The following is a 223908-nucleotide window of genomic DNA, read 5'->3' as shown; positions in this document are numbered from 1 at the left end:
CATGAGCTCCGGCAACCTCTTCCACTACTTCCCCAACAAGCGCGCGATCTTCCACGCCATCTTCGAGGACGACGCCGGGGAGGCAGGGGAGAGCAAGGCCGAGCGGCTCGCCCGGGCACAGGCCGGCGACGACCCCTGGGAGGCGCTGCTGGAGGTCGTGGACCTCCTCACCGCCGACGCCATGGACCCTGTCGCCCCGCCGCTGGTCATGGAAGCAGTCGTCCAGGTGCACCGCGACCCCGAACTCGACGCCCTGCTCGGCCGGGACAACGCCCTGGAACACACGGCCCTCACCACCCTGCTCACCAGGGCCGCGGCCGCCGGCCAGATCGACCCCGCGCTCGCTCCGCACGACGCCGCGACCTGGGTCCAGGCCCTGATCGCCTCGCTCTACAGCAGCGCGGCCGCCGACCCGGCGTTCAAGCCCGCCGAACAACTGCCCGTGCTGCACCTGATCCTCCAGCGCTTCCTCCAGGCGCCACCGCACCGCGAGAACGCGCCCGAGGCATGACGGGCGGGTGCGCCGCCGCGCTCAGCGGGCGTCGTCGCCCTCGGCGCGCGAGCGGGGCTTGGCGCGCACATGGATGCGCTCGCCCTGACGCCCGAAGAGACTGAGGACCTCCACCGGGCCGTCCCCCGTACTCCCGAACCAGTGCGGCAGCCGGGTGTCGAACTCCGCCGCCTCGCCCGCCCCCATGACCAGATCATGGTCGGCCAACACCAGCCGCAACTGCCCCGCCAGCACATACAGCCACTCGTACCCCTCGTGGGTACAGGGGTCCGGCGTACTCCGCGTGGCCGGAATGACCATCTTGAACGTCTGCAACGGACCCGGATGACGGGTCAGCGGCAACACCGTGGCGCCGTGCATGTGCCGCGGTTTGAGCCGCACCCGCGGATCCCCGACCTCCGGCGCCCCGACCAACTCGTCCAAGGGGACCTGGTGCGCCTGCGCGATGGGGAGCAGCAGCTCCAAACTCGGCCGACGCTGACCGGACTCCAACCGGGACAGGGTGCTCTTGGAGATCCCGGTGGACTCGGCCAGCGCGGCCAACGTGACGCCGCGCTCGGTCCGCAACCGCTTCAGGCGCGGACCGACCTCGGTGAGGGCCCGGGAAATGGCAGATGAGTGTTCCACACCGTCCATTGCACCGCGCCATTCCCGGATTCGGCAACAAACATTGCTGAGAACGCGACGCCTGGCGCAGCCTGCGGACGGAGGTGATCGCCATGAGCGAGACGAACGTCGGGTCGAGCGTCGAGCAGAACATTGGGCCGAATATCGAGCCGAACAGCGAGGCGCACATCGAGATGGATGCCGCGGGGAAGGGCGAGATGAACGCGGAGGTGGAGGCCGAGGTGGAGGCCGAGATGAACGCCGGGATGGCGCGGAGCCCCGGCGGCGGGGCGGAGAGTGCCGCACACGGTGCCGGGGCCGCGCACCACACGCACGGTCCAGCCCGCGAAGCGGAATGGGACGTCGTGGTCGTCGGGGCCGGCGCGGCCGGACTGAACGCCGCCCTGGTCCTGGCCCGGGCCCGCCGACGTGTGGCAGTGGTCGACGGCGGGGCACCCCGCAACGCACCGGCCGACCGGATGCACGGCTTCCTCTCCCGGGACGGCATGCCACCGGCCGCCCTCCTGGAGGTCGGCCGCGCCGAACTGGCCACCTACGGAGCCGAATTGATCAACGGCCGGGCCGTGGAGATCACCCCCGACCTCGGCGTGCGACTCGCCGGCGGCCCCGAACTCCGCGCCCGCCGCGTCCTGGTCGCCACCGGCCTGCGCGACGACCTCCCCGACCTCCCCGGCCTCCGGGAACGCTGGGGCCGGGACCTGCTGCACTGCCCCTACTGCCACGGCTACGAAGTCCGCGATCGGCCGCTCGGCGTACTCGGCAGCCACCCCGGCTCCGTGCACCAGGCGCTCCTGCTGCGGCAGTGGTCGGACGACGTCGTCCTCTTCCCGCACCAACTGGACCCGAGCGACGAGGAACGGGAACGGTTGGCGGCGCGCGGCGTGCGGATCGCCGAGGGGACGGTCAAGCGGCTGGTGGTCGACGACGACCGCCTGCGCGGGGTCGAACTGGCCGAGGGGCACGTCGTGCCGCGCGCCGCCGTCTTCGTCTTCCCGCGGATGGCGCCGCACGACACCCTGCTCACCGCGCTGGGCTGCGCACGGAACGAGGACGGCTGGGTGCGCACCGACCGCTCGGGACGGACCAGCGTGCCCGGCGTGTGGGCCGCGGGGAACGTGGCCGATCCGCGCGCGCAGGTCGTGACGGCCGCAGGCATGGGGGCGGCCGCCGCCTTCGCCCTCAACCTCGACCTGGTGGAGGAGGAGGTCGAGCGGGCCGTGGCGGAACGCCGGGCGACGGTCGGGGCGCACCGCTGACCCCCGCGGCCGGAGCGCGGCGGCACACCGGATGAACGACCCCGTACGTCGTTCATCCGGTGGGCCGTGGGCCGTGGGCCGGACACCGTGTGCTGGACGCGCGTCGGGCGTGCGTTGACTCCAGCTCTCCTACCTCTCCTGCCCCGCTACCTCGTCCCGTTCGAGCGGCTCGCGGTCGGCGCGGAGCCGCCGGCGGCCGCGAGGCGGCGCTGCTGGTGACGGCGCGCCGCGGCATCGCCGGGACCGTCCCGTTCGGCGAGGCGTGCCGAGATGCGGTGCTGGACCGCCTCGCTCCGCTTGCCGCCGTACTTGAACTTGGCCCGCACATCGAGCACTTCGAGGCGCAGCCCGCGGATGCCCGGCAACTGCCGACCGTACGGGGCCGCTTCGGCGACGACCGGAGCCGAGCCGCCGTCCGGCTGGAAATGGGCCAGCTGGCGTTGCAGCAACGCGGCCTTGGCCTCCGGATCGTCCACCACGTGCGCGGTGCAGCGGAGCTGGACCGCCGCGTAGAAGCTGGTGGGGACGCCGTGCTCGGGCGGCTGGTCTTCGCCGGCCTGCCACGGGCCGGGGATGAAGGTGTAGTCGTCCACCACGCTCAGCAGGACCGTCGGGCTGTCCAGCAGCGCGGACCAGATGGGGTTGGGGCGGGCGAGGTGGGTGACGGCCTCGCGGTGCGCCGGGTCGTAGGCGAAATGCAGCGGCTGCACCCACGGCGGCTCGCCGGCGGAGCCGTTGACCGCGAGCTGTCCGAAGTCATGGGCGGCCAGCCACTCCTGCCATTCGGCGTCGTCGCCGGGGGCGTCCCAGGGATGGATGAGCATCGGTGCTCCTCAGCGGGCGGAGAAGTAGTCCGGGGTGGGGATGCCGGGGGCGAGGTCGTCGGCCGGTATCGGGGCGCCGTAGGAGGGGGAGACGGGGAGGACGCCGCTCCAGTGGGGGAGGGCCAGGTCCTCGGGGTCGTCGTTGGGGCCGCCGGTGCGGATCTTCGCGGAGACCTCGCGCAGATCGAGGCGGAGCACGGCGGTGGCGGCCAGCTCCTTGGCGTTGGCGGGCCGGGAGTCCGCGGCGCGGCCGGGCAGGACGTGATCGACGAGGGCGTCCAGCGCGGCCTTCTTCTCCTCCTGGTCGGTGACCTGGTGGGCGGTGCCGTGGACCACGACGCTGCGGTAGTTCATGGAGTGGTGGAAGGCGGACTTGGCGAGGACCAGGCCGTCGACGTGGGTCACCGTGAGGCAGACCGCGAGGCCGGGGTCGGCGCTCTGCCCGCCGGCCATCCGCAGCGGGCGGGAACCCGTCGAACCGTGCACATAGAGACGGTCGCCGACCCGGCCGAAGAGCGTCGGCAGGACGACCGGTGCGCCGTCGCGCACGAAGCCGAGATGGCAGACGTAGCCCTCGTCGAGGATCGCGTGCACCGTCTCCTCGTCGTACCTGGCCCGCTCCCGGGCGCGGGTGGGGAGGGTGCGATCCGTCGCGGCGAAAGACTTTCCCTCGGCCATTGCGAACTCCATTGCACTAGTACATAATCAACTTTGTGCTAGGAGAGTATCGGATCGAAGGGCGGCGCGCATCGGAGATTGCCGCAAGCGTCGAGCGAGCCATCGGTGCCGGCGAGCTCCAACCAGGCGAAGTCCTGCCCCCACTAAGGGAGTTGGCTGTCTATCTGGAGGTGAATCCCAATACGGTCGCGTCCGCGTACCGCACGCTCCGCGACCGAGGAGTGATCGAAACCGCGGGCCGGCGAGGCAGTCGCGTCCGCCCCAGACCCGCCAGCACCTCCCGCGAGGCACTGCGCGCGGTGGCCCCGCCCGGCGTCCGGAACGTCGCCGACGGCAACCCCGACCCGACCCTGCTCCCTCCACTGGAGGAAGCACTGGCCGAAGCCGCCGCGCGCAACACCCGACGTCCCGTCCTCTACGGCATGCCCGCCGTCGACGACGACCTCGAAGCACTCGCCCGGGCGGCGTTCACCCGCGAGGGAGTGCCCGAGAGCCCCATCGCCGTCGCCAGCGGATCCCTCGACGCCATCGAACGCATCCTCGCGGCGCACCTGCGCCCCGGAGACGCCGTGGCGGTCGAAGACCCCGGCTGGGGCAGCCTGCTGGACCTCATCCCCGCCCTCGGCCTGCGCCCCGTGCCCGTCGGGGTGGACGACGAGGGCCCGATCCCCGAGCGGATGGCGGCGGCACTCGACGGCGGGGCCCGCGCGGTCGTTGTCACCGACCGGGCACAGAACCCCACGGGCGCCGCCATCAGCGGCCCCCGCGCCGCCGAACTCCGCACCCTGCTGGCCGGACACCGCGGAGTGCTCCTCATCGAGGACGATCACGGCCATGGCATCGTCGATCTCCCGCTGCACCCGCTCTCCGGCGTCACCGACCACTGGGTGCTGGTCCGCTCGACCGCCAAGGCGTACGGCCCCGACCTGCGCCTTGCGGCACTGACCGGCGACCCGATCACCATCGACCGGGTCCGCGGACGCCAGCGCCTCGGCCCCGGCTGGGTCAGCCATCTGATCCAGCACGCGGTGGTGCACCTGTGGCGCACGTTCGCGATCGACCCCAAGGCGGTCGCCGGTGCGTACGGCGCACGGCGGGACGCGCTGATACGTGCCCTTGAGGAGCGCGGAGTCCCGGCGCGGGGACGCAGCGGGATGAACGTCTGGGTACCGGTCCCCGACGAAACGGGTGTGGTGGCCCGACTCCTGCACTCCGGTTGGGCGGTCGCCCCCGGTGCCCGCTTCCGCATGCAATCCCCGCAAGGCATCCGGATCACCGTCTCCGGCCTCGCCGTCGACGACGTCGCCCCCCTGGCCGACGCGATAGCCGAGGCAATGGGGGCGGGGGTGGGGGAGGCGCGGAGGTATGAGTGAAGGGGGCGGTGAGGGGTGCGGATAGGGGGTGTGGGGTGGGGTGGGGGGGGAGGCCCCGGGGGGGGGAGGGGAAGGCGGGAGAGGTGAGAGGCCCGGGGGGCGTGCTGGGCGTAGGAAGCGGGCCGCTCGCTGGGAGGGGTGGAGCCTTGTGCCCGTAGGAGAGCGGTTGGCCCCCGAGAGGTTCGGGGGCCGGGGTGGAGTCGTGCCTGCCGGATTTCGGCCGGGCGTTGTGGCTTCGCTTCGACTCCGGCTTCGACTTCGGCGTGGGTCTTGCGGCGGGGGATGGTTGCTGCGGACGGCTACGAGGTGCGGGGCTTGCTTTGGGTGAGGGCGGCGCCGGCCAGGACGATGACGGCGCCCACGGGAGTGTTCCAGGCGAGGTGCTCGTTGAGGAGGGCCACACCGGACGCGGTGGCGATGACGGGGGTGAAGTAGGTGACCATCTGGGCGGTGGTGGGTCCGACCTCCGCGACCAGGCCGTACTGGAGAAGGAATGCGACGCCGGTACCCAGCGCGCCGAGGGCGAAGACGGCGAGGAGCGGGACGGCCGGGAAGGCGGTCGGCATCGAGGTGAACAGCGCAGTGACCACGGCCAGTTGGAGGGTGGCGAGCAGTAGCTGGGCACTGGACTTGGCCAGGTGCGAGTGCTCGTCCCGTGCGAGGGTGCGGCGGACGTAGATCCAGCCGATCGGGTAGCTGAGCGAGGCGCCCAGGGCCATGGCGGTGCCCGTCAGGTCGGTGCCGGAGAAGCCCTGCCAGGCACCGAGGACGGTGAGCACCCCCAGGAATCCGATGCCGAGCCCCGCGACCCGGCGTCGGGTGGGGCGGTCCTCCGAGAGCGCCACGACCGACAGTGCCATGCCCCACAGCGGCGAGGTGGCATTGCAGATGCTCGCCAGTGTTGAGGGGATCGTCAGCTCGGAGTAGGCGAAGAGCGAGAACGGCAGTGCGTTGAGGAGGAGCGCGGCGACCGCGAGGTGGCCCCAGGTCCGAGCCGAGCGGGGAAGTCGTTCGCGCTTGATCACGAGGAACACCAACAGCACCAGTGCGCCGAACGCCACCCGGCCCAGCGAGACTTGCAACGGTGCGAAACCCTCGGTGCCCAGTTTGATGAAGAGGAAGCTGAATCCCCAGACCAGGCAGAGGAAGGCGAAACGGATCTGCCAGGCGAAGGTACGGCGTGGCGCGGGCGCGTCCTGGGCGGAGCGTGAGGCGGTCGAGGCCGCGACGGGTGCCGGTGCGGATCCGGGAGCCGGGGCGTCGGCGGAGATGGCGCGTGCAGAGGGCGCGTCGGTGGTGCTCATGGCGTCTACGATGCAGGGATTCAAATTCGTAGCACAAGTGAGAATTAATGGCAGGTATCGCTTAGCATTACTTATATGTTGAACCTTGATCGGCTACGGACTCTGTTCGCCATCGCCCGGCACGGTTCGGTCAGCGCGGCAGCCGAAGGGCTGCATGTGACGACCTCGGCGGTCTCCCAGCAGATCGCCAAGCTGGAACGCGAGACCGGACAGCAGCTACTGGCGAAGAACGGGCGGGGAATCCGACTGACCGACGCCGGTCGGCTGCTCGCCGACCATGCGGCGCGCATCCTCTCCCAGGTGGAGCTGGCGCAGGCCGAACTGGAGGCGCATCGCGGTCAGCCCGTGGGCGAGCTGCGGATGAGCGCTTTCCCGACCGCGGCGCGCGGACTCTTCCCGTCCGCGCTCGCCGCGTTGCGCGCTGAACATCCGCAACTCCGCCCGCGACTACGGGAGATGGAACCGGACGACTCGGTGCGCGGTGTGGTCCGCGGTGACGTCGATCTGGCCGTCGTACTCGACTGGTACAACCGGCCGCTGTCGCTGCCCGAGGGGCTGGCGAAGGCGCCGCTGCTCGACGACCCCTCGGATGTGGCGATGCCGTCGGACCATCCACTGGCCGGGCGGAAGTTCGTGGAGTTGGAGGAGTTCACGGGCGACGAGTGGATCTCCTGGCCGCAGGCGGGGTTCTGCCATGACTGGCTGATCTTCACGCTGCGCAGCAAGGGGGTGGAGCCGCGTATCGCGCACCTGGTCGAGGAGCATCACACTCAGCTCGCCCTGATCGCGGCCGGGTTGGGTGTCGCGGTGGCGCCGCGGCTGGGGCGCGGGCCGGTGCCGGACGGCGTGAGTGTGGTGCCGGTACGCCATCCCATGCGGCGGCATGTCTATGCCATCTGGCGCGCGGACGCCGATCGCAGACCCTCGATCCGGGCGGCCGTGGCAGCGCTCCAGAGGGCCGGGGAGCGCGTGGAGGCCGGGATGGATGGGGAAGGGGGCCGTTCGGGGGGTGGGGCTGGGGTTGGGGGAGAGGGCTGAGGGGGTGGTGGGGTGGGCGGTGGCTGTGGTGGGCGAGTGCTGCTTGCGCTCTCCCCCCCCGCCAGCCCCCTCCCCCCTCCCCCCTCCCCCCGCCCCTCCCCACCCACCCCCTCCACCGTCGTCGCGGGATTGCTCGTCCCCCTGCGCGATTCCATGGGGGATTCCCCGTGCCCGTGCCCCAGGTAGACGTCGGTTCCCTGAGGGCAGTTGGGGGTGCCTGGCGTGCTCGGGCATGCCTGGCCGTACGTCGCCAGCCCGGCCGCGCCTGGCCGTGTCGTGCCCGGCCGTGCTCGTTCCCGATCGAGACGGGTCAGTTTGAATCGTGTTCGGCTGCGTCAGGCCGTGTCCGGCTGTCCCGTGAGTGAGCCAGTCACTCTCACCGGCGTGAGCCAGCTTCGGACGCGAGCCAGTCACCGTCAGGGTGAGCCACTCGTCCCGACGCGAACCAGTCGCCCCGGTGTGGGCCAGTCCCCTCCCCCTCCGGTGCGGGCCAGTCATCCCCGATGTGAGCCAGTTGTCCTCCTCTGGTGCGCTCCAGGTCTGTGAGTCTCCCCAGCTTGCGAGCCTCCCAGGTCGTGGGAGCGGGCGTTCCTGGGAAGTACCGGTTCGGCCCTGCCGCGGGTTGTCCGCTTGCTCACGGCTGGGGCTTGGTGTCACCCGGGTCCGGGCTCCGAGGTGGCGATGGACTGGATGATGCCGAGGTCGAGCAAGTCCTGTGGGCGGATGTGGAGTTGGTTGGCGGTGTGTTGGGCTTCGGCGGGGGAGCGTTTGAGGATGGCGGCGGCCAGTTCGGGGGCGATGACGGAGAAGTAGCTGTCGGGGGTGGCCCACAGGCGGTTCGGCGCGGCCAGGGCGAGTGCGCCGCCGGATCCGCCTTCGCCGATGAGGAGTGAGGTGACCGGGACGCGGGCGGAGGCGAGCGCGGCGAAGGTGTCGGCGATGGCTGCGCCGGCCCCCGCGCGTTCGGCGTCCGCGTCGTTGGCGGCGCCTGGGGTGTCCACGAGGGTGAGGACGGGGATGCCGAGTCGGTCCGCGAGTCGTATCAGTCGGGTCGCGGTGCGGAAGCCGGCCGGGCGGGTGGCGGTGCCGCACTGGGCGGCGAAGGCGATGGTGCGGCCTTCGCGGTGGCCGAATCCGCAGCGCATGCCGGGGTCGCGTCCGCCGCACCGGTCGCCGCTGATCTCCTCCCAGCTGTCGAAGTACGCCCGTAGATAGGCCTCGGCGCGTGGGCGGTGGGTGTCGCGGGCACGGCCCACCGCGTCCCAGCCGGTGGTGGGGAGAGCAGTGGTACCCAGCGCGGCGGGGACGGGGGCCGGGGAGGGTGTTTCGGCCGATGGGCCTTGTGTGTCGGAGAGCAGCGGGAGCCAGCGTCGGAGTGTGGCGCGGAGGGCGTCGGCGGGGACCACGGCGTCGACCTGGCCGGCGGCGAACTGGCCCTCGGCGGAGTAGGCATGGGGGTCGGCGTCCGGTGGCCGTACCCGCGAGCCGGCGAAGCCGACCTGGGCCTTGGGGAGGGCGAGGATCACATCGGCACCGGCGCCCAGCGTGGCCCAGCCGCCTCCGGTGGTCGGGTCGCGGAGCACGGCGATCTGCGGAAGTCCCGCGGCGCGGTTCAGTGCCGACTGGCGGGCCACACGCTGGAGTTGTGACAGGGCCCGCATCCCTTCCTGCATCCGGCTGCCGCCCGTCGCGATCAGCGTCACCAGGGGCAGGCGCCGCTCGCGTGCCACGGCGTAGGCGGCTTCCAGCAGGTCGCCGGTGCGTTCGCCGAGGGATCCGCCGAGGAAGCCGAACTCGAAGGAGAGCACCACGGCGTCGGTGCCTCCGATCGAGGCGAGGGCGGTGAGCACCGACTCGTTCTCGCCGGTCCGGGCGCGGGCGCGCTCCCGGGAGGCGTCGTAACCGTGCCAGTTGAGGGGGCCGTCGGGGGGAGCGGGCGTCGCGGGGACGGTGGGGAGGGGCGGGGTGAGTTCGGAGTAGGAGTCGGTGACGGCGGCGATGGCTTGACGGGCCGTCAGGCGCAGGCTGGGCGGCGGGGTGGCGTCGTGCGACGGTTGCTCATGCATGGCCGGCGTCCGGCGTGGGTGTGGTGGCCCGGAGGTCGCGCTTGAGGATCTTGCCCATGTCGTTGCGCGGCAGGGCTTCGAGGAAGTGCACGACGCGGGGGCGCTTATGGGGGGCCAGCTGCTGGGCGACGTGGTCGGCCAGCTCCTGGGCGGAGGGGCGCGAGTCGGGATCGGGGGAGGTCGCGGGCACGATCCAGGCGACGATCCGCTCTCCGAGGTCCTCGTCGGGCTCGCCGGTGACCGCGGCCTCGGCGACGCCGGGGTGGGCCAGCAGCGCGTTCTCGATCTCGCCGGCGCCGATCTTGTAGCCGCCGCTCTTGATGAGGTCGGTGGCCTTGCGGCCGACGATGCGGTAGTTCCCGGAGGCGTCCCGCACGGCCATGTCGCCGGTGCGGAACCAACCGCCGTCGAAGGCCGCGGCGGTGGCGTCGGGGCGGTTGAGGTACTCGGAGAAGAGGTTGGGGCCCCGCACCTGGATCTCGCCGACCGTCTCGCCGTCGCTCGTCTCGATGGCCTCCCCGGCGTCGTCGACGAGGCGGACGTAGACACCGGGGAGGGGGACGCCGACCGTGCCGGTGGCATCGGGGCCGTCCGCGCGCACGCTGGTGTTCATCAGCGTCTCGGTCATGCCGTAGCGCTCGATCACCCGGCGGCCGGTGGCCGCGGTGAGTCGTTCGTGGTCGGTGAGGGGCAGCGCGGCGGAGCCGGAGACCAGCAGTCGGGCGCGGCCCAGTGCCTTGGCGAGGGCCGGATTCTCGCCGGCCTCCAGGGCGAGCCGGTGGTACATCGTCGGTACGCCGAAGAGCATCGTGCCTTCCGCGGACAGTTCCCGGGCGACGCCTTCGGCGCTGAAGCGGCCCAGGTGGTGGACGCTGCCGCCGCGGCGCAGCGGGCCCAGGATGCCCAGGATCAGGCCGTGGACGTGGAACAGCGGCAGGGCGTGCACCAGCACGTCCTCGGCCGTCCACTGCCAGGTGTCCGCCAGCGCGTCGAGGGTGTGGGCGAGGGCCCGACGGGGGAGGACGACGCCCTTGGGCGGGCCGGTCGTGCCGGAGGTGTAGACGATCAGGGCCGGGGACTCGTCGCCCGGCTCCAGGGGGAGTGGGTGGGGCGCCGGCTCCGCGGCGGGCTCGGTGATCTCCACGTCGAGACGGGGGAGGGCGGCCAGCGGGCCGGGGAGGACGGTGCCCGGCTCGGCCACGACGAGGGCGGGGGCGCTGTCCGTCACGATGTGCGTCAGCTCGCGCTCGCCGATCTTGGGGTTCACCGGCACCGCGGCCACGCCGGCGAGCAGCGCGGCGATGACCCCCACGGAGGTCTCCAGCGTCGGCGTCGCCCAGACCGCGATCCGGGCCGGACCGCCACCTGGGGCCAGCGAGCCGATCCGCTCGGCGAGCGGGCCGACCACCGCGGCCAGTTGGCGGTAGTCGAGTGCGCGGTCGCCGAAGCGCAGCGCGGGGGTGGGCGAGCCGTCGCGCAGTGCGGGGAAGAGCACGTTCACCGGGTCTCCTTCGATCTCGTCGGCTGCCCGGCCGGGTGGGCCGGAGCTGTCCCCATCCCGCACGCGCCGCCGCGCGGAACGGGCTGACGGATCCACTCTCGCAGAGACCGCGGAGATTGTGATCGACGGGCTGCCGGCCTGTGGATAACTCGGCTCGTGCGGTGGTGGCCGGCTTGCCTCCGGTCGCGGTGCGACGGGCAGCGGTCAGCCCGGGATTTTGCGGAAGTCCCAGGACACCACCGACTCGGGCGCCAGCCGCAGCCAGGCGTGCCGGCCGTCGTGCGGCATCTCCGCGAGCCCGAAGTACTTCCGTGTGAACAGGCTTTCCGGAGTGATCAGTTCCGGGCAGGGTTCTCCGATGCGCGGCGCTTCGCCGACGAACTCCGCGAGGCCGGTCAGTTCGGCGCCGCGCAGCTCGCCGTAGTCGTGCCCGTCGTCCACCAGCACCGCGATCCGCGGGTCCTTGCGCAGCTGCGCCCACCGCTTGCTGCGGGTGATCGAGTACAGCCAGAGCGCCGTCCCGTCCCAGACGAACCACAGTGCGCCCAGGTGCGGCGTGCCGCATCCGCCGACCGTGGCGACCCGGCAGGTCCGCTGGGACGCCAGAAAGGCGTCGAGTTCGGCCGGGGTCATCATGATCCGGCGGCCTCGGCGCTGGGGCGCGGTCGACCGGGATGTGCCGTCCGTGCGGGGTGTGTGCTGCGCGCGCGGTGTTTCGGTCATCCTCGCCGCCCCTCGCTGATTCTGATGGTGTGTCAGAAATCATGGGGGCTCTTCCTGCCGGACGCAATGGTCGATACGCTCGCGCCTTCCGGCCCGCCGCGCCGGCATCCGCCCGTACGGGAGGACACCGGCGCGACGCCCGCAGGGGGAACACAGACGGAACGTGCAGAGGGGATTGCCGATGCCTTCGGACGCCCGGCTCGCCGAGCAGCTGGACCCGGCCACGACGGTGCTGCTCACCGTCGAGTGCCAGCGCGGCGTGGTCGGCCCCGACAGCGCCCTGCCCGAACTCGCCGAAGTCGCCCGCACCTCAGGGGCGTTGGTGCGCATCGCCCGGCTGGTGTCGGCCGCCCACGGCGCCGGTGTCCAGGTGCTGCACGCGATCGCCGAACGGCGTCCCGACGGCCGCGGCGCCAACCACAACGCCCGGCTCTTCCGGGCGGCCGAGCGGCTGCCGGTGCGGCAGATCACCGGGTCCACCGCGGTGCGCGTCGCCGACCCCATACCGGTGTCGGAGGACGACCTGGTGGCGCGCAGACTGCACGGGCTCTCCCCGCTCGCCGGCACCGATGTGGACGCGCTGCTGCGCAACTTCGGCTGCCGCACGCTCGTCGTCACCGGGGTCTCGGCCAACGTGGCGATCCCGAATGCCGTGTTCGACGCGGTCAACCTCGGCTACACGGCGGTGGTCCCGGCCGACGCCATCGCGGGGGTGCCCGCCGACTACACCCCCGCGATGATCCGCAACACCCTCGCCCTGGTGGCCACCGTGACGACCACCGAGGCCGTCCTCACCAACTGGCAGCGCCCGAAGCGCGCCCGCTGACCCGGCGCCCCGATGCCTCGGTGCCCCGGCGCCCCCGGGCGTCACGTCCTGGTGGCGGCCTCCCCGGGGGCGGGCAGCGCGTCCTTGAGGAAGTCGCGTTGGACGCGCAGCAAATTGGCGTTGACCGCGTCGTCGGCGGGCAGGTGGGTGGCCCCCGGCAGCGGCAGCACGGTGTGCGGGCGGCCCGCCGCCAGCAGTTCGGCCGAGAAGCGCAGGGTGTGCGCGACGGCGACGTTGTCGTCCGCCAACCCGTGGATGAGCATCAGCGGGCGGCGCAACAGATGGCCGTCGCCGGCCAGCGAGGAACGCGCGTAGTTCTCCGGGTGCGTATCGGGATGGCCCAGGAACCGCTCCTTCCAGTGGGTGTCGTACATCCGCTGATCGGTGGGCGGGGCACCGGCGACCGCCGCGTGGAAGACGTCCGGGCGGTGCAGGACGGCCGCGGCGGCCAGGAACCCGCCGAACGACCAGCCCCGGATCGCCACCCTCCCGAGATCCAGGTCGACGAAGCGCTCCCCGGCGGCACGCACCGCGTCCACCTGGTCCTCCAGCGCCGGACCCAACTGGTCACCGTGCACCGCCTTCTCCCAGACCGGCCCCCGTCCCGGAGTGCCCCGTCCATCCACCACCAGGACCGCGAAACCCTGTTCGGCGAACCACTGGGACACGCAACCGGTCCACCCCCGCGCCCGTACGGCGAGCTGGAGCCCCGGCCCGCCGTACGGGTCGAGCAGGACCGGCAGCTTCCCGGTGCCCGGCCGGTGCCAGGCCGGCAAGTACAGGGCCGCACGCAACTCCCGTTCCCCGAGGGTGAGGTGGAGCGGCCGCGGCGTGACCACCGGCTCCTCGGCGAGTGAGGCGAGGGCCACGAAGGCCCGCGCTGAAGTCGGCTCTGCAGGCTGCGCGGAGCGCCGCTGCGACGGCCGCTGCGAAGGCTCTTGCGACGGCTGTCGTGACGGCTGCTGTGAGGGCTGCCGGGAGGGTGCAGGTGTGGCCGGTTCGGCCTCGCCCCGTATGACGCACACCTCGTGTCCCCGCGGCGTCAGGCCCGCCAGGACGGTCGTCCCGCCGCGCCCGGTGCCGGTCCATACACCCGGGTCCCGGCTCAACCGGCGGCATCCGACGCCGGGTTCATGGCACCACACATGGGTCTCTGCCGGGTCGTCGCTCGCCGCGAACAGCACCCGCTCGCCCTCGACGCCCAGCACCTCGCGCAGCTGCAGTCCCTCGGGCGTGACCCGCCGCCCGCCCACGGTCAGCCAGCGGGTACCGTCCGCGTCCTCCGGGAGCACCAGGGCGCCGGAGGCCGTCCGGGCCGGGGTACCGGGCACCAACTCCACCCAGGCGGGATCGGTCCGCTCGTGCCGCACCTCGGTGGCGCCGGTCATCGGATCGACCGCCAGGGTGCGCACCACTCGCTGGTCCCGGCTCTGCACGGCCACGAACGGGCCGTGCGCGTCCCAGCCCGCATCGACGACGTACTCGTACGCCGTGCGGTCCCAGGAGACCTCCGTGCGGTCGCCGTCCAGGGTGAGCAGGTGCAGCGTCACCTCAGCGTTGGCGGTGCCCGCCGACGGATAGCGGACCACCTGCGGCGGCCGGGCCGGGTCCGCCGGGTCGCTGAGGTACCGTCGCGCCACCGGGGCGGTGTCGACCCGCGCCACCAGGAGGCGGCGGCCGTCCGGCGCCCACCAGTAGCCGCGCGAGCGGCCCATCGACTCCTCGGCGACATACTCGGCGAGCCCGTAGGAGATGTCCGGCCCCTCCGCCCGCGCCACTTGCCGGTCGTCGCCGTCCAGCCCGACGACGTGCAGGCAGTGCCCGCTCACATACGCGATGTGCCGCCCGTCCGGCGACGGCCGTGGATCGACCACCGGCCCGGCCGTCGGCACGGCGAACGGCCCACCGCCGTCCGTAGGCACCACCCACAGAGTGCCGGACAGTGCGAACGCCGCCAGCCGCGCCGCGCCGTCGGTGGCGTAGCCGACCACGCCGGTGGAACGTTCGCGCGCCCGCTCGCGCCGCAGTCGCTCCTCCTCGGGAACGTCTTCGCAACCCCCGCCCACCAGGGCCACCGGATCGGCCAACAGCCGCTCCTCACCTGCCTCGTGCTGCCACAGCCGTCCAACGGGATCGCTGCCCGACCCGGTACGCACAAAGAGCACCCGTCGCCCATCCGGGGAGACGGTGAACTGCCTGGGCACACCAAGAGAGAAGCGTCGGGTACGGGCGAACTGCTCCGGGAAGAGGGCGGGGTTGGTGTCGGTAGCCGTGTCGCTATCAGTGCCGGTATGGGTGTCAGCGTCGGTATGGGTGTCGGTGTCGGTGTCGGTATGGGCGGCGGGGGTGTTCGTGGTGTCGTTTGTACGGCGTTTCACGGTGTTGTCCTCCATAGGTGGTGATGAGGCGGCATGCGCAGAACGGGAGCGCTGCGTGTGGTGTGCAGGGAGTGCAGTGCAGGGTGTGCAGAGTCGGAGCATGCCGCAGGGACGCGTCGCCGGATGGGCGCGTGTGTGTGCGTGGTCGGCCGCTTGGCCGGGGAAGTTGCTGTGCGCACACGGCGGTTGAGCCGGGGGTCAGGAGTGTCTGTGGCGTCCGTGGAGCGTTGTCGTCCGGCCGGGCTTCTGCGCGGGGACGACGGCCACCTGAGGCGACCGGACAGGCACTGTCGCTACGGTCAATCGGAGCCAATAGATCATACCCGGACGGTGGGTGCTGCCGCAGCCGAATAGCGTGCGCCTGTGGGTAGGGCGCGCGTACCGTCCCCGACGCGCGCATGGCGGGTGCCCACTGCAGGGTGTTGGTCGCGAAGGCGCCGGGGCGCAGGAACGTCCAGGCGAGCCGGGACCGGCGCAGGGCCTCCTCGGCCGCGCGGTGCATCCGCACGATCGGGTCGCGCGTCGGATCGCCCGACTCCACCCCCAGGGCGGACAGCAGCACGATGTGTGGGCAACCGGCCGTCTCGGCAGCCGCGACGAACCCGTCGATGCCGTGCGCGCGTCCGGCCGGCGGACGGGGGGTTGGACGACGGCGGCCGCCGGGATCGGCCCGCGCGACCGGGCGCGACTGGGCCGCCGCTGCGTCGCCGACCTCCGTGGATCCGGCCGGTACCCCGACGATCCGGGAGTCCGGCAGCTCGTAACGGAACTCTCGCGGGAGAGCGGTGAGTTCGCCGAGCTGTGGAAATGCCATGACGTCGGTGTCCACCGCACCGTCACCAAGCGCATGGTCCACCCCGATGTGGGTGCGCTGGACCTCAGCTGTGAGGTGCTCGCCGTTCCGGATTCCGATCAGCGCGTCATGGTGTACACGGCGGCGCCGGGGACCGGCACGGACCGGGCATTGCGCGGCCTGTGGGCGAGGGTGGGGGAGCAGGGCGGCTGCTGAAGCCCCGCTTCCCGGGCGGGAGCACGGCGGGTGGCGTGGCATGTCGTGTCGTGTCGCGTGGGACGGGGCGGGGTGTGGCGTACCGGGAAGCGTAGGCGCCGACTCCCGGCGCCGATCAGTCCTGCGGTGCCGGTTTTGCCTGCCGTGCCTGCCGGGCCTGCCGGGCCTGCCGTGTCTGTCTGTCGGGCGGGCCGTGCCTGTCGCGGCGTTCGCGGTCATCGAGAAGAACGTCGACCAACCGATCGTGCCGCTGTGGCTGTTCACCCGCCGCAGCCGTGCCGGCGCGTACATCGACCTGCTCTTCATCGCCGCGACGCTGACCGGCGTGTGGTTTTCCCTCGTGCAGTTCCTCCAGGGCGTCCTCGGGTACGGGCCGCTCGTCACGGGACTGGCGTTCCTGCCGATGGCGCTGTCGGTCTTCGTCTCCTCCCAGTTCGTGCCGAGGATCCTCCCGGGGTTCGGCGCGAAGCCGGTCGCGGTCACCGGCCTCGCGGCGGTCGCCGTCGCCACTGTCTGGCTCACCCGACTCACCGCCACCAGCGGCTACGGGCCCCATGTGGTTGGTCCCCTGGTGCTGTTCGGCCTCGGCGCCGGGCCGGCCCTGGTCCCGCACAACCTGATCGTCCTCTCCGAGGCCGCCCCGGAGGAATCCGGTGCCGCCTCCGGAGTCCTCCAGGCCATGCTGACCGTCGGCGGTTCCCTGGGGCTCGCCCTTCTCGTCACCGTGTTCGGTGCGGCGATGCGGTCGGCGAAGGCGCACCCGCCCAGTGGACTGTCCGAGAGCGAGCAGGCGCGTCACGCGCTGACGGCTGGCGTGACCGGTGCGTTCACCGTCGGATCCGCCTTCGTCCTCTGTGGGCTGCTGATCGCGGTCTCCGCGCTGAAGGGCCGGCGCGCCGCGCGCGAGGGCAAGGCCGGCGGGTGGACGCGGGTGTGAGTGGAGCGCGAGGGCCGCGGCCCAGGAGTGTGTTCCCGAAGGGCGCGGCCCTGGTGAGCACTCTGCGCACCGTGCGCCCCGCAGGCGTCGTCACATGCACCGGACGCTCGGACGCTCGGACGCCCGGGTGCGGACGAGCGGGGCGGCTCAGGCGTTGAGTTCCTCCAGGGTCTTGCCCTTGGTTTCGATGGCGAAGAGTCCGATCACCGCGCCCACCGCCGCGATTCCCGCCAGCTGGGCGAAGACCAGGATCAGGCTGCCACCGGCCCCCAGGATCGTGCCGACGACGATCGGCCCGAGGATGACGCCCGCGCGGTTCCACAGTCCGCCGAAGGCGGCGCCCTTGGCGCGGTTGCGCGTCGGGTACAGCTCGGGGGTGTAGAGGTAGAGCCCGGCGTTGATGGCGTAGACGAAGAACGTGGAGCAGGACGCGAACAGCGCGACCTGTTCGCCGGAGACGGCTCCGGCCAGTGCCAGCGTTCCCAGCGCCAGCGCGGTGCCGGTGAACGCGGCCACCATCGCCGGGCGTCGGCCCACCCGGTCGACGACGAGTGCGACCAGCAGCGTGCCGACGAGGCCGGTGACGTTGCTGAGCAGGGTGTAGACCAGCGCGGTGGTCAGGTCCAGGCCGAAGTTCTTGGTGTAGAGGGAGGGCAGCCAGGTGGCGATGCCGTGGTTGACGTAGTACGCGACGAACCAGAGGACCGAGACGACCACGGTGCGGCGCAGATAGCGGCCGGTGAACAGTTCCCGTAGTCGTCCCTGCGCGCCGGCACCGGCCGTGTGTGCATCCGGGCCGGAGGCCAAGTCGGAGCCAGGGTCGGGGTCGGGGTCGGGGCCGGAGTCGGAGGCCGAGTCGGAGTCTTGGACCGGGCGCGAATCCGCATCCGGGGGCGTCGACCCGGTGCCGGTGTCGCTGCCGGTAGCCGGCTCCGATAACCGTGACCGTGACGGTGACGGCGGCGGTGTGGCGGCGGCTCGTGCCACCTCCGCCTCGATACTGGCGAGGATCCGTTCGGCCTCCGCCGTCCGCCCGCGCGTCAGCAGCCAGCGTGGGGACTCGGCGACCTGTCGGGGGAGGAGGGCGGCAAGCAGCGCCGGTAGCGCGCCGATCACGAACATCGCTCGCCAACCGAGGTGCGGCACCACCCACACGGCCACCAGGGTCGCGGCGGCCAGGCCGGCCGGGAAGATCATCTCGTAGAGCAGTACGAAGCGGCCCCGGCGGTCCGCGCGGGCGATCTCGTTGATGTAGGTGGCGGCGACCGGGACCACGCCGCCGATGCCCAGGCCCTGGACGAACCGGAAGAGCGCGAACGGCTCGATCCCGTTGGAGCGGGCGACGGCGAGGCTGGCGAGCGCGGTGACGGCGACCCCGAGCGCGACCGTCCGCACCCGGCCGATCCGGTCGCCCAACCACCCGGCCGCCAGGGCGCCGAGGAGCATGCCGATCGAGCCGGCCGTGACGGCGAAGGTGGCCTGACCGGTCGTCAGGCGCCAGTCGTGGGTCAGGACGGGCAGCGCGGAGGCGGCCATCAGCTGGTCGAACGCCTCGAAGAAGGTGACGGTGCCGATCAGGAAGCGGACCTTTACGTGCCAGCGGGAGTGCGGCAGTCGTTCGAGTCGTGCGGCGATGGATCCCGCCGATCCCGCGGCGGACCGGCCGGCCACAGTCGTCATGGAGGTTCCTTCCGCGAACAGAGGGGTCGCGCAGACAGTAGGAACGGTTGCCCAAGCGGTCAACGGTCAATCTCCAAGGCGTGTGCCGCTGCCCGGGGTCTTGCCCGCGTGGTGTTCAAGCCCTTGGATTCCCCGTACTCGGAGCCGCCAGGGCTCGGAGCGACGCCCGTCCGTCGAGCGGTCCCGTCGTGCGGCGCCTGCGTCACGATGGGCGTGCACGCGCCCTGGACCGAGGAGTCCTTCCGCGCCGAGATGCACCGCCTGGGAGCCTGACCATGACCCTCTCCACCTCCGCCACCGCCGACCACATCTACGCCACCGGCCTCCGCAACCAGTGGCACCCCGTCCTCCCCTCGTCCTTCGTCGCCCCCGGCGCGATGCGCCGGGTGACCGTACTCGGCGAGCAGTGGCTGCTGTTCCGCCGCGCCGACGGCACCCTCGCGCTGCTCGCCGACCGCTGCCCGCACCGCGGCGCCCCGCTGTCGCTGGGAAAGCACCTCGGGGACCGGGTCGCCTGCCGGTACCACGGCGTCGAGGTCGCGACGGACGGCACCGTCGCCTCCGTCCCCGGCCTGCCCGGTGGACGCCGAGCGCACCGGTGTCTTCTTCTGGCGCTACCGCCGGGCGTCGGCCTGGCAACGCGACACCTGGCGCTTCCTCTACCGGACCCTGATCGAGGAGCGCCACTGGGCGGTGCTGGAACAGGACCGCGTCCTGCTGGAGGCCCTGCCGGCCGACGCCGATCAGCACGAGCACCTCTACCAGCACGACCTGGGTCTGGTGCGGCTGCGGCGCCTGCTGCGGGCCCGGGCCGAGCAGCAGTCGGCGTCCGCGCCGCCGGCATGAACCGACCCGCGGACCGGCCGCGGCGTTCTCAGCCCTCGGGTTCCGCGTCCGAAAAATCCTACCGCCGAGGTGCCTCAGGGTGGACTGGTCGGTCGGTACGCGGGCTGGCCGGAACTCGCCGCTTGACCTCAAGCGAACTTGAGGAAGAAGGGTGGGCGACATGACCCACGAGAACACCGCTCCCCGGCTCACCCTCCCCTCGTCCGTAGGACCGCACGATCCCGCGCCCCACGACGTCGCCCCGCTGACCGACGCCGTGCTCGACGACCTCGCCGCGAGCCTCGCGGACGCGACGATCGTCGGCCTCGGCGAGTCCACCCGCTTCTCCCGCGAGACCTTCGACGCCCGGGACCGGCTCTTCCGCCGACTGGTCCGGCACCACGGGTTCCGGGCGCTGGCCCTCCAGGACACCGTCGCGGTCGCCGACCGCCTCGACCGGTACGTGGGGACCGGCGAGGGGTCGGCGGCGGCCGCCCTGGACGACGCCTGGCGGCCGTGGCGCACCGCCGAGATGGTCGCGGCCCTGGAGTGGATCCGGGCGTTCAACCAGGAGCATCCGCACGACCCCGTACGGATCTTCGGCGTCCGGCCGGCGCAGGCGCGGCCCGAGGACTACGACGTCGTCCTGGCCCACGTCCGGGCGTCCGCCCCGGAGCTGCTGCCGGAGCTGACCTCCCACCTGGAGCCGATCCGGACCGCCCACCACACCGACGAACACGTGCAGCGCGCCCGGGGCACCCACCCGGGACGGCCGTTCGCCGACCACGCCCGCGACGCGCTCGCGCTGATCCGGTCCCTGCCCGGTGCCCACCGCGACGAGGGCGTCGCCGCGCGGATGCGCCGGATCGTGGACTTCCACGAGCGCAGCGTCGCCGGGCGCGGCAGCTACGCGGGCGACGCCGCGGTGGGGGCCGACACCCTCGGCGACCAGCAGCGCCGGACCGGCCTGCGCGCCGTCTACTGGGACGGCATCGCGCACACCTCGGCCACCGAGGTCACCCTGGGCCTGGCTCCCGAGAAGGGGCCGCAGCCGAGCGTCGGCAGTCTGCTGCGTGCGCGGTACGGCGCGCGGTACGCGTCCGTCGCGATCGGCTTCCACCACGGCGACCTCGGTGTCGCCGTCGTCCCGGAGCCGGCCGGCGACCTGCTCGACGCGCGGCTCGGCGCGGTGGACCTGCCCGCGCACCGGCTGGATCTGCGCCCCGCCGCCGTGCGCCGCCGCTGGGACGGACCGGCGAGGCTGCGCGTCATCAGCGGCGTCTACGACCCGTCCCGGGACGCCACCGAACACCTCGCGGTGGCATCCCTCGCCGACGCCTTCGACGTGCTCGTCCACATCCGCCGGGCGTCCCCGGTGCGGTGGTTGCCGTAGGCCGCGGCAGGCCCCCGCGAAAACCCGGCGACGACACTTCGGCCCCTCCCAAACGGTAATTCCGAATACTTGGATCAGGGCGACCGGCGCGTATGTCCGTCCGGTCCCCGAGCCTGTCGGCCCGCAGCGCAGCGCGTCTTCTCGTGGCCAGTGCAACCGTCGATGACGCTGGCCCGGCCGATCCGCGGAACACCGGATGAAAGGTAGTCGGATGCAGGACGCAGTGTCGGAGTTCCCCCTCACGATTCCGGCGTTGATCACCCCTCGGGCCGAGAAACTCTTCGCCGCCCGGCCGGTGATCAGCCGGGTCGGGACGGGGTTGCACCGCTCGACCTGGGGCGAAGTGGTGCACCGGGCACGGCGGTTGGCGGGGGCGCTGCGCGACCTCGGCATTCAGCCGGGCGACCGGGTGGCGACCTTCGCCGGGAGCACCCACCGGCATCTGGAGGCGTATCTCGCCGTCCCGTCGATGGGCGCCGTGCTGCACACGGTCAACATCAACCTCGCCGCCGAGCAGGTGGCCTACATCGTGGACCACGCGGACGACGCGATCGTGCTCTGCGACCGCAGCCTGCTGGCCGACTGGCGCCGGGTCGAGCCGCACCTGAGCCGGGCCCGGCGCCTCGTCGTGCTGCCCGACACCGACGACGCCGCGCAGGACGGCGACGCGCTGGAGTACGAGGCGCTGCTGGCCGCGGCCGAGCCCATGGCTGCCTGGCCGTCCGTGGCGGAGAGCGCCCCGGCCCACACCAGCTACACCACCGGCACGACCGGGCTCCCCAAGGGCGTGGTCTACAGCCACCGCAGCACCGTCCTGCAGAGCTTCTGCACCGGCCTGGCCGACGCGGAGGGCCTCGGCTCCTCCGAGACCCTGCTGGCCCTGGTGCCGCTGGCGCTGAGCCAGGTCGGGCTGCCCTTCGCCGCCGCCCTGCACGGCACCGCGCTGGTCCTGCCGGGCCGTGACCTGAGCCCGGCCGGGGTCTGCGAGTTGGTGGAGAAGGAACGCCCCACCGTCGCCGTCGGGTTCGGCGCGGCGCTGCCCGGGCTGCTGGCGCACTGGCGGGACCGGCGACCGGACCTGTCCTCGCTGCGCCGCATGGTGTGCGGCGGTTCGCCGGTGGCCCGCCCGGTCTCCCGGGCGTTCGAGGTGGAGGTGGGATTCCCGATCGTCCAGGTCTTCGGCATGACGGAGACCAGCGGGCACGGCAGCTTCAGCAAGCTCCCCGCCGACGTGGGCGGCAACGCGTCCGAGGAGACCCGCGGGTACTACGCCACCTCGCAGGGGCGTCCGCTGCCGCTGGTGGAGATGCGGATCGCCGACGACGCGGGGGCGGAGCAGCCCTGGGACGGGCGGGCGATGGGGGAGTTGCAGGTGCGCGGCCCCTGGGTGGCCCGCGAGTACGCCCAGGAGGGTTCCCGGCCCGACAAGTTCATGGACGGCTGGCTGCGCACCGGCGACGTCGCCGTCATCGACGAACTCGGCTATGTGCGCATCGTGGACCGGATGAAGGACCTGGTGAAGTCGGCCGGCGAGTGGATCTCCTCGCTCAAGGTGGAGGAGGAACTCCTCGGTCACCAGGCCGTCGTCGAGGCCGCCGTTGTCGCGGTCCCCGATGCCACGGCGGGCGAGCGCCCGCTGGCCTGTGTGGTGCTGCGCCCCCAGGAGGACGCCACGGTGACGGGCGATCAGCTGCGGGAGTTCCTGGCCGCCCGCCTCGCCCCGTCGTGGGTGCCGGACACCATCGAGCTGGTGGCCGAGCTGCCGAAGACCAGCATCGGCAAGACCGACAAGAAGACCCTGCGGGCGCGCTACGCCGAGAGCCGGGCCTGACAACCGCCGTCGCACGGGCAACCGTTGGCATGGAGGAGGACACAGATCGTGGGGCAGAGCGTAACGACCGGCGGGGTGGCGCAGGTGACGGCGGCCGAGCGGGTCACGAGCCGTGAGGTGGCCGAGCGGCTGGCGCACAAGGAACTGGCGCTGCCGGTGCCGTGGCGCATCCCGACCAGCCCGAATCTGCGGATCCCGGCCCGGCTGGTGCGGGTCGTCGGCACCCGGGTCTTCGTGTCGGGGCATGTGCCGATCGCCGAGGACGGCCAGCTCACCGGGCCCTACGGCACGATCGGCGACACCGTGGGCCTGCGGTGCGCGCAGGACGCCGCGGTGCGCACGGTCCTGTCCGTGCTCGCCAGCGTCGAGCAGACGGTGGGGGACCTGGGCCGGGTGCGGGCGTTCTGCCGACTGCACTGCATGGCCAACTCGGTGCCGGGATTCATCGACTTCCCCGCCGTCTTCAACCCCGCCTCACAGCTCCTGCTCGACGTGTTCGGCGAGGAGATCGGCTACCACGCCCGCGTGGCGGTCGGCACGATCGCGCTGCCGTGGGACGTGCCGGTCGAGATCGCGGCGGAACTCGAACTGCACCCCGAGTGAGGGCCGCGCACCGTTCGACGGCGCACCGCGCGCGGGCCACACCCCCATTCACAGGCCATCGCAACGCTGCCCGGGCAGGGGCCCTCGACGGCCTCGTCCGGGCACATCACGGGAGGGCATCACGATGAAGACTCGCATGCTGGGGGGCCTGGAGGTCTCCGCCATCGGCCTCGGCTGCATGGGCATGTCGCAGAACTACGGCCCCGCCGACCGCGGTGAGTCGATCGCCGCGCTCCGGCGGTCCCTCGACCTCGGTATGACGTTCCTCGACAGCTCGGACATGTACGGCCGGGGCCACAACGAGGAGTTGATCGGAGAGGCCATCGCCGGCCGCCGGGACGAGGTGGTGATCGCCACCAAGTTCGGCATCAGGGGGTGGTCCCAGGACCGCAGCTTCGAGCTGGACTCCAGCCCGGCCTACGCCAAGCAGGCGTGCGAGGCGTCGCTGCGCCGGCTGGGGGTCGAGGTGATCGACCTCTACTACCTGCACCGCAGGGACCGTTCGCTGCCCATCGAGGAGATCATCGGCGGGATGGCGGAGCTGGTGACCGAGGGGAAGGTCCGGCACATCGGTCTCTCCGAGGTCAGCGAGGACACCCTGCGGCGGGCCCATGCGACCTATCCGCTCGCGGCCCTGGAGAGCGAGTACTCGTTGTTCGCACGGCACGCCGAGCCCGATGTCCTGCCCGCGTGCCGGGAGTTGGGCATCGGGGTGGCGGCCTTCTCGCCGCTGGGACGCGGGATGCTCACCGGCACCGTCCGCGACCTGGCCGCGCTGTCCGAGGACGACTACCGGCACACCGACCCCCGGTTCCAGGGCGAGAACCTCACCCACAACCTCGCCCTGGTCGAACGCATCCAGTCCTTCGCCGACGAGGCGGGGGCGACTCCCGGCCAGATTGCGCTCGCCTGGCTGCTGGCCAAGGACGAGCACATCGTCCCCATCCCCGGCACCAAGCGGGTGCGCTACGTCGAGGAGAACGCGGCGGCCGCCGAGGTGGAACTGACGAAGGATCAAGTTGTTGCCCTGGACGCCCTGATGCCCGGCGACGCGGTGGCCGGCGAGCGCTACCCGGAGGGCATCATGCGCACCATCGACGCCTGAGCGCGCGCGAGGAGCACAGCATCGCCCGGGAGGCCGCGCCGGCCCCCGGGCGATGTCGTGTGCCGTGTGCGCTGAATGGCCTCGGGCCCGACCGATGACTGTGTTCATCGGTCGGGCCCGAGGCCACTCAGCGACAACCCGAAGGTCTGCCGTAACCCCACCAGACCGGCCTCCGTGGCGGTGACGACGCGGTCGTCGGCGGAGACGCGCGTCAACCAACCCAGGCTGAACAGCCGCTCGGTGACCGCCGCGGCCAACCCCCCGGCGATGTGGTGCCGGGGTCCGCTCCAGTCCGCGCAGCCACGCACGATCGGCCGCCGGGAATCCTTCAGCGGCGCACAGGCGATGCCCAACGGCCGCCAGGCGTCCCAGGCGTCGGTCGCGACCTCCCACTGCTGGGCGCGCCGCTGGATCAGCCCCCGCGCCTGCAGGACGTCGGTGAGCTCCACCCCCAACCGCCCGCCGAGGTGGTCGTAGCAGGTCCGTGCCGTGCTGAGGACGCCCCGGGCGCGGGCCGACGGGGCGTCCGGAGCCGTCAGGTCCGGGGCCACCGAGGCCAGCGCCCGGAGCGCCACCGCGACATCGTCGTTCGCGAGCCGGTAGTAGGCGTGCCGTCCGACCCGTTCCACGTGCAGCACCCCGCCGTCGACCAGCTTGGCCAGGTGCTCGCTCGCGGTGGGCCGGGAGATGCTGACCAACGCCGCCAGTGAACTGGCGGACAGCGGCTCGCCCGTCGCCAACTCGCTGACCATCAATGCGCGCGTCCGATCACCCAACAGCTGGGCGACGGTGGCGATATCTGGCCCGATCTCAGGTGTTCGTGGCATGTCGATCACCATAATCGGGGGGCGACCCGAAGAAGGGGACCGAACCGCACTTTCCGGCCACGCTGACCGGAACCACACTTTATTATCTATGAATTCGGGCGGAATCAAATATTCGGTGTTGCATCGGAGTGGCATATTCCGCCTAGGTGTCACGAAGGCCCGATGCTACGCACACTTAGGCGGCTTCCTAACTGTTCCTCAGGTAGTTTTCGAACAGGCGTCACGGGGGAAATCGAAAATCGTTGATCCCTCTTGTCGCGCCTGGTGCGCCAAGTTGTCCGCTCATTCACGAGAGGGTCCACGCAATGGCTGACAGGACTACCTACCGCGGCACCTACGACGACAAATTCTACTGGGAGCGCGTCGACCGGAATCTCGGCTGGCTCGGCGACACCCCGGAAGAACAGCGGGCCCGCCAGGAGAAGCTCCGCGACTCCGTCGTCGGAATCGTCGGCACCGGCGGAATCGGTGGCGCGGTGGCACTGCGGCTCGTCCGCATGGGCGTGCGCAACCTCAAGCTCGCCGACCCCGACATCTTCGAGCTCTCCAACGTACAGCGGCAGATCGGGGCGGACGTCGAACACCTCGGCCGCAACAAGGCCGAGGTCGTCGCGGAACTGGCCTACGACCTGACCCGGGACGTGAACATCGACGTGTTCCCGGAAGGCATCACTCCGGAGTCGGCCGAGGAATTCATGGACGGCTGCGACTACGTCATGGACCAGATGGAGTTCTATCAGGTCAAGAATCGCTACGCCCTGCACCGCGCGTTCCGCAAGTCCGACCGGTGCAAATTCATGCTCAAGATACCGACGGTGGGGCACACCGTCATCGTGTACAAGTACACCAAGGACTCGATGACCATCGAGGAGGTGTACGACATCCCCGAGGACGCCGAGTTCACCCCCGACGTCATCAAGAAACTGGTCGAGCGGGCCATCGCGGTCATGCCGGCGTACCCCGGTCGCGAGATGATCGACCACTGGTTCGTCGACATGAAGCGCATGCCCATCTTCGGCGCCTGCCCGCCGATGGCGGAAGGAATCCTCACCGAGCGACTCGCCCTGGAGATCCTGGAAATCCCGGGACTGGAGCCGCTCCCCGTCCAGCCCGGCTACGCCATCTTCGATTCCCTGAGCTGGACGGCCAAGATGGTCCCCGGGAAGTGGTGGACTGAGTGAGCGAGTTACACCCGATCCGGGTCGTACTCTTCTCCGAAGTCAACTCGAAGCTGGGGGCGCCGTTCCTGTCGATCCTCGCGGAGCATCCGCTGGTCCGACTGGTCGGCGTGGTCACCAGCCCGCCCGGAAAGCTGTGCCCCTACTTCCTCGGGGAAGAGGACCAGGTCGACCTCGAAAAGCAGGCCGGCGAACGCGGCGTTCCGCTCTTCCGCCCGACCAAGGTCAACGACCCCGGGCTGATCCGCGAACTGGCCGCGCTGGCACCGGACTACTTCCTGACCGGCAACTACCAGCAGATCCTCAAGCCGGACCTGCTGGCCGTACCGGCCATCACCTCGATCAACTTCCACCCCAGCCCCCTGCCGCGCTATGCCGGCTGGGCGCCCTTCTTCTGGACGGTCAGGGAGGGCGAACTCGACAGCGGGGTCACCGCGATCGAGATGACGCCGCAGATCGACGGCGGGCCGGTCGTCATGCAGAAGCGCATCCGGCTGGCCGGCAACGAGACGGCCCTGGAGGTCCGGGAGTCGCACACCATCGCCAACGTGGCGCTGCTGCGGCAGCTCCTGCCGCGGCTGATCGCACGCGACTACCCCACCTCGCCCCAGGACCCGGCGCTGCGCAGTTACTTCAGCAAGCCGGGCGACCGCGACTACTGGCTGGACTTCGGCCGGTCGAGCGAAACGATCCTGCGGACGGTCCGGGCGGGATACCGCAGTCCCGGTGCCTATGTGCGGACCGATCGCGGAGATCAACTCACCGTCCTGACGGCGGAGGACGTGGGACGGAAGTTCCCCGCCCCCGACGCCCCGGGGGCACTGCGCATCGAGTCCGGAGCCCTCTACGCGGCGAGCGCCGACGGTTGGCTCCGGCTGTGGTCCCTCGACGTCCACGGCGCGGAACGGCTCGCCAGCGTCCCCGACGGCACCACGCGGTTCGACACCCGCTTCCAGGCCCGCACCCACGCCTGACGCTGCCGTCACCGGGTCGTCGGACCGCGGCCGGCACCGCGGTCCGACGACCCTGCTTCCCGACCCGGCGGCTGCTCCCCAGCCCGCCTTCACCGTCACCGCCGGCCGCACCGGGCGCCCTCCCGCCGGCCGGCAACGAGAGGAACTCCCCTCATGGTTGAGCGATCCGTCAACCTGGCCACCGCAGCCCATGACCGCACCCGCGCCGGCGCCGGCCCGGCACGCCCCGACAACGGTGTCAGGGAATTAGTGGACTACAACTACCTGTCCACCACCACCGGCGAGCGCAAGACGATCCGCGCGGCACACCAGCTCTACGAGCACCTCATCAGCCTGTGGGCGCCGGCGATCATCGAAACCGCCCACGACCTCGGAGTCTTCGCCAGGCTGTCGAAGGGCCCGGGGACCGTGGCGGAGCTCGCCGCCGACCTCGACACCGACCAGCGGGCCACCCGCGTCCTGCTGGGCGGGCTCGTCGCCTACGGCGTGCTGGAGCGCTCCGACGACGACGGCGAGAGCCGCTACGTCCTCCCCGAGGAGTTCCGGCACGCCCTGCTCCCGGGCGGCACCTTCAGCCTGGTGGGGAAGATGGCCCACGACCGGCACGTCGCCTGGGCCGCCTGGCGCAACCTCGGCGACGCCGTCCGGCACGGCACCCGCGACCGGTCCGGCAACGACCGCACCAACCAGATCTCGGAGACCAACTACGAGGACCTGACCTTCGGCATCAACTTCTGGGCGCCCCCGATCGTGGACGTGCTGTCGTCCTTCCTCGCCGAATCCGGCTGGAAGAAGGACCAGGCGGTCTCCGTGCTCGACGTCGGCTGCGGCACCGGTCTCTACAGTCAACTGCTGCTCGAACGCTTCCCGTCCTGGACCGCGGAGGGCATCGACGCCCCGCGCATCATCCCCCTCGCCACCCGACAGGCGGAGAAGGTCGGCGTCGGCGCGCGCTTCACCGGCACCGTCCGGGACTTCTGGCAGCACGGCTGGGGCGAGATCGTCGATCTGATCCTGTTCGCCAACATCTTCCATCTGCAGACGGACGACTCCGTGCAGAAGCTGATGCGCAGCGCCGCCGACGTCCTGGCCCCCGACGGCCTGATCTGCATCGCGGACCAGATCGTGGTGGACGAGGCACGGCCGACCACGGCACAGGACCGCTTCGCGCTGCTGTTCGCCGCCTCCATGCTCGCCACCGGCGGCGGCGACGCCTATGCGTTGAGCACCTACGACCAGTGGCTCGCGGAGGCGGGGCTGGAGCGGGTGGCCGTCCTGGAGGCGCCCATGCACCGACTGCTCCTCGTCGGCCACGCCGGCCGGCACACCCGCGCCCACTGAACCCGCGCCGTCGTCGGGCGTGGCGACGGCCGGCCGCCACGCCCGACGACAGTTCGGCCGGGGACAAACTGCCCGGGAACTAGGCTTGTTCAGCAGTACGGAGTGGCCTCATTCCACATCCCGCCACATCCCGTCTCCAGCATCCGAAAGAGTGACCATGACTGTGTCCTTGTTCGCGGTGGGCGATGTCTTCATCGACCGGGAGAATCCCGAGACTGCATTCGAAACAGCCGGCGGATTCCTGAACACCGGTGATGTCGTCTTCGGCAATTGCGAAGGAGTGTTCAGCGACACCTGGGAAAGGGCGCCGAGTTCCGGGTCCCCCGTCGTCGCCCCCGGACGGAATGCCAAGCCGCTCGCCGACGCCGGCTTCCACGTGATGTCGCTGGCCAACAACCACAGCGTGGACGGCGGCCACCAGGCACTGCTCAACACGCGGGACACGCTCCGCGGCCTGGGCATCGCCACGACCGGTGCCGGGGCCACCATCGACGAGGCGCGCACCCCGGCGATCGTCGAACGCGACGGCCTGCGGATCGCCTTTCTCGCCTATTCCTCGGTCTTCCCGCACGGTTACGAGGCCCGCGCCGGGGTGCCCGGACTCGCCCCGCTGCGCGCCCACACCCGCTATACGCCGTGGGAGATCAACGAATGGAATCCGGGACTTCTCCCGCGCGTCACCACGGAGAACTTCCCGGAGGATGTGGCCGCCTTCACCCGTGACGTACGGGCCGTGCGTGCGCAGGCCGATATCGTCGTCATCAGTTTCCACTGGGGCGACTTCACCCGACCGTTCGTGCTGACCGACAACGAGCGCCGACTGGCCCGGCTCGCCGTCGACGCCGGCGCGGACGTCGTCCTCGGGCACCACCACCACATGCTCCGCGGCATCGAGTTCTACAAGGGCAAGCCGGTCTTCTACGGGCTCGGACACTACGTCTTCGACCTGCCCAACCTGCCGCAGCGCCTGGCCAAGGACGGCTACCTCAGCGCCGCCCGCCCGCAGGACGAGCGTGAACTGGGCCGCCGATTCGGCGAGTTCCGGATACGGCCGCAGGAGGAGTACCCGCTGCTGCCCTTCCACCCGGACGCGCGGATGACCGGCGTGGCCGTGGTCCGCCTCGACACGCACGGCGTGCTCGCCGCGGGCTTCTGCCCGGCGGTGATCGACACCCGCAACGAGCCGGTGCCGGTGTCGCCGCGGAGCGAGGCCGGGCGGCGGGTCACCGCGTACCTCACCGAATGCTGCACCCAGGAGCAGCTGCCCACCCGCTTCACCCCTCCGCTGGAGGGCTCCGGCCTCCCGGCCGACAGCATCCAGGCCCTTCCGGCATCCGAGTCCGAGCAGTTCGAGGAGCAGGCATGACCAACGACCGACAGGAAACCAAGGCCACGGCGGACGAGGCCATCGTGCGCCATGTGGACGTGCCCGGCGTCGGCGACCCGCGCAGGTTCGGCTACGCCCAGGCGGTCACCGCCGGCGGACTGCTCTACATCTCCGGGCAGTTGGGCATCGACGAGGACTACCAGCCGGTCAGCGACAGCTTCGACGAGCAGGCGTACCGGGCGCTGGAGAACGTCCGGCGGGTGCTGAGCGCGGCGGGCGGCGGCTTCGAGCACCTGGTGTCGATGACCATCTACCTGACCGACATGCGCACCGCGCCCCGCTTCTTCGAGATCCGCCGGGAGATCCTGGGGGACACGCTGGTGTCGAGCACCGCGGTGGCGGTGTCCGGACTGCCGCTGCCCAACCTCCAGGTCGAGGTGCAGTGCGTCGCCCTCGCCCCCTCCCACCCCGCGGCGTGACGACGGAGGAACCATGTTGGACCCCGCACAGCCCCGCCCCGACATCGCCACGGTCGCGGAACTCCTGGGCAACGCGACCCGCGCCGCGATGGTCAGCGCGCTGGTGGGGGACTTCGTGATGCCCGCCGGGGAGCTCGCCACGATCGCGGGCGTCTCCCGACCCACGGCGAGCGAACACCTCTCCCGGCTGGTGGAGCACGGCCTGCTCACCGTCGACCGGATGGGGCGGCACGCCTACTACCGGATCTCCTCCCCCCAGGTGGCCGAACTGGTGGAGGCCCTGGCCGTCATCGCGCCGGTCCGGCAGCCCACCTCGCTGCGGTCCGCGCGGTTGCTGAAGACGCTCAGCAACGCCCGCACCTGCTACCGGCATCTGGCCGGGCGCATCGGGGTGGAACTCGCGGAGGCACTGTGCGAGCGGGGGCTGGTCCGCCGGACGCCGGACGGCATCGAGATCGACGCGGAACGCTGGGACGCGCGCAAGCCGCTCGGCCTGACCCTCGACGCCCTGGAGTCCGACGGGCAGCCCCTGATCAAGGGGTGCGTGGACTGGAGCGAGCGCCGGCACCACCTGGCCGGCAGCGCGGCGACGGCCCTGACGGACCAGCTGTTCGCGCTGGGCTGGATCGCCAGGGCCCGCGAGCACAAGCGGGCCGTCGTGGTGACCGCCGAGGGCCTGGCGGGGCTGTCGAGCGAGTTCGGATTGCACCTCCCGTGAACCACCCCCGCCGCCCCGGACGTTCCGGGAGCGGCGGGGGCAGCACAGCGCGCGCGGCCGACGGTCGTCCGGTGACGGAGCGCGGCCCCGTCCGCGCCGCGCACGCAACCCATTGGAGAATGCCATGTCAAGCCCACGACTCGACATCTGCATCATCGGCATGGGCCCACGAGGACTCTCGGTGCTGGAGCGGATCTGCGCCAACGCCCGGGAGATCGCGCCGCACCGGCGGATCGCCGTGCACGTCGTGGACCCCCACCCGGCGGGTGCGGGTCAGGTCTGGCGCACCACGCAGTCGCGGCACCTGTTGATGAACACCGTCGCCTCGCAGGTGACGATGTTCACCGACGCCAGCGTGGACCTCGAAGGTCCGCTCCTGCCCGGCCCGAGCCTGCACGAATGGGCTCGGTTCCTCACCCTGATGGGGCCCTTCGACGGGCACCAGTACCCGTCCGACGTCCTGGACGAGGCCGCCGCCCTGGGGCCGGACTCGTACCCCACCCGGGCCTTCTACGGGCACTACCTGCGCTGGGTCTTCCAACGCGTCGTCGACACCGCGCCGGACCACGTCCGCTTCCACACCCACCGGTCGCGGGCCGTCGCCCTCGACGACGGTGCCCACCCCGCCGCGGCCCCCGCGCCGTCCCGGGACGCCGAGCACGGCTGCCACCGCCTCCAGACCGTGCACCTGGAGGACGGCACCCGGCTCGGGGACCTGCACGCCGTGATCCTCGCGCAGGGCCACCTGCCCACCCGCGCCACGGCGCGCGAGACCACGCTGACCCGCTTCGCGGCCGAGCGCGACCTGGTGTACTTCCCGCCGGCCAACCCGGCGGACGCGGACCTCGCCCGGGTGCGCCCCGGGGAACGCGTCGGCCTGCTCGGCCTGGGCCTCAACTTCTTCGACTACATGGCCCTGTTCACCGTGGGCCGCGGCGGCCGCTTCGAGCGCCGGGACGACGGCTCGCTGCGCTATCTGCCGTCCGGCGACGAGCCGCGGCTGTACGCCGGCTCCCGCCGCGGCGTCCCCTTCCACTCCCGCGGCGAGAACGAGAAGGGCCCGTACGGGCGGCACGTGCCCCTGGTGCTCACGCCCGAGGTGATCGACGACCTGCGCGCACGGGCGGCCGGCGGGGCGGGCGTCGACTTCCGCCGCGACGTGTGGCCGTTGGTGGCGAAGGAGGTGGAGACCGTCTACTACGCCACCTTCCTCGCGGCCGAACAGGGCGTACGGGCCGCCGAGACCTTCCGCCGACGCTATCTCGCCGCGCCCTGGAACACCCCGGCGGAGACCCGCGTCCTGGACACCTTCGGCTTCCCCCGGGACCGCCACTGGGACTGGGAGCGGATCGCCCGCCCCTACGGCGACCGGACGTTCACCGGCCCCGACGACTTCCGTGGCTGGCTGCTGGACCACCTCCGCCACGACATCGCCGAGGCCCGGGCCGGCAACGTCAGCGGACCGCTGAAGGCCGCCCTGGACGTCCTGCGCGACCTGCGCAACGAGGTGCGGCTGGTCGTGGACCACCGCGGCCTCACCGGCCACTCCCACCACCGGCACCTCGACGGGTGGTACACACCGCTGAACGCCTTCCTGTCCATCGGCCCGCCGGTACGGCGGATCGAGGAGGCCGTGGCACTGATCGACGCGGGCGTGCTGGAGGTCCTGGGCCCCGACGTGACCGCGCACGCCGACGCCGGGGCCGGGACCTTCGCCCTGCGCGCGGGTGCCGTCCCCGGATCCGAGGTGCGGACCTCGGTCCTCATCGACGCCCGGCTGCCCGACACCGACCTGCGCCGGACCGCCGATCCGCTGCTCGGCCGCCTCCTGGCCGACGGCGGGTGCCGGGCGTACGGGATACCCGACCCCGACGGCTCCGTGTACCAGACCGGCGGACTGGAGGTGACCGAGCGCCTCTACCGCCTGGTCGACGCGGCGGGCCGCCCCCACCCGCGGCGCTTCGCCTTCGGCGTGCCGACGGAAGCGGTCCACTGGGTGACCGCCGCCGGCATCCGTCCGGGCGTCAATTCGGTGACGCTCAGCGACGCCGACGCCGTTGCCCGGGCCGCCCTCGCCCTGGTCGCGAAGGCGACCGCCACCGCATCCGAGAGCACGAAGGCGACGGTATGAGATCAGCGAACTCCTCCTCCCCGGACGTCGACCTCACCCCGGACTCCGGGCTGCTCTCGCCGGTGCGCGCGGGCGCCCCGGCGGAGGCGGCCACCTCCGACCGGGCCTGGCTCCAGGCGCTGTTGGACGCCGAGGCGGCCCTGGTCCGGGCCCAGGCCCACCTGGGCGTGGTGCCCGAGGAGGCCGCCGCGACCATCACCCGGACCGCCCGGGCCGACCGGCTCGACCTCGTCGCGCTGGCCCGGCGCAGCCGCGGCGCTGCCAACCCGGTGGTGGCACTCGTCGAGGAACTGACGTCCGCGGTCGCCGCGACCGATCCGGCCGCGGCCGAGTACGTCCACCGCGGTTCCACGAGCCAGGACATCATGGACACCGCCGCCATCCTGGTCGCCCACCGGACCACCGGCCTGCTCCTGGCCGATCTGGACCGGGTGACGGCGGCGCTGGCCGAACTCGCCGCGCGGCACCGGGACACCCCCATGCCGGGCCGCACCCTGGCGCTGCACGCGGTGCCGGTCACCTTCGGGCTGAAGGCCGCCGGCTGGCTGCAGGCCGTCCAGGAGGCGGGGACGCAGCTGCACACCCTGCGCGACCGACTGCCGGCCCAACTCGGCGGCGCGGCCGGCACGTTGGCCGGCTATGTGGAGTACGCCCGGATCGCCGCGCGCCCCGACGCGCCGGACTACGCCGACCAGCTGATCGCCGCCTTCGCCGCCGAACTGGGCCTCGCCGAACCGGTGCTGCCGTGGCACACCGCACGCGGTCCACTGGCCCGGCTCGGGGCGGCGCTCGCCGAGGTCACCGGGGCGCTCGGCAAGTTCGCCGTGGACGTCCAGACGCTCTCGCGCACCGAGATCGCCGAGGTCGCCGAGCCGGCGGCGGCCGGCCGGGGCGTCTCGTCGGCGATGCCGCACAAGCGGAACCCCGCCCTGGCCACCCTCATCCGCTCGGCCGCGCTGCAAGTACCCGCCCTCTCCCTGGTGTTGGCCCAGGCGATGCTCGCCGAGGACGAGCGGCCGGCCGGTGTCTGGCACGCCGAGTGGCAGCCGATGCGGGAGTGCCTGCGGCTGGCCGGCGGCGCCGCGCACACCGCCGTGGAGCTGGCCGAAGGGCTGACCGCGCACCCCCGGCAGATGGAGCGCAATCTGGCGCTGACCGGCAGCCTGCTGATCACGGAGCGGCTCGCCGCGGTGCTGGCCCCCGTGGTCGGCAAGGTCGCCGCGAAGTCGCTGATGAGCCGCGCCGCCGCCGAGGCGGTCCGCACCGGCCGGCCGCTCGGCGCCGTCCTGCCGGACCTCCCCGAACTGGCCGGCCGCTTCGACGAGGCCGCGCTCGCCGAACTGCTCGACCCCGGACGCTACACCGGTGCCGCCGGCGCACTCGTCGACCGGGCGCTGGCGCACTACCGCCGCGCGGTCCGCCCGCGCTGACGGACCGCGTTCTGGCACCTCGGATCCACGTCCCGCCACGACCGCATCCGCACAGGCAAGGGGTACCGCGATGTCTCAGCCCGTTCCCGGACCCGGCCCGCACCGCCGGGCCCAGATGCGCCGCGTCGTGCTGTCCGGCCTGCTCGGGAGCACGATCGAGTACTACGACTTCATGCTCTACGGCACCGTCGCCTCGCTCGTGTTCGACAAGCTCTTCTTCACCGGCCTCTCGCCGCTGGCCGGGACGTTCGCCGCCTTCGGCACCTTCGCCGTCGGCTATGTCGCCCGCCCGCTGGGCGGGGCGCTCTTCGGCCACTTCGGGGACCGGCTGGGCCGCAGGGCGATGCTGGTGCTCTCGATGGCGATGATGGGCGTCGCCAGCACCCTGATCGGACTGCTCCCCACGCACGACCAGGTCGGCAACCTGGCGCCGACGCTGCTGGTCGCCCTGCGCCTGGTCCAGGGCGTCGCGGTCGGCGGCGAGTGGGGCGGGGCCGCGCTGCTGACCGCCGAGCACGCCGCCCGGCGCCGGCGCGGCCTGCTCACCAGCCTCGTCCAACTGGGCGGCCCGGCCGGCACGGTGCTGTCCACCCTCGTCCTCACCCTGTTCGCCACCCTGCCGGACGAGCAGTTCCTGTCCTGGGGCTGGCGGGTGCCGTTCCTGCTGAGCGCCGCCCTGCTCGCCCTCGGCCTGTTCGTGCGGCTGAAGGTGACCGAGAGCCCGCTGTTCTCCCAGGTGCAGCAGAGCAACGCCGTCGTCCGCCGACCGCTGGTCGAGGTCCTCCGCACGCCCAAACCCCTGCTCCTGGCCTGTTTCGTGGTCTTCGGCGCCACCGTGTCCCAGGCGCTGACCAGCGTCTTCGCCATCAGCTTCGGCACCGGCGCCGGCTACGCACGCACCGACCTCCTGATCGGCCAACTCCTCAACGGACTCGCCGCGGCCGTCGCCATGCCGCTCTCGGCGGCCCTGTCGGACCGGATCGGGCGACGCCCCGTCCTGCTGGGCGCGGCGCTCCTCCTCGGTGCGGTCGCCTTCCCGGTGTTCCTCATGGTCGGGACGGGTTCGGTGCCGCTGATGATGCTCGCGCTGGGCGTCCTCGCGCCGCTCCCGATGGGCGCGCTGCTCGGACCGGTGCCGGCCCTGTTCTCGGAGATGTTCGGCACCAGCACCCGCTACACCGGGGTGTCCATGGGCTACCAACTGGCCGCGGTCATCGGCGGCGGACTCGCCCCGCTGGCCGGCACCACCCTGCTGTCGGCCGCCGGCGGGCACGACCCCTCCCTGGTCGCGCTGTATATGCTGGTCGCCTGCCTGGTCAGCGCCACCGCGGTCTGGTTCACCGCCGAGACCCGCGGCCACGACCTGGAACACACCACCGCGGTCCCGCAGCCGAAGCCGCTCGCCGGCCGTCTGTGAAGCCGCCCACCGCCGCCGTGAGGATCACCCCAACCCCTCTTCCTGTACATGAAGTTGGCGCACTGTGGTGTGGCGATCGAGCTGCCTGATGCGGTGGTGACGCTCCTGCAGTTCATCGGGGTGGACTGGCCGAACGTCAACGAGGACAAGGTCCGCGAGTTCGCCTCCCACGTCCGGGACTTCGCGCAGAAGATCGACGACACCCACAAGGACTCCACCGGCTGCCCCGCCCCGCTCCTTGTCCCGGTGCGGGAAACGGCATCTCACGACTGCCGTTCGAGGACCACGCCGAGGGTGACGTCTCCTCGCAGGCCAAGGCCAGGGGGCAAACCGGAGGGACCGCGAGGCTCTACCGCGACCGCGATCCATGCGACTTCTGCCGCAACAGCATGGCCGGCTACGGCCGGTGGTCGGACGTGGACTGCCTGCGCGTGTACGGCCCGAACGGGTTGCACGGCACATGCACCAGGGGCGGCGAATACGTCTTGGCGTAGGTGGTGCGAGTGCAGATCACATGCGAGACCTGGGTGCCGTCACACGAAACGCGCATGCTGGACCTGGTGGACATCCCGCTCGTCTACCGCGATGCCAAGGAAAGCGCCTCTTCGACCCTCACCTGGAACGATCTCGGCGATGAAGTACTGATCGTCGTGGTCGGTGACGACTATTCAACGGTCACGTTGATGAGGGAGGACACCTATTCTACGACCTTGCGATCTCCGACAGTGTTGACATGAGGGGGATCCAGGCATCGGGCGATATCGCGATGTGGCCCGAAGGGCAGGTCCTCCCGCGTGAGTTGGGCCTGGAAGTCCTGTTGCGCGCCCCATGGTGAGGAGATCCTCACGCCGTGGCGTGAGGCGGCCTGGAGCGAGCCCGGCCCGCAGCGGCGGGGCGGCCTGGGCGCGCCATCGTCGCTCCGGACGGACGGATAACCTGGGCCCGTCAACGAACATCGCAGAAGGGCGGAGCACATGGCAGACATCGTGGAGACGGCGGCGCGGAAGGTCTTCGAGCGCTACGACATCGACGGGGACGGTCAGGTCACCGCGGAGGAGTACCAGAAGGTCGTTGCCGAGCTGGAGGGTTCGGAGATCACCGAGTCGCAGGCTCAGGAGCTGATCGACTCCCTGGACACCAACGGCGACCGCAAGATGTCCTTCGAGGAGTTCTGGGCGGCCATGAATGGCTGACACTGCCGGGTCCGGCACACGAACGTGCCGGACCCGGTTCGTCATCCCGCCGATCCGGCGCCTGGCCGGGGATTCCGTCCCCCGTGTCGCGAACAGCGCGATGTGTTCCATGCCGGTCAACTCGGCAAGCTCGACGGCGAGTTCGGCCGCCAGGGGAGTGTGCCCGGTCAGTACCGGCGAGCTGCCCGCGTGCGGCCCGTACGTCGCAAGCGCGTCGGCGACGGCCTCGCGCACCGACGGCTCCCGCGAGAGGGCGAGGTAGTCCTGGGTGCAGTAGGAGATGCCTTCCCCTACCGTGCCGGTGGCCGGGTCGCCAGCACGTGCCCGGGGAGCGGCGTCGGTGTGCAGCTGACGCAGGTAGGGCCACAGTCCCGCTGCTACCCGCCTGGCGCGCCAGGCGGCGAAGTCTGATCCGGGCGTCCCACCCGGGTCTGATCGCCAGTCGAACGTCGAGGCCCGCAGACACACGGCGGCGTCCGTGTCGGCGAAGACCTCGGCCTCGATCCCGACACTCCGCTCCAACGGCACACCGGTGACGGGGTCGGCACCGTCCTCGTGCCGGTTCACCGAGGCAGGATCCGGGACCACGCTCCACGAGCGGACGAGCCCGGCGCGCTCCTGAGGATCAGCTCTGATCCACACCGGCTGGGGGCACCGGAACGCGTGGGCCGCGGTTCGGCTCGGGCCGGTACCTCCGCCGAGTGCCCGTGCGCACTGTCGACAAACCCCGTTGTGCCTGGCAACCGCGCAAAGGGGCCTGCTGAGTCGTTGTGGCGATCGGCAGGGAACTCGATGGGGGTTCGCCCCGACTACTGGAGCGGGTGGCGGAGGTTCGTCCGCCGCTGCTGAGTGGATCTTGGAGGGTTTCGATGCGTTCTCGTGTGTGGGGCGGTACGGCGGTCGTCGTACTCGGCGGCCTGCTGGCGGCAGGCTGCGGGAGCGGGGTGAAGGACGCGTCGGACGGGGGCAGCGGGAAGGCCGCCTCCGGTGGCTACCCGGTGTCCGTCACCGACTGCACGGGGGCCGAGACCACCTTCTCGGAGGCTCCGAAGAAGATCGTCACCAGCAATGCCTCCAGCCTGGAACTGCTGCTCCGCCTCGGGGCCGGCGACAAGGTGATCGGTACGGGCTTCCCGCCGGGCAAGGGCGCCCTGCCCGGCGCGCTGGACGCGCAGGCGCAGAAGGTCAGCGTGCTCGGCAAGGGCGTGATCCCGAAGGAGAAGCTGCTCGGCTCCGGTGCCGACCTGTACATCGACACGTTCGCGGCCATGGGCGGGATGGGCGGGGGAGGGATGGGCGATGCGCCGACCGAGGAGGAGTTCAAGGCGGCCGGGATCAAGCACATCTACCTGAAGTCCACCGCCTGCGCGGCGCAGCGCAAGGGGCCGGTGACGGACCTGTCGGCGGTCGAGGCCGACATCACCTCGCTCGGCGCGGTCACCGGTACAAGTGCCAGGGCGAAGGAACTCGTCGCGGGGATGAAGGAGAAGGCGGACGCGGTCCGCAAGGCGGTCGGCGGTACGCCGGAGGGCAAGCGGCCGTCGTACTTCTTCTTCGACTACGAGGCCGGCACCAAGCAGCCCACCGTCATCTGCAACCGCCAGGTCGCCAACGCGGTGATCACCCTGGCCGGCGCCCGCAACGTCTTCGCCGACTGCGACGGCGACCGCAAGCAGGTCGGTTGGGAGGACGTGATCGCCAAGAACCCGGACTGGATCCAGCTCGGGATCCGCAACCGGGGCAGCGCGGCGGCGAACAAGAAGGCGTTCGACGAGGCGCAGCAGTGGCTGGAGAGCAATCCGGCCACCAAGGGCCTGAAGGCGGTCAAGGAGGGCCACTTCCTGCGCATCGGCTCCGAGCGGACCACCATCGCCGGGGTCGAGAACGCGGACACGGTCGAGGCGATCGCCAAGACCCTCTACCCGGGCAAGGTCGGCTAGTCGTGATCTCGACGCTGTCCGCGTCCCGCCGCAAGGCCATGGACGCGAGCCGGGGTGACGGGAGTCGGGACGACGGGAACCGGGGCGGTGCGAGCCGGGGCGCGCGGAGTCTGCGCGCCGGACCGCTGGCGCTGGTCCTCGGCGTGGCACTCCTCGCTGCGCTGACGGCCGCGGTGGCCTGGGGCTCGACGTCCATCCCGCCCGGGGAGGTGTGGAGCGTGGTGGGGCGGCGGCTGGCCGGTGAGGGCCCGCGGCCCGGCACGGACGATTTGATCGTGTGGCAACTGCGGGTTCCGCGGGCGTTGCTGGCCGCGTTGGTGGGTGCCGGGCTCGGCCTGGTCGGCACGGCGGTGCAGGCGCTGGTGCGCAACCCGCTGGCCGACCCGTACATGCTGGGTATCTCCAACGGGGCGTCGCTCGGCGCGGTCGCCGCCATCGTCCTCGGTCTCGGCGCGGGCGGGGCGCTCGGACTGGGCCTGTCCGGCGCGGCCTTCGCCGGCGCGCTGGGCACGTTCGTCCTGGTGTGGGTCATCGCTCGGCGGGGCGGGGGATTCGCACCGCTGCGGCTGGTGCTGGCCGGGGTGGCGATCGGCCAGTTCCTGTCCGGCTTCACCAGCTATCTGGTGTTGCAGGCCGGGGACGAGCAGCAGACGCGCAGCGTGCTGTTCTGGCTCATGGGCAGTCTGAGCGGCGCCAGTTGGCCGCTACTGGTGGTGCCCGCGGTCGTGGTGCCGGCCGGCCTGCTGTGGCTTCAGGCGCGTGCCCGGGCGCTGAACGCCCTGCTGATGGGCGACGAGACGGCGGCCGGGCTCGGCGTCAACGTCACCGGGCTGCGCCGGGAGCTGTTCGCGGTGACCAGCGTGGTGACCGGCGTCCTGGTGGCGGTGTCCGGCGCGATCGCCTTCGTCGGTCTGATGGTGCCGCATGCCTGCCGCCTGGTCGTCGGCGGCGACCACCGCCGCCTGTTGCCGCTCTCGGCGCTGTTCGGGGCGCTGCTCCTGGTGGTGGTCGACATCGTCTGCCGTACGGCGATGGACTCGCAGGAGTTGCCGGTCGGCGTGGTCACCTCGCTGATCGGCGCTCCGGCGCTGCTGTACCTGCTGGATCGGCGCCTTTGGAGCGGCAGTTGAGGATCGAGATCGAGGACCTGCACGTCGCCTACGCCGGTCGTACGGTCGTGGCGGGGGCCCATCTGGTGGCGGCCGAGGGTGAGATCACCGGTCTGGTCGGGCCGAACGGCAGCGGCAAGTCCACGCTCCTGCGCACCGTCTATCGGCACCTGAAGCCCATCGCGGGCCGGGTGCTGTTGGCGGGCACCGACCTGCGCGAGCTGTCCGCGGTCCGGTCGGCGCGGCATGTCGCCGCGCTGCCGCAGGAACGGGGCAGCGACTTCGAGCTGACCGTGCGCGAGGTGGTCGCGATGGGGCGGACGCCGTACAAGCGGGCCTTCGCGGGCGATGACGCCACCGACCGGGACATCGTCGCCCGAGCCCTCGCCGACGTCGGGATGGAGGCGGCGGCCGGGCGCCGGTTCACGGCCCTGTCCGGCGGCGAACGCCAACGCGTGCTGCTGGCCCGCGCGTTCGCCCAGAACCCCGACGTTCTGGTCCTGGACGAGCCGACCAACCATCTCGACATCCGCCACCAGGTCGAACTGCTCGCGCTGCTGCGCGCCCAGTGCCGTACGACGCTGGTGTCGCTGCACGACCTCAACGCGGCCGCCGCCGTGTGCGACCGGCTGCACGTCCTGCACGGCGGAGCCGTGGTCGCCTCCGGGCCGCCCCGCGACGTCCTCACTCCCGGCCTGCTGGCCGAGGTGTTCGGGGTGCGGGCGGCCGTGGTCGACCACCCCCTCACCGGTGACCTCCTGATCGCTTTCGACCATCGGGCGGCGGTCGGCGCGGAGACGGCCGCGGCGGTGGAGGCGGGCACCGGCGGGTGAACGAACCGACGGTTGAACGCACCGGTGGATGACCGCGGCCGGGCGGGACGGTGCTTGCGTCCTGCCCGGTCTGCGGTTCCGGGTGATCAGGCGGCGAGTGGGTCGGCGACGCGGTAACCGGCTTCGACGATGGCCGCGCGCAGCCGTTCGTCGTCGAGGTCCGTGCCGCGCACCGTGACGGCCTTCGCGGCGAGGTCCACCTCGACCTCGCGCACGCCGGGCACCTCGGAGACTTCTTCCTTGATGCTCGCCACACAGTGCTCACAGCTCATGCCGGTGACGGTGTACTGCTTCTGGGCCATGGGGGAACTCCTGGGTGTCGGGGGCTTCCGGTTGAGGACCGATCCGCGGGGGCGGAGGGTGCGGGCGGCGCCCTCACCTAGGAGTCGGCCGGGTGGAGCATGGAGTTCCGCGGATCGGTGGGGGAGCGCGGCCATTCCGCTCGGCAATCCTGACGCCACTAGCGGAACCCGACCCGCCGTGCTGGTCAGCCCGGAAAACCAGCCTGCTGGTCACTTTCTTGGGCGGAGCCGGGAACTCACCTTCGATTCCTCACGACTCCTCAGACGGGACTGCCGTCGGGCAGTCCGCTCTTGAGGATGAGGGGGGAAGGGTGACACACCACGGTCCCGGTGCGGAACCGCCCGGTCGCATACCCGCCGGCGAGGATCGCTGGGCGCTGGTCGCCGTGTCGGGTGTGCTGGCGTTCGTGGCGATGCTCGACATGAACATCGTCAACGTGGCCCTGGCGGACATCGCCGACGGTCTGCACGTGTCCACCGCGACCGCCCAGTGGGCGGTGCTGGGCTACCAACTGCCCGTCGTGGCACTGCTGTTGCCGGTCGGCCGCTGGCTCGACGGGGTCGGCCTGCGCTCGGCCGTACTGACGGCGACCTGTGGGTTCGGCCTGTGCAGCGCCCTGGCCGCCGCCGCACCCTGGGCGGCCTGGCTGATCGTCGCCCGCCTCGTGCAGGGTGCCTTCGCGGCGGTGCTGTTCGTGCTGATGCCGGTCCTCGCGGTCCGTTCCGTACGACCGGAGAAGCGCGGGCGGGCGATGAGCGTGCCCGCCACCCTGGGGCCGCTGGGCGCGGTGACCGGACCGGCCGTGGGCGGGCTGCTGTTGGACCACCTGGGCTGGCACGCGGTCTTCCTGGTGAAGATCCCCTTCTGTGTGCTCGCCCTGGTCGTGGCCTGGAGGGTCATGCCGCGGGACGGCGGGTTGCGCCGGCCCGACCGGGGGTCCGTGGCGGACGCGCTGCTGGTGGCCTCGGGCGTGGCGGTCCTGTTGCTGGCCTTGACCCTGGCGTCGGACCGCCCGGCGTGGCTGGTGCTCGCGCTCGCGGCGGTCCCGACGCTGTGGTGGTGGTCGCGCGGTCCGGGCGGCCGGCCGGTGGCCGGTGTGCTGCGGGCCACGGGGCTGTTCCGGGCCCACGGCGCGGTGCTGTCCCTCGCGGCCGGGTTCGCCGCCATGCACTACGTGGTCGCTCTGCACCTGCAGCGCGACAACGGTGTCAGCGCCACCACGACCGGGCTGACCGTCCTCGCCTTCCCCCTCGGCATGGGCCTGGCCGGGCAGATCGGCGGGCGCCTCGCCGACCGGTACGGTCCCCGGCCGGTCGCGGTCACCGGTGCCGTCGTCACCGCCACCGGCCTGCTTCTGCTGGTCCCGCTGGGCGGCGGCTGGTCACCGCTGGAGGTGGCCTGGCGGCTGGCGCTGGCCGGCGTCGGCATGGGCCTGAACGGCGGCCCCACCCAGGCACTGGTCATGGGCGCCGCACCACGGGACCGGACCGCGACCGTCGGGTCCACGATGCAACTCGCCCGCACGCTCGGCTTCACCCTCGGCCCCGCCCTGGCCACCGCCGCCTGGGGACTGGCCGGCCCCGACCAGGGCGTACGAGCCGGGCTCGCGCTGGCGGCCACGGCCGCCTGTCTCGCCGTGCCCCTGCTCGCCCTGCCCGGCGGAAGAGGACTCGCGCCCGTGCCCGAGAAGACGACCGACGCGGCGCCCGCCGCCCACAACTGACCAAGGAGTCACGCGTATGTGCGGAATCACCGGCTGGGCGTCCTTTCACGGCGACGCCCGCATCCAGACCCCGGTCATCGAGGCCATGACCGCCACCCTCACCCCGCGCGGCCCGGACGCGGGCGGTGTCTGGCTCGGCGAGCGCGCCGCGCTCGGCCACCGCCGCCTGGCCGTCATCGACCTGGCCGGCGGCGGGCAGCCGATGACCGACCGGCCCGATCGGCCCACCCTCGTCCTCAGCTACAGCGGCGAGGTCTACAACCACCACGCACTGCGGGCCGAACTCCGCGGCCGGGGCCACCACTTCCGCACCCGCAGCGACACCGAGGTGGTCCTGCGCGCCTACGCCGAGTGGGGCGAGGACGTCGCCAGGCACCTGGAGGGCATGTTCGCCTTCGCCGTCTGGGACGAGCGTGCGCAGCGGCTGCTGCTGGTACGCGACCGCCTCGGCGTCAAACCGCTGTTCTGGGCCGCCGTCGACGGCGGCCTGGCCTTCGCCTCCGAGCCCAAGTCCCTGTTCGCCCACCCGGAGATCCGGCCCCGGGTGGACGCCGACGGGCTACGGGAGGCGTACAGCCTGCTCTTCAACACCGGGCCGACCGTGTGGTCCGGGGTACGGGAGGTGGAGCCCGGCGGGCTGCTCGTCCTGGACCGGGACGGTATCCGCGAGCGCCGCTACTGGCAGCTGGAGGCCGACGCCCACGACGACGACCGGGACACCGCCGTCGAGCGGATCCGCACGCTGGTCGACTCGGCGGCCCGCAGTCAGCTGGAGGCCGACGTCCCGGTGTGCAGCCTGCTGTCCGGCGGCATCGACTCCACCGTCCTGACCGCGCTGCTCGCCGACGAACTCCGGCTGCGCGAGGGCCCGGACGCCCGCATCCGCTCCTACGCCGTCGACTACAGCGACCAGGCCGAGGAGTTCACCGGCGACGTGTTGCGCACCGGCCACGACACCCCGTACGCCACCGAGGCCGGCGCCTTCATCGGCACCGACCACAGCACGGTCGTCCTCGACCCGCTGGCCCTGCTCGACCCCGAGCACCGCAAGGCGGTCGTGGTGGCCAGGGACTCGCCGATCGGCGTCGGCGACATGGACACCTCGCTGTACCTGCTGTTCGGCGAGATCCGCAAACACTCCACCGTGGCCCTCTCCGGTGAGGCGGCGGACGAGGTGTTCGGCGGCTACCCCTGGTTCCACAGTCCGAAGGCGCTGGCCGCGGACACCTTCCCGTGGCTGCTCGTCAACGGTGACAACGCCGCGATGCCGCTCAACCCAGAACTCGGCCTGAACATAGGGGAGTTCCGCCAGGACACGTACCGCAGCGCGCTGGCCGCCGTACCGCATCGGGACGGCGAAACCCCCGCCGAGCACCGGCAGCGCGAGATGCAGCACCTGTCCCTGACCCGCTGGCTGCGCCAACTCCTCCACCGCAAGGACCGGTTGAGCATGGCCCAGGGCCTGGAGGTCCGCGTCCCCTACTGCGACCACCGCCTCGTCGAGTACGCCTTCGCCACGCCCTGGGCGCAACTGAGCTTCGACGGCCGGGAGAAGAGCCTGCTGCGCGCCGCCGGCGCAGGGCTCGCACCCGACTCCGTACTGCACCGGCCCAAGAACCACTACCCGGCCACCCACCACCCCGACTACAACCGCGGCCTGCAGGACCTGGCCCGCGACGCCCTGTCCATCGACCAGGTCCGCGCCCTGGCCGACGAGTCCCGCCTCAAGCCCTGCCTCGACACCCCGCCCGACCTGCTGGCGTGGGGCCACCGCCTCCGCCTCGAACGTGTCGTCGACCTGGCCCTGTGGCTGGACCACCACCGGCCCGAACTCGCCCTCTGAGGAGCCCTCACATGACCATCCAAGAGCCACCCCTGTCTGCCGTGGAGCCGAAGACCCGGCCCGAGCCCCTGCCCGACCCGGTCCCGCTGACGGGCTGCCCCTACAAGAGCAACCCCTACCCGCTCTACGAGCGGATGCGCGAGGCCGGCCCCGTCCACCGCGTGCTCTTCCCCAGCGGCGTTCACGCCTGGCTCGTCACCGGCTACGACGCCGCCTACGCCGCCCTGAACGACGACCGCCTGGGCAAGAACCACGACCGGGGCAACGACCGCTGGCGCGCCCGCGCCTCGATCATGCCCGAACCCCAGCACTCCCAGCTCCAGGCCCACCTCCTCCATCAGGACCCGCCCAAGCACACCCGCATGCGGCGCTTCGTCACCGACGCCTTCACCCCCCGCCGCATCGAGAGCCTGCGCCCCCGCTTCCAGGAGCTGGCCGACGCCCTCATCGACGCACTCCCCGAAGCCGGCCCCGCCGACCTCGTCGCCGGCTTCGCCGCCCACTTCCCCTTCCAGGTCCTCGCCGAAGTCATCGGCCTCCCGCAGCATCTGGCCGCCCGCTTCGACCGCGACTGGGGCAAGGTCGTCCAGCCCGTCGGACCCACTGACCCCGGGCGACCGCTCTACGAGGCCCGGCTGCACGGCCTGCAGAGCTACATAGCCCAGGTCGTCGTCCACAAGCGCGAGCACTGGGACGACGACCTCCTCAGCCGCCTCGTCGTGGCCCGCGACCGCCGCGAACTGTCCCAGGAGGAGCTGGACTCCATGATCTTCCAGCTCCTCGTCGCCGGCCAGGAACCGGTCACCAACCAGATCACCACCGCACTGATCGCCCTCTTCCGCCACCCCGAGCAGCTCGCCCGCCTGCGCGACGAACCCGACCTGCTGCCCCGTGCCGTCGAGGAACTCCTCCGCTACGACAGCGCCTTCGAACTGACCACCTGGCGCTTCCTCGACCGGGACGACGACCTGTACGGCACCGAAGTCCCGGCCGGCGACTCCGTGATCGTCTCGCTGTGCGCCGCCAACCGCGACCCGCGCCGCTTCCCCGACCCCGACACCCTCGACCTCGACCGCACCCCCAACCCGCACCTCGCCTTCGGCCACGGCATCCACTTCTGTCCCGGCGCGGCGCTCGCCCGCGTCGAACTCCAGGTCGCCCTGGGAGCCCTGCTCGCCCGGCTGCCCGGCCTCCGCCTCGCCCTCAGGGACGAGGACATCGAGTGGATCCCGGCAGTCCTCGGCCGCGGCACCAACCACCTGCCCGTCGGCTACGACCGACGCCGCTGACCCCAGCCGCCGGCTGACCGGGGCCGCGCACACCGCGCGCCCCGGGCCCGGCTGATCACCGCCTCATTCGCCTGACGGCGCCTGGCCGCCTCCTCGCCACGGCGCCATGCCGTCGTGCCCGCACACTTCCCGCTTCCTGCTTCCCGGAGAAACGACATGCCGCCGACAACCGCGCCGGACACTCTCCCCACGAGACTCAGCATGGCGATCCTGAACCTGCTCCTGCCGCACCACCGCACGACCGACCCGGGCCCCGCCTCCGCGGAGAGGTTTCCGCACCAACTGCGCCAGGTCGCCGACTTCGTACGCGACGACGCCCCCGTCACGTTCACCCTGCCCGCCTTCCCCTGCAAGTCGCCCAACCCCGCCAAAGTCCTCGGTCACCTCCCCGACCAGGGTGAACGCCTCTCCCTCGGCTTCCTCAACACCCTGTGCAACGAGATCGAGCGGATCTACCCGCCTGGCGCCCGCCTGGTCATCTGCTCCGACGGCCATGCCTTCGGCGACCTCATCCGCGTCCCCGACGAGCACATCGACGCCTATGCCGACGAACTCCGCACCCTCATAGGTCAATCGGGGCTGACGAGACTGTCGGTGTTCGACCTGCGCGACGTATTCGGCGACCTCCCGCACGACACCAAGCGCGCCCATCTCCACAAGAGCTACGCCCCCACACTGGACGCCCTGCGCGCCGAGGTCCGCGCCGACGCCAACACCCTCGCCCTCTACCGGGGCATCACCCGCTTCCTCGTCGAGGACACCGCCGACCACGCAGGCACCCGATCCGCCCTCCAGCGTGAGTGCCGGCAACGCGCGTACGGAGTCATTCAGCGCAGCCGTGCCTGGGGCGACCTGATCGCCGACCACCACCCCCGCTCCGTACGCCTGTCCATCCACCCCCAGCCCGTCGGCGCCCCCAAGTTCGGTATCCGCCTCCTCGAAGCCCCCGACGCCTGGACCACCCCCTGGCACTCGGCAGCCCTGCGCCGCACCGACGGCACCTGGACCCTCATGCCCCGGGCGAAGGCCGTCGAGCTGGGCCGCCTGATCGGGTACGACGGACGGCCCAGCCACTTCGAGCAGGGCTGATCGGACTGGCTGAACCGTGGCTCGGTACGGCGAGGAGCCTGGTCGTGGGTGGCGGCGTCCGGCGCCCGTGCGCCGACGGGATCGGCGGATGGGTGTCATCAACGATCAAGCCGACGTTGATCGTTTGGACGCACCGCGGTCGGTATTCGGCCCTCCTGTCCGGAAGCATCCGGGCTCCTTGCCATGACGTCGGCGCCATGCCTGTCACCGCCGCTGTGCGATATGTCCGGGCCACGGTGTTCGCCGCGGTCTGTGTCGTGCTGTCCGCGGCGGGGCATGCCGTGATGTCCGGTCCGGCGATACCGGGGTGGGCGTTGGCGGTGGCCGCGGTGACGGTTCTCGTCTGCGCCGGGCTCCCTGTTCAGCTCGGCGCAGGCGTGCCGGTCCGGCGTCGGCCTGGGGGCCACTCACGCGGCACCACCGACGCCGATGGACGGCATGCCCGGGATGAGTGGCATGGCGGGCACAACAGGCATGCCCGCGACCTCTGCCGCGCCTATGGGCCAAATGAGACACTCCCGCTGCTGCTGACCGCTCGCCCCGGAACTGCCCCGGCACCACCCGGGACCCTGCATCACCGTCATCGCCGTCATCGATGCGTATGCCGTCGATGACGCAACGCTGTCGATGTCGTCCGGGATCCCCACTCCCCCTTTCTCTGCAGGGTGCATTGCATCGGTGGCGGGCGGAGTACCGGCGTGTCCGCGCGGCTGCCTTCGACATCCGTGAGCACTGTTGCCCCACCCGCCGGCCTTGCCCCTGCGGCACTCCGGCCGTGCGGAGCAGCTCGTGGTTCACACCCTGAGAGCGCGCATGGCTGCCCTCATCGCGTGCTCGGGTCCCCGTGACGGGTCCCGGTGACTGCACAGGAAGAGCCCGGCACTGAGCAGGACGAGGTTCTTGACGACGAATTCGCCAGTCATGGTCAGCTCCCAAGGGTTGGCGTGCTGGAAGGCCGCCCCCGGGAGAAAGACCAGAACGCTGAAGGTGCTGAACATGTGGGCGGCGAACAGCGGCAGCAACCACTTGAGGCGACGTCCGGACAGAAACCACAGACCTACGACGATTTCCAGGATGCCCACCGCGGAGACGAACCAGGCAGGGGTGGTGAACGGCACGGCGTCGCGAACGAGCTTGCCCACGGGGGTGCAGTCGGCTGCCTTGAGGGCCCCGAACCATACGTAGACGGTCCCGAGGGACAAGCGCAGAGCGAGAAGTCCATGACGGTTGAGCTGGCGCAGAGCGAAGGTGGGTGACGGCATACTTCTTCTCGATTTCGGCATCTGGCGATTCGCCTTCCAAGATCTCCACAGACGGTTTCGCCATGCGAGTCCCCAAGGGATCGCCATGGCGCGCAACAGGCGAACATTCCCGGCCTGAAGGTTCTGGGCCTTCGGCTACCGCCGCCATCCCAGACTCGACGATCGAAACCGCAGCGAGGGTTCGATCCGGCAGTGGTCCCGGTGCTGCCCAGCTATCAGCTGGCATGGAGCCGGCACGCGGACATCCGCGCACGTCGGAAACGTGCTCATCGACCCGCGTGCGGGGACGAGCGTCAGCGGCAGACGGGAAGTACCGGCGGACCCCTGCGGAGGACGGCGTATCGCAGCGGCCAAGCGCACAGCCGCAGAACGGGACCGCAAGCGGCCCCGGGACGTGCGGGGGAGGCCAGGCCGGCGTAGGCGAATGACCGTCGAGCACGCCGCAGCGGCGCGAAGACGGAGGAGGCCAACGACCGGCCCAGGCGGAACGCCGCCGCCTCACCGCACCACAGCCACACCCCGCAGATCAGCGCGGCCAGGCCATGCGCGAGCCCCATGCCGAGGGACCAGGGGTGCCCGGTGGCCGCCATACCCACGGAGCCGGACACCCCGCCCACCCCGCCCATCCCGCCCATGCCACCCATGCCGTCGTGCGCGGCCATGGGTGCGGACATCGCGGATGCCGTCGGCGACTGCGACAGGCTGAACGCCGTGTGCAGCACGAACTGCGCAACCACGGCGGAGCCGGTGACCACGAGCGCACCGCGCTCCCGTCCGGTGAGCCACCACGCGCCCACCGCGGTCGCGGCGAACGCGTACGCCACCACCCGTACGGGCACGGTCTGACCGGACATCAGCGCGTGCCCCAGAGCCGACGCCACCACACACACCGCCGCGAAGACCGCAGCACGTGAGAGGCGGAGGCCAAGCCCAGGGGTCACGGCCGCCAGCGTAGTACCAGCAGCCTGTATAAAAGGGACCTTGACGATGTGTTCCGTATTTTCTTGATATATCTGTTTAAGCGCACATGTCGTCGTGCTCACCGCCGTCGGCGGGTGCCGCGCTCCCGTCTGACGCATGTCCGGTTGTGCGGCGCGGCTGGGAGTTACGGGCTCAGCCGTGGTCGATGAACCACTCGGTCAGTTCCGGACGCGGTTCACCGTGGGGGGGAGTTGTCGTCCACGCAGCGGAAGGCGCCCAGGTCGAAGGGGCCCGTGTCGGGGTCGGACAGGTCGGTGAAGAAGTCCACGTCCTTCCGGTCCGGACGGCACCCTCGCCTCCTTCGGTCTGGTCGCGCTCGGCGGCCGCGGCGGGATGCCCGGATCACCCGCTTCCCGTGCGCCGTCCCGCGCTGTCCGATCCGGTACCGCCGCACGGCGGCGCGAAGCCGAACAGGGGGATGGCCCCGAGGCGCTGCCCCGGAAGTCACTGCGGACGCCATCCCGGAACACGCCTTCGCCCTCTTCGGCGATGTGGCAGTGGTCGACGAACGCCGGACGCACGAGGATCCCCGGTCTGCCGGTTCACGCGAGGGCGATGTTCTTGGCTTGCGCAAGGGTGCAAGTATGATCCCGGCGAGGGTTGTTCCCCTCTCCCTACGGGCGTCCGTCACGGCGGTGCCGCGCCGCCCGGGAACGTTACGGTCTGGACGGGGTTTTCCATGCGCTACCTGGTACGCGATCGCATGCTGGCGTTCCACGAAGAAGCCTGGGTCGAGACCGAGCATCGGGAGAAGCTGCTCAAGGTCAATCGCAAACTGTTCCGTCTGCGGACCACGTTCGACTTCGTGGACACCCAGGGCAACCAGGTCGCCAGCATCGTCAAGAAGACCCTCACTCTCCATCACACCATCCTGATCAAGCAGAACGGCGAGCTGGTGGGCCGCATCAGCAAGCGGGCCTTCGGGTTCTTCGGTGACCGCTTCAAGGCCAGCCTGGCGGATGGTAGGCGGCTGCGGATAGTCGGCAGCTTCTGGGACCGCGAATTCGACATCCTCTACGACGGCACGTGCCTGGCGCGCATCTCGCGCCGCTGGTTCAGCATCCGCGACGCCTACGCGGTCGATGTGATGAGCGAGCCGGACGCCCTGCTGCTGATAGTCCTGGCGGTGTGTGTGGACCACACGTTGGAGGACCGTAAGGGTGAGCGGCTCACCAATCTCTGACTGCTGGGCGCGCCACAGGACACACCCGTGCGCACCCCGCACTGCACCAGACATGACACTGCACCAGGCATAGCACTGCACCAGACATATCCGTGCGCCGATCTCGTGGCGCCGAATCGGGGGAGAACAACTTCACCATGATGGGTCATTCGCATGCCGTGAGCGGCGCGCTGCTGTTCGCGGGCACCGCCCCCTACCTGCCGCCGCTGGTGCTGCACACGCATCTGGCGCCGCAGGAGATCCTCATCGGCACAGTGCTGTGCGCGGGCGCCGCGCTGCTGCCCGACCTGGATCACCACGACGGGACGATCGCCAACTTCCTCGGCCCGGTCTCCAAGACGCTCTGTCGGTTCGTCAGTTGGATCTCCGGCGGACACCGGCATGCGACGCACTCCCTGTTCTTCGTCGCCCTGATGACCGTCGGCAGCTGGGCCGGAATCACGTACCTGGGGCGGCCGTTCACCCTCGTCATGACCTTCTTCCTGCTGGCCATGGCCGTGCGCGCGCTCAATCTCTGTCCGCCCGGGCACGGCTTCCACGCGTGGGGCACCATCGTGGCCCTGGCCGGTCTGGGAACTGCGGCCATCGACAAGTTCATCCCGTCCGCGCCCGGTTGGCTGCCGTATGCCATCGGTCTGGGTTGCCTGGCGCATCTGATCGGCGACTCCCTCACCAAGCGCGGCGCACCATGGCTGTGGCCGCTCAAGACCCGGTACGAAATAGTCCTCATCAAGAGCAGCGGCAACAAGCTGGAGACCGAGATACTCACCCCGCTGATGGGCGCCGCCACCATCGTTCTGCTCTGGCTGACCGTCCTGGCGCCGCATCCCCTCAACTGACGTTGCCCCACTGGCCGATCGGACCGCCAAGCAGATCAGAACGGCGCCCCGGACCTCGTGCTCAGAACCCGGTGGGCGGCCGGGGCGTGTACGGACGCTCCAGCGCCGGGCCGAAGACGGCCTCGGGCTTCGTGGCGTTCTTGGCCGGGTCCAGGTGGTTGCCGCTCGTCTTCTTCGAGCAACTGCCGGTCGCGTAGCCGTCGACCCCGACGACGTCCACGGTAGGGGAGCCCGGCCATAAGCTGTGGGCGGTGCTCGGATGATCGAAGCCGTTGGCGTTGAGGATTCATACCCAGCGCAGTCGGCCACCGGTCCGGGCGTTCAGGCGTGCGTCGGCGGCCAGTTGGTACACGTGGCGCCAGGCCGCTACGAACTGCGCCGGACTCCCCTTCCCGGCGTCGATCTCGGCGTTGGGTTCGTGGTTGCACGACACGTGGATGGCGTTCAGATGGCGGGTTGTGGCGGCGGTGTTGACCGCACGCAGGTATTTCAGCACCTCGGTGTCCGAGGTACCTGCGGCGATACCCGGGCCTGCCGGTGTGGCGGGCCGCACCCCCGGTCGGCGTCAGCTCACCGCACAGGATCCGTAGCCTGGACACTGGGACACTTCACGGCTCCCTCAGGGGTGGCGGGCGACGACGGAGGAGGCCAGCTCCGCGAGCGGCCCGGGTGCGGGGAGCGCGTCGAGTTCGGCGTGTGCGTCGTCGATGTACGTTCGTGCCTGCCGGGCGGCTTCGGTGACCGCGCCGGTGTGGCTCACCATGTCGAGCACGTCGCGATGGGCCGTGACCGGGTCGACGTCGTCTGCGGAAATGGTCATGAGCCGCTGCCGGTCGGCCTCGCCGGCGGCCTCGTAGGCAAGCAGGACCGGCAGCGTCGGCTGCCGGTTGGCCACATCGCTCACCGCGCTCTTGCCAGCCGCCCGGTCGTGCACCGTGTACGGCAGCAGGTCCACGCGCGTCGCCGCCAGCACGCGGTCCGCGGGACCGCCGCTGAGCATCGCGGCATGACCTGCCATCGACAGCCCATCGCCTGCCAGCAACGCTTCGGCGATGCCGAACTGCTCGGCGATCGACGCCCGTCCACGGCGTACCGGATCCTGGTCGACGATGTCGTCGTGGATCAGGCTGGCGACGTGCAAGCACTCGATGCCGGCCGCGAACGGCAGCACGGCCTCGGCGGCGCCGCCGAGGCCCTGGCCGACTCCGCGCACAGGGTCGGACGTAGAAGCTTGCCGGAGGGGAACAGCGCGTCCAGGAAGGTGAGTTCCAGAGGATTCTCACCCCGTCCCACCCACCGGCGCAGTTCGGCTTCGATGAGCGGAATCAGGGGATGGGACACGACGACTGTCATGACAGACCCTCTTTGTGGTCACCGGGAATCGTGTTGCGCCAGTGCGGGAGCCAGATGTCCAGCACGTCGGCGAAACGCGGTCGCGCTGACCGGTTCAGCAGCGCGGGTCCGGCGGCCAGTACTTCACGGAGGAGCAGGTGGCAGTGCTTCTCCAGGACTCCGATGAAGGAGACGCCCGTGCGGCGTTGCAGTTCGGTGGACAGGGTGGGGAGTCGGTGTGTGATGCGTGCGGTCTCGAACGCGATGAGTTCGGCCGCGGCGGCCGTCCATCGGCCGGCTCGGAGGTCCTCGGCACGGACCCCGAACCGGTCGAGATCCTCCAGCGGCAGATACAGCCGTCCGTCCCGCAGATCCTTGCCGAGATCGCAGAGCACGTCCATGAATTGGAACAGTTCGCCGAACTCGCGCAGTGCCGGTTCCAGTCGGCGAGCGGTGTCAGGGTCGGTCATCAGCGACGCCATGACGACCATCGGGGAGCCGGTCGATTTTGCTGACCACCGCTGCAGTTCCTCGTACGTCGTGAACCCGGAGAAGTCGATGTCCTCCCGCATTGCGGCGAACGCCTCCTCGCACAGTGACACCGGCAACCCGAGGGTGCGGACTGTGTGGGCTGTGGCATGCAGCACCGGGTCGGTGGCGTGGCCGGCGGCGATCGCGGACAGCACGGCGTCCGTGTATGCGTCGAACCGGCACCGTCTTTGGGCGACCGGGCCGGTGTCCGAGTAGTCGTCGGCGGTGAACGCCATGGCGGCCAGCGCCCCCACGTGGGGACGTACTGGTGCGGGTACTGCCCTGAGCCCCCACCACCGGAGGTGTCCGCCGTCCCGATCGGCGGCTTCCCGGACACACGTGGTGTAGCAGTTCCGCAGAACCGGATCGGAAATACCGGCTGCGTCCAGCCATCGCCGCACCAACACTGGCAAGCCCTCCGGTCTGACGATGGGATCGGGCTGTGTGTCCGCACTGTGTGCTTGCTGTACAGGATGGGGCCGGTATCGTCCCCGGCTCCTTTTCCGTCGAGGAGGCGGAGAAGCATTCAGCCTCCTTCTCTCCAAGACGCTAATTCGCGCAGTGTGTGCCCGTCCAGGGCGTCTGGTGAGTGCAAGGCGCAGTGCCGAGCGCGAGTGGAGCACCGAACGGCGCATGCGGTCACCACGCGCTCATGCATGAAACCCCATGGGAAATTCATGCCCGGTGCTTTCACCGGGACCGCTCGTCCGGGTGGGCACCTGGTTGCGCAATCCGGTCACATGCCCGCTGTGGTGTCGCCGGAATACGCGCCCCCTTCTCCGTATGCCTCGTATGCCTCGTATGCTTCGAACTGGGAGAAACGGACCGGGCGTTGCCACACCGCATCGATGGACAATTCGATGTCCGGCAGGTTCGCGCCGGCCGCACAGCGGTGGCCGCGCCGAGGGGGCGAAGTCGTGGCAGTGGCAGGCGGCGCCGAAGGACGGGTTCCACGTGCTGCGGCACGCCTGTGCCTCTCCCTTGCCGGAGGTGGGGGAGGCCGTGGTGACTGCCGCGCGGTGGCTCGGGCACTCATCGCCGGCGATCACGCTCGGTTACTATGCTCACTTCATGCCGGAGGCCGGAAGCGAAGGTCGAACCGCCATTGACGGGCTACCGGGGCGAGAGGGGCGAACTGTGCGCCAGTCGATTCTCCCCAGATTCTCCCCAGGGCCGATCGGGGGCGCTTTCGAGGTCGGCGCCTCCTTGGACCTGGTTGTTGAACCTAAGGAAAGTGACCCGTGGGGCCTGAGAAAGCGTTGAGAGAGGTGATTGCGACCCGCTATGTCACGCCCTTGCGTGAGGGTGGGTCGCTTCCCGGGCTCGTCGAGGGGGACGATCTCGGGACCTACATCATGAAATTCACCGGCGCGGGACAGGGTCGTAAGACGCTGGTCGCGGAGGTCATCTGCGGGGAGCTCGGGCGGCGGCTCGGGCTGCGGGTGCCGGAGCTGGTGCGGATGCAGCTGGATCCGGTCATCGGGCTAAGCGAGCCGGACCAGGAGGTCCAGGCACTGCTGAAGGCCAGTGGGGGGCTGAACCTGGGGATGGACTACCTCCCCGGTTCGTTGGGGTTCGATCCGCTCGCCTTCGAGGTGGGCGCGCGCGAGGCCGGCCGGGTGGTGTGGTTCGACGCGCTGATCAACAACGTGGACCGGTCCTGGCGCAATCCCAACCTGTTGGTGTGGCACGGCGAGCTGTGGTTGATCGACCACGGCGCGGCGATGATCTGGCACCACAACTGGCCGACCGCACAGAAGGCTTCGGCCCGGCCCTACAACGCCTCCGACCACGCGCTGGCCACGTTCGGGCCGGATGTGGCGGCCGCGGCCGAGGAGTTCGCGCCGCGGATCACCGAGGACCTGCTCACCGAGATCGCCGCGGACGTGCCGGACGAGTGGCTGGACGGCGAGCCCGGCTTCGACTCGCCGGACGAGCTGCGCGGGGCGTATGTGCGCACGCTGCTGGACCGTGCCCGGACCGTCAGCGAGCACATCACCATCGGGGAGCCGACGAAGGACAGGCCCTCGCAGGCACCGGAGTGGCTGGCGGGCAAGTTGCCGCGGAGGGCCGTGAAGTGAGCGGAATGTACAACGGGCGCGACGTCTTCGAGTACGCGCTGCTGAAGGTCGTACCCCGGGTCGAGCGCGGGGAGATGATCAACGCGGGGGTGGTGGTGTACTGCCGTGCGCAGCGGTTCGTCGAAGCCCGTACGCACCTGGACGAGGCCCGGCTGCTGGCGCTGGATCCCACGGTGGACGTGGCCGGCGTACGCGCCGCGCTGCGTGCCGTGGAGGGCATCTGCGAGGGCGGCGCGCGGGCCGGACAGGCGGCCGGGGAGGACCCGGGACAGCGCTTCCGCTGGCTGATCGCGCCGCGCAGCACGATCGTCCAGCCGGGTCCGGTGCACACCGGTCTGACCGCCGATCCCACGGCGGAGGCGGAGCGGCTGCTGGAGCTGCTGGTGCGGTGACGGTGCGCCGAGGGTGCGGTGGACGGGGCGGGATTCCTTCGGGAGGCCGCCCCGTTCGGCGTCTGCGGGCGGGTGTGCGGTGGTGGGGCGTTGACAGGGGGTGGCCGGGCTTCTAGCGTCAGCCCTGCTGAGGCTACTAAGCGGTTGCTCACCTGGATCGACGGCGACCGCTGGTGTTCGAGGTTTCGACGATCGAGGGTGAGGAGAACCCGCATGTCCACCACCGAGCAGCGTGTCGCCATCGTGACGGGCGCGGCCCGCGGCATCGGCGCGGCCACCGCCGTCCGCCTGGCCGCCGAGGGCCGCGCCGTCGCCGTACTCGACCTCGACGAGGCGGCCTGCAAGGACACCGTCGGGAAGATCACCGCGGCCGGCGGCAAGGCCGTCGCGATCGGCTGCGACGTCTCCGCCAGCGACCAGGTGGCGGCCGCCGTCGAGCGGGTCGCGGCGGAGCTCGGCGCGCCGACCGTCCTCGTCAACAACGCAGGCGTGCTCCGCGACAACCTGCTGTTCAAGATGAGCGACAGCGACTGGGACACCGTCATGAACGTGCACCTGCGCGGCGCGTTCCTGATGTCGCGGGCCTGTCAGAAGCACATGGTGGACGCCAAGTTCGGGCGGATCGTCAACCTCTCCTCCAGCTCGGCGCTCGGCAACCGCGGCCAGGTCAACTACTCGGCGGCCAAGGCCGGTCTCCAGGGCTTCACCAAGACCCTCGCCATCGAACTCGGCAAGTTCGGCGTCACCGCGAACGCCGTCGCCCCCGGCTTCATCGCCACCGACATGACCGCCGCCACCGCCGCGCGCGTCGGGATGGACTTCGACGACTTCAAGACCGCGGCGGCCACCCAGATCCCGGTGCAGCGGGTCGGCAACCCCGACGACATCGCCAACGCCATCGCCTTCTTCACCGGCGACGCGGCCGGGTTCGTCTCCGGCCAGGTCCTGTACGTCGCCGGCGGCCCGCTGTGCTGACCGCCGGACCGACCGCAGGAGCCCACGAGCAGGAGAACGCGATATGACAGTGCAGGACAGCGGGTTCCCCGAGCCCTCCGGCAAGGTGGCCCTGATCACCGGGGGCAGTCGCGGCATCGGGTACGGCATCGCCGAGGCCCTGGTCGCCCGCGGCGACCGGGTCGTCATCACCGGACGCAACGAGGAGTCCCTCAAGGAGGCCGCCGAGAAGCTCGGCGCCGACCGGGTGCTGCCCGTCGCCGGCAAGGCGCACGACGAGGCGCACCAGGCAATCGCCGTCGAGCGGGCCATGGAGACCTTCGGCCGGGTTGACTACCTGGTCAACAACGCCGGGACGAACCCGGTGTTCGGCCCGATCGCCGACCTCGACCTCAACGTGGCGCGCAAGGTCTTCGAGACCAACGTCGTCTCGGCGCTGGGCTTCGCCCAACGCACCTGGCACGCCTGGCAGAAGGAGAACGGCGGCGCGATCGTCAACATCGCCTCGATCGCCGGGGTCGCGCCCTCGCCGTTCATCGGCGCCTACGGGATCAGCAAGGCGGCGATGGTGAACCTCACCCTCCAGCTGGCCCACGAGTTCGCGCCGGTGGTGCGGGTCAACTCCATCGCCCCCGCGGTGATCAAGACCAAGTTCGCCGCGGCGCTCTACGAGAACCGCGAGGAGGAGGCGGCGGCCGGCTACCCGATGGGGCGGCTGGGCGTCCCGGAGGACATCGGCGGGGCCGCGGCCTTCCTGTTGTCCGACGCGGCCGGCTGGGTCACCGGGCAGACGCTCGTCGTGGACGGCGGGCTGTTCCTGAACGCCGGGGTGTGACGCCCGGGGGCCGCCGGAGCGGGCGGCCCCCCACCGGGCTTGCCTTCGTGTGCGCTCCAAGAGGCAGAGTCCGTGGTGCCGGTCCCGGCGAGGGGCCGGCACCACGTGTGTCGAGGGACCTGTCAGGGAGAGATGCCATGCACCACCGCACGCTCGGCGGCGGCGACGGACCGCGGATCAGCGCCCTGTGCCTGGGAGCCATGCCGTTCGGCACCACCGTCGACGAGCGGACCGCGTTCGCCCTCCTGGACCGCTTCGCCGAGGCCGGCGGCACCTTCGTCGACACCGCGAACAACTACGCCTGCTGGGTGCCCGGCGCGACCGGTGACGAGAGCGAGCGGGTGCTCGGGCGCTGGCTGCGCAGCCGCCGCGCGGCGGACCGCACGGTGCTGGCCACCAAGGCCGGCGCTCGGCCCGACCCGGCCCGCGGGCCCCGCTGGCCCGCCAACGCCGAGGGTCTGGGCGCCGGCGCGCTCCGCACCGCCCTCGACGGCAGCCTGCGCCGCCTGGGCACCGACCGGGTGGACCTCTACTACGCGCACATCGAGGACCGCACCGTCCCGCTCGCGGAGACCGTCGAGACGCTGGCCGGGTTCGTCCGGGACGGCCGGGTCGGCACCCTGGGGGCCAGCAACCACGCGACCTGGCGGCTGGCCGAGGCCCGGCAGCACGCCGCCGCCCGCGGACTGCCCGGCTTCCGCGCCGTACAGCAGCGGCACACCTATCTGCGGCCGCGCCCCGAGTCGCCGACCGGCCTCCAGCGGGAGACCGACGAGGAACTCCTCGACTACGCGGCGGCGCACCCCGAGCTGACCCTGCTCGGCTACTCGCCCCTGGTGGAGGGCGCCTACACCCGCGAGGACCGGCCGCTCCCGGACCGCTACGACCACCCCGGGACGGTGATCCGCACGCGGGTGCTGGCGGAGGTGGCGGCGGAGTGCGGGGCCACCGCGAACCAGGTGGTGCTGGCGTGGCTGATGGGTGGCGCGGTGCCGGTGGTGCCGGTGCTCGGGGTCAGTTCCGTGGCCCAGCTCGACGAGTGCCTGGCCGCACTGGACCTCGTCCTGGACCCGTACCAGCGGGCCCGGCTGGACACCGCGTGAGGGGCCGGGGGATCCTGCCGTGCGGCCCGTGGCGGGCACTGTCAGTGGTCGCCGGTAGGTTCTCTCGATGAGAACGGAACGCACACCGGAGGTTGTTGACGTGGTCACCGACATGCTGCCCGAGTCCTGGCGCGGGGTCCTGGGCGAGGAGTTGGAGAAGCCCTACTTCAAGGAGCTGATCGACTTCGTCGAGCAGGAGCGGGCGGGCGGACCGGTCTATCCGCCGCGCGAGCAGGTCTTCGCGGCGCTGGAGGCCACGCCCTTCGACCAGGTCAAGGTACTCATCCTCGGCCAGGACCCGTACCACGGCGCCGGCCAGGGCCACGGCCTGTGCTTCTCCGTGCAGCCGGGCGTCAAGACGCCGCCGTCGCTGCGGAACATCTACAAGGAGATGAAGGAGGAGCTCGGCCACCCGGTTCCGGACAACGGCTATCTGATGCCCTGGGCCCAGCAGGGCGTCCTGCTGCTGAACGCCGTCCTCACGGTCCGCGAGGGCGAGGCCAACTCGCACAAGGGCAAGGGCTGGGAGAAGGTCACCGACGCGGTGATCCGCGCCGTCGCGAACCGCCCGGATCCGGCCGTCTTCGTCCTGTGGGGCAACTACGCCAAGAAGAAGCTGCCGCTGATCGACGAGGAGCGGCACGCGGTGGTCCAGGGCGCGCACCCCTCCCCGCTGTCCGCGAAGAAGTTCTTCGGCTCCCGCCCCTTCACCCAGATCAACGAGGCGATCGCCGCCCAGGGGCACACCGCGATCGACTGGCGGATCCCCGACCTGGGCTGACCGGCCAACCCTCGCGTCGCGCACACCGCGCGGACCTTCCCCCCGGCGGTTAGCGTCGGGGGGAGCCAGTGGTGGCGGCGAGCGAGGACGGGGAGTGCGCGGTGGTGGAGCAGCGCCGTGAGGCGGAGCACGACGACGGGGTACTGACCCGGATCGGCCAGGCGATCATGCTGCACCGCGCCGGCGACCGCGAGGAGGCCCGCAACCGCCTCGCCGCGCTGTGGCACGAGATCGGGCCGCGCGGCGACGCCTTCCATCGCTGCGCCCTCGCGCACTACATGGCCGACACCCAGGACGACCCCCGGGACGCACTGGACTGGGACCTGCGCGCCCTGGAGGAGGCGGAGGGCTTCGTCACCGAGCGGCCGGTGCGGACCGGGGCAGCGGGCGAAGCGGGCGGCCCGGGCCCCCGCCAGCCCCTCGCCGCGCTGCGGGCGTTCTTCCCTGCGCTCCACCTCAACCTCGCCGCCGACTACGCCGGACTCGACCGCCCGGCCGATGCCCGCGCCCAGCTCCGGCGCGCCCGCGCCTCGGTCCGCGCCCTGGCCGATGGCGAGTACCGCCGCCGCCTCACGGAGGCGATCCAGCGGCTGGAGCTGCGCATCGAGGGCGCGACCGGGCCGTCCCGATAGCAGGTCCGGCCCGGAACGGGGACCTCAGCCGCGCAGCATTCCGCCGAGGAGTTCCGCGCACGAGGTGCGCAGCGCGTCCCGGGTGGGCACCGCGGCGTGGAACTGCCCCGCGACGCAGGAGAACAGCACCCCGTCGCACCAGGCCACCAGGGCCAGCGCCTGCCGCTCCGGCGCGGGGGAGCCGGCCGCCGCCAGCAGCGCCTGGACCGGCTCCCGGAAGGCCCGGCCGGCCCGGTCGTACACCTCCCGCAGCTCCGGCCGGCGGGTGGCCTCCAGGGCCAGCTCGTAACGGGCGATCAGCAGCCCGCGGTGGTGCGACAGATAGCGGTGCAGGGCGAGCGCGAGCGCCTCCGCGAGCGCCGCCGGGCCGGCGGCTTCCGGGTCCACGACGCCCGGCATCTCCCGTGGTGCCAGCACCGCCGCCTCGCGTTCGGCCAGCCGCGTCACCGCCGCCGCCAGCAGCGCCGCCCGGGTCCGCGCGAGGTTCGAGGTGGAACCCTGCGGCAGCCCGGCCGCCTCGTCGACGGCGCGGTGCGTCAGCCCCCGCATCCCGCGCTCCGCGAGCAGGTCCAGGGCGGTGTCGGCGATCAGCCGGTGCCGGGGGATCGGGGGCGGGGAAGCGGCGGCCGTGCGGGCGTTCATGCAGGTGAGCCTAGCGGGACGAGCCATGGCTGACTACGGCCGTAGTGCGATGCCGGACCGCGGCGCCGGGCCGCGGCCGTGGTGCGCTGCCCGGTCGTTCAACTACAGGTGTAGTCTCTGAGGCATTCGGAACTACAGGTGTAGTCGCACCGGGGGGACGCACGGCCCTGCGCCGCACGCGTCGTCACCGGCAGAGGGAGGGAGGCGGCGCCATGCCGCAGCGCACCGCGCTCGTGATCGGCGGCGGGATCGGCGGGCTCACAGCCGCGGTGGCCCTGGACCGACGGGGCTGGCGGGTGACCGTCCTGGAACGGGCCGCCGCCCTGGAACCGGTGGGCGCCGGCATCGGACTGGCCCCCAACGCCCAGCGCGCACTGGACACCCTGGACGTGGGCGACGCGGTCCGCGCCATGGCCTCCTGGCAGCTGGCCGGCGAGATCCGCCGCCCCGACGGACGACTGCTGGCCCGCACGGACAACGCCGCGGCCGTGCGGCGGTACGGCGGCCCGGTCGTGCTCGCCCACCGCGCCGACGTGATCGCCCTGCTCGCCGGCCGGCTGCCCGGCGACGCGGTCCGCACCGGCGCCCCGGCCGCCCTCGTGGACCCCGGCGATCCGCTGCGCGAGGACCAGCCCGCCCGGGTGCGGACCACCGGCCCGGACGGCGCCCCGCAGGACCTGACCGCCGACCTCGTCGTCGCCGCCGACGGCATCCGCTCCGCCACCCGCCGGGCGCTCTTCCCCGCCCACCCCGCGCCCCGCTACGCCGGTTTCACCGCCTGGCGCTTCGTGGTGTCCGCCGCCGACGCCGCCGGGCTCGCCGACCCCGGCACCGCACACGAGACCTGGGGACCCGGCGGCCTGTGGGGCACCCTGCCGCTGCACGACGGGCGGATCTACGCGTACGCCACCGCGGCCGTCCCGCCCGACGGCGACCGGGCCGGCGGCGACCGGCGGGCCGAACTGCAGCGCCGCTTCGGGCACTGGCACCGGCCCGTCCCGCAGCTGTTGGCCGCCGCCGACCCGGCCGCCGTGCTCCGCAACGACGTGTACGCCGCGGCGGCCCCACCGCCCGCCTTCCACCGCGGTCGGGTCGCGCTGCTCGGCGACGCGGTGCACCCGATGACGCCCAACCTCGGCCAGGGCGGCTGCCAGGCCGTCGAGGACGCCGTCGTCCTCGCCTACGAGGCCGGCCCGGACGCGCCGCTGGCCGCCGCGCTCGCCGCGTACACCCGGCAGCGGCTGCCCCGCACCATGGCCGTGGTCCGCCGGTCCGGACGCATCGGCCGGCTCTCCACCTGGCGCTCCCGGCCCGCCTGCGCCCTGCGCGGCGCCCTGGTCGCGGCCACCGCCAGCCTGGCGCCCGACCTCGCGCTGCGCGGCCTGGACGGGATCGCCGACTGGCGGCCGCCGGGCGCCCCGTAAGCTGCGGGGACCGGGTGCCCGAAGATCCCCAGGGCCCGGGCACCGGGACCGCGGAACCAAGGGAGACATCGCGTGAAGGTCGGCTGCATCGGACTCGGAGACATCGCACGGAAGGCGTACCTCCCCGTACTCGGCACGCTGCCCGGCATCGAGCTGCACCTCCAGACCCGCAATCCGGCGGCCCTGCAACAGGCCGGCGACGCCTACCGGCTGACCGGGCGGCAGCTCCACTCCGACCTGGACGCGCTGCTCGCCGCCGGCCCGGACGCCGTCTTCGTGCACGCCGCGACGATCGCCCACCCGGAGCTCGTGACCCGGTTGATCGAGGCCGGGGTGCCGACCTACGTGGACAAGCCGATCGCCTACGAGCTCGCTGACACCCGGCGGATCGTCGACCTCGCCGAACAGCGCGGGGTGGGCCTGGCCGTCGGCTTCAACCGCCGCTTCGCCCCCGGATACGCCGAGTGCCGGGAGCACCCCCGCGAGCTGATCCTGCTCCAGAAGAACCGCACCGGGATGCCCGAGGACCCCCGCACGCTGGTCCTCGACGACTTCATCCACGTCGTCGACACGCTGCGCTTCCTCGCGCCCGGGGAGATCGAGCACATCGACGTCCGGGCCCGGATCCGGGACGGGCTGATGGACCAGGTGGTGCTCCAGCTGTCCGGCGACGGGTTCACCGCCCTCGGCACCATGAACCGCCGCAGCGGCTCCGCCGAGGAGGTGCTGGACGTGTCCGGCCAGGACGCCCGGCGCCAGGTCGTCAACCTCGCCGAGGTCGTCGACCACCAGGGGCGGCCGAGCGTCCGGCGCCGCGGCGACTGGGAACCGGTGGCCCGTCAGCGGGGCATCGAGCAGATCGTGCTGGCCTTCCTGGACGATGTCCGGGCCGGGCGCGTGTCGTCGGCCCGGGACGCGCTGCGCACGCACGAACTGTGCGAACGCGTGATCACCGACGCCCTCGCACAGGCCGCCGCCCGGGGCTAGCACCGACGCCCCCGGAACGACCGGTGCCGCGCCGCCTTCCACTGGCCCGCACGACCGCGACCAGACCGTGGGCGAGCAGTGCGGCGACCGCCCCGTACAGCGCCCAGTCGCCCCACCGGGTGTACGGGCTGGTGCCGCGGGCCAGCGGCAGGTCGTAGACGGCCGCCGCGCTGCGGTCGGTGCCCAGCTGCTCGCCGATCCGCTCGCCCCGCGGGCCGTACACCGCGCTGACCCCGGTGAGCGTGGCGTGCACCATCGGGCGCCAGGTCTCCGCGGCGCGCAGCGCCCCCAGCGAGGCGTGCTGGGCCGGCGCCCAGCTGTCCTGGAACGTCGCCGTCGAGGACTGCGCGACCAGCACCTGCGCCCCGTCCGCGGCCAGATGGCGGCTCATGTCCGGGAAGGCCGTCTCGAAGCACACCAGCGGCCCGACCCGCAGTCCGGCCGCGGCGGGCACCGGCATCACCACCTGGTGGGTGCCGCGCCGCCGGTCGCTGGTGGCGGCCTTGCCCACCTTCGTCGCCCAGCCCAGCACGGACCGGGCCGGTATGTACTCGCCGAACGGCACCAACCGCATCTTGGCGTACCGGTCCCCGGTCAGGCCCTGCGGGCCGATGAGCACCGCGCTCTTGGAGATGCCGGTCCTGCCGGAGTCCGGCGCGTCGGCGTTCACCAGCAGGTCGGCGCCGGTGCGCCGGGACAGCGCGGCCAGCCGGGCGGCGAGCGCCGGGTGGTCCGCCGGGTCCTGGTAGAGGCTGCTCTCGCCCCAGACGACCAGGCGCACCCCGCGGCCCGCCAGCGCTCCGGTGAGCGCCTCGCTGCGGGCCAGCCGCTGGGTGGGCGTGCCGTCGGGGCCGGGCTGGACGACCGCGATCCGCACCGTCCCGGCGGGCCGGGGGAGCGGCGCCCACAGCCAGACCGCGGTGCCGGCCAGCGCGCACACCAGCAGACCGGCGACGGCGGGCCGCCGGGCGGCCGGGACGGCGAGCAGCCCCGCCAGCGCGGTGTTCACCGCCACGATCAGCAGGCTCACCAGCCACACCCCGCCGAGCGAGGCCATGCGCAGCGCGGGCGGCACCTGCCACTGGCTGGCGCCCAGCAGTCCCCAGGGCCCGCCCAAGTACTCCCAGGACCGGACCAGTTCGACCATCAGCCAGCCGGACGGCACCAGTACCAGTGCGGCGGCGGCCCGCCCCGGACCCGGCGCCCTGCCCAGCAGCGCCCGCACCAGCATCCCCCAGGGCGCCCACAGCGCACCGAGCAGCAGCGCCAGCACCAGGATGAAGACGTGCAGGCTCGGCAGCAGCCAGTGGTGCACCGCCAGCATGAACCCGGCACCGCCCAGCCAGCCGTACAGCGCCGCCCGTCGAGCGGTCCGTGCCGCGCGCAGCAACAGCAGCCACGGCACCAGCGCGACATACGCCAGCCACCACCACGAGGGCTCCGGGAAGGCGAGGGCGGGCAGCGCGCCGGCGAGCGCGGCGGCCGGACCGCGCGTCCAGAGGGAGCCGGCCCCTCGCGTCCGGTGGCCGAGCGGTATGTCCATACGGGCTCCCTGTCGCCGTGCCTGCCCCAGCGTGTGCCGCTGTGTCCCGTCGATATCTCTTGCCACGCTCAAGGGTTGTCAGCCCTCCCGGGCTCCCGCCACTTCTCGTGCACCCGGACCGCCGCTCCCGTGAGGCGCACGCCGGGGCCCCCGCCCAAGGGGACGGGGGCCCGTCGCCGGCCGGGTGGCGGGCGTCGTCAGTTCACCAGTGAGGGTGCGGCGGACAGCTCCGGGGTGTCGCCCGGCGCGGCGCCGGCGTCCACCGCGTCCACCGCGTCCGTCACGTCCGCCGGGGCCGGGCTGCCCGCCGCTCCGGACGGTCCGCCGGCGAACTGGGTCCGGTACAGCTCGGCGTACCGGCCGTCGGCCGCCAGCAGCGTCTCGTGCGTTCCCCGCTCGACGATCCGCCCGCCTTCGACGACCAGGATCAGGTCGGCGGCCCGCACGGTCGACAGCCGGTGGGCGATCACCAGCGCGGTCCGCCCGTCCAGCGCCTCGGTGAGCGCCTCCTGGACGGCCGCCTCTGAGGTGTTGTCCAGGTGGGCGGTGGCCTCGTCCAGGATCACCACCCGGGGGTGGGCCAGCAGCAGCCGGGCGATGGTCAGCCGCTGCCGCTCACCGCCGGAGAGCCGGTAGCCGCGCTCGCCGACGACGGTGTCCAGGCCGTCGGGCAGCGAGGCGATCAACGCGTCCAGGCGGGCCCGGCGCAGCGCGTCCCACAGCTCCTCCTCGGCCGCCTCGGGGTTGGCCAGCAGCAGGTTCTCCCGGATGGACTCGTGGAAGAGGTGGCCGTCCTGGGTGACCATGCCCAGGGCGTCGCGCAGCGAGGAGGCGGTCAGGTCCCGGACGTCCACCCCGCCCAGCCGCACCGCGCCGGAGTCCGCGTCGTACAGCCGCGGCAGCAGCTGGGCGATGGTCGACTTGCCGGCGCCGGAGGAGCCGACCAGGGCCACCATCTGGCCCGGCTCGGCGCGGAAGGAGACGTCGTGCAGGACCTCCTCGCCGCCCCGGGTGTCGAGGGTGGCGACCTCCTCCAGGGAGGCCAGCGACACCTTGTCGGCGGACGGGTAGCCGAAGCGCACCGCGTCGAACTCCACCGACACCGGGCCCGCCGGCACCGGCCGGGCGTCCGGCCGCTCGGTGATCAGCGGCTTGAGGTCCAGCACCTCGAAGACCCGCTCGAAGCTGACCAGCGCGCTCATCACCTCGATGTGGGCGCCGGACAGCGCGGTCAGCGGGGCGTAGAGCCGGGTGAGCAGCAGGGCCAGCGAGACGATCGCGCCCGGCTCCAGCTGCCCGCGCAGCGCCAGGAACCCGCCCAGCCCGTAGACCACGGCCAGCGCCAGCGCGGAGACCAGGGTGAGCGCGGTGACGAAGTACGTCTGCACCATCGCCGAGCGGACACCGATGTCGCGCACCCTGCGGGCCCGGGCGGCGAACTCCGCGGACTCCCGCGCCGGGCGGCCCATCAGCTTCACGAGGGTGGCGCCGGGCGCCGAGAACCGCTCGGTCATCTGGGTGCCCATCGCGGCGTTGTGGTCGGCGCCCTCCCGGCGCAGCGCCGCCAGCCGTCGGCCGACCAGCCGGGCGGGCAGCACGAACACCGGCAGCAGCACCAGGGCGATCAGCGTGATCTGCCAGGAGAGGCTGAGCATCACGCCGAGCGTGAGCAGCAGGGTGACGATGTTGCTGACCACTCCGGACAGGGTGTCGCTGAACGCCCGCTGGGCGCCGATCACATCGTTGTTGAGCCGGCTGACCAGCGCTCCGGTGCGGGTGCGGGTGAAGAAGGCGATCGGCATCCGCTGCACGTGGTCGTAGACGGTGGTGCGCAGGTCGAGGATGAGCCCCTCGCCGATGCCCGCCGACAGCCGGCGGGTCAGCAGCCCCAGCCCCGCCTCGGCGACGGCGATCGCCGCGATCAGCCCGGACAGCCCCAGGACCAGTCCGGGCGAGGTGCGGCCGACGATCGCGTCCACCACCCGCCCGGCGAGCAGCGGGGTGGCCACCGCGAGCAGCGCGGTGACGGTGCTCAGCACCAGGAACCACACCAGCATCCGGCGGTGCGGGCGGGCGAAGGCCGCGATCCGGCGCAGCGTGCCCCGGGAGAGGCGGTGCTTGCCCTGTTGGGCGGTCATCGTGCTGTGCAGCGAATGCCAGGCGGTGACTTCCATGTCCATCGCGGCCTCCTGATTGCCGGGTCGTCACGGGATCGCCGTGCGTGACCGGCGACATGAAAGAACCTAGAACCTAAACCAATCTTGAGGTCAAGGGATTCCCGCACCGTCACCCCGCGGGGCTACCCGCACCGCGCCCTGTTCCCCCACCAGGCCGCCGCTACGATGGCCGCCATACGAGACGGGGGAGCGCCCGGCACAGGGAACGCCCGCACGGCCGCCACGGCGACGCTGCTGCTACCGCCGCGTCTGACCGCCTCCGCCGCCCGGCTCCGCGACACCGCCCGCCGACGCGGCCTGCACACCGTCCAACTGCCCTCCGCCACCCCGCCCGACGACCTGCGTACCGACCACCTGCACGCCGACCACCTGCACGCCGGTCCGACCTTTGCCGACGCGGTCGCCGTCCCGCTCGGCATCGCCCCGCTCGAAGCGCCCCCGCACTGGCTCGCCGACCTGCCCCGCGACCTCGTCCAGCGGGACATCCGCGCCCTGCCGATCCGCGACGCCCACGCCCTGCGCCGTCCGGCCTTCGTCAAGTCCCCCAACGACAAGGGCATCCGGGCCATGGTCTACGCCGACGGCTCGCGGCTGCCCGGCCCCGACGCGGTCGATCCCGGCACCGTCGTCCTGGTCTCCGACATCGTCGCCTTCAGCGTCGAGCACCGGCCGTACGCCCTGGACGGCGAGGTCCGCACCGGCAGCCGCTACGCCGAGGACGGCCGCCTCGCCCCCGGGCCGCTCGCCCCCGACGCGGCGGCCTTCGGCGCCGAACTCCTCGCCCGTCACGGCTCGACGCTGCCCTCCGCGATCGTCGTCGACGTCGGCCGCACCGACGGCCGTTGGGCGGTCGTCGAGGCCAACGCGGCCTGGGCGAGCGGGTGTTACGCCGCCGACCCGGAGGCGGCGCTGGACACCGTCCTGCGGGCCGCCGGACCACGGACCCGACTGGCCCCGCGCGACCTGCCGTTCGTCCGCCGCGCCGGGTGAGACGGCCTACGGCTGCAAGGGACCCTCCCAGACCACCGGCGCGGCCGGGCCGTCGTCCTCGCCCTCCCCCTCGCCGGTCACCGTCAGCCGCACGCCCTCCCTGCCGTCGGCCAGCGTGACCGTGGCGTCCACCACGACCTGGGCCGAGGCCGCCGTCCGGGCCACCTCCGCCAACGCCCGCCCGACCGCGGCGACCAGCGCCCGGGCGCACTCCGCGCCGACCCGCGCGTCCACCGGCCCGACGAAGTGCACCGACGGCCGGGTGCCCAGCACCGCGGTGGCCGCGCCGGCCTCCCGCAGGATCCGGGTGCGCGGCCCGGCCGGCGCCTCCGGCGGCCCCTGCTGGAGCGCGATGATCGCGGTGCGGATCTCCTGGATCGTCGCGTCCAACTCGTCCACCGCCCGTCCCACGTCCCCCTTGACCTCCGGGAGGACGGCCGTGCGCTGGGCGCTCTCCAGCAGCATCCCGGTGGCGAACAGCCGCTGGATCACCAGGTCGTGCAGATCGCGGGCGATCCGGTCCCGGTCCTCGTAGACCGCGAGCCGCTCCCGGTCGCGGTGGCGGTCGGCCAGCACGAGCGCCAGCGCCGCCTGGGACGCGAACTGGGTGCCCAGGGTCCGCTCCACCTGCGTGAAGCGGGTGTCGCCGCTGGCCCGGCAGAGGGCCAGCGCGCCCAACACCCGGCCGCCGCTGTGCAACGGCAGCAGCATCGTCGGCCCGTAGTGGCGCGACAGCGGGGAGATCGAGCGCGGGTCCCCGGCGAAGTCGTCGGAGAAGACCGCCAGCCCGGCGAGGATCTGGTGCAGGACCGGGCTCTCCGGCGGGATCGTGCCCCCGTACGTCTCCGCCCGCACCGACTCGGGCAGGACCGTGGAGATCGCCACCACTTCCATGGCGCCGTCGGACTGCGGCAGCAGCACCGCCCCGGTCGCCGCCTCGGCCAGCTCCCGGCCCTTCTCGGCCACCACCGTCAGCGCATGCTCCGTGGTCGAGCCGGTCTCCGGGCCGGCCAGCAGCGCCGTGGTCACCGACGCCGCTCCGTCGATCCAGCGCCGGCGCTGCCGGGCCGCGGCGTGCATCCGGGCGTTGCCCATCGCGATCCCGGCCTCGGTGGCCAGCACCCGCACCAGATGCAGATCCACCTCGCTGAACCGCCCCGACTCCGCACCGGGCGCCGCACCCTGCCCGGCCGTCGCGCCGTCCGGCTGCCCGGCCAGGAAGAGGCTCCCGAACAGCTCGCCCCGCACCTTGATCGGCACCCGGAGGGCGAACGGGGCGGTCGGCCGGCCCTCGGGCCGGGTGCCGTGGGTGATCAGGTCGCGCAGCCCGTCGCCGTCCTCGTCCAGCACCTCCACGGCCGCATAGCGGGCGCCGGTCAGCGAGGCGGCGGTCTCGGCGATCCGGTGCAGCACCCGGTGCACGTCGAGGTCGGAGCCGATGGCGACCATCGCCTCCAGCAGCTGCGGCAGCCGGGTCAGCGGACCGCCGGCCAGATGCCGCAGGCTCTGCGCGGTCCGCTCGGCGAGCACCGCCGCCGAGCCCTCGCCCCCGGCACCTTCGTGCGGGTCGGCGGGTTCGGAGAACGGCGGCGAATGCGGCATGAGAAGACTTCTGAGCTGGTGCGGCGCGGTGCAGAAACGGTACGGCTCCGACCAGTCTAAATCGCGCGGAAGGGCGGCGTTGGGGCGCTTACGGTCCCACCCGGGCCGGAGCGGTGCCGCACCCCGAGCCGGCCCGGGACGCCGCGGATCAGGCGAGGCGGCTCGGCGCGCGGCCAGCCGGGGAGCAGTGCCTGCATGCCGGGCAGCACCATCACGTGGGCGAGGCCGCCGGCGACGGCGAGGGAGCCGGCGACCCATGGCGGGGATGCGGAGATGCCGGAGGCGTCGACGGTCGCGGGCAGCGGCACGGCGAGCGCGACGGTGGTCTGCACGACGGTGCGGATGGTGCGCCGGGTGGCGTCGGTCATGGGAGTACCACTTCCCAGAGCGGGGGGCAGGGGCGCCCGCCTGCCATGTGAGGGCGGGCGTGGGGTTAGGGCGTTTCCTCGGGATCACCAGGGGCCGGAATGCAGGAGCCGGCGAGGTGGTAGATCGTGGAGCGCTTGCCGTCGCTCGGCTCGACGCTGCCAAGGCAAGTAGCACCAGCAACAACGCTGTTGGAGCCCATGCGTCCGATGGTGCTGGGTGTACATGGCGAGTTATCAAGAGCGAGTTATCAAGAGCTGGAAGGAGCGTCGGATGCGTCGGGGATCACGTAGCGCGGCCATGGGCGCTGTATGCATATTCGCGATGGCGGCCTGCTCTCAGGGAGGGAACGGCGCCAGTGGTGGCGGTTCGGGTGGTGGAAGCTCAGCAGGAGACCAGGCTCCGGCGGCTGTCTTCAATCCCTCCCAGCTCAGCCAGGCGATGCCCAGCAAGCTCGGCGCTCCTCACGGGTGGCGGGGTGGTGAGCCGGTGGTCTATCAAGGCAGCGAGGCCCTGAAGTACTGCGGCTACCAGGAATTGGCTTGCTCCGGAGTCACAGCGACGGGGAACTCGCAGTGCGAGGCGCAGAACTCGGAGGCGGATTCTGAGTTGATCGTGTTGCCGCAGAGGTTGATCGGCATGTGGATCGGCATCTGGGCCAGGTTGCCTGAGGCGAAGCCGGGTGACCTGACGGCGGCGCCCTGCGCACCGCTGTTCGCCATAAGCCGCGCCTGTCGGCACTCCCGTCGCGATGCCGGTCGCCATAAGGACCATGGCAGCCTTCTTGGCTCTTGGCAATGTTCACGGATAGTCCTCCTACGGTTGTTCTCAACCCAGTCGCTGGATTACACGCCGCCAACGCCTGGCTGCCTCCGATGGCACGACCACCGGTGGTTAGACCTCCCCGCGGCCCAACCGGCTCATGAGCATCGGTTGAGCAGGTCAGATGAAATTTCACCGTGTTACCCGATACGGCGGCTGGCGCGTGTTCGGGAACCTCGGCATCCGTGATCGGGATTCCGCATCGACTGATCGGACGACCGTGCCTTTCGGCCGCATTGCCCCTTCGCCTGAGTCGTTATCGGATAGGAAAGGAGAAGGGCGCTCTTCGCTGGGCCGAGTTAAGGCGGCGACCGGTCCTTCCTCACAGGACGGATCGGTCGTTCCCTTTGGGGGTAAGGGCTGCTCGGTAGGGTTGGTGTTGGCCATGGTGGGGGTTGCTCCCATCGTGGCTATTCGGGCCCGTACGGCGATGAGGTCGCCGGACCGGGCCCGCGCTGGTTCTGGACTACGGCTCGGGGCTGGTCTCGTGTCGCTTCTGCCGCTCCTTGCGAATGAGGTCGTATACGCGTGAGGGCGTAAGGCTCATTTTCCGGCGATCTCGGGTGCCTTCATGCCGCGGTCCGCTGCACGCATGATCACCTCGGGCGTGATGGCGACGACGGACGCGCCGGCGACGCGCAGTGCGCGCACGTCGTTGAGGTCGAGGTCCTCGGCCAGACTCTCGATCAGTACTGGAAGTTCGGCGGCGTCCCTGTGGTGGTGCTCGTACCGCTCGGCGATCGTTCGCACCTGTTCGAGCCGGGCGCGATCGTCGTCGGGGTTGCCGCCGGCCGCGGTGATCCCGGCATGGCGGGCCTGCTCGAACTCGGTGAGGACCCCGAGCATTTGCTCGGCGAGGCGCTGTGCGGCAGGGGTGGGTTCGAGGCGGCGCGGGATGAGCTGGTGGCCGAGCGGGACCAGCTTTCAGAGCGGATCTCGACCCTGTTTGAGGTCGAGGAGATGCCGGAGGCTGAGGACTACCCGCCTCTGGTGGTGGGCGTCCTGGACGAGTGGGAGACGCTGACCGCGGCCGAGCGGAACCTGATCCTTCGGAAGCTGATCGGGCGAATCGCCTTGCAGCAGCCGAAGAGGCCCGGCCCGGCCCCGGACGCCGCGGATCAGGCCGGCAGCGCTGCCTCGATTGCCGTGATCAGCTCCGCTGCCTCGGGCTCCGTGCGCGGACGGAAGCGGCCGGCCACCGCGCCGGTGTGGTCGATCAGGAACTTCTCGGGTTTCTTCTCCAATGAACACACCCTGTGGCCTGGGGAAACGCAACAAGGCGCACCCGCCGGGAGAAATCCCGGCGGGTGCGCCGTCGTGCGACCGCGACGGTCAGTGCGGGGCGGGAACGCCGGCCGGCTGGTAGAGGGCCGTGAGTCTGGCCGTTTCCTCGTCGCGGAAGTCCCGAACTTCGGCGCAGCGCTGGCTCATCACGAATTCGCCGAGTGTCAGACACAGGTCCATGCGTTGGATGCACACGCCGACCATGAAGGGGCCGCTCTGCGCCCGGTACATGCGTACACCGTAATAGCCCTCCTGGCAGTCCCGGTCGTTGTTGAACCGGCACCCTGTGCAGGTGTCCGGCAGTCGGACGGGCCGGATGCTCTTGGCGTACAGCGTCCGGCCGTCGGGGAGTCGGTAGCGGATGCGCTGGTCGGAGGCGCCGGCGGTGATGATGCGGCGGACCGGTGCGGCTCCGAGGTGGTCGACGACTTCTTGCATGGCGGCGCGTGAGGCGCCGTCGTCCTCAAGGTTGACCAACATGCGTACGGTGACGGCCCGCCCGTGCTCCTCGATGACTCGGAGCACCCGTGCCACATGGTCGTGGTCTGGGATCACGATGTTTGCCGAGACCTTTACCCCGTGCCGGGCGGCGGCCTCGACCGTGGCGGCGAGTGCGTCGAGCTTGCGTGCCGCCAGTTTCGGTGAGGCCAGGCGTGGGGCCTGGACGGCGGCGAGTTCTTCGGGGGTCGTGCCGAACACGGACAGGTTGATGCGGTCGAGTCCGGCCGCTGCGCACTCGGGCAGGACGGCGGCGCCGTTCTCGCCGTTGCTGGTGAGTCCGACCGTCAGGCCGAGTCGGCGTGCTATGCGGATGAGTTGGGGTAGTTCGGGGTGGAGGGTGGGTTCTCCGCCGGTGAAGTGGACCTCAGTTGTCGGGAGACTGCCCCGCATTGCTGCCAGTGCGAGGGCGAAGTCGGAGTCGGCTTTGATGCGTTCGGACAGGAAGCCGGCGCCGTTGGTGGTGAGGTAGATCGAGACTCGGCCGGAGCGGCCGGGTGTCCCGGTGAACTGCCCCGCTTCGCGGTCGGGGTTGTCCGTCGTGACGGGGGTGCCTTCGTTGTGGCAGAAGGTGCAGGCGAGCCCGCATGCGTCGATGATCTTGACGCGTAGGGTTCGGTCCGGCACTACCGTGACTGGTAGGTCGTTCGAGTCGCGGTCGATCATGGTCGCCTCCTGGCCGGCGGGGACACATGCCCCCGCCGGCGGATGGTGGAGAGGGCTAGGCGAAGCGGAGCTCGTTGATGGAGTCGAGGTCGATTCCGTAGCGGGCGAATACCTTGGTCGTGTTTTCGCTGGTCAGGTCATCCCGCGGGATGGACAGGAGTTCGGCGGTGGACCAGACCTCGTCTTCGGTGTCGCCCTCGATCTCCAGATAGGGCGGGATGAGCGGCCATTCGTCGATCTCCAGCCGCACACCGTCCAGCAGCCAGGACGAGCGCCGGTTCTCCTGGTAGCTGCGGTGCGCGAGCCCCATGAGCCCGAGGAGCACGTGCGTGTCCTCGAACGAGCCGACCGTCGTCTCGGTCTCCCGGGTGCCGTCGATCTCGTCCGAGCTGATCGTCTTCACGCACAGGGTCACCGCGCCACCAGAGTCCCGCAGGCGCACCCACCGGCCCGGCACCGCGGGAACGGTGTCGTAGACGTAGCGGCGCATCAGGCGCTCGCCCTGGAAACTTCCACCGGCCGCCTTGATCCGTTCGGCCATGGCGTTCGGGTCGATGCCCAGCGCCTTCGCTTCGTACTCAATGGTGTGCATGGATCTCCTGGTGGTGTAGCGCTGTGTTGGGCTCCCGGAATCTGGCGGGTCCGGGGGCGGGTAGAAGCCGCGCACGAGCTTGTCGAAGGCGTCGAAGGGCGAGAGGCCCATCTTGGCGCGGCGCACGTCAAGGTGTTCAGGATCTTCAACTACGTATGCGCGAAGCCCGTTTGTGCCGATGTTGAACTGCGTTCCGTAGAGCTGCGGGCGGCCTGCCAGTACGCGGACTCGATCGGTGAGGAAGGTGAGCTGCTCCTGCGTGGCTTCCCCAACTTGCACGGCCTCGTCAAGCAGTGCGAGAGCCCGTCGCTGAAAGGCACGGTCGTTGGAGTGGTGCACGATCCACCAGGCCGCGTTGGCGCCAGCCTCGCCGGTGAGGGTGTGTCCCGGCCAGCCGTGGGCGGCAATGATCACCTTGAGTGCTTCGGTAGCCAGGTCCTCGACCTTGGCGAGGTAGGCGATTGAATCGTGGTCGTCACGGAGGTCCGCCAGCGCCTGTGCCGCTTGGTGCTCTCGTTTGAAGTCGAGTAGCACAGCGGTTAGTTGGGGGCAGTTCGGTGCGGAGGGGGCGTCTACCGGAGGTTGGGGCTCACGCGTCACCGTCTTCTCTCCTCTGGCGGTAGATCCAGAGGAGCTGCCGGGTCAGGAGGGCCACGTCACGGTTGAAGAGGAAGACGCTGAAGGCCGTCGTTTCCCTGGTGGGCCGGTCCTTCAGGTCGAGGAGCTTGTACGCCCTGGAGAACATGTCTCGTACCTGGGAGTCCTCGTCCGCCCCCAACTCCTCCCTGAGGAACAGCTCCAGGTGACCGATGAGAATCGGCGTCTTGCTCTCGATCTCCTCGCGGGTCGAGGTGGCCAGCTTCATCGTCAGTGTGGAATCAGTGCTGTCCTCGACCAGCTCCACATCGATCGGCAGATCGTCGATGCTCGGAACCTTGGCCCTGTCAGTCACGGTGAACACCACGCGTCTCCCCTCGGCGCCGCTCGCGTGCGGCGGCGTTGGCTGCTCAGGTCGAGAACGAACGTAGAGCCGCTGTCAGCCAACCTCCAAGGAGATTGCGCGAGTTTGCAGCAAGTGGATTGACGCGGTCGAACGCCTCGCCGAACCTCGTGGTGGCGCGCAAAGTCGCGCAAGACGGCAGACAGGAGAACGACCATGAAGCTACGGTTCCTTGGTAAGAACTCCCGCCAGGGTGACTGCCCGACTCTCTACGCCACCGACCGTGACACGTACCTCGTCCAGGGGTGGAGAATCTTCGCGAACGATCTGCTCATGCAGCTCACCGTCTCCGAGGGCGAGACGGTGGTGGAGGTGCCGACCGAGCTGTTCGAGCACCTGGAGAAGGACGGTCTTCCCTCCGGTGAGTTCAGGCGTCTTGAGGACCCCCTCATGGTCCTGACGCCAGAGGGAACGTACGTTGTCCAGGGCCTGGAGGTGACCGACCCCGAGGCCCTGGCACAGATGGAGATTCCGGACTACGAGACCGTGGTCGAGGTCCCCAAGGCCGCGATCACGGCGCTACTGGAGGAACCGCGTGGAGCTGATCTCCAGCGCCGAGCGCAACCAGCTCTTTGAGCGCTACGCGCACGACGCTTTCCACTTGGAGCTGAGGGACGACTACTCAGTCCCCAACGAGGAGGGCCCGTACGAGAGCTGGCTTCGTGGGACAGCCGACGACTCGTTCATGGTGCCGTGGACACAGCTCATGAAGCGTGTCACCGACTCGGGGATGACCGTGCGCCGGGTCCGGGTCGTCACCGAGCCGCACAGCCGCTACATCCAGTGGGAGCACGCCACCACCCAAGTCAACGAAGAGGCCGGCGAGTCCATCCGATGGTTGTCGCGGCACAAGTTGCCCGAGGGGCTGAGGCTCCCCGTGGCGGGTAATGACTGGTGGCTCTTCGACGACAAGCTTTTGGCCGTGGGGCACTTCGACGACGCGGGGCGTGTCTTGGGCTCCGAGATCATCGAGGCGCCGGCCATCGTCGCCGAGTGCATCCGCGTTCGGGATCTGCTCTGGGGCATGGCCGTTCCTCACAACGAGTACAAGCCCTGACTGTTCCGTGAGCGATCAAGCACAGGTGACACGGGAGGCGTTGGGGGCCCGGTTGCGTGGATTCCGTAAGGACGCGGGGTTCAGCAGCGGCCGGGCCTTCGCCGCGGCCACCGGCTGGCAGGAATCCAAGGTCTCTCGTATCGAGAACGGTAAGCAGAACGCCAGCGAGGACGACATCCGCGTCTGGTGCGAGAAGACCGGGCACAAGTCGGACCTCGCCGATCTGATCGCCACCGTCCGCCACATCGACGAGATGTGGATGGAGTGGCGCCGGCATATCCAGGACGGGACCGAGAACCTCCAGAAGAAGTCCCTGCCGCTCTACCGGAAGACCAAGGTATTCAGGGTCTGGGAGCCCAACGTCATCTGGGGCACCATCCAGACTGCGGAATACGCCAAGGTCATCTTCGAGCTGGTATCGAGCTTCCACGAGAGCCCGCCCGACATGGAGGCGGCGGTGGTGAAGCGTCTCGAACGGCAGAGGTATCTCTACGAGGGGGACCGGATCTTCAACGTGCTCCTCGGCGAGCAAGCCCTCTACTCGAACCATGGGGGCTCGGAGGTTATGAGGGCTCAACTCGACCGACTCATAGCTGTGTTGGCGCTCCCGCGGCTCACTCTGGGGATCGTCCCACGGTCCGCGCCCCTGGTCATCTGGCTCGGGCACGGCTTCGTGATGTTCGACGACAAGCTCGTCAAGATCGAGACGTCCTCTGCGGAGATTTCCGTGACGCAGCCGAAGGAAATCGAGCTCTACCGCAAGGAATTTGAGCTTCACCGACAGTCCGCCGTCTATGGCCCGGCCGCTAGGGACCTCATCTTGACTGCCATTGAACATTTTGAACGTTTAGGAAGGGAAGAACGTGGCTGAGATGGTGAATTGGCGCACCAGCACCTATACCAAGCACGAAAGCTGCGTCGAAGTTGCTGACGCTGGCTCCACCAAGGTTATGGTTCGAGACACCAAGGACCGGGACGGCGGGACGCTGACCTTCTCGCCGGCCTGCTGGGCCGGGTTCGTGGAGTTCAGCAAGACTCTCAACGACTGAGAACGTTCCTGTCCCAGCGCGTAACGCAGAAATCCCCCGCGCGGCCACTGCCGGCCGCGCGGGGGATTTTAGTGCTGCTATCGAGCAGCGGTCGCCTGCCAGACGGTCATGAACAGGCCGACGACGCCGAGCAGGGCGGCGATGCTGGGGAGGGGCCAGCGGCGGCGTTCGACGGCGTCGAGGCGGGTGTCGAGCTCGGCGAGGCGTCGGTCGGTTTGGTCGGAGCGTTGGACGACGAGGGCCAGGGCGCCGTCGACGCGGGCGAACCCGGCCTCGACGGCGCCGCGGAGTCGTTCGAGTTCGAGGGCGACGTCGCCGGGGTCGTGGTCGGTCACACGTCACCTCCGGTGTCCTTGGTGTGGCCGGGCGGTGCGCTGCGCAGCCAGCCGGGGAGCAGGGCCTGCACGCCGGGCAGAGCCATCACGCGGGCCAGGCCACCGGCGACGGCGAGGGAGCCGGCGACCCAGGGCAGGGATGCGGGGATGCCGGAGGCGTCGACGATGGCGGGCAGCAGAACGGCGAGGGCGACGGTGGTCTGCACGACGGTGCGGATGGTGCGCCGGGTGGCGTCGGTCATGGGGGTGTACCTCGTTCTATAGATGGGGACAGGGGCCCGTCCGCCGTGTGCGGGCGGGCGGGGGCGGGTTAGACCTTGGGGACCTTGAGGGCGTCCCACTGGCGGCGGCCGGGCCAGCCGTCGCAGTACGCGGGCGCGTCGCCGAGGTGCTGCTGCCACTTACGGAACGACTCGCGGTCGGCTGCGGTCCACTGGGGGCCGGGCCCGGAGCCGTAGGCAGAACACCCTTCCTCGACCAGGCGGCGGCCCATGGCGGTCACGATCGGCGAACGCGGGTAGGACCGGAAGAAGCCGTCCCCGGGGAACGGCTCGTACCGCGGGGCCGGGGCCGGCTTGCCGGGCATCGTGAGGGACTGCCCCGGCCGGATCGCATACGGCTCACGCAGGCCGTTCGCTGCGGCGATGTCCTTCCACGGCACGCTGTGCGCCCGGCCGATCGCCGACAGGGTGTCGCCGGCCTTGACCGTGTACGAGCTGCTGCTGCCGCCGTGGTTCAGGCGGCGGTCGATGCGCTCGCGCATCGTGTCCATGCTGACCCCGCGCGGGTCGATCTTGGTGTTCGTCCACTCCTTGTGGCCGATCACGGACGCGGACGACCAGCCGTAGGCACGGCACAGGGCGGCGCCGACGCGCTCGATCGCGTCGAGCTGCGCCTCGGGCCACGGGTCGGCCCCGTTGCCGAGGTTGACGCACTCGAACCCGTAGAAGTGGGTGTTGCCGTCCGTGTTGTTGGCAGTGGTGACCGGTAGGGCGCGCTCGGCGACCACGGCGTTCAGCACGTTGCCGTCGCCGCGGCCGGCGTGGTTGGCACGGCCAGAGCTGATCAGGTAGACGTCGCCGTTCTTGGCGATCACGCCATGGCACAGCGGCCCGGGAAGTTCCGCGTATCCGTCGTAGCACATGCGCACCGACGCGTCGGTGCCGGACGAAACGGTGTGGTGGATCATCACGCCGTTGACCGGGCCAAACGATCCCTTGTGGTTGCGGTTGTGGGAGCGCCAGTCGCCGTACTCAATGACGTGGACGCCCTCGGCACGCAGCGCGGCGAGCAGACGGTCGGCGGAAAGGGGTGTTGCCATCGTGTCTCCAGAAATGAAAAAGCGCCCGGCGCGGTGCGCTCGGGCGTGTGGTGCGAGGGTCGGGGTGGGAGGTCAGATGGGGGTGGCGGTCTCGCTTACCAGGGAGCCGATGATGCTGTACCCGCGGTGGGTGGGCAGAGCGGCGGCGAATGCCGCGGCGGCGGCCTTGAGCGCGGCCTCGTTCTCCTGAGGCGTCAGGTAGACACTGCCGCCCGGCGCCCACGCCATGATGGGAATGTTGTGCCGGATGACGGTCCGGCGAGGGTCGCGGTTCTCGATGCCATAGGCGACGGCGACCTCGGCGCGGACGATCTCAGTCATGGGCGTGTCCTTACTGGTGAGTGTGTAGTCAGGCCAGGGCAAGGGCCATGATCGGAATGTCGTGGTCGGTGAGCACGCCTGCGTCGCCCTGGTTGAGCTTGGCGGGGGTGTTGGTCTGGCCGTTGAGGTACCAGGCGCGGGCGAACGGGGTACCGAAGAAGAAGTTGGCGGCGGCTGTGGGGGATTCGTTCTGCACGTGGAAGAACGCGTAATCCGAGGTGCCGCCCGTGGTCAGGACCCATGTCACCCAGTACCGGCCGGGCGACAGGGTGACGGTCGACGGCATGGCGATTGCGGTTGCGCCGATGTGGTTGTTGATCATCTGTGGTGGGCTGCCGGCCGTCTGCCCGGCCATGTCGAGGCTGACCGGCGCCGCGGTGCCGGTGACCTTCGTCCCGTCCTCGCGATAGATGCCCGCGGCGAACCGATCGGCTGGGACACCTCCATAGCCGCGGGCGAACATGATCACCCGGTTGACCTGCGTTGGCTCCGTGATGTTGATGCCGCTCACGTAAAGCCGCTGCGGCGCAAGGAACTTGGCAACAGGATTAGCGACCGTGTACGGGTCACACGTCCACGCCTGGAAACCGAGTGCCTGCGGGGACCACGTGTTGCGGGGGCTGGTCGCCGGCGGAAGCTGCGCGGCGGGTATCTGTCCGCTGGTGTCGAGGCTGGCGACCCCGCCGGCGGCGCCGCGGGTGCTGGTGGCCAGCGCGCCGACGTCGCCCGCGGTGAGCTGCACGGCCCCGGTCTTGCCGTTGACCGACGCGACCGCACCGGCGGTGGGCGGGAGTTGGGTGGTGGGGATGCGGCCGGTGTCGTCGAGCTGGGCGACGCCGCCCGGGGCGCCGGCCGCGGCGGCGGGGACTGCTCCGACGTCGGCCGCGGCGAGCGTGACCTCGGCGGCGGTCTGGCCGTTGACCGACTGCACCCGGCCGTCAGCCCCCGGGGTACCCCGCTCGCCGCGTGCGCCCTGGGGGCCTGCCTCGCCCTGGGGCCCGGCCGGCCCCCGCGTTCCTTCCTGTCCGCGGGGGCCGACCAAGGAGGCGAGCCAATCAGGCCGGGTGCCCTCAAACCCTTCCGCTTTGGCCACTTCATACGCGGAAGCGCCGCGAACCGCCACGTAGTTGGGCTTGGTGGGGTCGGTGGGGGCGACGTCGGCGAGGTCGGCCTCGGGTGCCTCGGCGGGCAGCAGGACTTGATACGAGCGGCCGGCCGGGATGCCCGACAGGGACTCGGTCACGGTGTACGACCAGCCGTCGGGGATCATGCCGGGCGCGTCGGTGGCGGGCAGGGTCGCGCTGATCTGCCCCTGCGCGTCGAGCTGCGCGGTGACGGGCCCGCCGAGGATGACGTCGGCGGCCGGGAATGTGAGCTGCGCCGGCGCGCGGAAGACGACCGCGCCGGACAGGGGCCGGCCGTCGGGCGAAAGAAAGCGGCCGGTGACGGTGACGGTGGGGATGGAGTCGGGGAGCAAGGTGGTGTCCTAGTGGTTGGCTTCGCTGGCATTGGCGGTGTTGGAGCCCCACATGCCCTGACACCACGCAACCGCGGTGCCGGCCCCGGCGGTGCGTCGGGCCTGGATGAGGAGGGCGGCGGTGTCGCCACGGGAAAGGCCGTGCGCGCTGGGGGTGATGCGCTGCGAGGTGAACACTTCTTTCCCGGCGGCGGTGAGGGTGTCGCCAAGTTGGGTGAGGTTGCCGCCGCGGTTGAGCATGAGGCGGGCCTCGGCGGTGGTGCCGGCCGGCGCGTAGATCGACCACTGTGCGGCGAGTACGGCGTGCTGGGTCCAGATGGTGCCTGCGTGGGTGGTGGTCCAGTCGGAGGCGGTGACGGTGGCGCTGGGGGCGAGGGGGATGGGCACCCATGGTCGGCCGAGGTACCCGTCGGCGTACCCGTCATCCATCACGATCGGGGACGGGTACCCGCCGCGGGCGAACAGCCGGACCATTTGGGCGGCCGTGGTGTCGTTGCCGCCGACCTCCAAGGCGACGCCGGTCCCGTCCTCGCGGGCCATGCTCACGCCGTACCGGCCGGTGGCGAACTGGCCCACCCCGAGCACCTGCGCGCCGCCGGGGGCCCGGACGTCGAGGCTGCCACCCTCGCCGATGACCACAGTGCCGTGGGTGATCCGGTTCAGGGCGGGCCGGGTCTGCGCGCGGCCGGATAGTTCGCGCACCTGGCGCTCAAGGGCGCGGATGCGGTCGAGGAGGTCGAGGGGGACAGCGGCCATTTAGGGCGCCTCCAGGAAGAGTTTCGCGGTTTCGGGCCGGCCGCGCTCCGGCGGCGTGAGGGCCATGCCGACGACGCGATACCGCTCGTCGAGGCCATCGGCGAACCACAAGTCACGGATGCGCAGGCGGATGGTGGTGCCGAGCATGGCCGGGGTGAGGGGCGCGCGGCCCATGTGCACGGTGATCTCGGGAATGGTGCGCGGGGTGCGGGCGGTGTCCCAGTCGGCCCGCGCGTGGGCGTCCAGGGTGGGTTTCTCGATCACGGTGGAGTAGTCCGAGGTGCCATCCAGGCGGGGCCAGCCGGCCGCGAGGGCAACGTCGTCCACGAGCAGATCAGACAGCAGCGGAACGGATTCGGCGGCCTGGTTGGTGTTGTCGCTGGCGCCGCGGGACTGCCAGACGTTGGCCTGCCCGGTGGCGTCCACGGGCCAGGCGTAGGACATGACCGGGCCCGGATGGTCGAGGACGACGTCGCTCGCACCGGTTCGAATCACCGGTGATCCAAGCTGCAAGCGCTTGATGCGCCGGCCGCTTTCAGGATCCCGGAAGGCGGCTATGCGCCACTCAAAGCCCTTCTCAACCTTGCCGAGTTGGTCGATGAGATCGCGGAGCGAGGGCACGTCGTACCGGCTGTAGACGCGATCACGCGGCATGCCGGACGTCTCGGTGCCGTACTCGATCCCGATATCGCCGCCGGCGCCCTGCTGCGCGTAGTCGATGAGCTGGCGCACGATGTCGAACTGCTCGACGCCACGGGCCTCGAAGGTGTCGAGTAGGCGGCGGTGATCGAGGTAGCTGTCGAAGGTGCCGGCCTGGACCTGCATGGACAGAAAGCCGCGGTCGGTGGACTGCACAGAGGCGGTCCACACGATCCCGCCCCACCAGATTTCCCGCCCCCGCTCGATCCACAGGGCCGTGCGGCCCGGGGTGACGGCGGCGCGGACGCGGCCGGCAATGGCGGCGTTGGGCATGGGGATGGTGCCCTGGGCGGTGCCGGTCTTGCCGAGATAGTCGTCGAAGCTGACCCCTTGCAGGGGAAGCGCGTCGAGTAGCTGGTCGGTCCGCAGGTCACAGAACAAGGCCCGGTAGGGGGCGAACATGCGCACCCCCTTTTCGTGTGGGTCAGTCGGCCCACCAGCAGCAGCCGAAGGCCAGCCATGTGGAGACGGGCCGTTGAAAGGCGGCGGTGATCGTTCCTCGTCCGCTGATCTCTCCGCGGACGACGCCGGCCGGGTAGGTGCTGGTTACGTCGCAGCCGAACGTCACCTCTGCGTAGGAGGTGGGCGACTGGGACGGCCGATACATGGCCGGCAGGGTCAGGCCCGGAAGGGGTTGCCCGTCGGCGGGGATAGGGCCGGCGGTGCGGGTGATGCGCCCGCGCAGGTGCACCTGGGTGCCGGTCTTGCGGATCTGGAAGGGGTAGGCGTTGCCGGAGAACCGCTGATAGCCAGTGGGCAGGGGTAGGTCGATCCAGCCGGTGTCGGCCGGGTAGGGCTGCCACGCCCCGGCCGAGGCGGACCAGCGTTCCAGGCCGGTGCCGGTGTCGCGGTACTGCCCGTCGTAGGCGCCTGGGAAGTTCAGGCCCCAGCCGCGGGGGATGATCCCGCCGTACGCGGCGGTGTAGCGGCGCCGGTCGGCCAGTGCGGAGCCCCAGGTGATTCCGCCGGTGCCGGCGGACGTGCCGGCCGGGACGGTCACCTCCCACAGCCGCAGCGCGGCCGGCGGCAGCGCGGGGGCGGTCGGGGTGGCCGCGGGAGTGCCTGGGATGACCTCGATGGCGACGGCTGTCTGCTCGCTGGTGTCATACAGCCCATCGCGGACCCGTAGCACGACAGCGTCGATGCGGCCGTATTGCGCGTCGCCGTCGGCCAGCGTCAGCGTCTCCGGCGAGGTCACCACAACCGGGTAAGCGCCCTGGGGTGTGGTGCCCTGGACCAGGGCGCGGCCGGTGCCGATCTGGAGCTGCATAGGCCCCACGCCGGCCGCGGAGAGGGGGTTGCCGCCCGCGATCACCCCCTCACGGGAGGCGAGTTCGGAGGTGGGGGCCATGGCGCCGAGCGGCGCGAGGCGGGTGTCTTCGCGGGTCTGCCCGGTGGGCAGTAGCCATGCGGCGCGCACGGTCACAGGGAGGCTCCTTACCAGTGGGCCGAGCGCCACCGCAGGATCGCGGTAGCGCGGGGGTCGGTGAATCCGGGGGCGGCGCGAAACGCCCACGACGTCACACCGGGCGGCAGGGTGAGGGTCTGCTCGGGGACGGAGCGGGCGGTCGCGTCGCTCAGGCGTGAGGCGGTGCCGTTGAGCGTGACGGTGCCGGCCGCGGTATCGACGAGCAGCTCGTCGCCGTCGGCGAGGGAGATGTCGTACTCGATCACGTCGCCCGTCGCGAGGTTGGTGAGGCTAGGCCGGTCGACCGGCCCCCGGAACGTGATGGTCGGGTGTGTGTCGGTGGTGCCGTCGTTGGTGGCGGTGGTGGTGCCGGTCGAGCCAGGCGCCCCGAAGTCCAGCGGCCAGCCCAACCGTTCGGGGCCGGGGGCGAGGTGCCAGTCGAGGCCCGGCTCGGCGGCCGGCAGCCGGATCTCGGCGCGCTGCTCGATCAGGCTGTAACGGCGGGGGTCGCTGGCCTCGAACTGAATCGCCCCACCCGTGACCGTGCCTACGCGGTACCCGGTGTCGACGGGTATGGAATGCCGCAGACACCGGGCGTAGACCAGCAGAGGCGGCGCGTCATCCAGGCGCACCACGAGCGGCACCTCGTCGTCACGCAACGCCAGGTGCGCGCCCAACTCCCGCACTGCCGCGGTCATCGCGCCGGGCGCGGTGCGCAGCACGACCCCGTCGACCGTGATCGTGCGGGGCTGCGCCAGAAGCCGGCCGGGGATCGCCCCGTACGCGCCGGCCCGTGGCACGGTGCCGGAGTCCACACCGGGGGAGTCCTCCCACCCGGTCAGCTTTTGCCAGCGCACGGCCGTGCCGGGCCCGAGCAGCAGCTCGCCGAACTGGAGGTGTCCGGGGAGGGTGACCAGATCACCAGCGGACATGGTCACCCCCTGCCCTTCATCTGCCAGGCCAGCGCGGCGGCGACCTGGTCGGCGGACTGCCCACCGGCGTGCCAGTTCTCAATGTGAACCGACGTGCCCCAACCAACGTCCTGCAGAGCGCCGTTGGCGGGGGCTGCGCCGGCGGTGGCGAACTGCGGGGCGGACGGAACGGACACCAGGGACCGCATGGTGCGGTCGACCGCAGGGGCGCCGGACTTGATGCCCTCGACGATGCCTGAGGGAATGTGCCGGCCGATCTGATCGCGCATGACGCGCGAGGGCGAGTGGATCCCCAACGCCCTGGCGATGGGGCCGGGGATCAGATCCTTTGCCCACCCGGCGAGGGTGCTGGCGAGCCAGGGACCCATGTTCTGGATCCCGTCCCACAGGCCCGTGATCAGGTCGCGGCCCTTGTTGTAGAGCATGGATCCGAAGTCGCCGAAGTACCCGACGATGCACCCGGGGAGGCCGCGGACCCAGTCGAGCATTTCGCCGGCCTTGCGCTTCGTACCGTCCTTGATCTCCGACCAATGCCGGATGATCAGCCCGACGAGCGTCCACTTCAGGAAGAAGTCGAGCATGCGCTGCGGCAGCGCCTTGACCCAATCGACGATCGCGTTCCAGACCCGGACGGTGCCGGCCTTGATGTCGTCCCAGTGTTTGACGATGATCCCGACGAGGGTGAAGTTCAGGAACAGATCGAGTAGCCACTGCCCAACGCTCTTGATCTTGTTCCAGACCCACTCCCAGGCGGCGGCCGTGGCGTTCTTGATGGCGTCCCACTTGGCGACGATCAGCGCCACCAGGCCGATAACTGCGGTGATGATCCAGCCGACGGGGCCCATGGCCATCACCCACGCCGCGGCCATCCGCGCGGCCTGAATGAGGCTCTGCCCGCCCATGAGGATCCACGCCCCCGCAACGCGTGCACCGTTGGCGACGGCGGCGCCGCCCTGTGCCGCCCAACCGGCAAGAATGGTGGCGTTGGTGACGATGAACCGGCCGCCAGCAGCGACGCCAGCGGCGGTTTGCGTGGCCCAGCTCATCACCACCGCCGCACCCGTGATGCCGGCCTGGGCGGCGAGCGTGATCAGGGTGGGCAGCATGAGCGTGGTGATCACGCCGGCCCCGATGCCAAGGGCGGTGGAGTGCTCGGAAATGAAACCGCTGGCGGTCTTGAACGCCCGGCCAAGGCCACCGTCACCGAGCCAGTTCACGAGCTTCTCAATCGCCGGAACCACGTAGGTGCCGAGGACTTCGACAACTCCCTGCATGAGCTTCCGCTTGAAGACTTCGACCTTGGTCGCGGCGTTGTCACGCATGGCGTTGCCCGCACCGTCGGTGGCACCCTTGACGTCCCCCAACGCCTTGACCGCACTGGACGGATCCAGGGAGTACAGCGCGTCGCCGAGGTCTTCGGCCTTGGTGCCGAACAACTCGGTCGCAATCGCGTTGCGTTCGATGGGGTCCTTAACGGCCCGCAGGGTGTCGAGGGTCTTGTCGAGGGCGCCGGTCGCGCTGCTGCCGCCCTTGCCGATGGCGGCGAACATCTTGTCGGCGTTCAGGTGGAGTTTCTCGAACCCGCCCCGGACCTTGTCCGATCCGGCAACGGCCTCGATGCTGAATTCCTTGATGGTGTCGGCGACGACGTCCGCGTCCCTGGCACCGCCCTTGAGCCCCTGCTGAATGAGCCCCATGGCCTGCTGCCCGGACAGGCCCATGTTCCGGAACTGCGTGCCGTACTCCGTGAACGTGTCGAGCAAATCCTCGGCCGCGTTGCCCCCGCGCTGGGTTCCGCGCACCAGTACGTCCATGGCCTCGTCGGCGTTCTTGGCCAGGCCGGTACGCATCATCTGGCCCACGGACCGGGTGACGGCGGATACGTCCTCACCCATGACCGAGGCGGTGTCGGCGACCCGCTTGCCCATGGTGGTGATCTGCTGCTCGGTCGCTTCCGGCGGCAGCAGGCCAGACCGCGCAATGCCCTTGATCGCCTCGGCACCGTCTTGGACGCTGTCGACGATCGCCCCGGAATACAGCGCCCCCGCGGCTTTGCCGTACTTCGCGGCGGCCGGCCCGCTGGAGCCGAGCTGCGCCTGCAACTGGCCGGTGATCTTGGCTTGTTCGAGGGCCTCGCCGATCCCGCCGACCAGCGCGGTACCGATGGCCAGGCCGACCGCGGCGGCGGCGAGCTTCTTGAGCCCCTTCTGTATCGCCTCGGCGGCGCGGTTGCCGCCCCGGTCGGCGCCCTGCTCGACGCCGTCGCCGAGCTGGTTGCCGGCCTGGCGTCCGGAGCGGTCTGCGCTGGCGGTCATGCGGTCGCCGCCGGCGCGCAGTGCGGCCTCGGCCCGCTGTACGCCCGTGCGGGCGCCGGAGTCGTCGACGGTGATCGTTGCGGCAAGTTCGCCGACGCGCAGAGCCACAGCTCATCACCTCCGGACGGTCGTGCCTCCCGCGGGTGTGGAGGCGGAGGGCGGGGGTGTGAGCGCGCGGGCGAGGCGGGACTCGGCAGAGAGAAGGGCGAGGATGCGCACGCGCAGCCACCGCCAGGAACGGGCCCGCAGCAGCGCCCGGTCGCCGAGGTCAACGCCGTAAATCTCGTGCAGGTCAGCCTCGATCAACGGCCAGTGACCGAGGAGCTTGGGCCAGGTCAGCGCGGGCGGTTGCCCTTGCCCCGGGCGCGGGCGTGGGGTGCCTTCGGGCCACTCGTACCACTCGTAGAGCCCCGACTCGGGGTCGACCTCGCCGCGCCCGATCGGGCCCGGCGCGTCTCCCGATTCGGGGCCGCTCGATTTGGGTCGCCGCCCGCATTCCAGAACTTCTCGGCCGCGGCCTTGTCCTGCGTGATCCACACCATGGCGGTCAGGGCGGCGTGTTTGAGGGCTGGCCAGGGCACGGCGTCGGCGACCATCTGCGCATGCGCGCTGCCGAGCACGTCGGCATACAGGTCCCGCTCGGCGGCGTCCCCGAGCACCTGCTCGTCGACGCGCCCGCCGTCGGCCGCCACCGCCGCGGCGTTCAGTAGTGCCTGCGTGCGCAGCCCTACCTCGGCGGACGGGGCCGGGACGGTGTAGACGGTGCCCCGGATGGGGAGCTGAATCGTTTCGTCGAGCAGCTCGTCTAGCGCCTCGAACCCCACTACGCATCACCGCCCTTGGTGTTCACGGGCGGCGCGTCCCCAACCGGGTTGGGAATCTCGACCAGCGGACCCGATCCGGTAAGCGTGACCTTGATCGTGTCGACTTCGTCCGGCCCGCCGCCCTCGGGCTCCCATGTGACCAGGGCGGCACCTTCCTGGGCGTCCGGGGCGCCGTTGCGGTCGTAGTACCGCACGCGGACGTAGGAGGCGGCACCGAACGACATGGACGCCCGGCGCAGTGCTTCCTGTGCTGCGTTGAACACGCCGGTCGTGGGGTGGGCGCGGTGGGCGAGGGTGACCTCGACCGACCAGGCAAGCATCGTTACGGCCTGCTCCGACCAGCCCTCGGCGTCGTAGGTGGTTACGTCCTGCTGCGTGGGTTCGATCTTGGGGGTGAACTCGGTGATGCCGGGAATCACGGCCCACGTGGGCGGGCCGTCCTTGCCTGTGTCCAGCTCCAGCCGGTAGCGGCGGGCCAGTGCGGTCACGGTCTCGGCCGGCGGCGTCGGGGTTGCCATCGTGGCGCCTCCTATTCGAGGTGTCGGGCCGCGCGGTGGGCGCGGGCGTAGTAGTTGCTGCTGCGCTCCATACGGCCGGCAGAGTCCGCTCCGATCGGCGCGGCCGAGACGCGATAGAGAAGCTGCACGCGGGCCGCGCCCCAGGTGTGGGGGCCGGATCCGTGCAGTACGTCGAGCACCGCGTCGTCGAGCACGTCGACCTCGCGCGGGTCGGGGCCGGCCCGGGTGCGGATCTGAATGCCGGTGGTGGTGTCGGTGAGCGCGGGGGAGTCGGTCACCGGGTAGGCAGACAGGCAGATCACGCGATCCGGCGCTGGCGGCATGGTGGCGACGGTGATGGCGGTATCGCCCGGCCCGTACAGCCCGTCGGGGCGGTAGGTGCCGACCCCGGCGGAGTCGAGGAGGCGGGCGAGCCCGTCGAGGAGGTCGGCGGTGTAGCTCATGAGCGCAGCGCCCGCCGAACCTGTGCAGCGATCAACGCCTGAACCGTGGCGGCCGACTCAGGCAGCACGGATTCCAGATACTTCGCCGAGCGGCCCGGGGAGTGCCGGGCGTTGAGATCCTCGTGCACCCGGCGGGCGTACGAGGTGTCGTAGGAGACAGCGGCGGTGAGCTGCTGCTCATCGATGCTGGCGGCGCCGGAGCGTTCGAGGGTGCCCTCGGCAATCGGTACCCGCTGACGGCTCGCCTGTAGGACGTGTTCGGCGCCGAGCAGCGCGCCACGGGCGGCGGCCTGTTGGATGGCGGCGGTTGCGGTCTGGCGGTCCCAGCGTAGCCGTGCCCGCTGTTCGTTCATTTCTAACTCGCCTCCAATTGCGCTCCGTTGTTCCTTTCCGGATGCGTGGGCCCTGTAGGCTGTTGCGCGCCTGATCCATCGCCCGCAGCGTCCGGCCACGACGTGGCCGGAGGCCCCGTAGTGCGGGGCGCCCTTCGGCGATAGGAGACGGCACGTGAAAGAGCGACGCGGACGCGCGCCCGAGGATCTGCCCAAGTGGGTTCGATCAGCGGTTGCGATCTTGGGTGCACTGGTCCCGTTCGCATGGTGTGTGGTGACGCTCATGCGCTAGTTGGCGCACTGAGGGTGGATGCCGGTGATCGGACCTTGAGTTAGGTCCGGCTGCTGATTGGTCAGCCGGACCCACCCCAACCTCACACCAGGGCCGAGACGCCCCGGTGCCAGCCGGGGCTCTTGGCCCGCTTTCATGTGTGGGCCCTGGACGCCGTACACGCTGTGTACGGTGCCCCGCTCTCCTACCCTGCGTAACGCCCCGTCATCAGGTATTATGTCCAGTTTGCGGAGGGCGCTCGAACCGGACATTGCCCGCTTTTGGGGCTGATTGCCGTACACGCTGTGCACGATGCAGGTGGCACAACCATAGCAACTATCAAGTCTTAAGAGTCAGAGATGACTCCCGATCAGGTATGAGTCAGAGATGACTCTCGATCAAGTCTCAACAGATCAGAGATAAGCCACGATCTAGGCAAGACAATGTCTATGGAACTTAGGAGATCACTACGGAACCACAGAAGAACTACGGACCGAAGAAGAAGTTCTGAGTGCGAGAAGAGCGAAGCATCTACATCGAGTTGACATCGGATCCTCCCATGTTGCTACCCAGAAAAATCCGCAACTCAGGTGTGGTTGGTTCCCGGACTCATTCGCAACTCACCTCCGTACAGGTCGGAACGGGCAGGCCGGGGGCGGTGTGCCGAGCCACGGTGAGCGCGGTGGTGGTGCGCCCGTCGGGCAGGGTGACCTGACTTCCGGGTGGGCAGTCGAGCGTCGGCCCGGCAATCACGGTCGCCGTTGCCGTGACCTGCCGACCATCGGCGGTGCGCACCATGCGCGGGCGTCGTCCACCAGGGCGCGGACGTTGGGGATGGCGTGGCGGTACTGCGGCCCGTAGGCGCCCTCGCCGGCGTACGGCTCAACGGTGATGCGGTGGCGCAGCAGCACCGCCGGTACCTGGGTCACCATGTCCATACCACCCCCGGCTCCAGCCCGGCCCGGCGCAGGGCGCGGGCGGCGCGCGGGGCCAGCTCGACACCGCCGGCGCCCGGCGGCTGCCCGGACCGACCGGACAGGGACACCGGCCCGATGGACACGGAGTCCCAGATCCCGCCAGCGCCGGTGCCGTCGTCGCCGGTGGCGAGCCAGTGCTCGACCTGCGCGCACACGGCATCGGCCAGAGCGGCGCGCACCCGGGCGTCGAGCGGGTCGCCGTCCACGTCGACCGCGTATACGGCCGTAAGCAGGGCACTGTCGATGTCCTCGGAGGCGCGGGTGAGCAGCCGCTCGGCGCCGTCCGGGGCGGGCTCGCCGAGGTAGGCGGCGAGCTGCTCGGGGGTGGCGTACAGGCGGCGCAACATCACTCCCCCCGCGTCGCGGCCGGGTTGACCTGGCTGCCGCGCCACACCGCCGCGCCCTTGGTCGTCTTCAGCGCGACGGCGACCGGGCCGAGTTCGACCTCGCCGCGCTTGACGGCGCCGGCGGTGGAGAAGTCCGGAAGCCACTGGCGCACCAAGCCGCCGCCGACGGTCGAGACACCGTGGAAGGCATCCAGGCCCAGGCGCACGGCGTACAGGTCGGTGGTGCCGGTCTTGGCGTCGATGCCGATCACCGGATCTGCGCTGCCGGCCTTGGCGCCCAGGTCGATGAACGGAATCCCGTTGTACGACTCGACCGTCTGCCCGAACGCGTTCTCGGCGCGGCTGTAGTAGCCGGCCCGGCGCGCAAGGCTGCGGATACGGGCGATGGTCTTCTTGTTGCCGAGCAGCGCGCTCGGGGTGTCGTCGAGCTGGCCGAGGAACTCGTCGAGGGAGTCGAGGGCGTTGTGCGCTGCGGGCTGGTCGGCGGGGGTGGACCAGTCGGCCGCGGTCTTGTACTCCGTGCTGGAGTTGGCGAGCACCTTCGACAGTCCCTCGAACCCGGTCGCGTTGGAGGTGTTGCGGGTGCCGTTGATGACCTGGTCGGAGAAGAACGCGCGGGCCGACTTGATCGTCTGCCCCATCTGAAACGTGACTTCGTTGGTGGCGGCCGGGCCGAGGTTGGACAGGACGCGGTCGATCTCGAACGCGCCGCCCAGCACGGACAGGTCGACGGTCGCGCGGGACCGCTTGGCCTGCTCGGTGCCGTACTCGGTGCCCAGCGGACGGAAAGCCGCGCCGCGCTCGGACACCAGACGCGTGTAGCCGTAGGTCAGCGTCGCGCCGCCGCCGGCCGGGTTCACGACGTCGTCGAAGGTCATGTTGTCCAGCAGCCACGAGGACTTGCGGAACTCGTCGATCACGCGCAGGTCGATGTCGTCCTGCGTGTTCAGCTTGGCGTCGGCGAGAGTGATTGCCATGGGGGTACTTCCTAGGTTTTAGGCGCCAAGCCGGGCGGCGATGGCGTCACGGAGGGTGGTGGGCTTGGTGGGCGCAGCCGGGGCGCCGTTGAACTCGCCGCCGCCACGGACCGGACCGGCCGGCGTCGCCCGGTACAGGTCCGGATCGGCCTCGACGGCGGCCCGGATCGCGGCGACGAGCTGCTCGTCGAACTTCCCGTCGGCGGGGTCGAGCGTGCCGACCGTGTCGAGGAACGAGCGGCTGTTCAGTAGGCGGTCGGCGCGGGCGTCCTGGTCTGCGGCGGCCTTGTAGGCGGCCAGTTCCACGCGCGCCGTGCGCAGCTCGGCGCCGGTCTGGTCGAGCTGCTTGTCGCGCTCGGCGACCGTGGCAGCCAGCGCCGTCGGATCCTGCTCGCCCTGGTCGCCGTTGGGGTTGAGTGCCTTGGTCACCGCATCGAGGGCGGCCCGCAGCTCGTCGCGCTCGGCGGCGGCCTGCTCGGCGCGCGTCGTGGCGTCGGCGAGCTGCTGCTCGGCGGCCGGGTCCGGGGCTGGCGTCGACGTGACGGGGGCGGACGGCGTCTCTGGGGCCGGGGTGCCGGTGGTCGGCGTGGCCTCGGCGGTCGGTGTGGTGGTGTCGGACATGGGTGTCGGGTCCTTCGTGGTGGTGTGCAGGCATGACAAAGGGCCCGCCATCGGCGGGCCCTTCAGGTCGGTTGGTGCAGCAGTGCCTACTCGGCGGTCTGCTCCTGGTCGTGCTGCTCGTCGGGCAGCCGCATCGTCTTCGCGTAGCCGCGCAACCACGCCGAGCGGCGCAGGTCTCCAGACGGGAAGGGGCAGGCGGTCACCGGGTCGCCGGATCGGCCGGCCGCTGCGCCCGCGTTGATCGCGCGGACCAGATCACCCCTGGTGCCCATGGACCCTCCCTACAGCCGGTTCTGCCGGTCGTTGCGGGAGTGCCGCGCGGTCTGTGCGGCGGCGTCCCGAACGCCGGTGATCTGCTCGGCGTACTCGGCCAGCGTAGTTCGCGGGTGGGTCTCCCACCAGCGAATCAGGTCCTCCGACGCACGCGCATACGCCACGTGTGCCGGGCCGGTGAACAGCGATCGGGGGTCGATGCCGTCGGCCTCGGCCCGCCGGTTGAGCAGGTGCCCGCGCAGCGCGTTTTCGGCCTCCAGCCATTGAGCCGCGATGTGCTCGCGGTACATCTCGCGTATCTGCTCGCGGGAGAAGGCCGAGCGTTGCGCCGCGGCGGCGTCCTCACGCTCCGCGACCCATCGCTCGGTGGCGGACATGCCCGCGTACCGGTCGTCGTCGAACGCGAGGTGCGCCCAGTCGTCCGGGTCAGCGGCCGGGGTGAGGGCCTCGTCGACGGCGGCCCGGTCGGCGAGCTGTCCCTCGACGGTGTGCGCCCCGTGTGCCTCGGCGGGCGGGGCGGGCGGGTGCCGTCGGTCGAGTTCGTCGGCGATCTTCTCGACATCGCCCTCGCGGCCGTAGCGGATGGCCCAGCCGAGGACGTCGTCGCCCAGGCTGGACAGGTCGGCCGCCAGGTACCCGCCGGGGAACACGGTCCGCAGGAGGTCGCGGCGGTCCGCCTCGGCAGCCAGCGCGCCCAGCTCGCCGGCGTCCGCGCCCCGAGCACGGCGGGCGAGCTGCGCGTCGGAAAGCCCGATCAAGTCAGTCCGGGCGCCGGGCAGGCCGGCGGCCACGTCGCGGCGGTCCATCTCGGCGGCCACCCGCAGAACGTCGTCGTCGCCCAGGTGCGGCAGCACGCGGGCGAGTTCGGAGTCACCGAACGCGGTCAGATCCTCGGCGAGGCGCCCGTGCGGACGGACACGGTCGAGCAGGTCGCGCTCGTCGCGCCGGTCGGCCTCGGCCTCGATCCGGCCGCGGTCGCGCTCGTCCAGGTGCCCGGAGCCATGCGCGACGGCGAGCTGCTCGTCGGCCATCTCCGGCAGAGTCCGCTCGTCGCCGGCGCGCACCCGTGCGGCCTCTACGGCGTCCTGCGGCGGATGCAGCGCGTTGCTCGGGAGGTTCCCGGCGCCGGGCTGCTCGCGGTACCGCCGGCGGATCAACTCGGGGTGATCGGCGAGGTGTTCACGCTGCCTCTTCTGCCACGCGCGCAGCTTGGCCTCGGCCGCTCGCTTGCCCTCGGGCGTGGTCGAGGCTGCGGCGCGGTTCTTCCACTTCCGGATACCCCGCTCGATCGCGCGCTGCCGCTGTGTTGCCTCGTACCCGTCCGGGTCGGTGGAGTGCTCGACCGGGGCCCGGGTCACCCCAGGCAGGTAGGCACTGGTGGAGTGCCGGCAGTTGGGGTGTTGGAACCCGTGGCGGCGCGCTTCATCAAGGGATCCGGCCACCTGCACGCGGACCGTGCGGCCGTCCTCGACGGCGTGCTCGACCTCCACAGTGCGGGAGCCGTCCGGGCCGTCCAGGGCCAGCACCTTGCCCTCGTAGGGGCGGCACAGCGGGCACTCGTGCGGCGCGTTGGAGACGATCACCAAGGACACCCCGGCGGCGCGGATGCGGTCGCCGTGCGCCTCGACCGCGGCCCGTCCCACGCTGGTGCGCACGGCCATCTCGGCGTACGAAGTCATCGACCACGCGCGCCCGCCCCTGTCGACGAACGTCCGCAGACCACGGTCGGCAAACCGCTCCATCGCGCGTTGGGTGGCCTGCCGGCGGGTATCGATACCGAGCAGGGGCGTAGCGGACACCTCGGCAACCACCTGGCGGTAACCGTCCTCGACGCCGCGGAGAATGCCGCGGTGCGTGGCGGTGACGCGGTCGATGGTCTCGTGCGCTAGCCGGTCAACGGCCCGCCCGCTCGGGGTGCTTTCAGCGATCCGCCGGACGTCCCCCTCGTGCAGCGCGCCGAGTTCGGCAAGCCCGGCGCGGGCGCCGGTGTTGTACGCCTCGGCGACCACATCAAACACGTCCAGGCTGGTTGCCTTGGCGAGTTCGGCGACGACGCTCTGCGCGGCCCGGCGTAGCGGCTGGATGTCGCGCAGCTTGGCAACCGCCCACCCGGGTGCCTCCAGGCCAGCAGCAAGTTGCCGGGCGACAATGCCCAGCAACCGCTGCTCGGCGTCCGCGTACAGGTCACGAACGCCGGCCGAGAGGTCCTCGACCATTCCTGGGTGGATCGGCACAGCACCCCCCGAATATCCCTCTACTGTAGTTTCAATGCGAGGTCGACCGGGGGATACATGTATATGCCGTCTTGGTGTGGGCGCAGGAAATAGGAGTACGCCATGGGGTCAGTCGATACCTCCCACGCACCCGAGAGTGGGTTTGAGTCGATGATGCGGGCTATTCGAACCGCGAATTCGGGAGCGCTGCAAGCGCGTATGGATTTTCTCCTACCTTCGTCGATCGAGACGAGTGCGCCGTCCGCCTTGGACCCTTCGGCTGGCGCACAGATTCAGACCTATGAACTTGCTTACGAGATCACGGCGACTGTCCTTAGGTCCGGCTGTGTGCTCCCATCTGAAGTTAAGGCGCTAATTGAGTCTCGTCGAAACGAAGAGAAGGCCGCCGTCAAGTGCAACAAAGATCGAACGATGCGCGATGTAAGTGAGCGAAAGGGAAGTGTCGACGGGTGTGGCGGAATTGACCCTCGCGAGTTCAGGAGTCGCGTCGAAGGGCGGGCTGGAAAGAACCTTCAGGAATTCATTAGTCGTGAGGTCGGCATCTCTAATGCGCTCATCGCGATCGGCAACAAGAATCTCCATGAGCGAGGAATAATCCTTGTTTCCTATGAATTGGTGAGCTCCTTCTTTGCTCGCCTCTGGGACGCTGTTGCGGTTTTCTTCTCTAGTCTCACCGGCCAGTTCTCCCAACGGTTCAATGAAGTAGAAGAACGGTTTAATGAGTTTGGCGCCTCTATCGATGCCTGGTGGGCTCTATGGTAATAGGAGTTCTGTCACTGCGGGTTCGGGTGGGGCCATCCTTCGCCTTCTCTAGCGAGTCCTCAAGTGAGTTTATTTCGGTGTGTGGCTCGTTGTTCTAGATGGCCTCGCGGAGGGCATGCTGGTGGATGATGAGCTTCTCTGACTGTCGGACCGCTACTGTCGTGGGTGGCAATCGGTGCTATCAATGGCAGAGCTACTACTGATCTCGACGGCCAGTGGAATGGCCCCGGTCCTGTGACAGGTTCCGGGGCCGGTGTGCTCGGGGGAGTGCGCAACGTGGACGGGAGCGTGCGGCGAGGTGCTCAGCGTTTCTCTCCATGATTTCAGGGCCGGCCTGCCGCGGCCCTAAGGAGTTGTCGGCTTTCCTCGGGACCCGCTCGCTGCCACGTGTCACGATGCTATGGCCCCGTGATGATGACCACTTCCGCGCCGGTGGAATTGGAGACACCGCCGCCTGTCAAGCAGGCTGTGACGTTCCCGGCCAGGCGGATTCCGAGACGATTGATGGTGGCCTCGGCGTAGGGGCCGTTGTTGATGGTTCCGGTAGCGCGGGCGACCACGTGCCCTTCCACGCGTTCAGCGGTGAGGATGCTGATGTGGTAGGTGCTGGTTGTGCCGTCCGAAAACTTCAGGACCCCGTTGAGGTTGGGATTCTGGATGGCGCCTAGACACGACGTGAGGAAGTTGCCGTCCAGGGTGTCGGACAACAGCAGGCGCGTCGGGTTGTCGGCACAGGGCAGGCCGGGCTCGAAGATTGTTTCGCTGTGGAGCGTGACGGCCTGTTCGGTTGCCTGGACGGATGGATTGTAGGTCGAGTTGGCGGTTCCGAGACCGGCGGCGATGTGTGTCGGCATCAGGAGCCTTCCTTGGCGCTGGAGACCCAGAGAGATGAGTGGACATTGGGGTTCACTCACACGGAGGCGGAATCGCCCTGCCGGTCAGGCGTGGCGTGGGGATTTCGCTCCTTGAGGGAGTTTCTCAATGAATACGATGAAAGCCCAGGGGCTGGCAGTGGGCGCACGAGGTGTGGCGGGGGCGCAAGGGAGCTCGGCGCAGGCTTGAGGGACAAGCTCGCGTGAATTTGGTGGCCATCTGTGGTCGCATTATCTGATGACAGGACAATAATTCGCCGAGGAGTGCACCGTACGCCCATTCGGTGTGTGGCGAGGAAACGGGGGAGTTACCGCAGGGTGAACGCTATCTCTAGCGGCACTAGTCGAGGGCGCCGGCTTGCATGGGGTCCGGTACAGCCTGTCCGGTCTCGGCGAGGATGCGGTCGACCTCGGCCCGTACGGTGTCGTCGTCCCAATCCGGATGCAATAGACGCACCTTGGTATCGGTGCTCACGGCCTGCGCCTGCTGGAGCAGTGACAGGGTTTGCGCGACAGTCTGCGGGTCCTCACTGACAGAGTCCCCGTACACGATCACGGGCCGTTCTGGCGTCAGCGCTGGGGTGTAGAGGGCCCGGTCGAGGCGGAGCATCACGTGAAGCATGTCGGCCAGGGCCGGGGCCCAGTATCGCGACTTCTTGTCTCGGGCGGTCATCGACCGGCGTTCGCGGGCCGTGACCTCGGTTGCCGTGGCGGCGGTTGAGTCGCCCAGGCCGAAGGACTGCGCGGAGTATCCGGCGAGCTGTACGGCCTGCCGCATGATTGCGTCGGCCGTCTGCTGGTGCTCAGCAACCCTGATGGCGAACTGTGACAGGGTGATCCCTGCTGCGTTGTTGTCGCCTGGCGGGATGCTGAGCGCCTGCCAGATCTCCCGGTCATCGTCGAAGGATGCGCCGCGGCCGGGGCCATGGTCGCGCAGGTAGCCATCAGGCACGATCAACCGGGCGCGGGCGAGGCGGATATCGCGCAGCCACGAAGACCACGTCTCGTCGAGCGCGTCGAACAGGTCGTGCGCGCTCTGGTAGTCGCTGCGGCCGAACGGTGACCCGCGGTGCCTGCGGTTGGGGCGGATATTGGGCACGTAGGCGGCCGTGAGCTGATCGAGGCCAGTCTCGATCGCGTCGCCCTCGGAGCCGAGGGATTCGGCGAGCGGGGCGGTCTCGGGGTGTTCCGTAAGTGGCGTCCGCGTGCCGAGGCTGTCGGTGGTGCCCTGGTAGAGGCCGTGCAAGATGCGCCCGGCCTCGTGCCGCTCCAAGTGGCGCCAGACCGTGGAGCCGTCCGCGGACAGCTCACGCCAGAAGGTGACGGCGGCGAGCTGGCCCCAGCGGAATTCCGGTATGGCGCAGTCGGCATGCACGGCCGTCAGCAGCGGCCGGGCAGCGAGGGAGGCATCCCACGTGACGCGCAGGTACACCCCGCCAAGTGCGGCAGCCACTTCGGCCGCTTCAAGCAGCGTGTTCGCAATGCCGCCGGCCTCGGTGATCTCGTCGAGCCGGGCCTGCACCGCGGGGTCGGTCACGGTGAATGTGGGCGGTTCGCTGAACAGGAGGTCGGCCGAGGTGGTCGCGATGTCGGCGGGAAGCGGGATATGCAGTCGGGTGTCGTGCCGGCCGGGCTGCGGGTGGCGGTGGCGGGCCCACAGTCGGCGGCGGCCGTCGCGCCGGTGCTGGTGGTCCTGGTGGACGTCGGCCAGGCGGCGCCGGTCGCCGGAGTACCAGGCGTCGTCGACGCGCATCTCGCGGTACAGGTGGCCGAGCGTCGGCGGCGGCCACGGGGCGCCGTTGTCAGGCAGCGGCACGGGGCGTCACCTCCTGGTCGGCGGGCGCGGGTATCAGGTGGCGCCACTCGTGCGCGGTGGAGTGCACGGCGTAGCGCAGTGCGTCGGCGCTGTGGTCGTCGCGCTTGATCGGGCGGTCTTCGCCGCGGTCGGACGCGGCGGGGTCCCATGCATAGCCAGGTAGCTCGGACAGCAGGCCGGAGCATGAGGAGTGGACGCGCAGCAGGCCGGAGTCGAACGCGGTTGAAACGCTGCGGATGCCGTCGAGGACGTCGTTTCGGGCGCGTGCGATGCCGGGGTACCCGTCCGTCCACAACTGTGTGGAAAACGAAGCGGCCGACGGGTCGACGAACGTCCACTCTGGTTCGACCTGCTGCTCGGCCAGCCATCGACGGATGGCGGCGCTGTACTGCGCGTCGGTCATCTGCCGGCGGGTCTGCCGGGAGTCATGGCGCCACTCGGCGACTGCGTACAGGCGCTCGTCGTCGCCGAGGCCGAGCAGCACGGCCGAAGTGGCGTTGGTGGTTGCTAACCCTCCTTGTCAACCCCTCGGCACTGGCGCCGCATCAGAGCGACCGTCGATGTCCCGCCCGGCGTGGCGAGGAAGTGCACAGCCCGCACGCCAAACGGCCCGCCCCCGAGCGTGAGTGGAAGCGGGCCGTATGTGTATCCCGGCCCAACCGGCGCGGGTACCGTTTCGAGTGGTGAAGTCGAAACGGAGTCCAGTATGCCCAATCATGCCGACGAGAGCATCGGGGCGAGGATCGCCTCTTACCGGAACCTCGCGGGCTACACCCAGCGTGAGTTCGCCGAGCACTCCCACCTCTCCCTGGGGAACATCCGCAAGGTCGAACGGGGCGAGCGCCTGCCCACGCACGGCTTTCTCGCTACCGCAGCCCGAACGCTTGCTGTGAGCGTGGAAGAGCTGACCGGCCAGCCCTACCGCGGACAGCAACGATCTGACGAGAAGGCACACGCTCCCATTGCTGCCATCCGGACCGTGGTGCGTGCATTCGATCTCCCTCCGGAGTGGCGAACGACACCGCGCCCCCTGGCGGACATCGCCGGTGATCTCGACGAGGCCACCCGGCACCGTGCAGCGGCTCGGTACACCCGCCTCGGGCTGGCGCTGCCCGAACTGCTGGAAGAGCTGACGGCTGCGGTGCATCTGCTGGAAGGCGATGGAAAGCGCCAGGCCGCGAAGATGTTGGCCTCCGCTTACTACATGGCGCACTGCCTCGCCTACCGGCTCGGATATGCGGACCTCGCTGGGCAGTTGGATGACCGGCAGCGTTGGGCAGCAGGCATGTCGGCCGATCCGTTGACGGTCGCGCTCGCCCAGTGGTCACGAGCCGGCGGTTTCCAAGCTGCCCGCGAGTACGGCGCCGGGCTCCGGCTCTTGGCCCATGCTCGCGACCAACTCACCGAAGAGGCGGGCGCATCCTCTTCGTCTGTGGTGACGTTGCTGGGCAGCCTGCGCCTACGTGAGGCCACGCTCGCTTCCCGCGCCCGAGATGAGCAGGCCACAGAACACCACCTCACCGAGGCTTCCCGGCTCGCAGGGCAGATCCCCGACCAAACAGACCGGGTGCGCTACCACCTCACGTTTGGCCCGGCGAACGTCGCCGTACACGACATCGCCGCGCAGGTCGAACTCAAGAACGCCGATGAGGCCGCGAAGAGAGCGAGTGCTCTGCGCCTGCCCCCGTCGCTACCGCGCACCCGCCGGGGACATCACCACATCGACGCCGCGCGCGCCTTCCTTGCCGTCGGCGATCGGGACAAGGCCCTGACGGCGTTGCAGGATGCCCGCCAAGTGGCACCTCAACAGACCCGCTATCACCCCATGGCCCGGGAGGCGGTACGGCTCCTCGCCCAGCAGTACCGCCGTGTTGGCCAGGACGTACGGACGCTCGCCGCATGGATGGGTCAAGCAGTGGCCTGACGGGGCGGCAAGTCACTGTCAAGCTGAGCAGCAGTCAGGAAGTACCCCAGCATGGGGTACTTCCTTTGTTTTGCAGTGAGCATCCTGTGACTGTCAGTCGCCGCAGCATTCCGGCTCGCGATCCGCAGCCTCCCTGCTGGATGGCTGCGGCGGCTGGCTGGCCCATCCTGTACCGATCCGCGTGAGGACGGGCTTGCACTCCGATTGACCACCGGACGGAGACAGTCGTGATCAGTCACATCACGTTGGAGCGGAAAGACGTCTCGTACGACCGCAGCGAGGGCCGCGCGACGTTCGCGGTAACGGTGCATCACCGGGACGGCCGCACCGAGCCCAGCGTCCTCAAGCTGGAGCCGGGACAGGTGGAGGTGTACGCGCTCCAACTCGGAAGGGCCATCGACATGAGGAAGGCCGCCAAGGAGACGGCCTGCCGATGAGCGGGCGGCACGCGAAACCGGACCGGACGTGGCCGCCGTTCGCTGGCCTGGCGCTCGTCGCTGCTGGTATCGGTGCCGCGGTCATCACCGGTTGCGTAGACGCCCACGGCGCGTCCGCCCCGGCCAAGATCGAGCAGCCCGATGCCCCGGTCGAACAGGCCGCGTCCAACACCATCGACGGAGTGATCGACCGCGCCGAGCCGCACATGGACCGTTGGGGGCGCGGTGATACGCCTTGATTGGTCTGTGCCGCGCGAAACCGTCGCGAACGTTCTCGCGGCCGGCGGCCCGTTGGATTACCGCTCACGTCCCCGTCTGCGGACACATGCTGCTGTCCTGGTGCCCATCGTCCGTCAACGCCCCGGAGCCTGTGACGACGAACCGGTCGCACTGTCTGTGAAGCACCTCACCGAGGCTCTGTGCGGCCGAACGGACATGGGCCTGGTGGCGATGGCCGAGGCCGTCGAGGTCCTGCTCGATGTGGTCGAGCCTCGCGGCTCACTCGACCACCCCTGAACTCCGGAGGCCCGGCCGGAGAAGAGGACAGCCCCGCCCAGTCGCCGGCACCACTCGAATCAACTCAACGAGAGGAGCACATCATGAGCACCAAAACCGTGGAACAGGTCGAACTCGGCAGGTTCCTGACGGTCACCGCCCGACAGTTCGACGCCGGGCGCACTGCCCCGGAAATGTTCTCTCCGGCCATCGACGCCGAATGGCACCGTCTTCTCAACTCGCCGGACTATCAGGCATTCTGCACCGAGCACGCCGGGCGTCAGATCGGGCACGCGCCGAACGTGGGGGCCGGTGAGATCTCCTGGGTCCGTGTCTACGAGGAGTTGTTCGGGCCGCTGCCCGAAATCTGGTTCACTGACCAGCACGGGCGCCTGGACCACGAGGGGTTAGCCCACTACCGCGAGACCGGGACCGTGGTCGCCGAATGGGACTGCGCACCGGCCCCCGGCGACGGCGGCGATGAGGCTGCCCCCGCGCGGCAGACGGCGGCAGCAACCCTGTGACCGCCATGCCGGTTGGCGGAGCGTTCCGGCCCAGTGCTGGGGCGCTCCGCCTCGTCGCTCCCCGCACCACCACCCCCAGGTCGGACATCGTCGCCTACGTGCGGGCCGTGACTGCCCACTGTCCCTACCTCGCCCCGTCCCTCGATCGCGGCCTGACCGGCTGGACGCTCTACGAAGCCGTCGGCGCCGCCGTGGACGTCGAGGCCGAGGTGTTCCACGCCGCCGTACAGGCTGCCGAATGGGTCCGGCCGTTGGTGACCCGTGCCCACGGCGCTTTCGTGTGCGAAAACGTCGCCATCCTGGGCGCTGGACGGGAGGTGTTGCAGTGGCCGCACTGGGCCCTGAAGCACCTGTACGGGCCGGTGGGGTTGATGATCGGCAAGTTCGCTGCGGGGGAGGAGCGCACCGATCACAGCGGTCGCAGTATCCCGCCGTCACCGGTCTCGTTCCTGCCGGTACGGGCCGCTGTCCGGCCCCGCGACGGGCGGTTCCTGCAACGCACCCCGAACCTGGCGGCTGCCGTGGCGTCCGCGAGGGACGACGGCCGCGACGTGTTCAGCCATATCGGGCACGACTGGAAGGACATCAGACTATGGGCGCAGCACCTCCCGTCGAGGCAGTAACAGCTCTGGAGCCACTGTTGGGGCCGGTCACCTGCGATCTCCTCAGTGACCGGCGAGGCTCCCGCGCATGGAAGGTCATCGGCTCCCGGGGCACTGTGGCGTTGAAGGCCAACAACCCCGAGGCCGCACCCGGACGCGACAAAGCCGCGGAGATGGCCCAGGAGGACCGACACCTCCTCGCCCTCACCGAGGCGGGCGCCCTCAGCCCCGAGTACCGCGTCGATGCCGGTGCATGGGAGGGCGGCCGGTGGCTGGCGGTCCGCTGGATCGACGGAACCCCCCTGTGGAACGCCCTGGCCCTGGCCCGCGGCCCCGAGGGCGACCGACCCTCGGTACGGCCGTGGCTCCTGGGCGTCGCCCGAACCTGGGCGGCGCAGCTTGAACGGCTGCACGCCGTCGGTTGGGCCCACGCCGACGTGCAGCCCACCAACACCCTCGTGACCCCCGACGGCCGCGCCGCCCTCCTCGACTTCGCCCTGTCGTGCGGGCCGGAGGTGACCGAGCGGCTTCCGTACCGGGGCGCCTTGACCCACACCACCGCCCCCGAGATCGCCGACGCCCTCCTGACCACCCCCGCGGACACCCACGTCCAGGCCCGACCACCGGCTGACATCTGGGGGCTTGGTGCATCCCTGTTCTGGTGCTGGACCGGGCACCGCCCCGTCCCCTACGCCGACGACACCCCGCGGATGGACAAGCTCCGCGCCATCGCCGCCGGAAAGCGCCTCCAATTCGATGACGCCCGGCCGTGGTCCTTCCCCGTCTTCGAGGAGATCATCACCGCGTGCATGGCACCGGCCGCCGACGAGCGGCCCACCGCCGCCGACCTGGTCGCCATCATCGAGGAGACCCAGTGATCACGCTGCGGGAACTGGTCCCCGGCGACGTCGCGGCCGTGCAGAGGATCTACAGCGGCGCTTCCGTCACCTTCACTCGCGGCCACCCCATGACCATCGAGGGGGCTACCACCTACGTCACCACCGCCATCACGCAGGCCCGGGTAACTCCCCGCGAACGGTGGTGTTTTGGCGTCACCGCCGGTGATGACCTGATCGGGTTGATCAAGTTCCGGGATCGCGGCGCTGGCCACGCCACCTTGAGCTACATCCTGCGGGAAGACAGTTGGGGGCGCGGGTACGGCACCGCCGCCGTCCGGCAGGTCATCGCGTACGCGTTCACCACCACCCATCTGGACCGGCTGAGTGCCAAGCATCACCCCGACAATCCCGCCTCCGGTCGCGTGCTGGCAAAGGCCGGGTTCACCCGCACCACCGTCTTCCGGGGCCGGGTCGATGGTGCGCCGGTGACCTACCCGGTCTATGAGATCCACCGCAACCGGGGCGACTGACGGCTCAACCGCCCAAAACACGACACAGCAGCGCCCCGAGCAGGCCGCTTAGGACCGGTCCGCTCGGGGCTTAGCCGAGACAGCTATAAGGGAGCTGATCGACTCATGCGCGATGCTATCGCCCGCGCCCTTGCATGGGCGCTCGCCTTACTTCCGTGGATCCGCCAGCCCGAGCCCGGACGCCACTCTGCGGCCTACTTCGTGAGCCAACCCGCTCCGGAACCTGTGACCGTGAGTCCGTGGCTCGAACCGTGGCGGAGCCCAAGCGCCGAGGCGGTCCGCGAGATCTTCTATGCCCAAGAGGTCCAGTCGCTCACGCCAGAGCAGCGCGAACGGTGGTGGGCTGCCGCGCTGGGCGAGATCGGCGTGGACTACGACTTCCCGACGATCAACATCACGGGCGCCCGCCGGGCGGTGACCAGATGAGCAACGCGATGTGCTGCCGATGTGAGCGGCCGACGCGGGCCCCGGTCGCAGTGCGGTACGTCGAGCGGGCGAGCGGCCCCGGTGCGACGGTGTATGCCTGCCCCGACTGTGCGCCTCGCCTGACACCCGGCCCCCTGCCCGCTGAGATGACCCCGCCGGTGCGCGGCTGACGTGCCGCCGACCCTGCCCCGCCCGGAGTCCTGGGCGGGGCTTTGTCGTGCCTGGGAGCGGTGGCGGGCACCTATGTGGCGGGGAGCGGGGCGGCGGCCTGCTGGTCGGCGAGGCGGGCGGCGATGGCGGTGCGTAGGCCGTTGCCGGGGGCGGCGGTGCCGTCGACCTCGCGGCGCAGTCCGGCGAGGGATTCGCGTAGTCCGGGTTCGAGGGCGTCGAGGTCGAGGCGGGCGCGGAGTGCGGCCCCCTGCGGCTTGGGCAGGTGGTCGACGAGGGCGCGGTCGATGGTGTGCAGAATGCGGGCCGGGTCAATCTCGGTGAAGCCTGCGCCGGCCATACCCCGTGGCTTGGTGTGCTGGGCGGCGAGGTAGGTCGGTAGCTCGGCACGGAGCGCATGCAGGGTGTCGGCGTCGGCACCCTTGATGACCTCGGGCACGGTGCGGCCGGCCTCTAGCAGGGCGCGGGCGCGGTCCCATGCGCGGGCCTGCCGGGTCTCGGCGAGGAGTTGCTCGGCGGCGTCCCGGGGCCGGGTGGCTGCGGTGGCCTTGTCGGCGACGGTGCGCACGAGGGTTGCGGCGGCGTTGGCCTCGCGTTCTATGCGATCGAGGTCAGCGGCGGCCTGCGCGCGTGCCTTTTTCTCCAGCTCGGCGCGGCGGCGGGTGGTGGCTTCCTCGGTCAGGTCGGGATCGCGGAAGGTGCGGGCCTTTGCGAGGTCGTCGGACAGGTGGCGGCCCAGCTCGACAAGCTCGGTCTTGCGGGTTTGCTTGAGTCGGTGGGTGGCGGCGTTGGCGTCGATGTGATCGGGGCCGGTCAGCGCGGGCATGGGCTCAAGTTCCTTTGTTCTGAGGGGAGTTCAGTACGGGCGGATGTGGATCGGGTGGCCGTTGGTGTCGAGGTGCGGTGTGCGGGCGGGGGTGAGTCCGTGCCGTTCGGCGTAGCGGCGCATGGCCTCGACTTCGGTGAGGTGGCCGTCGGGCGGCCCGTCGGGCGCGGCCTCCTCGACGATGGCCTCGTCGGCGGCCTGGGCCTGGTCGCGGATGTGGTCGAGCCATCGGGCGTTGTCGGTGTAGAGGGTGCCGTCGACCCACCACGGGGCGGTGTGCTCCATGCCTCGCCCGCCCATCACGGGGTGTGTGCTGAGGGGGCCGGAGCGGGCGTCGGGCGCGGTGATCTTCCGCCACGAGATGCGGCGGTCGTTGGGGGTGTGGTCGTCCCACTGGGAGCGGTGGACGGTGGTGTTCGTCATGGGCGGGTGTGCCTCCTCGGGGCGGGGTGGTGTCATGCGGGGGTGCGGCGGGTGAGTCGGTCGTACGGGGCGCGCTCGGTCGTGCACGGGCGTTCCTGCTCGGTGGCCTCGGCGGCGCGTACGGCTTTGCGGCGGGCGGCCTCGGCGTGCAGCTTGGCGAACCGTCCCAACTCCCGTGCATCCGTGAACCGTTGGGCCGTCACCTGCTTGTCGCCGTCGCGGTCGCGCTCCTCCAGGGCTGCGAGCAACTGCTCGGCCTCGGCCGCTTCCTGCTCGGCCTGCTCGACGACCGCGGCCTCGGTCGGCGTGGTGGGTGCGGTGGCAGTCATGCTGCGTGGACTCCTCTGCGGTGTCTGTAGTGGTCGAGGGCGTCGGCGTCGATGGCCCACACGCGCGCTCCGACGCGTTCGGCAGGCAATCGGCCGGCGGCGATCAGGGCGCGGATGTAGCGGGGCGTGCAGCCCATGAGGACGGCGGTCTCGGCTACGCACACCGTGCCGGACGGGTCGGGCGTGGTTCCGGTAGCGGCAGGCTCGAACGGCGCGGTAACGGAATCGAACAATTCGACGCGCTGTGCGGCCGTGTGCAGCGCGTACAGCAGGCGCCGGATGCCGGGGGCCACCTCGCCCCCGTCGGCGCGCACACGGGCCGTGAGATCGCGTACAAGGGCGCGCAACACGTCACCCGACACCGTGGCGGGGACGATCACGGACCCGTCGGCGCGCGTCAGGTGCTCGGCCTCGTTGTCGGGGTGGCTCACTCGTCGGGCCCCTCGGCTTCCCCGACGGCCTCGCGGGCGAGCTGGATGGCGAGGCGTCCGAGCATGGAGGGTTCGCTGTCGTCGGCGACGCGGGCGAGTAGCCGCAGTTCGCGGGTAATCGCCGGGTGTTGGTCGGGCGGGGTGTCAAGGCGCGTCAGGGCGTCGTGTGCGGCGTCGAGGACGGCACCTATGGGCAAGCTGGCGGTGCTGCCGTCGGTGAGGGCGAAGTGCCACCGGTCGGCCCGGTTGGCGGCCTCAAGGCGGGCGAGGCGGTCGGCAAGCGGGTGATGCCGGCGCGCCATCAACGGTCGCTACCTTCCGCGGTTTCGAGGGCGGCGAGGCGCTGCTCAAGGTCGAGGGATTCGCGCAGCGACAGGCAGGCGTCGAGCAATGTGCGGGCGGCCTGGACGCGTGCTTGTCCGCGCTCGTTGTCGAGGGCGTCGACCAGGGCGTCAACGGCCTTGGTCGAGGCGGCGGCGAGGCGGCCGACGGCGAGGCGCAGCAGCTCGGTGCGGGTGTCGGCGACTTCGTGCCGGAACTCGGGGTCGTCGAGCCATCGCAGGATGGTGCGGCCGGAGACTCCGGCGGCCTTGGCGGCCTGTCCGTTCGTGCGTCCTTGGGCGAGGGCGAGAACGGCGGCGGGGCGGTTCCTACTGGTCAAGGGTCAGGGCTCCAATCAGGTTCCCGCGCACGGAGGGGGCGCGACCGGTCGCGGGGCGGGGCGGTACGGCCTCGCGCACGCGCGCGAGACGCCGAACGCCGCGGATGGACATTCGAGGGCAGGGGTGTCTGTGTGAGGGGCGCGGCGTCAAGGTCGAGACCTGGGGTCATGCAGTCGGGTGGTCTTCGTTCGGTCGTTTCGCCTGGCGGGGAGATATCGCTCCGGTCGAGTGGTGTCGAGATGGAGGAGGGCAAGGCATGGTGGATATCCCGGGAGGGCATGACGTCCTGGTGGCGGGACTGAAGGAGGGGATCGAGGAGTCGGTCCCCTTTGAAGGCTCCGAGGTGACGCCCGAGACGCTGGCGGCCCATAAGGAGAGCGTGGGCGGTTTCCTGCATGGCAAGTGGAAGCAGGGGGTGCTGAAGGGCAGCTCTGCCGAGGAAGCGTTCTCTGTGCAGTGCGACGAGAAGAACAACCCGCCGGCTGCCCAGGCCAAGGGCATCGTGACGTGCGAGATTGCCATCGCCCCGACTCGCCCCGCGGAGTTCGTCACGTTCTCGATCCAACAGAACGCCCTTAAGCCGGCATGAAGTAAGCCTGTGGGCGCCGGGGTGGGAGTGCAGGGTTGTGCTGGGTTTTCCGAAACTCTCTACGCGTGTGTGTATGGGAAGAACCGGGAAACCCGTCACAACCCTGCACTTGCCCTGGTCAGGGGCTTTCGTCGTCGGTGCCGGCGAGCATCAAGCCGAGGTAGACCTGACCGGTGTTGCGGCGGGTCTTGGTGTGCCCGCGCTTGTCCATGGATTCGGCGAACGAGACCTCGCTGCCGGGGGTCTCGCCGTTGTCGTGGCACCACTTCGACCATGCGGTGAACAGGTCGCGTGCCCTGACCACGCCGTGGGGATTGGTGAGGGTGTGCTCGTCGAGGAACCGGGCCAGTACGTCGCTGGCGGCCTGGTAGGCGGCGGTGCGGACGCGTACGGCCTCGGGCGGGTTGAGGCCCTGGGCCTGGTAGTCGAGCCATCCCTCGTACGTCCACGCGAGAACCGCGGGTGCTGCCTTCCGCAGCCGGTCGGGCAGTCCTGGGTCGCGCTCGGTCTCGGGGATGGTCACGTCGAACGGGACGACGAGGATGCGGCGCCAGACGGCGGGGTCGTCGCCGGACACCTGCGGCAGGAAGTTGGTCAGCATGACCAGGGTGTGGGATGGGTCGAACGTGATCGGGTTGCGGTGCATGAGGTTCGCCTCGATCGGGTCGCCGCCGACCAGTCGTTTCATGGTGGCCTCGGCGAACCGCCGGCCCTTCTCGGTCTCGGAGCAGAACGCGAGGCGGGCGCCGCGTAGCCGCATCTTGAAGGCGCCGTGCCGCTCGTGTTTGGACTCCATGAGGATGGCCGGGTCGACCTCGATTGCGTAGTCGCCGAAGGCGGACATGAGGGCGTCGCGGAGGGTGCCTTTTCCGTTGGCGCCGGTGCCGGTGAAGATCGGCATCACGTGTTCGCGGACCTCGCCGAGCATGGCGCAGCCGAAGAGCCGTTGAACGAAGGCGCGTACGTCCTCGTCGGGGAGGATGCGGGCGAGGAACGCGGACCACTCGGCGTCGGTGCCCCGGGCGAGGTGTCCGCCGGAGACCTTGGTGATCAGGTCGGCGCGGTCGTTGGGCTGCACGTGGCCGGTGCGGAGGTTGACTGTGCCGGTGGGGGTGTTGAACAGGTGCGGGTCGGCGTCGAGGGCTTTCGACGGGGTTGAGATTGGCGGGAGCGCGGATGCGATGCGCAGCATGCCCTCGATCCCGGCGGCGGACTCCGAACGGCGGATGTCCTTGTACAGGGCGTCGCGTTCCTGTCCGGAGAGGCGGTCGAGGTCGGCGAGGGCGGTCTTGACGGTGGTGACGGCGGCCTCGATGTCGGCGCGCTGTTCGTCGGCGGCCCACCGTGCCCCGTCCCAGCGGTGCCAGACGACGTCGTGTACGTGGCGTAGGTGGTCGGCGTGCTCGGCGAGGAACCGCTCGGCCATGCGCAGATGTCCGCGGTGCCGCTCCGGGCCGGGCGGCGGGGCGTACGGCGCGGTGGCCGGGGGAGCGGCGGCGGGCGGCGGGGTGGTCAGCATGCGTATCGCCGGGTCGAGCTGCGGTGCGGCGACATGGTGCTCGGGGGACAACGGCCTGTCTCCTGTGGGTGGTTGTGTAGGAGGTCGAGTTGTTCGCCGCGCGGGCCCACGTGGCGCCACCAGCCGGGGCGGCCGGGGACGGCAACGGGCGGCCAGCCGGGCGTAGCGACGACCTCACGGGCGGGCGCGTGCACGGCGCGGCGGGCGGCGAGTTCGTCGTGGGTCGGCCGGCGGGCCAGGTCGCGTGTGATGGTGCGGGCGTGGTCGTTGGCGTCCGCGGTGACGTAGGCGAACCACCGCTCGGGATCGTGGTTCAGCAGGTGGTCGAGCCATGCCTCGCGGGCGGTGTGGCGGCGCCACTGCTCGGCGGCGGTGAGGATCGCGACCGAACGGCGTGGGTCGCTCGCGCGCAACGCGCACCATGCCGGACCGCCGTACTCGGGCGCACCGCCGACGTTGAGCGCGGTCACCTGCGCCGATGCCCACAGGGCTACCGGGTCGTGCGCGGTCGTCTCGGGAGGCGCCGGGGTGAGGCGGGCGCTCGGCGGCGCGGCCGGGCGGTGCGCGGTCCGTGTGGCGCTCATGGGGCGCCCTGCTGGGTGTCGAACCGGGCGGCGAGGTCGGCCTCGCTCCACCCCCGCCCCCGGCACCGGGCCACCTCGGCGGCGAGCTGGGCGGGCGTGAGGCTGTACGTGCTCGGGCCGGACGGCGAGGCCGGGCAGAGCAGTGGGTCACGGTGCCCGCAGGCGAGCGGGGGCAGGCGGTCGGCCGCACGGCGCCGCGCCGGGGCTATGGCGGTGCCCGTCATGCTGCCGCCCGTCTGGTGCCGGTATCGACGCGGGGGCGGGCGTGGAAGACCAGGCGCAGCCGCTCACGCTGCCGCACACTCAGCGGCGGCGCAGCGTCCACCAACGCCCGTATCTGGTCGGCGTAGTCGTCGGCGGAGCCGGCGTGGTTCTTCGGCGAGGTGTCGCTCATAGGTCGGTACCTCCACGGTGTCCGGGCACGCGAAACGGCCACGAACCGCGAGGGTTCGTGGCCGTTCGGCGTAGGTGTGTGGTTGTGGGTGTCGGGTCTACAGGTCGTGCTTCCAGGTGATCCGGATACGGGCGCCGGATCGCATCCGCTTGACGGTGTCGGCGGGCACGAGGGCGGCCAGTTCGTCAGCCTCGGATTCCGCAGTGCACAGACGGCACCACAGACGTACCTCGTCGGCGGTGATTCTTCCCCGGGCACTTTCGGCGTTGCTCACCTTGTGGACAGACCAGCCTGTGAGTTCGGAGAGTCGCCGATGCGTCATTCCCCGTGTCCCGTAGGCGCGCCGTATGGCGCGCAGGCGTCGGCCGAGTTCCTTTCGGGACTCCATACCGACTTGAAACTCGGGGTCCTTCGCCGTGAGCCTCGGTAGTACGGTCACGTCCATGAGTGCCTTGATCACCTCGCGTTGCTGGGTGAGAGGAAGCGTCGGCCAGATGTCGGCCGCATCGGACCGGATGAGCCCCCGCAGCACGGGCGCGGTGCTGGCTTCCTCCGCTCGGCGTTCGAGGGCTTCGACCTCGGGCAGCAACTGGGCCTCGATCCGGGCGGCCATGGTCACGGTCATTTCCCCCTTGGCGACCTTGTCGGCGGTCTCGTCGAGGGTGGCGCGCTTCTCGGCGGCCTCGGCGAGCAACGCGGCGATGTGCTCGGCCTGTTGGTCATCGTCGGCGAGCAGTTCGGCGGCGTCCGGGCGTGACAACCGCTCGATGGCCAGGGCCGACAGGTGCCGGTCGAGAATGTCTTTGGTGACCGCAACGCAGTGCCCGGGGTATGTGTCCGTCCCCCGGCAGTCGTAGCCGATGCGCCCCTCGCTTTGGCCGGTCTTCTTCTTGGACCAATGCGCGGCATAGAGCTTGCCACCGCAGACTCCGCAAACGGGAATGCCGCTCGACAGGTGCCGCAGACCACCCGGTCGCCACGTCGTCCGCGCCGGATCGGTCAGGCGCCGCACACAGGTGTAGTACGCCTGCCGTTCCTCGGGGGTCTGGTGGATCGCGGGCCACTCGGCATCCCCGATGACGACACCGTGCCGCACCCGCTTTCCGATGTACCCGGGATTGATCGCCATGGCGCGCAAGTTGTCCTTGCGCCAAGAGCCGCCGGTGTTGGTGCGCAGCCCGCGTAGGTTGAATTCCCGGCACAGCGTCCCGAGGGCTTCACCCGCGGCGAGTCGGCGCACCGCCTCGCGCACGATAGCGGCCTGATCCTCGCGGATCACCGACTTCACGAACTCGCCGGTACGCGGGTCGTACTCGCGCGCATAGCCGTAGAGCATGCGGCCGTTGGGCCGCCCCGCCGCGGCGCTGGTCTTCTTGCCCCGCAGCACGCGATCGCGGGTAATGCCTGACTCCCGCTCGTCGAGCAGCGCGTCAAGGCCGGTGGTAAACCGGTCATCCGTACGCGACAGGTCGTACAAGCGGCCCTTGTAACACCACTGCACGCCGTTGCCCTCGGCGATCTCACGCAGCCTCAGATAGGCCTCAAGGTCACGCTGCGCCCGCGACGACTCCCACGTCATCAGGACGTCGGCCCTACCGGCGCGCAGGAACTCCACCAGCCGCGCGTAATCCTTGCGTTCCTTGGTCGCGTACCGCGAGGCGCTGCGGTCGTTGTCCTCGAAGACCTCGACCAGGCGCCAACCGCGCTGCGCGCACTCGCGCTTGCACTCTGCGATCTGATCGGCGACGGACTTGCCGCGGTTGTGCGGGTCGCTCGATACGCGGGCGTAGATGACCGCACGCAAAGCGGGTCGCGTGGTCACGGTCCCGGCGGTCAGCGCGGTTTCCGTCGCGCGCTCAAGCAATGCGGCGCTGGTCATCGGACACCCCCCGCCTTACGCGCCCGGATCACCAGGGACGCGAGAGTCGCGACGGTCGGGGAGTCCCAACCGGCGAGCCAATCGATGATGCGCCGGTCGTACTCGCCCAGCTCGACGCCCGCGAACGCCTCGGCGAGCGCGGCCCGGTATTCCTCGGTCCCGGACAGCGCCGACCAGGGCGCCGCCTCGATCGGGCCGGCGGGTATCGCCAGCTCCGCACCGTCCACGCTCGCATGGTCGATAGCCTTGTGCATGGGTCCTCGCCCTTCGTAGCAGGGTTGGGGATCAAGGCCCCGTGCCGGTGGTGACGCACCGGGCGGGGCCGCTCTGTAATGGGTTGCTGCGAAGGAATGTTGGAGGTGCCGTAGTCGATGCCGAGCCACAGCCGGCGCATCGCGGGCAGGGAGTCGACGACGTGCTGCTGCTCGTCCCACATGTCGTATACGGCGCCTTCGGCGACGCACCATGCGCCGTCGATCATGCGCCGTTTCCACAGCCCGACGTACTCGGCGGCAAGCGATGCGACGTAGGCGCGGGGCAAGCTCGGGTTGTCGTCGAGGCGGAAGTGCCATGACTTGAGGTCGAGTTCGGCCTCGCGGTCGAGATAGCCCGTCTTGAGCCAGTGCCGCGGTCCGTCGGGGTTCGTGGTGCATAGCACCTTGGCCTGGGGGACGGACAGACGGGCGAGCAACTGCACGAAGAACGCTTCGGGGAGCAGCGTTGCCTCGTCGACGTAAGCCAGGCAGGCAGTCAGGCCGCGCAGGCGGCCCTCGGCGCGAGCGTCGGCCGCGCCGATCAGGTGCACCGTCCGACCGAGAATGACGGCCGTGGTCGCCCCGCGGGTGTGCCGCACCTGACGCGCGACGGGCCCGAACAGCGCCTCGTCTTGCAGCGGTTCGAGACAGTTGCGCTCGATGGTCTGCAAGCTGCGACCACTGATCACGATCAGTCCCGATGCGGGCGCTTCGGCCACGGCCAGGACGAACGCCAACAGTGAAGCCACGGTCTTGCCGGAGCGCACCGCGCCGTGCCAAAGGCAGATGCGGGCGGTGGCCTGCGCGATGGACTGGAGCTGTTTCCGGGACAGCGGCAGGGAGTCGAGCACAGGCTCACCTCCCGGTGTCGGTCCTCTCGTTCGTCTCGGCCTGGTCGGCGTCGGCGAACGCGGCGCGCAGGCCGCGGGCAAGGTCGATGAGCATGGACCGGACTTCGCCGGTACCGGTGCTGGCGTCGATCTCTACGAGCCGCGCGGCGCTCGTCAGGTATGAGCTGATGGCTTGGGAGTGGTGGCGCTCGTCCTGGGCGGGCGGTTCGTCGGAGATCAGCCGGACGGGTCGGCCGGTGGGCAGCAGCTCAACGCGCACATACTCGGGGGCCTCGATGCGGTCGAGGTTGGCGGAGGCGCGGGCGTACAGGCGGCCGACGAGCTGTCGTCGCTGCTCGGCGAGGTCGAGCTGCCGCGCCGCGGTGGCCGGAGCGACCCGCGCCCCGCCCTCGAACCGCAGCCCCTCGTCGCGGGCGATCTTCGACACGGTCGAGCTGCTGCGCCCGATGGCGCGGGCGATTTGATTCCGGGACTGGCCGGCCGCATGCAGGCGACGGACTTCTTCGCGGTCCTTGTCGGTGATGGGCGCGGCGATGGCTCATCACCTCCTTTGGGCATGCGAACGCCCCGTCGACCGGGGGGGAGAGTCGACGGGGCGTACGTTCAGTTTCCGGGCACGCCGGAGGCGCCGCCCATTAGATCACGACTTGATAACGGTCGCAAGGTGGATGCCGAGCGCCCGCTCGACGGCGATTCGTAGTTCGCTGCCGCGGGTGCGTTTGAGGCCGAGTGCCTGCCCGAGCGCCTCGGCCGTCGGCCGCTTGCCGGTCTCCCTGTGCAGGCGCCGGTATGCGGCGACGGCGTCCGTCGGCGCGGCGCCGGTGATCGACGCCGGGGCGCCGGGGGTGGCGTCGTCGTCGAACGGGGCTGGCGTGGGGAGCGGCGGCGCGGTGAACATGGCGGCGAGGGGGGAGCGGCGGCGGAGCGTCGTCGAGGGCGTCGTCGACGGCCGGCGGCCCATCAATGGCGGCGACGGCGGCGGCGAGATCGACCAGGGCCAACGGTGGTGCGGCGGCGTCGGTCAGGGTGGCGGCGGCCTGTTCCGCGCGGGCGGCGGCGTCGGTGACGGTCCGGGCGGCAGTGTCGAGGGTGGCCTGTACCGCGGTGGCGTCGGTGTGGGCGGCGTCGGCGGCGGCCTGAGCGCGGCGCGCGGCGTCGGTAGCGGCGGCAACCGCCGGGGTGATGTCGTCGATGGCGGCTGCGCCGGCGGTGGGCAGCATCCGCACGAGTAGCTCGGTGGCAACCAACTGCGCGACCGGCGGTACGACGGCGATAGCGACGCCGAGCAGCGTTCCATCGGCATGCGCGACGTTGAACGCCAGCGACACCGACGCGAACGCGACGACGGTCCACCAGTACGGCGCGGTCGAGCGGCCGGCGCGACGGGCGGCGATGACGCCGACGGTGCCGACGACGGCGCCACCGTCGACCAAGACGGCGAACATCCACACGACGTCGGGCTCGACGCCGTGCTCGGTGGCAAGCGCGGTGAGCGCGACGAACGACAAGCGGAACGCCAGGAAAGCGAACGCGACCGTTGCTAGCGCGGCAGCGGCGAGGGGCGCCCAGGTGAGGCGGCCTGCCGCAGGTAGGGGTTGGGTAGGGTTGTGCGTAGCCATTGCGGGGGTTGCTCCCGTGGTGGTTAGGCCCGTCCGGCGGTGCAGTCGCCTGTGACGGGCCGCTTTGGTTACTTGGCGGGTCGGGTGCGCAGGATGCGGTACACGTAGGACTCGCTCACGCCGAGGTCGGCCGCGGTGTCGGCGGCCTTTACGCCGTGGTCGGCGTCCGCGTAGATCAGCCGCGGAGTGATGGCGGCGGCGGCCTCGGCGGCGAGGCGTAGCGCGCGAACCTCGCTGGTGTCGAGTTGGTCGGCGAGGTCGTCGAGCAGGGCCGCGCGTCCCTCGTCGTCGGCCTCGGTCGTAGCCCACTGGTCAGCGATGGCGCGCACCGTCTCGAACGGGTCACGGTCTTCGTCGGGGTCGCCGCCGGCCGCGATGATCTCCTCGCGTCGCCGCTGCTCATACTCCGCCATGATGCCGAGCATCTGCTCAGTAAAGCGCCCAACGGACGACCCGGCGCTTAGCCCCTGTCGCGCTGCTGCGCGGCGGTTGTGTTCGGCTGCCTTGGGCTTGTCGCCAGGCAGGAACCCCTCCGCGGCGAGTATGCCCTCGACGGCGGCCCGCTGGCCGGCCGGGGTTGTGGGCTGCTTGCTGGGGTCGATGCGCGTGTACTGCTCGGGCCGGTCGTCACGTTCCTTGGCCATGTGCGGATCTCCATCGGGATGGGCCCGCCCCGGCGGCTCCGGGGCGGGCGGTCAGTGATCAGATAAACAGTGCGCCCTGTTCGGTGTCGGCCGGGTCAAGGTTGAACAGCACCTCGTCGGCCGGCATCGTCGTCCCGACGATCCAACCGCCGCGCCATGTGCCGTCGGCGGCCTCGGCCTCCTCGACGACGTCGACGGTGTCGAGCAGCTCGGCCTCGGCGGCGTCCTTCTTGTTGTCGGCCTCGGCCTGCTCGGGCTGCTGCTCGCCGGTCCAGTGGCACCAGTGGCAGCCCTTGCCCGCGCACTCCTTGCAGCGGTCCTCGGCCGGCGTGGCGTCCTTGGTCGGGCGGTGCGCGAACACGCATTGCGAGCTGCGCAGCATCTTCTCGACATCCCACCCACGGCGCATCATTCGGTCGGCGAGGCAGTCGAGCGCCGGGTACAGGGCGACGCGCCCTTGTCCGCGGGGGTCGATGACGTACCCGCGCACAGTGCGCTCGTCGTCGGACGGTTCGCTGTAGTCGTGGTGGTCGGTGAGGGCGGCGGCGGCCAGGCCGGCAAGGGCCTCGCGGGCGGCCACGACGTCCGGGTGCGTGGCGTCGGCCGGCGCGCTCCCCTCGGCCGTGCCTGCGTGCGCGACGACGACACCCTCGACGACACGCTGCTCAACGTTCGCGGGCAGCAGCTCGGAGGTGTAGAGGCGGCGGCGGGCGAATCCGCCCTCGCGGTTGATGTTGGCGCGCACTGCGGGCAGTGCCTCGGCGGCGCGGGTCATGTCCTCGACCGTGGCGCCCTCAACGCGGGCGATCTCCTCGCCGTTGCGGGTCGTGATCGTCCACATGTCGGACGGAACATCAGCCGCTACGGCTTGCTGCTCGATGGCAGGCTGCTCGTCCCACAGTTCAACGGCGCGATTGCTCAGCTCCACGAGTGACAGCTCGCTGTCGGTGCGGTTGATGGTGTCGAGGATGTCGGCAAGTTGCGGGGGCAGAGCGGCGCGGGCGTCGTCGTCGAGGGAGCGGTACAGCTTGCCGGCCGCGCGGGCGGCGTCGGCTCGGGTACCCACGTGGCGGGTGCTACGCATCAGCTCGACAGCGGCCTCGACGGTCTGCGGGGCGCCAAGGGTGGCGATCTGCTCGCGTTCAACGTCGGGCGTGATGGCGGCCTCGCGTTCGGCGGCGCGCTCTGCCAGGGGGGTCATGTCCATGGGGGTTGCTCCCGTGGGTTGTTGGGTGCCGGGTGCAGTCCGGCGTTACGCATGTGACTGTACCGTGTTCTGAACTCAGTTCACAAGATCTTCCGTGAAAGGGCCCGAAACTAACTCCGGGCCCCGGCTCACGACGTCACCTCACGCGGCCATCGGGGGCACTTCCCCTCCCTGCTCCGTTGCGTCCAGTGCGGTCACCAGGGCGAGCAAGTCGTGCCACTCCCACACCCGCCGGCGCGTGAGGGTGAGCGGTACGGGGGCGGGGCACTGGGGGCCCGTGCCGCATGTGACGCTCGGCCCCTGGTCGGGACCTGTGTGCAAGGTGAGTTCACCGCCGCACCAGGGGCACGGCCGGTCGGGCACCGGGGTGGCACGGTGGTCGAGTCCAAGGGTGCGCAGCAGGCGGCCGGCGCACCGGTGAGCAACGAGGGCAGTCTCGTGCAGCAGGTACTCGGGCAGGGGTGTGAATGGGGCCGATACGAGGGTGTCGTCGTCGAGCAGTTCGGGCTCGGTGTCCTCGTCGAGCACCCGGCCCTCGACGTACAGCGCGGCCCAATGCAGGCCGTGCGCGCGGCTGCCGGGATCCGTGGCGCTGCGGTAGTTCCAGCGGCGCGGGTCGTCGAGGTCGGCGTGCTGGACCACGGCGGCGAGGGTGTCGGCGAGGTCAAACACGGCGCGCTCGATGGCGAGGCCGGTGTCGAGCGCGTCGACGTTCAGCGGGGCGGGGTGCTCGCGCAGCACCAGCGGCGCCCGCTCCTCGACGTCGAGCTGCTCGTCGTCGACGGCGCGCAGTGTGTGTACGAGTTGGCGCGGGGGCCACGCGTCGGCGGGCGGGGTCTCGATGGCGAGCAGCAGCTCGGCCCAGTGGTTCCGGATGGTCGCGAGGTTCTCGGCGGCGCGAACGGCTACGGGGTTGTGCATGGTTCATCCCTCCCAGGGCTGGATGGCTCGGCGGCGTTGGCGCGCTGCTCGGCCTCGACGATGGCCTGCTCGGCGGCGTCGAGGCGGCGCTGCAACCGGCGTACGGCGGCCTGCTGCCCGCCGGCCTGGTGCCGGTACCGGTCGGCCGCGGTGCGCTCGGCCTCGATGAGGGTCCGCAGGTGCGCGGCCTCGGCCGGGGCGTGGCGGGCGTATCGGGCGAGCAGTACATCGATCTGCGCGCGGCGTTCGTCGGGGGCGGTCATCGGCGCACCGCCGACAGTCTCGGCGTCTCGTACGACGCGATCAGGTCCCCGCCGTTGACACATACCTCGGCGTCGGCGGCCGGCCGGTCAACGCGGTGCAGCTCATCGCGCACGATCTCAACGAGGTGTGCGACGTCGAGCAGGGGAGCGGGCAAGGGTAGGGCGTGTTCGGTCCGGGTCACATGGACCGTGCGGCGGGTCGGGACGATCACGGGGCGGACCTCCGAGGTGTCGAGGGGGAGTCGGGCGAGGAGGGCCGGCCGTCCCCCGCGCGCACGGGGCGGGTTCGACCGGTCGCGGCGAGGTGCTGTGCCGTTGCCACTCGAATGGGCTGCGTGTGGCTGCTGCGCGGCTGTATGGGTGCGTTCCTGGGAGGGAGAAACCCCTACAAGCAGGAGGCGTTGTGGCCGGCAAGTTCGAGATGTACGAGGACAAGGCGGGGAAGTACCGGTACCGGCTCAAGGCTGGCAACGGCGAGATCATCGCGGTCGGTGAGGCTTATAACTCAAAGGCCGCATGCGAGAAGGGCATCGAGTCGGTCAAGCGCAATGCGCCAACTGCGGAGGTGCGCGAGATTCGGGAGTCTCGCCGTACTCACAACGCTTAGAGCGGCGGTTCTGCGGCGTACTGCGGTACCGCTGGGGCCTGGGTGGCCCAAGGGTCTGTGGCGGGCTGCTGCGGCTGCTGAGGGGCCTTGTGGTGGCCTGCCTTGGTGACGGTGGCGGTCGCACGCAGCAGGGACGGGCCGACGTCCTCGACGTCCAGCTCGAACACGGTCCGCTTCACGCCCTCGCGGTCGTCGTAGGTGCGCTGCTTGAGTCGGCCGGTGACGATGACGCGCATGCCGCGGGTCAGGGATTCGGCAGCGTTCTCGGCGGCCTGGCGCCACACGGAGCAGGTCAGGAACAGGCTCTCACCGTCCTTCCACTCGTTCGCCTGGCGGTCGAAGGTGCGGGGAGTGGACGCGACACGGAACTTTGCGACGGCGGCGCCGGCGGTGGTGAATCGCAGTTCGGGGTCGTCGACGAGGTTCCCAGTGAGGGTGATCGTGGTCTCTCCGGCCATAGCAGTACCTCTCTCGTGAACGGTAACTATCGATCGCGAATGAATGATAGCGCGTAGGGGCGCCCCTTGACGTGCGGTTTTGGGCGCCCCTGGCGGGCTACGCGGCCCGATTGGTGGTGATGGTGAGGCCGTGCTCGGCGAGGGCGTCGAGTAGGTGCTCGGCGGCCTGGACGGCGGCCGGGGCGACGGGGTGCTCGCGTCCGTCGTACGCGTCCGGGTGTAGGTCGTACAGCTCCCCGGCTAGCAGGGCGACAACGGCGCGGGCGGTCATCGGATGCCCCGGCCGGCAACGACGTGTGCGGCGGCGAGTCGGCCTGAGGCGCGCCGGGGGACGGGCAGGGCCTGCATGAGTCGGGCGTGCCGGTCGTGCTCGGCCTGGTTGTGCTCGGCGAGCAGGTTGTCGACGAACCGGGCGGTGCGCGTGGCGAGTTCGGCCTCGGCGGCGGCCCGGCGGGCGGCGGCTTCCTTCTCGGCGGCCTGGTGCTGCTGCTCGGCGAGCATGGCGGGGCCGTCGAGGGTGGTGTCGGGCAGCCACCGCGCGCCGCGGGCTTTCTCGATCACGACGACGGCGCCCTCGCCTGCCCACGTCCGGGCTTTGGAGTAGAGGCGTTTGCGGTCGGACGTCTGGAACTGCACGCGGGGTGCAGGGGTGGGCCACGTGGCGGTAAGGCGGAAGTTCTTGCGGCTCATGCTGCAACTCCCTGGGGATTGGCGGCGAGTTCGGTTCGGCTGTCGTGCGGGGTGGTCTTGGTGCGGCGGCCTTTGCCGTTGGGGCGCCATCCGCCGCGGCACGGCTGCTCCCTCTCGGCCTGGCACCAGGGGCACGGCACCGACAGGGGGTCGGGCTGGCCGGCGGCGACGGTGGCCTCGCGGCGGGCCTTGGTGGGCCGGTAGGCGGCGAGTTGCTGCCGGACGGCCGGCGGGTGGGGCTGCCGATGGCGGCGAGGCGGGCCTCGATGGCGGGGTGCGGTCCGCCGGTGAGCTGGGGGTGCTCGACGGGCGCGGCCTGGCCGGTGGCGACGGCCGTGCGCGAGGTGCGCAGCTCGGCGAGGTAGGCGTCGACGTGGTCCGGGTCGACCGCCGGCGCCGGGTCGGTGTGGCGGTTCATCAACTCGGCGCGGTGCGGTGCGAAGGCGGCGAGTAGGTCGTGCGGCTCGATCGGCCGGAACTGTGCGCTGCGGTCGCCGTTGCGCTGTTCGTAGTAGCGGCGCACAGCGCGGCCGACGTCCCAGCCAGCGGCCTCGGACTCCGCGGGGATGCCGTCGAGGGCCTGCGTCCACGTGCGGATGGTGGCCGCGGACTGCTCGGGGCTGGCCATGACGCGACGTACGCGGCTGTCGAGGGTGGCGGCGAAGTTCAACAGGGCGGCGACGTGGGCGTGCTGCATTAGGCGAATCCTTCCTTCTCCAACAGGGCGAGCCCTGCTGCCAAGTTGTCGGTATGGCTGGTGGGAGCAGCCGGCGCGGGCCGTAGCGGGACGACGTTGGAGCCGTGCGGCGTGGCGGCGGGGGCGTGGTCGAGGTCGGACCAGACACGCAGCCAGTAGCGGGCCGGTTTGGGGCCGTCGTCGGGGTGGGTGCGGCGGGCGGCGAGATCAACCAGGGCGGCGGCGCCGTGCGCCTGGACCAGGCGCCATACGTCGCGCTGCTCGCCGAGTCCGAGCGTCCACCTGACCTCGACTCCGGCGGCGTCGAGGGGGCGCAGTTGCTCGACTACCGGTGACGCACCCGCGCGCGGCTGCTGCTGTTCTTCTTGGTGATTGCGTTCATATGCGTTCTGGGGTCCGGATTCCGGACCGGTGGGGGTCCGGTTTTCGTACCCCTGGGGTCCGGAATCTGTACCCCCGGGGGTCCGGTTCTCGGACCGGTCCGGATTCCGTACCGGTCCGGATTTCGGACCCCCATAAGGGGCCGAATCGGACTCGGCCCTGTGGTGGCCGACGGCGAGCGGGAGCCGATACACGGTCTCTCGGCGCGGGCCGGTCTTGCCCTTGACGACTTCCAACTCGCCAGTTTCGAGCAGCTTGTCGACGGCGGTCACGACGGACGAGCGGGCCGAGTTCGTCCGCTGCACGAGCATGGTCGTGCCCGCGTAGGCGGTGCAGTCGGGGCCGGGGCACTTGTCGGCGATGGCGAGCAGCACCATGCGCGCCGTTCCTTTGGCGGCGGACCGGGTCCATACCCAGTCCATGGCGTCGAGGCTCAACGCGCCTTCCTTACATGCGGCTTGATGGGTCTTTCAGAGCGGCAGGGGAGTGCAGGGGGCAGCGATGGCCGATGACGTACCGGCGGGTGCCCGGCGCGCCGCAGTAGCGGCGCTCCGAGCCGTCCCAGTGGCCGCACCTCATGCGGCGTCATCTGCCGTGCCGGGGGCGAGCATGGGCAGCACCAGGGGCGCCAACACGCCCGTACGCCACGCCTCGCCGACGAGGCCCTTGCCACCCTTGGCGAACCGCACGGAGTGCGAGCGGCGCCTCGTGGGCCGGATCTCCACCCCGGGCACCTCATGCACCTCGCCCGAGGCCGGGTCGACGATCTGCGGCACACCGGCCGCGGTCATCTCGCCGAGCAGCCGCTCGACGAACGCGGCCCGCATCTCTTTGACGATCCGCGTTACGCGCTCGGCCGGGAACGCCGTTCGGGCCCAGGCCGTGAACGCCTGCTCGTCGACGATCTGCGCGGCCGGTTCCCCGCCCGTGAGCGAGATGGTGCCCACCTTCGTACCGTCCGGCAGGCTGGCGGCGAACTGCCGTGCTCCGGTGGCTTCCTGGGCGGCGTCGAGGTGGTGCTGCACCTCCGTGCGCGCCTCCTCGTAAGCGGCCTTCACCTCGTCCAACAGTGCTTTCAGCACGGCCTCACGGGTGGTCGCGGCCTTGATGTCCTCGGCGCTCACCGGTCCCCCTCGACGGCCTCACGCAGGTCGGCGGCCTGGGCTCGCAACTGCTCCGCGGTGGCGAAGACGGCTTGGCACCCGTGCGCCGCCTCGAATGCCTCGTTGGCCTCCTCGACGTCGAGGCCGGCGGCCTGCGCAGCGTCGTACATCTCGGCCCGAGCGGTAGCGGTGTCTGCGGCTATCTGGGCGTCACCGGCTGGCTCAGCCTCGACGACGTCCTCGACCACCTCGGCCGGCGGCTGCTCAGCCACCTTGGCGCCAGGCTTGTTCCGGCCGATCGCGGCGACCTGGGCGAGGTAGTCGGCCGGGGCGCCCGCGGCTTTGGCCTGTCCCCACACCGCGCGCACGGCGTCGGCGTCCGGGCAGTCCTGCGCCAGGGCGAGGAAGTCGGGCTGCTCGACGTCCTGCGGAGCCTGCTCGCCGGTGTCCTGCTGGATCTCTCCGGCGAGGTAGACCGGGTTCCCCTCCTGGTCGACCACGGCCCCGAGTTCCTCGGGGGTGTAGTGGATGCCGAACAACGCCTCTTCGCAGGCGTCCCGAGCGACAGCGGATAGCGCGCGGGCCTTGAGCATCGATGCCGGGTACTTCTTCCACACATCCTTGCCGAGCAGCCCGGCCCGGCGCGCGTCCTCGATGGTGAACCGAACCTCGAACGTCCAGTCGGGGTCATCGGTGCGGATGACCTGAGCAACGGCGGCCGTCGCGTCGCCCTTGATACGCAACCGGTGCCCGGCGCGCCGGACAAGGGCGGAGATCAGGGCCGATGACGCGCTCGGCTTGCCCTCGATTACGTGCACGCCGGTGATGGCGACCATGGGGTGCAGGCCGAGACTCTCGGCGTACTCGACCGCATAGAGCAGGTTGGCCGGTTGCCCGCGGAACTGGCGGGGGAGCAGACCGGACGCGGCGAACGCGCGGCAGTAGTCGAGCTTGGTCTCGACCGACATGCGGGGCATGGAGGGGGCGGCGAGGTGCTGCTGCTGAGCCTGGTGGTCGGCGAGGGTGACGACGGTCATCGCTGATTCCTTCGAGTGTGGGGCGAGGGTGAGGTCGAGGCCGGCGGCGTCAGGCCGCGGCAGGCAGGTCTGCCGCGCGGGTGGGATCCGCGGCGGCCTGGCGGCGCAGACGGCGCAAGATGAGTTCGATCTCGTCGGCGGTGTGGGCGCTGCCGACGGCGGCGGCCTCGGCCGCAGCGCGTATGGGCATGGAGTCACGGCGGGCGCGGGCCCGATCCAGCACGGCGCGGGCGGCGGCAAACGCCTCTTCCTTGGAGGTGATCACGGCGCCTCCCCGGTGAAGATCGTGGCCGCGGTGACGCCATAGGCCCGCTCGATGGCGGCGAGCCCCTCCGGGCCGGGCGCGTGGCGCCCGGTCACCCACCGGTAGGCGGAGACGTAGGGGACGCCGAGGCGGCGCGCGATTTCGGCGGTGGTGTGGTCGCCGTGCGTCTGGGCGGCGGCGATCAGATGGGCAGGGGTGTAGGCCACGTCCGTACGACCTCTCGTGAGTACGATGTATCAATCACGAGTGGAACGTAGCAGGTATCAATCGCGAGTGGAAGTTAGATTGATCAAGGCCCGTTGTCGGTGGTGGGGGGTAGCGTCGGATGGGTGGGTAAATCACGCAACGTGCACTTATCCGCTTGTATCTAACGCAGCGATCATGTGTACGATCAGTCACCAGGGGTGTTCGTCACCCTGGGTGCGTCAAAAGGGGGTCAAAGCCATGCCTAAAAATCGCCGCCAGTGCGTTAGCGATCGCCCGTGCGCGGTACATTGCAAGCATGAAACCCCAGGCCCGTCTCCCACAGCCCGGTGGAGCGCTCACCGTTGGTCGGTGGCTCCATGACGAATTGCAGCGTCGCGGATACAACCTCTCGCAGAGGGGAGGCGGCCGGCGAGCCTTTGCCGACGAATCAGGCATCCCTCAAGCGACCGTCTCACGCTTGTTGCGGGACGACGGCGGAGCTGACCCTGCCACTCTCGGCAAGGTCGCTCAGGCGCTCAACGTCCCGCTAACCCCGCTCCTGGTACTGGCCGGCATCATCCCCGAGGCCGAAGTCGAACGGCCCACGTCGATCAGTACCGACGAAGCGCTCGCGGCGCTCGGCATCACCAGGCCGGCACACAAAGCCGCGGTCATGTCCATGGTGAACGCACTCCTCGACGAAACACCCGAGAGAGGCGGCACCAGTAAGTAACAAGGAAAACCATGTCTCGACGCACCCTGCACACCGTCATGTACGCCCTCGCGTCTGTCGTCGTCGCTGCCCTCACCCTGCTTGGCGAGGGTCTCCTGCACTCTGAGCACGTCGCACCGCTCTACGCCGGTGGCATCACCACCCTGATCGCCGTTCCGGCCTTGCTCATCAGTGCATGGCGAATGACCCTCCGCAAAGTCGAAGCCGAGGCCGAACACCACGCCAAGGCTGGCTACTTCCAGTGCTACGAGGACGTACGAGAAGGCCGAGTGCAACCGGGCGTCGCCCCCACGGCGGTCAACAAAGTCGCCATCCTGCACGATGGTCCCCACAACAAACCTGAGAGGGCCATGACTTGACTCCCAAGTCACTGCCGAAGGGCCCACCACTCGGTGGGCCCTTCGTCGTTAAGGCGCGCGGACCACCGCGCCGCCATCCGTCGAACAATCCCGCAAGGCCGATGACTTCACCGAGGAACAGGGGAACCTATGGAAGTCCAGCCGCCCGCCGACACGTTCGGTGAACTGATACCCGCCATCGGGTACATACGGGTCTCGACCTGGAAAGAAGAGAAGATCAGCCCAGAGCTGCAACGGACCAGTATCGAGGACTGGGCCAAGCGCACACGGCGGCGCATCGTGCAGTGGGTGATCGACCTCGACGCCACCGGTACCAACTTCCATCGCAAGATCATGAAGGCCATCGCGGCCATTGAGGGCGGCATCGCAAAGGAGATCGCCGTATGGAAGTTCAGCCGGTTCGGCCGTAGTCGACACGGCGTCGCGATTAACCTCACCCGCGTTGAGAAGGTCGGGGGACAGCTCTACTCGGCCACTGAGGATGCCGACCCGCGGACCGCAACCGGCCGGTTCACCCGCGGTGTGCTGTTCGAGGTTGCCGCGTTCGAGGCCGACCGCATCGGCGAGCAGTGGAAGGAAGCACACGACTACCGCCGCAACGCCCAGCTTCCCGCGATGGGCAAGCCGCGGTTCGGCTACATCTGGCACAAGAGGTACGACCCCGAGACCGGAGCACTCCAGCAAGAGCGCTATGAGATCGACCCGGAGCTGCGCGACGTCGTCGTCGAGCTCTACGCCCGGTACCTCAACGGAACCGGGTTCAAACCCCTGGCTGAACTGAACCGGATTTTGTAGCGGCCCTGAAGCCAGGCATGATCGCCTCGGCAGATGGGAGAACGCAGGTCCGATGCCCGCACCACGGAAGTACCCCGACGAGCTGCGCGAGCGAGCCGTCCGCGAAGTCCAGACCTCAGGCCGTCCGGTCGCTCACGTGGCCCGTGACCTCGGTATCCACAAGGAAGCCCTGCGTGGCTGGGTCCGCCAGGCCGAGGCCGACCAGGGCAGCCGGTCCGACCTGCTGACCACGGCCGAGCGGACTGAGCTGGCCCAACTCCGCAAAGAGATAGCCGAGTTGCGACGGGCGAACGAGATCCTGAAGGCCGCCAGCGTGTTTTTCGCGAAGGAGCTCGACCAGCCCCGCACGAGGCCGACGCGGTGATCAACCACCTCCGCGACGACTTCGGGGTCGAGCCCGTATGCCGGGAACTGGACCTGTCGGTCTCGGCATACAACGCCCGCCGCAAGCGCCCGATGTCCGCCCGGCGCCAGCGCGACGCACACCTCACCGAACGCATCCGCCGTATCCACGCTGCTTCCGGCGAGACTTACGGAGCCAGACGCATCCACCGCCAGCTGGGGCGCGAGGGCATCGCCGCGGCCCGCTGCACCATCGAGCGGCTGATGCGCGAGGACGGCCTGGAAGGCGTGATCCGCGGGCAGCGGCGCCGCACCACCATCCCCGAGCCGTCCGCTCCCAGACCGCCGGACCTGGTCAACCGGCACTTCACCGCCCACCGCCCCAACCAGCTCTGGGTCGCCGACCTCACCTACATCCGCACCTGGTCGGGCTGGGTCTACGTCGCCTTCGTCCTGGACGTGTACTCGCGGATGATCGTCGGATGGCAGCTTGCCACCCACATGCGCACCGATCTTCCACTGGACGCCCTGGAGATGGCCCTGTGGCGGCGCGGGATCAAGAAGGGCTCGGGTCTCATTCATCACAGCGACCGCGGTTCGCAATACGTGTCCATCCGCTACGGCGAACGGCTCATCGAGGCCGGCGCGACCGCGTCCGTCGGCTCCGTCGCCGACAGCTATGACAACGCCATGGCCGAGGCCCTCAACGGCACCTTCAAGGCCGAACTGATCGAACACCAAGGGCCCTGGCACGACGCTGGCCAGGTCGAACGCGCTGTCGTCCAGTGGGTCGGCTGGTACAACACCGAGCGCCTTCACTCCGCCCTCGATTACCTTCCACCCGAGGAATTCGAGGCCCACTACTACCGATCCCAGGCGAACCCCAACGCCGCCTGAAAACACGCAAACCGGCCGCTACGAAACTCGGGGCAGCTCAGTCGAGATCATCCCCGTGTGGAAAGAGGCGCGGAAGCTCGACCAGGGGCGTTACGCCGCTATGGCGTGACGTTCATTGGAGAGAAAACCCTCGAAGTTCCACTGGACGTCGCCGGCCGCGCCCTCGGCGTCCGGGGTGCTGGTCAGCTCGGCGTACAGCGGGTGCCGGTCCGCGCCGTTGACGTCGGTCTTCTCGAACAACGGGAAGCTGACGCCGTACGTCGTCGAGCAGAAGGCGGCGATCTCCTCGGCCGAGCCGGGCTCCTGGCCCGCGAACTGGTTGCTGGGGAAGCCCAGCACGCTGAACCCGCGGTCGGCGAACTGCTGCTGGAGCCGCTCCAGCCCCGTGTACTGCGGGGTCAGCCCGCACTTGGACGCCACGTTCACCACCAGCAGGGCCTTGCCCCGATAGTCGGCCAGGGAAGCGGGCTCACCGGTCAGGGTGCGCAGCGGGATGTCGTACAGGCTCATGCTCGGGCTCCTCCATGCGGTTCCGTGGACGGGGACGTCCGTCTTCGCCCCCAACAACCGTGCCCGGCCTGATCTTCCCGGGTTCGTCGACCGGCCAGCTGACCGCGGGACGCAGCGTGCCGGCCCGCCACTCCCTGAGCAACTGGTCGAAGATCGGCGTGTCCTCGTCGACGGGGCGCCGGGGGGCGGGCGGCGGGAGCCGGGGCGGTTGGTGCGGCAGCGAGATGCGCTGGAAGGGGTGGGCGGGGGTCTTCTTGGCGTCCATGCCCGAACAACACGAGATCGCCCCGGGAGTTGCGGCATCGGGCTGGTCCACGCGCCAGATGCGCCTGCGGCGGTGAAGGTCAGAAGATGCGTGCGGACGCGAGAGTGTCCTGACGGGTTCGAATCCCACCTGTCCGCAGGTCAGAGACGCGCAGGTCAGGATTGCTGTCCTTCGGTGTGCGGGAGCCGGGACCCCGTGACGGGTCCGCGGCTCCCCGCACGCCGTACAGTGCAGGGCTGCGCCCCTTGTGCCCTGCTCTGCTTCCCGGCTGCGGCATGTTGCTGGTACGGCTTCCTCGCGCCACCTGGCAGGTATGGGCTTGGATTCTCGTCCCTGGCATCGAAGGTGCCACCCATTCGCATGCCGTGGTGTGCGCGGCCGCCCTCGGAGCTCGCTTTAAGAACGGTGCTGACGGCGCGGCCTTTTTCAAAGAAGGCGAAGTGCTGATCCCACAAAGGTTCTCTTGGGACACGTAGCTGATGTGGCGCGCCCTGCGCCATAATCCAGGCACGTTGCATCGATTCGTACGGGGGTACGGGGTAGGGGGTGCGGGGCAAAGGTGGCAGACGGGCAGGATCGTGATGGGGGTGCTCCGCTGGTCACGCCGTTGAGTGGGGCGCATGACGAGGTCGCGGGAACTGAATTCCATGGCCCGGTGATCCAAGCAGGAACGATTACTGGCGGGGTGTACACCTACAGCCGCCCTCCGAGGCGGCCTCTGTCCCAGCTGCAGGTCACGCGCATTGTCACTGTTCTCTGCCTTGTGGCTGGTGTGGCCCTTCTCGTGAAATGTGAGATGGATGAACATAAATTCCAATCCCCGCCATATGTGTGTGGCGCAATCTGGTAAAATCCTAATTTCAGGAGATGGGTTCCAGGCTCCAAGGAATCCCCTCCGGCGGAAATTGGGCCCGAACTTACTTCGTGTGCCTGGACCAGTGCATCTCAGAAGGCCGAGGTGTCTATTGTCGTCACTCGTTGCAAGGGTCGAGGAGAGGCCGAAGAGTACTTAAATAAAATGAAAACAGCTGGAGATGCCCGGACCGGGTTGGACATGAACCACACCCACGAACCGGGCATCGGGGACGATGCGGTAATCGGCTATTCGCTGGACAGTCTGCACAGTTTGCCGACATCTAAGAATCCCTCCGAGCGGGATCGTGTAGACGCCTGATCTTTCGGCGATATAACGCATCGGTCGAACTTCGGCGGGTTCAGGATTCAGGTGCGTTCAGTGGTGAATCGGACAGTATTTTGCGGGAGATGGCTTTCGTGATCGACGCCTACCTCGAGAAGAGCTGAGCTCTCTCAGGGCAAGTGGCAAAGGGTGAACACTCCCTGCGCCCTTCAACTGGGCGGCAGGATCGGTGAGGCAACAGGCTACGTGGCCAGTTCGACTTCCATGAGGTCGGTGATGGTGTCACCAGGCCGACCGCAGACCGCGACGTATTTCGGATTCCCGGCATTCTCGTACAGCACAACTTCGAAGGGCCGGTCCTCGGCAGGGCAGTCCGTTGTGCGGCAGCGCGCGATGCGGTGGATCGACGGTGGGGTCCTCTCTGCTTCCTCAACTCCCACGTCAACTCCCGGTGATCACCCGGTGAACGGTGGTCCGAACAAGGTCTTTGCGGTTCAGCCGGATCGTCAGACCAGTGCCGGTAACGGCTGTTGCCGTGTACCCGAGCACGCCCGTTCCCGGTGCCGAGCTCATAGGGCAGGCCCAGGCACGGAACGTGGTGCCGGTGACGTTGAGGCCGGTGATGGTCGCCGGCTGCGGGCGGTTGGCGGTCGACGGGGTGATGGCGACGGTGCCCATGGCGACGTTGTCGAAGCTGATAACGCGGTTGACGAGCAGGTCTGCTCGGCCGTCCAAGGCATCGGAGGCCAGCTCGGCTTCGGGCGCTGCTCGGGCGTGCAGGCGGCGAGGAGGAGGCGGGCCTGGCCGTAGTCCTCGGCGTTGCCGGAACTGAGGGTCATGGTGCGCACGCTGCCGCCGGCCAACGTGTGGTTCGCGCCGGGCACCCCGCGGTAGGAAGTTCCTGCCTTGCCGCACTGGATGTAGCCGCGGCTGAGCCTACGGTGCCCGCCACCAGGTGCGTGCCCTCCAGCGTCCGGTCCCTTGACCTGCCGGGGTGTCCCGGCGGTGGCCGCCGCCGGGCCGGCGATCTGCGCCGTGTTGAGGTCTCGCAGCCGGACCCACGCCGTGGTGTAGTCGCCCGTGGCCACGGTGATCGTCCCGCCCGCCGCCGCGGTGGTCGTGCCGACCAACGTGGTCGCCGACGGCTTGAAGTCCGCGGCCGGCCCGAGGCGGACCTTGACGAGTGTCCAGTCCGAAGGCGTGTAGTAGGCGTCTTCCCACTGTCCGTCCCAGCCCACGATTCCTCCGCCCCAGTGTCGTGATCAATCTTGCCGATCCGGCTTCCTCGGGAAGGCGGATCCGGTGGGAAGGCGATCGTGATACGCGGGCAACTCACCGACGACCAGTGGAAATTGATCGATCCGTTCCTGTCGATAGGCGAGTACGGGCCGTACCCCGAGCGGCTGCGGGATCAGTTCGAGGGGGTGATCTGGCGGTTCCGCACCAGCAGCCAGTGGCAGGAGATGCCCGACGACGAAACCGGCACGTTGGTCGTCATCGCAGGCGCGTACGGACCCGACTGGTTCGCCACCATGCGCGAGATCCGCCACCGCCCGGAGCAGCCGCACGTGAAGTGCACCGTCGACGCCGAGCCGACAGAACTCAGCGTCCAGGAGGTCCTGGTGCGTTGGGCGACGTCAGCCGAGTTCCAACAGCGCAGGCACGCGCACGGGCTCAGGCACAGGCCCCGCTCGTCACGCTGCTGCGCCAAAAGGACGTCGCAGCCGAGGCAGCCGCGGAGCAACAAGCCCGCGCTGCTCAGGGCAATTCGGACTGTGCTGACCTTCTGCCCTCGAAACGCGTGCGGCGGCCCGGTCCCGACTGTGGCTAGACCGCCGCACGCTGCTGTGGTCAAACAGTGAAGGCGGGCGGCGGGTCGAGCACAGGCAACAGACGGGACACTGCCTCGGCCGCCGCGATGACCGACCGATCTGCAAGGTAGGGGCCGACGATCTGGAGGGAGAGGGGCAGCCCCTCTTTGGTGCGTCCAGCCGGCATGACAAGGGCGGGCAGGCCAACGGGGCCTGCGAGGTTCACCCAGCTCGTCTGGTCATAGAAGCTCCGCTTCTTCCCGTCCACGGTGATGTACCGGTCCTGCGAAGGTGTGGAGGTCTGGTCAAGGACGGCGGCAGTCGGCGCGGCCGGAGTGAGCAGTAGGTCGTGGGTGGCGAAGTAGGCGTGCCACTTCGCGCGCAGCTTCTGCCGATCTTCGTCGGCGCGCATCCAGTCGCGGTGCCGCATGGTGCGCGACTTCAGGTACTGAGCAGACGGTGCATTGTCGTTGACCGCATCGGCAGCCTTCACTTCGTCAGCGAATACGTCATCAGGGGCCGATGCAGCCGAGGTGGCGTACATCAGCCGTTCGAAGAGGCGGTTGCTTTCGGCGAAGTCGACGGGGCGGGACTGATCGTCAACGCTCGCGCCTGCACCACGGATCTGGCGGGTGACCTGGTCGAGGAGGTTTCGCGTAGCGGCGTCGACCCGGCAGAACTCGTCGTCGGCCCAGACCCCTACACGTTGTCCGCGCAGTGTGGTCGACTTCGCCGCGGGCAGGTCGATGCGCCACGCGTCGCGGTCGTCGGGGGCCGGAGCGACGAGGACATCGAGGAGTAGGTCAAGGTCTTCGGCGTCCCGCGCGATCGGGCCGAGGGACAGCATGTCAGAGCTGGTGAGCCAGCCCGGCGGCCGGGGAACATGACCTCGGGTCGGGACGATCGGAGCCGTGCCGCGTGAGGTCCGCAGCGCGTACACGCCGCAGTAGGCGGCGGGCAGACGCAAAGACCCGGCCAGGTCGGAGCCGACTTCCAGCGCGCTCAGGCCGGTGGCGACGGCGACGGCCGGGCCGCCGGAGGAGCCGCCGGCGGTGTGGTCGGGGGAGTAGGGGTTGTTCGTCTTCCCGAAGAGGGGGTTGGACGTTTGCAGGTCCTGGCACATGGTCGGCACGTTGGTCTTGCCGATGATGACGGCCCCGGCTCTGCGGAGCAGTGCGACGACGTCCGCGTCGGTGGTGGGGACGTGGTTGTTCATGTCGGGACTGCCGCACGTGGTGCGCAGTCCCTTGGTCTCCAGGGCGTCCTTGAGCGTGATGGGTAGCCCGTGCAGCGGGCCCAGGGGCCGGCCGGTCCTGGCCAGGTGGGCGTCGGCCTTGTCCGCGGCGGCGCGGGCAGCGGCAGCGTCAAGGGTCACCACTGCGTTCAACCCGGGGTTGACCTTGGCGTGGTGGTTGAGGACGCGCTCCAGGAGGTCGCGCGCGGACATGGAGCCGCGCCGCAGAGCGTCGAGCTGAGCGCGTGCGGTGGAGCGGTAAGGGGCGGTGTTCATGGTGTCCTTGGTCGCTGTGGCGGCGGGAGCCGCGAAGGTCGTCATCGGCAAAGAGGCCGCGGCCACCGTGCTGGCTGCCGCGCAGGGGGTGGTGCTGTCGGCTCGCTTACCCGGCGCGAGGTGGATCGGCTCGCCGATCAGCTCTTCGATGTACCCGCACAGGTCGCACGCTCTCAAGGCGGGGGAGCCCCAGGAAGCGGACGAAGGAGCGGCATTCTTCGAGGACCGGGTCCTCAGGTATCGACTCGACTCGGTTCGTACGGCGTGAGCGGCGCCTCATGGATGGCTCCTTGTGCTGATGGTCCTCTGTCCCTTGTTGTTTTTGGCTCTCGGGTGATGATGTCGGTTCGGGGGCAACCCTTCGAGTCGACGAACCTGGTCGATCATCGCCACAGCAGCGGTGAGCCCTTCGTCGGACAGACCGACTGCCCGCATGGCGATCCCCGTGACTCGTGCATCTGCAGGCGTTTCAGCGTAGTTGCGGTCACGTCGGCCTCCCTGAGCCGGGCGAGGGTCGCCATCTGTTCCACGCGTGCCTCCGGAGCGGCTCCCTGGTTCATCCGCGCGGTGCAGGACTGGAGTTGCTGGTGCAGCTCCTCGGAGGATGCGCCGGATCCTTGAACTCGTTGAGGCGACTGATCATGCTGTTCGCGACACCGGTGGTGGCACGGTTGGACCAGTAGTCCTGAGGGACGCCGAAGAGCGTAGCGAGTGCATCCATGTGTTTCTTGGTCGGGTTGTCGGCCCGGCCGGTACGCAACTGCCACACTCAGGTAGTCGAGAAGCTGGGCAAGCCCTGCTCATCCAGCATTCGAACGACCTGTGGGTTGCTCAGTGGCCCCCGCGGGTCGTTCTTGCACAGGTAGTCCAGCCGTTCCGCGAAGCTGCCCTCGGCGGGCTTGCTGTGCCCGGCCTGTGTCCCGTCGGACGGACCGGTTGGACGCGATGCTCTCCTCTGCTGAACGCGGCCTGCAGAAGGTGCCGTTGGCTCCGTGGTAGCGCCTGATGACGGACAGCAACATCACCTTCTCCGTTGGCCCGAATGCCGCGCCGGCCAAGGCCATGGCACGCACCACAGCGTTCGCGCGCCGGACGCTGCCCATGCTTCTTTGGGGTGCAGAACGGGAAGGCGTCAAGCGGGATGTCCTGGCCCTGCCCACTGAACTCGTCGACATCACCGCGCGGCATCGCGTCAGCGCGCCGACGTGACGAGTTGGATCACCTTCGACGGCGTCGACGTCACTGCACCGGTGGGAGAGATGGCGGGAGCTCTGCCCCTGCCGCAGGGCGAGCCGGGCCTGTACTTGGTGCACCGAGTCGCTGATGATGTCGGCCAGCACGAGGGCTTTGGCGGAGGCTACGTGACCTGGGCCACTATCCGCGTCTAGTCCCGAGGCCAGTGACTTTACGGCTGCCAAGGGCCGCCAGTGGCAGTGTGTCCACAGGTGAGGCGGCCGAGCTGAACCCTATTTCACTGGATCTTGCTCCCGAGCGGTGTGCGGGCATCGCCCGATTCTTGTGTTCCGTGGTCAGGAGCGGAGGTTTTTGGGCACTCTGCTGGGATGAGTCGACTTCCGCGGTATGTGCGGCGGCGGTGGGCGCGCCTTGTGGTGTTCGGCCTGCTGGCACTGGTGACGCTTGTCCTGGGCTGGGTGGTTGTGCACTCCGGCAAGCCCTTCGGGGAAGAGCAACTCACAGCCTGGGCCGGCCTGTTCGTATCCATTGCCGCACTGGCGGTATCCCTGGCCGACCTGCTTCCGACGCTGGCGCCGCCAGCGGACACCGCGCAGCTCGCGGACGACTTGGCCGTCACGGTGCGCGAGCAGTGGCAGGAGGAGATCACCGCCCGGAATCTGCGGGATCCCCAGGTGATCCCGTTGTCCTGGTCGGCGACGAACCGTCCGGTGGCTGCACCGCCGGCCAGCCTGGTCGGCTCAGTGGCCGGTCGCGTGTTGCGGTTGTCGTTGGACGGCCGCTTGGAGGGTGGGTTCGATGCCGCCGCCGCACGCCTGGCGGAAGGCTATCGGCGCCTCGACAGCGGCCGGTTGGTGATCCTGGGGGAGCCCGGGGCAGGCAAGACCGTGCTGGCCGCCATGCTCACCCTCGGCCTGCTCGCCGAGCGCGCTTCCGGCGCGCCGGTGCCGGTGCTGTTACAGGTGTCCGGCTGGGATCCGGTGAGCGTGTCGCTCAACGACTGGATGGTGGCCGCGCTGGCCCAGGCGTATTACGGCGGGCGGGAGGATGTTCCGCGACGGCTGCTGGCGCACCGGCGATTGCTGGCCGTGCTCGACGGTTTGGACGAGATGCCCGAGGCGTCCCGGCGCAGTGCGGTGCGGGCGATCATTGAAGCGTTCGGTGAGGAACGTGGCGTCGTTCTGACCTGCCGCTCGGTGGAGTACCAGGACGTCGTCGAGGGCGGCTCCCCGGTGCTGCGCCGGGCTCCGGTCGTGGAGGTGGCCCCGGTCTCCGTGGCGGACGGCATTGCCTACCTGAGTGCGGTGAGCTGGCCCGAGGGCGTGACCTGGGAGCCGGTCTACGAGCGCCTACGCACGGATCCCGATGGTCCGCTGGCCACGGCGCTGTCGACCCCGCTGGCGCTGTCCCTGGCGCGCACCGTCTACAGCAATACCGGCCACGACCCTGCCGACCTGCTGGCGTTCGAGGCGGCACACGCGGTGGAGGATCACCTGATCGACCATCTCGTCATCGCCGCCTACGCACCATCACCGGGAAGCTGCGGGCAGCAGGCCGACGGTGCCTGGCTAGGCAAAGCCGAGCGCGCCGAGCGGTACCTGACCTTCTTGGCCACCTACCTGCACCGGCAGCGAGAACGCGACCTGCACTGGTGGGTGATGAACGACCGCCTGCTGCCACGGTCGGCCGGGCTCGTCGTGGGCATCGTGGTGACCCTGACCATCATGGCCGCCGCCGCCATGGTCATTGTGGCGCAAGGCAAAGAGATCTTCGGCGGAAGTGGGGTTCTGTTGTGCGTCGGGGGCGGAGTCCTGGCCGCCATCACTTGGTATGCGGCACCGCACCGGCCACCAGGCAGGCTGTCGTTCACCCGGCGCGGGTCACTCGGGCGGTTGCGCACCGGCTTCACCGCAGGGATGAAGCTGAGCGCGATCCTCGCTTGCCCTGTCGTCGTCACAGTCACTGGACAGATCGCCTTCTCCGCAGAAGGCTGGATCAGCAGCGAACGCCTGCGCTACATCATGTTCCTGGCGGCCGTTGTGGGGGTTGGGCTCGCGGTCTGCTTGACTGTGGCGGTCCACGCTTGGCTTGATGCCCCGCCTGAGCGTTCAACCGGCGCCGGTCCCTTGGGCCTCCTCAGGCAAGACCGTGCATCCTCCGTCGTCGGAGCGCTGGCCGCAGGAGTTGCTCTCGGTCTCGCTGTGACCCCTCTGTTGGCCTTGGCGCAGGCCGCAGTCTCTATGGCGGTCCTTTACGTCACCCACACGTCCTTTGGCCTTCCCGCCGGCGCATTCGAACAGCTCCCCACAATGAACGACGCCTATCCCTCGACATTGGTTGGCCACCCTCGCGACCTGTCGGACAGCGCCGAGATTTTCTTGATGTATGCAGCGAGCATCGCCGTACTCACCGTGCTGACCCGGGCCTGGCTCAGGTTCCTCCTGCTACGGCTGTTTCTCGCCGTGCGGGGCAAACTCCCCTGGAGGCTCATGCGGTTCCTTGCCGACATGCGAGAACGTCAGTTGCTGCGCCAGTCCGCCGGCGCCTACCAGTTCCGGCATATCCGTCTGCAAGAACGGCTCGCCAGTCGCTCCTTGGCGCAGGACCGAGCCCCCCGCACTCCGCAAAGCATCGCGCGCCGCCGCATCCGGGCGGCCGTGGCCCTCACCGCAACGCTGCTCGCGTGTGGTCTCACGGTCCGCTACGCACTGCCGGACGACCCTTCAGAGGTTGTTGTGACGAACAATCGCGACGTCCAGGAAATGGCCTTCGCGCCGGACATGCAACACATCGTCACCATGGACCACAAAGGCACGCTCCAAAGCTGGAACCCCCGCACAGGCAAAGAGGAGACATCGGGCTCAGCGCAAGTGCCTCCACGCTTCATGCCGGACCATCGTCCTCCCGCTGTGACAGCGCAGAAGGACGGCCTACTTGTGATCCCCCACTTCCCTATCAGCGGCCGCAGCGCGCTGCTCTTCCCGTGGGACGGCGCACCAAGCCGCCTTGCCACCCTGCCACTGCACTTCCCATCCCGCCTCCCTTCGGATGCCCTGAGTCTGGATGGCCACTATGTGCCCGTGACCGTAAGCCAGGGAGGTCGGTATCTGCTCATCCCACGCAAGGCCCTCGGAAATGAGCAACGAAACGAGCTACGCGACACGCGGACCGGGAAAACGACCATAGTGACCCTGCGCGCTGGCGATCGAGGACGCACGTTGCTAAGCGCTGATGGTGAGCGCATCGTCTACCACCGTCCCGACGCGAGAGATTGGGTGATCGCCGACACTCGGAAGGCATCAGACGCATCCAGCTGCTCCATACCTGCAAGGCACGGTTTCGACGGCGGCGTGGGAGCGATCAACGCCGCGGGCACACGAATCGCTACGGTGACCCAAGGCACCATCCGGATCTATGACAACCTCTGTCACCTGATGCGAGCGATCGAAACCCCTTGGTTCATCTTCAATCTCGCACTCAACGACGCCGGCACCGAACTGGCGGCTAGCACTAACAATGCCACTGTGCTGTACCGGATATGACCCCGAGCCAGGGGCAGCTGCGCCGTCGAACAGTCCCAGAACTGGGGCGCGGCTCCGAGGGGGCAACGCTGAGCCCGACTCTCCTTCCCGGAAGCAGCACCTATCGGCAACCGCCTATGTTGCTCATTGTGACAACGGCAGCGTTTGATTCGGCCCGGACCCAGGTGCAGCTTCGTTCGTATCAGGGGCGGAAGTGTCTGATCACGGACCAGGTTTTTGAGCCCACGGACCAGTGACGGACCAACGCCGCGCGGATCGGGCGGCAATCAGCGGGCTGTGACCCGTTCTGCAGCAGGTCAGCGGTGTGCGTTGAGGTCTTGCCGAGCGGCTTACAGCAACGGTCAGGAGATACGTTCCAGGGGCCGGCGGAGCCGCTGCCCGCCCCGTCGGCCCCTGGTGGGCCGGCCGACGGATCCGTCGGCACCGGCGGAATCAGGCGCGGCGGAGCAGCCCGCCCAGTACCTCCCGCAGGGCCCCCTCCGGGTCGGCCACCCGCCCGTCCGCGCGCCACGCCACGAAGCCGTCCGGCCGCACCAGCACCGCGCCCTCCGGTGCCGTCCCGTGCACCTCGGCCCAGTCGACGCCCTCCTCCGGGACCAGGTCGGCGTCGGCGTCGGTGCCGATGCGGTAGTGGTCCAGGCAGGCCGACCAGTGTGCCGCGGCGGCCTCCGCCGCGGCGCGCCAGATCTTGCCGTCCTCGGTGCCGGTCAGCAGGACGAACGACCGCTCGTAGAGGTCCACCGTGGAGCGCCGCGCGCCGTCCTCGTGCAGCCACAGGTGCGGGGCCCGGGTGCCTGGTTCGCCGGTGAGCCGCAGCTGCTCCGGGACGACCGGCAGTTCGGGGTCGGCGCCGATGACCGCGCCGCACGGGTAGCAGTAGCCGAGGGCGACGGTCAGCACCCCGCGCTGCCGGCCGCTGCCACCGGGCGCCGGGTCGTAGCCGGGGTGGCTGTGCTCGGCAGACCGGGCCGAGGCGCGGGCGCTGGTCACCTCGGCCACCGGCCGGCGCTCCTCCTCGTAGGTGTCCAGCAGCGCGGGGGCCGCGGCGCCGTCGAGCACCGCGGCCAGCTTCCAGGCGAGGTTGTGCGCGTCCTGGATGCCGGTGTTGGAGCCGAACGCCCCCGTGGGGGACATCTCGTGGGCGGCGTCGCCGGCGAGGAAGATCCGGCCGGCGGAGTACCGCTCGGCGACCCGCTCCGCGGCGTGCCAGGGTGCCTTGCCGGTGATCTCGACCGCCATGTCGGGCACGCCGGTCGCCCGGCGGATGTGCGCGACGCACCGCTCGTCGGTGAAGTCCTCCAGCGTCTCGCCGCGCTCGGGGTGCCAGGGCGCGTGGAAGACCCACTCCTCGCGGTTGTCGACCGGCAGCAGGGCCCCGTCGGCCTCGGGGTCGGTCAGGTAGCAGGCGATGAAGCGGCGGTCGCCGACCGCGTCCGCCAGCTCCCGGGCCCGGAAGGTGATGCTGACGTTGTGGAAGAGGTCGCCGGGGCCCTTCTGACCGATGCCCAGCCGCTCCCGCACCGGGCTGCGCGGGCCGTCCGCGGCGATGAGGTAGTCGGCGCGCAGGGTGGCGTGCTCGCCGGTGTTCCGGTCCTTGACGACCGCGGTCACCCCGTCGGCGTCCTGCTCGGACGTGATCAGCTCGGTGCTGAACCGCAGGTCGCCACCGAGTTCGCGGGCGCACCGCAGCAGCACCGGCTCCAGGTCGTTCTGGCTGCACAGGCACCACGCGGACGGGCTGAACCTGGCCAGGCCGCCGCCCGGGTCGATCTCCCGGAACAGCCACTCCTGGTCGTCTCCCGTCAGCGAACGGGCCTGCAGGATCCCGTGGTTGTCGGCGAGGACCGAGGCGGCCTCGCGGATCGGGTCCTCGGCGCCGGCGACCCGGTACAGCTCCATCGTGCGGACGTTGTTCCCCCGTCCGCGGGGGTGCCGTGAGGTGTCCGCGTGCTTCTCGACCAGGACGTGGGGGACGCCCAGGCGTCCCAGGAAGAGCGAGGCGGACAGGCCCACCAGGGACCCGCCCACGATGAGTACCGGCACCCGGCCCTCGACCCTTGGGTTCATGTACGTGGCTCCAGCTCCAGCGGCGCGTACGGGAGATGGAGCAACGCATGCCCGGCCGGTGGTCCCTTCCATCACGGTTCACCTGCATGGCTCACAGATCTCGCGCCGACCGTGGGTCTTGGCCACGATCGAATCCGGACCGCCACCCGCGAAACGCCGGGGGCCGGAGGTCCGCCCATCCGGCTCAGTCGCCCGGGTCGCACCGGGGGTCCGGGAGGCACCCGAGTCCCGGACCGTGCCGGAACCGACGACGCACCACAGGGGCCAGACGCCCCGGAGGAGATGCGTAGAAGATGACAACGCTGTCGGAACGAATATCGCAGTCCGCCTTCGACGGCTCCAGACTCCGGGTCGTACTGCTGCTGGATCTGCAGGACGGCGCCCAGCAGCAGTTCCTGGAAGCCTACGAGCAGCTGCGGAACCAGGTGGCCTCCGTCCCCGGGCACATCACCGACCAGCTGTGCCAGTCCATCGAGAACCCTTCCCAGTGGCTGATCACCAGCGAATGGGAGAGTGCCCCGCCGTTCCTCGCCTGGGTCAACAGCGAGGAGCACGTCAAGATGGTGCAGCCGCTGCACAGCTGCGTGCGCAACACCCGCTCCCTCCGCTTCAGCGTCCTGCGCGAGACCTCCAACGTCGCCGCCCGCACCCCCGAGCCCCTCAAGGGCCGGTTCCAGGCCAACCCCCGCGTCGGGGACGGCGTGGTCCGGCACGCCCTCACGTTCACCGTGAAGCCGGGCAGTGAGCCCATGGTGGCCGACATCCTGTCCGGCTACACCTCCCCGGCCGCCCGGGTCGACGCCACCACCCGGCTGCGCCGCACCTCCCTGTTCATGTACGGCAACCGCGTCGTACGCGCCATCGAGGTGCAGGGCGACCTGGTCGCCGCGCTGCGCCACGTCTCCCAGCAGCCCGAGGTCCGGGCCGTCGAGGAGGCCATCAACCCCTACCTGGAGCAGGACCGGGACCTCAACGACCCCAACTCCGCCCGGGTGTTCTTCACCCGCGCCGCGCTGCCCGCGGTGCACCACGTGGCGGCCGGTCAGGACCCCGGGAGCTCCGAGATCGCCCGGCACGCGCTGTACTACCCGGCCAAGCCCGGCTGCGGCCTGACGCTGGCCAAGATGCTGGCGCACCAGGACGAGGAGGCCGCCGACGACCCGGCGTGCCCCGTCCACAGCAGCACGATCTTCCAGCGCGACGACATCGTCGTCCGCCTCATCGACCTGCGGGCCCCCCTCGACCGTGACCCGTTGGTGTCCCTCGGCGTCCGGGGCGACCGCAAGCTCGCCGTGCTGCGGCGGCTGCTCGACGGAGACGTGGCCGGCGGTCTGACCACCGAACGCGAGCTCGCGCACTTCCTGGCCCGCGCCGACATGGACCTCATCACCGACCGTCGGGCGCCGGACGCCTGACCGCGCCGACCGTCCCCCTCGGTGCCAGCACCGGCCCCCGAGCGGCCGACGCCGTGCTGTCCGCCGCCCCGCAGGCCGCACCGGGCCGCACCGGCCGCACCACCCCCTGCCCATGTACCGGCATCACGCCCCTGGAGGAATCAGCCATGACCACGTACCGCCCACGCATCGTCGACCTCAGCGAGGCCCAGCCCAACCGCCGGCGCGGAGGTGATCTGCGCGCCATGCTGACACCCAGCGCGGTGGGCGCCACGAGCGGCTTCATGGGCATGGCTCTCGTCCGGCCGGGCGAGCGCATCGGAGAGCACTACCACCCGTACTCCGAGGAGTTCGTGTACGTCGTCGAGGGCGCCCTGGAAGTCGACCTCGACGGGGAGACCTATTCGCTGCGCCCGGACCAGGGGCTGATGATCCCGCCGTACATGCGGCACCGCTTCCGCAACGTCGGGAACACCCAGGCCCGGATGGTCTTCCACCTCGGCCCGCTGGCCCCGCGCCCGGAACTGGGCCACGTCGACACCGAGGGCACCGAGGCCGGTGCGGGCGCGGCCGCCACCGGGGAGCGCACATCGGCCGCCCCACCCGAACGTACGGAGCCGGTGTCATGACCCGCCGCGTGGCGGTCACCGGCGTCGGCATCGTCGCCCCCGGCGGCGTGGGGGTCCCGGCTTTCTGGGACCTGCTGTCCGCCGGACGGACGGCCACTCGTGGCATCACCCTCTTCGACCCGACCGGCTTCCGGTCCCGGATCGCCGCCGAGTGCGACTTCGATCCGGCCGCGCACGGTCTGGACGAGGAGCAGGTGGCGAGGTCGGACCGGTACATCCAGTTCGCGCTGGTCGCCGCCGCGGAGGCGCTGCGGGAGGCCGGTGTGGACCTGGCACGGGAGGACCCGTGGCGGGTCGGGGTGTCCCTGGGCACCGCGGTCGGCGGCACCACGCGCCTGGAGCACGACTACGTGGCGGTCAGCGAGTCCGGCCGCCGCTGGGACGTGGACCACCGACCCGCCGGGCCGCATCTGCACCGGGCGTTCTCGCCCAGTTCGCTGGCGTCCGCGGTGGCGGAGCAGATCGGCGCGCACGGCCCGGTGCAGACCGTCTCGACGGGGTGCACCTCCGGCCTCGACGCCGTCGGTTACGCCTTCCAGGCCATCGAGGAGGGCCGGGCCGACGTCTACGTCGCGGGAGCCTCGGACTCGCCGATCTCCCCGATCACGGTGGCCTGCTTCGACGCCATCAAGGCGACCTCCGCCAACAACGACGACCCCGCCCACGCCTCCCGGCCCTTCGACGCCCAGCGCGACGGGTTCGTCATGGGCGAGGGCGGCGCCGTCCTGGTCCTGGAGGAGTTGGAGCACGCCCGGTCCCGCGGTGCCACCATCCACTGCGAGATCCGCGGCTACGCCACCTTCGGCAACGCCTACCACATGACCGGCCTGACCCAGGAGGGTCTGGAGATGGCCGAGGCGATCAACCGCTCGCTGGCGCACGCGCAGCTCGACCCCACCCAGGTCGACTACGTCAACGCACACGGCTCGGGCACCCAGCAGAACGACCGTCACGAGACCGCGGCGGTCAAGAAGTCGCTGGGCGACCACGCCTACAAGGTGCCGATGAGCTCGATCAAGTCGATGGTGGGCCACTCGCTGGGTGCGATCGGCGCAATCGAGATCGTGGCCTGCGTCCTGGCCCTGACCCATCAGGTGGTCCCGCCGACCGCCAACTACGAGAACCCGGATCCGGAGTGCGACCTCGACTACGTGCCGAAGACCGCACGGGAAGTACCGCTGCGGTCGGTGCTGTCCGTGGGCAGCGGATTCGGCGGATTCCAGTCGGCCGTGGTCCTGACCCGCCCGGGTGGGAGGACGAGATGAACTCCCCGTACACGCGCTGTCCCGTCGTCACCGGCATCGGTGTGATCGCCCCCAACGGGTCCAACACCGAAGCCTTCTGGAAGGCCACCAAGGAGGGCATCAGCGTCGTCGACATGGTGACCCGCGAGGGGTGCGAGCATCTGCCCCTCAAGGTCGCCGGCGAGGTCCGCGACTTCGATCCGACCGAGCTGATCGAGGAGCGCTTCCTCGTCCAGACCGACCGGTTCACGCACTTCGCGATGGCCGCGGCCAACCTCGCGCTGGACGACGCCCTGTTGGGCCGGGCCGACTACAACCGCTCGCCGTTCGCGGTGGGGGTGGTGACCGCGGCCGGCTCCGGCGGCGGCGAGTTCGGCCAGCGGGAGCTGCAACACCTGTGGGGCCAGGGCTCGCGCCACGTCGGCCCCTACCAGTCCATCGCCTGGTTCTACGCGGCCAGCACCGGCCAGATCTCCATCCGCGGCGGCTTCAAGGGGCCGTGCAGTGTGGTGGCCAGTGACGAGGCCGGCGGGCTGGACGCGCTGGCGCACGCCGGCCGCACCATCCGGCGCGGCACCGACGCCGTGGTGGTGGGCGCGGCCGAGGCCCCGCTCGCCCCGTACTCGGTGGTCTGCCAGCTCGGCTACGAGGACCTCAGCCGGTGCGAAGAACCGGGCCGCGCCTACCGGCCGTTCACCGACGCCGCGTGCGGGTTCGTGCCGGCCGAGGGCGGCGCGATGCTGGTCGTCGAGGAGCGTGATGCGGCGGTGGACCGGGGCTCCCGGCCCCGGGCCGTGGTCGCCGGTCATGCCGCCACCTTCACCGGGGCGGCTCTGTGGGAAGCGTCCCGGGAGGGCCTGGCCCGGGCGATCGGCAGCGCGCTGGCGGACGCCGGGTGCGCCCCCGAGGAGGTCGATGTGGTGTTCGCGGACGCCCTCGGGGTGCTCGCGGCGGACCGGGCCGAGGCGTTGGCGCTCGCCGACGCCCTGGGCCCGCACGCCACCCGGGTCCCGGTGACCGCGCCCAAGACCGGCATCGGCCGGGCGTACTGCGGCGCCCCGGTCCTGGACATCGCGGCGGCGGTGCTCTCGATGGAGGGCTCCGTCGTGCCGCCGACCCCCAACGTCGTCGACGTCAACGTCGACCTCGACGTGGTGACCGGGAAGTCCCGTTCCGCCGATCTGCAGACGGCGCTGGTGCTGAGCCGGGGCCTGATGGGCTCCAACTCGGCGCTGGTGCTGCGGCGGTGCGAAAAGTCCCCCTCCTGAGAGGAGATTCCCATGACCGCTCGACTGAACCTCGACGAGCTGGCCGCGCTGATGAAGTCGGCCGCCGGTCTGACCGTCGACCCGGAGGACATGGCGAACCGGCCCGAGGCGACCTTCGCCGAGTACGGGCTGGACTCGCTGGGCCTGCTCGGCATCGTGGGTGAGCTGGAGAACCGGTACGGCTGCTCGCTGCCACCCGACGCCGAGCGCGCCAAGACGCCGCGCGACTTCCTCGACCTCGTCAACACCGACACCGTCACTACGACAGGAGCCTGACCATGCCCGGCCACACCGAGAACGAGATCACCATCGCCGCCCCGCTCAGCCTCGTCTGGGACATGACCAACGACCTGGAGAACTGGCCCCGGCTCTTCAGCGAGTACGCCTCCGTGGAGGTGCTCTCCCAGGAGGGCGACACCACCACCTTCCGGCTGACCATGCACCCCGACGAGAACGGCCAGGTCTGGAGCTGGGTCTCGGAGCGGACCCCGGACCGCGGGGCGCTGACCGTCCGCGCCCGCCGCGTGGAGACCGGCCCGTTCAAGTTCATGGACATCTTCTGGAAGTACAAGGAGATCCCCGGCGGCACCTCGATGCACTGGACCCAGGACTTCGCGATGAAGCCCGAGGCGCCGGTCGACGACAAGGGCATGACCGAGCACATCAACCGCAACTCCCGGATCCAGATGGAGCTCATCCGGGACCGGATCGAGCAGCGCGACCGCGAGCTGCGCGCGAACGCCTGACACCGACCGCCCGTCAGTCCGACCCCGGACCGCCGCCCGGCGGCAAGGAAGGGAACCTCCCCGATGCACCACGCTCTGATCGTCGCCCGGATGAAGCCCGGCTCGGCTCCCGACATCGCCGAGGTCTTCGCGTCCTCGGACCGCACGGAGCTGCCCCACTTGGTGGGCGTCAACCGGCGGACGCTGTTCCAGTTCGGTGAGGTGTACCTGCACCTCATCGAGTCCGACGTCCCGCCCGGCCCGGAGATCGCCAAGGCGCACCAGCACCCGGAGTTCCAGGCCATCAGCAAGAGGCTGTCCGCGTACGTCAGCGCGTACGACCCGGAGACCTGGCGCAGTCCCAAGGACGCCATGGCCCAGGAGTTCTACCGCTGGGAACGGGACCGCGCCGGCTGATCCGGACCGGCGCACGGTGACCGGCCTCCCCGGCATGTCCTGCGGGGAGGCCGCCCCGGTCTCCGTCGTCGGCCCGTCCACGTCGGCTCACTTCGCGGGCACGGTGCACTCGAAGGCGTGCAGATACGGGTTGACCACCAGGATGTCGTGGACCAGCAGCCCGGCCTCGGCCATGTGCCGGACCAGGCTCTCCTTGGAGTGCTTGGCGCCGCCCACGTTCAGCAGGAGCAGCAGGTCCATGGCGGTGGTGAACTTCATCGACGGGCTGTCGTCCACGAGGTTCTCGATGACCACGACCCGGGCGCCGGGCCGGGCCACCTCGACGACGTTCCCCAGCGTTCTGCGGGTGCTGTCGTCGTCCCACTCCAGGATGTTCTTGATGATGTAGAGGTCGGCCTCGACCGGGATCTCCTCGCGGCAGTCGCCGGGCACGATCCGCGCCCGCTCGGCCAGCGGACCGCCGTCCCGCAGCCGGGCGTCGGCGGTGTCCACCACCGACGGCAGGTCCAGCAGGGCACCGCGCAGCGAGGGGTACTTCTCCAACAGGCCGGCCAGGACGTGGCCCTGGCCGCCGCCGACGTCCGCCACCGTCGACACCCCGGTGAGGTCGAGGAGTTCGACGATGTCGCGGGCCGACTGCCTGCTGGAGGTGGTCATCGCGCGGTCGAAGACCTGCGCGGAGTCGCGGGCGTCCTCGTGCAGGTACTCGAAGAAGCCCTTGCCGTAGAGGTCGTCGAAGACGTTCCGGCCGGAGCGCACCGCGTCGTCCAGCCGCGGCCACGCCTCCCACGTCCACGGCTCGGTGCACCACAGGGAGATGTGGCGCAGGCTGTTCGGGGCGTCCTCGCGCAGCAGCCGCGACATCTCGGTGTGGACGAACTTCCCGCCTTCGGTCTCCTCGAAGATCCCGTAGCAGGCCAGCGCCCGCAACAGCCGTTCCAGCGGACCTGGTTCGGTGCCCACCGCCGCGGCCAGCTCCTCCACGGGCGTGGGCCGCTCGCCCAGCGCATCGGCCACGCCGAGCCGGGCGGCCGCGCGGACGGCCGCCGCGCAGGCGGCGCCGAAGATGAGTTCCCGCAGCCGCATGGTGGGTTGGGGGGTGGAGCTCACGGTGGTCATTCCGCCTCAATTCTCCCGTTTGGCGTTCGCGTTGAGAGGGCCGCTGCGCGGCGGTCGCGGCGGTCGGCCACGGCCGGCACCGCTATCGACACAGCCCGGCCGGCCTGGAGGTCCGGCAGGTGTTGCGGGTGAAGACGTTCTTGCGGCCGGCCTTGTCCGCGTTGATCAAGTCCGCCGGGGAGTTCCGCAGGACGACGTTGTCGCTGATCACGTTGCGGTCGCTGGAAGCCTTGACGAAGCTGGGGAAGAGCACCACGCCGCCCGACAGCGGCGAGGCGCCGGCGTTGTCGCGGACGAGGTTGTGCCGGACGAGGGTGTCCTCGGCGCCGGTCAGGACGATGCCGGAGCCCTGGAGGAACGACAGCCGCTTGGTCGCCGGGCAGTGCTTGTTGTTCCGCGAGACCTCGTTGTCCCGTACCGTCAGGGCGCCGGCCTTGGGGTGGCCCTCGTCGCCGACCACGAACACCCCGGCGCAGTTCCCGGCCACGGTGTTGTGGGCGATCAGCAGGTTCCGGAGCCGCCTGGCCGTGATGCCGATGCGGTTGCCGGCGAGCCGGTTCTCGACGATCTGGGTGCGCCGGGTGTCGATCGCCCCGCCCTCCTCCGTGACCACGTTGGCCAGGAAGATCCCCGCGTCGCCGTTCTCCGACGCGGTGTCGTCGCGCAGCAGGCTGCGCACCGACTTCTCCAGCGCGATGCCCCACTGGCCGTTGTGCCGCGCGGTGACGCCGCGCACCGTCAACCCCTCGGTGCCGGAGGCCCACACGCCGTTCCGGCGGAAGCCCTCGACGGTCAGCCGCCGCAGATGGACGTCGGTGAGCGGGTCGCCGTGGCCGGCGAGGACGCAGATGCCGTCGCCGTTCTGCCCGCAGGCGTTCGCCGCCCGGGTGGCGGGCGGGGCGATCACCGTGCCGCCGTCGGTGCCGCGGAGCACCAGATGCGACTTGTTGATCAGCACGCTCTCGCGGTACACGCCGGGCAGCACGGCCACGGTGTCGCCCGGGTGGGCCGCGTCCACCGCCCGCTGGATCGATTCCCCGGGGTGGACGACGAGCACCCGGTCGTCGCGGTCCGGCGTGGCCTGGGACGGCGGGGCCAGGCCGAGCGCGCCGGCCAGGACCGCCGCCGCGCAGCCCAGGTGGGTCATCCGCCGTGCCCCGCGGGGCATGTGTCGTAGAGCCATGAGGCGAAGCTATGGGCGATCATCCGCGCTCGCCACATGTGGTAGCCCGACGGACACGGTGCGTGCGGGCGTCAGTTTTCCGGTCCGGGGGCGCCCTGGCGGGGGCCGGTGGCGCGGGGCGCGGTGGCCCGGTCGGCGTGCCCGCGGCCCGACCCCGGAGCAGCCCTCGGGCCCGGTCCGGGATCGGACGGAGCGTCAGCCGGGCCGTCCGGCGGGGTCTGCGTCAGCAGGGCCGCGAGGCTGGCGGGCAGGAACCACGGACGGAGGCGGGGGGCGGTCACGGATGCTCAACGCCGTCACACGTCCAGACGACACCCGCCCGCGGCACGCCCGGTGGCTTCATCACTCCAACGGCGGCTACCGGGGTGGCCGCGCGGCCTGCCGTGCGACGGCCGCCTCGATGCCGTCCAGGATCACCGTGAGCCCGGCGTCGAAGGTCGCCCGCGCCTCGCGTTCGAGGTAGGAGCCTTGCGCGCCCTCCTCCGGCGGCGGCGAGGCGCCCTCGGTCTCCAGGCGGACCAGCAGTGGGAAGCGCTCCGCGAAGTCCGGGACCACCTCGGTCAGCGTGCCGGCGCGGGAGTGCCACCAGTCCTCGTCGGTGACGCCGGTGGCGGTGGCCGCCTCCCGGGACTCGGCGACGGTCCGGGCGGCGCCGCGGACGAAGTGGAACAGCACGCCGACGATCCGGCGCAGCGCGGCGGAGTCCAGCCCGGTGGTGTAGAGCACCCGCAGCAGGGTCTCCATGGCGGTGTACTCGTGCGGGCCCAGCACCGGGCGCGCCTGCGAGACCTGGAGCACCCAGGGGTGGCGCAGAGAGAACTCCCAGGTGTCGGTGGCCCAGGACGTCACCGCGGACTGCCAGCCGGCGGACAGGTCGTAGTCGGTGGGGAGCTCGGCCAGCGCCTGGTCGTACATCAGGTCCACCAGCTCGGTCTTGCCGGGGACGTAGGTGTACAGCGCCATCGCCGTGCGGCCCAGTCGCTCGCCGACGGTGCGCATCGACAGTGCCGCCATGCCCTCCGCGTCGGCCACCGCGATGCCCGCGGCCACGATCGCCTCCACGCTCAGCGCCGGTTTGGGGCCGCGGGTCGCGCGGGGGCGGTCCGCGGCGTCGGATTCCTCGGCCCGCCACAGCAGGGACAGGGAACGGCGGGCGTCGCCCTGGCCCGCGAATACCGTCAACTTGCTACTCCTTAGGGTGTAAAGCTACCGTCTCCGATCGAACACTTTATGGCGTAAGGATATCAGGGGAGAGGGTCATGGAAACCGAGTGGGGGGCGCGGCCGGCGGCGCCCGCGCGACTGCCGGCCAGCGCGGGCGGCCACGAAATGATCGAGGTCCGGGGCGCCCGGGAGAACAATCTCGCCGATGTGTCCGTCGATATCCCCAAGCGCCGGCTGACGGTCTTCACGGGGGTTTCCGGGTCCGGGAAATCCTCGCTGGTCTTCGGCACGGTGGCCACCGAGTCCCAACGGCTGATCAACGAGACCTACACCGCCTTCGTCCAGTCGCTGCTCGACCGGCTGGTGGACGACGGCAACACCGTCATCGTCATCGAGCACCACCAGGCGGTGATGGCCCACGCCGACTGGATCATCGACCTGGGCCCGGGCGCGGGCGACGACGGCGGCCGGGTCGTCTTCGCCGGCACCCCGCGCGACCTCGTCGAGAACGGCACGTCGCTGACCGCCCGACACCTTCGCGAGTACCTCGGCGCCGCTCCGGGCCACTAGCCAGCCGACCCACCGTCCGCACCACACCGCAAGGAGTTCCCATGACGGTCCTGCCCGTCGCGCTCATCCAGGTCACCGGCGTCCGGCGGCTCACCCCGCGCATGGTCCGCTGCACCTTCGCCGGGGACGGCCTCGACACCTTCCCCACCTGGCCCGACCAGCAGCTCAAGCTCCTCTTCCCCCGACCGGGCCAGACCGCCCCGCGACTCCCCGAGGCCCCCGCCGGCGACGACGGGATGCGGTGGTACCAGGCGTTCCTCGCGCTCCCCGAGGACGAACGCCCCTGGATGCGCAGCTACACCGTGCGCGCCTACGACCCCGAGCGGCAGTGGCTCACCGTCGACTTCGTCCTGCACGGCGCGCACGAGCCGGCCGGCCCCGCGACCCGCTGGGCGGCCACCGCGTCCGTCGGCGACACCCTCGCCCGGTACGGGCCGTCGGCGGTCTACGCCCGGCCGCTGCCCCTGGACGCCCCCGGCCCGATCCTGCTGGCCGGCGACGAGACCGCGCTGCCCGCGATCGGCTCGCTCGCCGAGGCCCTGCCCGCAACCGCCCGCGCGACGGCCTGGATCGAGATCGCGGACGGGGCCGAGGAGCAGCCCCTGCCGACCCGCGCCGACCTCACCGTCCACTGGGTGCACCGGGACCGCGCCGCGGCCGGGCCCGACGGCGCCCTGCTCACCGCCGTCCGTGCGGCCCGCCTCCCGGCGGACCCGGCCCTGGCCTGGCTGGCCGGGGAGGCCGGCGCGGTCCGCTCCCTGCGGCGCCATCTGATCGCCGACCGCGGTCTCGACAAGCGCCGGATCGAGTTCGCCGGCTACTGGCGCCGCAGCCTCACCCAGGACGACGCGCCGACCGAAGAGGACCTCGTCGAGGCCCGGGAGCGGTTCGCGGCGGCCCAGGAGCAGGAGGAGGCCGGTCGGGCGGGGTCGGAACAGGCCGGCTGACCCGCGCTACCCGAGGCGGCGGCCCTCACCGGCCGCCGCCCGGATCAGCACGTCGGTCAGCTCACCGGGCCGCGAGAGCATCGGATAGTGCCCGGTCTCCAGGTCGAAGTAGCCCACCCGGGGCTCGGCGAGCACCGCGTAGCGCGGGTCCCCGGTCGCCAACAGGGCCTCCAGGGCCGCGATGCCGGGCCCGTTGGCGGTGCAGAAGACGCCGGTGCTCGGCAGCGCGGCGGCGGCGCCGGTGAGCCGGAGCGGCCGGGTCAGGGTGCCCAGCGGCTGCGGCGCCGCCAGTCCCTCCATCCGGACCCGGTCGGCCGGCGCCACCCCGGTGAGATCGCCCCACACCTCCTCGTCCTCCAGCGGCGGGGGCGGCAGGAACCGTCCCCCGCCGCACTCCGTCGCCCGCCCCAGCAGCCGGTCCCGCACGGCCGGATCGGGCATCACATCGACCCCCGCGTCGCCGTCCTGGGGCATCCCGGTGTCCAGATAGACCAGGGAACCCACCCGGTCCGCACGGCGGTCGGCGGCGCCCAGCACCGGGAGCAGGCCGTAGCAGTGGCCCACCAGCACCGCGTCCCGGACGTCCTCGTGCTCCAGCACCTGCACGATGTCCTCGATGTGCGTCTCCAGGTCCGTGTCGGGTCCGGCCAGATGGCGCCGGTCGCCCATCCCCGTCAGCGTCACCGGGAGCGGGGTGTGGCCCCGCTCCCGGAGCAGCGCGGCCACCTCCCGCCAGATCCAGCCACCGGTGTAGCCGCCCGACACCAGCACGAATGCGGTCATCTCGGGTACTCCTCGTCCTCGTCCACGGTGCGCGGCCCCCGAGCGGCGGCCGCGGGACGAACGTAGAAGCTCCCGCAGCGGGAGGTTCAAGGGCGGCAAGTGCCGGGACCGGGCCGTCCATTCGGCACCGGCGGCGGACCCGCCGGGCGCGCCCCGCCCGTTCAACCCGGCGGGCCCGTCGTCTACAGTTGAGGAATTCCCCTGTTCAACGAACAACGCGATGGCCGGTCGGCCTGAACGCGGAGGGCATGCGTGGGCGGTTTCGCCGAATCGGTACGGGAACGGGTGCGCGCGGCGCGGGCCGCCGTCGAGGCGGCGCGGGCCGCCGATGACGCCTATGCGCTGGCCGTCGCGGAGGACGAACTGGACGACGCACTGCGGATCGCGCACGGCATCGGGATCGACCCGGACCGCGGCGCGGGCGATGCCTCCCAGGAGGCGTCGGAGTGAGCGGCCCGCCGCCGCGCCGGCGATCCGCGGCGTCCGGCGCCACCGGAGCCGGGTGACGGCCGATGTCCGGCGCACCGCGACGCAAGGGGCCGCCGCCGTGGCGCGCGGTCCGCTCCCGCACCTGCATACCCACCGCCGCCGCCCGGGCCTGCCGTGGCCGCCGCTACTCCGGGCCGGGCCCGCTGCGCCCCGCCGGCGGCCACGGGCGTGCCTGCCCGAAGATCGCCGCCCGGCATCTGACGTCGCCCCGCTGCGGCGTCCGCCGGGCCCGGGTCACCGCGGTCCGCCCCGGCACCCGACTGGCGCGGCTGCCCGCCGCCGTCCTGGTGACCCAGCGCGCCGCGGCCCACGAGGCGGCCCGGCGCAGCCTGTGGATACGCGTGCTCCTCTACATCGCCGTGACCCAGTTGGTGCTGGTGTTCCTGGCGCTGGTCGTCTACCTCGGGCGCCACGCGGGAACGTGACGCCCCCCCGGCCTCACCTCGCCCCCGACACCGACTCCCCGCCGGCAGCCCGTGCCGCGGGATCCCCGGCACCCCGGCCGACCGCCCCCCGCCGCACGCGCCACAGCCACCCCACGTCCCGCCCGAAGGACCACACCAGCAGCGCCAGCGCCCCCGCCACCGCGCCCCGTTCGACCGCCCGCGGCACGATCCCGGCGGCCGCCACCACGAGCACGATGCCCTGGAGCGCGGCCACCGTCTTGCGCGCCATGCTGTGCGGCAGCGGCGCGCGCAGCCACGGCAGCACCCAGGACGCCGCGACGAACAGATAGCGCAGCGCGCCGATGGCCAGCACCCACGGCCCCAGCGGCACGACCACGTGGACGGACAGCACCAGGATCAAGAACGCGTCGACCTCCATGTCGAACCGCGCCCCGAGCGCCGTCACCGTCCCGGTGCGCCGCGCCACCTGGCCGTCCACCGCGTCCAGGACCAGCGCCACCGCGGCCAGCCCGACCAGCACCGGCACCGGCACCGGCCGGTCGAAGGAGTCGACGACCAGCGCCGTCACCCCGCCGACGAGCGCGGCCCGGGCCAGCGTGACGCGGTTGGCCGGCCCGAAGGAGCGCGGCCAGGACCCGCGGAGCGCCCGGGCCAGCACGGCCCAGGTGGCCGCCGCGAAGACGCAGCCCGTCAGCCACCCCGCCGGGCCCAGCCCCACCGCCCGGCACAGCACCGCCAGCAGGACCAGTTGCGCGACCGTCCCGGCCGCCGGCGCCGGGTCGAACGGCCTTGTCCCGAACCGCGCTTGTCCGGCCATCGCGCCTCCCAGACCCTGTGGCGGAGCCGGGGGACGCCGCGTAGGGTGACGCCGTCGCCGTGATCCCCGGTGTGCGTCGCCCAGCATCCACGACGCATCGCCGCACCGTCCAGGAGGATTCGTTGCCGCGCGTCGCCCAGGGCTTCTGGCTCAGCGCTCCAGGCCGCGGCGAGATCCGGGCGGTCGAGCTGCCGCGGCCCGGTGCCGACGAGGTCCTGGTGCGCACGCTCTACTCCGGGGTGAGCCGCGGCACCGAGAGCCTGGTCTTCCGCGGCGGCGTCCCGCCGAGCCAGTACGCGGCGATGCGCGCCCCGTTCCAGGACGGCGCGTTCCCGGCCCCGGTCAAGTACGGCTATCTGAACGTGGGCGTGGTCGAGGAGGGGCCGGCCCCGCTCCGCGGGCGCACGGTCTTCTGCCTCTACCCGCACCAGACCCACTACGTCGTCCCGGCGGACGCGGTGACCCCCGTCCCGGACGACGTCCCCGCGGCGCGCGCGGTGCTCGCCGGCACCGTCGAGACCGCGGTGAACGCCGTGTGGGACGCCGCGCCGCTGCTCGGCGACAAGATCGCGGTGGTCGGCGGCGGCATGGTCGGGTCCGCGGTCGCCGCCCTGCTGGTCCGCTACCCGGCCGCCCGGGTGCAGTTGGTCGACGCCGATCCGGCGCGCGCCGCCACCGCCGAGGCGCTGGGCGTCCCGTTCGCGCTGCCCGCCGACGCCCGCGGCGACTGCGACCTCGTCGTCCACGCCAGCGCCACCGAGGAGGGCCTGGCCCGGGCCCTCGAACTCCTCGCCCCGGAAGGCACCGTGATCGAGCTGAGCTGGTACGGCGACCGCCGGGTCGGCCTGCCGCTGGGGGAGTCCTTCCACTCCCGCCGGTTGACCCTGCGCAGCAGTCAGGTGGGCGCGGTCGCCTTGGCCCGCCGCGGCCGGCACGGCTTCGCCGACCGGCTCCGGCTCGCGCTGGACCTCCTCGCCGACCCCGCCTTCGACGCGCTGGTCACCGGGGAGTCCCGCTTCGCGGAACTGCCGTCGGTGCTGCCCCGGCTGGCCTCCGGCGCGCTGCCGGCGCTCTGCCACCGCATCCGCTATCCGGCGGCCGGCGCCCCCGCGCCCGGCGCGGCGTGACGCCCACCCGCGACACCCCGCCCCGCCCCGGTATCGACACCCCGGTATCGACACCTCGGTCACGACACCCTGGAGGAACGCCCGTGTTCAGCATCACCGTCCGCGACCACCTGATGGTCGCGCACAGCTTCCGCGGCGCGGTCTTCGGGCCCGCGCAGCGTCTGCACGGCGCGACCTTCATCGTGGACGCCACCTTCCGCCGCCCCGAACTGGACGACGACGACATCGTGGTCGACATCGGCCTGGCCACCCAGGCGCTCGGCGCGGTGGTCGCCGAGCTCAACTACCGCAACCTCGACGACGAACCGGCCTTCGCCGGCACCAACACCTCCACCGAGGCGCTGGCCAAGGTCATCGCCGACCGGCTCGTCGACCGGGTGCACGCCGGCGACCTCGGCGCGGGCGCCCGCGAGCTGGCCGGGATCACCGTCACCCTGCACGAGTCCCATATCGCCTGGGCCAGTTACGAGCGCGCGCTGTGACCCGACGCGGGCGCACCCGGTGACCGGTCCCGCTCCGGCGGGCGGACGCGTGGTGCACGCGGTGCTGCCCGGCGGTGTCGCCGACCCCACCGCACCCAGCGGCGGCAACGTCTACGACCTGCGGGTCTGCCGCGACCTGCCGGCCCTGGGCTGGCGGGTCCACCGCCATCCGGTGCCCGGTGGCTGGCCGTGCCCGGACGCCGCCGCCACGGCCGGACTGGCCCGCCTGCTGGCGGGGTTGCCGGACGGTGCGGTGGTGCTGCTGGACGGCCTGGTGGCGTGCGGGGTGCCCGACGTGCTCCGCCCCGAGGCCGCCCGGCTGCGGCTGGCCGTCCTGCTCCACCTGCCGCTCGCCGACGAGACCGGCCTCGCCCCGCAGGCCGCGGCGGAGTTGGACGCCCGCGAACGGCGCGCCCTGCACACCGTCGCCGCGGTGATCGCCACCAGCGACTGGGCCGCCTGCCGGATCCGCGCCCACCACGGGCCGGGGCTGCCGCCGGTGACGGTCGCCCGGCCGGGCGCCGATCCGGCGCCGCTCGCCCCCGGGACGGACGGCGCCGGCGGGCTGTTGTGCGTGGCGTCGGTGACCCCGCGCAAGGGCCACCGCCGCCTGGTGGACGCCCTGGCGACCGTCGCCGACGCCCCCTGGAGCTGCACCTTCGTCGGCGGCACCGGGCACGACCCGGACGGCGTGCGGCAACTGCGCCGGGACATCGCCGCGTCGGGCCTGGGCGACCGCATCCGCCTCGCCGGCCCGCGGACCGGCGCCGCCCTCGCCGCCTGCTACGCCGCCGCCGACCTGGTGCTGCTCGCCTCGTACGCCGAGACGTACGGGATGGTGCTCACTGAGGCGCTGGCGCGCGGGATCCCGGTGCTGGCGACGGCCGTGGACGGCGTGCCGGAGGCGGTCGGGCGGGCCCCGGACGGCAACGTTCCCGGACTGCTCGTCCGGTCCGACGAACCGGCCGCGCTCGCGGGGGCGCTGCGGGCCTGGTTCGGCGCACCGGACCTGCGGCGGCGACTCGCGGTCGCGGCGCGCGCCCGCCGTGCCATCCTGGAGGGGTGGGAGACGACGTCGCACAGTCTGGCCGGAGCGCTGGAACGGCTGCGGAACGGGCCGTTGAGCCCATGAACGACGCGGTCGGCCGGCCGCGGTTCTCTCCCCAGTGGCTGGAGCTGCGGGAGCCGGCGGACGCCGCGGCCCGATCGCCTGCGCTACTGCACCCGTTGCGGGAGCGGCTCGCCGCGGCCCCCGCCCCGGAGCGCTTCGGCGGCACCGGCGGCCTGGCGATCCGCGACCTGGGCTGCGGTACGGGCTCGATGGGCCGCTGGCTCGCGGTCCGGCTGCCCGGCCCCCAGCACTGGGTCCTCCAGGACCACGACCCGGCGCTGCTCGCCCGGGCCGGGAGCCGGATGCCGTCAACCGCCGCCGATGGACGGCCCGTTACGGCCGACGCCGACTGCGGCGGGCTGGCCGGGCTGACCGCGGCCGCCCTCGCTGGTACGTCGCTGGTGACCGCCTCCGCGCTGCTCGATGTGCTCACCCGCGACGAGCTGGAGACCCTCGTCACGGCCTGTACCGGTGCCGGCTGTCCGGCGCTGCTGGCGCTCTCCGTCACCGGCCGGGTCGAACTGTCCCCGGCCGACCCGCTCGACGCGGAGCTCTCCGCCGCGTTCAACGCGCACCAGCGGCGGACCGCGGGCGGACGCCGGCTGCTGGGGCCGGACGCGGTCGTCGCGGCCACCGGGGCGTTCACCCGGCGCGGGGCGCGGGTGGTGACCCGCCCCAGCCCCTGGCGGCTGGGCGGGCCCGAGCGCGTGCTGACCGAGCAGTGGCTGCGGGGCTGGGTGGCCGCGGCCCGGGAGCAGCGACCGGAGCTGGCCACCAAGGCCGACGGATACCTCGGACGGCGGCTGGAGGCGTGCGCGGCAGGCGAGTTGGCCGTCACGGTGCACCACGCCGACCTGCTGGCGCTGCCGGGCCCGGCCCGCTTCCGGGACACCGGATTCGCCTGATGAAGCGTCAACTCTGGTCGTGGCTGCGGATGCTCGGCGGGCTGGGCATCCTGCTGGTGCTGCTGTGGCACCTGGGCTCCGGCGCCTTCCTGGACGGCCTGCGCCGGATCGACGCCGGCACGCTCCTCGCCGGCCTGGGCATCGGGGTGCTGACGACCGTGTGCAGCGCCTGGCGGTGGTGCCTGGTGGCCCGCGGCCTGGGCCTGCGGCTCCCGCTGGGGCGGGCGGTGGCGGAGTACTACCGTGCGCTGTTCCTCAACGCGGCGCTGCCCGGCGGGGTGCTGGGCGACGTGAACCGGGCGGTGTGCCACGGCCGTGCCACCGGGGACGTGGGCCGGGGCGTGCGCGCCGTGGTCCTGGAGCGGGTCGCGGGGCAGCTGGTCCTGCTCGTGGTCGGGACGGTGGCGCTGGCCGTCCGGCCCTCGCCGGTGCGCACCGCGCTCGGCCGCGCGCTCGGCACGCCCGCGGCCGGAGCGGTGGGCGCGGCGGTCGCGGCGGCCGTCCTTGCGGCCGTGCTGCTGGGCCGGGCGCGCGGTCGCCGGACGGGTGCGGGCGGCTGGCCCGGTGGCCGGCTGCGGGTCGCGCTGGCCGAGGTCGGGCGGGCCGGTGCGCTGTGGTCGGGCGTCGCCGCGCTGTCGCTGGTGGTCCTCGCCGGCTATGTGGCGACGTTCCTGCTGGCCGCGCGGGTCGCCGGGGTGCGGGCGCCGGTCGCCGACCTGGTGCCGCTGGTGCTGCTGGCGCTGTCGGCCATGGCGCTGCCGCTGAACGTCGGCGGCTGGGGGCCCCGCGAGGGCGTCGCGGCCTGGGCCTTCGGCGTCGCCGGGCTGGGGGCCGGGCAGGGCCTGGCCACCGCCGTCGTCTACGGGGCCCTCGTCCTGGCCGCGAGCCTGCCCGGCGCCGGGGTGCTGCTGGGGACTGTCCGATGGGTCGGGGTCGGACAGACCCTAGACCGCGTCCGCCACGTCCGGGCCGCCGCCCGGAGCCCGCAGCTCCAGCTCGAAGAGCGTGTCCTCGCCCAGCACGCACCGGCGCACCGGCGGCCGTAGCGCCCGGCGCATCACCGGCGTACCGGGGAAGCGCAGCCCGGGGACGCCGTCGCCGAGCAGGACCGGTGCGACGGTGAGGTACAGCCGGTCCAGCGCCCCCGCCCGCAGGAACCGCGAGACGGTGACTCCGCCGCCCTCGACCAGCACCCGGCCCAGGCCGCGGGCGGCCAGTGCGGCCCGCAGCCGCCCCGGCGCGAACGCGTCCCGGTCCGGCAGCGCCAGCACCTCGACGCCGTCCCCGACGCGTTCCGGGACCACCCCCGGGCCGACCACCCACAGCGTCGGCGCCGCACCGTCGGTGAACACCCACCGGGTCCGTGGCACCCGGCCCTGCGGGTCGAGCACCACCCGCACCGGGTCGGGCCCGGCGCAGGCGCGGACGGTCAGCCGGGGGTCGTCGGCCACCGCGGTCCCGGCGCCGACCAGCACCGCGTCGGCCAGGGCCCGCAGCCGGTGCAGATGCCGGCGGTCCTCCTCCCCGGTGACGTAGTCGGCGTCTCCGGTACGGGTCGCGATGAAGCCGTCCAGGCTCTGCCCGAGCTGCGCGAACACCACCCGGGGGCCGGCCAGGCACAGCGGCAGGTACCGCTCGGCCAGCTCCGCCGCGGCGGGGGAGAGGGCCCGCGGCGGGTGCCCGTCCGGGCCGTCCGGGCCGCCGGCGTCGCCGTCCGACCGCAGCCCGGCGGCCGCCGCCTGCGCCGCGCCGCGGATCCCGAGCAGCAACGCCCAGGTCGCCGCCGCGCCGAGCGGGTCAGTCGCCGCGGACACCGCACACCTCCGGGTACGCGTCGAACGCCTCGACCAGCCCGGCCAGCAGTTCCCGGCCCTTCTCGGCGGAGGCCAGGGACGGCCGCCCGATCACCCCGGAGGCGGTGTAGCGGCCATGCCGAGGGTGAGCAGATGCGGTCGTTCGTCGGCGCGGTGGTCGGCGGTGGCGTAGCCGTCCCGGACCACTTCGGGGTGGGTGTGCAGCAGGATCGAGGTCTCGGTCTCGCCGGCGTGCATGTCGTCGTGGGCGGAGGTCTCCAGGCCGGCCCGCTCGCGCGCCGCGGCCCAGTCCGCCGGGCCGGGGAAGAGCGCCATCCGGATCCCGTCGTGCGCCGCGGACTCCTGGACGACGTTGCGCAGCACGTAGTTTCCGCCGTGGCCGTTGACCAGCACCAGGGCGCGGACGCCGGAGCGGTGCAGGGACGCGGCGATGTCGGTGACCACCGCGTGCAGGGTGCGCGCGGAGAGGCTGACGGTGCCCGGCCAGTCGGCGTGTTCGTGGGAGCACGAGACGGTCAGCGGCGGCAGCAGCAGCACCTCGTGGCGGGCGGCGATCTCCGCGGCGACGGCGCATGCGATGAGGGTGTCGGTGGTCAACGGCAGGTGGGCCCCGTGCTGTTCGAAGCTGCCGATGGGCAGCAGGGCCAGCCGGGGGCGTCCGGCGCGGACGTCCTCGGTGGTATGGGACGGCAGGCCGGCGGGCGAACTCCGGTGGTCCGGCGCGGTCGTGGGCATCGGCAGGCTCCGATCGGCGGCAATCCGGCGTGGGGTGAACCCGGTTGGCGGATCCGCGGCCGGCCGTGACGACGCCCGCCGCGGAGGTCCGAACGCGGGTACGATCATGCCATGACGGACTCCGAGGGCGCTTTCGACGTCGGCGACCCGGGCGTGCGACGGGTGGTGGAGGTCCGACTCCCCACCAGGTACGGAGAGTTCCGGGCCGTCGGCTTTCTCGACCGTTGCACCGGAATCGAGCAGGTGGCCCTGGTCCGGGGGGAGGCAGCGGGGGAGCGGGTGCTCACCCGGCTGCATTCGGAGTGTCTGACGGGCGATGCCTTCGGCTCCAAGCACTGCGAGTGCGGTGAGCAACTGGCCGCGTCGTTACGGGCGATAGCCGAGGAGGGGTGCGGCGTCCTGGTCTACCTCCAGGGCCACGAGGGGCGTGGCATCGGGCTGCTGGCGAAGCTGCGGGCGATGAAACTCCAGCAGGACGACGGTCTGGACACCGTGGACGCGAACGTCGCGCTGGGGTTGCCGGTCGACGCCCGCGACTACCGCTCCGCGGCGGGGATGCTCCAGGACCTCGGCGTCCGCTCGGTGCGACTGCTGTCGAACAATCCGCGCAAGGGGGAGGCGCTGGAGCGGTACGGCGTGCCGGTCGCCGAACGGGTCCCGCTGCTGGTGCCGCCCGGCGCGGAGAACCTCCGGTACCTCCGCGCCAAACGGGAGCGGCTGGACCACGACCTCCCGCATCTGGACGGGGTCCCCGGCCCGTCCTGAGCGGTCGAGCCCCGATTGTCCGGATCTCGCCAAATTCTCATGGTCCGACATCTACACATAAAGGCGACATAAGAGCAAAATAAAGGTGCGCGGCTGATGCCACGCGATGCGGCCCCGACATGGAGCGAAGGAGGCGAGTCGCATGGCCGACGTCTCACACCCCAGAGGAGATCTCGCTGGTCACCCCGACGTTTCCGAGATGAGGGAGCGGTTCGAGCAGACGCTCGGCGGGCGTGATGTGGTGCTCGTCGACGGGCCGGTCTTCCTGGTCGGCTTGTACTGCGCGGTATCCCCGTGGATCGTGCACTACACGGCCTCCCAGCCGGCGCTGATGACCCACAACCTCATCGTCGGCATCGCGATCGCCCTGCTGGCAGTCGGGTTCACCGTCACTCCGGAACGGATGTACGGCCTGAGCGGCGCGATGTGCGCGATCGGCGCCTGGCTGATCGTGGCGCCCTGGATCGTCGGCCGCGGTCCCGATGCGGGGGTCATCTGGAACAACATCGTCATCGGCGCCCTGACGTTGGTGCTGGGCGCACTGTGTGTCGCCGTGGCATCGAGAAGTCGCCGCGCCACATGAGGCGCGCTCCCACGGGGGCGTGTGAAAACCACCGGCCCGCTTGCCCTTCGGAGTCCCACAGCGACGGCAAGCGGGCCGGGCACGTCCGGCGACGTACCGGCGGTTCCGGAGCGGCTACCGACGGTGGTCGTGGCCCGGGGGCGCGGACCGGCTCGGCGTGCAGAGCTGTCCCGCCACCCCGGCGAGCACCAGCCCGCCGGCCAGGACCAGTCCGTGCGCCAGAGCCACCCCGGTGACCAGGACCGCGATGGCGGTGGCCAGTATCAGCCAAACCGCCCAGCGCCGGAACGGTGCGGCGGGGACCGCCGGTATGCCGACGGGCGGGCAGGGGGCGGTGTCGGGCGGGAACTGTTCCGCGAGGTCGCGGAGTTGGGTGTCGTCGTCGGGGGACAGGGGGCGTCCCTCCTCTCCCGGGTGGTACTGCCGGTCGCGCCGAACGGGCAGGGTGGCGGATGAGCGTTGCCTCGAAGATCGGGCCGACTTAGGGTTACCTAAGTGCGGCGGCCCGTGGTGTGGTGCACAACGGCACACAGGCGTTGTTGTGCCCTGCCGGGCGCCGTGCGTAACGCCGTTGACCGGACATCACCGGAGAGGGAACGCACATGCCGGACACCCAGCCGCAGAAGACCCCCGCGCACCAGGAGCCCCAGCAGCACCTGCCCGCCGACCAGGCCCGCAACGCCCTCGTCACGCTCGCCTACGGCGCCATGGCGAGCCACACGGTGGGCGCCGCCGTCCGCCTCGGCGTGGTGGACCGGATCGGCGACGGGGCGCGCGCCGCCGACGACCTGGCCGCGGAGTGCGCGGCCCAACCCCGGAGCTTCACACGGTTACTGAGGGCGCTGACCGGACTGGGACTGCTCACCGAACCCACCCCGGACCACTTCGCCGTCACCCCGGTCGGCGCACAGCTGCGCGGCGACATCCCCGGCTCGCTGCGGTCCTTCGCCCGGATGTTCACCGACCCGACCCTGCTCCGCGCCTGGGAGTGCCTGGACGACAGCGTCCGCACCGGCACGCCCGCCTTCGACGCCGTCCACGGCACGGACTTCTTCGGCTACCTGGCCGAACACCCCGACCTCTCGGCCGAGTTCAACGCCGCGATGAGCCAGGCCACCCGGCACACCGCCGAGCTGCTGCCGACGGCCTTCCCCTTCGAGCGCTTCGACACCGTGGCCGACCTCGGCGGCGGCGACGGCACCCTGCTCGCCGGTGTGCTGCGGGCCCACCCCGCGCTGCGCGGCATCGTCTTCGACCGCGCCGAGGGCCTCGCCCAGGCCGGCCCCCGGCTCGCCGCCCACGGGCTGACCGACCGCTGCTCCCTGGTGACCGGCGACTTCTTCGCCACCGCCCCCGAGGGCGCCGACCTCTACCTGCTCAAGAGCGTGATCCACGACTGGAACGACGAGCAGTGCGGGCAGATCCTCGGCCACGTCCGCCGGGTCGTCCCCGACCACGGCCGGCTGTTGATCGTCGAACCGGTCCTGCCGGACGTCGCCGACCCCTCGGCCGACGTGATCAGCTACCTCAGCGACCTGAACATGCTGGTCAACGTGGGCGGCCGGGAGCGCACCCGGGAGGACTTCGAGCGGCTGTGCGGCGCCGCGGGCTTCGCCGTCCGCTCCGTCACCGCCCTCCCGCGCCCCAACCGCTTCTCGGTCATCGAGGCCGAGCCGGTGTGAGCCTGTCGGCGCGCGGCCCACACGTGCGGCAACCGGGCATCTTCGGTTAAATCAAACGTGTGGGCCATGCGCCGTGATGGCCCGCCGTCCCGGAGAGGTGGCGCGCCGTGACCACTGTGCCGCTGGATGACGCCGGGCCCGTCGACGACCACGAGGACTTCGCCGACGCCGACCGCGGCTTCATCGCCTCGCTAGACCCACCCCGGATCACCACGGCGGACGGCCGGCTCGTCTGGGACGCCGACCGCCACGCCTTCCTGGCCGGGAACTGCCCCGACACCGCCGACGAGGGCCTGTGGCGCCAGGGCCGGCTGGTCAGCCGGCAGGGCCTGTACGAGGTGACCGACGGCATCTACCAGGCCCGCGGGCTGGACCTGTCCAACATGACGCTCATCGAGGGCGACCACGGCGTTCTCGTCGTCGACCCGCTGCTCTCCACCGAGACCGCCGCCGCGGCGCTGGAACTCTTCCGCAAACACCGCGGCGACCGGCCCGTCACCGGCCTGATCTACACCCACGCGCACGCCGACCACTTCGGCGGCGCCCGCGGGGTGCTGCCGTCCGGACACCCTCCCGTGCCGGTCCTGGCACCCGCCGGGTTCCGGGACAGCGCGGTCGGCGAGCAGCTCTACACCGGCCCGGCCATGGCCCGCCGCGCGGTCTACATGTACGGCACGCAGCTCCCCACCGGACCGGACGGCCAGATCGGCTGCGGCCTGGGCACCCTCCCCTCCGCCGGCACCCGCAGCTTCGTCCCGCCGACCGTGGACATCACCCGCACCGGCCAGGAGGAGATCGTCGACGGCGTCCGCCTGGTCTTCCAGCTCACCCCGGGCGCCGACGCCCCCGCCGCGATGAACTTCGCCGCCCCGACCCACCGGGCGCTGTGCACCGCCGAGAACGCCGTCCACACCATGCACAGCGTTCTCACCCTGCGCGGCGCCGTGGTCCGCGACACCCGGCGCTGGGCCCACTACCTCAACGAGGCGCTGGCCCTCTTCGGCGCCGACACCGAGGTCGCCTTCGCCTCCCACCACTGGCCCACCTGGGGCAACGCCCGCATCCGCCGCCTGCTCGCGGGCCAGCGCGACCTCTACGCCTACCTCCACGACCAGACCCTGCGGCTGCTCAACGAGGGCCGCACCGGCCCGGAGATCGCCGAGGAGCTGCGGCTGCCCCCGGGCCTGGCCCGCCTCTGGGCGCACCACGGCTACTACGGCTCGCTCAGCCACAACGTCAAGGCGATCTACCAGCGCTACCTCGGCTGGTTCGACGGCAACCCGGCCCACCTGTGGGAGCACCCGCCGACCGAGCAGGCCCGGCGCTACGTGGAGACCCTGGGCGGAGTGGAGGCCACCGTGGACGCCGGCAAGCGCTACGCCGCCGCCGGCGACCTGCGGTTCGCCGCCACCCTGCTCAACCACGCCGTCTTCGCCGCCCCGGACAACCTGCGCGCCCGCCGCGAACTCGCCACCGTCTACGAGCGGCTGGGCCACGGCTGCGAGAACGGCACCTGGCGCAACTACTACCTCACCGGCGCCATGGAGCTGCGCGGCATCCGGGCCGCCGCCCGCCCCGACACCACCGGACCGGACGCCCCCGCCCCCGACCTCGTCCGCGCCCGCAGCGTCGACCAGCTCCTGGACTCGCTCGCCATCCGCGTCGACGGCCCCCGCGCCTGGCACAAGCACCTCACCCTCGACCTCTACCTCGCCGACGAGGACCGCACCTGGCATCTGACCCTCTCCAACGGCGCGCTCACCCACCTCAGCACCCCCGGCACCCCCACCGCCGACAGCCGGCCGGACCTGACCCTCACCCTCACCAAACCCCAGCTCCGCGAGCTGCTCGGCGGCCGGGTCCCGACCGCCGTCACTCACGAGGGTGAGCCCGGTGCGGCCCTCCACGAGCTGCTCGACCTGCTCAGCGCCCCGGACCCCAACTTTCCCATCGTCACTCCCTGAACCGGCCCGTTCCACGACGGACGCGGACGGTCCGCGGAGTGGGGCAAACTGGGCCGGTGGCGAGCAACATTCCCGAGGAGTCGACGAGCTTCGTCGGCCGACTGTCCGAACTGAGGCGACTGAGCGGCGAGTTGACGCGGCATCGGCTGATCACCCTGACCGGCACCGGCGGGGTGGGCAAGACCCGGATCGCGATGCGGGCGGCCAGAGCCGCCGCCGCACGGTTCCCCGACGGCGTCCACTGGGCTCCCCTCTGGCCTTTGGACGGCGACCAGCTGCTGGTCGCCACCGTCTGCGACGCCGTCGGGCTCGCGGACCACTCGGCACGGACGCCGGTGGCCGCGCTCTGCGAATGGCTCGCCGACAAGGATCTGCTGCTGGTTCTGGATTCCTGCGAGCACCTCGTCGCGGCCTGCCGGGACCTGGTCGGCGACCTGCTGACGGCCGCCCCCGGCGTGACGGTCCTGGTCACCAGCCGCGAGCCGCTGGGCGTCCCCGCGGAGTGGATCACCGAGATCGGCCCGCTGCCCTGCACCGGCGAGAACGACGCGCTGGCACTGTTCACCGAGCGGGCCGGCGCCGCGGCCCCCGACCTCCCGCTCACCGACCCGACCAACGCCCGCGCCGCGGACCTCATCTGCCGGCGCCTGGAAGGCATCCCACTGGCCCTGGAGCTGGCCGGCGCCCAGCTGGCGCACCGCCCGCTCGCCCAGGTCGCCGAGCGGCTCGGCTCCCGCCTCGACGCCCTGGACGGCAGCGGCGTGTCCTGGACCCCGCGCCACCGCACCCTGCGCACCGCCATCGGCTGGAGCCACGAGCTGTGCGCACCACTGGAGCGGCTGCTGTGGGCCCGGCTCTCGGTCTTCCGCGGCACCTTCGACGCCGACTCCGCCGCCGCGGTCTGCGCCGACGGCCCGCTCACCGCCGACACGGTGCGCACCGCGCTGGCCGGCCTGACCGCCAAGTCCGTGCTCAGCCGCCAGGGCAACCGCTTCCGGATGCTCGACACCCTCCGCGAGTACGGCCGGATGTGGCTGGCCGAGCTGGACGAGACGACCGACGTCGCCGACCGGCACGCCGAGCACTTCGTCGGCCTCGGCCGCCGCGCCGAAGACGGCTGGCTCGGCCCCGACCAGGTCACCTGGTACGGACGGATCGCCGGGGCGTACGTCGATCTGTGCACCGCGCTGGACCACCTGCTGGACAGCGCCCCGGGCCGCGCCCAGGAACTCTGCGCGGCCATCGGCTTCTTCTGGACCTGCTGCGGCCATCTGCACGAGGCCCGCGACTACCTGGAGCGCGCCCTCGCCGCCGAGGACGCCCCCGGCCCGGCCCGCACCCGGGCCCTGTGGGCGCTCGGCGTCGCGGTCCTCCTCCAGGGCGAGCTGCACACCGCCGAGAGCCTGGGCCGGCAGTGCGCCCGCGCCGCCCGGGAGGCCGGCGACCAGGACGCGATGCTCGCCGCCGGCTACCTCATCGGCCTCACCCACCTGATGGCCGGCCGCCCGCTGACCGCCCACACCGTCGCCGACCAGGTGCTCGGCCCGCCCCCGCACGACCCCTTCGGCTCCGCCGCCCGGCTCCGCTGCCACCTCGTACGGCTCTTCGCGCTCACCGCCCTGGGCCGGCTCGACGAGGCCCGGCACACGGCCACCGTGCTGCGGCAGGGCTGCGTCCAGCGCGGCGAGTACTGGTCCCGGTCCTACACCGACTACCAGCTCGCCCTGGTCTCCCTCTTACAGGAGCGGCCCGAGGAGTCCGCCGACCACGCCCGCGCCATGCTCGCCGCCAAGCGCCTGATCGGCGACAAGTTCGGGATCGCGCTCGGCCTGGACCTGCTGGCCGCCGCGATCGCCGCCCAGGGCAAGGGCGCGCTCGCGGCCCAGGTCCACGGCGGCGGCCAGGCCATCTGGCGCACCGTCGGCCATCCGCAGCGCGGCACCCCCGAACTCCGCGCGGTGCGCGAGCAGTGCGAGCAGCGGGCCCGCGCCGCGATCGGCGACGGGGCGTACGCCGCGATCTTCGACCGGGCCGCCGAACAGAACCCGGAGACGCTGCTCGCCCGGATCCTCGCCGGGGAACTGTGACCGCCGGCCCGACGCGGCCTCAGCCGTCCTCGCCGGCCAGCCCGTACAGCAGCTCGTAGGCGGTGGGCACCACGTGGCAGGTCCGGCCGCGACGGGTGGCCAGCCCGACCACACCGGTCCCGGACGCCGGGTGGTAGCCGATGAACGCCTGCTGGCCGAAGGTCGCCCCGACGTGGAACAGCAGCGGCCCGCGCGGCGCCGGGTGCTGGTACCACGTCAGGGTGTGGGTGTTGCGCCGCCGCCAGCCGCGCCGCAGCAGCGGGATCCGCACCTCGCGCAGCGCCCGGGCCAGCGGACTGTCGTCCGGGAAGAGGTGCGCCTCCAGGTAGGTGAGGATGTCGCCGGGGGTGGACCGGACCGCCCCGGCGGCGGCGAAGGCGCCCATGTCGGTGCTGCGGACCGGCGTGGTGCCGTTGGTCCGGTGGCCGACGGCCTCGGTGCCGGTCGTGCCGGGTGCCAGGGTGGTACCGGTGAGCCCGAGCGGCTTCAGCACCCGGGCGGTGAGCAGGTCGGGGTAGTCGATCCCGGTCGTGTGGCCCATCGCCGGGGCGAGCAGCGCCACTCCGAAGTTGGAGTAGTGCCAGCGGGTGCCGGGCCGGTGGCGCGGCCGGGTCCGCGCGAAGGTGCGCAGCAGCCGCTCGGTGTCGTAGCCGGCGTAGCCGTTCTCGTACGGGCGGATGAGTGCGCCGCGCAGCAGGTCGGTGGGGATCCGCGGCAGTCCGGAGGTGTGGGTGGCCAGGTGCCGCAGGGTGATCCGGCCGGACCGCGGGTGGCTCAGCGGCAGCCGCGGCAGCCGGGCGGTGAGCGCATCGTCCAGGGACAGCACCCCGTTCACCGCGAGGTCCGCGAGCAGCAGCACGGTGAAGGTCTTGGACAGCGAGCCGAGTTCGTAGCGCAGGGCGGGGCGCGGGGTGGGCGGTGCCAGTGCGGTGCCGCCGCTGACCACCGTGCGGTGGCCCTGCCGGGTGACGGCCAGCACGACGTCCGGGGCGTCGATCCGGGTCAACGCCTCCGTCAGCCGGTCCGCGAGCGCCGGCCCGCCGGGTGCGGTCCGCATCAGCCGGCGTCGGCGGAGAGCGCGCGGGAGGTGGCCATCGCCGAGGCGAACGCGGCGACCAGGGTCGGGTGGTGGAGCAGGTCGAAGACCACCTCCGGGTCGCCCTCGGGCATGGCGCGCTGGATGGGCATCGCGCCGGACGCGTCCTGGGCGGCGGCGTACCGCTCCCACAGCCGCGCGTCCAGGGTCGGGCGCGGCAGACAGGCGTCCACGACCAGGAGTTCGCCGAGCAGGTCCCAGTGCCCGAGGTCGGCCCAGTCGTCCAGCCAGGCCGGCAGATACCGGGTGAGGTAGTCGGCGATATCCGGTGGGATCCGGTCCGGTGCCGCGCCCCAGTTGGTGAGGTGGAAGACGGTGTGGGTGATGTCGTAGGCGATGTGCAGCTGCACCGTCCAGGGCTCGGGGAGCTGTCCCAGCCAGGTGCGCGCCACGGCCTGGTCGAAGTCGGCGGTGGGCGGCAGCCCGAGCCTGCGCTCGGTGTTGAGCAGGCCCAGTCGCCGATTGGGCATCATCTCCAGGGCCGTCCAGCCGGTGGTGCGCCGCGCGACGTCCAGGGCCGCCTCCAGGCCGGGGTGGCGGTGGCCCAGTTCGTGGAACGGCGCGTAGAGCTCCATGGGCACCGGGGAGTGCGGTTCGTCGTGCTGGAGCGCGGCCAGGACGTTGCCGCCGTCGAGCAGTTCCCGCCAGGTGAAGTCCAGCAGCGCACCGGCCCGGGTGCGCTGCCGCGAGCCGGCCACGCCCTCCCGGAACAGCACATGCATGTTGATCGCCAACTCGCCTACGGGCTTGAGCCGTTCGATCGTCGCGCTACCCGTGGCGCGGTCCTCGGGAGTGAGCCGGAAGAGGTCGCGGTGCGCGTCGAGCCAGCTCAGGGCCCGGTCGCCGACCTGGTGCAGCAGTGCCGGGGGGGCCGGGGAGGCCAGGGGCGCAGTCGTCACGGTCACAGCGCAGCCTCGCTTTCGAAGGGGAGCTGACGGGCCGCCGCCACCGCGTCGTCGGCCGCCACCGGCTCGGTCCCCGCCCCGGCCGCGGCGATACGGGCGAGGGTGGCGGCGAACGCGGTCACCAGGGTGGAGTGGTAGCAGGCCCGGAACGTCTCGGTCGGGTCGGTGGGCCGGGGCACGGCCGTGCTCTCCGGCACGCTGCCGTCGGCGGCCTGTGCGGCGGCCAGCCGTCGCCAGGCCGCCGCGTCGTAGGGCGCGGCCGGCAGGATGGCCGCGATCGCGAGCAACTCGCCCACCAGGTCCAGCAGTTGCTCGTCCAGCCAGTTCTCCAGCCAGGAGGGGAGCCAGAGTCGCAGGTAGGCGGCGGTTTCGGGGGCCAGTCGCCGGCGGTCGCGGCCCCAGTCGGTGAGGTGGAAGACGTCGTGCGTGAGGCCGTAGGCCGCCTTGCCGTCCAGCGCCCAGGGCTCCGGCAGCACCCCGAGTCCGGTGCGGGAGAACTCGTCGTCGAAGTCGCCGTGTTGGGGCAGTCCGATGCGCCGTTCGGCGTTGAGCACCGCCAGGGTGCGGGTGTGGTCCTCGCGGGCCACCCGCCAGCCGCGCAACCCGGTGGTGGTCAGCGCCAGCGCCTCGACGGCCGGGTGCCGCAACCCGGCCTGGGCGAAGGCGCCGTAGATCTCCACCGGGTAGGTGGCGTACGGCTCCCCGCGGATCAGCTCGACGAACAGTTCGCCCTCGCCGGTCTCCCGCCAGGCGAAGGCGAACAGCTCGGCCGCGGCCGAGCGGAGGTCGGCGCGCGGGTGCGCGGAGGCGATGAACTGCGTCAACTCGGCCAGTTCGCCGAGGGGTTTGAGGGTGTGGTTGGGGTCGGCGTCGGTCGTCACGTCCGGTGGCAGGCGGAAGCGGGTCCGCCACCGCGCCAGCCACCCCAGGCTGCTGCCGACCATCCGGTCCAGCAGCTCCGGGTCACCTCGGCCGGCAGTCATCAGCCCCGCCCGAAGAACCGCTGCGCGGCCACGACATGCAGGGCCACCCGCGGGTCGCCGCCGCCCATCTGTCGGACGAACGCCAGCCCCGCGTCCAACCCCAGGGTGGGCGGTACGTCGGGGAGTCGGGCCAGCCAGCGGCCCACTCCGGCGGCCTGCAGCCAGTCCCGGCGGCGCACCGCCCGGACGAAACCTCGGGCCAAATCGTCTGTGCGCACCGCCAGTTGCTCCTCCAGGTCGGTGGCCAGGCCGGGCAGGGCCAACGCCGCGAGCTGGGAGATCCGGTGCGCGAGCCGCGGCCAGGGGTCGGTGTCGAGCCACTCGGTGCCGGCCTCGGGGGGCCGCGGCCAGGGTCGGGCGCCGGAGACGAGATAGGCGTGGGTGGCCTCGACCAGGCCGCGGTAGCTCCACGCCGATACTCCGGAGGCATCCGCGCCCGGGGGGTAACTCGCCAACGTCTGCCGCACCACCGCCTCGTCGTCCGCGCCCACCGGCACCGCACGGTGCTCCAGGGCGTACGGCGCGAGCGCGTCGGCACCCAGCACCCGGACCGCGGCCGGGGCGAGCGGATCGCCCTGGCGCAGGATCCGGGAGAGCGCATAGGGGTCGCCCCCGCCCTGAAGGGCGAGGGCGACACCGGTTGCGGCATCGGCAATTACAGCGCTTAGCGGGACGGCTCCCTGCGTCTGTTCAGCCAACACAATTCCCCTCAGCGATCGCCGGACTTCGGGCGAGGGGTGGGGGGCGACAGCAGCAGTGCGCCGAGCAGCAGCAGCCCGCCGCCGCACTCACGGCTGTCGCGGTAGATGCCGTCGGGCTCGGCGGGGCTGAGCAGCCCCTCGACTTCGGAGGCCAGGCCAGCCGTTTCGACTGGCGCCGTGCGATCCGTAACCATGCGATCAACTCCTTCGATGAGCGGGACACCAGGCTGACATTCGCTATATACCGTCGCAATCCGGACGATGACTGTGTGTTACTGCAATCCCGGTCCCGATGTCGTTCCGGTGCGCCGGCCGCTCGCCGGAGGGGGCGGGAGAGGCGTCAACTCCCTTACGGAGAAGCAGGTTTGAGGGAGTCGGGCGTGCGGTTCCGGGCGTCTCCGGGTCGGCCGTGCACCCCGCGCGGGGGCCCGTTCACGCATGGGCCGGACTGGTCTGAGCGGGTGGGCGGCCACGCCGGCCCACCCGCCGGGGACCGGGCGCTCCGGGAGCCTGGTCGGCATCCCCGGACGGGCATGGATTGGGTGGGGAAACACTTGGTTGCGGACAACCAAACACCTCCCGGTGGGAGCGCGGTCCCGTGGGAAACACATGGGTCGCCCTACACCGGGCTGCTGCTCTGGCTGATCGCCATGCGGCTCTGCCAGGGCGTGGGCGGTGCGATGTTGATGGCCGACTCCAGCGCGATCCTCACCGACGCCTTCCCGGCCTCCCAGCGCGGGCTGGCCCTGGGGCGGAACCAGGCGGCCGGGATCGCCGGCTCGTTCGCGGGACTGGCACTGGGCGGGCTGCTCGGACCGGTGAACTGGCGGCTGGTCTTCCTGGTGTCGGTGCCGTTCGGGTTGTCCGGCACGGTCTGGGCGTACCTGAAACTGCGGGACACCGGCATCCGCCCCCCGGCCCGGCCCGACTGGTGGGGCAACCTCACCTTTGCCGCCGGGCTCATCGCCGTGCTCACCGGGACCACCTACGGCATCCAGCCGTACGCCGGGCACACCATGGGCTGGACCAACCCCGCCGTGCTCGCCGCGCTCGGCGGCGGGGTGGCGCTGCTGGTCCTCTTCTGCTGCGTCGAGACCCGGGCCGCCGAGCCGATGTTCCGGCTCGGGCCGGTCTCCGGCCGGGCCTCGGACCGCTTCGGGGCGCTTCGGGGCGCGGACCTTCGCCACCGGCGGGATGGTCCTGGCGGCCGGCACCTTCGCCGCCCTCCAGACCCTGCCGGTCGACTTCGGCTATCCGGCGTTCGCGGTGATCCTGCTGCTGAACGGCATCGGCATGGGGCTGTTCGCGGCACCCAACCGGGCCGCGGTGATGAACAGCCTGCCGCCCGACCAGCGCGGGGTCGGCGCGGGCATCAGCACCACCTTCCAGAACTCCGCCATGGTGCCGTACATCGGCATCTTCTTCTCGCTGATGATCACCGCGCCGTTCGCCGACGGACTGGCCGTCGCCTTCGACTTCGCCATCGCCGCCTGTCTGATCGCCGCCGTCGCCTCACTCCTGAGCGGCGGCCGGTACGTGCACGACGAGCGTGGCCGGCCACCGGCCCGCGCCCGACGCCCGGAGCCGGCCCCCGCGGTGGTCGCGGAGCGGACCGCCGCGCCGCCGGCCGCCACCGACCGGCCGCCCGCGGCCCCGCCACCGAGCCCGCCCGACACCGGGAGTCCCTGATGGCCACCCGTCCCCCGCCCGCCCCCCGACCAGCCGGAGGACCCCGCAGAACTGGCCGGCCGGCTGCGCCAGGTGCTCCAGCAACTGGTGCCGCTGCTGCGCGGCCAGAGCCCGCACCCCGACCTCACCCCGAGCCGACTGGCCGCACTGGCCGAGCTCGCCGCCCACGGCCCGCTGCGGATCGGCGAACTCGCCGCCCGGATGAACATCACCCTCTCCACCACCTCCCGCATGGTGGACCTGCTCGACGGCAGCGGTTGGATCACCCGCCGCCCCGACCCCGCCGACCAGCGCGCCAGCCTGATCAGCCCGAACGCCGCCGGGCGGGCGCTGCTGGACGCCGTACGGCGGGAGACCGCCGGCGTGCTCGCCGAGGAACTCGGCCGCCTCGCCCCCGGCCGACGGCGTCAGCTGCCCGACGCCCTGCCGGCCCTGGAGGAACTGACCGAGGCGCTGCGCCGCCGGCCCGCCCCGCGTCGGCCCGGCAACGGCCGGCCGTGACGTCGGCACGCTACGGCCCTCCGGGCGGATGACCGGAGCGTGCCGACAGGCCCTAGGACTTGTCCGGTCGATCATGTGACTATCCCTGGCTCAGGTCGTTGATGTGGACATGGGGCGGGGCGATCTGAGTGATGCCGAGTGGGAACGGCTGCGGCCGTTTCTGCCGGTCAGTAACAGGCGTTGTGGCCGGTGGCGGGACCATCGGCAGGTCATCGACGGGATTTTGCATCGGGTGCGGACCGGGGTGCAGTGGCGTGACCTGCCGGAACGGTTCGGGCCCTGGAAGACCGTCTATGAACGCCATCGGCTGTGGTCGGCCGACGGCACGTGGGAGCATCTGCTCCAGCAGGTCCAGGCGGCAGCTGACGCCGCGGGTGAGATCGACTGGGACATCTCGGTCGACTCCACCGTCGTCCGCGCCCACCAGCATGCGGCCGGCGCCCGCAATGATCCGCCGCCGGTCCCGGTGTCAAAGGGGGCCGAACTGCACGAACATCAGGGCGAGACGCCGTGGCAGAGCCTGTGCGGCCGGCTGGTGGAGGTGGTGCGGGAGGTGAGGGGCTGGGCCGCTCGCGCGGCGGGTTCACCACCAAGCTCCACCTGAGCGCGGACGGCCGCTGCCGCCCACTGTCCTTGGTCGTCACCCCAGGTCAGCGGGCGGACTGCACCCAGTTCAAGGCCGTTATGGACAAGATCCGCGTCCCGCGGGTCGGCTCGGGCAGACCACGGAAGAAGCCCAACAGCCTTGCCGCGGACAAGGCTTACAGCAACAGGCTGTGTCGCGCATACCTGCGAAGGCGAGGAATCCGGCACACCATCCCGGAGAAGACCGACAGCCAAGCCGCCCGCCTACGCAAAGGCGCACGCGGCGGGAGGCCACCCGGCTTTGACGAAGAGCGGTACAAGAAACGCAACACCATCGAGCGAGCCATCAACCGACTCAAGCAACACCGAGCCGTGGCCACCCGCTATGACAAACGCCGCTACATCTACCTCGGCACCGCAACCGCCGCCGCCCTCACCATCTGGCTCCGCACATGATCGACCGGACAAGTCCTAGAGTGCCGACGTGCCCTCGTACAGCATTGGCCAGGCAGCGCGGCTGCTGGGTGTGAGTTCGGAGACCGTCCGTCGCTGGGCCGACGGCGGGCAGTTGCGGATGGACCGGGACGGCGCGGGCAACCGCGCGATCGACGGGGTGAGCCTGGCCGCGTTCGCCAAGGAGCGGGCCGCGGGACAGCACCCGGTGCCCGGCGAGATCCGCACCTCGGTCCGGAACGCGTTCGCCGGGATCGTCACGGCGGTCACCCTCGACGACGTGATCGCCCAGGTGGAGATCCAGTCGGGGCCGCACCGGGTGGTGTCGGTGGTCAGCCGCGAGGCCGTCGAGGAGTTGGGCATCGAGGTCGGCGTGGAGGCCACCGCCCGGGTCAAGTCCACCCATGTGCACGTGGACCGGCCGGAGGAGCGCGGCTGAACCCGCCCGTGCTCCTCGGCGGTCAGCGGCACAACAGCGCCGCGTGCAGGTCCAGTTTGTGGTCGAGCCGGGACAGGTCGCGGCCGGTGAGGGTCTCGATCCGCTGGATGCGGTAGTGCACGGTGTTGACGTGCAGATGCAGGATCTCCGCGGTGCGCGCCCAGGACCCGTGCTGGCCGAGGAACACCTCCAGCGTCTCCAGCAGCATCCGGTGCGAGGCGCTGCCGCCGCGGGCCAGCGGGCCGAGCACCCGGTTGCTGAACGCCGCGCGGACCTCGGCCGGCACCCCCGAGAGCAGCGCGCCGAGCGTCGTCAGGTCGTCGACGGAGGTCACCCCGGCGCCCTCCGGAGCCGCCGACCGGGCCGCGGACAGTGCGTAACGGGCCTGGTCCAGGGCCGAGTTGAGGTCTCCGCCGGTGATCGCCGGGCCGCTCATCCCGGCGTGCAGCGGCGCCTGCGGGCGGCAGTCGTGCAGCGCCGGCCATATCTCGCCGAGCGACGGCACCTTCTCGCCGTCGGCCCCGCCGTCGGCCTCGGCGCCGGTGTCGACGGCGACCACCGCGGCCGCCGTGCCGTCCGGCAGCAGTCCGGCCGCGAACGGCGCCCCGGTCGCGTGCCGCAGCGCCTCGGTCAGGGCCCGCACCGCCTGCTCGGGTTCGGTGTCGTCCAGCGCGGCCAGCACCACCCGGAACGGGCCGTCCGTGGGCAACCCGCAGGCGTGCAGCGCCGCGTCGAGCGCCGCCCGCTCGGCGGTGACCGTGGCGGCCAGCGTCAACAGCACGTCCGCCGCCCGCCGCGCGCCCGTATCCCGGGCCGCCTCGTGGTGCCGGTACTGGGCGACGACCTCGGCGATCTCGTGCAGCACGCGCGGCGGCGCGTCGTCCGCGTCGTGCAGATGCAGGAACCAGGCGTCGTACGGACCCGGGTCGCCCTCGATCCGCAGGGTGGTGCCGGTGCCGGAGGCCAGCCGCCGCCGCGCCTGCCGAGCCGTCAGCCCGGTGGCGGCCGGGGTGCGGGCGATCACCCGGCCGGTGGCGGACAGCAGGGCGCAGGCCGGGCCGCCCAGGTGCGCGAACGCCCGGTCCAGCAGCGCGTCCGGCGCCGCGTCCCCGGCGAGCATCCCGGCGAGTTCGGTGCGCACGTTCTCCGGCAGCGCGTAGTGGCCGGCCGGGCGGCGGCTGAGGTCTCCCCACCGGCGCAGGTACACCGCCTCGGTGATGGCGCGGAACGTGGTGTGCGCGGGCACCGCGAGCAGGGCGACGCGGTGCGCGCGACAGGACTCGACCAGGACGTCGGGGACCGTCCCGTGGGTCTCCTCCCCGGCCAGCAGCGCCGCGGCCCCGGCGTCCGCCAGCGCCGCCACGAAGCGGTCCACCTTCTCCCGGTCGTCCCCGGGCGCCCACCACACCAGCCCGCTCAGCACCAGCTCTCCCGACTGCAGGAACCGCGCGGGGTCCTCCAGGTCGGTGGCGGTCACCCCGCTGACCTCCTGGGCGAGCAGCGGGTCCTCGCCCCACAGGAGGGTCAGGTCGAGCGCATCGAGCTGGAGAAGATCGTGGACGTGCATGTGGTGGCTCCTTGGACGGCTGCCGAGCAGGCACCCCGGCATCTCACATTCACGAGGCGAATGTGGGTTCTGGCATCGTAAATGCAAGGCGTTCTCGCCGAAATCCCTCTTGGTTGATCATCCAGTTCCGGGTGCGGGCGTTGGTGTGTTTTCCGTGCTGCGGACCAGTCGTGCACGGGGCCGCCGCGTTGCTTCACTCGGCGGCATGGACCTGAACACCGTGCTGGAGGTGCGCGACGCCCGGCAGCTCGCTGCCTGGCGCACCGGCGATGCCTGGCTGGGCGGCGGCACCTACCTCTTCTCCGAACCCCAGCCGCACCTCCGCCGTCTGGTGGACCTGAGCCGGATGGGCTGGGAGCCGGTCGCCCAACTCCCGGACGGCTCCCTGGAGATCGCCGCCACCTGCACCATCGCCCAGCTCTCCCGCTTCGCCGCCCGCTTCCCGGCGCCGGCCGCGCCCCTCTTCGAACAGTGCTGCCGCGCCTTCCTGGCGTCGTTCAAGATCTGGAACATGGCGACGGTGGGCGGCAACCTCTGCAACGGCCTGCCCGCCGGACCGATGATCTCGCTGACCGCCGCCCTCGACGGCAGCGCTCTGCTCCAGGCCCAGGACGGCTCGCGGCGCCGCACCAAGGTCGCCGACTTCATCACCGGCGCCGGCCGCAAGGACCTCGGCGAGGGCGAACTCCTGCGCTCGGTCACCCTGCCGGCCCGCGCGCTGACCTGCCGGACCGCGTTCCGTCAGGTCTCCCTCTACGGGCTCGGCCGCTCCGGCGCCCTGGTCATCGGCGCCCTCGACCCGCTGGACGGCTCGCTGGCGATCACCGTCACCGCCGCCACCGTCCGCCCGGTCCGCCTGTGGTTCCCCACCCCGCCCGGCGCCGCCGTGCTGCGCGGCACCCTCGACGCCGCCGTCGCCGGACCCGAGTGGTTCGACGACATCCACGGCCTGCCCGCCTGGCGGCGGCACATGGCGCTGCGCCTGGCGGAAGAGGTCCGCGCCGAACTCGCCCCCCGCCCGTCGTCCCCCGAGGAGGCCGCCCGATGAGCGACGCCGTCCACGTCAACGGCCAGCCCTTCGACGCCGAACCGCGTCCCGGCCAGTGCCTGCGCACCTATCTGCGGGACCGCGGCTGGTTCGGGGTGAAGAAGGGCTGCGACGCGGGGGACTGCGGGGCCTGCACCGTCCACGTCGACGGGGAACCGGTGCACAGCTGCCTCTACCCGGCCGTCCGCGCCGCCGGCCGCCGGGTCACCACCGTCGAGGGCCTGGCGGAGCCGGACGGTGAACTCCACCCCGTCCAGCGCCGGTTCCTCGCCGCCCAGGGCTTCCAGTGCGGCTTCTGCACCGCCGGTTTCCTGATGACCACCGCCACCCTGAAGGACGACCAACTTGCCGATCTCCCCCGGGCGTTGAAGGGAAACCTCTGCCGCTGCACCGGCTACCGGGCCATCGAGGACGCGATCCGCGGCGTCACCCACGTCGAGGAGCCCCGCCCCGGGGAGTCGGTCGGCCGCAACCTCGGCGCCCCCGCCGGCCCGCAGGTGGTCACCGGCACCGCCCGCTACACCTTCGACATCGAGGTCGAGGGGCTGCTGCACATGAAGCTGCTGCGCTCCCCGCACCCGCACGCCCGGATCGTCTCCATCGACACCGGCGACGCGCTGCGCGTCCCCGGCGTCCGCCTCGTCCTCACCCACCACGACGCCCCCGAGCGGCTGTTCTCCTCCGCCCGCCACGAGCACCCCACCGAGGACCCCGACGACACCCGGGTACTGGACGACACGGTCCGCTTCGTCGGCCAGCGGGTGGCCGCCGTGGTCGCCGACACCGAGGGCGCCGCCGAGGAGGGCTGCCGTCGGATCGCGGTGGAGTACGAGGTGCTGCCGCACGTCCTGGACCCGGAGGAGGCGATGCGGCCCGGCGCGCCGGTGGTCCACGCCAAGGACGCCGCGGACTGCCGGATCTCCCGCCCGGAGAACAACGTCGTCGGCGAGGTGCACGGCGAGATCGGCAGCGTCCAACAGGGCTTCGCCGAGGCCGATCTGGTCTACGAGGAGACCTTCCGCACCCAGCGGGTACAGCACGCCAGCCTGGAGACCCACGGGGCCCTCGCGTACTTCGAGGAGAAGGAGGACGGCACCGGCGAACGGATCGTGGTCCGCTCCAGCACCCAGGTCCCGTTCCTGACCCGGCGCGCCCTGTGCGCCCTCTACGACCTGCCGCAGGACGCGGTCCGGGTGGTCGCGGGCCGGGTCGGCGGTGGCTTCGGCGGCAAGCAGGAGATGCTCACCGAGGACATCGTGGTGCTCGCCGCGCGGCGGCTGCACCGGCCGGTGAAGCTGGAGTTCACCCGCGCCGAGCAGTTCTTCGGCGCCACCACCCGGCACCCCTTCACCATCGGCATCAAGGCCGGTGCCCGGCGGGACGGCACCCTGACGGCCCTCCAACTGCGGGTGGTCTCCAACACCGGTGCGTACGGCAACCACGGCCCGGCGGTGATGTTCCACAGCGTCGGCGAGTCGATGGCCGTCTACCGCGCCCCGCACAAGAAGGTCGACGCCTACTCCGTCTACACCCACTGCGTCCCGGCCGGCGCCTTCCGCGGCTACGGACTGGGCCAGGTCACCTTCGCCGTGGAATCGACCATGGACGAACTGGCCCGCCGCCTCGGCATCGATCCGCTGGTCTTCCGGGAACGCAACATCATCGGCCCTGGCGAGCACATGACCAGCCCCGGCGGCGAGGAGGAGGACCTGCAGATCGCCAGCTACGGCCTGGACCAGTGCCTGAAGGTCGTCCGTGACGCGATCGCCGGGGACCGCAGCGCCGCCGACGCCCCCGAGGGCTGGCTGGTCGGCCAGGGCACCGCGATGTCGATGATCGCCACCGGCCCGCCCGGCGGGCACTACGCCGACGCCACGGTGACCCTGCTGGAGGACGGCACCTACGACATCGCCGTCGGCACCGCCGAGTTCGGCAACGGCACCACCACCGTCCACAAGCAGATCACCGCCGGCGCGCTCGGCACCACCGTCGACCGGATCGTCATCCGCCAGTCCGACACCGACGTCGTCCGGCACGACACCGGCGCGTTCGGCTCGGCCGGCACCGTCGTGGCCGGCAAGGCCGTGATGCGCGCGGCCAACGGCCTGGCCGAGAAGCTCCTCACGTTCGCCGCCGAATACGCCCGGACCCCGCGCAGCCAGTGCCAGTTGCTGGCCGACGCCGTGGAGTGCGCCGGGCGGACGGTCTCGCTCAAGGAACTGCATCAGGCCGCGCGCGAGCGGGACGTGGCGCTGACGGCGGCCGGGCACTGGGGCGGCTCCCCGCGCTCGGTGGCCTTCAACGCCCAGTGGTTCCGGGTCGCCGTCGATCCCGACACCGGTGAGATCAAGATCCTGCGCAGCGTCCACGCGGCCGACGCCGGCAAGGTGATGAACCCGATGCAGTGCCGCGGCCAGGTCGAGGGCGGGGTCGCCCAGGCGCTCGGCGCCACCCTCTTCGAACAGGTCCTGGTCGATGCCGCCGGCAAGGTCCTCACCCCCGCGTTCCGCCGCTACCGGCTCCCCGCCTACGCCGACGTCCCGCGCACCGAGGTGCACTTCATGGAGACGTCGGACGCCATCGGGCCGCTGGGCGCGAAGTCGATGAGCGAGAGCCCGTTCAACCCGGTGGCACCCGCCTTCGGCAACGCGCTGCGCGACGCCACCGGGGTGCGCTTCACCGAAGTGCCGTTCCTCCGGGACAAGGTCTGGCTGGCCCTGGCGGAACACCGCACGGCGAACGAGGAGGAGGGCTGGTCGGCCCGGGCGCACCCCGGGCGGGAGGGCTCGGTCTGACGGCGACCCGGCCGCCGATGCTGCGGGGCGGCAGGTCCGGGCGGGACAGGGTGCCGACCCGGACCTGCGGCCCTCTTGCCCCCATTCGCCTCACTTACGCAAGGGAAACATCCGTAGTCGGGTGGCATATGTGGTTGAGCCAGGAGCCGCGGGGGCATCACTGGGAGGCAGCCGCCGCGCGCATCCTCTCCAGGGGGACACCCATGAGCCGACTCAGTCCGCCGCCCGGCCCCACCGCCGTCCGCGGCGCGCCCACCGACGGCCCGCCCGCCGCCCGGCGCTTCCTGATCAGCGGGCAGCTGCACCACCCGCTCGCGCTGACCGTCGCCGACCTCCGCACGCGCTGGCCCCAGCGGCACGCCCCGGTGGTCTTCGACTGCGCCGCCAACGGGCCGCAGCACCACACCTTCGACGGGCCGCTGCTGCGGGACGTCCTGGACGCGGCGGGCCCCGCCTTCGACGCCCGGCGGCGCAAGGACCGCTCCCGCTTCCTGCTGACCGTCACCGGCGGGGACGGCCATCACACCGTGCTGTCCTGGGCGGAGATCGACGCCGACTTCGGTGACGCCCCGATCCTGCTGGCCACGGCCATGGACGGGCAGCCGCTGGACGCCGCGGGCTGCCAGCTGGTGGTGCCCTCCGACCGCTGCGGCGCGCGCTACATCAGCGCCATCACCGGCATCTGGGTGGGCGCCTGCCCGGCACCCGACGGACCCTAGCTGGGGCCTGTCCGGTCAGCGGTCGGCGACGGCCAGCGCGACCTCGGTGGACTTGATCAGCGCGGTCACCTCGGAGCCGGCGGTCAGCCCCAGGTCCGCCGCCGCGTCCTTGGTGATCGCGGCGGTCAGCTCCCCGCCCGCCACGGCCACCTTGACCCCGGCCATCGCCCCGCCCGTCGCCACGTCGACGACGGTGCCCGGGAGCCGGTTGCGGATGCTCAGCCCGTCGACCGCACCGGTGGCCAGGGCCACCTCGGTGGACTTCACCAGTGCGCGCACCGCCGAACCGACCGTGATCCCGAGGTCGTCGACGGCTTCCACGGTGATCGCGGCGGTGAGCGTCTGCCCGCCGGACAGCCGCACCGTGACGGTCGACATCACCTCCCCGGCCGTGAGGGCGAGAACCGTGCCGGGGAGCTGGTTGCGGATGCTCAGGCTCATGGGCGATCCCGTCGTAAATCGGCGTGTGGAGGTGAATTTCGGGACATTCTCCCTCGACTCCTCGCACTGTAATCGCGTTCACCCGGGGATTCCTCGTGGGATGCGGTCCGCCAGGTGCACCGCCGGCCCGCGGCGGCCGACTTCCGGTGGCCGGAATACGCGCTTGTCCCTTCCTCTAATGCACCTTGCATCTGCTAGAGGGAAGAGCCAAAAGGATTGTAAATGCGAGGTAGCACCTCATATCTTGTCGCACATGCAGTCCTACACAATCGGCCAGGCGGCGCGTCTGCTGGGCGTCAGCCCGGACACCGCCCGCCGGTGGGCGGACGCCGGACGGGTCGCGACCCACCGCGACGACAGCGGCCGTCGCCTCATCGACGGCCGGGACCTGGCCGCCTTCTCCATCGAGGTGGGCCAGACTCCCGGCGGCGAGGAGGACGACACCTACACCTCCGTCCGCAACGCCTTCCCGGGCATCGTCACCGCCGTCAAACTCGGCGATGTCGCCGCCCAGGTCGAGATCCAGGCCGGCCCACACCGTCTGGTCTCCCTGCTCACCCGCGAAGCGGTGGAGGAACTCGGGCTGGAAGTCGGCATGCAGGCCGTCGCACGGGTGAAATCCACCAGCGTGCACATCGACCGGACCTGAGCACCCGCACCCTCACCCGGCGGTCCGCCCCCACGTCCCCCGCGGACCGGCCGCCCACCCAGCGGCGTCGCCCTTCCCCAAGCTCTCGAACGTCCTGGAGCAGGGGAGACCCCACTCGGCGCGGCTTTGTCCCTCTCCGCTCGGGCGACCGCCTCGCCCCGCGTACCAAGGAGTTCCGCACCATGTCCCCGTTCCACACCGGGCGCCGCGCCGCCGCCGCGATCGTCACCGCCGCCCTCCTCGTCCCGCTCGCCGCCTGCTCCGGCGGTGGCGACGACACCACCAAGAAGGACAACGGCGGCGGATCCGGCAGCACCACCAAGCTCACCGTGCTCGCCGCCGCCTCGCTCACCAACGTCTTCCAGAAGGCCAGCGCCGTCTACGAGAAGGAGCACCCGGGCACCAAGGTCACCTTCTCCTTCGCCGGCTCCCAGGAGCTCGCCGCCCAGGTCAAGCAGGGTGCCCCCGCCGACGCCCTGGTCACCGCCGACACCAAGACCATGGACGGGCTCAAGGCGGACACCGGCGCCCCCACCATCATCGCCAAGAACCGCCTGGTCATCGCCACCGGCAAGGGCAACCCCAAGAAGGTCGGCGCCCTCAAGGACCTCGCCGACAGCAAGCTGAAGGTGGTGCTGGCCGCCCCCGAGGTCCCGGTCGGCCGCTACAGCAAGAAGGTCCTGGACGCCCAGAGGCTGACCGTCAAGCCGGTCTCGCAGGAGCCCAACGTCCGCGCCGTCCTCAGCAAGGTGGAACTCGGCGAGGCGGACGCCGGCATCGTCTACAAGACGGACGCCGCCACCGCGCCCACCAAGGTCGACGCCGTCGACATCCCCGACGCCCAGAACGCCGTGGCCTCCTACCCTGCCGCGACCCTCAAGACCTCCCAGCACGCCGCCGCGGCCGCCGCGTTCGTGAAGTGGCTGAGCACCCCCGAGGCGCAGAAGCTCCTCCAGGACGCGGGCTTCCAGAAGCCGTGACCACGTGCGGGGTGGGGACTGTCCGGCTCGGGGGAGCGGACAGCCCCCGCCCCGCCGCCGTAGCCCCGGCCGTGCCCGCGGCCGTCCGCCGGACGGCCCGGGCCCGCCGCCCGCCCCGATCCCAGGACTCCCGATGAGCCGCCCCCGCACCCCCGCCGCCCTGGCCGTCCCCGCGCTGCTGGCCGTCGCGTTCCTGCTGATGCCGCTGCTCGGCATCCTCGGCCGCACCAGCTGGGGTGACCTGGGCACCCATCTGACCACCCCGGGGGTGCTCGAAGCGCTCCGGCTGTCGCTGCTGGTGTCGTGCTGGGCGCTGGGCCTGTCGCTGCTGCTGGGCGTCCCGCTGGCCTGGCTGCTGGCCCGGGTCGACTTCCCCGGCAAGGTGCTGGTCCGCTCGCTGGTGCTGCTGCCGATGGTGCTGCCGCCGACCGTCGGCGGTGTCGCCCTGCTGCTCGGCTTCGGTCGCCGCGGGCTCCTCGGCCCCTGGCTGGAGGACACCTTCGGTGTCGTGCTGCCGTTCCACACCTCGGGCGCGGTGGTCGCGGCCACCTTCGTCGCGATGCCCTTCCTGGTCATCAGCCTGGAGGGCACCCTCGCCGGACTCCGCCCCCGCTACGAGGAGACCGCGGCCTCCCTCGGCGCCTCGCCGCTCCGGGTCTTCTGCACCGTCACCCTGCCCATGGTCGCCCCCGGACTGGCCGCCGGCGCCGCGCTGACCTGGGCCCGGGCGCTCGGCGAATTCGGCGCGACGATCACCTTCGCCGGCAACCTGCCCGGCACCACCCAGACCCTCCCGCTCCAGGTCTATCTGCTGCTCCAGGACTCCCCGGAGGCCGCCACCTCGGTCTCCCTGCTGCTGCTCGTCATCGCCATGGCCGTCCTGGTGTGCCTGCGCGGGCGGTGGACGGGCGCGCCCCCGGACCACACCGGCCGCGCGGTCAGGTCCATCGGTGAACCGGCCGATGCCGACGGCGGTGCCGTGGGCGGCGGCGCCGAGGCCGGCCCGACCACCGGGCACCCGGAGCCGGCCGCACCGCAGTCGTCCCCCGGGGGACGCTGGCCGCTGCACGCCGAGGTCACTGGCTTCACGGAGCTCACCCTGGAGGCCGACCCGGGCACCACCATCGCCGTCGTCGGTCCCAACGGAGCCGGCAAGACCACCCTGTTGCGCGCCCTGCTCGGGCTCACCCCGCGCGCCCGCGCCGTGCTGCACCTGGGGGAGAGCGACGCCACCGCCCTGCCCCCGCACCGCCGCGGGGTCGCCTGGGTCCCGCAGGACGGGGCGCTCTTCCCACACCTGACGGCGCTGGCCAACACCGCCTACGGACTGCGCGCCCAGGGCGTCCGGCGGGCCGAGGCCCGGCGCACCGCACAGCACTGGCTCGACCGGCTCGGCGTCGGCGCGCTCGCCCACCGCAGGCCCGCCCAGCTCTCCGGCGGTCAGGCCCAACGCGTCGCGCTGGCCCGCGCGCTCGCCGCCCGGCCGCGCCTGCTGCTGCTCGACGAACCGCTCGCCGCCCTCGACCAGACCACCCGGGCGCACGTCCGGCACACCCTGCGCGGCCATCTCGCCGACTTCGGCGGGGTCTGCCTGATCGTCACCCACGATCCCGTCGAGGCGGTCTCGCTGGCCGACCGCGTCCTCGTCCTCGACGGGGGGCGCGCGCTCCAGGACGCCCCGCCCGCCGAGGTCGCCCGTCATCCGCGCTCGCCCTGGGTGGCCCGGATGCTGGGCCGCAACGCCTGGCCCGGCACCGCGGACGGCGACGGGCTGGCACTCGTTGGAGGCGGCCGCCTGGTCGTCGCCGACCGGCTCCCCGAGGGCACCCGGGCGCTGGCGGTGATCGCCCCCGAGGCGGTCTCGGTGCACCTGGAGAAGCCCGCGGGCAGTCCGCGCAACGTCTGGCCCGGCACCGTACGGGAGATCACCGCCGCGGGCAGCCGGTTGCGGGTGCTCGTCACCTCGCCGGAGGCACCCGACCTCGTCGCCGAGATCACCCCGGCGGCTGCCCTGGAACTCGGGCTCGCCGACGGCGCCGCCGTCTGGACCAGCGTCAAGGCCACCGAGGTGACGCCGATCCAGCTCTGACGGAGCGTCAGAGTGACGGTGTCCGCGGGCCGTTCGTCAGTGCGGGGCGGCTGCCGGCTCCAGCACGAAGACCGGGATCCGGCGGTCCGTCTTGCGCTGGTAGTCGGCGTAGTCGGGGAACGCCTCGACCGCCCGCGCCCACCACAGCGCCTTCTCCTCGCCGGTGACCTCACGGGCCGTCATGTCCCGGCGGACCGGGCCGTCCTGGAGCTCCACGCGCGGATCGGCGCGCACATTGTGGTACCAGACGGGATTGCGGGGTGCGCCGCCCAACGAGGCCACCGCCGCGTACACCCCCTCGTGCTCGACCCGCATCAGCGGGCTCTTGCGGAGCTTGCCGGACGTGGCGCCGCGCGATGTCAGCACGATCACCGGCAGGCCGCGGAGCGTGGTGCCCTGTGTGCCGCCGGATCCCTCGTACAACTCGACCTGCTCGCGGACCCACGGGGTCGGGCTCGGTTCGTACTCTCCCTGCAGGGGCATGCCGTCCGCCCTCTCGTCGAAGACTGCTGGTCCTGGAAGACTCCTGGTCTTCGGAGAACGGCGGAGCCGGCCCGATCATTCCGGCTCCGCCGCATTCCCCGCTCAGCCCCGGCGCCCGACGCCGGCCCACCGGGTCAGGAGACCAGCTCCACCGCCCGGCTGCGGCTGCGACGGTGCTGCTCGGCCCAGTTCTCCAGCGCCGCCTGGCAGGCGTGGTCGACATGGCGCAGTCCGCTCAGGTCGAGCTCCACATCCCGGTCGGCGGGCAGCGCCTCCAACTGGTCGAGCAGCTTGGGCAACCGCAGGAAGGTGGCGTTGCCGACCGCCCGGACCTTGACCGGACCGGGGACGCTGGGGATGTGGACCTCCAGATGCGCCTGGGAGGTCTCCCACGCGGTCTTGGCCACCGCCAACAGCAGACCGATCAGCACGCCCTCGAACATGTTCACCGTCACGATGGCGAGCGCGGTGACGCACAGCACCACCGCCTCGCCGCGGTGCGCCCGCCACAGCGGCCGCAGCTCCCGCAGCGGGATCAGCTTCCAGCCCGCGTGCACCAGCACACCGGCCAGCGCGGCGATCGGCACCACGCCCAGCGCCGCCGGGAAGGCCGCCGCGAACAGCAGCAGCCACACCCCGTGCAGCACCCGGGACGCCTTGGTCCGGGCCCCGGCCTGGACGTTGGCGGCACTGCGCACGATCACCGCCGTCATCGGCAGCGCGCCGAGCACCCCGCACAGCGTGTTGCCGGCGCCCTGGGCCATCAGCTCCCGGTCGTAGTCGGTCCGTGCACCGTCGTGCAGCCGGTCCACCGCCGCCGCGCTGAACAGCGACTCCGCGGACGCGATCAGCGCGAACGCCAGTACCGTGCCCAGCACGCCGAGCTCGGTCAGTCGGCCGATGTCGGCCAGCCCGGGCGGCTGGATCGCGTCCAGCAACCCGCTCACCTCGACCCGGGCGACCGGCAGGTCCAGCACCCAGACCGAGGTGGTGGCCAGCGCGACCGCCGCCAGCGGGGCCGGCAGCACCCGCGCCGCGCGCCGCCACCGCGGCCACAGCACCAGGACCGCGATGGTGCCCGCCCCGATGGCGAGCGCCGTGAGCCCGGTGCCGGACCGCGCGGTGTCCATCACCAGCCGCGGCAGCGACCCGATGTTGGCCAGGCCGCTGCCCGGCGCCTTGGCGTCCATCAGGGCGTAGAGCTGTCCGGCGATCAGGACCAGTCCGATACCGGCCAGCATGCCCTGCACCACGGCGACCGAAATCGCCCGGAACCAGCGCCCCAACTTCAGGGCGCCCATGGCCAGTTGGAGTATGCCGGCGGCCAGCACCAGGGCGCCCAGCGCGCCCAGGCCGTATTCCTTGACCGCTTCGAATACCAGCACCGTCAGGCCGGCGGCCGGGCCGCTCACCTGGAGGCTGCTGCCGGGCAGCAGCCCGGTGACCAGCCCGCCGACGATGCCGGTGACCAGCCCCAGTTCGGCCGGTACGCCGGAGGCCACCGCCACCCCGACACACAGCGGGACGGCGACGAGGAAGACCACGAGGGAGGCGGTGAAGTCCGCCCGGAGGAAAGGGAATCGCTTCATCACGTGCAGCTCGCCTTCACAGGGGGAGGAACGCGTCGGCGGCCGGCTGGTGCACGGACACCGATCCGGTGTGCACCTCGTAGAACCAGCCGTGCAGCCGCACCTCGCCGGCGTCCAGCCGCTCCCGCACACACGGGTAGCCGCCCAGTCGGACCAGCTGTTGGCACACATGGCGCTGCACGGCCGTGGTGACGGCCGGCCCGTCGTCGCCGGGGAGTTCGTCGGAGAGTTGGAGCGTCAGCCAGTCGCGGACCGACGGTGCGCCGGTCAGGTCCTCGCCGCGGGCCCGGGCGCCCACCGCGCCACAGTGCGAGTGGCCGCAGACGATGACGTCGGCGACGCGCAGGACCCGCATCGCGTATTCGATGGTGGCGGCCTCCGAGCTGGCCGCCATGCCTTCCTGGTAGACGGGCACGGCGTTGCCGGCCGTGCGGAGTTCGAAGAGTTCGCCGGGTCGGGCCCCCGTGATCAGGGACGGGACGACCCGGGAGTCGGAGCAGGTGATGAACAGGGCGAGGGGGGACTGGCCCGCCGCCAGCCGGCCGTAGGACTCCTGTTCTTCGCGCTGCGCGGCTATACGGGCGGTCAGGCCCCGGGCGTGCTGAATGAAGGTCTCCACGAGGAGGTCTCCTGCTGAAAGGTGATGCCACTGTGGGGATGGCGAGGACGTACGGCACTCGGACGGCGGGGCGCGGCGCGGGGCCGTCGCCCGCCGCGGGGCCGATCAGCAGCGGAAGACGCAGTGGAGAAGCGGGAGTCGGGTCGGTCTGGGCGAGGCCGGTGCGCTGTCGGTGGCCGGATTGTGCCCCGTCGCGGTTCCCTCGCCGGCGGTGCCGGTGAGCTGTGGCGGCAGCGGTCGCCGGGTGGGCGCGCTCTCTTCCGCGGCCGGCGTCAGCCGCCGCGGGCGGCTGCGTTCGGTCTCGCGCTTGGAGTGCTTCTCCTCCTCGGAGTCGGTGCTCGCGGCGGCCGGTGCGCCGGGTTTGCCGGGCGCGCAGACGGCCGGGCGCGCGGGCTTGGCCGCGTACGCCGGTGCCGCCGCGCCGAGCAGGAAGGTCAGGACGACGGTGAGAGCGGTCAGCGGGAGACGGCACAGGGCCGGTATCCGGGGGCGTCGCCCCGGTATGCCGGTGTCCTTGCGCATCGTCGTCCTCCGCATCGCCCCGTGTCGTCGGGGGCCGTTGGGTCGTTCGGCAGGTGTGGGGCGGCCGCGCGCACGCGGCGCGGCCGGCCGCTGCTGGGCACGGTCCTGGTCGTCCGGGAGCGGTTCCGGTCGGGTGCGCTTCGCGCCGACCGCGGGTGTCCGAAACCGCGCTCCCATAGTTCAGCATCCAGGTTTCGAGTATGAAAACGAGAAATGACGCCATGTTGCGTGATTTCTCAGGGACAACGGGCGCCGCCGTCTCCCCGTGCGGCCAGTACGGCCACAGGCACCACGGCCGCCGCGAGCACCCCGCAGACCAGCGCCAGCACCGGGAATCCGCTCGTGGCCAGCAGCGGTCCGGAGGCCATCCCGCCGGTCGCGCCGGCCAGCGCGATCCCGACGTCCACCAGTCCCTGGGACGCGGCACGGCGGGCCGGCGGCAGCGCCTCGGTGACCAGTGCGGTACCGCTGACCAGCCCGAAGTTCCAGCCGACGCCCAGCAGTACCAGCGCCACGGTGAGTCCGGGCACCGAGTGCGGCGGGGCGAGGGCGGCGAGCAGCCCGGCGGCCAGCAGCGTCACCCCGGACGCCACGGCGACCCGGTGCGGCCCGGCCCGGTCGACCCACCGCCCGGTGAGCGGCGACGGCAGGAACATCGCCCCGACGTGCAGCGCGATGACCAGCCCGGCCGTCTCGGTGCCGTGGCCGTGCGCGCGCAGATGCACCGGGGTCATGGTCATCAACGCGATCATCACCAGCTGGGTCAGCAGCATCACCGCGGTGCCGGCCGCCAGGCCGCGGCGTTGCCCGGCGGTCGGGCCGGAGCCCGCGGGGGAGGCCGTACGGTCGTCCGGCGGGCCGTCCGCGCGCCGTTCGGGCGGCAGCGGTTCGGGCCGCAGCAGGCAGGCCAGGACCGCCGCCGCGGCCCCGAACGCGGCGGCCAGCAGGAACGGCCCGGCGAGCCGGGGCACTCCCCAGGCCAGCGCCAGATCCCCGGTCACCGTCACCAGGTTGGGGCCGGCCACCGCGCCGAGCGTGGTGGCGAACAGCACCGTGCTCACCGCGCGCCCGCGCCGGTCCGGCGGCGCCAGTTCGGCTCCCGCATAGCGCGCCATCAGGTTGGTCGCGGTGCCCGCCCCGTACACCAGTAGGGACGGGAAGAGCAGCAGGACGCTGTTCAGGGCGGCGGCGGCCACCACCCCCAGACTGCCGAGCACCCCGGCCCCGTACCCCAGCACGAGCCCGGGTCGGCGCCCCCAGCGCTGGGAGAGCCGGCCGATGGCCACGGCACCCAGCGCCGATCCCGCGGTGAACAGGGCACTGGGCACCCCGGCCAGCCCGGTCGAGCCGAGCATGTCCTCGGCGAGCAGTGCACCGACCGTGATCCCGGCCGCCAGGCCCGCCCCGCTGAGCACTTGGGAGAACACCAGGACGGCCAGCAGCCGGCGCGGCGCGGCACCGTTCATGCGGCCAGCGGCTCCAGCGCCGCGATCTCCGCCAGCGGCATCCCCATCGTCTGGTGCAGGAAGCGGACGATGGTCCAGTGCGGCAGCGCGTCCTCGTCGAACGGGCCGAACTCCCGGCAGTACAACGGGATCCAGCGCAGCGCCTCTTCGAGCGCCTGCGCCCGCCCCGGCTCCTGCTGGTACGCCTCGTAGCCGATGCTGCGGTGCTCGATGAAGAAGCCTCCCGGGAGCCGTTCCTCGCACAGGGCGCGGTACTCGCGGGTCTGCAGGATGAGGTAGTGCCAGATCTCGTCGATGTCCTGCTCGACGGGCAGGAACAGCCCGCCGAGCCGGTCGCGGTGGCGGGAGACGAGATAGAGGTAGCGCAGGCACTCGGTGATCTGGCGCGCCACGAACTCCCGTGGGGCGCCGGTCTTCTCCTCGAAGTGCGCGAGGACTTCGGCGTGCAGCGGTGCGCCGAGCAGGTCCCGCAGGTCCTCCTCGGATATCAACCGGTGCGGGGCGGCCGTGGCGGGTGCGGTGGCCGCGGACGCCGGCGCGGTCCGGTGGGTCATGCTTCTCCTCTCGCCAGCCAGGAGTACTTCCCGGACCGGCCGATGGGGATGTGCGGACGGTGGTCGAGCCGGCAGTGCCGGCCGGTGAGTTCGGCGATGCTCCGCTCCAACGCGGTGGTCTCCGCCGGCCCCAGGGGCGCGCCGTGGAAGGTCGTATACGCCAGCCGGGCCTCGGTGGTGCCCACCAGGCGCAGCTGGTGGACGAAGATCTGCGCGGTCGCCTCGCCGATGCAGCGGTCCAGGTCGCCCTGGGCGATCTGGCCGTTGCGGGTCCGGAGCAACTCCTTCTGCCGGCCGCAGAACTGGGCGATCCTCCCCGGGTCGGGGGTGCCGTCGGTGGTGCGTACGCAGTCGCCCGAGCGGTACCGGATCAGCGGCATGTAGGGGTTGCGCACGCTGGAGACGACGAGGTGGTACAGGGTGCTGTCCGGGGCGACCGGGTGGAGTTCGACGCTCATCTTGTCCAGGTGCGGGCGGTAGTTGCCGCGGCGGTCGCTGGAGTAGAGGTAGCCGAGCTCGGTGCTGCCGAAGAGGTCGATGATCGGGCAGGCGAAGTGCTGGTGCAGGAAGCGCCGCACGTTCACCGGCGTGTACTCGTAGGCGTGGATGATGCTGGCGGGCGGCGGGAAGTCGTCCCACAGCCCCCATTCGCCGACTTTGCGGACCAGGTGGGCCAGGTGATAGCCGGAGCAGTCGAGGTGGTACCAGCCCTCCGGGTGCGCCTCTTGGGCGGTGCGTATCTCGGCGAGCATGCGGACCACGTCGTCACGGCTCCACAGCGCCGGGTCGAGCCGCAGGTTCACGTAGCACGTGCGGTCGTCGAGCCGGCGGTCGTCGAGGCCGGGAACGGGGTCGGGCGGGGTGCCGCGCTTGGCGGCGTTGACCCGGGCCACGTGCTCCGTGGCCAGCACGGTGGTCAGGGAGACGCGGCGGCAGCCGGCTTCCCAGGTCGCGGCGAGGTCGGGGTGTTCGCTCCACAGTTGGTAGTAGGAGCGCAGCAGGAAGTACGGGGGCCGGATGAGCTGCATCCGGGCGTGGTTGGTGCCGGTGGAGAGTACGAACTCGGCCTCGCCGGACTCCAGCGCGGCGGCCAGCCGGGGAGTCATCCAGTTGTCGGGGAAGCCGCGGGCGATCTCCGGCTTGTCGAGCACCGGGAAGTGGCCCTTCGCCAGTGACGCGCGGTAGATCGGGATGTCGCGGATCTGCTCGATGACCTCGGCGGTCGGCTGGCCTTCCATGGGGTCCCTCGGGTGTGTGCGCGGGCGGCGAGCCGCCCGGGGCGTGGGGTGCGTGCGCCCACCGGCGGGCCGGCGGCGGGGGAGTGGCCGCCGCCGGCCCGCCGGGGCGGTCGGTCCGGCGTCAGGAGATACAGCCGCGCTTGGGCGCGGCGCTGATGCAGCCGTTCTTCGCCGTCCGCGGTTCCGACCCGGCGGAGTTGGCGGCCACCCAGCTCTGCCAGACGTCGTCCTGGGCCATCTTCTTGATGAGCTGCTCCATGGGGACCTCCAAAGGTGTGGAAAGGGGGGGTGCGGCACCTGGCGGTGCGGTGATGACCTGCGCCGATGCCGATACCAAAGAAGGTAAAAGGCTTGCCAAGTGAATGTCAATGAAAGGTAATGCCGGGCTGCCTGGAAGGCATTTCGGCGCGCCAACTTTGGCGGGATCCCGCCGCGGTGACCGACGGCGGAACCATCTGATGTGCCGTCACCTCGCCGAGGGGACGGCACGGTGCGAGGGGCCGCCCGGCGGGCGGGGCCGCGGCGACGGGGCCCGGGGCCGGATGCGTTCGGGTGACCTCCTCGGCGGGACCGTCGCCGGCCCGTCGCGCGCGGGAACGATCACGACCGTCCACCGGTCCAGCCACCCCCAGGGAGCCCGCTGTGCGCATCCTGCTCCTCGCCGACGCCTTCAACAGCCTGACGCAGCGCGCCTACGCCGAACTCGCCGACCGCGGCCACCACCTCGGCGTCGAACTGGTCACCCGCGCCACACCACTGGCCGCGCTGGTGCCCCGGCATGCCCCCGACCTGATCGTCGCGCCGATGCTCACCGCGGTCGTCCCCCGCGAGGTCTGGTCCGCCTGGCCCTGCCTGATCGTGCACCCCGGTCCGCTCGGCGACCGCGGCCCGTCCTCGGTGGACTGGGCCGTCCAACAGGGCGCGGAGCGATGGGGCGTCACCGTCCTCCAGGCCGACGACGAGATGGACGGCGGCGCCATCTGGGCGACGGCCGACTGCCCGGTCCCGGACGTCGGCAAGAGCGACCTGTACCGCAACGAGATCGCCGACGCGGCGATCGAGGCGCTGCTGACCGCCGTCGCCCGCTTCGCCGTCGGCACCCACCGCCCGGAACCGCAGCACACCCTCCCCGCCGACCGGCTCCTCGGCCGCCCCCGGCCGCGGCTCCGCCAGGAGGACCGCCGCATCGACTGGGCCACGGCCCCCACCGAGACCGTGCTGCGCACCCTCCGGGCCGCCGACTCCCGCCCCGGCGTCCGGGACGAACTCCTCGGCGGGACCTGGTTCCTGCACGGCGGCCACCCCGAGGACACCCTCACCGGGCGCCCCGGCGCACTGCTCGCCACCCGCAACGGCGCGGTCTGCCGGGCCACCGCCGACGGCGCGGTGTGGATCCCCGAACTCCGCCCGGCCCGCACCCCGGGCGGGCCCGCTGCCGTCAAGCTGCCCGCCACCCTGGCGCTCGGCGACCGCCTCCCGCCGCTGTCCGAGATCCCCGCCCCCCTGGAGGCGGCCGACGGCGCCCCGCGCACCTGGAGCGACATCCGCTACCACGAGGACGGAGCGGCCGGATTCCTACGGTTCTCCTTCCCCGGCGGCGCGATGAGCACCGACCACTGCCGGCGACTGCTGGCCGCCTACCGCCACGCCTGCACCCGGCCCACCTCCGTCCTGGTCCTGGGCGGGCAGCGGGACTTCTTCTCCAACGGCATCCACCTCAACGTCATCGAGGCCGCCGCCGATCCCGCCGCGGAATCCTGGGCCAACATCAACGCCATCGACGACCTCGTCGAGGCCGTGCTGACCACCACCGACCGGCTGGTGGTCGCGGCCCTCGGCGGCAACGCGGCAGCCGGCGGCGCGATGCTGGCGCTCGCCGCCGACGAGGTCTGGTGCCGCTTCGCCGCCGTCCTCAATCCCCACTACCAGCTCATGGGGCTCCACGGCTCGGAATACTGGACGTACACCCTGCCGCGCAGGGCCGGCCCGGAAACCGCCGCGCACCTGATGGCCCGCGCCCTGCCGATCACCGCGGCGCACGGTCAGCGGCTCGGCCTGGTCGACCGGATCGTCGACTGCACCGCGCAGGAATTCGGCGACCGCACCGGACGGCTCGCCCGCCGGCTCGCCGATTCCCCCGGCATCCAGTCCCGGATCGCCGCCAAGAAGGCCCGCCGGGAAAGCGACGAGGCGCGGCGCCCGCTCGCCGCCCATCGCGACGACGAACTGGCCCGAATGCGGCGCACCTTCTTCGACCCGGACGCCCCCTATCACGCCCTGCGCCGCGCCTTCGTCCGCAAGGAAGGCCCCTGCGGCACCCCGGCGCATCTGAACGTCGGTGCCCCGGGGGCGAGCGCGATGCCGGGAGCCCATGGCTGACGGGGCGCCCCCAGCCGAACGGGCCGGCGGCCGTTGTCGTACGTCGGCCGCCGGCCCGTCCACCCGTACCGGCTACGCCGGCGGAGTCACGGCGTCGGCAGGTACTTGTAGCCGATGCCGAAGACGGTGGTGATCAGCTTCCGCCGCCCCGGGCCCAGCCGCCGGCGCAGCCGGGCGATGTGCACGTCCACCGTGCGGTCGCTGGACCGGCAGTCCGGCCAGACCGCGGCCATCAGCTGCTGCCGGGTGAAGGCCCGCCGCGGGTGCAGCACCAGGTGGGCCAGCAGGTCGAACTCCAGCCGGGGGATGTCGATCTGACGGCCGTCGATGGAGACGGTGCGCGCCGCGGTGTCGATCTGGACCGGGTCGGGCGCGAGCTCGCCGGCCGGCGGCTGCGCACCGGCGACCGGTACGGTCGGCTCGGCGCACGGCGGGGCGAGGATGATGTGCAGCTTGTCCGAGGTCAGTCGGTGAACCGACACGGGTTCCAAATCGTGCAAGGTGAGTTGCCACTTGCCGTCGGGGAGCCGGTCGACCGCCAAGGGTGGCCCTCCGCCGGGGCCGGCCTTTGCCGGCCGGCCGAAATCGGCATCCGGTCGCAACGCAAGGGGGGTCGTCGACGCGTTCATAAACATGATCTGGGCCCATTCCTCTTGCAAAGCAGGCGTGTTCGGACAGACATGGCGGTGCTCGGCGTGCGGCGTGCGGTACCGCTGTGCCGCGAACGCTGTACAGCCCGGTGAGAGGCCGGGCCGGTACACCGACACTCGTGATGCGGGTGCGCCCAACGGGCCAAACACCCTCCCGTCCCTGTTAGGGAGAGCGCTCGCGCCCGTGCCCGTACTCGGCCATGACGTGAACAACCGTCACGTCACCGGTCCGGACGAACGCTACATGTGATCGCGCGCTTCCGGATAGTAGCTTCCGCTAATTACGGTTGCTCTTGAGCCGATTTCATGTTTGGCGACCTTCCGGCCGGTCGGCGGTCCGCAGGGGCGGGTCGTTGGCCTCCTGGGAATCGTTTCCCGGTCCGGCGATTTCCTTACGCATTCCTTATGAAGCCTTCTGTCTCCGGTGTTGGGTGCGGTGTCGCCGTACCGCATCGGGAAGGGTAAGGGTTCTGCTGAATAAGGGCATTACATCAAGGTGGGGTCATGGACGCACACCTGGCCGGCCGGCCGCCCCGCACCTCCGCCCTGCCCGACAACACCCCGCCGCCGTCCGGGAGATGGCTGCCCCTCGTGGCGGCGTGCCTGGGCACCTTCCTGCTGCTGGTCTACGCGACGATCGTGACGGTCGCGCTGCCCCGTATGGCCGGCGATCTGGGCGCCGACTTCGGGGCCCTGCAGTGGATCACCGCCGGTCCGTGCCGTGGCGCTGTGGCTGGCTACCAAGGTGCCCGCCGACCGCGCCCGCAGCGCGGCCCGGATCGACTGGCCGGGAATCGTCGCCTTCAGCCTCGCCGCGACCGGCATCACCTTCGGCTTCATCCGCGGCGGCGAGGCCGGTTGGGGCGATGGCTCGACCCTGCTGGGATTCGGCCTCGGTGTGGTACTGCTGCTCGCCTTCGCCCTCGTGGAGCGCGCAGCGACCCGCCCCATGGTGCCGCTCGGGCTGTTCCGCAAGCCCGCCTTCAACGGTCTGCTGCTCGCCTCCGGCGCCTACTACCTCGGCGGGTTCGCCTTCCTGCCGGTGCTCTCCCTCTGGCTCCAGAACGGTACCGGGCTCAGCGCGTTCGCCACCTCCCTCGTCATCACCGTCCAGCCGGTGGCCTTCTTCGCCACCTCCGCGCTGGCCGGCGGCGCGCTGCACCGGATGCCCGCCCGGTGGAGCGTCGGCGGGGGAACCCTCCTGGTAGCGTCCGGGGACCTGCTGCTGCTCCTGGTCGCCCAACCCGGCGCGAACTGGCCGGTGTTGACGCCCGGGCTGATCGTCACCGGCGTGGGCGCCGGGCTGGTCTCGCCGGTCCTGCCGGCGCTCGCCATGGCCTCGGCGGATCCGGCCCACAGCGGTGTGGCCAGCGCGGCGTCCAACAGCGCCCGCCAGCTCGGACTGGCGCTGGGCATCGCCCTGTTGGGCACCGTCTTCCACCGCTCCGTACCGGGGACCGGGGACGGCGCCCCGCCGGTGGCGTACGCGGAGGGGCTGGGCGCGGTGTTCCTCGTCGCGGGTGCGGTAGCGGCGCTCGGCGGAGCGGTGGCATGGCTGGTCTGCGGGAAGGAGTGAATATGCCAATCAAAAGCTCCCGCGTGGTGGTGGTCCCCCTTTCAAACGCCTTGTGACGAAAAGGTGCGGAACCAGATATTCCAGACGACTGTTTTCGAAATGAGGAGGAAATGAGTAGGGTGTGGGCCGCTGCCGACTGACCAGCGGCGGCGGTCCAGCCGAATTCGGCATGGACGGAATGCGCGGGTGCCGCAAGGTACCCGCGTGGACCGGGAGGGGAACATGCCGGCCGGCTCTTTCGAGGGGCAGTACGTATGGAGTCCAGCAGCCGATGACCGGGCGCTGGCGCGAGCGTGTATGGATGTCCGGGCCGGGCGCTACCTGAGCGCTCATGAGGTACTGCGGGAGACCCGGCGGGATTTCGAGCTACGGGCCCACCGGTCACTGGTGCTGGCCTCCGAGGCGGCCGGTACCGACCTGGCCGAACGCTGGCTCGCCGAAGAACCGGGACCGGACGCCGCCCTGTTATGGGCGCGGGTGGCGATGCTCCGGACCCTGCGCATGGCCGACGCTGGCGACCGCCGGGCCGGCGCCCTGGAGCGGATAGCGCGCACCGCCTGCGAACGGGCCGCGAAACTGGCCCCCGAGGACCCCACCCCCTGGGTCGCCCGGCTCGCCCTGGCCCGCCTCGACCGCCCGCAGGACCCCGCCCCCCAGGGATTGTTGACCTCGCCCACCGGGCCCTGGTACCTCTTCGCGCACGTCCTCCGGCTCGACCCCTGGCACCGGGAGGCCCACCACCGCTTCCTGTCCTTCTTCTTCACCCGGTACGGCGGCTCGTCCAGCGCGAGCTGGGACGTCGCCGCCTTCCTCAGCCAGCGCGCCGCCTCCTCCTCGCCGCTCCGGCTGCTGCCCCTGGTGGCACTCGTCGAGGACTACAACCCCGACACGCCGCTGGCCGACCACACCTGGGAGCAGCCGCAGTGGATCACCGCCGCCACGGGCGTGCACCGCAACTGGTTCCCCACCGTGGCCGGATATCGCTTCACCCCGGTCGTCGATCTGGCGTATCTCGCCCACGCGCTGTTCATGGCGAAACACGAATTCGAGGCCCGCGAAGTCCTCACGGCCATGGGGCCGTATGCCTCCCGAATGCCCTGGAGCGCCTTCGGTGATCCCGAGGAGCAATTGACAAAAGCCCGGAGAGCGTGCGGACTTCCCGTCCCGCACGCTCTGTGACGTGCCGACCGTATACCTTCGCCGCACCACTCACCCCCCACTCGCAGAAAGGTTCCGGCAGTGCCCGAGCGTACGTCCTCCCCGACCCGCGTAAAAACCCGCTCGAAAACTCCGCAGGGCGTGGACCCCGCCGCCCTCGACGACGACGCGACCCTGCACGCCATGGGCTATCCGCGGAAACTCACCCGCAGGTTCCGCGCCTTTGACAATTTCGCCATCTCCTTCACCATCATCAACATCATTTCCGGCATCTTCTCCTCCTTCGGCTTCGGCCTGAACGCCGGCGGACCGCGGATCCTGATATTCGGCTGGATCGGCGTCTCCCTCATGGTGCTGTTCGTCGGAGCCGCCATGGGCGAGATCGCCTCCGCGTACCCGACCAGCGGCGCGCTCTACTTCTCGGCGGGCAAGCTCGCCAAGCGCCACCAGGGCGCCTGGTCCTGGTACACCGGCTGGCTCAACTTCGTCGGCCAGGTCGGCGGCACCGCCGCCACCAACTTCGCCGCCGCCACCTTCATCCAGGCGTTCATCGCCATGCAATGGCCGTCCTATCAGCCCACCGCACCGCAGACGGTCGGCATCACCGCGGCGATTTTGCTGGTGCAAGCGCTTGCGAACACCTACACCGTCCGACTGGTCGCCGTGCTCAACCGGATTTCCGTGTGGTGGCTGCTGATCGGCATGGTGGTCATCGTCGCCGCCCTCGCGCTGATTCCGACACACCATCAAGAGCCGTCCTTCGCCACCCACTTCGCCAACAACACCGGCTTCACCAACGCCATTTACGGCGGAATGCTCGGTCTGCTCGTCACCAGCTGGACGTTCACCGGCTTCGACGGCAGTTTCCACATGTCCGAAGAAACGGTGAAGGCCACCGTCAATGCCCCGCGCGGGATCATGCGGGCGATCACCTGCTCCGCGCTCACCGGACTGGTCCTCATGCTCGCTCTGGTGTACGCCATCCGCGACTATGGCCGGGCCGCGGCGGACGACGCCCCTCCGGTACGGATTCTCATCGACGCGCTCGGCGTGCACTCCGCGAAGTTGCTGCTGCTGATCGTCATCGGCGCCATGCTCTTCTGCGGACTCGCGAACATGACCAGCAACACCCGGCAGATCTTTGCCTTCTCCCGCGACGGCGCGATGCCCGGCTCCCGTTGGTGGCACTCGGTCTCCGACCGCACCCGCACCCCCGTCAAGGCCGTCTGGCTCGCCGCCGTCTGCTCGCTGCTCCTGGTCGTCCCCGGCTGGTGGTCGCACACCGCCTTCACCGCGGTCGTCAGCGTCAACGTGGTGGGCCTCTTCCTCTCCTACGGCGTGCCCATCTTCCTCCGGCTGCGGCTCGACGACTTCCAGGCCGGACCGTGGAACCTCGGCCGCTACGGCAAGCCCGTCGCCGCGATCGCCGTGATCTGGATCGCCCTCAGCAACCTCCTCTTCATGCTGCCGCAGCAGTACCCGGTCACCCCGGAGTCCTTCAACTACGCGCCGATCGCACTGGCGGTGGTCCTGGTGATCGCCACGGTCTGGTGGTTCGCCACCGCCCGCCGCCGCTTCCAGGGGCCGGTCAGCTACGGCAGCCCCGACGAGGTCGCGGCCATGGACCTGATCTGACCGAAGCCCCCCTCAGAAAGGGACGCACCCCCGATGCGACCGACCACCCGCACCGTCCCGGCCCACGACGGCGAACTCACCGTCACCGCGGCCCCGTTGGACCTCTGGCACGAGATCGTCGGCTGGACCGCCGACGAGGGCTGGAACCCGGGCGAGGGCGACATCAGCCACTTCCACCCCACCGACCCCGACGGCTTCTTCCTCGGCCGGCTCGGCGACCGCACCGTCTCGGCCCTCTCGATCGTCAACTACTCCGACGACTACGCCTTCTTGGGCTTCTACCTCGTCGCCCCCGGTCTCCGCGGTCAGGGCCTCGGCCTCGCCACCTGGCGCACCGCCTTCCCGCACGCCGGGGCCCGGACCGTCGGCCTGGACGCGGTCCCCGCCCAGCAGGCCACCTACCGTCGGGCCGGTTTCACCCCCGCCCACGACACCCTCCGCTACACCGGCCACCCCACCCCCGGCGCCCGGCCCTCCCCGGACACCCACCCGGTCACCGCCGCCCACCTCGATGCGATCGCCGCCTATGACCGCCGCTGTTTCCCCGCGGACCGGCGCGACTTCCTCGCCCGCTGGCTGACCGCCCCCGGCCACACCGCCCGGGTCCACCTCCGGGACGGCCGGGTCGCCGGCTACGGCGTGCTCCGCCCGGCCCACTCCGGCCACCGCATCGGCCCGCTCTTCGCCGACACCCCGGAGACCGCGGAGGCCCTCTTCGACGCCCTCACCGCCCACCTCGACCCCGCAGACGAGGTCAGCATCGACATCCCCGAACCCCGCACCCCCGCCCACACGTTGGCCGTCGCCCGCGGCCTGACCCCCCGTTCCCACACCGTCCGCATGTACACCGGCCCGGTCCCGTCCGCGGACGCCGCGCACACCTTCGGCGTCACCAGCCTCGAACTGGGCTGACGGAATCCGCCCCGGCACACGACCGGCGCGCCCCGCGCCCCACGTCCCACCGCGGGGGTGCGGGGCACGCCGATGCCCTCACGCGCCGGTCGGCGCCGGTCGGCCCCTGCGACCACGGGCCCTCGCCTGCTCACGGGCCGGCTCCCGCTCGCCCGGTCAGTGGGCGAAGACCGTGCTCGCCAGGGCCACATGGACGGCGGTGCCGCCGAGGATGCTCAGCAGGGCGTTGCGGCGCCACAGGTGCAGGCCGACGGTGACGGCCAGGGCCGTCAGGGGGGCGAGCGCGCGCGGCTCGGTCACCGGCAGGTCGCGCAGGCAGTAGACGAGCAGGATGACCATGACGCCGGCGGGCATGCGGCGGCTGAGGTACTGGACGGTCGCGCTGGCGCGCAGCGGGGCGAGCGCGGCGAAGGGGAGGGCGCGCAGGGCCCAGGTGACGGCGGCGGAGACGGCGACCGCCACGACGAGGTAGCGGGTGTCAGGCACGGGCGGACCTCCTGCCGGTGGCGAAGTGGCGGGCCAGCAGCCCGGCGGTGAACAGGACGAAGGCGGCCGGGAGCAACTGGTCCGGGAAGGCGAGGCGGGCGGCCAGCGCGCTGAGCAGGGCCAGGGCGGGGGTGGGCAGGTCGCCCCGCCGGTCCCGGATGGCGTCGAGGGCCAGGACGGTGAACAGGGCGGTCAGCGCGAAGTCCAGGCCGGTGACGCTGTCGGGGATGAGCGAGCCGAGCAGGGCCCCGGCGGTGGCGCTGCCGGCCCAGTACAGGTGCATGAACGACTGCAGCCACAGGATGCGGCGGCCGGGCCAGGAACGTGCCCGCTCGCCGGTGGTCAGGGCGTACGCCTCGTCGGTGAGGGCGAAGGTGCTGTACGCCTTGGCGGGGCGGCCCTTGACGCGGTGCAGCGGGAACGACAGCGCGTAGAAGACGTGCCGGATGTTGACGAGGAAGGCAGTCAGCGCGACCGTCGCCAGCGGCGCGACGGCGGTCACCAGGCCGATCAGCAGGAACTCGAAGGACCCGGCGTAGATGAGGGTGGTGAACAGGGTCGCCCACCACCAGGCGAGGCCGGAGTGGGTGACGAGCACGCCGAAGGCGAGACCGAGCGGGACGAGGCCCAGGCCCACCGAGGCGGAGTCCTTCAAGGCGGCGCGGGCCTGGGGCGGTGTGCGGGGGGAGGGTGTGGGAGGCGCGGGCCGAGCGGGGGCGTCGACACGGGCCGAAGGTATTGCCATGTCGCAATTTTAGGACGAAATGGATCTTATTTGGTTGCTGATTATGCCTCTAGGATCGCGATATGGGTAAGGAAATCGAGCTGGATGCCATCGATCGAGAAATTTTGTTTCAGCTGCGCCGGGACGGGCGGCTGACCAACGTCGAGCTGGCCAAGCGCGTCGGGCTGACCCCGCCGCCGTGCCTGCGCCGGGTCAAGCGCCTGGAAGAGGACGGTGTCATCTCCGGCTACCGGGCCGTCATCGATTCCGCGGCGGTCGGCCGCGGCCTGGAGGTCCTGGTGGATGTCGAGGTGTACGCCACCGACCGCGCGACCGTCGAGGAGTTCGAGGACACGGTGGCGGCCTATGAAGAGGTCGTCGAGCTCCGTCGGTTCTTCGGGCGGCCGGACTACTTCCTGCGCGTCGCGGTGGCCGACCACGCCGCCTACGAGGAGTTCCTGACCCGCAAGCTGACGGGCCTGCGCGGCGTGCTGCGGGTGGAGTCCCATCTGACGATGAAGAAGATCAAGGCCGACCTCTGAGCGCCCCGTTCGGGCGGGCGGCGCGGACGGGACGGCCGTCCGGGCCGTTGGTGGGCCAGGAGCCGTCGCCCAGGAGATGGCCGCTGCCGTCCGCGGGGTGCACCTGGTGCCAAGCGCCGTGCCCGGCCGTCTCCAACTCCCGCCGGGCGAGGACCATCCCGCTCTCGGCGGCAGACGACCCTGTTCCGCGTCGTGTGCACGACGCGCTCCAGATCGGGCCGAACCGCCGACCCCACGACCTCGTCGCCGGCCTGTGGCCGGAACACCGCGGCGGGTTCCGGCGTCCCGAATGCGCCGGAGTCCACCACGTAGGCATGGACCAGCCCGTCGCGGTGGCGCGCCGTGGCTCTCGGAGGCCGCGCAGGAACCATCCGCCGAGGCTCATCCCCGGCTCAGGCCGACCGGCAGCCGGGGCTGCCGGTCGACTGGCGCGCTCGGCGGCCGGGCGGACCGCTCCGCCACACCGGGGCGGCCATCTTCACCCGTGTGAGTGCTGCGCCATAATTCGAACACGTGATGCAATTTTGGTTGTGACCGACTACGCCTTCCCCGCCGACCTCGTCCAGGCCCAGTCCGCCTGGTACGCCGCCTATCGACAGCTCGCCGCCGAGGAGAGTCCGGCGCGCACGACCGTGTTGCGCCGCCGACTCCAGCGGCTCTCCGTGGAGATCGCCACGCACCCCTACTGGGCCGACATCCCCGGCCACGCCCCGGCCGCCCGGATGGCGCTCAAGGAGATGGCCTGGGAGGGGCACCAACCATGACGCCCCACACGGGCGACCGCGGAAGGGCTCGCCGCCGGCCTGGAGCGGGCCGGGCGGGCCGGGTACGACGACGCGCCGCCGGCCAGACGTCGACGGCGCGTCGGGGGGAGTGCCAAGGCTCAGCGGCCGAGCCGGCTGCGGACCATGGCGAACAGGGCGTCGAGCTCGGGGAGTTTGAGGAGGCGGGCGAGGGTCAGGAAGAGGCCCAGCAGGAGTGCGGCACCGGCGAGCAGCGCGACCAGGGAGGCCAGGGCGCCGGTGCCCAGGGCATGCAGCAGGGCCGTCGAGGCGGCTCCGCCGGCGAGCGCGGCGGGGGCCGCGGCGGTGCACAGGCGCACATAGGTGCGCAGCACGCGGGGGCCGTCGAGGTCGCCGTCCAGGCGCTTGCGCAGTCGGCGCCAGGCGACCGCGATGCCGACGGCGAAGCCCAGGCCGTAGGAGGCGGCCATACCGGCCACCGCCCAGTGCGCGGGGAGGAGGACGAAGCACGCCGCGGACGCGGCGGCGTTGACGGCGGCGACGACGAGGGTGTTGTAGAAGGGCGTGCGGGTGTCCTCGTAGGCGTAGAACCCGCGCAGCACGACGTACTGCGCGGAGTAGGGGATGAGGCCCAGGCCGAAACCCATCAGGGCGCGGCCGATGCCCTGTGCACCCTCGGTTCCCGAACTGGCGTAGAGCAGCGTGGCCATCGGCATGCCCAGGGCCAGGAAGGCGAAGGCGCACGGCACGACGGCGACGGCCGAGGTGCGCAGGCCGTAGGAGATGTCGTCGCGGACGGCCGCGGCGTCGCCGTCCAGGGCGGCGCGGGAGATCCGGGGCAGCACGGCGGTCATGACCGAAACGGTGATGATGGCCTGCGGCATCTGCCAGATCTGGTAGGCGAAGTTGTACGCGGTGATGCCGGAGCCGGGGTGGCCGGCGTGCTCGGCGGCGGCGCCGGCCTTGGTGGCGAGTTCGGTGACGACGATCAGGCCGAGCTGGTTGGCGAGCACGAACAGCAGCGTCCACTTGGCCAGGCCGGCGGCCCTGCCCAGACCGTGGCCGCGGAAGTCGAAGCGGGGGCGGAGCCGGACGCCGGCGTCGCGCAGATACGGCAGCATGGCCAACGCCTGGACGGCCAGCCCGAGCAGGGTGCCCAGGCCCAGCAGCCGGACGCCTTCGGGGGTGATGGTCGCCGGGCTCACGCCGGAGTCGGTGAAGCCGCCGAAGGCCCAGATGAAGGCGGCGAAGGAGGCGATGATGACGACGTTGTTGAGGACGGGGGTCCACATCATGGCGCCGAACCGGCCGCGGGCGTTGAGGATCTGCCCGAGGATGACGTGGATCCCCATGAAGAACATGGTCGGGAGGCAGTAGCGGGCGAAGGCCACGGTCAGGGCCATGCGTTGCGGGTCGGCGGCGATGTCCGGGGACATCACGCGGACCAGCAGCGGCGCGGCCAGGACGCAGAGCGTCGTGGCACCGGCGAGGACGATGACGACGAGGGTGAGCAGGCGGTTGGCGTACGACTCGCCACCGTCCTCGTCGTTCTTCATGGCGCGCACGAGCTGGGGGACGAACACCGCGTTCAGCGCGCCGCCGCCGACCAGCACATAGATCATCGTGGGCAGGACGTTGGCGACTTGATAGGAGTCGTTGAGCGTGCCGACGCCGATCGCGGCCGCCATGACGAGCGTGCGCGCAAAGCCCGTGATCCGCGACACGATGGTGCCCGCGGCCATCAGCGCACTGGACTTGGCCAGGCGGGAGCCGCCGCCCTTCGGTTCGGGTTCGGACGTCGCGGCGGGCGCGGGGTCCCGCGCGGTGGAGACGCGCAGGGGGACGGTGTCGTCCGGCAGTCGGCTGTGCAGCCCTCCCGCCCTATTGGACTCTTCACTCGGCGCGGCCATGTCCGTTCCTCCCCACCAGGACGGGCCGCACGGCCCGTCGTCGTTCGCCATGACACCTTCGCATTCCGCGCCGGCCACCGTTCACGGGTTGCCTCGGGGCCGGGACTCTTGCGTCAGGTTCGGAGGAAGTCTGCCTGGTCGGGAGCGCCCCCGAAGTTCGGTATGATCATGAACGAACTCCGGTCCTGCGGACGGGAGTCGCGCGTCCGTGGTCCAAGGAAAGACGCCCACCAACCGGTGGGAAATGCAGGTGCAAGGCCGGCCGGGCGCTCCGCGCACCCTCACAAGGTCCCTTTCCCGTACGGGGAAGGGACCTTGTGCGTGCTGTCGGTGAGTGGCCTGCGCGGGGGATCAGGGGCCGACGGTGCCGTCCACGCCCTCGCGCAGGAAGTCGGCATGGCCGTTGTGCCGGGCGTACTCGTGGATCATGTGCAGCATGATCAGGCGAAGCGAGACGTCCTTGCCCCATCGCGGCTGGTAGGCGGTGATGTCCAGGGATCCGGCGGCCTCCTCGATGCGCCGGGAGTGCGCCACCTCCGTCTGCCAGGTGGCGAAGGCCGATGCGCCGGTGGACTCGCCGTCGTCGAACGCGGCCTGGTAGTCGCCCTCTTCGGACCAGACCAGCGGGATGTCCTCGCCGTTGACCACCCGGCGGAACCAGGTGCGCTCCACCTCGGCCATGTGCCGTACCAGGCCGAGCAGGGAGAGCGTCGACGGCGGCATGGAGCGCCGCCGCAGCTGTTCGTCGGTCAGCCCCTCGACCTTCATGGCCAGGGTGGCCCGGTGGAAGTCCAGGTAGGCGCGGAGCATCTCGCGCTCACCGGCCTGCGAGGGCGGATCGATCCGTTCAATTGTCATGTACCGAGAGGGTAGCGGCGGGCCGCACCACATGCCGCGGCCCGGGGGCCGTCGCCTCCGGGCCGTACGGACGGGGCGCGGCGCCACCGCCGCACCGCCACCACTAGGGCAGATACCGCTCGATGGCGGCTCGGCCCTTCTCCTCGATCAGGCGCTGCGCCCACTCCAGGCTCTGCGGGGTGGGTTCGCGCCCGGATGCCCTGACCAGGTCCTCCGCGTCGAAGGGCCGCTCGCTACCCGTGTACAGCTCCACCGGCCGTCGCTCGGCCGGGGTCTTACTGCCATTGGTCGTCACAGGTCCTCCTCTGTCCGCGCCCGCCGAGTGCCGGGACCTCGCTGGTTCCATCATGGGGCGGGCACCGGCGACCCGCACGGCGTACACCGGGTCGCCCGCTCAGCCCACCGGCCGCGGGGCCCCCGGGTAGTGCGGCGGGAACGCCTGCTCCGTCCAGATCGTCTTGCCGAACGGCGTGTACCGCGTCCCCCAGCGCTGCACCAGCTGCGCGACAATGAACAGCCCCCGGCCGCCCTCGTCGTCGCTCGCCGCGTACCGCAGGTGCGGGGAGGTGTGGCCGGTGTCGGAGACCTCCGTCACCAGCGCCAGATCCCGCAGCAGCCGCAGGTGCACCGGCCCCGAGGCATGCCGGACGGCATTGGTGACCAGCTCGCTGACCGCCAGCTCGGTCGCGTACGACAGCTCCGCGAGGCCCCACTCGGCCAGCTGCCGGGTGGCCAGTTCGCGGGCGGTGCTCACCGCGGCCGGCTCCGCGGGCAGCTCCCAGGCGGCCACCTGCCGGGCGTCCAGTTCCCGGGTCCGCACCAGCAGCAGCGCCGCGTCGTCCGGCGCCGCCCCGCTCGGCAGCAGTTGCGCGACCGCGCGGTCGCACAGTTCCTCCAGTGGCCGGTGGTTCTCCCGCAGCACCTCGCCGAGGAGTGCCAGGCCGGTGTCGACGTCGCGGTCCCGGCCGCGCAGCAGCCCGTCGGTGAACAGCGCCAGCAGGCTGCCCGCCGGCAGCTCGGTCTCCCACGACTCGAACGGCAGGCCGCCCAGCCCCAGCGGGGGACCGGCCGGCAGGTCCGGGAACGACACCTCGCCGCCGGGGGCCACCAGCACCGGCGGCGGATGCCCGGCCCGGGCCGTCGTGCAGTGCCGTGACACCGGGTCGTAGACCGCGTACAGGCAGGTCACCCCGGTGGCCACGTCGTCCGGGGCGGGTTCGACGACGGCTCCCGCAGCGCGCTCCTCCGGGGTCTGCCCCACCAGGTCGTCGAGCCGGCTCAGCAGTTCGTCGGGCGCCAGGTCCATCCGGGCCAGCGCCCGTACGGTCGTGCGCAGCCGGCCCATGGTGGCCGCGGCCTGGAGGCCGTGCCCGACGACGTCCCCGACCACCAGGCCGACCCGGGTGCCGGACAGCCCGATCACGTCGAACCAGTCGCCGCCCACCCCGGCCCGGTCGTCGCTGGGCAGATAGCGGTAGGCCATGTCCACCGCGGACTGCGGGGGCAGGCGCTGGGGCAGCAGATTGCGCTGGAGGGTGAGCGCCGCGGCGTGCTCGCGGGCGAACCGGCGGGCGTTGTCGATCGAGACCGCGGCCCGGATGACCAGCTCGTCGGCCAGGTCGATCTCGCCGCCGTCGAAGACCGACGAACTGTCCCCGCGGTCGAAGGTCACCAGCCCCATGAGGGTGCCGCCGGCCCGCAGCGGCACCACGATCGCCCGCTCCGTGCGGATCAGGCCGCCCGACGACAGGCTCCGGTACGGGAGCGTGCCCCGCTGATAGGCGACCGGGTACGGCGGGAGCGGCGGCCGGTCCGGCGGGTCGTCCCGGGAGCGGGCGGCGACCCGGACCAGCTCGGGCATCCCGGCCTCGCCCGGTTCCGGATCCCCGCCCTCCAGCACCGACCGCAGCAGGTCGACGGTGACCGTGGCCGCGAAGTCCGGTACCGCGACCGCCGTCACCTCCCGGGCGGTGCCGACCATGTCCAGCGTGGTGCCGATCCGCCGGCCGGCCTCCACCAGGAGGTTCAGCCGGCGCTGTGCCTGATAGCGGTCGGTGATGTCGAAGGAGTCCTCGCACACGCCCAGCACCCGCCCGTCCGGGTCCTGGAGCCGGTAGTAGGAGCAGGACCAGACGTGTTTGGTGCCCGGGTCGGTGGGCTGCTCGCCGACGAAGTGCAGGTCGAGGAAGGGCTCACCGGTGGCCAGCACATGGCCCATCACCGTGTGCAGGGTGTGCGGGTAGCCCTCGGTGACGAACTCGCCCGGATACAGTTCGTCGGCCCGCTTGCCGATCAACTGCCGCAGCGGCAGCCCGATCTCCCGTCCGTACGAGGTGTTGAACCACGTCAGGCGCAGCGCTTCGTCGTAGATGGCCAGTCCCACCGGTGACTGCGTCGCCAGCCCGTGCAGCATCGCCTGGCGCGACTCCCAGTACCGCAGGTCGTCCAGTGCGGTCGCCACCATCACCCGGGCCGGTCCCCGGGGGGCCGCCGGCAGGGTGTCGGCCAGCGGACACATCGTGATCGCCACCGCCAGACGGTGGCCGTCGGCGTGCCGTGCGGTCCGGGTCTCGATGTTGACCATCGCCGCGGGCGACGGCTGCGCGGTGCCCGCCGCGGCTGTCGCATCCGCGGCGTCCGGCAGGAACGTGCCGATCGGCCGGCCGATGATCTCCTCCGGGGTGTACCCCAACAGCTTCCGGGCCGCCGCACTCCACCCGATCACCAGCCCCCGGGCGTCCAGAACCGCTGTGGCCGCCCTGGTGACGTCGAGGGGACCACGGAAGTCGGCGCTCGTCGCCGCGTTCCATGCGTTCATGGCATCAACCCAGCCCGGTTCAGTACCTCCAGCATCGAGCCCGGCCCCCACCGGCACAACCGGCCCTGCCCCGAGCGGGCGACCGGCGGCGCCGGTGCCCCTTGGTGCGGGGTCGGGCGGTCGCTGGCACAGTGGGTGGGGGCGCCGAGGACCCGGCCGCGACCCATGCCGACCCGCGCGGGCTGATCCACGCTCACCCGTCGGACAGGCCCGAGCATGCAGGAGGCAGATGTCCATGCCGTCCCCACGTCCGGCCGCTCCGGTACCCGGCGCGCCCTGCTGGGTGAGCCTGATGACCAGCGACCTGCCCTCCGCGCACCGCTTCTACGGTGCCGTGCTGGGCTGGCGGTTCCGGTCGGCCAGTCTCGGCGAGGAGTTCTCGGTCGCCCTGCTCGACGGGGAGCCGGTCGCCGGGATCGGCGCGCTGGCACCGAGCTTCCAGGTGCCGGTGGCCTGGACCGCGTACTTCGCGGTGGCCGACGGCGACGACACCGCGGCCCGGATCCGCGAGCGCGGCGCCACGGTCGCCGTCGGGCCGCTCAAGCTCGGCCCGGGGCGGGCCGCCCTCGCCGCGGACCGGGACGGCGCCACCTTCGGCTTCTGGGAGGGGCAGACGCTGGCCTGGTCGGTGGGGACGGGCCACGCCCCGGCGATGCTGGAGCTGCGGACCAGGGACGCGTTCGCCGCGGCCATCTTCTACGCCGAGGTCTTCGACTGGGCGTCGGAGAAGCCGGGCGGCTGCCAGGTGACGTACGAGCACGACCAGGTGGTCGTGCACGACGGGACGCACGTGGTGGCGGCGCTGCGCGGCGGCGCCGTGGAGGCGGCCCCGGACCCGCGGGTGCGGCCGCAGTGGCACGTGCACTTCCGGGTGCCGGACGTCGCGGCGGTGACCGAGGCCGCGGTGGACGCCGGCGGGACCATCACGCCGGTGACCGCGACGTGGGACGGGAACGGGAGCCAGGCGATGGTGCGCGACCCCGACGGCGGGTTGTTCACCGTGACGGGGCCGGGGCCGCCGCCCTGACACCCGTCACGGGAGCGGTCATCGACCCTTTTCCGGTGTCAGCGCCGGACACCACGACGACTGGGCGCGGCCGCCGAGCCGGCCGCAGTAGCCGACCTGGGTGGGCTTGCCGACGCCGTCGATGTGCTGCACCGACAGCAGCTTGTCCAGCGGGACCTGACGGTCCACCTCGCCGCCGAAGCCGATGATCCCGCTCTCCCCGTCGAGCGCCTCGTCCCCGTGCACCCCGCTGATCGCGTGCCACACCGCGGGCGGCGTCAGCGGCATCCCCGCGGCGTCCTCGCGCAGTTGCCTGACCGCGTCGACGTACAGCTTCACCGCGTCGAAGCCGAGCGCGGCGTGTCCGTCGAGGGACGAGTTGGGGACTTTGGCGCACTCCTCGGGGAAGAGCCGGGACATCTCCGCGTACAGCCCGCTTGCGTCGTCGCAGCGCGCCGAACCGAGGGTGAAGTCCAGGAAGTCGTAGGGGATTCCGGGGTACTGCGCACGGCGGATCGGGTCGGCGGCCAGCCGCGCCACGTCGTCGCCGCCGAAGACGGCCGGCGGGGCGGAGTTGCAGGACTCGTTGATCCCGCCGAGGAAGGTCTCGAAGTCCTCGGCGCGGCCGGCGTAGAAGACCAGTCCCGGGTAGGAGCAGCTGCGCTGGCCGACCGAGCCGGCACCGGGCGCGTCCGAGGACGGCTCGCCGCCCGGGGGCGGCGGGGGGCTGAAGGCGGTCCGCTCGACCGCGAAGCCGCGGGCCCGGAACTGCTTGGCCACGTCGTCGCCGAGGGTCCTGCTGTAGGTGTCGGTGGGGTCGGCGGAGGCGATCACCCGGACCTGGCGGGTGGGCCCGGTCCGGCCGCCGACGAGGTGGTCGGCGTAGGCGGCGGCGACCTCCGCCTCCCGGCTGTTCTGCGGCGACACCTGGAAGTACATCGGCGACTGCCGGACCAGGGAGTCCGCGGAGAGGGTGGTGGCGACCATCGGCAGCCCCGCCTCGGTCAGCCGGCGGATCGTCCGGTTGGTGGCCTCACGGCTCTGGTCGAGTCCGGTGACGCCGACGATGGAGGGGTCCTTTCCCTGCAACTCCTCCAGGATCTGCACGACTTGGGTGCCGAAGCGCATACCGGACCCGGCGTTGGCGGGGAAGATCCGCAGGATCGGCTCGGTGCTGCCGGTGGTGCGCAGCTGCCGGGACTGGGCGCCGGCCGCCCCCTGGAGCGCCTCCCGGCCGTAGGCGAGCTGGGCGGTGGACCTGCCGGTGCTGCTGAGCAGCGCGGAGAGGTGGACGAGGGTCACGAACGGGCGCTCCGGGGACGCCTGGTGGATCTGGTCGGCGCGGGCGTTCTGGTCGGCGATGGTGCGCAGGGTCTTGTTGAGCTCGGCGTCGGGGGAGTGGAAGGTGAAGCCGTGCCGGGAGACCCCGATGCACTCGCCGGTCTCCACGGTGCGCAGGGTGTCGGCGTCGTCCTGGAAGCGGCTCAGCCCGCAGTGCGCCCGGCGGTAGGCGCTCTCTTCGCCCCAGAGCAGCCCGCCGGCCCCCAGCAGCGCCGCGGTCACGCAGCACACGGCCGCGACGGAGACCGCCCGGCGCGCCCACAGCGGCGGTTCGGGAAGGCGCAACCTGGCATCCTGAGCCACTTCTTGACGTCGCGTCAGCTCGTATCGGGCCTTGGCCACCGGGTCGTCGGAGGGCGGCATCAGCGGGGGCACGGTGACCGGCAGATACCAGGGTGCGCGGTTGCGGGCCCGGCCGGTGTGCAGGAAGGTGTCCCGCCAGCCGCCGTAGAGCCGGTCGGAGAGCTCCCACAGGGAGCTGTGGCCCCAGTCGGCGCGGGTCCCGGTGCCCTCGGCGGGTGGCCGGGCGCCGCAGGCGACGACCAGCAGCGGATCGAAGGCGCCGGTCTCGTTGCGGACGTCGATGACGGTGCGCAGCAGCGGATGGCCGCAGTTGTCGGCGTCCACGCCGTCCAGCAGCGCGACGCAGTACGCGGTGCGGCGGGAGGAGCGCGGGCGCCACGGGCGGCGGCGGAAGGCGGTCCGCAGGTCCTCCAGGAAGGCGTTGACCATCAGCTTGCGCAGCTGCTCGGGGTCCTCGACCTGGTTGTGCGGCACGGTCAGCCGCTCCGCGAAGCCGAGGAAGGTGCCCGGGTCGCGCGGGGCGAGGTAGGGCTGGTTGAGCAGCCAGCGGTACTCCCGGCCCAGTCCGCGGCGGACCCGGAACCACGCCAGCGGGAAGAGGTGCAGCGCGAACAGCCAGACCCACCACGGCACATGGCCGTCCACCGCCAGTTCGGTCTCCGGCGCCCGCAGCAGGCCGAACACCCGGCGGCGCCGGAACTCCCGCTCCCGCAGCCGCTGGAGGAGGCTGTGGTCGGTGCCCTCGACATCGCCCGCGCCGTCCGGATCGCCGCTCGCGCCGGTCTGCACCAGCCAGTTGACCAGGCCGAACCGGCGGAAGCGGACCCGGCCGTCGGAGCCGTTGACGCTGCGCGCGAAGCCCTGCGCCAGCCGCTCCAGCGTGCGGCGCACCGCCTCCACCGACTCGGGGTCGGCCGGCGACGGCTCGGCGCCCAGATCGTGCAGGCAGTGCGGGACCCGGCGGGGGTCGGCGTGACCGAGGAAGTAACTGATGCCGCGGGCGAGTTGGGCGTGGTCGTCGCCGGCGACCAGGCAGATCACCGGGAGCCCCTCGCGGCCCTGGGCGACACCGCGGTGCCGCACCGGTTCCGGACACTCCCTGCGGCGCGGCCGACGGACGAGGTCGGCGATCAGCCGCAGCAGGTGGCCGGCTCCGTGGAAGACGGGGATCTGGGAGTCCAGTTCGTTCGGCGCCATGGTGCCCCTGAGGCTGGTTCCGAATAAGGCCGGCATTGTGCCACCGCCGCGCGGCCGGAAGCTACGGTTCTGCCCCCGGTGTCCGAACGGCGTGGAGGCGCCCCCACGACCGCGCGCGTCCCGCTGCCGACGGACTGTGACACCGGCCTCGTCGACGCCCGGGGACCGCACCTCGGCTGTCCGGAGCGGCCGGACGCGCAGGCCCGGGTGGTCCTGGAGACCGCGGGGACCTTCCCGGAGAGGTTCGTGGCGCGGCCGTGCCGGTGAGCCGCCACGCGAGTGATGCGAAGGCTGCGCACTCCTGTGACGGATGGGCCGTAAAGGTGATCTGAGGGCGCGATTAAGAAAACCTCGATGGACCCGGAGGCCGTCGTACGGAAGATTTCTGGCCGAGATCGGCGGGCCGCACCGGGTCCCCGTGATGTCACAGCACTCATTCACGTACGGGAGCCGATGCGGTGAAGGCACTGGTCAAGCAGAAGGCGGAACCGGGACTCTGGCTGACGGACGTGCCGGAACCGACGATCGGCCCCGGCGATGTGCTGATCAAGGTGCTGCGCACCGGCATCTGCGGCACCGACCTGCACATCCGGGCCTGGGACGGCTGGGCGCAGCAGGCCGTGCGGACCCCGCTGACCGTCGGCCACGAGTTCGTCGGGGAGGTCGTCGAGACCGGCCGGGACGTGGCCGACATCAAGCCCGGCGACCTGGTCAGCGGCGAGGGCCACCTGGTCTGCGGCAGCTGCCGCAACTGCCAGGCCGGCCGCCGCCACCTGTGCCGCGCCACCGTCGGCCTGGGCGTCGGCCGGGACGGCGCCTTCGCGGAGTACGTCGCGCTGCCCGCCACCAACGTGTGGGTGCACCGGGTCCCGGTCGACCTCGACGTCGCCGCGGTCTTCGATCCGTTCGGCAACGCCGTGCACACCGCGCTCTCCTTCCCGCTGGTCGGCGAGGACGTCCTGATCACCGGCGCCGGACCGATCGGCATCATGGCGGCGGCGGTCGCCCGGCACGCCGGCGCCCGCCATGTGATGATCACCGACGTCAGCGAGCAGCGCCTGGAACTGGCCCGCAAGGTCGGCGTCAGCCTCGCCCTCAACGTCGCCCACACCTCGATCGAGGCCGGCCAGCGCGAACTGGGCCTGCGCGAGGGCTTCGACGTCGGCCTGGAGATGTCCGGCCGGCCCGAGGCCATGCGCGACATGATCGGCAACATGACGCACGGCGGCCGGATCGCCGTGCTGGGCCTGGCCGCCGAGGAGTTCCCGGTCGACTGGTCCCGGATCGTCACCTCCATGATCACGATCAAGGGCATCTACGGCCGGGAGATGTTCGAGACCTGGTACGCGATGTCGGTGCTGCTGGAAGGCGGCCTCGACCTCGCCCCCGTGATCACCGGCCGCTACCCGTACCAGGAGTTCGAGACCGCCTTCGCCGACGCGGCCAGCGGCCAGAGCGGCAAGGTCATCCTCGACTGGAGCGCCTGAGCCCCGCCACCCCCGATGACGGCGCCGCCAGCCGGCCTGCCCTCCCGCCGCCCGACCTCGACCCCGCCTAAGGAGACACCACCCCATGTTCGACGCCGTACGCGACGATCTGCGCACCGCCCTCGACGAGATCCGCGCCGCCGGACTGCACAAGCCCGAGCGGGTCATCGGCACCCCGCAGTCCGCCACCGTCGCGGTCACCGCCGGGGGCCGCCCCGGCGAGGTCCTCAACTTCTGCGCCAACAACTACCTGGGCCTGGCCGACCACCCCGAGGTCATCGCCGCCGCCCACGGGGCCCTGGACCGCTGGGGCTACGGCCTGGCCTCGGTCCGCTTCATCTGCGGCACCCAGGAGGTGCACAAGGAGCTGGAGCGGCGGATCTCCGGCTTCCTCGGCCAGGAGGACACCATCCTCTACTCCTCCTGCTTCGACGCCAACGGCGGTGTCTTCGAGACCCTGCTCGGCCCGGAGGACGCGGTCGTCTCCGACGCCCTCAACCACGCCTCCATCATCGACGGCATCCGGCTCTCCAAGGCCCGCCGGCTGCGTTACGCCAACCGCGACATGGACGACCTGGAACGGCAGTTGAAGGACGCCGAGGGCGCCCGGCGCACCCTCATCGTCACCGACGGCGTGTTCTCGATGGACGGCTACCTCGCGCCGCTGCGGGAGATCTGCGACCTGGCCGACCGCTACGGCGCGATGGTGATGGTCGACGACTCGCACGCGGTCGGCTTCGTCGGCCCCGGCGGTCGCGGCACCCCCGAGCTGTGCGGCGTGATGGACCGCGTCGACATCATCACCGGCACCCTCGGCAAGGCGCTGGGCGGCGCCTCCGGCGGCTATGTCGCGGCGCGCGCCGAGATCGTCGCCCTGCTCCGCCAGCGCTCCCGCCCCTACCTCTTCTCCAACTCGCTCGCGCCGGTGATCGCGGCCGCCTCGCTGAAGGTGCTCGACCTCCTGGAGTCCGCCGGTGACCTGCGCGAACGCCTCAACGCCAACACCGCGCTGTTCCGCTCACGGATGACCGAGGAGGGCTTTGCGATCCTGCCCGGCGAGCACCCGATCGCGCCGGTGATGATCGGCGACGCGGCCGAGGCGGCCCGGATGGCCGAGCTGCTGCTGGAGCGCGGGGTGTACGTCATCGGCTTCTCGTACCCGGTGGTCCCCAAGGGGGAGGCCCGGATCCGCGTCCAGCTGTCCGCGGCCCACTCCACCGAGGACGTGCACCGCGCGGTGGACGCCTTCGTGGCCGCCCGCGCCGCCCTGGCGGGCTGACCGCGGGGTTCCGGGGCACAGAACCCCGCCGAACCCTGCGAAACTGGAACCATGATCGAAGCCCGTCGGCTGCACATCCTGCGTGCGCTGGCCGACCATCGCACGGTGACGGCGGCGGCCGCCGCGCTCTACCTCACGCCCTCGGCGGTCTCCCAGCAACTGGCCGCCCTGGAGCAGGAGACCGGCCACCGCCTCGTCGAGCGCGGCGCCCGCGGCGTCCGGCTGACCCCCGCGGGCGACATCCTGCTCGGTCACGCCAACGCCGTGCTGGCCCAGCTGGAGCGCGCCGAGGCGGAGCTGGCGGCGTACGACAAGGGGGAGGCCGGCACGGTGACGGTCGCGGCGTTCGCGACCGGCATCGCGCTGGTGCTCGCCCCGGCCCTGGCCGAACTCGCCGGTTCCGCACCCGGCATCCGGGTCCGGGTCCAGGACGCGGAGGGCGACGCCAGCCTGCTGATGGTGCTGGACCGGCAGGTCGACGTGGCGGTGGCCGTCGAGTACCGGGGCGCGCCGGACGCGGACGACCCCCGGCTGACCCGGGTCCCGCTCTACGCCGAGCCGTTCGACGCGGTGCTGCCGCCCGGGCATCCGCTGGCCGGGGCGGCGGCGGTGCCGCTGGCCGGGCTCGCCAAGGACCCCTGGATCGGGCCCTATTCCGGCAATCCCTGCCATGACGTGGTCGTGCTGGCCTGCGAGTACGCCGGGTTCCGGCCGCGCCTGACGCACTCCTCGGACGACTTCCGGGCGGTGGTGGCGCTGGCCTCGGCGGGCGTCGGGGTGGCCCTGGTGCCACGCTCGGCGCTGCGCGGGATGGACCTCGGGGGTGTGGTGGTGCGACCGGTCGACGGCGCCCCGCCCACCCGCCGGGTCTTCGCCGCGGTCCGCCGTGGCGCGGAGGACCATCCGCTGTTCCGCCCGGTGTTGGCGGCGCTGCGCACGGCGGCGTCCGCGCAGGGCTGAGGCGAGTGGTCCCGGACCGGGGCCCGGACCGGCCCCGGACGGTCAGCCGCCGGCCCCGTGCGGGGTGCGGCCGGTCCGCGTCCAGGTCGTCAGCTGGCGGGCCGTCCAGGTGGTGATGATCCGGTCTGCCGGGACGCCGCACTCCTCGGCGCGGGCGCAGCCGTAGATCTGCCAGTCCAGCTGGCCGGGCGCGTGCGCGTCGCTGTCGACGGCGAAGAGGGCGCCGGCGTCCAGGGCCTGCCGCAGCAGGCGGCGCGGCGGGTCGAAGCGGTCCGGGCGGCAGTTGATCTCCACCGCGGTGCGGTGCTCGGCGCAGGCCGCGAAGACCTCCGCGGCGTCGAACGTCGACTCCGGGCGGAGCCGGCCGGTGAGCCGTCGGCCGGTGCAGTGGCCGAGGACGTCCACCAGCGGATTGCCGACCGCGGCCAGCATCCGCCGGGTCATCGGCCGCCGGTCCATCCGCAGTGTGGAGTGGACCGAGGCGACCACGACGTCGAGCCGGTCCAGCAGCTCCGGCTCCTGGTCCAGCGAGCCGTCGTCGAGGATGTCGCACTCGATCCCGGTCAGCAGCCGGAACGGCGCCAGGCGCGCGTTGACCTCGGCGACCACGTCCAACTGCCGCCGCAACCGCTCGGCGGTCAGCCCGTGGGCGACGGTGAGCCGGGGGGAGTGGTCGGTCAGCGCGCACCAGTCGTGGCCGAGGTCGCGGGCGGCCCTGGCCATCGCCTCGACGGGGCTGCCGCCGTCCGACCAGTCCGAGTGCAGATGGCAGTCGCCGCGCAGGGCCCGCCGCAGCGTCAGCCCCCGTTCCCCCTCGACCAGCGGGCCGCCGGCCTCCTCCGTCAGCCGCGTCAGATAGGCGGGTTGCTGCCCGGCCAGTGCCTCCTCGACGACCCGGGTCGTCTTGGGGCCGAGCCCCTTCAGACGGCCCAGCGTCCCGTTCCCGGCGCGCTCGCGCAGTTCCTCCGCGGCCAGTCCGTCGAGCACCGACGCCGCCGTGCGGAACGCCTGCACCCGGTACGTCACCGCCCCCCTGCCGCTCCAGCAGGAACGCGATCCGCTCCAGCGCCGCCACGGGATCCACCTCCCCACCGTGCACCGGGCGGGGCGCGGCTGCCACCGCGGTCGGGCCGGCGAATGCCCTCTACCGCAGTTATGCGAATATGTCCGTTCTCTGGATGCTCGATCCGTTTCCATCGGAATGACATGGGCGATAGCCGTGATGATTCCGGTCATTAGTGCATCGGAAGTCTAGGGCAATCATGTTCGGTTAAAACCTGGGCAACATCCCGGCCGTGCTGCGGAAACGCGAATCGGACTTCTCGGCGGGCCGGTGCGTCAGCCGGACGTTAAGTTCGGTGACCTCCAGGAAATCTGCACACCGAATGCGCAGCCGGCACACGCTTCCGGGTTTCGGGTGACACGGCCGCCCTGGTGGGCGGCGATCTAGTTCCGGAATGCCCGATTCCGGGAGTGTCGCAACGCCCCCTCGACGGAAAAGAAACCGGAGGAGATGTGAAGATGCTTCGATCAAGCCATGGACGCACGTACACGTCCGGTAATTTCGCGGCGCGGTCGCGTCCGGATCGCCGCTCATCCGATTAGCAGGGAAACCCGCCCGCATGCTTTGATCCATCGCACCGCGGAAGTCGCCGGGGTTTCCCGATATCGGGGGCCGGACTGCCGTGGCCGCGGCCGGGTCACCCACCGGACGGCCCGTTTCGCTTGTTTTTTCTTGATATTGATCCGAAGGGAAACATCATGAACAACGCCCAGGTGCAGACCCAGGAAATCTCCGACGCCGACCTGGACAACGTGTCCGGTGGCCTCGTCGGCGGCGTGCTGAGCACCGTCACCACCACCGTGGGCTCGGTCGCCCCGGTCGGCAGCGTCCTCGCCACCACCACCGGCCTGGTCCAGCAGACCACCGGCCTCGACGTCAACGGCATCGTGGGCGGCGCGACCGCCGGTCTCTGATCCGAGCCGCCGCTGTGCCGCCGCGCGGCACAGGCGGCGACGAACGGTCGTGACGGCAGTCGGCGCCCCCTCCCTGCCGATCTGCCGTACCGAGTGCCCCGGACAACCCGGTTCCGGCCGGGTTGTCCGGGGCACCCGGCTGTTCGCCGCCGGGAAACCGCCACCGGATCTCCGGCGGCGGTACACTCCCGCTACTCCCGTACCAGCACCTGCAGTTGAGGGAAGAGTGTCGTGCAGTTCCGCCAACAGGCCCTTTCCAAGCTGCAATCGCCCGAGGAGCTCGACCTGCCGGTGCGCTTCGCCCGCCCCCAGGGCTGGCTGGTGCTGACCGTCACCGTCCTCGTCATGATCGCCGCGACCGTCTGGGCGGTCACCGGCACCGTCTCCGCCACCCTCACCGCCCCCGGCATCCTCACCCACGGCCGCGGCAGCTACGTCCTGCAGAGCCCGGTCGCCGGCCAGGTCACCGCGGTCCTCGCCGAGGAGGGCCAACCGGTCGCCGCCGGCGCCCCGTTGGCGCGAATACGGACCGTGCAGGGCACCACCACCGTCGTCCGCGCGCTCGCCGCCGGCCGGCTGACCAGCCTGGTCGCCACCATCGGCGCGGTCGTCACCACCGGCGCCGACCTCGCCGCCGTGGAGCGGACCAACGGCCCCCACGACCCCCTGACGGCCACCCTCTACGTCCCGGCCGCGAGCGCCGCCACCCTCCCCGCCGGCGCCGCCGTGGACCTCACCGTCGCCTCCGCCCCCACCCAGCGGTTCGGCGTGCTGCGCGGCCACGTCGCGGCCATCGGCCGCACCGCCCAGAGCAGCCAGCGGATCTCCGCGTTCCTCGGCAGCAGCCAGCTCGGCGAGCAGTTCTCCCGCGCCGGCCAGCCGGTCGCGGTGCTGGTCCGGCTCGACACCGCGTCCACCGCCACCGGCTATGCCTGGTCCACCTCCGACGGCCCGCCGTTCGCCCTGGACTCGATGACCCAGGCCACCGCCGCCGTCCACCTGGCCGCGCAGCACCCGATCGATTGGCTGCTCTCGTGACCGCACCCGACGCCGCCGCGGCACCCCCGCAGCACCTCCCGCCCGCCGGCCGCGGACGGCACCGCCCCGAGGGCGCGCCACCCACCCGCCGCCGCAGACCGCCGGCCACCGCCCCCAAGGCGAAGAAGTCCGTGCGCACCCCCACTGTGCTCCAGATGGAAGCGGTGGAGTGCGGCGCCGCCTCCCTGGCGATGGTGCTCGCCCACTACGGACGCCACGTGCCGCTGGAGGAACTGCGGATCGCCTGCGGCGTCTCCCGCGACGGCTCCCGGGCCAGCAACCTCCTCAAGGCCGCCCGCAGTTACGGCCTGTCGGCCAAGGGCATGCAGATGGAGCCGGCCGCCCTCGCCGAGGTCCAGGCGCCGGCCATCCTCTTCTGGGAGTTCAACCACTACGTCGTCTACGACGGCATGGGCCGCCGCCTCGGCCGCCGGGGCGTCCACATCAACGACCCCGACAAGGGCCGCCGCTTCGTGCCGACGGAGGACTTCGACACCAGCTTCACCGGCGTCGCCCTGGTCTTCGAGCCCACCGAGGCGTTCCGCAAGGGCGGCCGCCGGCCCAGCGTGCGGAGCGCCCTGCCGGCCCGGCTGCGCGGCACCGCCGGCACCCTGCTGGCGGCGCTGCTCGCCAGCCTGCTGCTGGTCGGCGTCGGCGCCGCGCTGCCCGCGCTCAGCCGCACCTACATCGACATGTTCCTGATCGGCAACCAGACCTCGCTGCTGGGACCGCTGTTCGCCGCGATGAGCGCGATGGTGGTGCTCACCGCCGTCCTGACCGGCCTCCAGCAGGCCAACCTGCTCCGCGGCCGGATCATCTCCTCCACCCTCAGCAGCGCCCGCTTCCTGCGCCATCTGCTGCGGCTGCCGGTCACCTTCTTTTCCCAGCGCTCGCCCGCCGACCTCGTCCAGCGCCTGCAGTCCAACGACGCGGTCGCCGAGACCCTCGCCCGCGACCTGGCCGCGGCCGCCGTCGACGGCGTGGTGGTCGTCCTCTACGCGGTGCTGCTGTGGACCTACGACCCCCAACTCACCGTCATCGGCGTGCTGATCGCGCTGCTCAACGTCGTCGCCATGCGGATCGTGGTCCGGCTGCGCGCCACCCACACCCAGAAGCTGCGCGCCGACACCGCCCGCCTGACCAACACCTCCTACACCGGCCTGCAACTCATCGAGACCATGAAGGCCACCGGCGGCGAGAACGGCTACTTCCGCCGCTGGGCCGGCCAGCACGCCACCACGCTGGAGGAGCAGCAGCGGCTCGGCGTCCCCAGTGCCTGGCTGGCGGTCGTCGCCCCCACCCTCGCCACCCTCAACAGCGCACTGATCCTGTGGATCGGCGGCCTGCGCGCCGTCGAGGGCCACATCTCCATCGGCCTGCTGGTCGCCTTCCAGGCCCTGGTGACCCGCTTCACCGCACCGATCACCCGGCTCAACGGCGTCGCCGGCCGCATACAGGACTTCGCCGCCGACGTGGCCCGCCTCAAGGACGTCGAGAGCTTCCCCGCCGACGCCCACTACTCCCGCCCGGACGCGGACGCCGGCACCCGCCGCCTCAAGGGCCACATCACCCTCGACGGCGTCACCTTCGGCTACAGCCCGCTCGACGCCCCGCTGCTGACAGGCTTCTCCCTGGCCGTCGGCCCCGGCCGCCAGGTCGCACTGGTCGGCGGCTCGGGCAGCGGCAAGTCCACCGTCTCCCGGCTGATCTCCGGTCTCTACACCCCCTGGGAGGGCACGATCCGGATCGACGGACAGCGCCTCGCGGACATCCCGCGCAGCGCGCTGGCCGCCTCGGTCTCCTTCGTCGACCAGGACGTCTTCCTCTTCGAGGGCACCGTCCGGGACAACGTCGCGCTGTGGGACCCCTCCATCCCCGACGACGCGGTGATCGCCGCCCTCCAGGACGCCGCCCTCTACGACGATGTCATCGCCCGCCGCCCCGACGGCATCCACAGCCGCGTCGAACAGGACGGCCGCAACTTCTCCGGCGGCCAGCGGCAGCGCCTGGAGATCGCCCGGGCGCTGGTCCGGCGCCCCAGCATCCTCGTCCTCGACGAGGTCACCAGCGCCCTGGACGCCGGGACCGAGGCGGTCATCATGGACAACCTGCGGCGCCGCGGCTGCGCCTGCGTCATCATCGCCCACCGGCTGAGCACCGTCCGCGACAGCGACGAGATCGTGGTGCTCGACCACGGCACGGTCGTCGAACGCGGCCGGCACGAGGAGCTGGTCGCCGCCGGGGGCGCCTACGCCGAGCTGGTCAAGGAGCACTGACGTGGCATCCGTACACCCGTCCCCGGACGCGGGATCCGCCACGCAGCCGGCCGCACCGGCCGCGGATCCGCACGGCGTCGACGCGGTCACGCACGCCCTGGGCGGCCTCGGCACCCCCGTCGACTGCGCCGGGCTGCGCGACGTCCCCCTCGAAGGCCCGCACGTGCTGTGGCTGGTCACCGGCGGCACCCTCGACCTGTTCGCGGTGGACGCCGGCCAGGAAGGCCACTGGCACTTCCTCGGCCGCCTCGAAGCCGGCACCCTGCTGCTCGGTCCCGTCCAAGGCCCCCAGCACACCCTCGTCGGCCGCCCCTCCCAGCACTGCGGACTGCGCCGGATCGCCCTGCGCGAACTGCCCCGCGCCGACCACGGCGACCAGGGCGCGTACGGGCACGAGGGCACCTTCGGACCCGACGACACCTACGGCGGGCAGCCGGCCACCCCCCTGGAGCACGCCTTCGCGCTCGGCACCGCGCGCGGTCTGGGCGTGCTGTTCGAGGCGCCGCTGGACGGCCGGCCCAGCGACGAAGCGGTCGCCGACGACGACGTCCTGTGGATGCCGGTGCCGCCCGGCAGCGTCCAGTACGGCGCCTCCTACAGCGCCGAGGCCGCCGCCGACCTGCTCGTCGACGCGGCGCTGTGGCAGCGGATGGTCAACCAGCAGTACCGACTGCTGTCCGCCGTCGACCGCTGGATCGAGCAGCTGGAGCGGGCCCACGAGGACCGCGCGGCGGCCGGTATCAAGGCCGGTGAGGCCGTCCGGGAACGCGCCGACCAGGCACTGCTGGCGTCCATCGGCAAGGACCGCTCCGGACGCGCCGCCGCGGGCCGCGACCGGGCCGGCGACGACCTGACCTTCGCGGTCTGCCGGAAGGTCGCCGGGGCCGCCGGCATCGTGCTCACCGAACCGCCCAAGGGCGCCGCCGCCGGCGACCGGATCAGCCCCGTCGAACGGATCGCCCTCGCCTCCCGGATCCGCACCCGCGCGGTCCGCCTCGACGGCCGCTGGTGGCGCACCGACGCCGGGCCCCTGGTGGGCCACCGCGCCAAGTCCGGTGCCCCGGTGGCGCTGTTGTGGCGGCGCGGCCGGTACGAGGCGGTCAACCCCGCCTCCGGGCTGCGGATCCGGATCGGCAAGGACACCGCCGACGAGTTCGAGCCGCACGCGGTGATGTTCTACCGGCCGCTGCCCGAACGCCGGCTCACGCTGTGGCGGCTGATGCGCTTCAGCCTCCGCGGGAACCGCGCCGACCTGCGCAACCTCGCCCTGAGCGGACTGGTGACGGTCGCCCTCGGCGCCCTCGTCCCGCTCGCCACCGGCAAGGTCCTCGGCGTCTACGTACCGGCCGCCGCCCGCGGCCCGATCGTCCAGGTCGCGCTCGCCGTCATCATCGCCGGCGTGGTCGCGGCGGCCTTCACCCTGCTGCAGAACCTCACCGTGCTGCGCATCGAGGGCCGGATCGAGAGCGTCCTCCAGCCGGCCGTCTGGGACCGGCTGCTGCGCCTGCCGACGAAGTTCTTCGCCGGCCGCTCCACCGGTGAACTGGCCAGTGCCGCCATGGGCATCAGCGCCATCCGCCAGGTGCTGGCCGGCGTCGGGCCGGTGGCCGTGCAGGCCGCCACGGTCGGCGCGGTCAACCTCGTGATGCTGCTCCTCTACAGCGTGCCGCTGGCGCTCGCCGCGCTCGCCGTGCTGTTCGTCATCGGCGCGGTGTTCCTCGTCCTGGGCCTGTGGGAACTGCGCTGGCAGCGCCGGCTGATCACGCTCGGCAACAAGCTCAACAACCGGGCGTTCCAGACCCTGCGCGGGCTGCCCAAACTGCGGGTCGCGGCGGCTGAGTCCTTCGCCTACGCGGCCTGGGCCCGGGAGTTCGCCCGCTCCCGGGAGCTCCAGCAGAAGGCCGGCCGGATCAAGAACCTCACCACCGTGCTCAACGCCGTCTACCTCCCGCTCTGTTCCCTCGCGCTGTTCGTGCTGCTGGCCGGCCCGGCCCGCGGCACCCTGTCCGCCGGCGCCTTCCTGACCTTCAACACCTCGGTGACCATGCTGCTCACCTCGGTCACCCAGATCACCGGCGCGCTCGTCTCGGCCGCCGCGGCGCTGCCGATGTTCGAGCAGATCAGGCCGGTGCTGGACGAGGCGCCCGAGGTCCGCGGCGGCAGCTCCCAACCCGGTGTGCTCTCCGGCGCCATCGAGGCCCGCAAACTCTCCTTCCGCTACAGCGAGGACGGTCCGCTCGTCCTCGACGACGTCTCCCTCCAGGTGCGGCCCGGCGAGTTCGTGGCGATCGTGGGCCCGAGCGGCTGCGGGAAGTCGACCCTGCTGCGCCTGCTCATCGGCTTCGACCGGCCGTCCGGAGGCAGTGTCCTGTACGACGGCCAGGACCTCGGCGCGCTCGACCAGGCGGCCGTCCGCCGGCAGTGCGGGGTGGTCCTGCAGAACGCCCAGCCGCTCACCGGCTCGATCCTCGACTGCATCTGCGGCGCCGAGGCGTTCACCCAGGAAGAGGTCTGGGCGGCGGCTGAAATGGCCGGGCTGGCCGAGGACATCAAGCGGATGCCGATGGGGCTGCACACCATGATCTCCGGCGGCGGCGCCATCTCCGGCGGCCAGCGGCAGCGGCTGATGATCGCCCAGGCGCTGGTCCGCCGCCCGCGCATCCTCTTCTTCGACGAGGCCACCAGCGCCCTGGACAACGAGACCCAGCGGATCGTCATCGACAGCACCCGCGCGCTCAGCGCCAGTCGCGTGGTCATCGCGCACCGCCTGTCCACCGTGCTCGACGCCGACCGGGTCCTGGTCATGGCCGACGGCCGGATCGTCGAGCAGGGCGCCCCCGCCGCGCTCCTCGCCGACACCGGCGGTCGGCTGCACGACCTGGTACGCCGTCAGATGGCCTGACCGCGCCCCGGCCGCCGGCCGCCGGACCGGCCATTCCCGCAATCCCTGCAATCCGACACATATCGTGCGAGGCACTGCACAGTGGTGGATGGAGGACGAGATGCCCCAGGTCGCGCACCTGTTCGATGCCATGCCCGCGGACCGGCGTCGCCGGCTGACCGAGCTCGGGCACGAGGTGTCGCTGCCCCGCGCCACCCGCCTCTTCGAGGAGGGCCGCCGGGCCGACCGGTTCTGGATCATCCGCTCCGGCCAGATCGCGCTCGACCAGCGGGTCCCCGGCCGCCAGGCCGCCGTCGTCGAGACCCTCGGCCGGGGCGAGGTCCTGGGCTGGTCCTGGCTGTTCCCGCCCTACCTCTGGCACTTCGGCGCGGAGACCGTCGGCCACGTCGACGCCCTGGAGTTCGACGCCCCCCTCGTCCGCGCCCTGTGCGAGGACGACCCCATCCTGGGCCGCGCCGTCTACCGCTACGTCGCCGAGACCGTCGCCGAACGCCTCCACGGCACCCGCACCCGCCTCCTCGACCTCTACGGCCCCCAGGGCAGCACCGCCGGGCCGTGACCGCGACCCGCGGGACGACCTGTGCGTTCCCGGGAACCGGAGGCGGGGCGCGCCGGACTACCCGTGCCGCGCCACGAGGGTGCGCCGCGGTCCTGGCCCGCTTCTCGGCGTACGGCAGGTCGCCGTAGGCCGCGTGGAGGTCGAAGACGCTCAGCCGGTCCGCGAGCCCCTCCTCGTGGAGCAGCGCCCGCGGGCCGTCCCCGTAGGCGTCGATGGTGGCGTCCGGTACCCGGATGAGGTCGCTGACGACGTGACCGTCCGAGCAGATCGCCACCCGCGCACCGGGCGGGTACACCGCCGCGATGCGGGCGCACGACCGGTCCAGGAAGCGCAGCGCGAGCCGCTCGCCCCCGTCCGGGAGGGGGCCAGCACCTTCGCGGGACGGTGTGCCGAAGTGGGCGGTGACGCAAACCCAGTTAGTCGGTCCGCGAGCGCGCCGGGTTCCGGCGGGCGGACGGGACAAACCTCACGTGCCGAACGGCCCCTGATCGTCCGTTCGCCCCCGCGCCCACCTGCCACGATGACGCGATGACCACCCCCGCGACCTCCGCACCAGACCGCGACCGGCGCCTTGGGCCGCCGGTTCCCGTCCGCCCGCTCCGGCTGCTGCTGCCGGCCCGCTCGGTCCTCGGCTTCCTCGCGCTGCTGGCGCTGCTGTTCGTCCTCGCCTACGCGGTGGGCGGCGCCGTCGGGCCGGTGGCCCCCGGCCTCCGGCCCGACGACCGCCCCGGGACCACCGAGCCGGCCGGCGACTCCGGTGGGATGCCCGGCATGGCGGGCATGACCGCGCTGGGCGCCCCGCGGGCCGGCACGGCGACCGTGGCCCACCCCGCGCCCGCCCTCCCGCCGCGGGGAGCGCGGCGATGACCGGGCACGACCATGGGGCGCGCGCCGCGGTGGACGCCGCCGCGACCCCGGCGGCGGGCGCCGACCGCCTCACCACGCTCGCCATCGGCGGGATGAGCTGTGCCGCGTGCGTGGGCCGGGTGGAACGCAAGCTCGGCCGGCTGGACGGCGTCACCGCGTCGGTCAACCTCGCCACCGAGCGGGCCCGGATCAGCCACCCCGCGTCGCTCTCCGTCGACGACCTGATCGCCACCGTCGAGGCCGCCGGGTTCACCGCCTCCGCACCGGACGTGGACGAGCCCGGCCGGCCCTCCACCGGGAACGGCCCGGCCGGCGACCCCGCCGACGGCACCGACGGCGCCCCCGACGGCGACCCCGCCGAACGCCGCCGGCTGCTGCTGACCGCGCTGCTCTCCCTGCCCGTACTGGCCCTGTCGATGGTGCCCGGCTGGCAGTTCCGCAACTGGCAGTGGCTCTGCTTCGTGCTCGCCGCCCCGGTCGCCGTGTGGGGCGCGGCCCCCTTCCACGTCCGTGCGGTGCGCGGCCTCCGGCACGGCGCCGCGACCATGGACACCCTGGTGTCCCTCGGCGTCGTCGCGTCGTTCGGCTGGTCCGGCTATGCGCTGTTCCTCGGCGGGGCCGGCACGCCCGGCATGACGATGCCGTTCAGCCTGCTCCCCGCGGCCGGTGACGGCACCGCCCACCTCTACCTGGAAGCCGCCGTCGGCGTGCCGCTGTTCGTGCTGGCCGGGCGGCGGATGGAGGCCCGGGCCCGGCGCGGCACCGGGGCCGCCCTGCGTTCCCTGGCGGAGCTCGCCGCGAAGGAGGTGTCGGTGCGCGGCGCGGACGGCGCCGAACGCCGGCTGCCGATCGGCCTGTTGCAGGTCGGCGACCGGTTCCTGGTCCGGCCCGGCGAACGGGTGGCCACCGACGGCACCGTCGTCTCGGGCAGCTCGGCCCTGGACCTCTCCCTGATCAGCGGCGAGAGCCATCCGGTCGAGGTCGGACCGGGCTCCGAGGCGGTCGGCGGCGCGGTCAACTCCGGTGGGCTGCTGGAGATACGCGCCGACGCGGTGGGCGGCGACACCCAACTCGCCCGGATCACCCGGCTCGTGGAGGACGCCCAGACCGGCAAGACCCGGGCCCAGCGGCTCGCGGACGCGGTGGCGGCGGTCTTCGTCCCCGCCGTCCTGACCATCGCGGTCACCGTCCTGGGCTTCTGGCTCGGCGCCGGTGCCGACCCGCAGGCCGCGGTCACCGCGGCGGTCGCCGTGCTCGTCGTCGCCTGCCCGTGCGCGCTGGGCCTGGCGACCCCGACCGCACTGCTGGCCGCCACCGGCCGCGGCGCCCAGCTCGGGATCCTGGTCAGCGGCCCGCGGGCGCTGGAACGCCTGCGCCGCATCGACACCGTCGTCCTGGACAAGACCGGCACCCTCACCACCGGCCGGATGGCCGTCACCGCCTTCACGGCCCGCGCGGACGGCCCCGACCCGGACGAGGTGCTGCGGCTCGCCGCCACCGTGGAGCAGGGCTCCGAGCATCCCGTGGCCCGCGCCGTCCTCGCCTACGCCCGCGAGCACGGGAGCGACGCGCCGCTCGAACCGGCCGCCGCGGTGGGCGACTTCACCGCGACACCGGGCCTGGGCGTCCGCGGGGTGATCGACGGCCGCACGGTCACCGTGGTCCGCCCGCCCGACGACCCCGACGAGTTGCCCGCCGCACTGGCAGACGCGGTCCGCACCGCCGAGACCGCCGGCCACACCGCGGTCCTGGTCACCGTCGACGGCGCCCCGGCGGCGGTCCTCGCCCTCGGCGACACCCTGCGCCCCG

Annotated in this window: 226 protein-coding genes and 11 pseudogenes (2 of these 237 running past the window's edge); 118 read left to right on the top strand and 119 right to left on the bottom strand. The window is 71.7% G+C overall.

What is annotated here, in order from left to right; translation table 11 throughout:
* Window positions 1–511 carry the 3' portion of a TetR/AcrR family transcriptional regulator gene (locus JNO44_RS08980; RefSeq protein ID WP_205362817.1) on the top strand. Its footprint begins 125 nt before the window's first position, so 511 of the gene's 636 nt are visible here — the last part of the coding sequence; its start codon lies off the left edge, out of view; its stop codon occupies window positions 509–511.
* Between the two features lie 21 nt (window positions 512–532).
* Here the strand turns inward: JNO44_RS08980 and JNO44_RS08975 are convergent, their stop codons facing one another.
* Window positions 533–1147, bottom strand: a complete 615-nt coding sequence (locus tag JNO44_RS08975) for a helix-turn-helix domain-containing protein (RefSeq protein WP_235092729.1) — start codon at window positions 1145–1147, stop codon at window positions 533–535.
* Window positions 1148–1383: 236 nt separating this feature from the next.
* Here JNO44_RS08975 and JNO44_RS08970 point away from each other — a divergent pair, with 236 nt between their 5' ends.
* Window positions 1384–2394: an NAD(P)/FAD-dependent oxidoreductase gene (locus JNO44_RS08970; protein ID WP_205369570.1), complete on the top strand. Its 1011-nt coding sequence runs from the start codon at window positions 1384–1386 to the stop codon at window positions 2392–2394.
* A gap of 146 nt (window positions 2395–2540) precedes the next feature.
* Here JNO44_RS08970 and JNO44_RS08965 read toward each other — a convergent pair whose 3' ends face one another.
* A complete protein-coding gene (locus JNO44_RS08965; RefSeq protein WP_205362808.1) occupies window positions 2541–3218 on the bottom strand; it encodes an FMN-binding negative transcriptional regulator in 678 nt (225 codons plus the stop codon).
* A gap of 9 nt (window positions 3219–3227) precedes the next feature.
* Window positions 3228–3896, bottom strand: coding sequence for a pyridoxamine 5'-phosphate oxidase family protein (locus tag JNO44_RS08960; RefSeq protein ID WP_205362807.1), 669 nt, complete (start codon window positions 3894–3896; stop codon window positions 3228–3230).
* A 35-nt stretch (window positions 3897–3931) separates the two neighbouring features.
* On the opposite strand from JNO44_RS08960, the gene JNO44_RS08955 reads away from it, so the two are divergent.
* Window positions 3932–5269, top strand: a complete 1338-nt coding sequence (locus tag JNO44_RS08955; RefSeq protein ID WP_205362806.1) for an aminotransferase class I/II-fold pyridoxal phosphate-dependent enzyme — start codon at window positions 3932–3934, stop codon at window positions 5267–5269.
* A gap of 299 nt (window positions 5270–5568) precedes the next feature.
* On the opposite strand, the gene JNO44_RS08950 is transcribed toward JNO44_RS08955, so the two are convergent.
* Window positions 5569–6573 carry a DMT family transporter gene (locus JNO44_RS08950; RefSeq protein ID WP_205362805.1) on the bottom strand — a complete coding sequence of 335 codons (1005 nt, stop codon included), beginning with the start codon at window positions 6571–6573 and terminating at the stop codon, window positions 5569–5571.
* A 75-nt stretch (window positions 6574–6648) separates the two neighbouring features.
* Between JNO44_RS08950 and JNO44_RS08945 the strand changes: the two genes are divergently transcribed.
* Window positions 6649–7611: a LysR family transcriptional regulator gene (locus JNO44_RS08945; protein WP_205362804.1), complete on the top strand. Its 963-nt coding sequence runs from the start codon at window positions 6649–6651 to the stop codon at window positions 7609–7611.
* Between the two features lie 653 nt (window positions 7612–8264).
* Here JNO44_RS08945 and JNO44_RS08940 read toward each other — a convergent pair.
* The 3 genes from JNO44_RS08940 to JNO44_RS08930 form a co-directional block, all read right to left on the bottom strand.
* A complete protein-coding gene (locus JNO44_RS08940; protein WP_205362803.1) occupies window positions 8265–9677 on the bottom strand; it encodes a carboxyl transferase domain-containing protein in 1413 nt (470 codons plus the stop codon).
* Entirely contained in the window at window positions 9670–11178 is a 1509-nt protein-coding gene (locus JNO44_RS08935) for an acyl-CoA synthetase (protein ID WP_205362796.1), read from the bottom strand. Before JNO44_RS08935 ends, JNO44_RS08940 begins: the two co-directional genes overlap by 8 nt.
* A gap of 204 nt (window positions 11179–11382) precedes the next feature.
* Window positions 11383–11901, bottom strand: a complete 519-nt coding sequence (locus JNO44_RS08930; RefSeq protein WP_420882625.1) for a pyridoxamine 5'-phosphate oxidase family protein — start codon at window positions 11899–11901, stop codon at window positions 11383–11385.
* A gap of 181 nt (window positions 11902–12082) precedes the next feature.
* Here JNO44_RS08930 and JNO44_RS08925 point away from each other — a divergent pair, with 181 nt between their 5' ends.
* Window positions 12083–12727, top strand: a complete 645-nt coding sequence (locus JNO44_RS08925) for a cysteine hydrolase family protein (protein ID WP_205362795.1) — start codon at window positions 12083–12085, stop codon at window positions 12725–12727.
* Window positions 12728–12768: 41 nt separating this feature from the next.
* Here JNO44_RS08925 and JNO44_RS08920 read toward each other — a convergent pair whose 3' ends face one another.
* Together JNO44_RS08920 and JNO44_RS43310 are read right to left on the bottom strand one after the other, a co-directional pair.
* Entirely contained in the window at window positions 12769–15105 is a 2337-nt protein-coding gene (locus JNO44_RS08920) for a prolyl oligopeptidase family serine peptidase (protein WP_420882624.1), read from the bottom strand.
* Window positions 15026–15667, bottom strand: coding sequence for an SDR family oxidoreductase (locus JNO44_RS43310; RefSeq protein WP_240167496.1), 642 nt, complete (start codon window positions 15665–15667; stop codon window positions 15026–15028). Before JNO44_RS43310 ends, JNO44_RS08920 begins: the two co-directional genes overlap by 80 nt.
* On the opposite strand from JNO44_RS43310, the gene JNO44_RS43305 reads away from it, so the two are divergent.
* Window positions 15602–16114: an MmyB family transcriptional regulator gene (locus JNO44_RS43305; protein WP_240167495.1), complete on the top strand. Its 513-nt coding sequence runs from the start codon at window positions 15602–15604 to the stop codon at window positions 16112–16114. The two genes, JNO44_RS43310 and JNO44_RS43305, sit on opposite strands and share 66 nt — an antisense overlap.
* Window positions 16115–16307: 193 nt before the next feature.
* The gene (locus JNO44_RS08910) at window positions 16308–17051 is read left to right on the top strand and encodes an MFS transporter (protein WP_205362793.1); all 744 of its coding nucleotides are present in this window, start codon (window positions 16308–16310) and stop codon (window positions 17049–17051) included.
* A 147-nt stretch (window positions 17052–17198) separates the two neighbouring features.
* On the opposite strand, the gene JNO44_RS08905 is transcribed toward JNO44_RS08910, so the two are convergent.
* The gene (locus tag JNO44_RS08905; protein WP_205362792.1) at window positions 17199–18731 is read right to left on the bottom strand and encodes an MFS transporter; all 1533 of its coding nucleotides are present in this window, start codon (window positions 18729–18731) and stop codon (window positions 17199–17201) included.
* 275 nt (window positions 18732–19006) lie between these two features.
* Here JNO44_RS08905 and JNO44_RS08900 point away from each other — a divergent pair.
* The 5 genes and pseudogenes from JNO44_RS08900 (at window position 19007) to JNO44_RS08880 (ending at window position 24488) form a co-directional block, all read left to right on the top strand.
* Window positions 19007–19577, top strand: a pseudogene (locus JNO44_RS08900) (Rieske 2Fe-2S domain-containing protein).
* A gap of 160 nt (window positions 19578–19737) precedes the next feature.
* The gene (locus tag JNO44_RS08895) at window positions 19738–20949 is read left to right on the top strand and encodes an erythromycin esterase family protein (RefSeq protein WP_205362791.1); all 1212 of its coding nucleotides are present in this window, start codon (window positions 19738–19740) and stop codon (window positions 20947–20949) included.
* Between the two features lie 211 nt (window positions 20950–21160).
* The gene (locus JNO44_RS08890) at window positions 21161–22780 is read left to right on the top strand and encodes a long-chain-fatty-acid--CoA ligase (RefSeq protein ID WP_205362789.1); all 1620 of its coding nucleotides are present in this window, start codon (window positions 21161–21163) and stop codon (window positions 22778–22780) included.
* 48 nt (window positions 22781–22828) lie between these two features.
* The gene (locus JNO44_RS08885) at window positions 22829–23383 is read left to right on the top strand and encodes a RidA family protein (RefSeq protein WP_205362788.1); all 555 of its coding nucleotides are present in this window, start codon (window positions 22829–22831) and stop codon (window positions 23381–23383) included.
* Window positions 23384–23507: 124 nt separating this feature from the next.
* Window positions 23508–24488 carry an aldo/keto reductase gene (locus JNO44_RS08880; protein ID WP_205362787.1) on the top strand — a complete coding sequence of 327 codons (981 nt, stop codon included), beginning with the start codon at window positions 23508–23510 and terminating at the stop codon, window positions 24486–24488.
* A 104-nt stretch (window positions 24489–24592) separates the two neighbouring features.
* On the opposite strand, the gene JNO44_RS08875 is transcribed toward JNO44_RS08880, so the two are convergent.
* The gene (locus tag JNO44_RS08875) at window positions 24593–25315 is read right to left on the bottom strand and encodes an ArsR/SmtB family transcription factor (protein ID WP_205362786.1); all 723 of its coding nucleotides are present in this window, start codon (window positions 25313–25315) and stop codon (window positions 24593–24595) included.
* 305 nt (window positions 25316–25620) lie between these two features.
* Between JNO44_RS08875 and JNO44_RS08870 the strand changes: the two genes are divergently transcribed.
* The 14 genes from JNO44_RS08870 (at window position 25621) to JNO44_RS08805 (ending at window position 41385) form a co-directional block, all read left to right on the top strand.
* The gene (locus JNO44_RS08870) at window positions 25621–26496 is read left to right on the top strand and encodes a ThiF family adenylyltransferase (protein WP_205362785.1); all 876 of its coding nucleotides are present in this window, start codon (window positions 25621–25623) and stop codon (window positions 26494–26496) included.
* Window positions 26493–27467, top strand: a complete 975-nt coding sequence (locus JNO44_RS08865; protein ID WP_039638303.1) for a methionyl-tRNA formyltransferase — start codon at window positions 26493–26495, stop codon at window positions 27465–27467. Before JNO44_RS08870 ends, JNO44_RS08865 begins: the two co-directional genes overlap by 4 nt.
* A gap of 153 nt (window positions 27468–27620) precedes the next feature.
* Window positions 27621–28808 carry a class I SAM-dependent methyltransferase gene (locus tag JNO44_RS08860; protein ID WP_240167494.1) on the top strand — a complete coding sequence of 396 codons (1188 nt, stop codon included), beginning with the start codon at window positions 27621–27623 and terminating at the stop codon, window positions 28806–28808.
* A 157-nt stretch (window positions 28809–28965) separates the two neighbouring features.
* Window positions 28966–30174: a CapA family protein gene (locus tag JNO44_RS08855; protein ID WP_205362784.1), complete on the top strand. Its 1209-nt coding sequence runs from the start codon at window positions 28966–28968 to the stop codon at window positions 30172–30174.
* On the top strand, window positions 30171–30614 hold the full coding sequence (locus tag JNO44_RS08850; protein ID WP_159425952.1) for a RidA family protein: 444 nt from the start codon (window positions 30171–30173) through the stop codon (window positions 30612–30614). Before JNO44_RS08855 ends, JNO44_RS08850 begins: the two co-directional genes overlap by 4 nt.
* 13 nt (window positions 30615–30627) lie before the next feature.
* A complete protein-coding gene (locus tag JNO44_RS08845; RefSeq protein ID WP_205362783.1) occupies window positions 30628–31332 on the top strand; it encodes an ArsR/SmtB family transcription factor in 705 nt (234 codons plus the stop codon).
* Between the two features lie 124 nt (window positions 31333–31456).
* Window positions 31457–33463 (top strand): FAD/NAD(P)-binding protein, encoded by a 2007-nt coding sequence (locus tag JNO44_RS08840; RefSeq protein WP_205362782.1) that lies wholly within the window; start codon window positions 31457–31459, stop codon window positions 33461–33463.
* Window positions 33460–34893 (top strand): nitrosuccinate lyase, encoded by a 1434-nt coding sequence (locus tag JNO44_RS08835; RefSeq protein WP_205362780.1) that lies wholly within the window; start codon window positions 33460–33462, stop codon window positions 34891–34893. The genes JNO44_RS08840 and JNO44_RS08835 overlap by 4 nt, the downstream gene beginning before the upstream one ends.
* Before the next feature lie 70 nt (window positions 34894–34963).
* Window positions 34964–36310, top strand: coding sequence for an MFS transporter (locus JNO44_RS08830; protein ID WP_205362778.1), 1347 nt, complete (start codon window positions 34964–34966; stop codon window positions 36308–36310).
* Window positions 36311–36858: 548 nt separating this feature from the next.
* On the top strand, window positions 36859–37047 hold the full coding sequence (locus JNO44_RS08825) for a hypothetical protein (protein WP_205362775.1): 189 nt from the start codon (window positions 36859–36861) through the stop codon (window positions 37045–37047).
* A 237-nt stretch (window positions 37048–37284) separates the two neighbouring features.
* On the top strand, window positions 37285–37503 hold the full coding sequence (locus JNO44_RS08820; RefSeq protein ID WP_205362773.1) for an EF-hand domain-containing protein: 219 nt from the start codon (window positions 37285–37287) through the stop codon (window positions 37501–37503).
* An 869-nt stretch (window positions 37504–38372) separates the two neighbouring features.
* Window positions 38373–39443 (top strand): ABC transporter substrate-binding protein, encoded by a 1071-nt coding sequence (locus JNO44_RS08815; RefSeq protein WP_205362772.1) that lies wholly within the window; start codon window positions 38373–38375, stop codon window positions 39441–39443.
* Window positions 39444–39445: 2 nt separating this feature from the next.
* Window positions 39446–40573 carry a FecCD family ABC transporter permease gene (locus tag JNO44_RS08810; protein WP_420882623.1) on the top strand — a complete coding sequence of 376 codons (1128 nt, stop codon included), beginning with the start codon at window positions 39446–39448 and terminating at the stop codon, window positions 40571–40573.
* Complete coding sequence (locus tag JNO44_RS08805) at window positions 40570–41385, top strand: ABC transporter ATP-binding protein (protein ID WP_205362771.1); 816 nt, start codon at window positions 40570–40572, stop codon at window positions 41383–41385. Before JNO44_RS08810 ends, JNO44_RS08805 begins: the two co-directional genes overlap by 4 nt.
* 86 nt (window positions 41386–41471) lie before the next feature.
* On the opposite strand, the gene JNO44_RS08800 is transcribed toward JNO44_RS08805, so the two are convergent.
* On the bottom strand, window positions 41472–41687 hold the full coding sequence (locus tag JNO44_RS08800) for a heavy-metal-associated domain-containing protein (protein ID WP_073448248.1): 216 nt from the start codon (window positions 41685–41687) through the stop codon (window positions 41472–41474).
* A gap of 311 nt (window positions 41688–41998) precedes the next feature.
* On the opposite strand from JNO44_RS08800, the gene JNO44_RS08795 reads away from it, so the two are divergent.
* From JNO44_RS08795 to JNO44_RS08780, 4 genes are all read left to right on the top strand, one after another.
* Window positions 41999–43411, top strand: coding sequence for an MFS transporter (locus JNO44_RS08795; RefSeq protein WP_205362770.1), 1413 nt, complete (start codon window positions 41999–42001; stop codon window positions 43409–43411).
* Window positions 43412–43427: 16 nt separating this feature from the next.
* A complete protein-coding gene (gene asnB, locus JNO44_RS08790; RefSeq protein WP_205362769.1) occupies window positions 43428–45254 on the top strand; it encodes an asparagine synthase (glutamine-hydrolyzing) in 1827 nt (608 codons plus the stop codon).
* An 11-nt stretch (window positions 45255–45265) separates the two neighbouring features.
* Entirely contained in the window at window positions 45266–46543 is a 1278-nt protein-coding gene (locus JNO44_RS08785) for a cytochrome P450 family protein (protein WP_205362768.1), read from the top strand.
* A 156-nt stretch (window positions 46544–46699) separates the two neighbouring features.
* Window positions 46700–47632 carry an L-tyrosine/L-tryptophan isonitrile synthase family protein gene (locus tag JNO44_RS08780; RefSeq protein ID WP_205362767.1) on the top strand — a complete coding sequence of 311 codons (933 nt, stop codon included), beginning with the start codon at window positions 46700–46702 and terminating at the stop codon, window positions 47630–47632.
* 794 nt (window positions 47633–48426) lie between these two features.
* On the opposite strand, the gene JNO44_RS08775 is transcribed toward JNO44_RS08780, so the two are convergent.
* On the bottom strand, window positions 48427–48834 hold the full coding sequence (locus JNO44_RS08775; RefSeq protein ID WP_205362765.1) for a hypothetical protein: 408 nt from the start codon (window positions 48832–48834) through the stop codon (window positions 48427–48429).
* 353 nt (window positions 48835–49187) lie between these two features.
* Window positions 49188–49835 carry a hypothetical protein gene (locus tag JNO44_RS08770; protein WP_205362763.1) on the bottom strand — a complete coding sequence of 216 codons (648 nt, stop codon included), beginning with the start codon at window positions 49833–49835 and terminating at the stop codon, window positions 49188–49190.
* A gap of 719 nt (window positions 49836–50554) precedes the next feature.
* Here JNO44_RS08770 and JNO44_RS08765 point away from each other — a divergent pair.
* Window positions 50555–51058 carry an LURP-one-related/scramblase family protein gene (locus tag JNO44_RS08765; protein WP_205362761.1) on the top strand — a complete coding sequence of 168 codons (504 nt, stop codon included), beginning with the start codon at window positions 50555–50557 and terminating at the stop codon, window positions 51056–51058.
* Between the two features lie 137 nt (window positions 51059–51195).
* Window positions 51196–51897 (top strand): metal-dependent hydrolase, encoded by a 702-nt coding sequence (locus JNO44_RS08760; protein ID WP_039638324.1) that lies wholly within the window; start codon window positions 51196–51198, stop codon window positions 51895–51897.
* 61 nt (window positions 51898–51958) lie between these two features.
* Here the strand turns inward: JNO44_RS08760 and JNO44_RS08755 are convergent, their stop codons facing one another.
* From JNO44_RS08755 to JNO44_RS08740, 4 genes are all read right to left on the bottom strand, one after another.
* Complete coding sequence (locus JNO44_RS08755; protein ID WP_205362759.1) at window positions 51959–52117, bottom strand: hypothetical protein; 159 nt, start codon at window positions 52115–52117, stop codon at window positions 51959–51961.
* 66 nt (window positions 52118–52183) lie between these two features.
* Entirely contained in the window at window positions 52184–52393 is a 210-nt protein-coding gene (locus tag JNO44_RS08750) for a hypothetical protein (RefSeq protein ID WP_205362757.1), read from the bottom strand.
* A 123-nt stretch (window positions 52394–52516) separates the two neighbouring features.
* A complete protein-coding gene (locus tag JNO44_RS08745; RefSeq protein ID WP_240167493.1) occupies window positions 52517–53110 on the bottom strand; it encodes a polyprenyl synthetase family protein in 594 nt (197 codons plus the stop codon).
* Window positions 53111–53246: 136 nt separating this feature from the next.
* Window positions 53247–54161, bottom strand: coding sequence for a phytoene/squalene synthase family protein (locus tag JNO44_RS08740; RefSeq protein ID WP_268826846.1), 915 nt, complete (start codon window positions 54159–54161; stop codon window positions 53247–53249).
* A gap of 858 nt (window positions 54162–55019) precedes the next feature.
* Here JNO44_RS08740 and JNO44_RS08735 point away from each other — a divergent pair.
* The 7 genes from JNO44_RS08735 (at window position 55020) to JNO44_RS08705 (ending at window position 60538) form a co-directional block, all read left to right on the top strand.
* Window positions 55020–55841: a HipA family kinase gene (locus JNO44_RS08735; RefSeq protein WP_205369562.1), complete on the top strand. Its 822-nt coding sequence runs from the start codon at window positions 55020–55022 to the stop codon at window positions 55839–55841.
* Window positions 55838–56233 (top strand): DUF3037 domain-containing protein, encoded by a 396-nt coding sequence (locus JNO44_RS08730; RefSeq protein WP_205362752.1) that lies wholly within the window; start codon window positions 55838–55840, stop codon window positions 56231–56233. Before JNO44_RS08735 ends, JNO44_RS08730 begins: the two co-directional genes overlap by 4 nt.
* Window positions 56234–56446: 213 nt before the next feature.
* The gene (gene fabG / locus JNO44_RS08725; protein WP_205362750.1) at window positions 56447–57208 is read left to right on the top strand and encodes a 3-oxoacyl-ACP reductase FabG; all 762 of its coding nucleotides are present in this window, start codon (window positions 56447–56449) and stop codon (window positions 57206–57208) included.
* A gap of 43 nt (window positions 57209–57251) precedes the next feature.
* Window positions 57252–58022, top strand: coding sequence for an SDR family oxidoreductase (locus JNO44_RS08720; protein ID WP_205362748.1), 771 nt, complete (start codon window positions 57252–57254; stop codon window positions 58020–58022).
* 137 nt (window positions 58023–58159) lie between these two features.
* Window positions 58160–59125 carry an aldo/keto reductase gene (locus tag JNO44_RS08715; protein ID WP_205362746.1) on the top strand — a complete coding sequence of 322 codons (966 nt, stop codon included), beginning with the start codon at window positions 58160–58162 and terminating at the stop codon, window positions 59123–59125.
* A gap of 67 nt (window positions 59126–59192) precedes the next feature.
* Window positions 59193–59906 carry a uracil-DNA glycosylase gene (locus JNO44_RS08710; protein ID WP_205362744.1) on the top strand — a complete coding sequence of 238 codons (714 nt, stop codon included), beginning with the start codon at window positions 59193–59195 and terminating at the stop codon, window positions 59904–59906.
* Between the two features lie 71 nt (window positions 59907–59977).
* Window positions 59978–60538, top strand: coding sequence for a hypothetical protein (locus tag JNO44_RS08705; protein WP_235092700.1), 561 nt, complete (start codon window positions 59978–59980; stop codon window positions 60536–60538).
* 24 nt (window positions 60539–60562) lie between these two features.
* Here JNO44_RS08705 and JNO44_RS08700 read toward each other — a convergent pair whose 3' ends face one another.
* Window positions 60563–61180 (bottom strand): TetR/AcrR family transcriptional regulator, encoded by a 618-nt coding sequence (locus tag JNO44_RS08700; protein WP_205362743.1) that lies wholly within the window; start codon window positions 61178–61180, stop codon window positions 60563–60565.
* Window positions 61181–61392: 212 nt separating this feature from the next.
* Here JNO44_RS08700 and JNO44_RS08695 point away from each other — a divergent pair, with 212 nt between their 5' ends.
* Window positions 61393–62604 (top strand): FAD-dependent monooxygenase, encoded by a 1212-nt coding sequence (locus JNO44_RS08695; RefSeq protein ID WP_205362741.1) that lies wholly within the window; start codon window positions 61393–61395, stop codon window positions 62602–62604.
* A gap of 72 nt (window positions 62605–62676) precedes the next feature.
* On the top strand, window positions 62677–63591 hold the full coding sequence (locus JNO44_RS08690) for a Gfo/Idh/MocA family protein (protein ID WP_073448227.1): 915 nt from the start codon (window positions 62677–62679) through the stop codon (window positions 63589–63591).
* Here the strand turns inward: JNO44_RS08690 and lnt are convergent.
* Together lnt and JNO44_RS08680 are read right to left on the bottom strand one after the other, a co-directional pair.
* Window positions 63554–65134 (bottom strand): apolipoprotein N-acyltransferase, encoded by a 1581-nt coding sequence (gene lnt, locus JNO44_RS08685; protein WP_205362739.1) that lies wholly within the window; start codon window positions 65132–65134, stop codon window positions 63554–63556. The genes JNO44_RS08690 and lnt overlap by 38 nt on opposite strands.
* A gap of 197 nt (window positions 65135–65331) precedes the next feature.
* The gene (locus JNO44_RS08680) at window positions 65332–67314 is read right to left on the bottom strand and encodes an ABC transporter ATP-binding protein (protein ID WP_205362737.1); all 1983 of its coding nucleotides are present in this window, start codon (window positions 67312–67314) and stop codon (window positions 65332–65334) included.
* A gap of 162 nt (window positions 67315–67476) precedes the next feature.
* Here JNO44_RS08680 and JNO44_RS08675 point away from each other — a divergent pair, with 162 nt between their 5' ends.
* Complete coding sequence (locus tag JNO44_RS08675; protein ID WP_205362735.1) at window positions 67477–68301, top strand: ATP-grasp domain-containing protein; 825 nt, start codon at window positions 67477–67479, stop codon at window positions 68299–68301.
* 6 nt (window positions 68302–68307) lie between these two features.
* On the opposite strand, the gene JNO44_RS08670 is transcribed toward JNO44_RS08675, so the two are convergent.
* The 9 genes and pseudogenes from JNO44_RS08670 to JNO44_RS08635 form a co-directional block, all read right to left on the bottom strand.
* Window positions 68308–69903, bottom strand: a complete 1596-nt coding sequence (locus JNO44_RS08670; RefSeq protein WP_205362733.1) for a GAF domain-containing sensor histidine kinase — start codon at window positions 69901–69903, stop codon at window positions 68308–68310.
* Window positions 69904–70058: 155 nt separating this feature from the next.
* Window positions 70059–70271: pseudogene (locus JNO44_RS08665) on the bottom strand (hypothetical protein); the annotation flags it as partial.
* A 525-nt stretch (window positions 70272–70796) separates the two neighbouring features.
* The gene (locus JNO44_RS08660; RefSeq protein ID WP_205362726.1) at window positions 70797–70991 is read right to left on the bottom strand and encodes a chaplin; all 195 of its coding nucleotides are present in this window, start codon (window positions 70989–70991) and stop codon (window positions 70797–70799) included.
* A 643-nt stretch (window positions 70992–71634) separates the two neighbouring features.
* Complete coding sequence (locus JNO44_RS08655; protein ID WP_205362725.1) at window positions 71635–71937, bottom strand: hypothetical protein; 303 nt, start codon at window positions 71935–71937, stop codon at window positions 71635–71637.
* Between the two features lie 272 nt (window positions 71938–72209).
* Window positions 72210–72320: pseudogene (locus JNO44_RS08650) on the bottom strand (glutathione peroxidase); the annotation flags it as partial.
* A gap of 103 nt (window positions 72321–72423) precedes the next feature.
* Window positions 72424–73539, bottom strand: coding sequence for a radical SAM protein (locus JNO44_RS08645; RefSeq protein ID WP_205362724.1), 1116 nt, complete (start codon window positions 73537–73539; stop codon window positions 72424–72426).
* Window positions 73540–73594: 55 nt separating this feature from the next.
* Entirely contained in the window at window positions 73595–74131 is a 537-nt protein-coding gene (locus JNO44_RS08640; RefSeq protein WP_205369557.1) for a class IV adenylate cyclase, read from the bottom strand.
* 78 nt (window positions 74132–74209) lie between these two features.
* A pseudogene (locus JNO44_RS44790) lies at window positions 74210–74665 on the bottom strand (DUF6624 domain-containing protein); the annotation flags it as partial.
* A gap of 55 nt (window positions 74666–74720) precedes the next feature.
* Entirely contained in the window at window positions 74721–75095 is a 375-nt protein-coding gene (locus JNO44_RS08635; RefSeq protein WP_240167492.1) for a hypothetical protein, read from the bottom strand.
* 192 nt (window positions 75096–75287) lie between these two features.
* Between JNO44_RS08635 and JNO44_RS08630 the strand changes: the two genes are divergently transcribed.
* Genes JNO44_RS08630 through JNO44_RS08615 form a run of 4 tightly spaced genes read left to right on the top strand, consistent with a single transcriptional unit; the run spans window position 75288 to window position 77237 of the window.
* The gene (locus JNO44_RS08630; protein WP_205362717.1) at window positions 75288–75707 is read left to right on the top strand and encodes a hypothetical protein; all 420 of its coding nucleotides are present in this window, start codon (window positions 75288–75290) and stop codon (window positions 75705–75707) included.
* Window positions 75667–76188, top strand: coding sequence for a DUF6879 family protein (locus JNO44_RS08625; protein ID WP_205362715.1), 522 nt, complete (start codon window positions 75667–75669; stop codon window positions 76186–76188). Before JNO44_RS08630 ends, JNO44_RS08625 begins: the two co-directional genes overlap by 41 nt.
* Window positions 76189–76195: 7 nt before the next feature.
* Window positions 76196–77059 carry a helix-turn-helix domain-containing protein gene (locus tag JNO44_RS08620; protein WP_205362713.1) on the top strand — a complete coding sequence of 288 codons (864 nt, stop codon included), beginning with the start codon at window positions 76196–76198 and terminating at the stop codon, window positions 77057–77059.
* A gap of 1 nt (window position 77060) precedes the next feature.
* Entirely contained in the window at window positions 77061–77237 is a 177-nt protein-coding gene (locus JNO44_RS08615) for a DUF397 domain-containing protein (protein ID WP_205369545.1), read from the top strand.
* Between the two features lie 77 nt (window positions 77238–77314).
* Here JNO44_RS08615 and JNO44_RS08610 read toward each other — a convergent pair whose 3' ends face one another.
* From JNO44_RS08610 to JNO44_RS08495, 24 genes are all read right to left on the bottom strand, one after another.
* On the bottom strand, window positions 77315–77572 hold the full coding sequence (locus tag JNO44_RS08610) for a hypothetical protein (protein WP_205362711.1): 258 nt from the start codon (window positions 77570–77572) through the stop codon (window positions 77315–77317).
* A complete protein-coding gene (locus tag JNO44_RS08605; protein WP_205362709.1) occupies window positions 77569–77814 on the bottom strand; it encodes a hypothetical protein in 246 nt (81 codons plus the stop codon). Before JNO44_RS08605 ends, JNO44_RS08610 begins: the two co-directional genes overlap by 4 nt.
* Before the next feature lie 68 nt (window positions 77815–77882).
* Window positions 77883–78893 carry a peptidoglycan-binding protein gene (locus tag JNO44_RS08600; RefSeq protein WP_205362707.1) on the bottom strand — a complete coding sequence of 337 codons (1011 nt, stop codon included), beginning with the start codon at window positions 78891–78893 and terminating at the stop codon, window positions 77883–77885.
* Between the two features lie 72 nt (window positions 78894–78965).
* Window positions 78966–79214 carry a hypothetical protein gene (locus tag JNO44_RS08595; RefSeq protein WP_205362705.1) on the bottom strand — a complete coding sequence of 83 codons (249 nt, stop codon included), beginning with the start codon at window positions 79212–79214 and terminating at the stop codon, window positions 78966–78968.
* 28 nt (window positions 79215–79242) lie between these two features.
* Window positions 79243–80691, bottom strand: a complete 1449-nt coding sequence (locus JNO44_RS08590; protein ID WP_205362703.1) for a collagen-like protein — start codon at window positions 80689–80691, stop codon at window positions 79243–79245.
* Window positions 80692–80700: 9 nt separating this feature from the next.
* On the bottom strand, window positions 80701–81447 hold the full coding sequence (locus JNO44_RS08585) for a hypothetical protein (protein ID WP_205362702.1): 747 nt from the start codon (window positions 81445–81447) through the stop codon (window positions 80701–80703).
* Entirely contained in the window at window positions 81448–82548 is a 1101-nt protein-coding gene (locus tag JNO44_RS08580; protein ID WP_205362701.1) for a hypothetical protein, read from the bottom strand.
* 22 nt (window positions 82549–82570) lie between these two features.
* Complete coding sequence (locus tag JNO44_RS08575; protein WP_205362700.1) at window positions 82571–83572, bottom strand: hypothetical protein; 1002 nt, start codon at window positions 83570–83572, stop codon at window positions 82571–82573.
* 11 nt (window positions 83573–83583) lie between these two features.
* Complete coding sequence (locus tag JNO44_RS08570) at window positions 83584–84486, bottom strand: phage distal tail protein (protein WP_240167491.1); 903 nt, start codon at window positions 84484–84486, stop codon at window positions 83584–83586.
* Between the two features lie 2 nt (window positions 84487–84488).
* Complete coding sequence (locus JNO44_RS08565; protein WP_205362699.1) at window positions 84489–86909, bottom strand: phage tail tape measure protein; 2421 nt, start codon at window positions 86907–86909, stop codon at window positions 84489–84491.
* Window positions 86910–87136: 227 nt separating this feature from the next.
* Window positions 87137–87625 carry a DUF7426 family protein gene (locus JNO44_RS08560; protein ID WP_205362698.1) on the bottom strand — a complete coding sequence of 163 codons (489 nt, stop codon included), beginning with the start codon at window positions 87623–87625 and terminating at the stop codon, window positions 87137–87139.
* The gene (locus tag JNO44_RS08555; protein WP_205362697.1) at window positions 87625–88143 is read right to left on the bottom strand and encodes a phage tail tube protein; all 519 of its coding nucleotides are present in this window, start codon (window positions 88141–88143) and stop codon (window positions 87625–87627) included. Before JNO44_RS08555 ends, JNO44_RS08560 begins: the two co-directional genes overlap by 1 nt.
* A gap of 11 nt (window positions 88144–88154) precedes the next feature.
* Window positions 88155–88586 (bottom strand): minor capsid protein, encoded by a 432-nt coding sequence (locus JNO44_RS08550; protein WP_039638355.1) that lies wholly within the window; start codon window positions 88584–88586, stop codon window positions 88155–88157.
* Window positions 88583–88939 carry a hypothetical protein gene (locus JNO44_RS08545; RefSeq protein ID WP_205362695.1) on the bottom strand — a complete coding sequence of 119 codons (357 nt, stop codon included), beginning with the start codon at window positions 88937–88939 and terminating at the stop codon, window positions 88583–88585. Before JNO44_RS08545 ends, JNO44_RS08550 begins: the two co-directional genes overlap by 4 nt.
* A 999-nt stretch (window positions 88940–89938) precedes the next feature.
* On the bottom strand, window positions 89939–90121 hold the full coding sequence (locus tag JNO44_RS43300) for a hypothetical protein (protein ID WP_240167490.1): 183 nt from the start codon (window positions 90119–90121) through the stop codon (window positions 89939–89941).
* A complete protein-coding gene (locus JNO44_RS08535; RefSeq protein ID WP_205362693.1) occupies window positions 90115–90513 on the bottom strand; it encodes a hypothetical protein in 399 nt (132 codons plus the stop codon). Before JNO44_RS08535 ends, JNO44_RS43300 begins: the two co-directional genes overlap by 7 nt.
* Window positions 90513–91490 (bottom strand): major capsid protein, encoded by a 978-nt coding sequence (locus JNO44_RS08530; RefSeq protein ID WP_205362692.1) that lies wholly within the window; start codon window positions 91488–91490, stop codon window positions 90513–90515. Before JNO44_RS08530 ends, JNO44_RS08535 begins: the two co-directional genes overlap by 1 nt.
* An 18-nt stretch (window positions 91491–91508) precedes the next feature.
* Window positions 91509–92111 (bottom strand): hypothetical protein, encoded by a 603-nt coding sequence (locus tag JNO44_RS08525; RefSeq protein WP_205362690.1) that lies wholly within the window; start codon window positions 92109–92111, stop codon window positions 91509–91511.
* Between the two features lie 86 nt (window positions 92112–92197).
* A complete protein-coding gene (locus JNO44_RS08520; protein WP_205362689.1) occupies window positions 92198–92383 on the bottom strand; it encodes an Rmf/CrpP fold protein in 186 nt (61 codons plus the stop codon).
* Between the two features lie 9 nt (window positions 92384–92392).
* Entirely contained in the window at window positions 92393–94600 is a 2208-nt protein-coding gene (locus JNO44_RS08515) for a phage minor capsid protein (protein WP_205362688.1), read from the bottom strand.
* A 369-nt stretch (window positions 94601–94969) separates the two neighbouring features.
* On the bottom strand, window positions 94970–95308 hold the full coding sequence (locus tag JNO44_RS08510; protein ID WP_205362687.1) for a hypothetical protein: 339 nt from the start codon (window positions 95306–95308) through the stop codon (window positions 94970–94972).
* A gap of 470 nt (window positions 95309–95778) precedes the next feature.
* Entirely contained in the window at window positions 95779–96234 is a 456-nt protein-coding gene (locus tag JNO44_RS08505) for a hypothetical protein (protein ID WP_205362686.1), read from the bottom strand.
* Window positions 96235–96592: 358 nt separating this feature from the next.
* Complete coding sequence (locus tag JNO44_RS08500) at window positions 96593–98068, bottom strand: phage portal protein (protein ID WP_240167489.1); 1476 nt, start codon at window positions 98066–98068, stop codon at window positions 96593–96595.
* Window positions 98055–98552 carry a hypothetical protein gene (locus JNO44_RS08495; protein ID WP_205362685.1) on the bottom strand — a complete coding sequence of 166 codons (498 nt, stop codon included), beginning with the start codon at window positions 98550–98552 and terminating at the stop codon, window positions 98055–98057. Before JNO44_RS08495 ends, JNO44_RS08500 begins: the two co-directional genes overlap by 14 nt.
* A 222-nt stretch (window positions 98553–98774) precedes the next feature.
* On the opposite strand from JNO44_RS08495, the gene JNO44_RS08490 reads away from it, so the two are divergent.
* From JNO44_RS08490 to JNO44_RS43295, 9 genes are all read left to right on the top strand, one after another.
* Window positions 98775–99992, top strand: a complete 1218-nt coding sequence (locus JNO44_RS08490; RefSeq protein ID WP_205362684.1) for a helix-turn-helix domain-containing protein — start codon at window positions 98775–98777, stop codon at window positions 99990–99992.
* Between the two features lie 227 nt (window positions 99993–100219).
* On the top strand, window positions 100220–100429 hold the full coding sequence (locus JNO44_RS08485) for a hypothetical protein (RefSeq protein ID WP_205362683.1): 210 nt from the start codon (window positions 100220–100222) through the stop codon (window positions 100427–100429).
* Window positions 100426–100668: a hypothetical protein gene (locus JNO44_RS08480; protein ID WP_205362681.1), complete on the top strand. Its 243-nt coding sequence runs from the start codon at window positions 100426–100428 to the stop codon at window positions 100666–100668. Before JNO44_RS08485 ends, JNO44_RS08480 begins: the two co-directional genes overlap by 4 nt.
* Window positions 100669–100768: 100 nt before the next feature.
* On the top strand, window positions 100769–100945 hold the full coding sequence (locus JNO44_RS08475; RefSeq protein ID WP_205362679.1) for a hypothetical protein: 177 nt from the start codon (window positions 100769–100771) through the stop codon (window positions 100943–100945).
* A gap of 83 nt (window positions 100946–101028) precedes the next feature.
* Window positions 101029–101448, top strand: a complete 420-nt coding sequence (locus JNO44_RS08470) for a hypothetical protein (protein ID WP_205362677.1) — start codon at window positions 101029–101031, stop codon at window positions 101446–101448.
* A gap of 5 nt (window positions 101449–101453) precedes the next feature.
* Window positions 101454–102071 (top strand): hypothetical protein, encoded by a 618-nt coding sequence (locus JNO44_RS08465; RefSeq protein WP_205362675.1) that lies wholly within the window; start codon window positions 101454–101456, stop codon window positions 102069–102071.
* Window positions 102041–102928: a protein kinase domain-containing protein gene (locus tag JNO44_RS08460; RefSeq protein WP_205362673.1), complete on the top strand. Its 888-nt coding sequence runs from the start codon at window positions 102041–102043 to the stop codon at window positions 102926–102928. Before JNO44_RS08465 ends, JNO44_RS08460 begins: the two co-directional genes overlap by 31 nt.
* A complete protein-coding gene (locus JNO44_RS08455; RefSeq protein ID WP_205362671.1) occupies window positions 102925–103419 on the top strand; it encodes a GNAT family N-acetyltransferase in 495 nt (164 codons plus the stop codon). The genes JNO44_RS08460 and JNO44_RS08455 overlap by 4 nt, the downstream gene beginning before the upstream one ends.
* 231 nt (window positions 103420–103650) lie before the next feature.
* On the top strand, window positions 103651–103845 hold the full coding sequence (locus JNO44_RS43295; protein WP_240167488.1) for a hypothetical protein: 195 nt from the start codon (window positions 103651–103653) through the stop codon (window positions 103843–103845).
* Between the two features lie 241 nt (window positions 103846–104086).
* Here JNO44_RS43295 and JNO44_RS08445 read toward each other — a convergent pair whose 3' ends face one another.
* Genes JNO44_RS08445 through JNO44_RS08420 form a run of 6 tightly spaced genes read right to left on the bottom strand, consistent with a single transcriptional unit; the run spans window position 104087 to window position 106683 of the window.
* A complete protein-coding gene (locus tag JNO44_RS08445; RefSeq protein ID WP_205362667.1) occupies window positions 104087–104839 on the bottom strand; it encodes a hypothetical protein in 753 nt (250 codons plus the stop codon).
* Between the two features lie 30 nt (window positions 104840–104869).
* Entirely contained in the window at window positions 104870–105262 is a 393-nt protein-coding gene (locus tag JNO44_RS08440; protein ID WP_205362665.1) for a hypothetical protein, read from the bottom strand.
* A gap of 32 nt (window positions 105263–105294) precedes the next feature.
* The gene (locus JNO44_RS08435) at window positions 105295–105591 is read right to left on the bottom strand and encodes a hypothetical protein (RefSeq protein ID WP_205362663.1); all 297 of its coding nucleotides are present in this window, start codon (window positions 105589–105591) and stop codon (window positions 105295–105297) included.
* Window positions 105588–106022, bottom strand: a complete 435-nt coding sequence (locus JNO44_RS08430; protein WP_205362661.1) for an excisionase family DNA-binding protein — start codon at window positions 106020–106022, stop codon at window positions 105588–105590. Before JNO44_RS08430 ends, JNO44_RS08435 begins: the two co-directional genes overlap by 4 nt.
* Entirely contained in the window at window positions 106019–106324 is a 306-nt protein-coding gene (locus JNO44_RS08425; protein WP_205362658.1) for a hypothetical protein, read from the bottom strand. The genes JNO44_RS08430 and JNO44_RS08425 overlap by 4 nt, the downstream gene beginning before the upstream one ends.
* On the bottom strand, window positions 106324–106683 hold the full coding sequence (locus tag JNO44_RS08420) for a hypothetical protein (protein ID WP_205362656.1): 360 nt from the start codon (window positions 106681–106683) through the stop codon (window positions 106324–106326). The genes JNO44_RS08425 and JNO44_RS08420 overlap by 1 nt, the downstream gene beginning before the upstream one ends.
* 257 nt (window positions 106684–106940) lie before the next feature.
* Here JNO44_RS08420 and JNO44_RS08415 point away from each other — a divergent pair, with 257 nt between their 5' ends.
* Entirely contained in the window at window positions 106941–107273 is a 333-nt protein-coding gene (locus JNO44_RS08415) for a hypothetical protein (RefSeq protein WP_205362654.1), read from the top strand.
* Between the two features lie 118 nt (window positions 107274–107391).
* Here the strand turns inward: JNO44_RS08415 and JNO44_RS08410 are convergent, their stop codons facing one another.
* The 8 genes from JNO44_RS08410 to JNO44_RS43290 form a co-directional block, all read right to left on the bottom strand.
* Window positions 107392–108843 (bottom strand): DNA primase family protein, encoded by a 1452-nt coding sequence (locus tag JNO44_RS08410; protein WP_205362652.1) that lies wholly within the window; start codon window positions 108841–108843, stop codon window positions 107392–107394.
* Complete coding sequence (locus tag JNO44_RS08405; protein ID WP_205362651.1) at window positions 108786–109376, bottom strand: hypothetical protein; 591 nt, start codon at window positions 109374–109376, stop codon at window positions 108786–108788. The genes JNO44_RS08410 and JNO44_RS08405 overlap by 58 nt, the downstream gene beginning before the upstream one ends.
* On the bottom strand, window positions 109373–109600 hold the full coding sequence (locus JNO44_RS08400; RefSeq protein WP_205362650.1) for a hypothetical protein: 228 nt from the start codon (window positions 109598–109600) through the stop codon (window positions 109373–109375). Before JNO44_RS08400 ends, JNO44_RS08405 begins: the two co-directional genes overlap by 4 nt.
* Complete coding sequence (locus tag JNO44_RS08395) at window positions 109597–109770, bottom strand: hypothetical protein (protein ID WP_205362649.1); 174 nt, start codon at window positions 109768–109770, stop codon at window positions 109597–109599. The genes JNO44_RS08400 and JNO44_RS08395 overlap by 4 nt, the downstream gene beginning before the upstream one ends.
* A 97-nt stretch (window positions 109771–109867) precedes the next feature.
* The gene (locus JNO44_RS08390) at window positions 109868–111649 is read right to left on the bottom strand and encodes a recombinase family protein (protein WP_205362648.1); all 1782 of its coding nucleotides are present in this window, start codon (window positions 111647–111649) and stop codon (window positions 109868–109870) included.
* Window positions 111650–111677: 28 nt separating this feature from the next.
* Window positions 111678–112754: a terminase large subunit domain-containing protein gene (locus tag JNO44_RS08385; RefSeq protein ID WP_205362647.1), complete on the bottom strand. Its 1077-nt coding sequence runs from the start codon at window positions 112752–112754 to the stop codon at window positions 111678–111680.
* Between the two features lie 4 nt (window positions 112755–112758).
* Entirely contained in the window at window positions 112759–113277 is a 519-nt protein-coding gene (locus JNO44_RS08380; RefSeq protein WP_338058610.1) for a helix-turn-helix domain-containing protein, read from the bottom strand.
* Between the two features lie 117 nt (window positions 113278–113394).
* Window positions 113395–113652, bottom strand: coding sequence for a hypothetical protein (locus JNO44_RS43290; protein ID WP_240167486.1), 258 nt, complete (start codon window positions 113650–113652; stop codon window positions 113395–113397).
* Here JNO44_RS43290 and JNO44_RS43285 point away from each other — a divergent pair.
* Window positions 113645–113986 carry a hypothetical protein gene (locus JNO44_RS43285; RefSeq protein WP_240167485.1) on the top strand — a complete coding sequence of 114 codons (342 nt, stop codon included), beginning with the start codon at window positions 113645–113647 and terminating at the stop codon, window positions 113984–113986. The genes JNO44_RS43290 and JNO44_RS43285 overlap by 8 nt on opposite strands.
* Here JNO44_RS43285 and JNO44_RS45105 read toward each other — a convergent pair.
* The 6 genes and pseudogenes from JNO44_RS45105 to JNO44_RS08350 form a co-directional block, all read right to left on the bottom strand.
* Window positions 113978–114373, bottom strand: a pseudogene (locus tag JNO44_RS45105) (DUF2637 domain-containing protein); the annotation flags it as partial. The gene JNO44_RS43285 and the pseudogene JNO44_RS45105 sit on opposite strands and share 9 nt — an antisense overlap.
* A 68-nt stretch (window positions 114374–114441) precedes the next feature.
* Window positions 114442–115017, bottom strand: coding sequence for a hypothetical protein (locus tag JNO44_RS08370; RefSeq protein ID WP_205362643.1), 576 nt, complete (start codon window positions 115015–115017; stop codon window positions 114442–114444).
* Between the two features lie 58 nt (window positions 115018–115075).
* Window positions 115076–116224 carry a hypothetical protein gene (locus tag JNO44_RS08365; RefSeq protein ID WP_205362634.1) on the bottom strand — a complete coding sequence of 383 codons (1149 nt, stop codon included), beginning with the start codon at window positions 116222–116224 and terminating at the stop codon, window positions 115076–115078.
* A 141-nt stretch (window positions 116225–116365) separates the two neighbouring features.
* On the bottom strand, window positions 116366–117145 hold the full coding sequence (locus JNO44_RS08360) for a hypothetical protein (protein ID WP_205362632.1): 780 nt from the start codon (window positions 117143–117145) through the stop codon (window positions 116366–116368).
* Window positions 117130–117408, bottom strand: coding sequence for a hypothetical protein (locus JNO44_RS08355; RefSeq protein WP_205362630.1), 279 nt, complete (start codon window positions 117406–117408; stop codon window positions 117130–117132). The genes JNO44_RS08360 and JNO44_RS08355 overlap by 16 nt, the downstream gene beginning before the upstream one ends.
* The gene (locus JNO44_RS08350) at window positions 117405–117620 is read right to left on the bottom strand and encodes a hypothetical protein (protein WP_205362629.1); all 216 of its coding nucleotides are present in this window, start codon (window positions 117618–117620) and stop codon (window positions 117405–117407) included. The genes JNO44_RS08355 and JNO44_RS08350 overlap by 4 nt, the downstream gene beginning before the upstream one ends.
* Before the next feature lie 191 nt (window positions 117621–117811).
* On the opposite strand from JNO44_RS08350, the gene JNO44_RS08345 reads away from it, so the two are divergent.
* Window positions 117812–118015 (top strand): YegP family protein, encoded by a 204-nt coding sequence (locus JNO44_RS08345; protein WP_102924295.1) that lies wholly within the window; start codon window positions 117812–117814, stop codon window positions 118013–118015.
* On the opposite strand, the gene JNO44_RS08340 is transcribed toward JNO44_RS08345, so the two are convergent.
* The 3 genes from JNO44_RS08340 to JNO44_RS08330 form a co-directional block, all read right to left on the bottom strand.
* The gene (locus JNO44_RS08340) at window positions 118012–118473 is read right to left on the bottom strand and encodes a single-stranded DNA-binding protein (protein WP_205362627.1); all 462 of its coding nucleotides are present in this window, start codon (window positions 118471–118473) and stop codon (window positions 118012–118014) included. The genes JNO44_RS08345 and JNO44_RS08340 overlap by 4 nt on opposite strands.
* Window positions 118474–118570: 97 nt before the next feature.
* On the bottom strand, window positions 118571–118744 hold the full coding sequence (locus JNO44_RS08335) for a hypothetical protein (protein ID WP_205362625.1): 174 nt from the start codon (window positions 118742–118744) through the stop codon (window positions 118571–118573).
* Entirely contained in the window at window positions 118741–119163 is a 423-nt protein-coding gene (locus JNO44_RS08330) for a hypothetical protein (protein ID WP_205362623.1), read from the bottom strand. Before JNO44_RS08330 ends, JNO44_RS08335 begins: the two co-directional genes overlap by 4 nt.
* Before the next feature lie 274 nt (window positions 119164–119437).
* On the opposite strand from JNO44_RS08330, the gene JNO44_RS08325 reads away from it, so the two are divergent.
* Window positions 119438–119617 (top strand): hypothetical protein, encoded by a 180-nt coding sequence (locus tag JNO44_RS08325; RefSeq protein ID WP_205362622.1) that lies wholly within the window; start codon window positions 119438–119440, stop codon window positions 119615–119617.
* Window positions 119618–119859: 242 nt separating this feature from the next.
* Here the strand turns inward: JNO44_RS08325 and JNO44_RS08320 are convergent, their stop codons facing one another.
* The 5 genes from JNO44_RS08320 to JNO44_RS08300 all read right to left on the bottom strand — a co-directional run bounded on the left by JNO44_RS08320 (window position 119860) and on the right by JNO44_RS08300 (window position 122852).
* Window positions 119860–120678 (bottom strand): hypothetical protein, encoded by an 819-nt coding sequence (locus tag JNO44_RS08320; protein WP_205362621.1) that lies wholly within the window; start codon window positions 120676–120678, stop codon window positions 119860–119862.
* Window positions 120679–120816: 138 nt separating this feature from the next.
* Window positions 120817–121365, bottom strand: a complete 549-nt coding sequence (locus JNO44_RS08315; RefSeq protein WP_205362620.1) for a hypothetical protein — start codon at window positions 121363–121365, stop codon at window positions 120817–120819.
* Window positions 121362–122381 (bottom strand): hypothetical protein, encoded by a 1020-nt coding sequence (locus tag JNO44_RS08310; RefSeq protein WP_205362619.1) that lies wholly within the window; start codon window positions 122379–122381, stop codon window positions 121362–121364. The genes JNO44_RS08315 and JNO44_RS08310 overlap by 4 nt, the downstream gene beginning before the upstream one ends.
* A gap of 49 nt (window positions 122382–122430) precedes the next feature.
* Window positions 122431–122646 (bottom strand): hypothetical protein, encoded by a 216-nt coding sequence (locus JNO44_RS08305; RefSeq protein ID WP_039638391.1) that lies wholly within the window; start codon window positions 122644–122646, stop codon window positions 122431–122433.
* On the bottom strand, window positions 122643–122852 hold the full coding sequence (locus JNO44_RS08300; protein WP_205362618.1) for a helix-turn-helix domain-containing protein: 210 nt from the start codon (window positions 122850–122852) through the stop codon (window positions 122643–122645). Before JNO44_RS08300 ends, JNO44_RS08305 begins: the two co-directional genes overlap by 4 nt.
* 296 nt (window positions 122853–123148) lie before the next feature.
* On the opposite strand from JNO44_RS08300, the gene JNO44_RS08295 reads away from it, so the two are divergent.
* The 4 genes from JNO44_RS08295 to JNO44_RS08280 all read left to right on the top strand — a co-directional run bounded on the left by JNO44_RS08295 (window position 123149) and on the right by JNO44_RS08280 (window position 125958).
* Entirely contained in the window at window positions 123149–123565 is a 417-nt protein-coding gene (locus tag JNO44_RS08295; protein WP_205362616.1) for a helix-turn-helix domain-containing protein, read from the top strand.
* Between the two features lie 11 nt (window positions 123566–123576).
* Complete coding sequence (locus JNO44_RS08290) at window positions 123577–123924, top strand: hypothetical protein (protein ID WP_205362614.1); 348 nt, start codon at window positions 123577–123579, stop codon at window positions 123922–123924.
* A 129-nt stretch (window positions 123925–124053) separates the two neighbouring features.
* Window positions 124054–124719 (top strand): recombinase family protein, encoded by a 666-nt coding sequence (locus JNO44_RS08285; protein ID WP_205362612.1) that lies wholly within the window; start codon window positions 124054–124056, stop codon window positions 124717–124719.
* 52 nt (window positions 124720–124771) lie between these two features.
* A protein-coding gene (locus JNO44_RS08280) for an IS3 family transposase (protein WP_420882600.1) occupies window positions 124772–125958 on the top strand; the annotation gives its coding sequence in 2 pieces (ribosomal slippage) (window positions 124772–125045 and window positions 125045–125958; 1188 coding nt in all).
* A gap of 90 nt (window positions 125959–126048) precedes the next feature.
* Here the strand turns inward: JNO44_RS08280 and JNO44_RS08275 are convergent.
* Both JNO44_RS08275 and JNO44_RS08270 read right to left on the bottom strand, forming a co-directional pair.
* On the bottom strand, window positions 126049–126468 hold the full coding sequence (locus JNO44_RS08275; RefSeq protein ID WP_240167483.1) for a glutathione peroxidase: 420 nt from the start codon (window positions 126466–126468) through the stop codon (window positions 126049–126051).
* 1844 nt (window positions 126469–128312) lie between these two features.
* Window positions 128313–128606 (bottom strand): hypothetical protein, encoded by a 294-nt coding sequence (locus JNO44_RS08270; RefSeq protein WP_205362611.1) that lies wholly within the window; start codon window positions 128604–128606, stop codon window positions 128313–128315.
* Window positions 128607–128951: 345 nt separating this feature from the next.
* Here JNO44_RS08270 and JNO44_RS44395 point away from each other — a divergent pair, with 345 nt between their 5' ends.
* Window positions 128952–129077 (top strand): hypothetical protein, encoded by a 126-nt coding sequence (locus JNO44_RS44395; RefSeq protein WP_268825863.1) that lies wholly within the window; start codon window positions 128952–128954, stop codon window positions 129075–129077.
* Between the two features lie 110 nt (window positions 129078–129187).
* Window positions 129188–129382 (top strand): annotated as a pseudogene (locus JNO44_RS08265) (transposase); the annotation flags it as partial.
* A 340-nt stretch (window positions 129383–129722) separates the two neighbouring features.
* Here JNO44_RS08265 and JNO44_RS08260 read toward each other — a convergent pair.
* Window positions 129723–131369 (bottom strand): amidase family protein, encoded by a 1647-nt coding sequence (locus JNO44_RS08260; protein ID WP_338058562.1) that lies wholly within the window; start codon window positions 131367–131369, stop codon window positions 129723–129725.
* A 379-nt stretch (window positions 131370–131748) separates the two neighbouring features.
* A complete protein-coding gene (locus JNO44_RS08255) occupies window positions 131749–131913 on the bottom strand; it encodes a hypothetical protein (protein WP_205362610.1) in 165 nt (54 codons plus the stop codon).
* Between the two features lie 284 nt (window positions 131914–132197).
* Between JNO44_RS08255 and JNO44_RS08250 the strand changes: the two genes are divergently transcribed.
* Both JNO44_RS08250 and JNO44_RS08245 read left to right on the top strand, forming a co-directional pair.
* On the top strand, window positions 132198–132401 hold the full coding sequence (locus JNO44_RS08250; protein ID WP_205362609.1) for a hypothetical protein: 204 nt from the start codon (window positions 132198–132200) through the stop codon (window positions 132399–132401).
* A 398-nt stretch (window positions 132402–132799) separates the two neighbouring features.
* The gene (locus tag JNO44_RS08245) at window positions 132800–135928 is read left to right on the top strand and encodes an NACHT domain-containing protein (protein WP_205362608.1); all 3129 of its coding nucleotides are present in this window, start codon (window positions 132800–132802) and stop codon (window positions 135926–135928) included.
* A gap of 432 nt (window positions 135929–136360) precedes the next feature.
* Here the strand turns inward: JNO44_RS08245 and JNO44_RS08240 are convergent, their stop codons facing one another.
* Window positions 136361–137995 (bottom strand): FAD-dependent oxidoreductase, encoded by a 1635-nt coding sequence (locus tag JNO44_RS08240; protein ID WP_205362607.1) that lies wholly within the window; start codon window positions 137993–137995, stop codon window positions 136361–136363.
* Between the two features lie 293 nt (window positions 137996–138288).
* Here JNO44_RS08240 and JNO44_RS08235 point away from each other — a divergent pair, with 293 nt between their 5' ends.
* The 7 genes from JNO44_RS08235 to JNO44_RS08205 all read left to right on the top strand — a co-directional run bounded on the left by JNO44_RS08235 (window position 138289) and on the right by JNO44_RS08205 (window position 143672).
* A complete protein-coding gene (locus tag JNO44_RS08235) occupies window positions 138289–139410 on the top strand; it encodes a SchA/CurD-like domain-containing protein (protein ID WP_073448209.1) in 1122 nt (373 codons plus the stop codon).
* A gap of 146 nt (window positions 139411–139556) precedes the next feature.
* Complete coding sequence (locus tag JNO44_RS08230) at window positions 139557–140018, top strand: cupin domain-containing protein (RefSeq protein WP_205362606.1); 462 nt, start codon at window positions 139557–139559, stop codon at window positions 140016–140018.
* Complete coding sequence (locus JNO44_RS08225; RefSeq protein WP_205362605.1) at window positions 140015–141283, top strand: beta-ketoacyl-[acyl-carrier-protein] synthase family protein; 1269 nt, start codon at window positions 140015–140017, stop codon at window positions 141281–141283. The genes JNO44_RS08230 and JNO44_RS08225 overlap by 4 nt, the downstream gene beginning before the upstream one ends.
* Window positions 141280–142530, top strand: a complete 1251-nt coding sequence (locus JNO44_RS08220; RefSeq protein WP_205362603.1) for a beta-ketoacyl synthase N-terminal-like domain-containing protein — start codon at window positions 141280–141282, stop codon at window positions 142528–142530. Before JNO44_RS08225 ends, JNO44_RS08220 begins: the two co-directional genes overlap by 4 nt.
* Window positions 142531–142542: 12 nt before the next feature.
* Entirely contained in the window at window positions 142543–142806 is a 264-nt protein-coding gene (locus JNO44_RS08215; protein ID WP_205362600.1) for an acyl carrier protein, read from the top strand.
* A 2-nt stretch (window positions 142807–142808) separates the two neighbouring features.
* Window positions 142809–143276 carry an SRPBCC family protein gene (locus tag JNO44_RS08210; RefSeq protein ID WP_039638404.1) on the top strand — a complete coding sequence of 156 codons (468 nt, stop codon included), beginning with the start codon at window positions 142809–142811 and terminating at the stop codon, window positions 143274–143276.
* 63 nt (window positions 143277–143339) lie between these two features.
* Entirely contained in the window at window positions 143340–143672 is a 333-nt protein-coding gene (locus JNO44_RS08205) for a TcmI family type II polyketide cyclase (protein WP_067354634.1), read from the top strand.
* A gap of 87 nt (window positions 143673–143759) precedes the next feature.
* On the opposite strand, the gene JNO44_RS08200 is transcribed toward JNO44_RS08205, so the two are convergent.
* The 3 genes from JNO44_RS08200 to JNO44_RS08190 all read right to left on the bottom strand — a co-directional run bounded on the left by JNO44_RS08200 (window position 143760) and on the right by JNO44_RS08190 (window position 147156).
* Window positions 143760–144791: a methyltransferase gene (locus JNO44_RS08200; RefSeq protein WP_205362598.1), complete on the bottom strand. Its 1032-nt coding sequence runs from the start codon at window positions 144789–144791 to the stop codon at window positions 143760–143762.
* Between the two features lie 82 nt (window positions 144792–144873).
* Window positions 144874–145974 (bottom strand): right-handed parallel beta-helix repeat-containing protein, encoded by a 1101-nt coding sequence (locus JNO44_RS08195; RefSeq protein ID WP_235092687.1) that lies wholly within the window; start codon window positions 145972–145974, stop codon window positions 144874–144876.
* Between the two features lie 357 nt (window positions 145975–146331).
* Entirely contained in the window at window positions 146332–147156 is an 825-nt protein-coding gene (locus JNO44_RS08190; protein ID WP_205362595.1) for a TetR/AcrR family transcriptional regulator C-terminal domain-containing protein, read from the bottom strand.
* A gap of 146 nt (window positions 147157–147302) precedes the next feature.
* Between JNO44_RS08190 and JNO44_RS45100 the strand changes: the two genes are divergently transcribed.
* The gene (locus tag JNO44_RS45100; protein ID WP_420882744.1) at window positions 147303–147707 is read left to right on the top strand and encodes a P-loop NTPase family protein; all 405 of its coding nucleotides are present in this window, start codon (window positions 147303–147305) and stop codon (window positions 147705–147707) included.
* 41 nt (window positions 147708–147748) lie between these two features.
* Window positions 147749–148654: a siderophore-interacting protein gene (locus tag JNO44_RS08175; protein ID WP_205362593.1), complete on the top strand. Its 906-nt coding sequence runs from the start codon at window positions 147749–147751 to the stop codon at window positions 148652–148654.
* 6 nt (window positions 148655–148660) lie between these two features.
* Here the strand turns inward: JNO44_RS08175 and JNO44_RS08170 are convergent, their stop codons facing one another.
* Window positions 148661–149437, bottom strand: a complete 777-nt coding sequence (locus JNO44_RS08170) for an alpha/beta hydrolase (protein ID WP_205362592.1) — start codon at window positions 149435–149437, stop codon at window positions 148661–148663.
* A gap of 252 nt (window positions 149438–149689) precedes the next feature.
* Between JNO44_RS08170 and JNO44_RS08165 the strand changes: the two genes are divergently transcribed.
* Window positions 149690–149887 carry a hypothetical protein gene (locus JNO44_RS08165; RefSeq protein WP_039638411.1) on the top strand — a complete coding sequence of 66 codons (198 nt, stop codon included), beginning with the start codon at window positions 149690–149692 and terminating at the stop codon, window positions 149885–149887.
* A 62-nt stretch (window positions 149888–149949) separates the two neighbouring features.
* Window positions 149950–150351, top strand: a complete 402-nt coding sequence (locus JNO44_RS08160; protein WP_205362591.1) for a DUF6126 family protein — start codon at window positions 149950–149952, stop codon at window positions 150349–150351.
* Between the two features lie 13 nt (window positions 150352–150364).
* On the opposite strand, the gene JNO44_RS08155 is transcribed toward JNO44_RS08160, so the two are convergent.
* Complete coding sequence (locus JNO44_RS08155) at window positions 150365–151150, bottom strand: CDP-alcohol phosphatidyltransferase family protein (protein ID WP_205362590.1); 786 nt, start codon at window positions 151148–151150, stop codon at window positions 150365–150367.
* Between the two features lie 122 nt (window positions 151151–151272).
* On the opposite strand from JNO44_RS08155, the gene JNO44_RS08150 reads away from it, so the two are divergent.
* The 5 genes from JNO44_RS08150 to JNO44_RS08130 all read left to right on the top strand — a co-directional run bounded on the left by JNO44_RS08150 (window position 151273) and on the right by JNO44_RS08130 (window position 155821).
* Window positions 151273–152277, top strand: a complete 1005-nt coding sequence (locus tag JNO44_RS08150) for a zinc-dependent alcohol dehydrogenase (protein WP_205362589.1) — start codon at window positions 151273–151275, stop codon at window positions 152275–152277.
* A gap of 83 nt (window positions 152278–152360) precedes the next feature.
* A complete protein-coding gene (locus JNO44_RS08145; RefSeq protein WP_205362588.1) occupies window positions 152361–152759 on the top strand; it encodes a 6-pyruvoyl trahydropterin synthase family protein in 399 nt (132 codons plus the stop codon).
* A 19-nt stretch (window positions 152760–152778) separates the two neighbouring features.
* Complete coding sequence (locus tag JNO44_RS08140; protein ID WP_240167482.1) at window positions 152779–153891, top strand: glycosyltransferase family 4 protein; 1113 nt, start codon at window positions 152779–152781, stop codon at window positions 153889–153891.
* Window positions 153888–154775, top strand: coding sequence for a class I SAM-dependent methyltransferase (locus JNO44_RS08135; protein WP_205362587.1), 888 nt, complete (start codon window positions 153888–153890; stop codon window positions 154773–154775). Before JNO44_RS08140 ends, JNO44_RS08135 begins: the two co-directional genes overlap by 4 nt.
* Window positions 154775–155821: a lysylphosphatidylglycerol synthase transmembrane domain-containing protein gene (locus JNO44_RS08130; RefSeq protein WP_205362586.1), complete on the top strand. Its 1047-nt coding sequence runs from the start codon at window positions 154775–154777 to the stop codon at window positions 155819–155821. Before JNO44_RS08135 ends, JNO44_RS08130 begins: the two co-directional genes overlap by 1 nt.
* Here JNO44_RS08130 and JNO44_RS08125 read toward each other — a convergent pair.
* Together JNO44_RS08125 and JNO44_RS08120 are read right to left on the bottom strand one after the other, a co-directional pair.
* Window positions 155720–156589, bottom strand: coding sequence for a RibD family protein (locus JNO44_RS08125; protein ID WP_205362584.1), 870 nt, complete (start codon window positions 156587–156589; stop codon window positions 155720–155722). The genes JNO44_RS08130 and JNO44_RS08125 overlap by 102 nt on opposite strands.
* Window positions 156573–157324 (bottom strand): annotated as a pseudogene (locus tag JNO44_RS08120) (creatininase family protein). Before JNO44_RS08120 ends, JNO44_RS08125 begins: the two are co-directional and overlap by 17 nt.
* A gap of 111 nt (window positions 157325–157435) precedes the next feature.
* Here JNO44_RS08120 and ribA point away from each other — a divergent pair.
* From ribA to JNO44_RS08095, 5 genes are all read left to right on the top strand, one after another.
* Window positions 157436–158089: a GTP cyclohydrolase II gene (gene ribA, locus JNO44_RS08115; RefSeq protein ID WP_205362582.1), complete on the top strand. Its 654-nt coding sequence runs from the start codon at window positions 157436–157438 to the stop codon at window positions 158087–158089.
* Window positions 158090–158231: 142 nt separating this feature from the next.
* Window positions 158232–158672 (top strand): SPW repeat protein, encoded by a 441-nt coding sequence (locus JNO44_RS08110; protein ID WP_205362580.1) that lies wholly within the window; start codon window positions 158232–158234, stop codon window positions 158670–158672.
* Between the two features lie 602 nt (window positions 158673–159274).
* Entirely contained in the window at window positions 159275–160354 is a 1080-nt protein-coding gene (locus JNO44_RS08105) for a methyltransferase (protein ID WP_205362578.1), read from the top strand.
* A 107-nt stretch (window positions 160355–160461) separates the two neighbouring features.
* Window positions 160462–162318 (top strand): alkyl/aryl-sulfatase, encoded by a 1857-nt coding sequence (locus JNO44_RS08100; protein ID WP_268825862.1) that lies wholly within the window; start codon window positions 160462–160464, stop codon window positions 162316–162318.
* A gap of 56 nt (window positions 162319–162374) precedes the next feature.
* The gene (locus JNO44_RS08095) at window positions 162375–164405 is read left to right on the top strand and encodes an ATP-binding protein (RefSeq protein ID WP_205362577.1); all 2031 of its coding nucleotides are present in this window, start codon (window positions 162375–162377) and stop codon (window positions 164403–164405) included.
* A gap of 19 nt (window positions 164406–164424) precedes the next feature.
* On the opposite strand, the gene JNO44_RS08090 is transcribed toward JNO44_RS08095, so the two are convergent.
* Genes JNO44_RS08090 through JNO44_RS08070 form a run of 5 tightly spaced genes read right to left on the bottom strand, consistent with a single transcriptional unit; the run spans window position 164425 to window position 168284 of the window.
* Window positions 164425–165462, bottom strand: coding sequence for a serine hydrolase domain-containing protein (locus tag JNO44_RS08090; RefSeq protein WP_205362575.1), 1038 nt, complete (start codon window positions 165460–165462; stop codon window positions 164425–164427).
* Window positions 165462–166406 (bottom strand): DUF6895 family protein, encoded by a 945-nt coding sequence (locus JNO44_RS08085; RefSeq protein WP_205362573.1) that lies wholly within the window; start codon window positions 166404–166406, stop codon window positions 165462–165464. The genes JNO44_RS08090 and JNO44_RS08085 overlap by 1 nt, the downstream gene beginning before the upstream one ends.
* Window positions 166403–167389 (bottom strand): DUF6895 family protein, encoded by a 987-nt coding sequence (locus JNO44_RS08080; RefSeq protein WP_205362570.1) that lies wholly within the window; start codon window positions 167387–167389, stop codon window positions 166403–166405. The genes JNO44_RS08085 and JNO44_RS08080 overlap by 4 nt, the downstream gene beginning before the upstream one ends.
* Window positions 167389–168087, bottom strand: a complete 699-nt coding sequence (locus JNO44_RS08075; RefSeq protein WP_205362568.1) for a hypothetical protein — start codon at window positions 168085–168087, stop codon at window positions 167389–167391. Before JNO44_RS08075 ends, JNO44_RS08080 begins: the two co-directional genes overlap by 1 nt.
* A gap of 11 nt (window positions 168088–168098) precedes the next feature.
* Window positions 168099–168284 (bottom strand): hypothetical protein, encoded by a 186-nt coding sequence (locus JNO44_RS08070; RefSeq protein ID WP_205362566.1) that lies wholly within the window; start codon window positions 168282–168284, stop codon window positions 168099–168101.
* Window positions 168285–168623: 339 nt separating this feature from the next.
* Here JNO44_RS08070 and JNO44_RS44785 point away from each other — a divergent pair.
* From JNO44_RS44785 to JNO44_RS08050, 5 genes and pseudogenes are all read left to right on the top strand, one after another.
* A pseudogene (locus JNO44_RS44785) lies at window positions 168624–169193 on the top strand (MFS transporter); the annotation flags it as partial.
* Window positions 169194–169284: 91 nt separating this feature from the next.
* Window positions 169285–169779 carry an MFS transporter gene (locus JNO44_RS44780; protein ID WP_338058561.1) on the top strand — a complete coding sequence of 165 codons (495 nt, stop codon included), beginning with the start codon at window positions 169285–169287 and terminating at the stop codon, window positions 169777–169779.
* Between the two features lie 72 nt (window positions 169780–169851).
* Window positions 169852–170280: a MarR family winged helix-turn-helix transcriptional regulator gene (locus JNO44_RS08060; RefSeq protein WP_240167481.1), complete on the top strand. Its 429-nt coding sequence runs from the start codon at window positions 169852–169854 to the stop codon at window positions 170278–170280.
* A gap of 109 nt (window positions 170281–170389) precedes the next feature.
* A pseudogene (locus JNO44_RS08055) lies at window positions 170390–171321 on the top strand (IS5 family transposase).
* A 28-nt stretch (window positions 171322–171349) separates the two neighbouring features.
* Window positions 171350–171757, top strand: coding sequence for a TOBE domain-containing protein (locus tag JNO44_RS08050; RefSeq protein WP_073448184.1), 408 nt, complete (start codon window positions 171350–171352; stop codon window positions 171755–171757).
* A 22-nt stretch (window positions 171758–171779) separates the two neighbouring features.
* Here JNO44_RS08050 and JNO44_RS08045 read toward each other — a convergent pair whose 3' ends face one another.
* Window positions 171780–173324 carry a helix-turn-helix domain-containing protein gene (locus JNO44_RS08045; RefSeq protein WP_205362563.1) on the bottom strand — a complete coding sequence of 515 codons (1545 nt, stop codon included), beginning with the start codon at window positions 173322–173324 and terminating at the stop codon, window positions 171780–171782.
* 205 nt (window positions 173325–173529) lie between these two features.
* Between JNO44_RS08045 and JNO44_RS08040 the strand changes: the two genes are divergently transcribed.
* From JNO44_RS08040 to JNO44_RS08030, 3 genes are all read left to right on the top strand, one after another.
* Entirely contained in the window at window positions 173530–174372 is an 843-nt protein-coding gene (locus tag JNO44_RS08040) for an FAD binding domain-containing protein (protein WP_205362561.1), read from the top strand.
* Window positions 174369–177167 (top strand): molybdopterin-dependent oxidoreductase, encoded by a 2799-nt coding sequence (locus JNO44_RS08035; RefSeq protein WP_205362559.1) that lies wholly within the window; start codon window positions 174369–174371, stop codon window positions 177165–177167. Before JNO44_RS08040 ends, JNO44_RS08035 begins: the two co-directional genes overlap by 4 nt.
* Before the next feature lie 203 nt (window positions 177168–177370).
* Window positions 177371–177886 (top strand): molybdopterin-dependent oxidoreductase, encoded by a 516-nt coding sequence (locus JNO44_RS08030; RefSeq protein ID WP_205362558.1) that lies wholly within the window; start codon window positions 177371–177373, stop codon window positions 177884–177886.
* 15 nt (window positions 177887–177901) lie between these two features.
* Here the strand turns inward: JNO44_RS08030 and JNO44_RS08025 are convergent, their stop codons facing one another.
* Window positions 177902–178327 (bottom strand): TOBE domain-containing protein, encoded by a 426-nt coding sequence (locus JNO44_RS08025; RefSeq protein WP_205362557.1) that lies wholly within the window; start codon window positions 178325–178327, stop codon window positions 177902–177904.
* Between the two features lie 253 nt (window positions 178328–178580).
* Here JNO44_RS08025 and JNO44_RS08020 point away from each other — a divergent pair, with 253 nt between their 5' ends.
* From JNO44_RS08020 to JNO44_RS08010, 3 genes are all read left to right on the top strand, one after another.
* Complete coding sequence (locus JNO44_RS08020) at window positions 178581–178976, top strand: TOBE domain-containing protein (RefSeq protein ID WP_067354702.1); 396 nt, start codon at window positions 178581–178583, stop codon at window positions 178974–178976.
* A gap of 182 nt (window positions 178977–179158) precedes the next feature.
* On the top strand, window positions 179159–179956 hold the full coding sequence (gene modA, locus JNO44_RS08015; RefSeq protein ID WP_205362556.1) for a molybdate ABC transporter substrate-binding protein: 798 nt from the start codon (window positions 179159–179161) through the stop codon (window positions 179954–179956).
* Between the two features lie 133 nt (window positions 179957–180089).
* On the top strand, window positions 180090–182045 hold the full coding sequence (locus JNO44_RS08010) for an ABC transporter permease (RefSeq protein ID WP_205362555.1): 1956 nt from the start codon (window positions 180090–180092) through the stop codon (window positions 182043–182045).
* Window positions 182046–182081: 36 nt separating this feature from the next.
* Here JNO44_RS08010 and JNO44_RS08005 read toward each other — a convergent pair whose 3' ends face one another.
* The 8 genes from JNO44_RS08005 to JNO44_RS07970 form a co-directional block, all read right to left on the bottom strand.
* Complete coding sequence (locus JNO44_RS08005; RefSeq protein ID WP_205362549.1) at window positions 182082–182528, bottom strand: nitroreductase family deazaflavin-dependent oxidoreductase; 447 nt, start codon at window positions 182526–182528, stop codon at window positions 182082–182084.
* Window positions 182529–182662: 134 nt separating this feature from the next.
* Complete coding sequence (locus JNO44_RS08000; RefSeq protein WP_205362547.1) at window positions 182663–184117, bottom strand: SulP family inorganic anion transporter; 1455 nt, start codon at window positions 184115–184117, stop codon at window positions 182663–182665.
* Between the two features lie 16 nt (window positions 184118–184133).
* Complete coding sequence (locus JNO44_RS07995; protein WP_039638438.1) at window positions 184134–184736, bottom strand: carbonic anhydrase; 603 nt, start codon at window positions 184734–184736, stop codon at window positions 184134–184136.
* 105 nt (window positions 184737–184841) lie between these two features.
* On the bottom strand, window positions 184842–185258 hold the full coding sequence (locus JNO44_RS07990) for a hypothetical protein (protein WP_205362546.1): 417 nt from the start codon (window positions 185256–185258) through the stop codon (window positions 184842–184844).
* A gap of 236 nt (window positions 185259–185494) precedes the next feature.
* Entirely contained in the window at window positions 185495–186724 is a 1230-nt protein-coding gene (locus JNO44_RS07985) for an MFS transporter (RefSeq protein ID WP_205362545.1), read from the bottom strand.
* Window positions 186721–187278, bottom strand: a complete 558-nt coding sequence (locus JNO44_RS07980) for a glycine-rich domain-containing protein (RefSeq protein ID WP_205362544.1) — start codon at window positions 187276–187278, stop codon at window positions 186721–186723. The genes JNO44_RS07985 and JNO44_RS07980 overlap by 4 nt, the downstream gene beginning before the upstream one ends.
* Window positions 187275–188516, bottom strand: coding sequence for a phenylacetate--CoA ligase family protein (locus JNO44_RS07975; RefSeq protein WP_205362543.1), 1242 nt, complete (start codon window positions 188514–188516; stop codon window positions 187275–187277). The genes JNO44_RS07980 and JNO44_RS07975 overlap by 4 nt, the downstream gene beginning before the upstream one ends.
* Window positions 188517–188637: 121 nt before the next feature.
* A complete protein-coding gene (locus JNO44_RS07970) occupies window positions 188638–188775 on the bottom strand; it encodes a hypothetical protein (protein ID WP_205362542.1) in 138 nt (45 codons plus the stop codon).
* Window positions 188776–189158: 383 nt separating this feature from the next.
* Between JNO44_RS07970 and JNO44_RS07965 the strand changes: the two genes are divergently transcribed.
* Window positions 189159–190895: a hydrogenase maturation protein gene (locus tag JNO44_RS07965; protein ID WP_205362541.1), complete on the top strand. Its 1737-nt coding sequence runs from the start codon at window positions 189159–189161 to the stop codon at window positions 190893–190895.
* A gap of 86 nt (window positions 190896–190981) precedes the next feature.
* On the opposite strand, the gene JNO44_RS07960 is transcribed toward JNO44_RS07965, so the two are convergent.
* The gene (locus JNO44_RS07960) at window positions 190982–191377 is read right to left on the bottom strand and encodes a winged helix-turn-helix domain-containing protein (protein WP_240167480.1); all 396 of its coding nucleotides are present in this window, start codon (window positions 191375–191377) and stop codon (window positions 190982–190984) included.
* Window positions 191378–192266: 889 nt separating this feature from the next.
* Here JNO44_RS07960 and JNO44_RS07955 point away from each other — a divergent pair.
* The 4 genes from JNO44_RS07955 (at window position 192267) to JNO44_RS07940 (ending at window position 196826) form a co-directional block, all read left to right on the top strand.
* A complete protein-coding gene (locus JNO44_RS07955) occupies window positions 192267–193121 on the top strand; it encodes an MFS transporter (RefSeq protein ID WP_240167479.1) in 855 nt (284 codons plus the stop codon).
* Window positions 193122–193343: 222 nt separating this feature from the next.
* A complete protein-coding gene (locus JNO44_RS07950) occupies window positions 193344–194300 on the top strand; it encodes a hypothetical protein (protein ID WP_205362538.1) in 957 nt (318 codons plus the stop codon).
* Window positions 194301–194462: 162 nt separating this feature from the next.
* The gene (locus JNO44_RS07945; RefSeq protein ID WP_205369510.1) at window positions 194463–195914 is read left to right on the top strand and encodes an amino acid permease; all 1452 of its coding nucleotides are present in this window, start codon (window positions 194463–194465) and stop codon (window positions 195912–195914) included.
* A 33-nt stretch (window positions 195915–195947) separates the two neighbouring features.
* Window positions 195948–196826, top strand: a complete 879-nt coding sequence (locus tag JNO44_RS07940) for a GNAT family N-acetyltransferase (RefSeq protein WP_205362537.1) — start codon at window positions 195948–195950, stop codon at window positions 196824–196826.
* Window positions 196827–196982: 156 nt separating this feature from the next.
* On the opposite strand, the gene JNO44_RS07935 is transcribed toward JNO44_RS07940, so the two are convergent.
* Both JNO44_RS07935 and JNO44_RS07930 read right to left on the bottom strand, forming a co-directional pair.
* A complete protein-coding gene (locus JNO44_RS07935) occupies window positions 196983–197312 on the bottom strand; it encodes a branched-chain amino acid transporter permease (RefSeq protein WP_205362536.1) in 330 nt (109 codons plus the stop codon).
* Entirely contained in the window at window positions 197305–197949 is a 645-nt protein-coding gene (locus JNO44_RS07930; RefSeq protein WP_205369509.1) for an AzlC family ABC transporter permease, read from the bottom strand. Before JNO44_RS07930 ends, JNO44_RS07935 begins: the two co-directional genes overlap by 8 nt.
* A gap of 170 nt (window positions 197950–198119) precedes the next feature.
* On the opposite strand from JNO44_RS07930, the gene JNO44_RS07925 reads away from it, so the two are divergent.
* Entirely contained in the window at window positions 198120–198578 is a 459-nt protein-coding gene (locus tag JNO44_RS07925; protein WP_205362535.1) for an Lrp/AsnC family transcriptional regulator, read from the top strand.
* 530 nt (window positions 198579–199108) lie between these two features.
* Window positions 199109–199342 (top strand): hypothetical protein, encoded by a 234-nt coding sequence (locus JNO44_RS07920; protein WP_205362534.1) that lies wholly within the window; start codon window positions 199109–199111, stop codon window positions 199340–199342.
* A 119-nt stretch (window positions 199343–199461) separates the two neighbouring features.
* Here the strand turns inward: JNO44_RS07920 and murJ are convergent, their stop codons facing one another.
* The 4 genes from murJ to JNO44_RS07900 all read right to left on the bottom strand — a co-directional run bounded on the left by murJ (window position 199462) and on the right by JNO44_RS07900 (window position 204907).
* Entirely contained in the window at window positions 199462–201231 is a 1770-nt protein-coding gene (gene murJ / locus JNO44_RS07915; RefSeq protein WP_205362533.1) for a murein biosynthesis integral membrane protein MurJ, read from the bottom strand.
* A 351-nt stretch (window positions 201232–201582) separates the two neighbouring features.
* Window positions 201583–202089: a DinB family protein gene (locus JNO44_RS07910; protein ID WP_205362532.1), complete on the bottom strand. Its 507-nt coding sequence runs from the start codon at window positions 202087–202089 to the stop codon at window positions 201583–201585.
* A gap of 103 nt (window positions 202090–202192) precedes the next feature.
* Window positions 202193–202384 (bottom strand): hypothetical protein, encoded by a 192-nt coding sequence (locus tag JNO44_RS07905; RefSeq protein WP_039638455.1) that lies wholly within the window; start codon window positions 202382–202384, stop codon window positions 202193–202195.
* 99 nt (window positions 202385–202483) lie between these two features.
* On the bottom strand, window positions 202484–204907 hold the full coding sequence (locus JNO44_RS07900) for a SpoIIE family protein phosphatase (protein ID WP_205362531.1): 2424 nt from the start codon (window positions 204905–204907) through the stop codon (window positions 202484–202486).
* A 235-nt stretch (window positions 204908–205142) separates the two neighbouring features.
* Here JNO44_RS07900 and JNO44_RS07895 point away from each other — a divergent pair, with 235 nt between their 5' ends.
* Entirely contained in the window at window positions 205143–205934 is a 792-nt protein-coding gene (locus JNO44_RS07895; protein ID WP_205362529.1) for a VOC family protein, read from the top strand.
* Between the two features lie 18 nt (window positions 205935–205952).
* Here the strand turns inward: JNO44_RS07895 and JNO44_RS07890 are convergent, their stop codons facing one another.
* A complete protein-coding gene (locus JNO44_RS07890; RefSeq protein ID WP_205362527.1) occupies window positions 205953–208754 on the bottom strand; it encodes an ABC transporter substrate-binding protein in 2802 nt (933 codons plus the stop codon).
* 78 nt (window positions 208755–208832) lie between these two features.
* On the opposite strand from JNO44_RS07890, the gene JNO44_RS07885 reads away from it, so the two are divergent.
* The 4 genes from JNO44_RS07885 to JNO44_RS07870 all read left to right on the top strand — a co-directional run bounded on the left by JNO44_RS07885 (window position 208833) and on the right by JNO44_RS07870 (window position 212480).
* On the top strand, window positions 208833–209021 hold the full coding sequence (locus JNO44_RS07885; protein WP_205362525.1) for a hypothetical protein: 189 nt from the start codon (window positions 208833–208835) through the stop codon (window positions 209019–209021).
* A gap of 191 nt (window positions 209022–209212) precedes the next feature.
* Window positions 209213–210241 (top strand): L-threonine 3-dehydrogenase, encoded by a 1029-nt coding sequence (gene tdh, locus JNO44_RS07880; RefSeq protein WP_205362517.1) that lies wholly within the window; start codon window positions 209213–209215, stop codon window positions 210239–210241.
* Window positions 210242–210326: 85 nt separating this feature from the next.
* Complete coding sequence (locus JNO44_RS07875; protein ID WP_205362515.1) at window positions 210327–211520, top strand: glycine C-acetyltransferase; 1194 nt, start codon at window positions 210327–210329, stop codon at window positions 211518–211520.
* A gap of 51 nt (window positions 211521–211571) precedes the next feature.
* Window positions 211572–212480 carry a LysR family transcriptional regulator gene (locus tag JNO44_RS07870; RefSeq protein ID WP_205362513.1) on the top strand — a complete coding sequence of 303 codons (909 nt, stop codon included), beginning with the start codon at window positions 211572–211574 and terminating at the stop codon, window positions 212478–212480.
* Window positions 212481–212522: 42 nt separating this feature from the next.
* Here the strand turns inward: JNO44_RS07870 and JNO44_RS07865 are convergent.
* A pseudogene (locus JNO44_RS07865) lies at window positions 212523–213564 on the bottom strand (PHP domain-containing protein).
* Window positions 213565–214241: 677 nt separating this feature from the next.
* Here JNO44_RS07865 and JNO44_RS07860 point away from each other — a divergent pair.
* The 5 genes from JNO44_RS07860 to JNO44_RS07840 all read left to right on the top strand — a co-directional run bounded on the left by JNO44_RS07860 (window position 214242) and on the right by JNO44_RS07840 (window position 221232).
* On the top strand, window positions 214242–214457 hold the full coding sequence (locus tag JNO44_RS07860; protein WP_205362510.1) for a type A2 lanthipeptide: 216 nt from the start codon (window positions 214242–214244) through the stop codon (window positions 214455–214457).
* Between the two features lie 231 nt (window positions 214458–214688).
* Window positions 214689–215495: an HlyD family efflux transporter periplasmic adaptor subunit gene (locus tag JNO44_RS07855; protein WP_205362508.1), complete on the top strand. Its 807-nt coding sequence runs from the start codon at window positions 214689–214691 to the stop codon at window positions 215493–215495.
* Entirely contained in the window at window positions 215492–217771 is a 2280-nt protein-coding gene (locus JNO44_RS07850) for an NHLP family bacteriocin export ABC transporter peptidase/permease/ATPase subunit (RefSeq protein WP_205362506.1), read from the top strand. The genes JNO44_RS07855 and JNO44_RS07850 overlap by 4 nt, the downstream gene beginning before the upstream one ends.
* Before the next feature lies 1 nt (window position 217772).
* Window positions 217773–220673, top strand: coding sequence for an NHLP bacteriocin export ABC transporter permease/ATPase subunit (locus tag JNO44_RS07845; protein ID WP_205362505.1), 2901 nt, complete (start codon window positions 217773–217775; stop codon window positions 220671–220673).
* A 100-nt stretch (window positions 220674–220773) separates the two neighbouring features.
* Window positions 220774–221232: a cyclic nucleotide-binding domain-containing protein gene (locus JNO44_RS07840; RefSeq protein ID WP_205362504.1), complete on the top strand. Its 459-nt coding sequence runs from the start codon at window positions 220774–220776 to the stop codon at window positions 221230–221232.
* A 178-nt stretch (window positions 221233–221410) separates the two neighbouring features.
* On the opposite strand, the pseudogene JNO44_RS07835 reads toward JNO44_RS07840, so the two are convergent.
* Window positions 221411–221695 (bottom strand): annotated as a pseudogene (locus JNO44_RS07835) (L-tyrosine/L-tryptophan isonitrile synthase family protein); the annotation flags it as partial.
* Window positions 221696–221760: 65 nt separating this feature from the next.
* On the opposite strand from JNO44_RS07835, the gene JNO44_RS07830 reads away from it, so the two are divergent.
* Both JNO44_RS07830 and JNO44_RS07825 read left to right on the top strand, forming a co-directional pair.
* On the top strand, window positions 221761–222099 hold the full coding sequence (locus JNO44_RS07830) for a hypothetical protein (RefSeq protein ID WP_205362503.1): 339 nt from the start codon (window positions 221761–221763) through the stop codon (window positions 222097–222099).
* A gap of 92 nt (window positions 222100–222191) precedes the next feature.
* On the top strand, window positions 222192–223908 hold the 5' portion of the coding sequence (locus JNO44_RS07825) for a heavy metal translocating P-type ATPase (protein ID WP_240167953.1). The gene runs 608 nt beyond the window's last position; 1717 of the gene's 2325 nt are visible here — the first part of the coding sequence; it begins with the start codon at window positions 222192–222194; its stop codon lies beyond the right edge, outside the window.

The organism is Streptomyces noursei (genome assembly GCF_016917755.1).
Taxonomy (GTDB): domain Bacteria; phylum Actinomycetota; class Actinomycetes; order Streptomycetales; family Streptomycetaceae; genus Streptomyces; species Streptomyces yunnanensis.
This window is presented reverse-complemented; position numbering and strand designations above follow the sequence as displayed.

Bases quoted from the DNA above. Each gene is read 5' to 3' on its own strand.
- JNO44_RS08550 (WP_039638355.1), bottom strand. From the start codon at position 88,586: ATGAGCTACACCGCCGACCTCCTCGACGGGCTCGCCCGCCTCCTCGAC.
- JNO44_RS08240 (WP_205362607.1), bottom strand. From the start codon at position 137,995: ATGAACCCAAGGGTCGAGGGCCGGGTGCCGGTACTCATCGTGGGCGGG.
- JNO44_RS07890 (WP_205362527.1), bottom strand. From the start codon at position 208,754: ATGGCGCCGAACGAACTGGACTCCCAGATCCCCGTCTTCCACGGAGCC.
- JNO44_RS08605 (WP_205362709.1), bottom strand. From the start codon at position 77,814: ATGACCGACGCCACCCGGCGCACCATCCGCACCGTCGTGCAGACCACC.
- JNO44_RS08870 (WP_205362785.1), top strand. From the start codon at position 25,621: ATGGCTGACAGGACTACCTACCGCGGCACCTACGACGACAAATTCTAC.
- JNO44_RS08220 (WP_205362603.1), top strand. From the start codon at position 141,280: ATGAACTCCCCGTACACGCGCTGTCCCGTCGTCACCGGCATCGGTGTG.
- JNO44_RS08465 (WP_205362675.1), top strand. From the start codon at position 101,454: ATGCCGGTTGGCGGAGCGTTCCGGCCCAGTGCTGGGGCGCTCCGCCTC.
- JNO44_RS08950 (WP_205362805.1), bottom strand. From the start codon at position 6,573: ATGAGCACCACCGACGCGCCCTCTGCACGCGCCATCTCCGCCGACGCC.
- JNO44_RS08595 (WP_205362705.1), bottom strand. From the start codon at position 79,214: ATGACTGAGATCGTCCGCGCCGAGGTCGCCGTCGCCTATGGCATCGAG.
- JNO44_RS08840 (WP_205362782.1), top strand. From the start codon at position 31,457: ATGTCAAGCCCACGACTCGACATCTGCATCATCGGCATGGGCCCACGA.
- JNO44_RS43300 (WP_240167490.1), bottom strand. From the start codon at position 90,121: ATGGTGACCCAGGTACCGGCGGTGCTGCTGCGCCACCGCATCACCGTT.
- JNO44_RS08070 (WP_205362566.1), bottom strand. From the start codon at position 168,284: ATGGTTACGGATCGCACGGCGCCAGTCGAAACGGCTGGCCTGGCCTCC.
- JNO44_RS08005 (WP_205362549.1), bottom strand. From the start codon at position 182,528: ATGCCCCTGCAGGGAGAGTACGAACCGAGCCCGACCCCGTGGGTCCGC.
- JNO44_RS07860 (WP_205362510.1), top strand. From the start codon at position 214,242: ATGAACAACGCCCAGGTGCAGACCCAGGAAATCTCCGACGCCGACCTG.
- JNO44_RS08570 (WP_240167491.1), bottom strand. From the start codon at position 84,486: ATGTCCGCTGGTGATCTGGTCACCCTCCCCGGACACCTCCAGTTCGGC.
- JNO44_RS07875 (WP_205362515.1), top strand. From the start codon at position 210,327: ATGTTCGACGCCGTACGCGACGATCTGCGCACCGCCCTCGACGAGATC.
- JNO44_RS08875 (WP_205362786.1), bottom strand. From the start codon at position 25,315: ATGCCACGAACACCTGAGATCGGGCCAGATATCGCCACCGTCGCCCAG.
- JNO44_RS08780 (WP_205362767.1), top strand. From the start codon at position 46,700: ATGCCGCCGACAACCGCGCCGGACACTCTCCCCACGAGACTCAGCATG.
- JNO44_RS08195 (WP_235092687.1), bottom strand. From the start codon at position 145,974: ATGGCTCTACGACACATGCCCCGCGGGGCACGGCGGATGACCCACCTG.
- JNO44_RS07870 (WP_205362513.1), top strand. From the start codon at position 211,572: ATGATCGAAGCCCGTCGGCTGCACATCCTGCGTGCGCTGGCCGACCAT.
- JNO44_RS08615 (WP_205369545.1), top strand. From the start codon at position 77,061: ATGGTGAATTGGCGCACCAGCACCTATACCAAGCACGAAAGCTGCGTC.
- JNO44_RS08715 (WP_205362746.1), top strand. From the start codon at position 58,160: ATGCACCACCGCACGCTCGGCGGCGGCGACGGACCGCGGATCAGCGCC.
- JNO44_RS08230 (WP_205362606.1), top strand. From the start codon at position 139,557: ATGACCACGTACCGCCCACGCATCGTCGACCTCAGCGAGGCCCAGCCC.
- JNO44_RS08000 (WP_205362547.1), bottom strand. From the start codon at position 184,117: ATGAAGCGATTCCCTTTCCTCCGGGCGGACTTCACCGCCTCCCTCGTG.
- JNO44_RS08215 (WP_205362600.1), top strand. From the start codon at position 142,543: ATGACCGCTCGACTGAACCTCGACGAGCTGGCCGCGCTGATGAAGTCG.
- JNO44_RS07840 (WP_205362504.1), top strand. From the start codon at position 220,774: ATGCCCCAGGTCGCGCACCTGTTCGATGCCATGCCCGCGGACCGGCGT.
- JNO44_RS08310 (WP_205362619.1), bottom strand. From the start codon at position 122,381: ATGACCGTCGTCACCCTCGCCGACCACCAGGCTCAGCAGCAGCACCTC.
- JNO44_RS08765 (WP_205362761.1), top strand. From the start codon at position 50,555: ATGCGCTACCTGGTACGCGATCGCATGCTGGCGTTCCACGAAGAAGCC.
- JNO44_RS07990 (WP_205362546.1), bottom strand. From the start codon at position 185,258: ATGCGCAAGGACACCGGCATACCGGGGCGACGCCCCCGGATACCGGCC.
- JNO44_RS08170 (WP_205362592.1), bottom strand. From the start codon at position 149,437: ATGACCGCATTCGTGCTGGTGTCGGGCGGCTACACCGGTGGCTGGATC.
- lnt (WP_205362739.1), bottom strand. From the start codon at position 65,134: ATGGACATACCGCTCGGCCACCGGACGCGAGGGGCCGGCTCCCTCTGG.
- JNO44_RS08940 (WP_205362803.1), bottom strand. From the start codon at position 9,677: ATGCATGAGCAACCGTCGCACGACGCCACCCCGCCGCCCAGCCTGCGC.
- JNO44_RS08580 (WP_205362701.1), bottom strand. From the start codon at position 82,548: ATGTTCGCCCCCTACCGGGCCTTGTTCTGTGACCTGCGGACCGACCAG.
- JNO44_RS08545 (WP_205362695.1), bottom strand. From the start codon at position 88,939: ATGAACGAACAGCGGGCACGGCTACGCTGGGACCGCCAGACCGCAACC.
- JNO44_RS08470 (WP_205362677.1), top strand. From the start codon at position 101,029: ATGAGCACCAAAACCGTGGAACAGGTCGAACTCGGCAGGTTCCTGACG.
- JNO44_RS08285 (WP_205362612.1), top strand. From the start codon at position 124,054: ATGGAAGTCCAGCCGCCCGCCGACACGTTCGGTGAACTGATACCCGCC.
- JNO44_RS08535 (WP_205362693.1), bottom strand. From the start codon at position 90,513: ATGTTGCGCCGCCTGTACGCCACCCCCGAGCAGCTCGCCGCCTACCTC.
- JNO44_RS08645 (WP_205362724.1), bottom strand. From the start codon at position 73,539: ATGATCGACCGCGACTCGAACGACCTACCAGTCACGGTAGTGCCGGAC.
- JNO44_RS08200 (WP_205362598.1), bottom strand. From the start codon at position 144,791: ATGACCACCGTGAGCTCCACCCCCCAACCCACCATGCGGCTGCGGGAA.
- JNO44_RS08020 (WP_067354702.1), top strand. From the start codon at position 178,581: ATGCAGTCCTACACAATCGGCCAGGCGGCGCGTCTGCTGGGCGTCAGC.
- JNO44_RS07950 (WP_205362538.1), top strand. From the start codon at position 193,344: ATGCCGGCCGGCTCTTTCGAGGGGCAGTACGTATGGAGTCCAGCAGCC.
- JNO44_RS08340 (WP_205362627.1), bottom strand. From the start codon at position 118,473: ATGGCCGGAGAGACCACGATCACCCTCACTGGGAACCTCGTCGACGAC.
- JNO44_RS07945 (WP_205369510.1), top strand. From the start codon at position 194,463: ATGGGCTATCCGCGGAAACTCACCCGCAGGTTCCGCGCCTTTGACAAT.
- JNO44_RS08680 (WP_205362737.1), bottom strand. From the start codon at position 67,314: ATGGACATGGAAGTCACCGCCTGGCATTCGCTGCACAGCACGATGACC.
- JNO44_RS08525 (WP_205362690.1), bottom strand. From the start codon at position 92,111: ATGTCCGACACCACCACACCGACCGCCGAGGCCACGCCGACCACCGGC.
- JNO44_RS08160 (WP_205362591.1), top strand. From the start codon at position 149,950: ATGTCCGGCGCACCGCGACGCAAGGGGCCGCCGCCGTGGCGCGCGGTC.
- JNO44_RS08435 (WP_205362663.1), bottom strand. From the start codon at position 105,591: ATGACTGCCACCGCACCCACCACGCCGACCGAGGCCGCGGTCGTCGAG.
- JNO44_RS08835 (WP_205362780.1), top strand. From the start codon at position 33,460: ATGAGATCAGCGAACTCCTCCTCCCCGGACGTCGACCTCACCCCGGAC.
- JNO44_RS08655 (WP_205362725.1), bottom strand. From the start codon at position 71,937: ATGCTCGGGGTCCTCACCGAGTTCGAGCAGGCCCGCCATGCCGGGATC.
- JNO44_RS08890 (WP_205362789.1), top strand. From the start codon at position 21,161: ATGCAGGACGCAGTGTCGGAGTTCCCCCTCACGATTCCGGCGTTGATC.
- JNO44_RS08400 (WP_205362650.1), bottom strand. From the start codon at position 109,600: ATGACGGGCACCGCCATAGCCCCGGCGCGGCGCCGTGCGGCCGACCGC.
- JNO44_RS08860 (WP_240167494.1), top strand. From the start codon at position 27,621: ATGGTTGAGCGATCCGTCAACCTGGCCACCGCAGCCCATGACCGCACC.
- JNO44_RS08760 (WP_039638324.1), top strand. From the start codon at position 51,196: ATGATGGGTCATTCGCATGCCGTGAGCGGCGCGCTGCTGTTCGCGGGC.
- JNO44_RS08025 (WP_205362557.1), bottom strand. From the start codon at position 178,327: ATGAGCCTGAGCATCCGCAACCAGCTCCCCGGCACGGTTCTCGCCCTC.
- JNO44_RS08155 (WP_205362590.1), bottom strand. From the start codon at position 151,150: ATGGCCGGACAAGCGCGGTTCGGGACAAGGCCGTTCGACCCGGCGCCG.
- JNO44_RS08405 (WP_205362651.1), bottom strand. From the start codon at position 109,376: ATGAGCGCCACACGGACCGCGCACCGCCCGGCCGCGCCGCCGAGCGCC.
- JNO44_RS08490 (WP_205362684.1), top strand. From the start codon at position 98,775: ATGCCCAATCATGCCGACGAGAGCATCGGGGCGAGGATCGCCTCTTAC.
- JNO44_RS08090 (WP_205362575.1), bottom strand. From the start codon at position 165,462: ATGCGGACCGCACCCGGCGGGCCGGCGCTCGCGGACCGGCTGACGGAG.
- JNO44_RS08515 (WP_205362688.1), bottom strand. From the start codon at position 94,600: ATGGTCGAGGACCTCTCGGCCGGCGTTCGTGACCTGTACGCGGACGCC.
- JNO44_RS08365 (WP_205362634.1), bottom strand. From the start codon at position 116,224: ATGGACATGACCCCCCTGGCAGAGCGCGCCGCCGAACGCGAGGCCGCC.
- JNO44_RS08250 (WP_205362609.1), top strand. From the start codon at position 132,198: ATGACGGACAGCAACATCACCTTCTCCGTTGGCCCGAATGCCGCGCCG.
- JNO44_RS08335 (WP_205362625.1), bottom strand. From the start codon at position 118,744: ATGACCGCCCGCGCCGTTGTCGCCCTGCTAGCCGGGGAGCTGTACGAC.
- asnB (WP_205362769.1), top strand. From the start codon at position 43,428: ATGTGCGGAATCACCGGCTGGGCGTCCTTTCACGGCGACGCCCGCATC.
- JNO44_RS08045 (WP_205362563.1), bottom strand. From the start codon at position 173,324: ATGCACGTCCACGATCTTCTCCAGCTCGATGCGCTCGACCTGACCCTC.
- JNO44_RS08710 (WP_205362744.1), top strand. From the start codon at position 59,193: ATGAGAACGGAACGCACACCGGAGGTTGTTGACGTGGTCACCGACATG.
- JNO44_RS08110 (WP_205362580.1), top strand. From the start codon at position 158,232: ATGGCCGACGTCTCACACCCCAGAGGAGATCTCGCTGGTCACCCCGAC.
- JNO44_RS08970 (WP_205369570.1), top strand. From the start codon at position 1,384: ATGGCGCGGAGCCCCGGCGGCGGGGCGGAGAGTGCCGCACACGGTGCC.
- JNO44_RS08975 (WP_235092729.1), bottom strand. From the start codon at position 1,147: ATGGACGGTGTGGAACACTCATCTGCCATTTCCCGGGCCCTCACCGAG.
- JNO44_RS07940 (WP_205362537.1), top strand. From the start codon at position 195,948: ATGCGACCGACCACCCGCACCGTCCCGGCCCACGACGGCGAACTCACC.
- ribA (WP_205362582.1), top strand. From the start codon at position 157,436: ATGACGGACTCCGAGGGCGCTTTCGACGTCGGCGACCCGGGCGTGCGA.
- JNO44_RS07985 (WP_205362545.1), bottom strand. From the start codon at position 186,724: ATGAACGGTGCCGCGCCGCGCCGGCTGCTGGCCGTCCTGGTGTTCTCC.
- JNO44_RS08390 (WP_205362648.1), bottom strand. From the start codon at position 111,649: ATGACCAGCGCCGCATTGCTTGAGCGCGCGACGGAAACCGCGCTGACC.
- JNO44_RS08630 (WP_205362717.1), top strand. From the start codon at position 75,288: ATGAAGCTACGGTTCCTTGGTAAGAACTCCCGCCAGGGTGACTGCCCG.
- JNO44_RS08830 (WP_205362778.1), top strand. From the start codon at position 34,964: ATGTCTCAGCCCGTTCCCGGACCCGGCCCGCACCGCCGGGCCCAGATG.
- JNO44_RS07970 (WP_205362542.1), bottom strand. From the start codon at position 188,775: ATGGAGCAGCTCATCAAGAAGATGGCCCAGGACGACGTCTGGCAGAGC.
- JNO44_RS08960 (WP_205362807.1), bottom strand. From the start codon at position 3,896: ATGGCCGAGGGAAAGTCTTTCGCCGCGACGGATCGCACCCTCCCCACC.
- JNO44_RS07910 (WP_205362532.1), bottom strand. From the start codon at position 202,089: ATGACAATTGAACGGATCGATCCGCCCTCGCAGGCCGGTGAGCGCGAG.
- JNO44_RS08675 (WP_205362735.1), top strand. From the start codon at position 67,477: ATGGCCGCCATACGAGACGGGGGAGCGCCCGGCACAGGGAACGCCCGC.
- JNO44_RS08330 (WP_205362623.1), bottom strand. From the start codon at position 119,163: ATGAGCCGCAAGAACTTCCGCCTTACCGCCACGTGGCCCACCCCTGCA.
- JNO44_RS08130 (WP_205362586.1), top strand. From the start codon at position 154,775: ATGAAGCGTCAACTCTGGTCGTGGCTGCGGATGCTCGGCGGGCTGGGC.
- JNO44_RS08820 (WP_205362773.1), top strand. From the start codon at position 37,285: ATGGCAGACATCGTGGAGACGGCGGCGCGGAAGGTCTTCGAGCGCTAC.
- JNO44_RS08785 (WP_205362768.1), top strand. From the start codon at position 45,266: ATGACCATCCAAGAGCCACCCCTGTCTGCCGTGGAGCCGAAGACCCGG.
- fabG (WP_205362750.1), top strand. From the start codon at position 56,447: ATGTCCACCACCGAGCAGCGTGTCGCCATCGTGACGGGCGCGGCCCGC.
- JNO44_RS07830 (WP_205362503.1), top strand. From the start codon at position 221,761: ATGACCACCCCCGCGACCTCCGCACCAGACCGCGACCGGCGCCTTGGG.
- JNO44_RS08600 (WP_205362707.1), bottom strand. From the start codon at position 78,893: ATGGCAACACCCCTTTCCGCCGACCGTCTGCTCGCCGCGCTGCGTGCC.
- JNO44_RS08850 (WP_159425952.1), top strand. From the start codon at position 30,171: ATGACCAACGACCGACAGGAAACCAAGGCCACGGCGGACGAGGCCATC.
- JNO44_RS08585 (WP_205362702.1), bottom strand. From the start codon at position 81,447: ATGGCCGCTGTCCCCCTCGACCTCCTCGACCGCATCCGCGCCCTTGAG.
- JNO44_RS08945 (WP_205362804.1), top strand. From the start codon at position 6,649: ATGTTGAACCTTGATCGGCTACGGACTCTGTTCGCCATCGCCCGGCAC.
- JNO44_RS08640 (WP_205369557.1), bottom strand. From the start codon at position 74,131: ATGCACACCATTGAGTACGAAGCGAAGGCGCTGGGCATCGACCCGAAC.
- JNO44_RS08105 (WP_205362578.1), top strand. From the start codon at position 159,275: ATGCCGGACACCCAGCCGCAGAAGACCCCCGCGCACCAGGAGCCCCAG.
- JNO44_RS43290 (WP_240167486.1), bottom strand. From the start codon at position 113,652: ATGTTCACCGCGCCGCCGCTCCCCACGCCAGCCCCGTTCGACGACGAC.
- JNO44_RS08415 (WP_205362654.1), top strand. From the start codon at position 106,941: ATGGTGGATATCCCGGGAGGGCATGACGTCCTGGTGGCGGGACTGAAG.
- JNO44_RS08700 (WP_205362743.1), bottom strand. From the start codon at position 61,180: ATGAACGCCCGCACGGCCGCCGCTTCCCCGCCCCCGATCCCCCGGCAC.
- JNO44_RS08295 (WP_205362616.1), top strand. From the start codon at position 123,149: ATGAAACCCCAGGCCCGTCTCCCACAGCCCGGTGGAGCGCTCACCGTT.
- JNO44_RS08370 (WP_205362643.1), bottom strand. From the start codon at position 115,017: ATGGCCAAGGAACGTGACGACCGGCCCGAGCAGTACACGCGCATCGAC.
- JNO44_RS08505 (WP_205362686.1), bottom strand. From the start codon at position 96,234: ATGCCGACACACATCGCCGCCGGTCTCGGAACCGCCAACTCGACCTAC.
- JNO44_RS08845 (WP_205362783.1), top strand. From the start codon at position 30,628: ATGTTGGACCCCGCACAGCCCCGCCCCGACATCGCCACGGTCGCGGAA.
- JNO44_RS08695 (WP_205362741.1), top strand. From the start codon at position 61,393: ATGCCGCAGCGCACCGCGCTCGTGATCGGCGGCGGGATCGGCGGGCTC.
- JNO44_RS08800 (WP_073448248.1), bottom strand. From the start codon at position 41,687: ATGGCCCAGAAGCAGTACACCGTCACCGGCATGAGCTGTGAGCACTGT.
- JNO44_RS08235 (WP_073448209.1), top strand. From the start codon at position 138,289: ATGACAACGCTGTCGGAACGAATATCGCAGTCCGCCTTCGACGGCTCC.
- JNO44_RS08255 (WP_205362610.1), bottom strand. From the start codon at position 131,913: ATGGATGCACTCGCTACGCTCTTCGGCGTCCCTCAGGACTACTGGTCC.
- JNO44_RS08555 (WP_205362697.1), bottom strand. From the start codon at position 88,143: ATGGCAACCCCGACGCCGCCGGCCGAGACCGTGACCGCACTGGCCCGC.
- JNO44_RS07975 (WP_205362543.1), bottom strand. From the start codon at position 188,516: ATGGAAGGCCAGCCGACCGCCGAGGTCATCGAGCAGATCCGCGACATC.
- JNO44_RS08395 (WP_205362649.1), bottom strand. From the start codon at position 109,770: ATGAGCGACACCTCGCCGAAGAACCACGCCGGCTCCGCCGACGACTAC.
- JNO44_RS07900 (WP_205362531.1), bottom strand. From the start codon at position 204,907: ATGAACGCATGGAACGCGGCGACGAGCGCCGACTTCCGTGGTCCCCTC.
- modA (WP_205362556.1), top strand. From the start codon at position 179,159: ATGTCCCCGTTCCACACCGGGCGCCGCGCCGCCGCCGCGATCGTCACC.
- JNO44_RS08210 (WP_039638404.1), top strand. From the start codon at position 142,809: ATGCCCGGCCACACCGAGAACGAGATCACCATCGCCGCCCCGCTCAGC.
- JNO44_RS08855 (WP_205362784.1), top strand. From the start codon at position 28,966: ATGACTGTGTCCTTGTTCGCGGTGGGCGATGTCTTCATCGACCGGGAG.
- JNO44_RS08815 (WP_205362772.1), top strand. From the start codon at position 38,373: ATGCGTTCTCGTGTGTGGGGCGGTACGGCGGTCGTCGTACTCGGCGGC.
- JNO44_RS08880 (WP_205362787.1), top strand. From the start codon at position 23,508: ATGAAGACTCGCATGCTGGGGGGCCTGGAGGTCTCCGCCATCGGCCTC.
- JNO44_RS08225 (WP_205362605.1), top strand. From the start codon at position 140,015: ATGACCCGCCGCGTGGCGGTCACCGGCGTCGGCATCGTCGCCCCCGGC.
- JNO44_RS08010 (WP_205362555.1), top strand. From the start codon at position 180,090: ATGAGCCGCCCCCGCACCCCCGCCGCCCTGGCCGTCCCCGCGCTGCTG.
- JNO44_RS08035 (WP_205362559.1), top strand. From the start codon at position 174,369: ATGAGCGACGCCGTCCACGTCAACGGCCAGCCCTTCGACGCCGAACCG.
- JNO44_RS45100 (WP_420882744.1), top strand. From the start codon at position 147,303: ATGATCGAGGTCCGGGGCGCCCGGGAGAACAATCTCGCCGATGTGTCC.
- JNO44_RS08720 (WP_205362748.1), top strand. From the start codon at position 57,252: ATGACAGTGCAGGACAGCGGGTTCCCCGAGCCCTCCGGCAAGGTGGCC.
- JNO44_RS08360 (WP_205362632.1), bottom strand. From the start codon at position 117,145: ATGCACAACCCCGTAGCCGTTCGCGCCGCCGAGAACCTCGCGACCATC.
- JNO44_RS08825 (WP_205362775.1), top strand. From the start codon at position 36,859: ATGCTGGACCTGGTGGACATCCCGCTCGTCTACCGCGATGCCAAGGAA.
- JNO44_RS08040 (WP_205362561.1), top strand. From the start codon at position 173,530: ATGGACCTGAACACCGTGCTGGAGGTGCGCGACGCCCGGCAGCTCGCT.
- JNO44_RS08135 (WP_205362587.1), top strand. From the start codon at position 153,888: ATGAACGACGCGGTCGGCCGGCCGCGGTTCTCTCCCCAGTGGCTGGAG.
- JNO44_RS08460 (WP_205362673.1), top strand. From the start codon at position 102,041: ATGGGCGCAGCACCTCCCGTCGAGGCAGTAACAGCTCTGGAGCCACTG.
- JNO44_RS08355 (WP_205362630.1), bottom strand. From the start codon at position 117,408: ATGACCGCCCCCGACGAACGCCGCGCGCAGATCGATGTACTGCTCGCC.
- JNO44_RS08965 (WP_205362808.1), bottom strand. From the start codon at position 3,218: ATGCTCATCCATCCCTGGGACGCCCCCGGCGACGACGCCGAATGGCAG.
- JNO44_RS07925 (WP_205362535.1), top strand. From the start codon at position 198,120: ATGGGTAAGGAAATCGAGCTGGATGCCATCGATCGAGAAATTTTGTTT.
- JNO44_RS08925 (WP_205362795.1), top strand. From the start codon at position 12,083: ATGCCTTCGGACGCCCGGCTCGCCGAGCAGCTGGACCCGGCCACGACG.
- JNO44_RS07980 (WP_205362544.1), bottom strand. From the start codon at position 187,278: ATGACCCACCGGACCGCGCCGGCGTCCGCGGCCACCGCACCCGCCACG.
- JNO44_RS08660 (WP_205362726.1), bottom strand. From the start codon at position 70,991: ATGGCGAACAGCGGTGCGCAGGGCGCCGCCGTCAGGTCACCCGGCTTC.
- JNO44_RS08275 (WP_240167483.1), bottom strand. From the start codon at position 126,468: ATGAGCCTGTACGACATCCCGCTGCGCACCCTGACCGGTGAGCCCGCT.
- murJ (WP_205362533.1), bottom strand. From the start codon at position 201,231: ATGGCCGCGCCGAGTGAAGAGTCCAATAGGGCGGGAGGGCTGCACAGC.
- JNO44_RS44780 (WP_338058561.1), top strand. From the start codon at position 169,285: ATGGTCCTGGCGGCCGGCACCTTCGCCGCCCTCCAGACCCTGCCGGTC.
- JNO44_RS08905 (WP_205362792.1), bottom strand. From the start codon at position 18,731: ATGACGACTGTGGCCGGCCGGTCCGCCGCGGGATCGGCGGGATCCATC.
- JNO44_RS08440 (WP_205362665.1), bottom strand. From the start codon at position 105,262: ATGACGAACACCACCGTCCACCGCTCCCAGTGGGACGACCACACCCCC.
- JNO44_RS08175 (WP_205362593.1), top strand. From the start codon at position 147,749: ATGACGGTCCTGCCCGTCGCGCTCATCCAGGTCACCGGCGTCCGGCGG.
- JNO44_RS08930 (WP_420882625.1), bottom strand. From the start codon at position 11,901: ATGACCGAAACACCGCGCGCGCAGCACACACCCCGCACGGACGGCACA.
- JNO44_RS08205 (WP_067354634.1), top strand. From the start codon at position 143,340: ATGCACCACGCTCTGATCGTCGCCCGGATGAAGCCCGGCTCGGCTCCC.
- JNO44_RS08445 (WP_205362667.1), bottom strand. From the start codon at position 104,839: ATGCCCGCGCTGACCGGCCCCGATCACATCGACGCCAACGCCGCCACC.
- JNO44_RS08895 (WP_205362791.1), top strand. From the start codon at position 19,738: ATGACCCACGAGAACACCGCTCCCCGGCTCACCCTCCCCTCGTCCGTA.
- JNO44_RS07895 (WP_205362529.1), top strand. From the start codon at position 205,143: ATGCCGTCCCCACGTCCGGCCGCTCCGGTACCCGGCGCGCCCTGCTGG.
- JNO44_RS08520 (WP_205362689.1), bottom strand. From the start codon at position 92,383: ATGGGCACCAGGGGTGATCTGGTCCGCGCGATCAACGCGGGCGCAGCG.
- JNO44_RS08670 (WP_205362733.1), bottom strand. From the start codon at position 69,903: ATGCCGCATTCGCCGCCGTTCTCCGAACCCGCCGACCCGCACGAAGGT.
- JNO44_RS08480 (WP_205362681.1), top strand. From the start codon at position 100,426: ATGAGCGGGCGGCACGCGAAACCGGACCGGACGTGGCCGCCGTTCGCT.
- JNO44_RS08030 (WP_205362558.1), top strand. From the start codon at position 177,371: ATGAGCCGACTCAGTCCGCCGCCCGGCCCCACCGCCGTCCGCGGCGCG.
- JNO44_RS08080 (WP_205362570.1), bottom strand. From the start codon at position 167,389: ATGACTGCCGGCCGAGGTGACCCGGAGCTGCTGGACCGGATGGTCGGC.
- JNO44_RS08530 (WP_205362692.1), bottom strand. From the start codon at position 91,490: ATGGCAATCACTCTCGCCGACGCCAAGCTGAACACGCAGGACGACATC.
- JNO44_RS08425 (WP_205362658.1), bottom strand. From the start codon at position 106,324: ATGGCGCGCCGGCATCACCCGCTTGCCGACCGCCTCGCCCGCCTTGAG.
- JNO44_RS08290 (WP_205362614.1), top strand. From the start codon at position 123,577: ATGTCTCGACGCACCCTGCACACCGTCATGTACGCCCTCGCGTCTGTC.